Origin of the sequence: Actinomadura sp. NPDC000929 (genome assembly GCF_040492065.1) — a bacterium.
In the GTDB taxonomy this organism is placed as follows: Bacteria; Actinomycetota; Actinomycetes; order Streptosporangiales; family Streptosporangiaceae; genus Spirillospora; species Spirillospora verrucosospora.
Map to the genome: position 1 here is coordinate 1 of NZ_JBEUPA010000001.1, position 195,982 is coordinate 195,982.

Sequence of the window (195,982 nt, forward strand, 5' to 3'; positions counted from 1 at the left end):
GTCCACTCCCGCGTCCCGGAGCCGGGCGGCGAGCCGCTCGGCCCGTTCCCGCACCGCGCCCGCGTCGGCGTGCAGCGCCTCGGCCGTGGGGGTGAGCGGCCCGCGGAGGGTGGCCTCCAGGGCGGCGAGCGTCAGCTTGTCGACCCGCAGGGCCCGCGCGAGCGGATGGCGGGCGAGGCGCCGCACCGGCTCGTCCCTCCCGAGGATCAGGCCGCACTGCGGGCCTCCGAGCAGCTTGTCGCCGCTGGCGGTGACGAGGTCGGCGCCCGCCTTGAGCATGGACGCGGCATCGGGCTCGTCGGGCAGGAGCGGCTCGGGGGCGAGCAGGCCGGAGCCGATGTCGGCCACGACCGGCACCCCGAGCCCGGCCAGCTCCGCGACGCCGGCGCCGCGCGCGAAGCCGGTCATGCGGAAGTTGGAGGGGTGCACCTTGAGGATGAACCCGGTCTCCTCGCCGACGGCCGCGGCGTAGTCGTCCGGCGTGGTCCGGTTCGTCATGCCGACCTCGCGCAGCCGGGTGCCGGTGGCGGCCAGCAGCTCGGGGATGCGGAACCCGTCGCCGATCTCCACCATCTCGCCGCGGCTGATGACGATCTCCCGGCCGGGGGCGAGCGCGGCGGCGGCCAGCACCAGCGCCGCCGCTCCGTTGTTGACGACGTGCGCGGCCTCCGCCTGGGGCACCCGCTCGCGCAGCGCCGCGAGGACCGACCGCCCGCGCTTGGCGCGACGGCCGGTCTCCAGGTCGAGTTCGACGTCGGTGGCGCCGGAGGCCACCGCCACGGCCTCGCGGGCCGCCGGCGACAGCGGCGCCCGCCCGAGGTTGGTGTGCAGCAGGACGCCGGTCGCGTTGATCACCGGGCGGAGGCCGGAGGCGTTCGGCGGCAGCGACGCGACGGCGGCGTCGGCCACCGCCTCCGGCGCGATCTCTCCGGCGCGGGCCCGGCGCTGGGCGGCGACGACCGCGGCCTTCACGACGCCGCGCCCGAGCCGCGCCGCCGCGCTCGCGAGGCGCGGTTCGGCGAGCAGCACGTCCGTTCGGGCGATCCGCCGCCGCTCGTCCTCCCCCGCGGCGGGCCCGGCCTCGCGATCCATCAGGCGACCTCCGACATGCAGCGCTACCCCGCCAGCATGGCACGCAAACAGCGCCGCCCCGGAGGAGGGCGCGCCCGCCGGGGCTGCTAACATGCATGACTCATGCATGACAGACTCGCGAACCTGCTGGGCGCCGCCTCGCTGGCGGTGACCGACCTGGTGCTGGCCGGGGCCACCGGCACGGGGCGGGTGAGCGCGAGCGGCGCCGCGGCGCTGGTCGTCCTCTCCCACGCGCCCGGCCTCGGCGTCACCGAGCTCGGACGCCGCGTCGGGTTGACCCAGTCCGCCGCCGCGCGCATGGTGGACGGGCTCCAGACGGCCGGCCTGGTCCGGCGCCGTCCCGGCGGGGGGCGCGCCGTCCAGGTCCTGCTGACGCCGGAGGGCGAGGAGGCGGCGCGCGCGATGCTGGCCGCGCGGGACGCGCCGCTGGCCGGCGTCCTGGACGTCCTGGACGGCGCCGAGCGCGAGGCGCTCACCGGGCTGCTGGCCAAGCTCCTGGCCCGCCTCTACGAGGAGATCGGCGACTCCGACGTCATCTGCCGCCTCTGCGACCGGGGGTGCTGCACGAGCGGCGGCGTCTGTCCGGTCGGCCAGGCCGAACGCAACGCGGGGCGCGCATGACGGGCGTCCTCCTGGCCCTGACCTCGGCGCTGCTCTACGGGGTCGCCGACGTCTGGGGCGGCCTGCTGTCGCGCCGCGCCGACTTCGCCGCCGTCGCGCTGCTCGGCCAGGTCGGCGGGCTCGCGTGCGCGGTCGCCGCGGCGGTGGCCGTCCCCGCTTCCGACGTGGCCGCCGGGGACCTCGCGTGGGGCGCGCTCTCGGGCGCCGGGACGGGCCTCGCGATGGTCTTCCTCTACCGGGGCATCAGCAGGGGGAACCTGAGCATCGTCGTCCCGGTCAGCGCGGTCGGCGGGGTGGCGTTGCCGGTGGTCGTCGGCGTCGCGTTCCTCGGCGACCGCCCCACGGCGGCGGCCTGGCTCGGGATCGGCAACGTGGTGCCCGCGCTGTGGCTGGTGTCCCGGTCGCGGTCGGACGAGGGCGGCCGGGTCCGCGCGGCCCTCGTGAACGGGCTCGCGGCGGGCGCCGGGATCGGGGTGCAGTACCTGGCCCTCGCCCAGGCGGGCGACGACTCCGGCCTCTGGCCCGTCGCGGCGGGACGGGTCGCGGCCGTCCTCGCGATCGCTCCGGTGATGCGCTCGCGCGGGCGGCGCCCACCAGGCGGCCTCCCGGGCGGGACGACGTGGCTGTGGGCGGCGGTGAACGGCGGCCTCGCGGCGGCGGCGCTCGTCTGCTACCTCCTCGCGACCCGGCAGCAGCTCGTCGTCATCGCGGTCGTGCTGTCCTCGCTGTACCCGGTGGTCCCGGTGCTGCTCGGCGTCACGGCGCTGCGCGAGCGCCTGTCGCGGACGCAGGCCGCGGGCCTCGCCGGCGCCGCCGCGGCCGTCGTCCTGCTGACGCTCGCCGCCGGATGAGGACCACTCCTTGTCCGCCGCCACCAGGCGCATCGGTCGGGTGTGACAAGGAATCGGGCGGCGTTGTCACCCATCTGAGTGTCTTGTGCGACGCGCGCTCCCTAGCCTGGCGGCCCCAGGTGTCCGCTGACGGAGGTGACACTTTGACGGAGCTGCACGAGAGGTCCGCCCAGGCCGACGATCTGTCAGGGGAGCCCTGGCGCGACGTCCCCCGGGAAGAGGCGCAGTGGATCCGCCCCCACCTTCCGGCGCTGGTCGACTCCATGGTGGAGGGCGTACTGCGGAACGTCCCCGAGTACGCGCGCCCCGACGACCCCGTCTACACCGAGGTGATGCGCCTCGCGGCGGCGCAGGCCATGGGGCACTTCGTCCAGATGATCGCCGACCCCGACGCCTCCCTGCGGGAGGTGCACCAGGTCTACTTCGACATCGGGTACGGGGAGGCCGTCGAGGGGCGCGGGCTCGAGCACCTGCAGAACGCGATGCGCGTCGCCTCCAGGACCGCGTGGCGGTACCTGTCGCGCGAGGCCGACCGGCTGAAGAAGCCGCGCGACCTGGCGATCGCGCTCACCGAGGCGAACCTCGCCTACCTGGACCTTCTGGCGTCCGCCGCCGCGCAGGGCTACGCCCGGGCGCGGGAGAAGGCCGCGGGCGAGCGCGAGCAGCGCCGCGCCCGCCTGATGAGCCTGCTGCTGTCGGACCCGGCGGCGCCGCGGGACGTCGTCGCCGAGCAGGCCAACCTCGCCGGCTGGCCGCTGCCCGAACGGCTGGCGGTGATCGTGCTGGAGCCGCGGCCCGGCGGCGCCGGGGAGGGGCCCGCCGGGCTGCCGCCGTCCCTGCTGAGCGGCCTGGACCGCGGCCGGCCGTGCCTGGTGATGCCCGACCCGGACCGCCCCGGCGGCCCCGACCGGCTGACCGCCACCCTCGGCGGCTGGGCGGGCGCGGTCGGGCCCTCGGTGCCGCTGGACCGGGCGGGGGTCTCGCTGCGCTGGGCGCACCGGACGCTCGACTCGATGGAGGCCGGGCGGCTCGCCCGGCAGGACCCCGGCGCGCTCGTCCACGCCGACCGGTACGTGCCCGACCTGCTGCTGGAGGAGGGCTGGACGCTCGCCGAGGCGGCCGCCCGGCGCCGGCTGGCCCCGCTCACCGAGCTCGGCCCGCACCGGGGCGGCCGGCTGGCGGCCACGCTGCTGGAGTGCCTCAGGCACGGCTTCAACGCGACGGACGCGGCGGAGGCGCTGTGCGTGCACCCGCAGACCGTCCGGTACCGGCTGGCGCAGCTGCACGAGATCTTCGACTACGACATCGAGGCCCCGGCGATCCGTCTGGAGCTGATGCTGCTGCTCCCCGTCTGGCTGCGCGGCGCCGACGGGGAGCACGCGTGAGGGACGCGGTCACCGCTCACCCGGGCCGGGGCGCCGCCTCCGCGACCGGCAGCCTCCCCTCCAGGTAGGCCCGCCGGCACGCGGACCGGGCGATCTTCCCGCTGCTGGTGCGCGGCAGGCCCCCGGGCTCGATCAGCACGAAGTCGTGCACGCGCAGGTCGTGCTGCTGCTTCACGGCCGTCCGCACCGCCCGCGCCACCTCCTCCTGGTCGAGCAGGGCGACCGGCACCCGGCGGTTCCGCTCGGCAACCACGACCAGGCCCTCCGTGCCGCCGGTGTCGACCGCCACCGCGCAGGCGTACTCGCGGCGGATCGCTCGGTGCGCGCCGGAGACGGTGAACTCGATGTCCTGCGGGTAGTGGTTGCGCCCGTCCACGATGACCAGGTCCTTGATCCGGCCGGTGACGAACAGCTCCCCGCCGTGCAGGACGCCGAGGTCCCCGGTGCGCAGCCACGGGGAGCGCGGCAGGTCGCCGTGGTCCGCCAGCACCGCCTCGAACGTCTCCCTTGTGGCCTCGGGCCGCCCCCAGTAGCCGGCCGCGACGTTCGGGCCGTGCACCCAGATCTCCCCGACGGCGCCGTCCGCGAGCCGCACGCCGGTCTCGGGGTCGGCGATGACGGTGTGCTGCCCGTAGGACGTCCCGCAGGCGATCAGCTGGATCGCGCCGGGCGCGCCCGGGTCGCAGGGCTCGGCGACGCCCCGGCGCAGCCCCTCGTGGTCGAACGCGACGCGGGTCGGCTCCCGGAACCGGGACGAGGCCGACACGTAGACGGTCGCCTCCGCCAGCCCGTACGCGCACACCTGCGCCTCGGGCCGCAGCCCGCAGTCCTTGAACGCCTCGTAGAAGCCGGTGAGCGTGCTCTCCCGGATCGGCTCCGCGCCGTTCATGAAGACCTGCACGCCGCTCAGGTCGAGCTTCGCCTTCTCCTCCTCGGTGACCTGCGCGGTGAGGTACTCGTAGGCGAAGTTGGGGCCGCCGGTGAACGCGTGGTGCTGGGCGCTGAGCAGCTCCAGCCAGCGGACAGGGCGCATGACGAACGCCACCGGATCCATGATCACGCCCGGGTTGCCGTACACCAGCGGCAGCGCGACGGTGGTGACCAGGCCCATGTCGTGGAAGACGGGCAGCCAGTTCACGCCGGACGACACGCGCGGGATGCCGTCGAACGTCCGCCACAGCTGCTCGGCGTTCGTCGCGAAGTTCCCGTGCGTGATGATCACGCCCGCGGGGGTGCGGGTCGAGCCGGAGGTGTACTGCAGGTAGGCGACGTCGCCCGGGTCGACCGGCTCGGGCGTCCAGTCGAGCGCCGCGTCCACCTCGTCGGCGACGATGATCTCGGCGGGCTCGCGGACGCCGCCGCCCGCGAGGAACGAGCGCACGTGCGGCAGCGACGCGCTCGTGGTGATCACGACGTCGGGCTCGGCATCCCGGTAGACGGCGAGGAGCCGGTCGCCGTGGCCCGGCAGGTCCGGGGAGAACAGCGGGACGCCGATGACGCGGGCGTACATGGCGCCGAGGAACGCGGTGACGTAGTGCAGGTCCTGCGGGGCGAGCAGCGCGACCCGCCGCCCGGGCTCGGTGGCCCGGCGGATGGCGGCGGCGGTGCTGCGGGCGCGCCGGTCCAGCTCGCCCCAGGTCACGTCGGTCGCGACGCCGTCCGGGTCCGTCGTGTAGTCCATGAACGTGTAGGCGCGGTCGCCGGGGAAGTCCTTGGCGAACCGGGCGAGCCGCTCGATCAGCGGCGTGCGGTCGAGCGGGGGGAGGTCGGTCATGCTCGCTCTCCGGTGCTGGGGGCGGTCACGCGGCGGGCGGCGAGGCGCTCGTGGTCGGGCCAGCGGACGTCCCAGACCCAGCCGAGCCTCTCGAACACCCAGATGACGCGGGCGCTGATGTCGATCTGGCCCTTGAGGACGCCGTGCCGCGCGCAGGTCGGGTCGGCGTGGTGCAGGTTGTGCCAGGACTCGCCGAACGACGGGATCGCCAGCCACCACACGTTGCGGGCCCGGTCGCGCGTCCTGAAGTCCTCCTTGCCGAACACGTGGCAGATCGAGTTGATCGAGAACGTGATGTGGTCGCCGACGAAGACGCGCATCACCCCGCCCCAGAACAGCGCGGTGACGGCGCCGTGCCACGACCAGGTGAGCAGCGCGCCCAGCCCCATCGGGACGAGGAAGGTCGACAGCACGATCACGGCGTACACGGGGTCGAGGGACAGGAACCGGATGTCCCGGTCCTTGAGCAGGTCGGGCGCGTACTTGCCGCGGGACGTGCGCTCCTTGCCGAACAGCCAGCCCATGTGCGCGTGGTAGAGGCCCTTGGTGAGGCCCCACACACCGGGTCCGTACGCCCAGGGCGAGTGGGGGTCGCCCTCCTGGTCGGCGTACTTGTGGTGGCGGCGGTGGTCGGCGACCCAGCGGACCACCGAGCCGTGCATGGCCTGCCCGCCGAGGATCGCGAGGGCGATCCGCAGCCACCGCTTGGCCTTGAAGCCGCCGTGGGTGAAGTGCCGGTGGTAGCCGACCGTGATCCCGATCGCGTTCAGCGGGTACAGGAACGCGAAGATGGCCATGTCGGTCCAGCCGATCCCCCAGCCCCACAGGAAGGGGACGGCGCCCAGCAGCCCGATGACGGGCCCGACCACGAACACCACGACCGCGACGCGCTCGGGGAACGGGACGGTGCCGGACAGGTCCGGCTGCGGGGTGCGGCTGCCGACGTCGGCGACGCCCGCTGTCATGTCACGACTCCTTCGATTCCGGGTTGCGACGACTGTGTCGCACCCGGCGCGGCGCGCGGAATGAAGTCGTGTCACATGCTGGGGCGCCGCTCTTAGCACTCAACTCAAGATCTGAGGATGTCGGCCACCTCCCGGATCCCGTCCCGGATCGCGCTCTCGGCGAGGTCGCCGAAGCCGAGGACGAGCCGCGGGGGATCGGCCGCGCCGGACGCCCGGTAGGTGCTCATCCCGTACAGGCCGACCGACCGCCGGCGCGCCTCGGCGACGACGCGCCGCTCGTCCGTCCCGCCGGGCAGGTGGGCGACGGCGTGGAAGCCGGCGGCCAGCCCGGTCAGCCGCACGGCGGGGGCGTGCTCGGCGAGGGCCGCCACGAGCGCCGCGCGGCGGCCGGCGTAGACGGGCCGCATCCGGCGCAGGTGCCGCCCGTAGCGGCCGGACTCGACGAGCGCGGCGAGCGCGAGCTGGTCGAGGACGGGCGAGCCGCGGTCGGCGAGCCGCTTCTCCTCCGCCACCGCGCGGGTCAGCGCGGGCGGGCACAGGATCCAGCCGAGCCGCACGGCCGGGGCCAGCGACTTGCTGACCGTCCCGAGGCCGATGACGCGGCCGGGCGCGAGGCCCTGCACCGACCCCACGGGCTCCCGGTCGTAGCGGAACTCGGCGTCGTAGTCGTCCTCGACGACGACCCCGTCCCGCTCGCACGCCCAGTCGGCGAGGGCGCGGCGCCGCTCGGGGGCCAGCACGACGCCGGTCGGCCACTGGTGCGCCGGGGTGACGACGACCGCGCGGGCGCCGCTCGCGTCGAGCGCGTCCACGTCGAGCCCGAGATCGTCCACGGGGACGGGCACCGCCTCGATCCCGGCGCGCTCCGCGGCGGCCATGGTGGCGCCGTCGCCGTAGCCGGGGTCCTCGAACGCCACGCGGCGCACGCCCCGGCGGGCCAGCACGTGCAGGACGATGCCGAGCCCCTGGGCGAAGCCGCCGCAGACGACGATGTCCTCGGCCTCGGCGACCGCCGCGCGCACCCTCCGCAGGTGGCCTGCGAGCACGTCGCGGAGGACCTCGCTGCCGCGCGGGTCGCCGTAGCCGAGCGCCTCGTTGCGCACCGTCCGGGCGACCTCCCGCTGCGCCCACGCCCAGTCGCCGCGCGGGAAGGACGCCAGGTCGGGCACGCCCGCGGCGAAGTCGACGCGGAGCCGGGACGCGTCCGGCCGCGCGGCGGGCGCCGGTTCGCCGTCGACGGCGCGGACGGGCGCCACGCGCGTGGCCGAACCCGCCCGCGCGCACAGGTACCCCTCGGCGTTGAGCTGGCCGTAGCACTCCTGGACGAGGCCGCGGGAGACGCCGAGCTGGCGGGCCAGCTCGCGGGACGACGGCAGCCGCTCCCCCGCCTTGAGGCGTCCGGTGCAGATCGCGTCGCGCAGCGCGGTCTCCAGCTGCGCGCGCAGCGTCCCGGTCGCGTCGCGGTCCAGGTCCAGCAGCAGCTCCGGCGGCGAACCGGCCCACTCGATTGCCATGAAATTGGACCATATAGCAGGCCGGATGGTCCCCTACCGTCGTCCCCATGAGCGAGACACGGGAGACACTGCCGCGGCCGGGCACCCCCGCCGCCGCGCGGCCGCCGCTGGTCGGGCGGCATCTGGCGCTGGTGTTCGCGGCCGCCTTCGGCACGCTGACGGGGTTCTTCCTGCTGTTCTCGGTCGTGCCGATGTACGCGGTCGACGGCGGCGCGGGCGGGGTCGGGGCGGGCGTCACCACGGGCGCGCTGATGCTGACGACCGTGCTCGCCGAGCTCTCGCTGCCCCGGCTGCTCGACCGGTTCGGGCACCGGCGGGTCCTCGCGGCGGGAATCGTGCTGCTCGGGGCGCCCTCGCTCGCGCTGCCGTTCTCCTCGACCATGGCGACGATCACGGCGGTGAGCCTGGTGCGCGGCCTCGGCTTCGCGGTGACCGTGGTGGTGTCGGGCGCGCTGGTCGCGGGGCTGCTCCCGGCGGAGCGGCGCGGCGAGGGGATCGGGCTGTTCGGGATCGTGGCCGGGGTGCCGTCGCTGCTCGCGCTGCCGCTCGGGGTGTGGCTCGCGGGCGAGGTCGGCTACACGCCGGTGTTCGTCGCGGGCTCGGTCGCCTCGCTCGCCGCGCTGGCGGCGCTGCCCGGCCTGCCGGGCAGGATCACCGGGCCGGACTCCGGCGGACCGGCCCCCGAGCGGCCCTTCGGCATCGTCGCGGGACTGCGGTCGGCGGCGCTGCTGCGCCCGGCCCTCGCGTTCGCCTCGACCGCGATGGCGGCGGGCGTCCTGGTCACGTTCCTGCCCGACGCCGTCCCCGCCGGGGTCGCGGCGGCGGCGCTGTTCGTCCAGCCCGCGGCCGCCACGCTCTCGCGCTGGTGGGCGGGCCGGATCGGGGACCGGCACGGCGCGGCCCGGCTCCTCCTGCCCGCCGTGGCCGTCTCCGCGGCCGGCATCGCGCTGCTGTCCCTGGCGCCGAACACGGTCGCCGTCCTCGCCGCCATGGTGGTGTTCGGGGCGGGCTTCGGCGTCACGCAGAACGCCAGCATGGCCATGATGTTCGAGCGGGCGCCCGCGTCCGGCTACGGCACGGTCAGCGCGCTGTGGAACATCGGCTACGACGGCGGCATGGGCGTCGGCGGCGCCGCGTTCGGCGTCACGGCCGCCGCGACCGGCTACCCGGTCGCCTTCGCGCTCACCGCCGCCGTGATGTTCCTGGCCCTGCCCCTCGCGGTCTCCCGCCGCTCCGGCTCCCGCCGCTCCTAGCCGAGCCGGGCGGCGATCCGGTCGACGTCGCCGCGCTCCGCCGCGGGCAGCGGCGCGCCCACGGCCGCCCTGGCCCGCGAGGCGGCGGCCAGCGCCCGCGCGGCCTCCGCGCGGCGTCCGGCGAGGGAGAGCGCCCCGGCCATGCCCTCCTGCGCGAGCGCGACCGCGCGGGGGTGGCCGGTGGCGCGGGCCGCCGCCAGGCCCTCGGTGTGCAGGTCGAGCGCCCCGGCGGCGTCGCCGCGCAGCTCGGCGATGAACCCCAGCTCGGCCAGGAGGAAGGCCAGGCCGGGCGCCCCCTCGATGGCGCGGCACCAGTCGAGCCAGCGCCGCAGGACCGCCTCGGCCTCGGCCAAGCGCCCGCGCCTGCGCGCCGCGAGGGCGAGGCCGACCTCGGCGAAGTGCTCCATCCGGCGGTGCGCCTCGCGGACGGCCAGCCGCCTGCCGCGCTCGTGCAGCTCGTCGGCGCGGTCGAGGTCGCCTTCGAGCAGCGCGACGCGGCCGAGGCGGGCGAGGCGGCCGGCCGCCTCCGCCCCGAGCCCGAGCTCCTCGGCGTCGCGCAGGCCGCTCTCGTGCAGGTCCCGCGCGCGGGCGTAGTCGCCGGTCACCTCCGCGAGCAGGCCGAGCGTCTCGGTGGCCTGGAGGCGGCCCCACCGGTCGCCCGCCGCGCCGAACAGCCGCAGGGCCCGCTCGCCGTCGCGGCGGGCCCGGGCGAGGTCACCGGCCGACAGCGCCTGCCCGGCCCGCACGGCGAGCGCCGCCGCCTCGCCCCACTCGTCTCCCCGGGCGCGGAACCCGTCGAGCGCGCGGGCCGCGAGCTCGTCGATCGCCTCCAGGTCCCCGAACCCGCCGCGGACGAACCCGAGGAACCAGCACGCCCACGGGTCGCCGTCGGCGGCGAGGGCCTCGCGCACCCGCTCGTCGCGGTCGGCGCCGTCGCCGTCCAGCAGGGCGAACCCGGTGTGCCAGGTCCGCGCCCGCGCGGCGGACGCCGGGTCCGCCGGGCCCGGCACGGCGAGCGCCCGCTCGAACGCCCGGCGCGCCTCGCCGGCGCGGCCCCACAGGAACCAGGCCCAGCCCATCGCGTCGACCAACCGCAGCGCGCGTCCGGCGTCGCCCGCCCGGACGGCGCCGTCGAGGGCGGCCCGCAGGTTGCCGGTCTCCGCGCGCAGCCGCCGCAGGGCGTCGCGCTGCCCCGGACCGCGCAGGTCGGCGCTCTCGGCGAGGCGGATGTAGTAGTCGGCGTGGCGGCGGCGCGCCCGCTCCTCCTCGCCCGCCTCCCGGAGCCGCTCGGCGCCGTACGCGGCGACCGTTTCGAGCAGCCGGTACCGCGGCCCCTCGCCCGCCACGACGAGCGACCGGTCGACGAGGCCCGCGAGCGTCTCGACGTCGGCGCCGCAGACCGCCTCGGCCGCGTCGAGGGTGCAGCCGCCCGCGTGGACCGCCAGCCGCCGCAGCACCGCCCGCTCGCGCTCCTCCAGGGGCTCCCAGCTCCAGTCGATCAGGGCGCGGAGCGTGCGCTGCCGGGGCGGGGCGTCCCGGGCGCCGGACGACAGCAGCCGGAAGCGGTCGTCCAGCCGTTCGGCCAGGCCGGCGACGCCGAGCGCCCGCACCCGCGTCGCCGCCAGCTCCAGGGCCAGCGGGACGCCGTCGAGGCGGTCGCAGATCGCGGCGATCGACTCGGCGTCCCCCGGGCCGGACGCCAGGCCCGCCCGCGCGGCGAACAGCGCGGCGGCGGCCCCGGCGTCCAGCGGCGGGACGGTCCAGAGCCGCTCCCCCGAGATCGCCAGCGGCTCCCGGCTGGTGGCGAGGACCCGCAGGTCCGCGACGTCGCGCAGCAGCGCCGCCGCCAGCCGCGCCACCGGCTCGGCCACGTGCTCGCAGTTGTCGAGGACCAGCAGCGCCCGCCTGCCGCCGAGCGCCTCGCCCAGCCGCGCGGCCGGTCCGCCGCCGGAGCCCGCGTCGTCGCGCAGCCCGAGCACCCCGGCGGTGAACGACGCCGCGTCGTCGGCGGACGCGCCCGCCTCCAGCCCCTCGTCGAGCCGCACGAGCCACACCTCGCCGGCGCCGCGCAGGGCGCGCGCGACGGCCACCGCGAGCCGGGTCTTGCCCACCCCGCCCATCCCGTGCAGCGTCACGAGGCGCGACTCCTCCAGCAGCGCGGCCAGTTCCCGGACGGCCGCGTCCCGGCCGACGAGGGGCGTCACGTCCGCGGGCAGGTTGCCTCGCGGCCCGCCGACCGCCGGGTCGCGGCGCAGCATGGAGGCGTGCAGGTCCGCCAGCGCGGGCGAGGGGTCCAGGCCCAGCTCGTCGCGCAGGCGGACGCGCAGGTCGTCGAAGGCGGCGAGGGCCTCGGCGGGCCGGCCCGCCCGGTACAGGGCCCGCATGTGCGCCGCGCGCAGCCGCTCCCGGAACGGGTGCTCGTCCACCGCTCCGCGCAGCTCGGCCGCCAGCGCCGCGTCCTCGCCCAGTTCGAGGCGGGCCTCGGCGCGCCCCTCCATCGCCGCGAGGCGCAGTTCGTCCAGACGGGCGATCTCGGGGACGGCGAACGGCGCGTCGGCGAAGTCGGCGAACGCGGGGCCGCGCCAGAGCGCCAGCGCCTCGGCGAACCGCGCGGCGCGGGCGGCGGGGTCCGGTTCGTCCGCCGCCCGGCCGGCGAGGACGGCGAAGTCGAGCGCGTCGGTCCGCACGGCGAGCCGGTAGCCGGGCGGGCTGGTCTCGACCAGAGCGCGGGCGCCCGGTTCGGCGTCCTCGAGCGTCCGGCGCAGCTGGGAGACGCGGGCCCGCAGCGTCGCGGGCGGATCGGCGGGCAGCGCGTCGCCCCACAGGTCGTCGATGAGCCGGTCGGCGGAGACGGCGCGCCCGGCGTGCGCGAGGAGGTCGGCCAGCAGCGCCCGCACCTTCCGGTCCGGGACCGGGACCGGGCGGCCGTCCTCCGTCCGCACCTCCAGCGGACCGAGGACCCCGAAGCGCATGCCCCCACCGTAATGCGGCCCGAACCTTTCCCGAACCCGCGCGCCGCAGGCTGGAGCCCTACGAAACGAAGGGGATGCACATGACGACGACTTCTGTGACCGTGCTCGGGCTGGGGCTGATGGGCAGCGCGCTCGCCGAGGCGCTGCTGGCGGACGGGCGGAGCGTGACCGTGTGGAACCGCTCGCGCGCCAAGGCCGAGCCGCTCGTGGCCAGGGGCGCGGTGGAGGCGGAGAGCGCCGCGGCGGCCGTGTCGGCGAGCCCGCTGGTGATCGTGTGCCTGTCGGTGTACGCCAACGCCGGGGAGATCCTCGGCGACGCGGCGGCCGGGCGCACGATCGTCCAGCTCACCAACGGGACGCCCCGGCAGGCGCGCGCCCTGGCCGAGCGCGCCGCCGGACTCGGCGCCCGGTACGTGGACGGCGGCATCATGGCCGTCCCGCCCATGATCGGGCGGCCGGAGGCGCTGATCCTCTACAGCGGCGACCAGGAGGCGTTCGAGGAGCACCGCGAGACCCTCGCGGTGCTCGGCCGGCCCCAGTTCCTCGGCGCCGACCCGGGGCTCGCGCCGCTGTTCGACCTGGCCCTGTTGGACGCCATGTACGGCATGATCGCCGGTTTCCAGCACGCCTTCGCGCTCGTCCGGTCGGAGAAGGTCGCGGCCACGGACTTCGAGCCGATGGCCACCGCGTGGCTGACCGCGATGCTCGGCATGCTGCCCGACCAGGCCCGCGCCGTGGAGGCGGGCGACTTCGCCACCACCGTCTCCAGCGTCGCGACCAGCCAGGTGGCCTTCCCCGGCCTGATCGAGACGAGCCGCGACCAGGGCGTGGACCCCGGGTACCTGCTCTCCGTGCGGGACCTGCTCGACCGAGCGGTCGAGGAGGGGTACGGCGAGGACGGCCTCGCCCGCCTGATCACCCTTCTGGAGAACCCGGGGCGGTAGCCGGGTCCGTTGCGAATTGGTGGAGTCTTCATTAACGGTTCGCTGGTCGGCCAGGGGGCGCGCCTACTCTCCCGCCATGCGCCGAACAGCAGCAGCACTCGCGACGGTCCTGACCGCCGGCCTCGCCGCCGGCGTCCAGGCGGCCGCCGCGGCGGAGCCGCCCACCTGCGGCACTCCCGCCGACCACCAGATCGCCGAGATCCAGGGCAGCGGCGGCACGACCCCCCACGCCGGGCAGACCGTCCGGGTCGAGGGGGTCGTGACCGCCGACTTCCAGCGCGCCGACCAGCTCAAGGGCTTCTTCGTCCAGGACCCGACGCCCGACGCGGACCCGCGGACCTCCGACGGGCTGTTCGTCTACTCGACCACCGACGTCGCGGTCGGCGACCGGGTCCTGGTCACCGGCAAGGCCGTCGAGTACAGCGGGCTCACCGAACTGTCGCCGGTGTCGGCCGTGGACGTGTGCGGCACGGGGAAGGTCGCGCCGACGTCCGTCCGGCTGCCCCTCAAGGGCGGCGCGGGGATGGAGCAGTACGAGGGCATGCTGCTGCGGTTCGGCCAGCGGCTCACCGCCACCGAGACCTACCAGCTCGGACGGTACGGGCAGGTCACCGTCTCCGCGGGCGGCCGCCTCTTCCAGCCGACCGACGGGCACGGCGGCACCCAGGCGGGCAACGACGCGCGGCGGCTCCTCGTCGACGACGGGTCGAACGTGCAGAACCCCGCGACGATCCCCTACACCGACCCCCGCGTCCTGCGGATCGGGGACGTCACGACCGGGCTGACCGGTGTGCTCACCTACCAGTTCGGCGCCTACGCGTTGCAGCCGACCAGGCCCGCGCGGTTCGACGACCGGAACCCGGCGCCGAAGCGGCCGCGGAACGTGGGCGGCGACGTGCGCGTCGCGAGCTTCAACACCCTGAACTGGTTCACGACGCTGGACAGGCGCGGCGCGGACACGACGGAGGAGCAGGAGCGGCAGCTCGCCAAGCTGACCGCCGCGCTGCGGGGCCTGGACGCCGACGTCGTCGGGCTGATGGAGGTCGAGAACAACGGCGACACCGCCGTCGGGGCGATCGTCGACCGGCTGAACCGGGCGGCGGGCGCGGGAACGTACGCGTGGGTGCGGCACCCCTACCCGGGCACGGACGAGATCCACGTCGCGCTGATCTACCGGCCGTCGAAGGTGACGCCGGTCGGCGACGCGCGCTCGTCGCAGGACCCGCTGTTCGACCGCCCGCCGCTGGTGCAGACGTTCCGCCCCCGCACGGGCGGGACGGCGTTCACCATGATCGTCAACCACTTCAAGTCGAAGAGCTGCGGCGGCGCCGCCGGACCCGACCAGGACCAGGGCGACGGCCAGGGCTGCTACAACGCCCGCCGCGTGTCCCAGGCCAAGGCGGTCGCCGCGCTCGCGGACGGCGTGACGAACCCGCTCGTGGTCGGCGACCTCAACGCCTACACCGCCGAGGACCCGGTGAAGGCCCTCACCGGCGCCGGGCTCGTCGGGCAGACGCAGCGGTTCGTCCGCCCGAGCCAGCGGTACAGCTACGTCTTCGACGGGCAGTCGGGCGAGCTGGACCACGCGCTCGCGGGCCGGGCGCTGTCGCGGCGCGTGACCGGCGCGACGATCTGGCACGTCAACAGCGACGAGCCGGTGTTCCTCGACTACAACACCGAGTTCAACCCGCCCGCGTTCTACCGGCCGGACGCGTTCCGCTCGTCCGACCACGACCCCGTCCTGCTCGGCCTCGACCTGCGCTGAGCCGCCCCCTCGGGCCGGCCGCCGGAAAAGGGGCGGCCGGCCCTCTCGCGCGCCGAGGTCACCGAGCGTATGATCCAGGTCACATTCCTAGAGATCGGTGCGCTCATGACCGAAGCCGTGTCCGGCGCCGTCCCCGCCTCGGCGTCCGCTCCCCGCCTCGCGTTCGGAATCGGCCCCGACGGCACCTACACCCGGTTCGGGCAGGTCGCCGCCTTCGTCCTCGGACTCCTCACCACGTTCGCGTTCCTGCCCCTGGTCGTGGTCGGCGCCCTGCTGTACACCCGGGCCGAGACCCGGTTCGGGGAGGACCCCGCGCGGGCCCGCACGCTGGTCAACTGGTCGTGGCTCAGCATCACGGCCCCCGTCGTGGTCGCGGTCGTCGCGGTCGTCGCCGTCGCCGCGCTGAAGGGCTAGCGGGAAGAGGACCGGCCCGGGACGGGTTGGCACAGGGTATGACCGTGCGCCTCTCCGTCCTCGATCTCGCCCCTGTCGTGACCGGCTCCACGTCCGGGCAGGCCCTGCGCAACACGCTCGACCTGGCCCGGCACGCCGAGCGGCTCGGCTTCCACCGGTACTGGCTGGCCGAGCACCACGCGATGCCCGGCATCGCCAGCTCGGCGACCGCCGTGCTGATCGGGCAGGTCGCGGCGGCGACCTCCCGGATGCGGGTGGGGTCGGGCGGGGTCATGCTGCCCAACCACGCGCCGATGGTCGTCGCCGAGCAGTTCGGGACGCTGGAGGCGCTGTACCCGGGGCGCATCGACCTCGGCCTCGGCCGGGCGCCCGGCACCGACCAGGCGACCGCGCGGGCGCTGCGCCGGTCCGCCGAGGCGCTGTCGGTCGACGACTTCCCCGAGCAGGTCGTCGAGCTGCGGAACTACTTCGCCGCGGACAGCAAGGTGACCCCCGCCGCAGGGAACGAGCCGCCGGTGTGGCTGCTCGGATCCAGCGGGTACAGCGCGCGGCTCGCCGGCCTGCTCGGCCTGCCGTTCGCGTTCGCGCACCACTTCAGCGCCGAGAACACCGTGCCCGCCCTGACCCTGTACCGGCAGTCGTTCCGTCCCGGCGCGCTGGACGCGCCGTACTCGATGATCGGGGTGTCGGTGACGGCGTCCGACACCGACGAGCGGGCGCGCGAGCTGGCCGCGCCGCAGGCGCTGTCGTTCCTGAGGCTGCGGCAGGGCCGTCCCGGGCTGCTGCCGACGCCGGAGGAGGCCGCGTCCTACCCGTACACGCCGCTGGAACGGCAGATGATCGACGCACGGCTGGCCGACCAGGTCGTGGGCGGCCCGGACGCCGTCCGCAAGCAGCTGGACGACCTCGTCGGCCGGACCGGCGTCGACGAGGTCATGGTGACCACGCAGGTCTTCGACCACGCCGACCGGCTGCGCTCCTACGACATCCTCGCCGAGCTGTACCCGGAGAACCTCGGCGCGGCGTGACGCGGACCCCGGTAGTCGCCGGCGCGCGGTCCGCGTCTCAGACGCCCTCGGCGGCGTGGACGACGCGGCCGTCGAAGACGGTCATCGCGACCGGGGTGTCCGGGAGGTCGTGCGGGTCGAGGGCGGTCAGGGTGCCGTCCAGGACGGTGACGTCGGCGGCCTTGCCGGGTTCGAGGCTGCCCTTCCAGTCCTCGGCGAAGTCCTGCCACGCGGCGTTGGAGGTGTAGGCGCGCACGGCGTCCGGCAGACCGACGCGCTCCGCGGGCCCGAACGTGCGGCCGCTGGCCTTGGACTCGCGCAGCATCATCGCCGCGACCCCCTGCCGCCAGTTCGGGTAGGTGACGGGGGCGTCGGAGCTCGCGGTGACGGGGATGCCCGCCTCGACCGCCGACCGGACCGGGTACTGGTAGGCGGCCCGTTCGGGGCCGAGCAGCTCCTCCACCTGGTCGGCGATCGTCCACTGGATGGCCGGGTTCATGTTCGCGCCGAAGCCGTGGGCGGCGAGCTTGCGCAGGCTCTGCGCGCCGGGCAGGTCGGCGTGGATGACGTAGTGCCGCGGGTCGTCGCGGGGGTGCTCGACCTGCGCGGCCTCGAAGGCGTCCACCACGGCGTCGAGCGCCCGGTCGCCGGTGACGTGCACGCCGAGCTGGTGTCCCGCGACGTGCGCGAGCCGGACCATCTCGGTCAGCTCCCGGGTCTTCAGCGCGTCGGCGGCGCCGTGCACGCACAGGCACCCGAAGCCGCCGCCGCCCGCGTACTCCTGGTGCATCCAGGCCGTCCTGTTGGGCGGGGTGCCGTCGGCGAAGACCTTGACGCCGAGGACGCGCAGGATGCGCGGGTCCACGTCCCGGGGGACCCGCGCGCTCGCCAGGCCCTCGGCGATCTCGGCGGCCGAGCCGCCCATGCCGGTGAGCAGCAGCAGGACGCCGACCCGGGCGGCCAGGTCGCCGGCGCGGGCCAGCTCGCCGTAGACGTCCAGGGTGAGCTGGGCGGACGCGCCCGCGAACAGGCTCGCGCCGCCGGGTCCGAGGCCCGGCTCGGTGAAGCTGGTGATGCCCTCGCGGTGCAGGACGGCGACGGCCGCCCGGATGGCGCGCTCGACGTCGTCCCGGGTGAAGGGAGGCAGGTACCGCTGGACCAGGTCCTGCGCGCCCTCGGCGAGCAGGCCGGTCGGGTTGCCCGCGCCGTCGGTGTGGACGACCCCGCCCTCGGGGACGGGGGTGGACGCGTCGACGCCCGCCAGCTCCAGCGCCCGCGAGTTGACCCAGGCGAGGTGGCCGCTGAAGTCCTGGAGGAAGACGGGGTGGGCCGGGGCGACCGCGTCGAGGTCGGCCCGGTCGGGCGTCCGGGCGCCGTCGGCGCACTCGGCGAGGTAGCCGGTGTCCCAGCCGTTGCCGCGGATCCACTCGCCCTGGGGGATCCGGGACGCCGCGTCCTTGACCGCCGCCTGGACGTCGGCGATCGACCGGACGGCGGGGAACCCCGCGTCCAGGGCCAGGGGCGGGCGGGTGGAGCCGAACGCGCAGGCGTGCAGGTGCGAGTCGTTGACGCCGGGGAGCGCGGTCCGCCCCCGCAGGTCGACGACCTGCGTGCGCGGGCCCGCCAGCGCCCGGATCTCCTCGGTCCCGCCGACCGCGCTGATCGTCCCGCCGGTGATCGCCAAGGCCCGCGCCACGCGGAACCGCGCGTCGGCGGTGAGGACCTCGCCGTCCAGCAGCACCAGGTCCGGCGTCGCCGTCATCTCCGCCCCTTCCTTTGGCCCCAAACGTTCCCGGTGAACGTACGGGGCCGAACGATGGACGGTCAAGACCGGGCGGCCAGCGGGATGAAGCGCTCCCCGGGCGTCCGGGCATGCCGGAACCGCCGGCCTCCGGGCGGAGACCGGCGGTCGGCGCCGGCGCCGGTCAGCCCTCGAAGGCCGCCTCCAGGACGTCCAGCCCCTCGACCAGCAGTTCCTCCGGGATGACGAGCGGCGGCAGGAAGCGCAGCACGTTCCCGTACGTCCCGGTCGTCAGCACGAGCAGGCCGTTCTCATGGCAGGCGCGCGCGATCCGCGCGGTCAGCTCGGGGTCGGGCTCCTTCGTCCCCTCCCGCACCAGCTCGATGGCGATCATCGCGCCGCGCCCGCGCACGTCCCCGATCGCCGGATGCCGCCCGGCGAGGGCGCGCAGCCGGGGCAGCATGACCTCCCCGATCCGGCGGGCCCGCTCGGTGAGCTTGCCGTCCTCGATCTCCTCCAGCACGGCGAGCGCCGCCTCGCAGGCGAGCGGGTTGCCGCCGTAGGTGCCGCCGAGCCCGCCGCCGTGCACCTTGTCCATGATGTCGGCGCGCCCGGTGACGGCCGCCAGGGGCAGCCCGCCCGCGATGCCCTTCGCCGTCGCGACCAGGTCGGGGACGATCCCCTCGTGCTCGCAGGCGAACAGGTCGCCGGTTCGCGCGAAGCCCGTCTGCACCTCGTCGGCGACGAACAGGATCCCGTTGGCGCGGCAGAACTCGGCGAGCGCCGGGAGGAACCCGGGCGCGGGCTCGATGAACCCGCCCTCGCCCTGGATCGGCTCGATCAGCAGCGCCGCGACGTTCGTCGCGCCGATCTGCTTGGTGATCTGGTCGATCGCCTGCGCCGCCGCCTCCGGCCCGCAGTTGTCGGGGCCGGTCGGCCACCGGTACGGGTAGGCGAGCGGCATCCGGTACACCTCGGGCGCGTACGGGCCGAACCCCTGCTTGTAGGGCATGTTCTTCGCGGTCAGCGTCATCGTCAGCAGCGTCCGGCCGTGGTAGCCGTGGTCGAACGCCACGACCGCCTGCCGCCCCGTCGCGTACCGGGCGATCTTGACGGCGTTCTCCACCGCCTCGGCGCCGCTGTTGACCAGCAGGGAGCGCTTCTCGTGGTCGCCGGGCGTGATCCGGTTGAGGTTCTCGCACACCGCGACGTAGGACTCGTACGGCGCGACCATGAAGCAGGTGTGGGTGAACCGGTCGGCCTGCGCCTTCACCCGCGCCGCGACCCGAGGGTTGGCGTTGCCGACGTTCGTGACCGCGATCCCGGAGCCGAAGTCGATCAGCGAGTTGCCGTCGGCGTCGACGATCACGCCGCCGTCGGCGTCCGTCACGTACACCGGCAGGACGCTGCCGACGCCGGGCGGCACCGCCGCGAGGCGCCGCTCGTGCAGCGCGCGGGAGCGCGGCCCGGGGATCTCGGTCACGACGCGGCGCTCCTGCGGCAGGCGTGGGCCGCTCGCGCCGGGGAAGGGGTCCTGGCTGGTCATGGCCTGAACATAAGCCGGGCGCCGCCTACGATGAACCGTACGGGACGGCGAAATCCGTCCGGCGAGGTAGACACTTTGCACAGGGATTGACATGCCGCCCACGCTGGCCGCCGTGGCCGCCCTTCCCCAGCTCGGGCTGCGGTCGCTGACCGGACCGCTCCCCGCGACCCCGGTCGTGTGGGTCGCCGTCAGCGAACTGGAGGACCCGACCCCGTTCCTGGAGGGCGGCGAGCTGGTGCTGACCACCGGCATGCGGCTCACCGCCGCGAACGCCGAGGGCTACGTCTCCCGGCTGGTCGCGCGGGGCGTCGCCGGGCTCGGCTTCGCCGTCGGCGTCATCCACGAGACCGTCCCCGCCGGGCTGCTCGCCGCGGCCCGCGACCAGGGCCTCGTGCTGCTGGAGGTACCGCGCCCGACCCCGTTCATCGCGATCGGCAAGGCGGTCTCCCGGGTCCTCGCCGCCGAGTGGTACGAGGACGTGACCCGCGCGTTCCAGGCCCAGCGCGAGCTGACCCGCGCCGCGCTCACCGGCCCCGGCGCGCTGGTCGCCCGGCTGGCCCGGCTGCTCGGCGGGTGGGCGCTGCTGCTGGACGCGTCCGGCGACGTGCGGCACGCCGAGCCCGCCCGCGCCCGCGACCGCGCCGGCGACCTCGCGCCCGAGCTGGCCCGGCTGCGGCGCCGCCCCGACGGGGGCGGCCCGGCCGCGAGCATCGCGCTGGCCGTCCCCGACGACCACATCGTCGTGCAGCGCATCGGGCTGGGCGAGCGGCCGCGGGGGTTCCTCGCGGTGGGCGCCGACGCGCCGCTCCCGCCCACCGCGCACACGATCGTGGGCGCCGCCGTGGCCCTGCTGACGCTCCAGTCGGAGACGCCGCGCACCGGGCGCGACCTGCGGGCATCGCTGGCGGCGCTGCTGCTCGGCCGCCCCGGCGAGGGCCCGGCGATCCCGCGCGGGCCCGTCCGCGTGCAGGCCTGCGCGGGCGGCGCCGCCGTCCTGGACGCGCTGGAGTCCGACGCGGCCGGGGCGCGGTGCCCGGCGCTGCCGCTCGGCGGGCACATCGCCGTGATCGTGCCGGACGGGGAGCTCGGGACGGTCGAGCGGATCCTGGCGGGCAGCGGTCCGATCGGCGTCAGCGACCCCGCCTCCGGGGACCTGCGCCCCGCGCTGCGGCAGGCCGAGGAGGCCCTCGCGGCGGCCGGGCGCTCGGACCGGGACGTCCTGCACTACTCCCGGCTCCCCGGGCAGGGCGTGCTCGGCCTGATGGACCCCGGCCCCGCGCACGCCTTCGCCGACGCGCTCCTCGCCCCCCTCCGCGCGGAAGGCCTGGTCGGGACCGTGCGGGCCTACGTCGCGGCCAACGGGCACGGGGAGGCGGCGGCGCGGGCGCTCGGCGTCCACCGGCACACGCTGCGGTCGCGGATGCGCAAGGCGGCCGAACTCCTCGGGCGCGACCCCGACGATCCGGCCGTCCGCGCCGAACTGTGGATCGCGCTCGCCATCACGTCCAACGGCGAGGAGCGGATTGGACATCGCGGCGACTCCCAATCGGGCGCGCCGCGGATACCGTGAAACGCATGAACGTGACCCCATTCTGGCTGGCCGGCCGGCCTGTGACCGGTGACGGTGAGCTGACCGTTACGCATCCCTACGACGGCCGCGTGGTCGGGACGGCGGCGGTGCCGACGCCCGCGCAGGTGGAGGAGGCCGTCGCCGCCGCCGACGCCGTCCGCCGGGAGGCGGCGGCGCTGCCGCTGCACGTGCGGGCCGAGGCCCTCGCGCACGTGTCCGCGCGGCTCGCCGAGCGCGCCGAGGAGGTCGCCCGGCTGATCACGGGCGAGAACGGCAAGCCGCTGCTGTGGGCGCGCGGCGAGGTGACGCGCGCCGTCTCCACGTTCCGGTTCGCCGCCGAGGAGGCCCGCCGCATCGCCGCCACGACGCAGCGGCTCGACACCGACCCGGCCGCCGAGGGCCGGATGGCCTACATCACCCGCGTGCCGAAGGGCCCGGTGCTCGGCATCTCGCCGTTCAACTTCCCGCTGAACCTCGCCGCCCACAAGATCGCCCCGGCGATCGCGGCGGGCGCGCCGATCGTCCTCAAGCCCGCCCCCGCCACGCCGCTGTCGGCGCTGCTGCTCGGCGAGCTGCTGGCCGAGACCGACCTGCCCGCCGGGATGTTCTCGGTCCTGCCGGTGCCGAACGACCGGGCCTCCGCCCTGGTCGACGACCCGCGGCTGCCGATCGTGTCGTTCACCGGCTCCGTGCCGGTCGGCTGGGCGATCAACGACCGGGCGCCGCGCAAGCACGTCACCCTCGAACTCGGCGGCAACGGCGCCGCGGTCGTCCTGCCCGACGCCGACCTCGACTGGGCCGCCCAGCGCATCGGCCTGTTCGCCAACTACCAGGCGGGGCAGAGCTGCATCGCCGTCCAGCGCGTCTACGTCGACCGGTCCGTCCTCGACGAGTTCCTGCCGAAGCTGGTCGACACGGTCTCCTCCCTCGTCACCGGCGACCCGTGGGACGACAAGACCCAGGTCGGCCCGCTCGTCGACCAGGCGGCCGCCGAGCGCGTCGAGGCGTGGGTGGACGAGGCCGTCGCGGCGGGCGCGCGCGTGCTCACCGGCGGCACCCGCGAGGGCGCGGCGTACGCGCCGACCGTCCTCGCCGACGTCCCGCCCGACTCCAAGATCGCCCGCGAGGAGGTCTTCGGCCCGGTCATGTTCGTCCAGCCGGTGGACGGCGCCGACGAGGCGTTCGCCCTCGTCAACGACTCCACGTTCGGCCTCCAGGCGGGCGTGTTCACCCGGAGCCTGGACGTGGCGTTCCGCGCCCACCGCGAGCTGGACGTGGGCGGCGTCGTGATCGGCGACGTCCCGTCCTACCGCGCCGACCAGATGCCCTACGGCGGCGTGAAGGACTCGGGCGTCGGCCGCGAGGGGTTGCGGTCGGCGATCGCCGACTACACCGAGGAGAAGGTCATGATCCTCACAGGCCTGCCCCTCGAGCCGCGGCCGCGGGGCCCCGCGCGGAGCCGGGCGCGCGGGGCCCCGCGTACAGCCCGGTGCGCAGGGCCCCGGCCGCCTCGGACGCCGCCTCCCGGAACCGCCCGCCGAGCGACCACATGTTCGCGAACCCGTGGATGAGGTCCTCCTGCCGCCGCAGGGCGACGGGCACGCCCGCCTCGCGCAGCCGCTCGGCGAACTCCTCCCCCTCGTCCCGCAGCGGGTCGAACCCGGCGGTGACGAGGTAGGTCGGCGGGAAGCCGGAGAGGTCCTCGGCGACCAGCGGCGAGGCGGCCGGCTCGGCGCGCCGCGCCTCCGGGCAGTAGTGGTCGCTGAACCACGTCATGTCCGCGTCGGTCAGGTAGAACCCCTCGGCGAACAGGTCCCGGGACCGCCGCAGGACGGTCATGTCCACCGCCGGGTAGTACAGCAGCGCGAAGTCCGGCGTCCGCCGCGCCGTCAGCCCCACCACCGCCGCGAGGTTGCCGCCCGCGCTGTCGCCCCCGACCGCGACGGCTCCCGGGTCGGCGCCGAGGTCGCCGGCGTGGGACGCCGCGTACTCGTAGGCGGCCAGGGCGTCGTCGGCCGCCGCCGGGTACGGGTGCTCGGGCGCGAGACGGTAGTCCACCGACAGCACCCGCACCTCCGCGTGCACGGCGAGATACCGGCACACCGTGTCGTGGGTGTCGAGGCTCCCGATGACCCAGCCGCCGCCGTGGTAGAAGACGAGCAGCGGCGACCCCTCCGCGAGACCCTTCGGCGTGTAGAGCCGCGCCGGCACGCCGCCCGCGTCCACGTCCCGCGTCCGGACGGGGCGCGCCGGCACCTTAGGCAGGTACGCCTGCCCTCGGGCGATCCCGCGCCGCGCGTCCTCGACCGTGCCCCCGGCAAGCCTCCGCTCGCCCTCCAGCCGCATCATCGCGAGCAGCAGCTGCGCGTCCAGCGCCAGCTCCTGCCCGTCCCGCCGGACCGGCGCCCCGGCGACGAGCCGCTTCACCGGCCCCGGCAGCGCGAACACGGCGCGGAGCACGGCCCCGGTCACCCCCGGCGGCACCTTCTCGGTCAACGACGCCACACCAGCCTCCAGCCCTCGGGTCCCGGACACCGTACTCTCCAGTAGCCGGGCGGCACAGCCCCGGGCGCGAGCGCGTGTGACCACCTGGTCGTACCGGCCCGGTCAGAGGTGGTAGGCGTACTCGCGGAACTCCCAGTCGGTGACGTGCCGCCGGAATCGCGCGACCTCGTCCCGCTTGTAGGTCAGGAACGCGGTCGCGAACTCCCGGCCGAGCACCTCGGTGAGCGCCTCGTCGGCGGCGAGCGCGTCGAGCGCCGCGGGCAGGTCGGCGGGCAGGACGGGCGCCTTCGCGGCGTCGTAGCCGTAGCCCTCCAGCGGCGGCGGCGCGGACGCCTTGTCGCGGATCCCCAGGTAGACGGCCGCGATCAGGCCGGCGACGCCCAGGTAGGGATTGGCGGAGGCGTCCCCGAGGCGCACCTCCAGCCGGGCCGCGGCGCCGCGCTCGGGCGGGATCCGGAGCATGGCGCTGCGGTTGTCCAGGCCCCAGTCGATCAGCCAGGGGGCGAGGCTGTCCGGGCCGAACCGCTTGTAGGAGTTGATCGTGGGGTTCAGCAGCGCGGCCAGGGCCGGGGCGTGCTCCAGCACCCCGGCGATCGCGTGGTGGGCGGTCTCGGACAGCCCGTCCGGCCCCCCGCCCTCGAAGACGTTGCGCCCGTCCGCCTCCAGGCAGGAGAGGTGGACGTGGAAGCCGGAGCCGCCGTCGTCGTTGAACGGCTTGGCCATGAAGGTGGCGAGCCGGCCGTCCAGCCGGGCGATCTCCTGGACGGCCGCCTTGAACCGGAACGCGCGGTCGGCGGCGTCGAGCGCGCCGGAGTGCGCGAGGTTGATCTCGAACTGGCCGCCGCCGAACTCGTGGTTGCCCATCGTGACGCCGAGGCCGAGGTCGCGCAGGTGCCGGAGCGTGCGCAGCAGGTGCCCGTCCGGGTCGCCCTTGCGGCCGGCGGTGTAGACGTTGCCGGGCGCGTCCCCGTACCGGCGCCAGCCGGTGGGCGAGGACGGGTCGGGCTCGCAGAGGTAGTACTCCAGCTCGGGTCCGGCGACGGCCTCCAGCCCGAGTTCCCGCAGCTTCCCGATCGCCCGCCGCAGCACCTCCCGGGGCCCCTCGGGGCACGGCTCGCGGCTTCCGGGCTCGCACGCGTCGCCGATGCAGGACGCGACGCCGTCTTCCCAGGGGACGGGGGCGAGCGTCGACAGGTCGGGCCGCACGCAGATGTCGGGGAGCCCGGCGTCCAGCCCGCCCGGCACCTCGACGGTGTCGCCGCCCGGGGTCGTGTGGAAGACCGCCCGGCAGAACGACAGGCCGTGCTCGACCGCCTGGGGCAGCCGCTCGACGAGCACGTCCCGGGCGCGCTCGACGCCGATCAGGTCGGTGTAGGACACCCGGACCACGTCGATCCCGTCGGCGGCCAGCCGCTTCACCACGTCCTCGACCGGTCGGCTCACGGGCGCTCCCCTCAGATCATTTGGGACCAAACCATATGGCGGGCGGCGGTCCCTGGCAAGGGTCGCGGCGAGAGGACCCAGACCACGGGCCGAGGTGGCGGAACCGGACGCCGCCGGCATATCGTATGGGCCCAAACGAATGGAGGTACGTGGTGGCGACCGTGCGAGGCTTCCTGCACCCCAAGACCGCGACGGGGCGCTCGTCGCTCGTCCCGAGCCCGCCGTGGCACTACTCGGGCGACCTGCTCACGGTCGAGTACCGCACCGACCCGGCCCGCGTGGCCGAGCTGCTGCCCGCGCCGCTGTCCCCCGCCCCGGACGACCCGGGCGCCGTCGCGCTCATCTGGGCCGACTGGCAGTCCTGCGCGGAGTCCGGCGAGGAGCTGCTGGACCCCGTCCGGGCGCAGTACAAGGAGTGCTTCGCCGTCGTCCGCTGCTCGTTCGAGGGACGCACCTACTCGCGCTGCGTCCACATCTGGGTCGACAAGGACTTCGCCATCGCGCGGGGCCTGCACCAGGGCTACCCGAAGAAGCTCGGCTCGATCCACCAGACCCGCCCGCACCCCTACGGCCGGGCCGCGCCCCGCATCGCCGCGGGCGAGCGGTTCGGCGCCACCCTCGCCGCCGCCGACCGCCGCCTGGCCGAAGCGGTGGTCACGCTGCACGGACCGTCCGAGACGAACGGCTTCGTCAACGGGCACCCGATGGCCCACCACCGCTTCCTGCCGTCCATCGAGCCGGGCGGCGCCCCGTCCCTGGACGAGCTGATCGAGTCGGGCGCCTCCTCCTTCGAGGCGGGCCGGGCGTGGAAGGGCGAGGCCGACCTGCGCCTGTTCGACTCCCCCACCGAGGAGCTGTCACGCCTGACGGTCGAGGAGCCCATCGCCGCCTACTACCGCCAGGTGGGCGTGGTGTGGGACGGCGGCCGCCGCCTGGCCTGACCGTCAGGACGCGCGTGTCCGGCGCCGCCAGTAGGCGAGCGTGACGGCGGCGAGCAGCGGCCCCCACGCCACCAGCGGCGCGTAGGCGACGACGCCGAGCACGCCCTGCCAGTCGTGGAAGTGGATGGGGAAGCCCTCGGGCAACGGGCGCCCCTGGATGGTCTCCTGGAACACCAGGCAGTTCACGACGGAGGCCGTCCACATCGGGGTCAGGATCGCGGCGCCCACGAGACCCGGGACCACGGCGGCCGTGACCGGCACGCGCCGTCCCCGGAGGCCCGGCACCCACCGCGGGAACACCTCTCCCCAGCCGGCGACCATCCCGACGGCGGTGAACGCCACCGCCTCCGACAGGATCGACAGCAGCACCACGTACGCCTCCAGCGGCACCCAGCCGGGAAGGTCGCCTTTCGCGGTCCCCGTGTCCAGGCTGTCGCCGCTGAGGATCGGCAGGTGAAGGGCGAAGGCGGCGATCCGCCACAGTCCCGACGGCAGGACGGTGAACGGCACGGCCAGGGCCGCGATCCGCGCCCAGCGCGGGACGCCCGCGACCGGCGCGTGCGCGGCTTCCCAGCCCGCGCGCAGCCGCGCGAACGGAACCGATGGCGTGCTCGCAAGGGTCATGGCCCCACCCTCGCGCCCGCCCCGGCCGCGTTGATCACCCGCGGGCGCCACGCCCCTCCCCCGCACGGGGGAATCCCGGAACGGGGTCACGGGGATCGTACGGAGTCGAACGACCGCCGACGGGAGTAGATTCGCCTTCGGTCCGCCGGAGGCGCGCGAGCGGGCCGGCGCCGGACCCTACGGGAGGACGCACGTGACCGGGCACCACACCCTGCAAGAGACCGAGCAGGCCATCCAGCGGCGGCTCGGGGACGTCCCGCTGCGGCACGACGCGATGATGGCGGTGTCCAACATCTACCGCGCCGCCGCCGCGATCCGGCAGCACTTCGAGAGCTCGGTCCTGCGCGGCGCCGACCTGACGTGGACGTCGTTCGTCGTCCTGTGGGTGGTGTGGATCTGGGACGAGATGGAGACGCGGCACGTCGCCGAGGAGGCCGGGATCTCCAAGGGCACGCTCACCGGGGTCGTGAAGACGCTGGAGGGGCGCGGCCTGATCGAGCGCGGCTCGCACGCGACGGACGGGCGGCTGGTCCTGCTGCGGCTGACCGGCAAGGGGCAGGAGCTGATGCGGGAGATGTTCCCCGCGTTCAACGCCGAGGAGGCGTTCGTGGTGGAGGGGCTGAGCGGTGAGGAGAACCGCGCCCTCGCCGGGACGCTCCGGTCGGTGGTCGAGCACCTGGAGGAGGAGGGCGAGGAGCGGCGGGCCGCGCTGCGCGAGCAGTCGCCGCCGCCGCCCCGGCGCTCGGGCCGCCGCTCGCGCGCCTGACTCCCTCCCGCTCACCCGCGCGGCGGTCGGACGCCCCGGAACTCCCAGTCTCCGCCGAACGCGGTGGAGACGACCTCCTCGGACTCGGTGGGCTGCGCGCCGCAGTCGTCCCGCACGGGGACGGGCCCGCCGACGATGTGGTTGCGGAGCCGTCCGAGCCCCTCGGCCTCGACCTCGACGACGTCGCCGGGCCGGACGGGACGCGAGTTCGCCGGCGTGCCGGACAGCAGCACGTCCCCCGGATACAGCGTGATGGTGCGGGCGATGTCGGCGACGAGGTAGTGCATGTCCCACTCCATCTCGTCGGTGCTGCCGTCCTGCACGAGCTCGCCGTTCACGTACGTGCGCAGGTACTTGCCGCGGAAGTCCCAGTCGGTGACCAGGCCCGGCCCCAGGGGGCACAGGGTGTCGGAGCCCTTCACGCGCAGCATCGAGCCCGCGTCGGTGTCGCGGAAGTCGTGCAGGCCGTAGTCGTTCGCGACCGTGTAGCCGGCGATGTGGGCGCCGGCCTCCTGGGGGGAGACGTTGCGGGCCGTCCGGCCGATGACGATCGCGATCTCGCCCTCGTAGTTCAGGTACCGGCACCGCTCCGGGCGGACGACGGCGCCGCCGTGCGCGTTCAGCGCCGAGACCGGCTTGTGGAAGTAGGTCGGCGCGGGCGGCAGTTCCGTCCGGAACTCCTCCACCCGGCCGCGGTGGTTGAGGTGCACCGCGACCACCTTGGACGGCTCGCACGGCGGCAGGTGGACGGCGTCGGCCGCGCGCACCCGGCGGCCGTCCGCGGCGAGGAGGTCGTCACCGTCCCGGACGACCTGGGTCGCGGCGCCCTCCAGCAGGATTCTCCGGTACTCGGTCATCAGGCCGTCCATCCGTTCGCGGGGCGGTCGAACCAGATGTGCACCTGGCCCGTTCCGACGGAGTTCTCGTAGTCGCTGTAGAGGCGCCCGGGGGCGGTGCAGGCGTGCTCGCCGAGGGCGCCGATCATCATGAGGTAGTGGCCGAAGCGGGCCTCGGGCCTGAAGGCCAGGAACTCCGGCATGGTGTCGAGGACGCGGGCGTGGTCGCCGTTCCCGAGCCAGGCGATGCGCTGCTCGTCGGCGGCCCGCGCCTGCGGCGTGAAGATGTGCTCGGGGCCGGACGCCTCGTGGTCGCGGATCACGCGCAGCGGCCAGAAGGTGTGCGACAGCGCGCCGGAGGCGATCAGCAGGACGCGCCGGCCGGTCGCGGCGACGGCGTCGCCGAGGGCGCGGCCGAGGCGCAGGAAGTCCTCGGTGTCGGCGGTCTGGCACACGCCGATCGAGATCCACCGCTTCCCCGGCACGCCCAGGTAGGGGTCGTCGCGGACGCCGAGGTGCGTCCACAGGTTGACGGTCGCGTAGTAGATCGGCAGGTGGGGGTCGTCGATCGGGGTGATGTACGTCCCGTGCCTGCCGGCGTAGCGCGCCACCGCGCGGGCCAGCTCGGGGTCGCCGGGGATGTCGTAGGGCATGCGGCACATGCCGCGCGGCAGTTCCTCGGACGTGTAGAGCCCGGCGCGGCGGTCCTGCGCCGTGGTGACGAACTCGACGGTGGTGGCCCAGTGCGAGTCGAGGACGACGACCGTGTCGTAGTCGTCCCGCTCGAAGACGTCCGCGCGGAGCCTGCGCAGGCCGGAGACGAGCGTGGTGTCCTCGCCGCCGTTCAGCTCGCGGCGCGTGGCCTCGGGCAGCACGATCGTGGGGACGTGCGCGAGGAGCCCCGCGCCGACTACCTCGCCCATGGCGCCGTCACCGTGTTCTTCAGGTCGCAGTAGAAGTCGAAGCTCCAGTCGCCGCCCTCGCGCCCGACCCCCGACTGCCGGGACCCGCCGAACGGGGCCCGCAGGTCGCGGACGAAGAAGCAGTTGACCCACACCGTCCCGGCCACGAGCCGCCCGGTGACGCGCCGCGCGCGCTCCGGGTCACCCGTGGCGAGGGTGGCGGCGAGGCCGAACCGGGTGCCGTTCGCCATGGCGACGGCCTGGTCCTCGGAGTCGAAGGTCTGGAGGGTGAGGACGGGCCCGAAGACCTCCTCGGTGAGGATCTCCGCTCCCTCGGGGGCGCCGGTGAACAGCGTGGGCCGGTAGTAGAGGCCGCCCAGGTCGTCGTTCGGGCCCCCGCCGAGGAGGGCGCGGGCCCCGGCGTCCTTGGCGCGCCGGACGAATCCGTCCACCCGTTCGAGGTGGCGGCGGTGGATCTGCGGGCCGACGTCGGTGGACTCGTCGCGGGGGTCGCCCTGCCGGAGCCTGGACGCCTTCTCGACGAACCGCGCGGTGAACTCGTCCGCGACGGACGACTCGACGAGCAGCCGGGTGCCCGCGAGGCACACCTGGCCCGCGTTGTCGTACTGCTCGACGGCGAGGTCGGCGGCCAGGTCGAGGTCGGCGTCGGCGAAGACGAGCAGCGGCGACTTGCCGCCCAGCTCCAGCGACAGCGGCGTCAGGTTCGCCGCGGCCGCGGCCGCGATCGTGCGGGCCGTGGGCACCGAGCCGGTGAAGCTGATCCGCCGCACGTCGGGGTGCGCGGTGAGCGGCCCGCCGACCTCCGCGCCGTAGCCCTGGACGACGTTGAGCACCCCGTCCGGCAGCCCCGCCTCGGCGGCGACGTCGGCCAGCAGGGACGCGGTGAGCGGCGTCCACTCGGCGGGCTTCAGCACGACGGTGTTCCCGGCGGCCAGGGCGGGCGCGATCTTCCAGGTGGCGAGCATCAGCGGCGCGTTCCACGGGGTGATGAGCGCGCAGACGCCCGCCGGGTTCCAGCTGACGTGGTTGGTGTGCCCGCGGGTGTCGAAGTCGTCGTGGCCGAGGCCGAGCAGCCGGTCGGCGAAGAACCGGAAGTTGTGCGCGACGCGGGGCATGACGCCGCGCCGGTGGGAGCGGACGAGCGCCCCGTTGTCGGCCGTCTCGACCCGGGCGAGCTCCTCGGCGCGCTTCTCCACGCCGTCGGCGACGGCGTGCAGCAGCCGCGCCCGCTCGTCCCTGCCCGTCCGGGCCCAGGCGGGGAACGCCCGGCGCGCGGCGGCGACCGCCGCGTCCACCTCGGCCGGACCGCCCCGCGCGATCTCGGCGATCGGCCGCTCGTCGATCGGGGAGACGTCGGTGAACACCGCGGCGGAGGCGGCGCGCTCACCACCGATCCAGTGCCCGGTCTCGACGGCGACGCCCGCGACTGTTGCCATCGCTGCGCACCTCCAGTTTGTTTGGCCCCAAATAATCTAGGAAGCGGGGATGGCGGCGGTCAAGCCGTCCCGGCTATTGTTCGGGACCAAACGACTTGAGGGAGGGTCCGTGCCCGACGTCCCCTACGAGGAATGGCGCGCCCGCGCCGCCGGGCTCGCCCCGCACACCGGCCACCACATCGACGGGAAGTCCACCGGCTCCGGCTCGGTCCCCGTCGTGGCGCCCCGCGACGGGGCGACGATCGCGCACGTCGCGTCGGGCGGGGCGGCGGAGGTGGACGCGGCCGTCGCCGCCGCGCGCCGCGCCTTCGACACCGGCCCCTGGCCCCGCCTCGCGCCCGCCGAGCGCAAGGCAGCCCTCCTGCGCTGGGCCGGCCTCGTCGAACGCGACCGCGCGACGCTCGCCCTGCTGGTCAGCCTGGAGATGGGCAAGCCGATCTCCGAGGCGTACGGGATCGAGCTGCGCGCCGTCGCCGGCTGCCTGCGCTGGTACGCCGAGATCGCCGACAAGCGGCTGGACGAGGCCCCCCGCACCGCCTCCTCGTCCCTGGCCCTGGTGAGCCGCGAACCCGCCGGCGTCGTCGCGGCCGTCGTCCCGTGGAACTTCCCGCTGACGATGGCCGCCTGGAAGGTCGCCCCGGCGCTGGCCGCGGGCTGCACGGTCGTGCTGAAGCCCGCCGAGGAGTCGCCGCTGTCGGCGCTGCACCTGGCCGCGCTCGCCGCCGAGGCGGGCCTGCCGCCCGGGGCGTTCAACGTCGTCAACGGCCCCGGCGAGACCGCGGGCCGCGCCCTCGGCGAGCACCCGTCCGTCGACGTCCTGGCGTTCACCGGCTCCACCGAGGTGGGGCGGCACTTCCTGCGCTACGCCGCCGCCTCCAACCTCAAGCGCGTCTGGCTCGAACTCGGCGGCAAGTCGCCCAACATCATCCTTCCGGACGCCCCGGACCTGGACGCCGCCGCCGACACGGCCGCCTGGGGGATCTTCTTCAACGCCGGCGGGATGTGCACGGCCCCGTCCCGGCTGCTCGTCCACCGCTCGGTCGCCTCCCGCGTCCTGGACCGGGTCGTCGCCCGCGCCGAGTCGCTCCGGGTGGGCGACCCGCTCGACCCCGCCACCGAGATGGGCCCGCTGGTCTCGCCCGCCCACCACGCCCGCGTCGTGTCGCACGTGGAGGCGGCCCGCGCGGACGGCGCCCGCGTGCGCGCCGGCGGGCGCGCCGACGGCCGGTTCATGGCCCCCACCGTGTTCGACCGGGTCGACCCGGGGATGCGGATCGCGCGCGAGGAGGTCTTCGGGCCCGTGCTGGCCGTCCTGGAGTTCGACGACGTCGACGAGGCGGTCGGCCTGGCCAACGACACCGACTACGGCCTCGCCGCCGCCGTCTGGACCTCCGACCTCTCGGCGGCGCACCGCGTCTCCCGCGCCCTGCGCGCCGGGACGGTCTGGGTGAACTGCTACGAGGAGGGCGACATGAGCGTCCCGTTCGGCGGCGTCAAGCTCTCGGGCCACGGCCGCGACAAGTCCCTGCACGCCATGGACAAGTACACCGACCTCAAGACGACGTGGATCGAGCTGTGAGGCCCCTCATCGCGCTTCCCGCCCGGTTCTCCGCGAGCGCCTCGGCCCTGCGGCACCGGGCCGAGGTCGCGTCCCGGGCCCTGGTCGAGGCGGTGCACCGGGCGGGCGGCGAACCGTTCCTCATGCACCCGGCCTCGCCGTTCGACCCGTCCCGGCTGGAGCGCTGCGACGGCGTGCTGCTGCCCGGCGGCGGCGACCTGCACCCCCGCCGCTACGGGGCCGCGCCCGCGCACGAGGCCCTCTACGACGTGGACGACGAGCAGGACGCCTTCGACCTCGCCCTGGCCGCCCACGCCCTGGACGCGGGCCTGCCGACCCTCGCCGTCTGCCGCGGCCTCCAGGTGGTGAACGCGGTGCTCGGCGGCACCCTCCACCAGCACATGGAGCCCGACCACCGGCACCGGGTCCACCCCGTGTCGGTCAGGCCCGGCACCCTGCTCGCCAAGACCCTCGACGCCGAGGAGACCGTCGTGTCCTGCTACCACCACCAGTCGGTCGCGGCCCTCGCCCCGGCCCTGGCCCCCACCGCCCGCGCCGCCGACGGCACCGTCGAGGCCGCCGAGCTCGCGGAAGCGCGGGCGTGGTTCCTGGGCGTCCAGTGGCATCCCGAGGACACCGCCGCCACCGACCGCGCCCAGCAGGCGCTCTTCACGGCCCTGGTCCAGGCGTCCGCCCGGCGGTGACCGCCGCGCGTCAGGGCTTGCGGACCAGGAGGCTGCCGGCGGGGACCGGACGCTCGTTCTCCGCCGGACGGCGCAGGAGCCGCGCCACCTCCACCAGCCCCGCCTGGGCGGCCAGTTCGGCCATGACGTCGACGGGCCGGCGGTAGGCGAGGGCGACCTTGTGGTCGAACGCCTCCGCCTCGTCCTCGTCGGTCGACTGGAACCCGACCAGGAGCAGGCCGCCGGGGGCCAGCACCCGGTGGAACTCCGCGAAGGCGCGCGGGATCTCCTCCGGCCCCAGGTGGATGGTCGAGTACCACGACAGGACGCCCGCCAGGCCGCCGTCCGGGAGGTCGAGCGCCGTGATGTCGCCCTCGTCGAAACGCAGGTGCGGGTGGTCGGCGCGGGCGCGGGCGATCATGGCGGGCGACAGGTCGAGCCCGAACGCGTCCAGGCCGAGGCCGTGCAGCAGCGCCGTCCCGCGGCCGGGGCCGCAGCCGAGGTCGGCGACCGGCCCGGCCGGGACCATCGCCGCGAACGCGGTGATCATCGCCCGGTCCAGATGGAGCTCGTCGAGCGCGTCGCGGAAGAGGTCGGCGTACAGGTCGGCGATGGCGTCGTAGGCGCTGGAGACGGTCTCGGTCATGATCCAGGACGGTAGCGCGCCTGGCGGGCGGCCGGGCCGGTGGGCGCGAGACCCGACAGCCCCCGCTCCACCGCCGCGGCGGCCCGGCGGCAGAACGCCTCCGGCTCGTCGGCGGCGTCCGGGCGCTCGTCGACGAGCACGTCCGCCAGCCCGCCGCGCAGCAGGTCCGCCGACCGGACGCCCTGCGCCTCGGCCATCTCGCCGGCCCGCGCCGGGGTCCGGTGGACGATCAGCGAGGCGCCCTCGGGCGGCAGCGGCGACAGCCAGGCGTGCCGAGCCACCAGGACGCGGTCGGCGGGCAGAAGCGCCAGCGCGGCGCCGCCCGTGCCCTCGCCCAGCAGCAGGCAGAGCGTCGGCGCCGGCAGGGTGATCAGATCGGCCAGGCAGCGGGCGATCTCACCCGCGAGCCCGCCCTCCTCCGCCTCGGCCGACAGGACGGCGCCGGGCGTGTCGACCACCGTGACCAGCGGAAGGCCCAGCTCCGCGGCCAGCCGCATCCCGCGCCGCGCGACGCGCAGCCCGGCCGGGCCGAGCGGGTGGCCGCCGCGCTGGCCGCGCCGGTCCTGCCCCACCAGGACGCACGGCGCCGCCCCGAAACGGGCCAGGGCGAGCAGCAGGCCGGGCTCCGCCTCCCCCTGGCCGGTGCCCGACAGGGGCGTCACGTCCGCGGCCCCGAAGCGCAGCAGCTCGCGGACGCCCGGACGGTCCGGGCGGCGCGACCGCTCGATCGAGTCCCACGCCGTCCCCTCCGGCGGAACGCCCGCGGGCGGAGGCGAGGGCGCGGGCGCCGAGGGCGGCCGCCCGCACAGGACGTCCAGCGCGGCGGACGCCACCCCCGCGAGGTCGTCGATGGCCACCACGGCGTCCAGCAGGCCCTTGGCCGCCAGGTTCTCGGCGACCTGCACCCCCGGCGGGAACGGCTCCCCGTGCAGGCCCTCGTAGACGCGGGGGCCGAGGAACCCGATCAGCGCGCCGGGCTCGGCGGCCGTCACGTGCCCGAGCGACCCCCACGACGCGAACACCCCGCCGGTCGTCGGATGCCTCAGGTAGACCAGGTAGGGCAGGCCGGCGGCCCGGTGGGCCATGACGGCGGCGGTGATGCGGGCCATCTGCACGAACGCGGCCGTCCCCTCCTGCATGCGGGTGCCGCCGGAGCACGGCGCGGCCAGCAGCGGCAGTCCCTCGGCGGTGGCGCGCCCGACGGCCGCGACGATCCGGTCCGCGGTGGCGAGTCCGATCGAGCCCGCGAGGAACCGGAACTCCGACACGACGAACGCGACGCGGCGCCCGCGCAGCAGGCCCTCCCCCGTCAGGACGGCCTCGTCGCAGCCGCTGCGCTCGCGGGCGGCCGCGAGATCCTCGGCGTACGCGGAGGCGGGGGGCGGCTCCCCGGCGGGCGGAACGTCCCAGGACGTCCAGGCTCCCTCGTCCAGCACGCGGCGCAGCAGGTCGCGCGCCCCGACACGATCCGTCACGAAGCCCCTTCCGCCGGTCCCTCCTGCATGATGTCCTCACCCGGGGACCACCGGGCGCCCGGGGTGGACACTGGTGGGGACCCCGCGCACGAGGAGGGCATGTGTCCGAGGAGATCTGCTTCGCGTCCGCCCGCGAACTGGCGCGCCGGATCCGCGCCCGCGAACTGTCGGCGCGCGAGGTCCTGCAGGCGCATCTCGACCAGATCGAACGGACGAACCCGCAGGTCAACGCCATCGTCACGCTGGTCGCCGAACGGGCGGAACGGCAGGCGCGCGAGGCCGACGAGCGGCTGGCGGCCGGAGAGCGGCCGGGCCCGCTGCACGGCCTGCCCGTGGCGCACAAGGACACCCACGCCACCGCCGGAATCCGCACCACCTCCGGTTCGCCGATCTTCGCCGACCACGTCCCGGACCGCGACGAACTCGTCGTCGAGCGGATCCGCGCCGCGGGCGCCGTCACGCTCGGCAAGACGAACACGCCGGAGTTCGCCGCCGGGTCCCACACCTTCAACCCGGTGTTCGGCCTGACCCGCAACCCCTACGACCCGTCCCGGTCGGCGGGCGGCAGCAGCGGCGGCGCCGCCGCCGCACTGGCGTGCGGCATGCAGCCGCTCGCCGACGGCGGCGACATGGGCGGCTCGCTGCGCAACCCCGCCTCGTTCTGCAACGTCGTCGGGCTGCGCCCGTCGCCGGGCCGGGTGCCGTCCTGGCCGGTCCTCGCGGGCTGGTCGACGCTGGGCGTGCAGGGGCCGATGGCCCGGAACGTCGCGGACGCCGCGCTGCTGCTGTCGGTGCTCGCCGGCCCCGACCCGCGCAGCCCGATCGCGCTGGAGACGCCCGGGGCGGCGTTCGCCGCGCCGCTGGACCGCGACATCGCCGGGCTGCGCCTCGCCTGGTCCCCCGACCTCGGCGGGACGATCCCCGTCGACCCGGCCGTCACCGGCGTCCTCGCGCCCGCCGCCAAGGTGTTCGAGGAGCTCGGCTGCGCCGTCGAGGAGGCCTCCCCCGACCTGACCGGCGCCGACGAGGTCTTCCGCACCCTGCGCGCCTGGCACTGGGACATCACCCTGCGCCCCCTGCTGGACGAGCGCCGCGCCGACTTCAAGCCCTCCCTGGCCGAGAACATCGACGCCGGGCGCTCCCTCACCGGCGCCGACCTCGGCCGCGCCGAGACGCTCCACACGGCGCTGTTCCACCGCGTCCGGGAGTTCTTCGAGCGCTACGACGCGCTGCTGCTGCCGGTCAGCCAGGTCCCGCCCTTCGACGCCGGCGCCGAGTACCCGGGCGAGGTCGCCGGGCGGCCGATGCGCGACTACCTGGAGTGGATGCGGTCGTGCTTCCTCATCTCGGCGACCGGGTGCCCCGCCCTGTCGGTGCCCGCCGGGTTCACCTCCGACGGGCTGCCGGTGGGCCTGCAGATCGTCGGCCCCCACCACGCGGACCTGGCCGTCCTGCGGATCGGCCACGCGTTCGAGCGGGCGACCCGGCACGGCGACCGGCGACCGCCCCTCGCCCAGCCCTAGCCCTCCTCGCGGGGGATGCGCAGGACGAACCGGGCGCCCTGGTCGCTGTCGGCGGCCACGAGCGTGCCGCCGTGCGCGCGGGCGATGTCGCGGGAGATCGTCAGCCCGAGGCCGGTGCCGCCGCGGTCCAGCTCGCGGCCCTCGGAGAGCCGGTGGAACCGCCAGAAGATGCGCTCGCGGTCCTCCGGCGCGACCCCTGAGCCATCGTCGCGGACCTCCAGCACCGCCTCCGGTCCGTCCGCGGTCACCCGCACCCAGATCCGCGACTCCGCGTGCCGCTCCGCGTTGTCCAGCAGGTTCGTCAGCAGGCGGACGAGCTGGGCCTCGGTGACCCGGGCCACGACGCCCTCGTCCGCCGCGACCTCGACCGGGATCCGCCGGGGCCGCCGGCTCACCTCCGCCCGGACCAGCTCGCCGAGGTCGACCCGCTCCCGCGGGACGTGCACGCCCGCGCCCAGCCTCGCCAGGATGAGCAGGTCGCCGACGATGCCCTGCAGCCGGTCGGCGTCGGCGAGGGCCGCCCGGGCGACCGCCGGCCAGTCCTCGTCCTCCGGCTGCTCCAGCGCCGCCTCCAGCTGGGTGCGCAGGCCCGTCAGCGGGCTGCGCAGCTCGTGCGAGACGTCCGCGACGAACGCGCGCTGCCGCGTGAGGACGTCCTCCAGCCGGTCCAGCATCACGTTCACCGACTCGGCCAGCTCGGACACCTCGTCGTTGGGCGCCGGAACGGTCACCCGGCGGTCGGCGCCGCCGGTGATCTCCGTCATCTCGGCGCTCATCACCCGGACCGGCCGCAGCGCCCGCCGCACCGACAGCGACACGATCCAGCCCACCACGGTCGTCGCGACCAGCACCGTCACGACGAGCAGGGCGAGGAAGACCGACCTGGAGCGGGTGACCGTCGTGATGGGGGCGCCGACGTAGACCGTGCGGGTGCCGAAGCGGGTGTCGACCCGCTCGGTGACGAAGTAGAAGTCCGCGAGCCCCTGGGACCGCACGGTGTGGTACTCGGGGCGGCCCGCCACCGGTGAGACCGGGACCTTCACGGGGCCGTGGCCGCGCAGCGTGTCGCTGGCCGCGAGCACGCCGCCCTCGCCGTCCTGGACCTGGAGCAGCGGGAAACCGGGGTCCTCGACGCGGATCGTCCCCCGCAGGTCGGTCTCGCGCACGAGCGTGGAGAGGTCGGTCACGACCAGGGTGCCGCGGTCGTGCAGCCCGCGGTAGACGGTGCCGCGGAGGACCTGGTAGAAGAGCGTGACGCCGCCGACGAGCAGCAGCGCGACGATGAGGGTGGCGGCCGCGGTCACGCGGGTCCGCACCGACCAGGACACCGGCGACAGCCGGTCCCCGAGTATCCGCACCCGGCGCCCCTCCCCCTCCGGCTCGCGAGCGGCGGCCGGTGCCGCGCCGCGTCGACGCGCCGGGGGGAGGGCGCAGGACGGTTCTTACCGGGCCGTTGCCCTGCAAAACATCGCCACATATCGGACCGGCGCCCGTGCGGGCGGCGCCTCCCACCCCTGGGGAGCCGCCCACACGGGCACCGCTTCCCTCACTGTGCACGCCTCCGATGCACGGGGTGCTACATCGACGTGACGATCACGTTTCCGCCCTTCTTCGGAAAAACCCGCCATAATTCGCCGCCGATAGGGGATGGGTGGGCGGGAGAGACGGAAGGGGGGTGCTGGAGCACCGCATGGACACTGACTTCAGGCCACTCGAACCCGCCGACCCCCGAGAGGTCGGCGGCCACCGACTGCTGGGCAGGCTCGGATCCGGCGGCATGGGGACGGTCTTCCTCGGAGCCGACCCGGTGTCGGGCGGGCGCGTCGCGGTCAAGACGATCCATCCGCACCTCGCCGAGGACCCGTCCTACCGGCGGCGCTTCCGCGACGAGGCGCACCTCGCGAGCCGGGTCGCCTCGTTCTGCACCGCGCGCGTCCTCGCGCAGGGCGAGCAGGACGGTCTGCCCTACCTCGTCACCGACTACGTCGGAGGCGTGTCCCTGCACGACAGGCTCACCTCCGGCGGCCCGCTGCCGCCCGCCGACCTGCACGGCGTCGCCGTGGGCGTCGCCTCGGCGCTCGCCGCGATCCACGCGGCGGGGCTCGTGCACCGCGACATCAAGCCCGCCAACGTGATGCTCACCCTGTCCGGCTGCCGCGTCATCGACTTCGGCATCGCGGGCAGCCAGGACGCGCCGGACGATGCCGCCACGACCGGCCAGGTGTTCGGCACCCCCGGGTGGATCGCCCCGGAGGTGCTCGTCGGGGGCGCCTCGTCCCAGGCGGCCGACATCTTCGCCTGGGGCTGCCTCATCGCCCACGCCGGGACGGGGCAGATGCCGATCGGCGGCGACCCCGCGACGCTGCGCACCGCCGCCGGGGACGCCGACCTGTCCGGTCTCCCGGACGCGCTGGTCCCGCTCGTCCGGTGGGCGCTGGCGGAGGACCCGGCGGACCGCCCCACCGCGACCGACCTGCTCCTCGCCCTCGTCGAGCAGCCGCAGCCGCACGCCGCGGCCCGTCCCGCGGCGCGCCCCGCGCCTCCGGCCGGCCCGCCGCGCACCGCTCCCCGGCGCTCCCTCGCCCCGCACTCACGGCGGCGGCGCCCCACGCCCGTGCCCGCGACGCCGTCGCGGAGGTCCGGCGCCGAGGACACCGACACCAGGGCGTTCACGCCGCTCGGCGTGGCGGACGCCACGACGTCCACCCGCGCGCGTCTGCTGGCGGGCGCCGGGGCCGCGGCGGGCACCCTCCTGCTCGGAGCGGTCGTCCTCGGGATCACCGGCGCCAAGGCCCCTCCGCCGTCCTCGCCGGGGACGCCGGCCCCGTCCGCGCCGGCGGTCTCCGCCGCGCCGTCGAAGAAGGCGAGCGCCGTCAGGGCCGGCACGTCCAAGCGGCCCCTGGCGAAGACCGCCAAGCAGAAGCCGGTCCAGAAGCCGAAGCAGAAGCAGAAGGCGCAGGAGAAGAAGCCGAAGACGAAGCCGAAGCACGCGGCGAAGCACGGCAAGGCCAAGGGAAAGTACAAGCGCTGAGCCCGGCCCTCAGGGCCGCGCTCGTCAGGTGCGCCAGATCAGGACGAGGGCGCAGTCGTCGTCGCGCGCCGCGGCCATGGTCTCCACCAGCTCCCGCGCGCCGCGGCCGAACCCCTGCGGGACGAGCCGCTCCGCCTCGCCGAGCAGCCGGTCGATCCCGGCGTCGAGGTCGCTGCCGGGCGACTCCACCAGGCCGTCGGTGTACAGGAGCAGCGCGTCGCCCGGACGCAGCTGCCCCCGCTCGGGCACGCAGTTCAGGTCGGGCACCACGCCCAGCACCACGCCCTTGGCCGAGCTGACCCGCCAGGCGCCGCTGCCCGCGTCGAACTGGACGGCGGGCGGGTGCCCCGCCGACTCGACCGTGTACTCCCCCGTGCGCAGGTCGACCACGACGTGGACGGCCGTCACGAAGCCCTCGTCCCACTGCTGGCGGTGCAGGTACACGTTGCACGCGGGGAGGAAGTTCTCGGGCTGGACCGATCCAAGCAGGCCACCGAAGGCCCCCGAGAGCATCAGCGCCCTGGTTCCGGCGTCGGTGCCCTTGCCCGACACGTCGACCAGCGCGACCTCCAGCGTGTCACCGTCGGAGGCCGACACCACGAAGTCGCCGCCGAACGAGGAGCCTCCCGCCTGGAGCATCACGACCTGCGAGTTCCAGCCGTCGGGCAGCCGCGGCATCTCGCCGTGCCGCCGGAGCCGGTCGCGCAGCTCCAGCAGCATCGAGTCGCCGCGCAGGCCCTGCACGCCGAGCTGCTGGCGGGTCCGGGCGAGGGTGACGGCGAGCACCGCGGTGATGCTCAGCGTGGCGATCATGCCGAGCCCGAAGGCGGCGACGTCCTTCCAGACGTTGTAGGCGGCCATCGCCGCCACCACGGCCAGCAGGGCGGCCAGGCTCCGCACCTTCAGCAGCAGCCCGCCGACCACCACGATCAGCACCAGCGCGCCGGACGGCGCCAGCCCGCGCGAGTCGCCGGACGTGGCGATGCCGATCGCGAGCGCGAGGAGCGCCAGCGGCACGAAGACGTACCGGTCCCGGGTGAGGGTGCCCCGCCTGAGCCAGCGGTAGAGCACGACCAGGAACGGAACTCTGCGCAGCACGGCACGCACACGCGGCGGGAGCAGCTGCACCAGACGTTGAAGCATGACTCCGGCACTGTATCGAGCAATGCGCCCGGTCGGTCAGTATCCGAGGGCACCGGTGACGCACTGTCACGATCGTGCTACGCGAAATCGGGGTAGATGTCGCTTTGCGACTATCTCGGAGGGAGCGGCCCATGGTCCAGCCGGGCATGCGGATCACGGTGGACGCGGCGATGCGGGCCCGCGACGTCTCGCGCCCGCGCGCCGGGAGCGGGAGCCCGCCCGCGGCGGGCCCCGGACCCGGCGCCGCCTCCGGATCGAACCCGAGCAAGCCCGGCGACACCGGCAGGCGGACCAAGGCCGAGAAGAACGAGCGGCGCCGCCTCGACAAGCGCGGCGCCCGCAGGCCCTCCGAGAACGGCTCCTAGCCGGGGCGGCCGATCAGCCCTCGCGCGGCAGCGGGGGCAGCTCGCCGGAGTGCTCGTAGGCGCTGAGCATCCTGATCCGCCGGGTGTGGCGCGGCTCCTTGGAGTAGGACGTCGCGAGGAACAGCTCCACGAAGCGGGTCGCGGTGTCGAGGTCGTGCTGCCGCGCCCCGAGCGCGATGATGTTCGCGTCGTTGTGCTCGCGGGCGAGCGTTGCGGTGTCCTCGTTCCAGACCAGGGCCGCACGCGCGCCCTTGACCTTGTTCGCCGCGATCGCCTCGCCGTTGCCGGAGCCGCCGATCACGATGCCGAGCGCTCCCGGCTCCGCCACCGTCCGCTCGGCCGCCCGCAGGACGAACGGCGGGTAGTCGTCCACGGCGTCGTACACGAACGCGCCGCAGTCGACGGCCTCATGCCCGTTCGCCTTCAGCCAGGAGACCAGGTGCTCCTTCAGTTCGAAGCCGGCATGGTCGGATCCAAGAAACACGCGCATGCGCCCGATTGTCGCAGGCCCCCGCCGGGCCCGCGCGCGCGGGTCAGGCGTCGTCGTCCCGCCTGCGGTCGATCATGGTCCGGTCGGCGGGATCGGGATCGTCGTCCTCGGGGGCGTCCTCCGGCGCGTCCTTCGGACCGTCCTTCGGTTCGTCCTCGCGGCCTTCCTGCGGGCCCTCCCCAGGGCTCTCCTTCGGCTCCTCCGGCGCCCCCTCCGAACTCTCCCCAGGCGCCGCGTCCGGCTCCTCGGGCGTCTCGGGAGGCGTCCGTTCCTGCGGCGGTGCGGACGGCTGCGGCGGGACGGGCGGCACGCCGAACTGCCCCGGCTGCGGGGCCTGCCCGGGCTGCGGCGGCTGCGGCGGGACGGGCGGGGCGCCCCAGGCCGGCTGCTGTGGCTGCCCCTGCGGCGGGACGCAGGGGACGGCCGAGGGGTGCGGCGGCATCTGCTGCGGATAGGGCGTCTGCTGCATCGGCACGCCCGGCTGGGCCAGGGAGGGCTGCGCCGGGGCGTAGGGCTGCCGGGGCAGGGGCCCGGCCTCGCGGGTGCGGGCGAGGAAGAACCCGGCCAGCGCGCCGAGCCCGGCCAGCCAGCCGAAGGCGAAGCCGAAGGAGGCGCCCTGGCCGACCGTGGAGCTGAAGGTCCGGCCGAACGACCCGTCGTGGAACTCGAACGCCCAGCGGGTCAGCGGGGCGGCCACGATTCCGGAGACGCCGCCCGCGACGACCGCCGCCCACCAGCCGATGATCAGGGCGCCGAACGGGCCGCGCTCCGGATCGGCCAGCCGGGCGCCCGCCAGGACCAGCCCGACCAGCACGGCGAAGAAGACGAGCAGGCTGAAGTCCTCCGCGAACGCCCCCTTCACTCCGGGCCCTTCCATCGGCGTGAGCCGCCAGGCGAGCGTGAGCAGCCACGACACGACCGGTCCGATGCCCTCGTCGTACCTGAGGTCGCTCCTGTTGATCTGCTCGACGACCCACTGGTTTCCGAAGAGGAGGGCGAGGAGGGCCATGGGAACCACCGCGCCGCCCGTCATCGCGAGCATCCGCCGCATCGTCATGGCGGGCAGAGTAGTGCGGTTCGGTCTCCGCCGGTAGGGCCCGCGCTACCCGCTGTAGGCGCTCAGGAGGCGGGGACGGGGAAGCGGAACCCGGGGTCGACCTGCGCCTCCAGGTCCTCTCCGACGGCCCGGCTGGCCCAGCTCCGCGCGTTCTTGACGTGGAACTCCACGGCCTGCCGCTGGAACTCGTCCCAGTCCTTGACGCGGCCGTCCACCTCGGCGCGCATGCGGTCGAGGGCGGCGGTGTTGCCGTCCTCCAGCGCGACGCCCTCACGGCCCTGCTCCAGCGCCCGGACGGCGGCGGACTGGCCGACCCAGGTGAGCAGGTCGTCGCCGACGTGCTCGCGCAGGTAGGCGACGTCCTCCTCCGACTGCACCTTGTTGCCGACGACGCGGATGGCGACGTCGTAGTCGCGGGCGTACTCGGTGTACTGCCGGTAGACGCCGACGCCCTTGCGGGTGGGCTCGGCGACCAGGAACATCAGGTCGAACCGCGTGAACAGCCCGGAGGCGAACGTGTCGGCGCCGGCGGTCATGTCGACGACGACGTACTCGCCCGCCCCGTCCACCAGGTGGTTGAGGTAGAGCTCCACCGCGCCGGTCTTGGAGTGATAGCACGCCACGCCGAGGTCGTCGTCGTTGAACGGGCCGGTGGCGAGCAGCGTGACGCCGTCGACCTCCTGGCCCGCCTCGTGGAAGGGGTCGTCGCCGCGGAACCGCAGCAGCCGCGACCCGGAGCCGGGCGGGGTGGTCTTGACCATCGCTTCCGCGGAGGAGATGCGCGGGTTGGCGCCGCGCAGGTGCTCCTTGAGCTCGGGGAGCCGGTCGCCCAGCGCGGGGATCTTGGCGGCGCGACCCTCGTCGAGCCCGAGCGCCACGCCGAGGTGCTGGTTGATGTCGGCGTCGATGGCGACCACGGGCAGCCCCCGTCCGGCCAGATGGCGGACGAACAGCGCCGACAGGGTGGTCTTGCCGCTGCCGCCCTTGCCGACGAACGCAACCTTCACGAATGCCCCCATTCTGGATATGAAAACCGTTACCACTGTCAGGACACGAGTCTCCCGGAGCGGGGCCGGGCAGGCAAGCGGAACGGCCGAAGTGCCGGCGATCGGCGCGGGGGCAGGGCAAGGCAAGGCAAGGGGGCGCTGCGGGGATGCTGCGGGGGGTGCTGCGGGGGGCGCGGCGGTCAGCGCGGCGCCGCGGCCGGGTCGAACCCGAAGGGCAGCTCCAGGCGGTGCGCCGCCAGCAGCCCGGCGTCGCCGAGCAGTTCGCGGGTGGGCCGGTCGGCCGCGATGACCCCGCCGGAGAGGATCACCGACCGCGGGCACAGTTCGGCCGCGTACGGCAGGTCGTGCGTGACCATCAGGACCGTCACGTCCAGGCTCAGCAGGATCTCGGCGAGCTCGCGGCGGCTGGCCGGGTCCAGGTTGGACGACGGCTCGTCCAGCACGAGGATCTCCGGCTCCATCGCCAGGACGGTGGCGACGGCGACGCGGCGGCGCTGGCCGAAGCTGAGGTGCTGCGGCGGGCGGTCGGCGGCGTCCAGCATGCCGACGCGGGCGAGCGCGTCCCGCACCCGGCGGTCCAGGTCCTCGCCGCGCAGGCCGAGGTTGGCGGGGCCGAACGCGACGTCCTCCCGGACGGTCGGCATGAACAGCTGGTCGTCGGGATCCTGGAAGACGATCCCGACGCGGCGGCGGATCTCCCGCAGCGCCTTCCTGTCCTTCGGGTCGACGGCGAGGCCGCCCACCCGGACCTCGCCCAGGCCGCCGTGCAGGATGCCGTTCAGGTGCAGGACGAGCGTGGTCTTCCCGGCGCCGTTCGGCCCGAGCAGCGCGACGCGCTCCCCGCGCCCGACCGCCAGGTCGACGCCGAACAGCGCCTGCGTTCCGTCGGGATACGCGTAGGCGAGGCCCTTCACCTCGAGCGACAGGGTCATGGGGCCATCCAAGCAGCCAGCGCGACGAGCGCGGCGGCCGAGGGCAGCGCGGCGGCGGCCGTCCACTGCGCGGCGGTCGCGCCCGCGCCGTCGACGGCGGGCATCCGGCCGTCGTACCCGCGGCTGATCATGGCCAGGTGGACGCGCTCGCCGCGCTCGTAGGAGCGCAGGAACAGGGCGCCCACGGATCGGGCGAGCACCCCCGTCGCGCGGATGTCGCGGGCCTCGAAGCCGCGGGCCGCCCGCGCGACCCTCATCCGGCCGAGCTCCGCGGCGACGACGTCGCCGTAGCGCAGCATGAACCCGGCGATCTGCGTGATGAGCTGCGGCATCCGCAGCCGCTCGATGCCGAGCAGCAGCAGCCGCGGCTCGGTCGTCGCGGCCAGCAGGATCGACGCGACGACACCGAGGGTGCCCTTGGCGAGGATGTTCCAGGCGCCCCACAGCCCGCTCTCGCTGAGCCGCAGCCCCAGGACGGTGACCTTCTCGCCGTTCGCGACGAACGGCATGAGGAAGGCGAACGCGACGAACGGCACCTCGATGACGATCCGCCGCGCGACCGTCCCGAACGGGATCCGGGCCGCCGCGGTGACCGCCGCGAGCAGCAGCGCGTACACGCCGAAGGCCCAGATCCGCTCGCGCGGCGTGGCGACGACCAGCAGCACGAACGCCAGCACGGCGACGAGCTTGCACTGCGGCGGCAGCCGGTGCACCGGCGAGGCGCCCGGCACGTAGAGCCGGTGCGCGTGGCCCGCGCCCATCAGCCCTTCCGGGACGGCTCGGACGGCGCCTCGGTCTCCCGCTCCGGAGCCGTCCGCTCGGCGGCCGTGCCGCGCCCCCGGACCGTCCAGAACAGCCCGCCGCCCACGAGGAGGACCAGGCCCACGCCGATCACGCCGGACAGCCCGCCGGACAGCCGCGCGTCGTCGACGCCCTTGACGCCGTAGTCGCCGAGCGGCGAGTCCTTGAGCGAGTGGTCCTTCTCCTTGGCGCTGATGCCCTTGTCCTCGGCGACCTTCTCCAGGCCGTCGGGGTTCGCGCTGGCGTAGTAGCTGACGATCCCGGCCAGGACGAGGGAGACGAGCAGGAACCCGGCGAAGAAGCGCTTGGTGGTCATCGTGGTCCTCCTCAGGCCCGGGACGGCTTCGGTTCGGCGGCGTTCCGCCCGCCCGTGCGCAGCTCCAGCGGCTTCATCAGCCCGCGCGCCCCGTGCACCAGGTCGGGCCGGACGGCGAGCACGCTCGACACGGTCACCGCGGTGATCAGCGCCTCGCCGATGCCGATCAGCACGTGCACGCCGATCATCGCGGCGGCGACCTTCCCGATCGAGACGTCGGCCGTCCCCCCGGCCGCGTAGATCAGCGTGAAGGCGACGGCCGCGGCGGGCACCGAGACGACGGCCGCGGCGAACGACGCCCCGGACACCGACGCGCGCGTCTTGGGCAGCACCCGCAGCAGCAGCCGGAACAGGCCGTAGCCGACGGCCACCGTGACCAGCGCCATCGTGGTGACGTTGACGCCCAGCGCGGTCAGGCCCCCGTCCGCGAACAGCAGCGCCTGCATGAGCAGGACCACCGACACGCACAGGACGCCGGTATAGGGCCCGACGAGGATCGCGGCGAGCGTGCCGCCGAGCAGATGCCCGCTCGTCCCGGACGCGACCGGGAAGTTGAGCATCTGCGCGGCGAACACGAACGCGGCCGTCAGCCCGGCGAGCGGCGCGGTGCGGTCGTCCAGTTCCCGCCGGGCGCCGCGCAGCGCGACCCCGACCCCGGCCACCGCGACGGCGCCCGCCGCGAGCGAGACCGGCGCGTCGATGAATCCGTCCGGTACATGCACGACTCAACCACCCCTACCTCTTTGCAGCCAGCAGGACCAGTTTGTCGGCATAGACCTCGTAGTTGCAACATTCTCGCAATAGCAACCGATGTGTGGCCCGCCGGCGAGACCGCCCGGGGACGTCCCCGGGCGGGGCTCAGTCGAAGCTCGGGTCTTCCGTCCTCGTGCGCTTCAGCTCGAAGAAACCGGGCGTGCTCGCGACCGCCAGGACGCCGTCGAAGAGCTTGACGGCGGCCTCGCCGCGCGGGATCGGGGTGACGACGGGGCCGAAGAAGGCGTGGCCCTCGACCTCGATCACCGGGGTGCCGACCTCCTGGCCGACGCGGTCGATCCCGTCCTTGTGGGAGGCGCGCACGGCGTCGTCGTAGTCGGTGGACTCGGCGGCGTCCGCGAGGGCCGGGTCGAGGCCCGCCGCGGTCAGCGACGCCTCGAAGAACGCGCGGTCGAACTTCTGCCGCTCGTGGTGCCTGCGGGTGCCCAGCTCGGTGTAGAGCCGCCCGAGCACCTCGGGGCCGTACTTCTGCTCGGCGGCGACGCACACGCGGACGGGGCCCCAGGCGTCGGCGAGCATCCGCCGGTAGTTCTCGGGGATGTCCTTGTCCTCGTTGAGGACGGCCAGGCTCATCACATGCCAGCGCACGTCGATCGGCCGCTGCTCCTGCACTTCCAGGATCCATCGGGAGGTGATCCACGCCCAGGGGCAGAGGGGGTCGAACCAGAAGTCAACGGGTGTGGGAGCGTCCTCGGGCAACGTGGCCTCCTAGAGAGTGTGCATGTCCTCAAGCGACAACCCGGGGGCGCTCGTCCCGATTCCCGTCGGCGAGAGGTCGCCGAAGTCCGTGGCGGACGGGCCGTAGGGTCGTCCGGTTGGTAGACATGGGGACACCAAGCCTTTAAGCCGACCAAGGAGTTCATGTGGCAGGCAACCTCACGCGCGACGAGGCGCGGGAACGGGCCAGGCTGCTCAGCGTCGCGTCGTACGCGGTCGACCTGGACCTCACGACGGGCGAGGAGCGGTTCGGCTCCACCACCGTGGTCAGGTTCGGGAGCGCCGAGACCGGCGCGTCGACCTTCATCGACCTGCACGGCGCCGTCGTGCGGGAGGTGACCCTGAACGGCGAGTCCCTGGACCCCGCGTCCTACGACGCCGAGAAGGGCCGGATCCCGCTGCCGGGCCTGGCGGCCGACAACGAGCTGCGGGTCGTGGCCGACTGCGCGTACTCCCGGTCGGGTGAGGGCCTGCACCGGTTCGTCGACCCGGTCGACGACAGCGTCTACCTGTACTCGCAGTTCGAGACGGCCGACGCGCACCGCATGTTCACCTGCTTCGACCAGCCCGACCTCAAGGCCACCTTCGAGCTGACCGTGAAGGCGCCGGAGAACTGGGAGGTCGTCACCAACGAGGCCGCCGAGACGGCCGGAGGCGGGACGTGGCACTTCCTGCCCACGCCGCAGATCTCCACCTACATCACCGCGCTCGTGGCCGGGCCGTACCACGTCGTCCGCGACGAGTACCGCCGTGAGGACGGCACCGTCGTCCCCCTCGGCGTGTACTGCCGCGCCTCGCTGGCGGAGCACCTCGACGCCGACGCGATCGTCGACGTGACCCGCCAGGGCTTCGGCTACTTCGAGAAGGTGTTCGGCCGCCCGTACCCGTTCTCGAAGTACGACCAGCTCTTCGTGCCCGAGTTCAACGCGGGCGCCATGGAGAACGCGGGCTGCGTGACGTTCCTGGAGGACTACGTCTTCCGGTCCCGGGTGACCGACGCGGCCTACGAGCGGCGCGCCGAGACGATCCTGCACGAGATGGCGCACATGTGGTTCGGCGACCTCGTCACCATGCGCTGGTGGGACGACCTCTGGCTGAACGAGTCGTTCGCCACGTACATGAGCGTCCTGTGCCAGGCGGAGGCCACCAAGTGGAAGGGCTCGTGGACGACGTTCGCGAACCTGGAGAAGGCGTGGGCCTACCGGCAGGACCAGCTGCCGTCCACCCACCCGATCTCCGCCGACATCCCCGACATCCGCGCGGTCGAGGTGAACTTCGACGGGATCACCTACGCCAAGGGCGCGTCCGTCCTGAAGCAGCTCGTGGCCTATGTCGGCCTCGACAACTTCCTGGAGGGCGTGCGGCGCTACTTCGACCGGCACGCGTGGGGCAACACCGTCCTCACCGACCTGCTGGGGGCGCTGGAGGAGACGTCCGGCCGCGACCTGGCGTCCTGGTCGAAGGAGTGGCTGGAGACCGCCGGGGTCAACACCATGCGGCCCGAGTACGAGGTCGACGGCGTGGGGAACTTCTCCTCGTTCACCGTCCTCCAGGAGGCCAAGGCCGACTACCCGACGCTGCGCGCGCACCGCCTGGCCATCGGCCTGTACGACAAGACCGCCGACGGACTCGTGCGGCGCGACCGGGTCGAACTGGACGTGGTCGGGGCCCGTACCGAGGTCCCGCAGCTCGTCGGCAAGAAGCAGCCCGACCTGGTCCTGGTCAACGACGACGACCTCACCTACGCCAAGGTCCGCCTGGACGAGCACTCCCTGAAGACGCTGATCGAGGACATCGGCGAGGTCAGGGACAGCCTGCCGCGCGCCCTGTGCTGGTCGGCGGCGTGGGACATGACCCGCGACGCCGAGATGGCGACGCGCGACTACGTCCGGCTCGTCGTCAAGGGGATCCGCGGCGTCACCGACATCTCGGTCACCCAGACGCTGCTGCGGCAGGCGCGCACCGCCGTCCAGCAGTACGCCGACCCGGGGTGGCGCGAGGAGGGCCTCGCCCTGATGGCCGACACCCTGGCGGACCTGGCGCGCGAGGCCGAGCCCGGCTCGGACCTCCAGCTGGCCTACACCCTGGCGTTCACCGGGTCGGCGGTCACCGGCGAGCACCTGGCGTTCGTCCAGGGCCTGCTGGACGGCTCGCAGGTCCTCGACGGCCTCACCGTCGACACCGACCTGCGCTGGGCGCTGCTGCGCCGCCTCGTCACCACCGGCAAGGCGGGCGAGGCCGAGATCGACGCCGAGCACGAGCGGGACCGCACCGCCGCCGGGGAGCGGCACGCCGCCGCCTGCAAGGCCGCGATCCCCACCCCCGAGGCCAAGGCGGCCGCCTGGGAGCGGATCATCGCGGGCGACCTGCCGAACGCCGTCTTCCGGGCGACGCTCGGCGGCTTCGTCGAGCCTGACCAGGCCGCGCTGCTCGTCCCCTATGTCGACCGGTACTTCGCCGAGGTCGGGCGCGTGTGGAAGGAGTGGACCAGCGACATGTCCCAGACGTTCGCCGAGGTCGCCTACCCGTTCCTGGTGATCGAGCAGTCCACGGTCGACCGCACCGACGCCTACATCGCGGAGAACGACCCGCCGGCGGCGCTGCGGCGGCTGCTGTCGGAGGGGCGCGACGGCGTCGCGCGCGCCCTGCGCGCCCGCGCGAAGGACGCCGCCTCGGCCTGACCCGGCCGCGCCTGTCCCAGCGAACCGGCCCAAAGGCCCCGTGACCATGCGATCGTTGCATGGTCACGGGGAGGGGACGAAGTGGAGACGGCTCGCGACGTTCTGACGGCGCTGGCGCGGCGCTACGCCTTCGGCGATCTGGAGGCGCTGCTGAGCCAGGGCACCCTGGCCGCGGACGGCCGCTCCGCGCCGGTCGCGGCGCTGTGCGCGTTCGGGCAGCGCGTCCTGGACCTGGACGCCGAGGACTTCGGCATGCCCGAGGAGGCCGGCGAGGTCCCGCGGGACCTCCTCGACCGGGCCCGCGCCAGCCGCATGCCGCAGGCCCCGCGGGAGCACCCCCGCGGGGCGCTCGCCAGCCTCCGGCCCGCGTACTCGCTGCTGCTGGAGGTCATCGCGATCCGCTGGCACCGCCGCGACATGGCCGCGCTCGTCGCCGCCGTCCACATCGCCGGCGAGTACCTGCCGATGCTGGCCTGGGAGCCCGTCCTCGGCCACGCGGGCGACCCGGCGCTGATCGGTTCCGCCGTGCGCGGCGAGGGCAGCCGGTTCGGCGTCCCCGTCGAGCCGGGGGCGGTCCGCATGTGCGACCACACCCGGCCGGAGCGCTCCGCCTGCGAGCGCACCCTGCGGGTCGCCAAGGAGCCGCCGTCCGGCTGGCGCGCCTACCTCGACCGCCAGCACAGCCAGGTCTCGGCCGCGCTCGGCGACTGCGCCGCCCGCTGCCGCACCCCCTGCACGGTCATGACCCGCCTGGACGGCCTCGTCCGCGCCGACCTCAGCGACCGCTGCCGGCTCGCCGCCGACTTCGCCGACGGCGCCCTGGTGAAGCTGCGGCACGCCGCGCCGGTCGGCCACGGGTTCGGCGTCCCCTCGCCCGAGGAGGTCCAGGCCGCCTGGACCCGCGCCCGCAGGTCCCTGGCCCGGCATCCGCTGGGCAAGTCCGCATTGGCGGACGACGACTCCTACCCCCTGCCGGGCCTGCCGGCCGTCTTCTCGGCGATCGCCGCCGCCGACCTGCGCCCCGACACGCTCCTGCGCGACGTCACCGAGCGCATCACGTCGACGCTCGCCTGAAGAGCCTGAGCGTCCCGCGGTTCCTGAGGTCGTCCAGGAGGACGGGGCGGCCCTCCACGTCCCCCAGCGGGACCCGCCAGTTCGGGTACTCGTCGACGGTGCCCGGCTGGTTCTGGGTGCGGCGCTCGCCCACGGCGTCGGCCAGGGAGACGCCGATGAGACGGGCGGGCGTCCGGGTGAGGAACTCCTGCAGCCCGGTGACGATCTCCTCGTCGTAGGCGCCGGAGCCGTCCGCCAGCGCCCGCACGACCACGGTCGGCTCGGCGGCCAGCAGGCCCTCGGCGTGCAGCACGGCGAGCCAGTCGGCCAGCTGGCGGCGGTGGTCGTCCTCCTCCTCGGCGCGGGGACGGGTGAGCAGCCCGAGGCGGTCGCGCAGGTCGATGTGGTCGCCGTGCACGAACCCGGTGATCGGCGGCATGTCGTGGGTGCCGACGGTCGCCAGGGACAGCTCCCGCCACCGGCCCGGCGGCTTGGGCCGGCCCCGCTCGTCCCGTTCGAACCACAGCAGGGACGTGCCGAGGACGCCGCTGTCGGCCAGCGCCTCCCGGACCTCCGGCTCGACGGTGCCGAGGTCCTCCCCGACGACGACGGCGCCGAAGCGCTCGGCCTCCCAGGCCAGCGATCCGAGCAGCGCGTCGCGGTCGTAGCGGACGTAGGTGCCGTCGGCGGGGGACGCCCCCTCGGGCACCCACCACAGGCGCGACACCTGCATCGCGTGGTCCAGGCGGATCCCGCCGGCGTGCCGCAGCGCGGCGGCGGCCATCTCGCGGAAGGGCCGGTAGGCGTCGAGGGCGAGCGCGCCCGGCCGCCACGGCTGCTGCCCCCAGTCCTGCCCGCGCTGGTTGAACTCGTCGGGAGGCGCGCCGACGCTCATCCCGGCCGCGCAGGAGTCGCGGTACATCCAGGCGTCGGCGCTGCCGTGCGGCACCCCGACCGCCAGGTCGTGGACGATCCCGAGGGGCATCCCGGCGTCCCGGGCCGTGCGCTGCGCCTCCGCGAGCTGCCCGTCCAGCCTCCACTGGAGCCACTCGTGGAAGCCGGCGCGGGCGTGGTACCGGGGGGCGTCCACCACTCCGTGGTCGTGGGCGCTCCGCAGCCCGGACGGCCAGCGCCGCCAGTCCGTGGACCCCTGCTCCTCGCTGATGGCGCACCACGTCGAGAAGCTCGCGAGGGCGGCGCCCTCCCTCCGCCGGAACTCCTCGAAATCCGGGTCGCGGTCCCGGCGGCGGCGGTGCATCGCCTCCAGGGCCTCCAGCTTCGCGGCCCACACGGCGTCCCGGTCCAGCAGGCCCTCCTGGGCGCGCAGCTTGGCGGCGACGGCCTCGAACCGCTCCCGGTCCGCGGCGGGCAGCTCGGCGTACTCGGGCATGTCCTCGATCCGCAGATAGAGCGGCGAGGGGAAGCGGCGGCTCATCGGCGAGTACGGGGACGCCCCGATCGGCGGGACGGGCTCGGTCGCGTGCAGCGGATTGACCAGCACGAAGCCCGCGCCGAGCTCCCGGCCGCTCCAGTCCGCGAGGTCCGCCAGGTCGCGCAGGTCGCCGAGCCCCCACGACGCGGCGGAGCGCACCGAGTACAGCTGCGCCGTGAACCCCCACATCCTCGGCGGCGGGCGCAGCGCGCCGGGCGCCACCAGCAGTTGCGTGTACCGCGTCCGCTCCCCGTTCCGGACGCGCAGGCCGCGCCAGCCGGGAGGGACGTCCGCGAGCCCGTCCAGGGGCTCGAAGGAGCGCTCGGCGGGCGGCACGTGGGCGCGCTGCGGTGCCAGGACCTCGTCCGTGCCGGTCTCGATCTCCACCTCGGCGGCGCCGTCCAGGTGGCCGCCGAGCGCGGCGCGGATCCGCCCGGCGGTGCCGGCGCCGGCCCGGCGGACGACGACGGCTGGCGGGAGCTCCCGTGCCCGCTCCCGGTGGCTGTCGAGCTCCGCCCGGACGGCGGAAGGGGTGGAGGCGTCCACCCCGAGGGCCGCGAGGACGGCGGCGAGCGTGTCGCGCGAGACCTCCGTCTCCCGTCCCCGCCAGTCCTCGTAGCGCGTCGCGACGCCGTGCAGCCCGGCCAGTCTGATCAGTTCGTCGTCAGCCACGCCTGCACCATGCCCGGTGCGGGGCGCGTCACGCCGTCCAGACCGGGGGCTTGCGGCCGATCCAGGGGCGGGCCTCCTCCAGCTGCGCGGACAGCGAGATCAGCGTGCCCTCCCCGCCGAGCCGCCCGGCGAGCATGACCCCGATGGGCAGGCCCTCGGCGTTCCAGTGCAGCGGGACGTTCACCGCGGGCTGCCCCGAGATGTTGTACATGGCGCAGAACGGGGTGAAGTGCGTCTGCCGCCGGAAGTTCTCCTCCGGGTCCTGGTCGTGGAAGTAGCCGACCGGCACCGGCGGCATGGCGAGCGTGGGGTGCAGGATCGCGTCGAACTCGTCCATCACCGGGAACGCCGCGCGCAGCGCCCCCTGGAGCGCGGCGTGGGCCTGGAACAGCTGCGGCGCCGTCGTCTTCTCGCCGTAGCCGCGCAGCCAGCGGGTCAGCGGCTGGAGCAGCTCCTCGCTCTCCTCGGGGACGGGCGTCATCGTCGCCATCACGCCCCACAGCGTCGCGAAGTGCGGGACGAGATCGGAGCCGAGCACCTCCGGCAGCTCCACGACCTCGTGGCCGAGCTCCTCGAGGAGGGCGGACGCGTCCTCGTAGGCGGCGACGCAGTCGGGGTGGACCTCGACGTCCGGCACCGGCGGCCGGAGGCTCCGCGCGATCCGCAGCCGGCCCGGCGCGCGGTCGGCGCGGGCGAGGAACGGCCCGTCCGCCTCCGGCGCCCGGTACAGGTCGCCGGGCATGGGACCCGCCATGACGTCCAGCATGAGGGCGGCGTCGCGGACGGTCCGCGCGATCGGCCCGTTGGTGGAGAGGCCGAACAGGTCGGGGATGACCGGTCCCTGGGAGATCCGGCCGCGGGTCGGCTTGATCCCGAACAGCCCGCACACGCTGCTCGGGATCCGGATCGAGCCGCCGCCGTCGCTGCCCTGCGCGATCGGCGCCAGCCCGGACGCGACCGCCGCCGCGGCCCCGCCGCTCGAACCGCCGGCCGACCGGGACGGGTCCCACGGCGTGCGGGCCGGGGGCGACACGGCGCCCTCGGTGTAGCAGGGCAGCCCGAACTCGGGGGACGCGGTCTTGCCGAGCAGCACCGTCCCGGCCGCCGCGAGCTTGGCCACCACGTGGTCGTCGGCGAACCCGGTCAGGTCGGCGTAGACCGCCGAGCCGAACGTCATCCGGACGCCGTCCACCATGTTCAGGTCCTTGATCGGCACCGGGACGCCGTGCAGCGGCGGCAGCTCCGCCGCGTCCGCCGTCTCCAGCACCGCCTTCTCGGCGCGGCGCGCCTCCTCGCGGGCGCGGTCGGCGGTGACCGTCACGTAGGCGCCCACCTGCTCGTCCAGCCGTTCGATGCGGGCCAGGTAGTGGTCGGCGATCTCGACCGGGGAGACGTCCCGGGCGCGGACGGCGGCGGCCATGCGTGTGGCGCTGAGGTCATGAATCTGTGTCACGATCCGGAACGCTAGACGCCGTGTGCGCGGGCATCAAAGAGGGCACACACGACAGCAGCGGCGGAAGGAGATTAATACTGGCCTACCCGACCGTGCCGTAAGAGAATCACTGACGTGGGGCGACAAAACATTAACCCGGCATGACTGGTCGCCCACCCTCCCGATGATTACTCTGCGCACGGAGGATCATGCCCCCGAAGGGAAAGGAACACGGAGCGTCACCATGGCGACCATGGAGCGGGGCAACACGCAGAATGCCAGGGCGCGACCCGAGTCCGAGGAGGCGCGTGAGCACGATGACACTCATGAACACGATGACATTCGTGAACTCGATGAGACGCGTGAGCACGATGACCAGCCCCCGGTGAAGGAGCGGCTGGAGGCGAGCGCCGCCGCGGCGATGCTCGACGATCCGAAGATCCGGCGCTGGGCGTACCGGATCGGCGCGGCGGTCGTCGCCGGCGCCGCCGCCCTCGCCCTGACCAGCTGGCGGCTCGGGCTGACGGTCGCGGTGCTCGTCGTCATCGGCGACTACGTGCGGCAGTCCCGCAAGAGCTCCACCGTGACCGCCTGGCAGAAGTCCTCGGCGGCGGAACGGCGCACCGAGCGGCAACTGAAGTCCCTGCGGCGCAACGGATACCTCGTGCTGCACGCGCGGGCGGTCCCCCGCGACGACGAGGGCGTCAGCGACGGGCGGATCGACCACCTGGTCATCGGGCCGAGCGGCGTCTACGCCATCGACTCGGAGAAGTGGGACAAGCGCCTCCCCGTGCGCACCATGTCCCACCTCAAGCTCTTCCACGGCCCCTTCAACAAGAAGGACCGGCTGGACGAGGCGCGCTGGGAGGCCCAGATGGCGAGCATCATCCTCGCCGAGCGGGTCGGCTTCGACGTGCCGGTGCAGCCCTCCGTGGCGATCTACGGCCCGTCCATCCCGTGGAAGGTCATGCGGGTGCGCGACGTCGACGTCTACGCGGGCAACCGGGCGCGCTCGTACCTGCGCCGCCGTCCGAAGATCCTCACCGAGAGCGACGTGCAGCGCATCTTCCAGGCGGCCGAGGACGCCCTGCCGCCGAAGTACCCCGACTGAGGCCGAGGGCGGCCCCGTTCCGGGCCGCCCGCCGCAAAGCCGGGACACCGTCGTCCCGGCTTTTTTCCTGCCCTCCTGCGGTTGGTAGCATCGAAGGCCACGGGCCGGCCCGGGCGCGACCTCCGCTGAGCCGGCGGCAGCGCCGCGACCCGCCGCTGCGCGTATCCCTTCCAGGCGACCCGCCCGCCCACGCCGAACCATGCGCGGCCCGTCGTCCCCGCACGTCCCAGGTTTGGAGAGGTCGAAATGCCACCGCTCAGGTCACGCACGGTCACCCATGGCAGGAACATGGCGGGCGCCCGCGCGCTCATGCGGGCCAGCGGCGTGGAACGCGAGGACTTCGGCAAGCCGATCGTCGCGGTGGCCAACAGCTTCACCCAGTTCGTGCCCGGCCACGTCCACCTCGACGAGGTCGGCAAGGTCGTCGCCGGCGCCGTCCGGGAGGCCGGCGGCGTGCCCCGCGAGTTCAACACGATCGCGGTCGACGACGGCATCGCGATGGGCCACGACGGCATGCTGTACTCGCTGCCCTCCCGCGAGGTGATCGCCGACGCGATCGAGTACATGGTCAACGCGCACTGCGCCGACGCCCTGGTCTGCGTCTCCAACTGCGACAAGATCACCCCGGGGATGCTGCTGGCCGCGCTGCGCCTGAACATCCCGACCGTGTTCGTCTCCGGCGGCCCGATGGAGGCCGGCAAGCCCGTCGAGGGCGTCATGGGCGGCAACAAGCTCGACCTGATCGACCCGATCATCGCCTCGGCCGACGCCTCCATGCCGGAGGACAAGCTGCTGGAGATGGAGGAGAGCGCCTGCCCGACCTGCGGTTCCTGCTCGGGCATGTTCACCGCCAACTCGATGAACTGCCTCACCGAGGCGATCGGGCTGGCGCTGCCCGGCAACGGGACCGTCCTCGCCACCCACACCGCCCGCCGCCGCCTCTACGAGGACGCCGGCCGCACCGTGGTCGAGATCGCCAAGCGCTACTACGACGGCGACGACGAGTCCGTCCTGCCGCTGAACATCGCCACCCGCGAGGCGTTCGAGAACGCCATGGTCCTCGACGTCGCGATGGGCGGGTCCACCAACACGATCCTGCACCTGCTCGCCGCCGCCACCGAGGGCGGCGTCGACTTCGGGCTCGCCGACATCGACGCGATCTCCCGCCGCGTCCCGTGCGTCTGCAAGCTGGCCCCCGCCACCGCCAAGTACCACGTCGAGGACTGCCACCGTGCCGGCGGCATCCCGGCCCTGCTGGGCGAGCTGAACCGCGCCGGCCTGCTGAACGCGTCGGCCCACTCGGTCCACTCCGCGTCCCTCGACGAGTTCCTCGCCAAGTGGGACGTCCGCTCCCCCGACGTCCTGCCTGAGGCCGTCGAGCTGTTCCACGCCGCGCCCGGCGGCGTCCGCAGCACCTCGGCGTTCTCGCAGAGCGCCCGCTGGGAGTCGCTCGACCTCGACCGCGAGAACGGCTGCATCCGCTCCGCCGAGCACGCCTACACCGCCGACGGCGGCCTGGCCGTCCTGCGCGGCAACATCGCCCCCGACGGCGCGATCGTCAAGACCGCCGGGGTGGACGAGGAGCTGTGGACCTTCACCGGCCCCGCCGTCGTCTTCGAGTCGCAGGACGACGCCGTCGAGGGCATCCTCGGCGGCAAGATCAAGGCCGGCGACGTCATCGTGATCCGCTACGAGGGCCCGAAGGGCGGGCCCGGCATGCAGGAGATGCTGTACCCGACGAGCTTCCTCAAGGGCCGCGGGCTCGGCAAGGCGTGCGCGCTGATCACCGACGGCCGGTTCTCCGGCGGCACGTCCGGGCTGTCCATCGGGCACGCCTCCCCCGAGGCCGCGGGCGGCGGGATCATCGCCCTCGTCGAGGACGGCGACCGCGTCGTGATCGACATCCCGAACCGCGTGCTGGAGCTGGACGTCCCGGCCGACGAGCTGGAGATCCGCCGCGAGAAGCTGCTCGCCGACCTCGGCGGCTACCGGCCCCGCGACCGCCACCGCCCGGTGAGCGCCGCCCTGCGCGCCTACGCCGCGATGGCCACGTCCGCCTCGACCGGCGCCGCGCGCGACGTCTCCCAGCTCGACCGCCTCAACGGCTGAGCGGTTACCTGGCGGGTAATCGCGGTCATTCCCCGCCTGGGGCAAAGTGGTGGGTGTCGGGCGAACCAGGCCCGGCCCCACCACTGAAGGAGACCGCGATGACCGCCTACGCCCTTGCCCACATGACCCCCCAGCCGCCGCTGCCCGAGGACGTCTTCGTCTACATGGAGAGCATCCAGGAGACCATGGACCCGTTCGGCGGCCGGTTCATCGTGCACGCCAGCGAGACCGAGGTGGTCGAGGGCCCGTTCGACGGCGCCTACGTCATCCTCGAGTTCCCCGACATGGACAAGGCCCGCGACTGGTACAACTCGGACGCCTACCAGGCGATCGCGGCGAAGCGCAGCGACCACATTCCCGGACACCTCGTGCTGCTCCAGGGCGTCCCGCGGGACTACGACGTCGCCGCGACCGGCAAGGCGCTGCGCGCGGCCCAGGCCGGTTGACCGGTCAGGCACTGACCGGTCGGCAACAGAGCAGGTCGGCGGTCAGGAGCAGCAGCCCCCGCCACAGCAGCCCCCGCCCCCGCTCGGCGGGGACTGGGGAGCCCCACCGCGGGAGGAGCCGGTGACGGCGACCGTGGACAGGAGCTTGACGGTGTCGTCGTGGCCGTCCGGGCACGGGGCCGGGTCGGACGCGTTGATCATCGGGCGGGAGACCTCGAAGGTCGACCCGCACGCGCGGCAGCGGTAGTCATAGCGAGGCACGCCCCCAGGATACGTCCCCCCGGTGTGCGCGTCAGGCCGCGGGCTCGGTGACATAGGCGGCCCACTGCGGGTCGCCGTCGTTGACGAGGCCGATGAGCCGCCAGTGCGCGCCCCTCGGAACGGCCGGGGTGACGCTGAGCGTCCAGCCCAGCTCCGACAGCAGGCGGTCGGCCTTGCTGTGGTTGCACGTCATGCACGAGGCGACGCAGTTCTCCCACACGTGCTGGCCGCCTCGGCTGCGCGGATGGACGTGGTCGATCGTCTCGGCGCGGCGCCCGCAGTAGACGCAGCGGAAGTTGTCGCGGCGCATCAGCGCCGCGCGGGTCAGGGGCACGCGGGTGCGAAAGGGGATGCGGACGTAGCGGCGGAGCCGGATGACGGACGGGATCTCGACCGTCATCGTGGCCGAGTGGAGCACGGCACCGGAGGTGTCGTGATGGACGATCTCCGCCTTCTCGCGAAGCACGAGGCAGACCGCCCTCCGCAGAGGAAGCGTGGTGAGGGGTTCGTACGTCGCGTTGAGGAGGAGGACCTGTCGCATCAGACGCCCTCCGCCGGGCCGCGTTCTGCGTTCGCCTCGGTGGTCGCGGCGCAGCGCGCCTCCCACCGAGGCCCGATTATCGTCTCCGGCACCTGCGCACTCGCCATGAGGACCTCCCCAGGGGCGAACCGACCAGAATCAGTGTGGCGTCTGAGGGAGGTCGTCCGCTACCCCAATAATCCCCATCCGCACACCGCTCGAACACGGAACCCGCGGGGAGTACCGGGGCGGGCAGCGCTAAACGCCCAATAAAGTGCATCCATGACGCCGTATCCGTCCGCGCAGCGCCAGGACATCGTCGAGGACATCCACGGCCACCGGGTCGCCGACCCCTACCGCTGGCTGGAGGACCCGGACAGCGCCGAGACCGCCGAGTGGCGCGCCGCGCAGGACCGGCTCTTCCACGAGACCATCGACACGCTGCCCGGCCGGGACGCCCTGCGGGCCCGCCTGCTCGAACTGCTCGGCGCGGGAAGCGTCGGAGCCCCCGTGTGGCGGGGCCAGCGGCGCTTCTTCACCCGCCGCTCCGCCGACCAGGAGCACCCGGTGCTCTACACCGTCGACCCCGACGGCTCCGAACGCGCCCTGGTCGACCCCATGGCCCTCGACCCCGCCGGGACGACGACGCTGGACGGCTGGCAGCCCGACAAGGAGGGCCGCCTCCTCGCGTACAAGGTGTCGACCGGCGGCGACGAGGAGTCGCTGCTGTACGTCATCGACGTCGCCACGGGAGACCGGGTGGAGGGGCCCATCGACCGGGCCCGGTACTCCTCGGTGGCCTGGCTGCCGGGCGGCGAGGCGTACTACTACACGCGCCGCCTGCCCGCGGAGGACGTCCCGGCGGGCGAGGAGCAGTACCACCGCCGCGTCTACCTGCACCGCGTCGGCACCGAACCCGACGCCCACGACGTGCTGGTCTTCGGCGACGGCCTGGACAAGACCAACTACTACGGGGTCGGCGTCAGCCGCGACGGCCGCTGGCTCACGATCTCCGCGTCGCAGGGCACCGCGCCCCGCAACGACCTGTGGATCGCCGACCTGACCGCGTCCGCCCCCGAGGCGCCCGCGCTGCGGGCCGTGCAGGAGGGCGTCGACGCCTCCACCGGCGTCCACGTGGGCCGCGACGGCCGCGCCTACGTCTTCACCGACCGCGACGCGCCCCGGTCCCGCCTGTGCGTCGCCGACCCGTCCGACCTCTCCTACGAGACGTGGCGGGACCTGCTCCCCCAGGACGCCGAGGCCGTCCTGACCGACTTCGCGATCCTGGACGGCCTGGAGCGCCCCGTCCTGCTCGCCGGGTGGACCCGCCACGCGATCAGTGAGATCACCGTCCACGACCTGGCGTCCGGGGAGCGGCTCGGCGCCGTCCCGACCCCCGGCCTCGGTTCCATCGGCGGCATCGTCGAGCGGCCCGAGGGCGGGCACGAGGCCTGGTTCGGCTACACCGACGGCGTGACCCCCTCCTCCGTCCTGCGCTACGACGCGCGCACCGGCGAGACGACGCCGTGGGCGTCCGCGCCGGGCACGGTCGACGTCCCCGAGATCGAGACGCGCCAGGTCGTCTACACCTCCCGGGACGGGACGCGGGTGCGCATGCTCGTCTCGTCCCGTCCGGGCCTGACCGGGCCGCGCCCCGCGATCCTCTACGGCTACGGCGGGTTCAACATCTCGCTCACGCCGTCCTACTCGGCGAGCATCCTCGCGTGGGTCGAGGCCGGCGGCGTCTACGCGGTCGCCAACCTGCGCGGCGGCTCCGAGGAAGGCGAGCAGTGGCACCGCGCCGGCATGCGGGACCGCAAGCAGAACGTCTTCGACGACTTCCACGCCGCCGCCGAGAAGCTGATCGCGGACGGCCTCACCACGCCGTCCCAGCTCGCGATCTCCGGCGGCTCCAACGGCGGCCTCCTCGTCGGCGCCGCCCTCACCCAGCGCCCCGACCTCTACCGGGCGGTGGTGTGCTCCGCGCCGCTCCTGGACATGGTCCGCTACGAGCGCTTCGGCCTCGGCCAGACCTGGAACGACGAGTACGGGACGGCCGACGACCCCGAGGAGTTCGGCTGGCTCATCGGCTACTCGCCCTACCACCGCGTCAGCCCCGGCACCGCCTACCCGGCCGTCCTGTTCACCACGTTCGGCAGCGACACCCGCGTGGACCCCCTCCACGCCCGCAAGATGTGCGCCGCCCTCCAGCACGCGACCACGTCCGAAGCCCCGATCCTCCTGCGCGACGAAGCCGAGGTGGGCCACGCCGCCCGCTCGGTGACCCGCTCGGCCGACCTCACCGCCGACACCCTCACCTTCCTGGCCGCCCAGACCGGTCTCGTGCCTATGGCAGTGCTCTCCTCCTTCGGGCCCTGAGGGCCCTCCATCGTCGATCACTGCGGGCGATCGCTGGCATCGCTCCGACTCGCCTTGCGGCTCGCTGCGCGATCAGGTTCTCGCTTCGCTTGAACCTGCCTTCGGACGCGATCGCGACTTCTCAGGTTGTTGGGTGGTTGCTCCCAAGGCCGGGGTTGGCGCCGTGACGGCATTTGTCGCTGTCAGCTCTCCGCCGTTGGGGGTGGCGGGCTTCCAACGCCTGGTGCTGGGGGCGCCTGCTGGCATTGCTTGGGCTCGCTGCGCGAGCAGGTTGCGGTCCGCTTGAGCCTGCCTTCGGAGGCGGGCGCGGTTGTCAGGTGGGGGTTGTGGCAGTGCTCTTCTCTGGTGGAGAAGAGCACTGCTACACGTGTCAGCGCAGTGGCTTTTGGATGTAGATGTTGACTATTCCGCCTATGGTTTCGCGGCGGGTCTCCGTCCAGCCGAACTTGCGGTAGAGGGCCAGGGCGGGGGACTGGAACTCGGTGGTGTCGGCGCGCAGGATGCGGTAGCCGTACTCCACCGCGCGTTCCTCCAGGGCCTGGACCAGTGCGGTGCCGTAGCCCCGGCGCTGGACCGCCGGCAGGACGCGCAGGCGCACCATCTCGGCGACGTCGAGGGTCGGGTTGCCGGGGGCGTAGCCGCCGTAGGCGCGGGCGTGGCCGCCCGGGATCAGGTCGGCGCGGCGCAGGCCGCCCATCGCGACCACCCTGCCGGCGAGCTCGCCGACGAGGAACTCGCCGTTGTTGCGGAGATAGATGTCCTCCATGCGGAAGAAGTCGTGGTCGTAGTAGACGCCGTCGCCGGGGCGCAGGCCGACCTGGGCCAGGCCCTCCTGGTGCAGGGCCAGGACGACGCCGTGGTCGGTCGCGTGGTACCTGCGGATCCGCAGGTCGCCGTAGCGCCATTCGGGGGGATCGTCCTCGAGCCGGACGAGCGTGGGGTGGCCCTGCCAGGAGGCGTTGTCGGCGCTCATCCCGGTCAGACCTGTTCCCCCGGGCGGACGGCGGCGGGCGGATCCTGGGTGGGGCTCTTCACGGACGGGCCGGAGAGGGCCTCGTAGAAGTCCTGCAGCTCCGGGATCTGGCCGTGCTTGGTCGCGACCGCCGCGCCAATCTGCCGGGCGCGGTGCACGAGGATGTCGGACCGGTGGTCGGCGGGCAGGTCGAAGATGGCCTCCCGGCCGGCCGTCAGCGCGGCCTCGGGGTGGCCGGCGTGCAGCTTGCACATCGCCCGGTCGAGCCGCACCAGGGTGAGGTCGACGCGGTCGGTGGGCGAGTACAGGGTGAGGGCGTGGCTGAGCACCTCGTCGCCCTGCCTGTGGTCGCCGAGGTTGGTGAACGTGTCGCCCTCGTAGAAGGCCATCTGCCGGTCGGTGAACCCGAACACCAGGTCGGAGGTGTCGGTCTTGGAGAGCTGGTCGAACACCGAGCGGCCGCGCACGAGCGCGCGGCGGGCGCTGGGGGCGGCGTCCCCGCGGCCGCGCATCGCCAGCATGCCGAGCGCGCGCGCCTCCACGGCGGGGGCCATGGCGGCGGCGACGCCGGGGGTGCGGCCGGCGTGGTCCTGCGCCTTGCGGGCCAGGTGCAGCGCCTCGCGCGGGTCGCCGTAGTACATCGGCACGAGCGACTCGCGGACGGTCACCCAGGCGCGCAGCTGGCGGTCGCCGGTCTCGTCGGCGGCGGTCCGCGCGGTCCGGAAGAACGAGCGGGCGAGCCGGTGGTCGCCCAGGTTGATCATGATGAGCCCGGACAGCCCGGACAGCTGCGCGGCGATCCGGCACAGGCGTTCCTGCAGCTCGACCGGCTGGCGCTTGTCGCACATGCGCCGCACCTCGCTGAAGTCGAGCAGCACGTCGCAGAGCATCCGGAGGGACGGGGTCGCCTGGTACTGCCGGCCGTAGCCGTAGGTGGTCTCCTCCCACTGGTCGAGCATGGTCGGCGAGACGGTCGCGCCGACGAGCGTGTCGTCCATCTTGCGGCGCAGGTTGTCGACGGCCCCAAGGAACTGACCGTCGAGCGCCACGCCCGCTCCGGCCAGCAGCTGCAGAAGGGTCCTACGAAGCACGATGTCCTCCTCTCCCACATCAATGGTCAGGGGGCCGTCGGCGCGGTCATGGCCCCGCAGGTCGTTGACGGTCGCCCAGGGGCGCTCCTCGCTCCTGGGCACGATCGCCCCGACGATGGCGTCGGGGTCGGGTACCGGACGCTGGTCCGGCGCGCGCGGCTGCGGGACGCTCGCGGCGCCCGCCCGGGTCGCGTGCCCGCGGCCGCAGATGCAGGGACTCTGGTAGTCGAGGGCGTCGGGCTCCACCCTGTAGACGGCGCACAGGTAGTGCAGGTACTCCGGGCCGGGTCGCTTGTAGCCGCTCTCGTACGCGGACAGCAGCGTCTCCCCGAGTCGCGGCGGCGGCTTGCCGTCGACCTCGTAGAGCGCCTTGACCTGCGCCACGATGTCGGAGAGCGCGACGCCGTGGGCCAGCCGGTGCGCCTTGATCCGGCTGGTCCCGAACAGCGGCCCGCACTGCTCGTGGATCTCCTGCGCGATCGCCACCGGGCCCCGTCCTCGCGCCAGGGCGTGCGCGCGGATCCGGCGAGCGACGTCCGTTTCTCTCCGCGGGGGGTCCGACATCCGGCGCCTCCTCCGGTCGTGCCGGAACGCCGTCCCCTCGGGGGGTGGACGACCGTTCCGACCGCGGCGACCGGTCGATTTGGCCACAACAGATAATCTCTTGCGCACGCAGCGTAATCCTCGTCACAGTCCCCGCCAAGCGATTCCGGAGAAGTGATGAGGGCCGGGACGCGCTCCGCACCCCGTGGGTAGAGAATCTTCCTCCGCAGGGAGGAGGACTTCTCCTGAGGTGGGGAAATCCGGTTCTTCGGCCCCCGGCCGCCCCCTTGACCGGTCAGTGTGAGTGTTGGAAATCTCTCGTGTTGTGATCGAGCGAATCCGGAGAGTCGATCATCTGGATCGACCGGCACTGTGCTCGCGGGCGCTCCGCCCGCCGATGGAGGGGGTGCGAAGGTGGTCAGCGACAGACGCGTCGGCTACCTCGAAGAGCTGGAACACGAACTCGACACGCGGGGCCTCGTCGCGCGCGTCGTCAGGACCCGCTCGGGGCCGGCCTTCCTGAGGGTCGTGAACCCCGAGGCCGCGAGCCTCGCGGAGGACGTCACCTGCGCGCCGGCCCCCGAGACCAAGGACCACTACTTCTGGTGGTCCTGGGGCGAGCGCATGCACCGCGTCGACGACGTCGGCGGAGCGGCCCTCAAGCTGGCGCACGTCCTCCAGCCGCTCGCCGCGAGGTGAGCTGACTCACTCCGGGCCCCCGGGCCCGAGCACCGTCACCGACCCGGGCGCCCGCCGGCAGGGCGCCCACCAGGCCGGGCGTGTCCCGCGAGGCCGCGGCGAAGGGCGCGGCAGCCGCGGACCCCGCGGGACACGTTCGCCCGGCAGGCCCCCTCCCCGGCCGGTCCCCGCCGCCGGCCCCGGCGTTCGTATGAACCGGTCGGAACCGTCCCCTACGATCGGGCTCGTACCCGCCGCAGGTCCACGGCGAGTTGGCGGGGAACCGCAATGGCCGGGGAGGGTCTGCCACACCATGTCTCTGTTCGCGTCGATCAGCGTGCCGCTCGCCGTGTCGCCGGTCGCCAAGCCGTTCCTGCCCTGGGCCGAGAAGGGCACCCCCGAGGCCGCCTGCAAGAACACGGACCCCAGCGTCTCGTGCCGGCTGGTCTGGAACATCTCGAAGAACACCGACTTCACCCAGTTCTGGGCGACCTGGCTGGACAAGCCGCTCACCACGCTGCTGTGGATCATCGTGACCTTCGTGGTCGCGCTGATCGTGAAGAACATCGCGCACCGGATGATCACCAAGGTCACGCTGCGGATGGCCGAGGGCACGATGTCGGAGAAGGTCCGGGAGCGGTCCCGGACGGTCTTCGAGGGCAGCCCCGCGCTGCTCAACAGGCGGCGCGCCCAGCGGGCCCAGACGCTCGGCTCGGTGCTGCGCTCCATCGCGTCCATCATCATCATGGGGACGGCCGCGTTCAGCATCCTCGGCTCGCTCGGCCTCAACCTCGCCCCCATCCTCGCCAGCGCCAGCGTGATCGGCGTCGCGGTCGGCTTCGGCGCGCAGAACATCGTCAAGGACTTCCTCGCCGGGCTGTTCATGCTGCTGGAGGACCAGTACGGCGTCGGCGACGTCATCGACGTGGGCAGCGCCAAGGGGACGGTCGAGGCCGTCACCCTGCGGGTCACCCGCATGCGGGACGTCAACGGCGTCGTCTGGTACGTCCCGAACGGCGAGATCAAGAAGGTCGGGAACGAGTCGCAGAACTGGGGACGCGCCGTCCTGGACATCCCGGTCGACATCAACGAGGACACCGAGAAGGTCAAGGAGATCCTGCAGGCCACCGCCGACGAGCTGGCCGCGGACGGGGCGTGGCACGACCTCGTCCTGGAGCAGCCGTCGGTGTGGGGCGTGCAGGCCCTCGCCGGCGACGCCGTCGTGATCCGCGTCGTGCTCAAGACGGCGCCGGGCAAGCAGGGCGACATCGCCCGCGAGCTGCGCGAACGCGTCAAGCGGGCGTTCGACGAGGCGGGCGTCACGGTCGCCACCCCCGCGCCCTAGCCGCATTCCCAGTGGATCAAGGTGAGGAAGAGGGCGCGTCTCACATAGGGTGGGGGCGCTATGGCTGAACAGGTGACCTTCTACGAAGCGGTCGGCGGCGAGGAGACCTTCCACCGGCTGGTGCACCGCTTCTACCAGGGGGTCGCGGACGACCCCGACCTCCGCGCCCTCTATCCCGAGGAGGACCTCGGTCCCGCCGAGGAGAGGCTGCGGCTCTTCCTGATCCAGTACTGGGGCGGTCCCAACACCTACAGCACTCAGCGCGGGCACCCGAGGCTGAGGATGCGTCACGTGCCCTTCGTCATCGGCGCGGCCGAGCGGGACGCGTGGCTGCGGCACATGCGGGTCGCGGTGGACGAGCTCGGGCTTCCGGAAGACCTGGAGAAGCAGCTCTGGGCCTACTTCACCATGGCGGCGCAGAGCATGGTGAACGCCCCGACGTGAGCGGGTAGAGCGCCCCGTATGACGCGAATCCCGTGGTGGCGCAACGCCGTCGTGTACGAAATCTACGTCCGCAGTTTCGCCGACGCCGACGGGAACGGCGAAGGCGATCTCCAAGGGGTCCGGTCCCGGCTCGGCCACCTGCGAGATCTCGGTGTGGACGCGCTGTGGCTCACCCCCTTCTACACCTCCCCCCTGACGGACGGCGGCTACGACGTGGCCGACTACCGCGACGTCGATCCCCGGTTCGGCACGCTGGACGATTTCGACGCCCTCGTGGCGGACGTGCACGCCCACGGGATGCGGCTGATCGTCGACATCGTCCCGAACCACTCCTCCGACCGGCATCGCTGGTTCCGGGAGGCGCTCGCGGCTCCGCCCGGGTCGCCCGCACGCTCCCGCTACATCTTCCGCGCCGGCAAGCCAGGGGAACGTCCCGGCGAGGCCGCCCCACCGAACGACTGGCCGTCGGCGTTCGGCGGCCCCGCCTGGACGCGGCTGGACGACGGCGAGTGGTACCTGCACCTGTACGCGCCCGAGCAGCCCGACCTCAACTGGCGCAACCCCGAGGTGCGGCACGAGTTCGAGGACATCCTGCGGTTCTGGCTCGACCGCGGCGTGGACGGCTTCCGCATCGACGTCGCCGCCGGACTGTTCAAGGACGAGTCGTTCCGCGACCTCCGCGGCCAGGACCGGGACATGGTGAACGGGCCCATGTACAGCCGCCCGGAAGTCCACGACGTGTACCGGAGATGGCGCCAGATCCTCGACGAGTACGACGGCGACCGCATGGCCATAGGCGAGGTGTGGACGGACGGTCCGGAAGACCTCGCCCTCTACCTGCGTCCAGACGAACTGCACCAGGTGTTCCAGTTCGACCTGCAGCTTGCCCCGTGGTCGGCCATGGCGTTCCGCGAAGTGATCGACGCAGCGTTGAAGGCCGTCGCCCCCATGGGCGCCGCCCCCACATGGGTGCTGTCGAGCCACGACTCCGTCCGCCACGTCACCCGCTACGAGCAGCGGGACGGCTTCCAGGGCATCGGGCACGCCAGAGCCAAGGCCGCGCTACTGCTGCTCTTGGCGCTCCCCGGGTCGGCCTACCTGTACCAGGGCGAGGAACTGGGACTGCCCGAGGTGACGGATCTGCCTGACGACGCCAGGCAGGACCCCATCTTCAAGCGCACGAACGGGCAGACCGCAGGACGCGACGGCTGCCGGGTACCGCTGCCGTGGTCGGGCCGCGCCGAGCCTTATGGCTTCTCCCCTGACGGCGTCCGGCCGTGGCTGCCGATGCCGGAGCGGTGGGCGTCGATGACCGCCGAGGCGCAGGCGTCCGACCCGTCCTCCATGCTGAGCTGGTACCGCGAGGCCCTCGCGCTGCGGCGCCGCCTGCACGGCGGCCTCCCCGATGACCTGGAGTGGCTCGACTCCCCCGAGACCGCCCTCTTCTTCCGGCGCGGTTCTCTGATCCTGGCCCTCAACTGCGGCGAGAACCCTGTGCGCCTCCCCGAGGGCACGCCGCTCCTGACCAGCACGCCCCTCTACGGCGACCTGCTTCCCGGCAACACCGCCGCGTGGCTGAGCGTCCCCTGAACGCAGGACGCGGTGCGCCGGTCCGTGCGAGGGGTCAACGCACGGACCGGCACACCGCGGTCCTTCGCCGAAAGGCGCTTCCGGCTACAGCGGCGGGCGCTGGAGCTGGAGCGGGTCGTCGGCCATCGGGGCCGACTTGAGGGTCTGCATGCCGGTTCCGACGCCCGCCCAGCGCTTGACGTCGGACATCGCCTTGGTCTGCTGGTCACCGGACAGCTTGGCGATGAGGCGGCCGCTGTGGTTCATGCCCGGAGCGACGTAGACCGCCGAGTCGCGGCTGCCGCGCCCGAGGCGGAACGGCTCGGAACCCCACGGGTCGTTGGCGCCGTACAGGAACAGCATGTGGTTGGCGTTCCCGCGCACCCAGCGGTCGATGTCGCGCATGGCACGGCCGTTGTCGAACCGCATGGCGATGTCACGCGGGACGTAGGTGCGCGGCTGGTAGCTGTCCTCGTACCGCAGCAGCGGCCGCAGGTGCTTGAACTTCGGCGTCGGCCAGCCCAGCTGCGTCCCCGCCTGGTAATAGTACGGGATGTACGGGGCGAGGCCCTGGTCGCTGTAGAACGAGAGCCCGGAGATGTTGTCGAGCGTCTCGTAGAGCTGGTCGTCCGTGGCGTCCTTCGCGTTCGGCAGCGCCGCGCAGGCGGACTGCAGGCTGTACTGCCAGAAGCCCCACTCGTAGTCCATCACCGAGTTCTCGAACGCGCGGTCCTGGGTGCGCAGGATGTCGAACGTCCAGCCGTTCTCGTCCGCGGCGGCCTTGAAGCGCTTGAGCATCTCGGTGCGGCGTTCGAGGAACTTGCGCGCGAGCGCCTTGACGTTCGCGCGGCACACGGGGTCGGAGCCGACCGTCTGGAAGAACTTGTCGTAGGCGCGGTCGTCGTTGTTGTTGACGTCGTTCGGCGCCACGTACACGACGCTGCCGTCGACGTCCCGCGGGTAGAACCGCTTGTGGTAGACGGCCGTCATGCCGCCCTTGCTGGCCCCCGTCGAGATCCACTTGCCCTGGTAGATGGTCTTCAGGGCGCCGATCAGCCGGTGCTCGTCGGTGGCCGCCTGCCAGATCGTGTCCTTCTTCCAGTCCGTCGGCTCGGGACGGGACGGGGTGAAGTACCGGTACTCGACCGAGATCTGGTTGCCGTCGACCAGCGCCGTCGGCTCGGAGGTGAACATCGTCTCCGGCGTGTTGTACCCGCTGGTGTAGAGCACCATGGGACGGTCCGCCGACTTGTGCTGCAACATGATGCGCTGCTCGAACCACTGCCCCCGCGGGTTGCGGTGGTCGACAGGCTGCCGGTACTCCAGCCAGAACCAGCGCTGGCCGGGCAGGGTGGACGGCTTCTCCGTCACCCGCATGCCGGGGATCGCCTTCAGCTGGGCGAGGATGTCGCCCGCCTGGGCGGCGCCGGCCTTCGCCGTGCCCGCCTGAGCCGTGGCCGCGGCCTGCGCCGCGGTGGCGCCCGCCCCGGTCATGCCCGCGGCGAGCAGCAGTGCCATGGCTCCTCGTGAGACGCGCCGCATTGTGCCCCTTTCACGTGGGTTCTCCACATTCGCGTCGCGACCCTAGAGGGAGAAGCCCGGCTAAAACGGATTGCTGTTGGGCTTGTTACCTATCCGTGACAGGTCGGTTGTCACCCGATCAGACCGGAAAACAACCCCCAAGAGGGGCGGAAGCGTGATCAGGTACGCATTGGCGTTCACGCTGGGAGAACGCGGGGCGGCACGGTGGGCCTCGATCACGTCCGGAACGGCGACCAACGGGGAGCGGAGATCAGCTCGCCCCGGGCAGACGACCTGCGGAGGGCCGACCCTTCGACCGAGCGCGAGGCATCGGCAAGCCTGACGGGCACGCGGGTGCCGACGAAACGTCCGCCGGGGCGTGCAGGGATGGGGCCGAGCGGAGGATCAGGTGGGAGGGGCGAGGGCGAAGCCGTCGTCCCACGGGGCCAGGCGTTCGAAGAGCCGCTCGTCGTGCCAGCGCCCGTCCAGGTGGATGTGGCGGCGGGCTGTCCCCACGGGCGTGAACCCGTTGCGTTCGAGCACCCGCTGAGAAGCGACGTTGTCGACTCTCGTGAACGCCTCGACGCGGTGCAGGCGGAGCGCGCCGAACGCGACGTCCAGTGCCTGCCTGACGGCCTCGGTGGCGACGCCCCTGCCGGCGTGCGCGCGCGCCACCCAGTAGCCGACGAAGCAGCTCTGGAGAGGGCCGCGCAGGATGTTGTTGAGCGTGATGCGCCCGGCGACCTCGCCGTCGACGAGGATGACGCCCGGCCACATCTCCCCCGCCGCGTACGCCTCGACCAGGTCGCGCAGGTTGTCGCGCTGGCCGTCGACGGTGAAGTACGCCTCCCCCCGCTCCGGCTCCCAGGGACGCAGGTAGGCGCGGTTCTCCCGGTACAGCGCCGCGAGCGCCTCCGCGTCCGCGATCTGGACGGCGCGCAGGCGCACCCCCACCCGACGTCCGTCGAGCGCGGGCGGGGGGCCGGCGAGCGCCGTCATGCGCGGGGCACCACGTACCGCCCGATGAACTCGCGTTCCTCCGGGGTGAAGCGGCGCAGGCGGTTCGCCTCCACGTCGAACGCGACGAGCGTCGAGGTCGCCTCCGCGTACACGTGGTCGTCGTCCCGCACCTCGTAGGCCAGCTTGAACGACGCGGCGCGGGCCTCGGTCACCCACGTCTCCACCCGGATCGGGTAGACGGTCGGGAGCAGCGGATACCGGTAGTCGATCTCGTGCCGGGAGATCACCATGCCGCGCACGGGCGGCTCCCCCTTGCGCACCGGGTCGCCGTGGAACATCTCCAGCCGCGCGTCCTCCAGGTAGCCGAGGAACTTGACGTTGTTCACGTGTCCCTGGGAGTCGATGTCACCGAACCGGATCTTGAACTCGTAGACGTGGCGGTACTCGGCCGCGGGCAACTGCTGCATGTCCTCGCCTGGGTACGGGAAACCGGGGGGTCGGCCCGATGCTACCGGGCGCGGCCGCGGTCCCTGACAAGGCAGGGTCGCTCCAGGTCGAACCACCAGTCCGGAACCACGCGCCTCGCCACCGCGGGGAGATCCTCCAACGTCCACCCAAACGGCAACGCCTCCGCTCGGAAACACGAACAGCCGAAAACACGACCCCGCCCAGGCCAGATCGACCGGCTGCGCCGCGGGCCAGTACGCGGAGGGGGCGCGGTTCGTGCGGCGGGACCAGCCGGGAATGCGAGCGGCCGGACCAGAACGCCCAGGTGAGCGAACGCCGGGGAACAGGAGCGGCCGGGAACACGTACTGCTGAGGACGCGGACGGCCGCGCGATCGGTGATCGCGCGGCCGTTCGGGGATGCGTGGGTCAGTCGCGCTTCAGCTTGCGGTGGGTGACCCGGTGCGGGCGGGCGGCGTCGGCGCCCAGCCGCTCGATCTTGTTCTTCTCGTAGTCGGCGAAGTTGCCCTCGAACCAGAACCAGTTCGAGCCCTCCTCCCACGCGAGGATGTGCGTGGCGATGCGGTCGAGGAACCACCGGTCGTGCGAGGTGATCACAGCGCACCCGGGGAACTCCAGGAGGGCGTTCTCCAGGCTGGACAGGGTCTCGGTGTCGAGGTCGTTGGTCGGCTCGTCCAGCAGCAGGACGTTGCCGCCCTGCTTGAGCGTCAGCGCCAGGTTGAGCCGGTTGCGCTCGCCGCCGGACAGGACGCCGGAGGGCTTCTGCTGGTCGGGGCCCTTGAACCCGAACGCCGCGACGTACGCGCGGGACGGCATCTCGACCTGGCCGACGTTGATGTGGTCCAGGCCGTCCGAGACGACCTCCCACACCGTCTTCTTCGGGTCGATGCCGCCGCGGCCCTGGTCGACGTAGGAGATCTTGACGGTCTCGCCGACCCGCAGGTCGCCGGCGTCCGGGTGCTCCTCCCCGACGATCATGCGGAAGAGCGTGGTCTTGCCGACGCCGTTCGGGCCGATGACGCCGACGATGCCGTTCGGGGGCAGGTTGAACGTCAGGCCGTCCATCAGGAGCCGGTCGTCGAAGCCCTTGTTCAGCTTGTCGGCGACGATCACCGTGTTGCCCAGGCGCGGGCCCGGCGGGATCTGGATCTCCTCGAAGTCGAGCTTGCGGTACTTGTCGGCCTCGGCGGCCATCTCCTCGTACCGCTCAAGGCGGGCCTTGCTCTTGGTCTGGCGGGCCTTGGGGTTCGAGCGCACCCACTCCAGCTCGTCCTGGAGGCGCTTCTTGCGCTTGGCGTCCTTGTTGCCCTCGACCTTGAGCCGCTCGGCCTTCTTCTCCAGGTAGACGGAGTAGTTGCCCTCGTAGGGGTAGCAGCGGCCCCGGTCGAGCTCCAGGATCCAGGTCGCCACGTTGTCGAGGAAGTACCGGTCGTGCGTGACGGCCAGGACGGTGCCCTCGTACTTGGCGAGGAACTGCTCCAGCCACTGGACGCTCTCGGCGTCCAGGTGGTTGGTGGGCTCGTCCAGCAGCAGCAGGTCGGGCGCCTCCAGCAGCAGCTTGCACAGCGCGACGCGCCGGCGCTCGCCACCCGACAGCTTCGACACCTCGGCGTCGCCGGGCGGGCAGCGCAGCGCGTCCATCGCCTGGTCGAGCTGGCTGTCGAGGTCCCAGGCGTTGCGATGGTCGAGCTGCTCCTGCAGCTTGCCCATCTCCTCCATCAGCGCGTCGGAGTAGTCCGTCGCCATCAGCTCGGCGATCTCGTTGAACCGGTCGAGCATCGCCTTGGTCTCGGCGACGCCCTCCTGGACGTTCCCGAGGACGTCCTTCTCCTCGTTCAGGGGCGGCTCCTGCTGCAGCATTCCCACGCTGAAACCGGGCATGAGGCGCGCGTCGCCGTTCGAGGGCTGTTCCAGACCGGCCATCATGCGCAGCAGCGTCGACTTGCCGGTGCCGTTGGGCCCCAGGACCCCGATCTTCGCACCCGGAAGGAAATGCAGGGTGACGTCGTCAAGGACGACCTTGTCGCCATGTGCCTTGCGCACACGCTGCATCGTGTAGATGTACTCGGCCATATCGTCAAGACTAGGGGGTCCTGGAACCTGTTTTTCGCGTTGCCGCCTCAGTTGCCGGACGGCCTGGGGCCTTCCAGCGCGGGAAGGCACACCCGGTCGCGCCCCGAGGACTTCGCCCGGTAGAGCGCCAGGTCGGCCGCCGTCATGAGTTCCAGGAGGTCCTGGCCGTGGGTGCGGAACAGCGACACCCCCACGGAGACGGTGACGGTGACGGTGCCCTCCTCGGCCGGGACGGCGAGGCGGCGCACCCGTCCGCGGAGGCGTTCGGCGACGCGGCAGGCCTCCACGGTGTCGGCGCCCGGCAGCAGGACGACGAACTCCTCGCCCCCGAAGCGGCCCACCACGTCGTAGTCGCGCAGCTGGTGGCACAGGGTGCTCGCCACCCCCACCAGCACCTGGTCGCCGACCAGGTGGCCGTGGGTGTCGTTGACGCGCTTGAAATGGTCGATGTCGATCAGGAGGAGCGCGACGGCGTCGTGGGTGCGCTGGGCCCGGGAGAGCTCGGTGTCGGCCTCGCGCTGCCACGCGGCGGCGTTGAGCAGGCCCGTCTTGGCGTCGGTGCGCGCGGCCGCCTGGAGCTGCTGGTGCATCAGGCTGCGCTGCAGGAGCATCACCGGCGGAAGGGCGAGCAGGAGCAGGCCCAGTGACAGGGCGCTCGTAATCGCCACCAGGATGCCGACGCAGAGCTCCACCGTGTCGAGCAGGAGGCTCTCGCGCGTCCACAGGACGTCCCGCCACCGGCTCTCGGGATCGGCGGCGTGCGCGGCGACCGCGACGATCGCCGCGTTCACCACCGTGAACAGCGCCGCGCAGCCGACGGCCGCCGGGATGCCCGGGTAGCTCTCGACGACCCACTGCGGCGCCCCCTGCAGCGGGTCGGCCACCACCCGGTGGAACACCACCGACGCGCACGCCCCGGCGATCCCGAGCGCGGCGGCGACGACCGCCCGCCGGTAGATCAGCGTCCGCCGGACGCGGAACTGCAGCAGCGCCTGCATCGGCACCGGGACCAGCAGCGCGTACACCGGCGGCAGCAGGAGCGCGACCGGCAGCCACCAGGCCGACAGCAGGTCGCGCGCGACCCCCGCCGGCATCCCCAGCCTCCGCGTCGCCTCGATGCACACGGCGCCGCACGCCAGCAGCGCCCCGAAGGTCATCAGATCGTCGCCCCGGAACGGGGTCTCGACCAGCCCCGCGACGATCAGCCCCAGGTGGACGGCGACGACCACCGGCACGTAGACCGCGAGCAGGGACCGACGCCCAAGTCGCGCCCTGCGCCTCGGCCTGCGGACCAGCTCCCCACCACGGTCCTCGGCGGACGACTGCACTGCCGTCATCCTTCCCCCTTACGCGCATCACGTTGTGTAACACGATAGTTGCAACGTGTGCGGAACGGGCGTGAAACAGGTACGTTCGGGAACGCACATGCGGGTGACCGTTCTGATCACCGGTATCCGGGCCCGCTGATCCGCGGAGCCCGACCATCCTGAGGGGGACCACCATGCGCGGCGTTTCCTGGATCTGACCAGCAAGCAGCCACCCAAAACGCCGGGGGCGCGCGCTCACCGCTCCCACGGCCCACATCCCCCCACCGAACACTTTCGCCTCACCTCCAACTCCCACACCCGGCTCACGCCCGGCCCCAGCCGGGCCGCCCCGAGCACTGGCCGCACCTGGCCGCCACCCAGCCACCCCAAAACAGCGGGAGCAAGGAGCCAAAAGCCCACCACCCCACACCAAAGCCACCCCACCAGCGGCGCCCACTCGCCCCGAGCACACCCAGCCGAGCCGCTCCACCACGCACACATCCCCTGCTCACGCCTTACGACAGGCGGCGCCCGCGGCGAAACCAGCCCGACCACGCACGCCGCCCCACCACCGGCGCCCACTCGCCCCGAGCACACCCGGCGGAGCTTGCTCCGCCGCCGCGTGCATCCCTGGGTCACGCCGTGGGACAGGTCGCGCAGAGGAGCGTGGGTCGCTCGTCATTGCGCTAGGGCGCCCTGGAGAGAGCCGGTCGAGGGTCCCGCTGGCGCGTGCCCTTCTTTGGCTGCGTCGTGCGACGGGTGGGAGCGCGTATGGACCGAGCCAGGCCGAACCGCGCGTCGCCGCTTCTGTGGCAGCCGGGCGGCGTTCGGGGGTGCCGAGTGGGGCGGGTGGGTTCTCTCGGTGGGTGGGGTTAGGCGGCTTTGGGTTCGTCTTCTTCTGTGGGGGTGGTCAGGGCCCATTGGTCGGCGGTGTCGCGGGCCAGTTGGCGGTCTTCGTCGGTCAGGGGGCCGGTGCGTTGGGCGGGGCGGTAGTCGACGGTGCCGCGGGTCAGGTCGGGGCCCAGGGTGGTGGCCTCGACCTCGGCGGAGAAGCGCCACTGGTCGTCGCGTTCGTACTGGCGGATGCGCAGGCGGCCGGTGACCAGGACCGGCGTGCCGCGCTGGAGGTCGGACGCGTTGACGTTGTCGGCCAGGCCGCGCCAGCAGTTCACCGTGACGTACAGGGAATCGTCGTCCTGCCATTGGCCGGTCTGCCGGTCGAAGCGGCGGGGCGTGCAGCCCACCCGCAGCGACAGGAAGGGGTGGCCGTTGGCCGTCACGGCGTAGCGGGGCTCGGCCGCTACCCAGCCGGTGATGGTGACGTGCGCCTCGTTCATCGCGTCCTCCGTTGTCTCGCGTACGAGGACAACGGTGGCTCAGACGCGCAGGGCGGCGCCCGCGGTCGCGGAACTGTGGATAACTCAGCCGCGGCCGAGGGCGACGTCGACGTCCCGGCGGAAGCGGGCGTAGACCTCCAGGTCCTCCTCGATGGGGACGATCACCTTCTCGCGGGCGACGCGCTCGATGCCCTGGCGCATGTGCTGCTCCATCTTCTCGCCGTGCCTGGCGGACGACAGCGCGACCATGTTGCGGCACGCGGACGCGGTGAGCCAGCCCATGCCGAGCGTGCAGACGACCAGGATGGCGACGTAGGGGATCAGGCCCGCCTGGCCGATGAGGCCGTCCGGGTCGTCGCCGCCGAGGTCGAGCAGGCCGTAGGCGACGAGGAAGCCGATCCACACGACGCTGAGGGCGGCGACCAGGACGAGGAAGTACTGCCAGGTCTTGACCAGCCACCACCAGCGCGGCACCACGTTGAACGTGGGCAGGGCCTCCTTGAGGGACTCGCCGAGCGCCTCGGGGATCTCGGCGGCGTGGGAGCGGGCCGCGGCGCGGACGGAGCGGCCCCAGTGCGGCGGAAGCTCGGCGGTGACGCCCTCGGCGACGTTCTGGAGGGCGTTGTCCACGTCGCCCTGCTGGGCGCCGATCGGCCCGGTGAAGGCGTTGCGCAGTTCCTCGCGGAGCTCGGTGAGGCGCATCCGGCGCAGCGGGTCCGAGCGCAGCCGGGTGACCATGGCGGTGACGGGCCAGCCGATGAAGTCGGCGGCGCGCAGCTCGTAGGCGCTCTCCATGGCCTCGGCGACGGCGGGCGCGCCCGCGGCGTCGGTGAGGGACTGCAGGAGCTCGGCCTTGCGGCCGTCGTCGACCGTGACGGGCGGTTCGGCGTCGAAGCGGTAGGCGGTGAACCGCTCGGCGGCGCGGTCGACGTCGGCCGTCAGCCGCTCGGTGCGGGCCCGGCGGGCGGCGACGGTCTCGACGAGGGTGTCGCGGAAGCCGTGCACGCCGTCCTCGGCGACCGCGGAGGTGGTGACGATCCGCGGGTCGGCGAGCCCCTCGGCCTCCAGCAGGCGGCGCAGGTCGGCGACGCAGTCGTCGATCTCGTGGGGGGCGAGCCGGTCGACCTGGTTGAGGACGATCAGGGTGACGCCGGCGTGCCGGGCGAACGGGACGATGTAGTTGCGGTGCAGGGCGGCGTCGGCGTACTTCTGCGGGTCGACGACCCAGACCAGCAGGTCGGCGATGGTGACGAACCGGTCGACCTCGGCGCGGTGCATCGCCTGGATCGAGTCGTGGTCGGGCAGGTCGATCAGGACGAGGCCCTGCAGGGTGGCTTCGGCGCGCTCCAGGTCGAGGGCGCTGGCGCGGGCGTAGCGGTGGCGCTTGTCGACGTCGAGCCAGTCGAGGAGGGGGCCCGCGCCGTCCAGCCCCCAGACGCACGCGTGGGCCTTCGACGTCATCGGGCGGCGCATCCCGGTGGGCGACAGTTCGAGCCCGCAGATGGCGTTGAACAGGGAGGACTTGCCGCTGCCCGTGCCGCCCGCGAGGGTGACGACGGTGTGGTCGCCCGACAGCCGCAGCCGCTGGCCGGCGCGCCGCAGCAGCGCTCCGGCGTCGTCCAGGACGGGCTGGTCGAGCCGTCCGAGGCCGGCCTGGACGAGCCGGTCGAGCCCGTCGAGGCGCTCGACGAGTCCGGGCGGGCCGGCGGGCTCGGCGGGGGGAGCGGCTTCGGGCATGCCGGGGAGCGGGGTCTCGCCGGTTCCCGCCGTGGAGTTCGCGGGGATGGCCGAGGTGGTCATCGGGCAACCTCGAGGTTGTAGGTGGCCTGGTACAGCTGGACGGGGACGGTCTCGTCGGGGATGCCGGCGGAGTCGAGCACCTGCCCGAAGCGGATGGCCTCCTCGTCGAACAGCATCCCGATGCGGCTGCGCAGGTCGGCGCGGGCCTTGGCGCCCATGCCGCGCAGGGACTCGGCGCCGAACAGGGCCTTCAGCAGCCGCTGCGGGACGGCGCTGTTGCCGCCCTCCACGGCCACGTCGGACGTCCCGTACCCGAGCAGGCCGATCGTCAGGACGAGCGAGACCGCCTCGGTGTCGAACGAGACCAGCTTCGCGACGGAGCGCTTGGTGACGCCCTGGGTGCGGATCAGCTCCTGGACGTGGTCCTGCCAGGCGCTGACGGCCCGGGTGACGCGCCGCGACAGCTCCGGGGAGACGTGCCCGAGGCCGGCGTCGGCGCCGGCGAGCACCTGGGCGCCCGCCGGGTGCTCGCGCCAGCGGGCCATGACCTGCTCCGCGCCGTGCTCGGCGGACGCCATGATGAGCGATTCGAGGCCGCTGCGCAGCGCCGCCTTGAGGGCGCGGACGCGGGCCGGGCTGCGGTGGCGGCGGCTGGCGGCGCGGCCGCGCCGGGATCGCTGGACGTGCAGGGCGCGCAGCAGGTCGCCGGTGCCGGCGAAGTCCTGCCAGCGGGCCAGCACCTCGCCGCGCAGCAGCGAGCCGTTGCGGGTGGCCTCGTCCAGTTCGGCGAGGGCGGTGCCGTACCCGGCCTCGACCTCCCTGGCCAGCTCGGTGCGCCGCTCGACCTGCGCCTCGACCTGCCGGGCGAGCTCGGGGACGCGGGTGCGGAAGCTGTCCAGGACGGCGGCGAGGGTGTCGCTGACGACGATCTCGCGGTCCTCGGTGTCCTCGGCGACGCCGGTCAGCCAGTCGCGGATGTCCTCGACGGTCTCCTCGGGGAGGCGGCTCTCCTCGATCCGGGTCTCGGGGATGGTGAAGCGGCGCGCGTCGCCGACCTCGTGCTCGTCCAGCATCTCGGCGAAGTGCTCGACGATCTCGCCGCCGCCGGCGCCCGCGCCCTGCGGGACGCGCGACAGCACGACGCCGATCGTGGCGCCGTTCTCCTTGGCGCGCTGGAGCATCTGCCAGACCTGGGCGTCGGCGTAGCGGGCGGCGGTGGTGACGCACAGCCACAGGTCGGCGGCGGCCATCAGCTTGGTCGCGAACTCGTAGTGGTCTTCGAAGACGGAGTCGAAGTCGGGGCTGTCGAGGAGGGCGAGGCCGGGCGGCAGGACGTCGCTGGCGATGATGACCAGCTGGTCGCCCGCGATGGCGTCGGGCGCGGGGCCGCGGACCCGTCCCATGCCGGGCAGCATCGGCCCCTCCATGAACCACCGGACGTGGTCGGGGTGGCAGACGAGGATCGGGCTGCTGGTGGTGGGGCGCAGCACGCCGGTCGCGCTGACGCGGGCGCCGACGAGCGTGTTGACCAGGGTGGACTTGCCCGCGCCGGTGGAGCCGCCGAGCACCACGAGCATGGGGGCGCCGGACGCCTGGACGCGCGGCAGGACGTAGTCGACGAGCTGGGCGCGCAGTTCGTCGCGGGCCTCGCGGGCCTGTTCGACGCCGGGGACGTCCAGCAGGAGGTCGAACGCGCCGAGCTGTTCGCGCAGCGCGGTCAGGGCGCGGACCAGCTCGGCGCGGTTGACGGTCGCCCCGGCCTTGGGGGCGCGGCGCCGTCCGCGCCTGGGCCTGGCCTCGGCCTTCTCGCCGCTACCGGCCTCGTCGTCGGCCGCCTCGCCTTCGGGCGCCGCGTCGTCGTCGGCAGCGCCCTTCTCGGAGGTCTGCTTCCCGGCCGCCGCGCCGGGGCCTTCCGGGTCCTTCCCGGACGCGTCCTCGCCGCCCGTGGTCTCGCCGGACGCCGCGGCCTCGTCGGGGGCGGGCTCGCCGGCCCGGCCCGAGCCGGCGCCGGCCTCCTCGTCGTGGACCGTGCTCTGCTCTGCGGGGGGTGTCACGGATCCCGTCCCAAGTCCGCTCGAATCATGTCGATCTCTCGTGCCACGTTGACCACGTCGCCCACGACCACGATCGCCGGGGGCCGGACATCTCCGGCGGCCATCTCGTCGGCCACCGTGCCCAGCGTCGCCGTCAGCGCCCGCTGGCCGGGAAGGGTGCCGTCCTGCACCACGGCCACCGGCGTTCCGGACGACCGACCATAGCGCATGAGGGCCGCCGCGATGAGCGCCATCCGCTCCACCGCCATGAGCAGGACGATCGTGCCGTTCGCGCGGGCCAGCGCCTCCCAGTCGACGGTCGAGTCGGGGTGCCCGGGAGGGACGTGGGCGGAGACGACGTGGAACTCCTGCGCGACGCCCCGGTGGGTGACCGGGATGCCCGCGGCCGACGGAACGGCGACCGCGCTGGTGATGCCGGGGACGACCGTGACGGGGACGCCGTGGCGGGCGCAGTACAGGGCCTCCTCGCCGCCGCGCCCGAACACGAACGGGTCGCCGCCCTTGAGCCGGACGACGAAGCGGCCCCGCCGCGCGTGCTCGACCAGGGACTCGTTGATGCGGTCCTGGGTGACCGTCCGGCCGTAGGGGATCTTGGCGGCGTCGATGACCTCGACGTCGGCGGCGAGCTCGTCCAGCAGCCCGCCGGGGGCGAGGCGGTCGGCGACGACGACGTCGGCCATGGCGAGCAGCTGCCGCCCGCGCACGGTGATCAGGCCCGGGTCGCCCGGACCGCCGCCGACGAGCGCGACGCCCGCGGGCTTGCTCCGGGAGTGCCGGGACTCCAGGGCGCCGTCGCGCAGGCCCTCCACCACCGCGTCGCGGATGCCGGCGGCGCGGCGCGGGTCGCCGCCGAGCAGCACCCCGACGGTGGCGTCGCCCGCGTGCCCGCTGGCGGGCGTCCAGGCCGGGGAGGACTCGGCGTCGTCGGCCCGGACGGACCAGATGCGCGCGGCGTCGGCCTCCGCCACCACGTCGCCGTTGACCTTGGCGTCGTCGGTGACGGCCTGCACCAGCCAGGCGCCCGCGCAGTCGCCGCGCCGGTAGCCCCGCCGGTGCCAGGTGATCCGGCCGCGCTCGGCGAGGCCCTCCAGGGTGGCGGTGACCGCGGGGGACACGAGGACCACCTCGGCGCCCGCGTCCAGCAGGGCGGGCACGCGGCGCTGGGCGACCCGCCCTCCGCCGACGACGAGGACGCGTCGCCCGCCGAGTCGCAGGCCTAGCAGGTACGGGGGCACGGTGGATCTCTCGGACGCGGGTGGCGGACGCTCTCTTTGTGGAACAAAGGTACTCGGCTCGGGGAGTCCGTGGAGAGGGGCCTCGCCCGTTCGATAGCCGAGCGTGACTTCTTCCGTGATCGCGTCGTTACGGCCGCCCGGCGCCCTTCTCGCTCACCCCGGCGGAGTCGAACGTGGCGACCTCGCGCAGGACCCGCGCCGCGCCCTGGACCAGTGGCAGCGCCAGGAGGGCGCCGGTCCCCTCGCCGAGCCGCAGCTCCAGGTCGACCAGCGGCCGCAGGCCGAGGAACTCGACGGCGGCGCCGTGGCCGGGCTCGGCGGAGCGGTGCCCGGCGACGCACGCGCCGAGGGCGTCCGGGCACAGCGCGGCGGCGGCCAGGGCGGCCGCTCCGGCGATCACGCCGTCGAGGACGACGGGGACGCGCAGGGCCGCCGCGCCGAGGACGAACCCGGCGATCGCCGCGTGCTCCAGCCCGCCGACCGCCGCGAGGACCTCCATCGGCGGCCGGCCGTGCCCTTCCCGCAGGCCGTGCCGGTCGAGGGCGGCGCGCACCACCTCGACCTTGTGGGCGTGGGTGGCGTCGTCGATGCCGGTCCCCCGGCCGGTGACCCGCTCGGGCGGCAGGCCGGTGAACGCGGCGATCAGCGCGGCGGACGCGGTGGTGTTGGCGATCCCCATGTCGCCGGTGAGCAGGCACCGGGCGCCCTGCCCGTGGAGGTCACGGGCGATCTCGATCCCCGTCTCGACGGCGCGCCGGGCCTGCCCGGCGGTCATCGCGGGCCCGGCCGTCATGTCGGCGGTGCCCGGCGCGATCTTGCGCTGGAGCAGGCCGGGGGCCTCCTCCAGCTCGGCGGCGACGCCGATGTCGACGACCGTGACGGCTGCGCCGACCTGGGCGGCGAACGCGTTGACGACGGCGCCGCCCGCCAGGAAGTTGGCCACCATCTGCGCCGTGACCTCCTGCGGCCACGGGGTGACGCCCTGGGCGTGGACGCCGTGGTCGGCGGCGAACACGGCGACGGCGGCGGGCTCGGGCAGGGGCGGCGGGCACTGCCCGGCGAGCCCGGCGAGACGGACCGACACCTCCTCCAGGACGCCGAGGGACCCGGGCGGCTTGGTGAGCCGGGCCTGCAGGTCGCGGGCGTCCCGTACGGCCGTCTCGTCCAGGGGGGCGATGGAGGCGACGGTCTCCTCGATCAGGTTCATGGTGTCCTTTCGGGGGGTCAGATGCCCAGCTCGCCGAGCACGTCCAGGAGCCGGTCGTTGGACGGACGGTCGCGCACGGCGATCCGCAGCCAGTCTGGGCCGAGCCCTGGGAAGGTGTCTCCGCGCCTGACGGCGTAGCCGCGCTGCCTGAGCAGGGCCCTGATGCCCAGGGCGTCCGGCAGGCGGACGCACACGAACGACGCGCGCGCTTCCGGCACGACGTACAGGCCCCGTGCCGACAGCTCCGCGGCCAGCCGGTCGCGTTCGGCGGCGAGCTCGACGGCCCACGCCTCGCCCTCGGCGACGGCCTCGGGGGTGGAGCACGCCTCGACGGCGGCGAGCGCGGGCGTGGACACCGCCCACAGCGGCTGCGCCTCCGCCAGCCGTCCGATCAGGTGGGGGTCGGCCAGGACGTACCCGGCGCGGAGCCCCGCGAGCCCCCACGTCTTGGTCAGGGAGCGGATCACCACCACTCCGGGGGGCAGCCGGGCGGCGAGGCTCTCCGGTTCTCCCGGGACGCAGTCCATGAACGCCTCGTCGACCACGACCGTCCGTCCGGGGGCGGCCAGGGCGGCGAGCGCGGCGGCCGGGTGCAGGACCGAGGTCGGGTTGGTCGGATTGCCGATCACGACGAGGTCGGCGCCGTCCGGGACCGCCCGCGGGCCGAGGGTGAAGTCGCCCTCCAGGATCACCCGCTCCACCTCGTGCCCGGCGGCCCGCAGCGCCGCCTCCGGCTCGGTGAACTGGGGGTGCACCACCACGGCGCGGCGCGGGGTGAGCACCCGCGCGAGCAGCACGAACGCCTCCGCGGCCCCGGCGGTGAGCAGCACCTCCTCGACGGACCTGCCGTGCCGTGCGGCGACCGCCTTGCGGGCCGGGCGGGGGTCGGGGTAGGCGGCGAGGTCGTCGACGGACGCGCGGATCCGCTCGGCCAGCCACGCGGGGGGCGTGCCGGTGCGGACGTTCACGGCGAAGTCGGCGAGGCCGTCGCCGACCTCGGTGTCGCCGTGGTGGCGCAGGTCGATCTCGGCGGGCCCGGTCACGGCCGCTCCGCCTCGTGGTAGAGCAGCGCGTTGACGGCGGCGGCCGCGACCGCCGACCCGCCCTTCTCCGAGACGTTGCTGAGCTGCGGCAGCCCGCTCGCGCGCAGGGCCTCCTTGGCCTCGCAGGCGCCGACGAATCCGACCGGCATCCCGATCACCAGGGCGGGGCTCACCCGGCGGGCGATGATCTCGAAGACGGCCTCGGGCGCGGAGCCGACCACCCAGACCGCCCCCGGCCCCACCTCCGAGTACGACAGCCGGACGGCCGCGGCCGACCGGGTGATGCCGGCGGCGCGCGCCATCCGGGCGGCGGCCGGGTCGGCGGCGTGGCAGACCGCCTCGCGGGCGCTGATCCCGGCGGCGGCCATGCCCTCGTCGGTGACGATCGGCGCCCCGGCGCGCAGCGCGGCCCAGCCCTGGGCGAGGGACTCCTCGGTGGTCACCAGGTCCACCGCGTACTCCAGGTCGGCGGTGGCGTGGATGACCCGCTCGGCCACCGCCCGCCACAGCGGCGGCATCGGGGACAGGTCGACGCGGGACCGGAGGACCTCATACGAGCGCACCTCGATCGGGTGGGGCCGGCGGACGGTCAACTGCGCTCCTCCACAACTCCGGGCAACGCGGGGATGGTCTCGACGGGGCGGCCCGTCCGGGACGGCCGCTCCGCGGGGGTGCGGGCGTCGCGCTCGCCCCAGACGACGATCACTGGCTCCGGGGCCTCGCCCCGCGGGGTCAGCGGGGCGGCCTGGAGCCGGACGGCGTCGGCGGCGAAGCCCTGCCCGCCCAGTTCGTCCAGTATGGCCTGAGCCTCGCCGGCCGTGGCGAGCACGACGATCCGGGACGGCCGGAGCCCCGCGCAGACCCGCACGGCCTCCGGCCCGCCGCGGCCGAGGAAGACGGCGTCGGGCCGCGGAAGGTGCTCGGCGCTGGACCGGACGTCGCCCGACGCCATCGCGACCTTGACCCCGTGCAGGCGGACGTTCTCCCGCACCCGGGCGCACGCGGAGTGGTCGCGGTCGACGGCGACGACGGCGGCGCCGAAGCGGGCGCACTCGATGCCGACCGAGCCGTCGCCGGACTCCACGTCCCACACCATGTCGCCCACCCTCGGGCCGAGCTTGGCCAGGACGAAGGCGCGCACCTCGGGGCGCGGGCCGGGTCCGTCGCCGAAGGCCTCCGCCGGGAGCGCCCATCCGGCGGGGGCGGGCACGGGCCCGGACACCCAGCTCGCTTCTCCCAGCGCGTGGCGGTTGTCCAGGACGAGCACGACCTCGGGGTCGTTCCATGGGCGGGTGGTCGCCTCCGCTGGGCGGACGTAGACGATCCGCTCCTTGGGCCCGCCCAGGTCTTCGCAGACCACGAACGAGCGCGGCGTGACGGGGAACAGCGCCCGCGCCAGTTCGGACGGTCCTGCCCCCGGCTCCGTCAGGACGGCCACTTTCGGGTGGGCGCGGCATGCGTTGACGGCCTGTCTCAGGTGCCCGTCCTTGGCGGAGACGACCAGAGCGTCGTCCCAGGGCAGTCCTGCTTGGGCGAAAGCACGCGCCACCAGGGTCGTCGCGGGGAACGTCTCTGGCGCGTGGCCCTGTTCGAGCAGTTCGCGGACGACTCCGAAGTAGCCGGGGTCGCCGTTCACGACGAGGACGACGTCCTCCTTGGAGACATCGACGCCTTCCAGTGCCTCGGCGAACTCCGTGGTGGCGACCGTGCGCGCGTCCGTCGCCATGGGCAGCCCGTCCAGGTGAGCTGGGGCTCCTATGACCAGCGTGGCACTTTCCAGGGCCGCCTTGGCCTCTTCCGAGAGGGGCGTTCCGTCGCGGCCGACGACCGTCAGCATCGCTATCGGGCCATCCGCCCGTACATGCCGACCATGCGCTCCCCCGCCGCGTCCAGGAGCACCACCTGGGCCGCGACCGGGCTGGCCGCGGCCCCCGACGCCTCGGCGGCGAGGCGTTCGAGGCCCCCGGCCGTCCTGCGGCACAGCTCGCGCCCGCAGGGGCCGAGCTTGCCCGCGGCCTCCCACAGCCCGTAGACGTCCCGGACGGCCGGGGCCTGCGCCACCCGGCCGGCCAGGGAGGGACCGCAGTCCATGTCCAGCGTGATCGATTCCAGCAGGCCCGCGGCGCCGCCGAGGAAGGCGGCCTGGTCCTCCATGCGGGCGACCAGGACGACCTGTGCGAGCCCGTCCTCGACCGCCTCCCGCAGCCGGTCGGCGGCGATCGGGCCGAAGCACCCGTCGGGCAGGTTCGGCAGCATCCGGCGCGCGGCCTCCCGAGCGCCGTCCCCGTACATCACGAGCGTCTTCTCCGCAGCGGTCACCTGTGCCGTCCCTCCTGGTCGTCGGCGACGAGCCTCCCGGAGGCGCCGCCGGCGCGGCGCCACGGCACGCCGACGAGCGGCGGATCGGTCGCGGCCGCACGGCGCCGGCCGCCCACAGAATAGGCTGTCGCGGTGAGCTACCAGCGCCTGTCCCCGGACGAGCGGCGCGCCCAGATCCTGGACGTCGCGCGGCGGATGTTCACCGAGCTGCCGTACGCCGAGGTGTCCACGGCCGCGATCGCGCGGGAGACCGGCGTGCAGCGCGGCCTGATCCACTACTACTTCGGGACGAAGCGGGAGCTGTTCCTCAAGGTCGTCCAGGGGCTGACGGCCTCGGCCGCGATGCAGGCCCCGCCGCCGGACGAGCGGCTGGCGCTGCCCGAGGCGGTCGACCTGCTCGTCAACCTGTTCCTCGACACCGCCGAGCGCAACGCGACCACGTGGTTCGCCGCGCTCGACGCCGAGGGGTTCGGGCAGGACCCCGAACTCCTGCGCATCGTCAACCGGTTCCGGGACGAGACGGTCGAGCACATGTTGGCCGTGCTGCGCGTGGCCGAGCCGACCGAGACGCTGCGGGCCGTGCTGCGCGCCTACTCCGGGCTCGCGGACGCGGCGACGCGCCAGTGGCTCCAGGAGAAGACCCTCGACCGCGACCAGGTGCGCACGCTGCTCACCCGGTCGCTGCTCGCGCTGGTCAGCGACATCGGCCCCGCCCTGGAGAAGCCCCGGGAGGACCGGCCGCGGGCCGGCGCGGGCTAGCCGCGAGGCGTCTCGACGGTCCCCGGGACGGCGAACCAGACGGCCTTGCCGCGGACGGGCGGCCCGAGGCGGGAGAGGGTCCGCCGCAGGCCCCAGCGTCCGAGGGACAGCTCGTGGACGATGCTGAGCCCGCGCCCGCAGTCGCCGGACGTCCAGGAGTACCCGGGCAGGCCGACGTCGCCGTAGGTGTCGAAGACGGCGCACCGCAGTTCGCCCGCCGTCCCGTCGCCCATGTAGAGCCACAGCTCGTGCGGGCCGTGCTCGCCGGCGTGCTGGTGGGCGTTGGTGGCCAGCTCGCTCACCATGAGCCGGGCGTCGTCCGCCCCGGTGGGCGGGACGCCGAGGGAGGCGAGGGCGTCGCGCAGGACGCGGCGGGCGTACCCGGCGCCTCCGGGGCCGCCCGGCAGGGCCCACACCCAGCCGGGCACGCCGTCGCGCCGGGCCGGGTCGCGGCCCGCCATGGCGTGGGCCATGGTCTCCGCCGTCAGATCGGCTGGCGTGGTCTTCACGGTTCCTCCCGCGGTACTGGTGCGAATGCGAAGGGCGGGCGGGGCGACCGGTCGTCACTCTCGGTTGACGACCGATCACGGATCCAAGAGTCTCCTGAGATTCTCACAAACGCAACACCCTTCCCGGAATTGCTCTGACCTTCCTGCCGGGTTCGTCAATCGCGTTGTGACGGGCGCCGGGAGTGATAAAGACTCCACTCCCATGACCTACCGCCCCACCGTCCGTGGCCGACGACTCGCCAGGGAGCTCCGCAAGCTGCGCGAGGAGCAGGGCCTGACACTGCAGGAAGTGGCGGACCGGCTCGACTGGTCGAGAGCCACCGTCTCCCGCCTGGAAACCAGCCAGACCCGCCCCAAACCCGGCGACATCGCCGACATCCTCGACCTCTACGGCGTGCCGAGCCCGGACCGCGACGCGCTCATCACCCTGGCCCGGCAGGCCGGGCAGCGCGGCTGGTGGACCGCCTACCAGGACGTCTTCGCCGGCAGCTATGTCGCGCTGGAGGACGAGGCCTCCCACATCCGCACCTGGGACCCGCAGCTCGTGCACGGCCTGCTGCAGACCGAGGACTACTCCCGCGCGGTGATCACCGCGGGCCGGCTGCTGCCCTCGGACGAGGAGATCGAGCGCCGCATCGCCGCCCGCAAGATCCGCCAGGCGCTGCTGGACCGCGCCGACGCGCCGCGCCTGGAGGTGATCTTCGATGAGGCGGTGCTGCACCGCCCGATCGGCGGCGAGGAGGTGATGCGGGCCCAGCTGAACGTCCTCGCCACCGCCGCGGAGATCCGCCCATCCGTGACCATCCAGGTACTCCCCTACACAGCAGCGGCGCATGCGGGCTTGGACGGACGTTTCACCATATTGTCGTATCCGGACCCGGCAGACCCCGATATCGCCTACGTCGAGGGCACTATGGGCGACGTTTACCTCGAGAGCGCCGAGGAAATAGCAAAACATAGGGATCGCTTCGAACGCATCGCGAAGCGAGCCCTGTCCCCCGAGGAGTCCGCGCACCTCATAGCCAAGGCAGCAAGGAGCAGCCTGTGACCCACCTCCAGCGCGAACTCACCCTGGCCGTCTGGCGCAAGTCGTCCCGCAGCGGAAGCGGAGACCAGTGCGTCGAGATGGCGGCCCTGTCCAGCGACCTGCGCGCGGTGCGCGACTCGAAAGACCCCTCCGGGCCGGCCCTGGTGCTGACGCCGGCCGCCTGGCGGGGCCTGCTGGACGGGATCAAGGAGAGCTAGCGACCGGTCGACGGGGCCGCGGCGAGGTTCGCCGCGGCCCCGTCGCCGTACCTCCCCCGGTCCCGCGCCCTCCCCGGCGCCCCTTCCGAGAAAATAGAACGTGTTCTAGTATCGCCGGTGCGTCGACTACCGGAGGGTGCAACGTGACCGCGGAACTCAAGCTCGGCATCAACGTCGGCTACTGGCAGCGCGACCCCGACGACCAGACCGAGACGGTCCTGGCCGCCGAGCGCTGCGGCTACGACTCGGTGTTCACGGCCGAGGCGTACGGCTCGGACGCGTTCACCACGCTGGCCTGGTACGGCGCCCGCACGTCCCGGATCAAGCTGGGCACGGCCGTCGTCCAGATGTCGGCGCGGACCCCCGCGGCCACCGCGATGCACGCGCTCACCCTGGACGCGCTGTCGGGCGGGCGCGTGATCCTCGGCCTCGGCGCGTCCGGCCCCCAGGTCGTGGAGGGCTGGTACGGGCAGCCGTTCCCGAAGCCGCTCGCCCGCACCCGCGAGTACCTCGACATCGTCCGGCAGGTGTGGCGCCGCGAGGAGCCGGTGACCAGCGAGGGCCCGCACTACCCGCTGCCGTACCCCGGCGGGTCGGGCCTCGGCAAGCCGCTGAAGTCGATCGCCCACCCCGTGCGCCCGGAGATCCCCGTCTACCTGGGCGCGGAGGGCCCGAAGAACGTCGCGCTGTCGGCCGAGGTCGCGCAGGGCTGGCTGCCGCTGTTCGTCGACCCCGAGCAGATCGAGCCCGTCTTCGGCGGGTCGCTGGCCGGGCGCCCGGAGGGCTTCGAGATCGCCGCGACCGTCACCACGATCGTCACCGACGACCTGGCGTCCGCGCTGGAGTTCGCCAAGATCCCGCTCGCCTTCTACATCGGCGGGATGGGCGCCAAGGACCGCAACTTCCACCTCGACCTGATCGGCCGGCTCGGCTACGCGGAGGAGGCGGCACGCGTCCAGGAGCTGTTCCTGAGCGGCCGCCGGGACGAGGCGATCAAGGCCGTCCCGGACGCGCTGGCCGACGCGATCTCGCTCCTCGGCCCGCTCGGGCGGATCAAGGAGAGGCTGCGGCTGTGGCGCGACAGCCCGGTCACCACCCTGCTGATCGCCGGGGTGAGGGACGAGCCGACGCTGCGCGCCGTCAAGGAGATGGCCGACTCCTGAGAGACCGACGACACATCATCGCGCGGAATGGAGGTAGGGACCCGGGTGCTGCACGGTAGGCACCCAGGAAAGACGCAGACTGGAGATGGGACGCACGATGTCCACGCAGGACGCCGCCCGGCTTCTCGTCAGGACCCTGGAGGCGGAGGGCGTCGAGTACGTCTTCGGCATCCCGGGTGAGGAGAACATCCATTTCGTCGACGCGCTGAACGACTCGCCGATCCGCTACGTCCTCGTCCGGCACGAGCAGGGCGCCGCGTTCATGGCGGAGATCTACGGCCGCCTCACCGGGAAGGCGGGCGTGGCCTCCGCCACGCTCGGCCCGGGAGCGATCAACCTCCAGCTCGGCGTCGCGGACGCCACCACCAACAGCACGCCCGTCGTCGCGATCTCCGCCCAGGTCGGCCTGGACCGGATCTACAAGGAGTCGCACCAGATCGTCGACCTGGTGTCCCTGTTCCGCCCGATCACCAAGTGGTCGGAGCTGGCCCCGCGGGCGGAGGCGCTGCCCGAGATGGTGCGCAAGGCGTTCAAGACGGCGCAGACCGAGCGCCCCGGCGCCGTCTACCTGGCGATCCCGGAGGACGTCGAGTCGGCCGAGGTCTCCGCCGACCTCGGGCCGCTGCCGGTGAACGTCGTGCGCCCGCAGGAGCCGTCCGCGGCCCAGATCGCCCGCGCCGCCGACGTGATCGCGCTCGCGCGGCAGCCGATCGTGCTGGCGGGCCACGGCGCCGCCCGGGCCCGCGCGAGCGACGCCCTCGTGTACTTCTCCGAGCGCCTCGGCCTGCCGGTCGCCACCACCTTCAACGGCAAGGGCGTCTTCCCCGACGACCACCGCAACGCCCTCGGCGCGGTCGGCTTCATGCGCCACGACCACGTCAACTTCGGCTTCGACGAGGCGGACGTGCTGATCGCCGTCGGCTACGAGCTGCAGGAGTTCGACCCCGTCAAGGTCAACCCGAACGCGGACAAGAAGATCATCCACATCCATCAGTCGCCCGCCGAGGTGGACGACCACTACCCGGTCGAGGTCGGCATCCAGGGGGACGTGTCCCGGTCGCTGCGCGCCCTCGCCGACTCGGTCCACCGCCGCTTCGACGTGAACGCGACGGACCGTCCTCCAGCCCCCGCCCACCACCATCCAGCGGACGAGCTCCGCTCGACAGACCGTCCTCCAGCCCCCGCCCACCACCATTCAACGGACGAGCTCCGCTCGACAGGCCAGAAGATCCGTCGGATGCTCCAGGAGGAGCTGGCCGAGGGCGCGACCGAAGACGGCTACCCGCTCTCCCCCCGCCGCATCGTCGCCGACGTCCGCGCCGCGATGCGCCGCGGCGACATCGTCCTGGCCGACACCGGCGCGGTGAAGATGTGGATGGCCCGCTTGTATCCGACCTACGAGCCGAACACGCTGCTGGTCTCCAACGGCCTGTCCTCGATGGGCTTCTCCGTCCCCGGCGCGATCGCCGCCAAGCTCGCGCACCCGGACCGCAGGGTCCTGGCGGCGACGGGGGACGGCGCGTTCCTGATGAACTCCCAGGAGCTGGAGACGGCCGTCCGCGAGAACATCCCCATCACCGTCCTGATCTGGGACGACTCCGCCTACGGGCTGATCGAGTGGAAGATGGACCTCGACCTCGGGCGCAGCTCCAACATCAGGTTCGGCAACCCCGACTTCGTCCGGTACGCCGAGAGCTTCGGCGCCCGCGGCTACCGCGTCGAGTCGGCCGCCGAGCTGCTGCCCACGCTGCGCAAGGCCCTCGCCGAGGACGCGGTCTCCGTCATCGCCGTCCCGGTCGACTACTCCCACAACCTGGCGCTGACCGACAAGCTCGGCGACCTCACCGGCCCGTTCTGACGCCGCGCGGCGCGGCCGCTCAGGCGCGGCAGACGATCTCGCCGTGGGTGACGGAGTACCAGCCGTCCTCGGCCGCCGCCCACGCCTTCCAGCCCTCGTAGACGCGCTGGAGCTCGGCGCGGGTGGCGTGGCCTCCGGCGACGGCGTGCTCGGCGACGGACGACCTGACCAGGCGGCCGCCCCAGGACTCGCTCCACCATTCGCGCTCCTGCGGGGTGGCGTAGCACCAGGCCGACGCGGACGCGGTGACGTCGGTGAATCCGGCGGCGCGCGCCCAGGAGACGAGGCGGCGGCCGGCGTCGGGCTCGCCGCCGTTGCCGCGCGCGACCTTGTAGTAGATCGGCAGCCAGGCGTCCATGCCCGGCGGGTCCGGGTACCAGGCCATGGTGCCGAAGTCGGCCTCGCGCACGGCGACGATCCCCCCGGGCTTCGCCACGCGGCGCATCTCCCGCAGCGCCTGGACGGGATCGCCGACGTGCTGCAGGACCTGGTGCGCGTGGACGACGTCGAACGTGCCGTCGGGATGCTCCAGGCCGTGGACGTCGGCCACCGCGAACTCGACGTTGTCCAGCGAGGCGGTGTTCCTGCGGGCCTCGTCCAGCACGGTCTCGGCCGAGTCGGCGGCGACCACGCGGCCCGGCGCGACGCGTTCGGCGATCCCCGCGGTGATGGTGCCCGGCCCGCAGCCGACGTCCAGGACCGACAGCCCGGGGCTCAGGTGCTCGTTCAGGTGGGCGGCGGAGTTCTCGACCGTGCGCCACTGGTGCGCGCTCAGGACGCTCTCGTGGTGGCCATGGGTGTAGGTCGCCTTCGCGGTCATAGGGGATCACCTCTCTGTGTCCGGCGTCCCTCCACCGTACGACCGCTTCTCAGAATTTGAGAAATGTGTATCAACATGCGAGACGCGGAGGCATGAGAAAAGGGATCGGGGCATCGGCCCCGATCCCTTTCCGGGTGGGTGTGCGTCAGGCCGCCACGGCGACGCGGCGGACGGGCAGGGGCTGCGGACGCATCGGCAGGGCCTCGACCGCCGCGAGCGGGGGCGCGGTCTCGGCGTAGCCGTTCAGCGTCGCATGGGAGAGCTCGGTGAGCCACGGCTCCACGACGGTCCGCTCGGCGGGCCCGTCAAGCCGCGGCTGGGTGAGATGGAACGTGCCGGTCGCTGCGCTCACTGCCAACGCCCCTTCCTTCGCCCGGTGGGGCCGCGCCTGTGCGAGCGCCACCGTCTGTCACATACCCCTAGGTACGTCGTTGAAAGCGATCTGGTTCGACATCTGTTCCCGATGTCTTCCGAATCACAAGGTCAACGCTACGCGGAGGGTCTGACATTCTCGAACCCTTATTCGATCTAGTCGGGGCGCGGGGAAGGGCCCGCGGTCACGGAGCGCAACAGCGGACGGCTCAGCGCGCTCGCGCCGAGGACGCCGCCGAAGCCGAGGACGACGAACCCCGCGAGCCCGGCCAGGCCGGAGAGCCCGACCCCCTGGGCGAACGGCAGCCCGAAGAGGATGCCGGTCAGCAGCGAGCCGCCGCCCATCACGGCGAGCGGGATCAGCGTCTCCTGGCGGCGCGCCCGGTCCAGGACGGACAGGGGCGTGCCCGCCAGGCGCAGCATCGCGTACGTCCGCCTGCGGTCCAGGACGGCGGACGCCCCGGTGATCCCCGCGCTGGTGATCCCCACCAGGAACGAGACGGCGAGGACGACCAGCGCGCCGGTGCGCAGGTCGGCCACCAGGAAGTCGCCGGTCACCTCGTCGTCGGCCGGCGTCGTGGCGACCCTGCCCGGGACGAGCCCGGTCAGCGCCGTGCGGGCCCGGTCGACCGCGGCGGGCCCGCCGCGGACGGTGACCGTCACGACGCCGGTCGCGGCGGCGCGGGCGCCGGGGGCGGGCGGGACGTTCCCGGTCTCGATCCGGCGCACCGACACTCCCGCGTCGAGACCGGCGAGCCTGCCCTCCGCCCGTTCGGCGACGGCGGCGGACCGCTCGTACGGGACGGCCAGTCTCAGCTCGTCCCGCGGCTCACCGGCGGACGGGTGCGCGTTCAGCAGGGCGAGGAACCCGGCGACGAAGCCGGTCAGCGCGACGCCGGCGACCGTCCGCCAGGCCGAGCGCGGGTCGTCCACGAGGCGGCGCCCGGCCAGCAGCCGGGCCGGGCCGCGCGCCGTCCCTACCGCCACGCGGCCGATGATCGCCACCACCCACGGGCCCGCGAAGTTGATCGCGAGGAAGGCCAGGACGAGGAAGACCATCAGGACGATCACGCCCGCCCGGCCCATGTCGACCAGGCCGCGGCCCACCGCCCCGAACGCGGTCACGACGGCGAGCAGCGCGACGATCCGGACGGCCCGCATGCCGGGCGGGGTCTCGCGGCGCGCGACGCCGAGCGGGCTGACGACCACGCGGCGCAGGCCGGCGACGGCGCTGGCGCCGACGAGCACGGGCACCGCCAGGAGCAGGCCCACGAGGACGGGCGGGCTCGGCCACAGCTCACCGGCGAACCAGCCGCCGCCCGCGATCGTGACCCGGGTGAGCGGCGGGACCGCCGCCGCGTAGAGCACGAGCCCGGCCGCCGCGCCCGCGGCGGCCGTCAGCACGGCCTCGGTCACGGTGATCGCGACGACCTGGCCGGGAGTGGCGCCGACCAGCCGCAGCGCCGCGAGCCTGCCGTCGCGGCGGGCCACGGTGAGCCGGGCCGCGGCGCCGCCGAACACCAGCAGCGGAACGACCATCAGCACCGACGCCAGGCCCGCCAGCAGCAGGTAGACGCCCGCCGACCAGGACGCGCCGGTCGCGAACCGGTCGACGCGCGACGGGCCGCCGGTCGTCCCGAGGTGGTCGGCGGCGCCCCGGCGGGCGGTCATGGCGGGATCGTCCGGGGCGCGCCCGACCACCGCGACGAGCTCTCCGGGATGGACGAGCGCGTCGCGTCCGAGGGTCCCCGCCCGGGACGGGAACCGCTGGGCGAGCCGGTCGGCGGGCAGGTCCCGCATCAGGCGGGCCAGAGCGGGCGACGTCCACACCTCGCCCGGCTCCGGGAAGCGGGGCATGCCGGGCGGGACGGGAGCGTCGCCCTCCAGCGCGGCCAGGTCGACGACCGTGATCGGCCTGCCTCGGACGTAGTCGGTCGACAGCGCCTCGATCATGGAGGGGTTCGCGGCCGGCCTCCCCGGATGCCGCCAGGCGTCGGCGTGCGCGCGCTGGAGGAACGCGTGGTCGGCGCCCACCGCGAACAGCAGGAGCCCCGTCGAGACGGCCACGGCGGCGAGGGTCAGGAGCGATCCCAGCATGTCGTTCCGGCCGCCGCCCCGCAGCAGGCGCCAGGAGAGTTCCACCGCCGTGCGCATCAGGCCGTCCTCTCCAGGGGCGGCCGGACGCGGCCGTCGCGGACCTCCACGACGCGGTCGCACCAGGCCGCCACCGAAGGGTCGTGGGTGACGACGACCAGGGACGCGCCGTTGTGCTTGGTGGCGTCCACGAGCAGCCGCATGGTCTCGTGGCCGGTCGCCTGGTCGAGCGCGCCGGTCGGCTCGTCGGCGAACACGACGGCCGGGAGGGGCACGAGCGCGCGGGCGATCGCGACGCGCTGCGCCTGGCCGCCCGACAGCTCGCCCGGGCGCCGGTGCTCCAGCCCGTCCAGCCCGAGCGGCCCGAACCAGTCCCGCGCCGCCCGCACCGCCTCCCGCCTCGGCGTCCCGTTCAGCATCAGCGGCAGCGCGACGTTCTCCACCGCGGGCAGCTCGGGGAGCAGCTGCCCGAACTGGAACACGAAGCCGAACCGGCTCCGGCGCAGCGCGCTGCGGGGGCGCTCGCCGAGCGTGTCGATCCGCCGGCCGAGCAGGTGCACCTCCCCCGCGTCCGGCTTCAGGATCCCGGCGAGGCAGTGCAGCAGCGTCGACTTGCCCGACCCGGACGGGCCCATGATCGCGACGGCCTCGGCGCGGCCCGCGGCCAGGTCGACGCCGTCCAGCGCGACGGCCGTCCCGAACCGCTTCACCAGCCCGCGGCCGGACAGGACGGGCTCGCTCACGCCGCCTCCTCCCGCTCTCCCACCGCGGACGGCCCGCCGGCCGGGCGCAGATCCAGGACGTTGTCGGGCGGACGGGTGCGGCGGCGGTCGCGGACGGACTCGGCGATCTCCATGGCGGGCATCACGACGCCGCCGTAGACCACGAACGCGGCGAACACGGCGGCGAGGGGAACGTAGATCAGGTACATGCCCCCAGCCTGCGCCGCGCCGCCGCCCCGCCGCATCGGACGCGAAGCCGGTACCGGGGGCGCCGGATCGGCCGAATGGCCGATCCGGGGATCCGCATCGGGTCGTACGCTGCTTGAACGTGAGCGACGTTGGGGCACGTCTGGACCGCATCCATTCGGTGGGCGGCTGCCTGGTGCGCGCGGCGTACGCCGGGTTCGCGTCCCTGTACCTGCTGGGGTGCACGGCCGCCGCGTTCCGGGACCCCTCCGCCCTGTGGATGGTGTTCGTCGCGCTGGTGGCCAACGTCGCGGCGGTCTCCGGTCGCGGCCTCCTGGTGTGGGCGGCCGGGGCGGGGGCGCTGTCGGTGCTCAGCACCCTCTGCCTCGGCGCGGTGGTGCGGCCCGCGGCCGGCGCCCCGAGCCTTTTCGCGGAGATCGGCGGCCTGCTGATCATCCTCGCGCGGGTGGTGTGGAAGGCCCGCCGCGACCGGCTCGTCCCGGTCGCGGTGCTGCTCGCCGCGGCGGTCCTGGCGACCCCGCTGCGCTGGTCGCTGATCGCGGCGGCCCTGTTCACCGCGCCGCTCGGCATCACCGTGGCGGTCGCGCTCGGCGTCGGCCTCTACCTGCGGGCGCTGGACGCGCGGCGGGCCAGGTCGCTGGCCTCGGCGCGCCGGGACGAGCGGCTGGAGCTGGCCCGCGACCTGCACGACTTCGTCGCCCACCACGTGACCGGCATCGTCGTCCAGGCGCAGGCGGCGCGGTTCACGGCCCGGTCCGGCGCCGCGCAGACGCAGGAGCAGCTAGACCGGATGCTCGGCGAGATCGAGAAGGCCGGCACCGAGGCGCTCACGTCGATGCGGCGCATGGTCGGGCTGCTGCGCGACGCCCAGAACGTCAACGCCCCGGACGGGGACGCCCTCCCGGACGGCGGCTCCAGCACCCGTCCCGTCGGCGACCTCGAACGGCTCAGGGATCTCGTCGAGGGGTTCGCCCACCCGCCCGCCGCGCTCACGCTGGAGCCCGGCCTCGGCACGCTGCCGCCGGAGGTCGCGGCGTCGGCGCACCGCGTCGTCCAGGAGGCGCTGACCAACGTCCGCAAGCACGCCGCCGACGCCGCGTCCGTGCGGGTCACGCTGGCGCGGGTCGGAGCCGACGTCGAGATCGCCGTGCGGGACGACGGGCGGGGGCGTGGCGGCCGGCGGCTGCCGTCCGGCGGGTTCGGGCTCACCGGGCTGGGCGAGCGGGTCGGCGCGCTCGGCGGGCGGCTGCACGCGGGCCCGCGCCCCGAGGGCGGGTGGGAGGTCGTCGCACGCCTCCCCGTATCGGACGGATGACCGGGGATGCTGACACAATCGGCAAGGTGACCATCCGCGTACTGATCGCCGACGACCAGGAGATGGTCCGGACCGGGTTCCGGATGATCGTCGACTCGCAGCCGGACATGCAGGTCGTCGGGGAGGCCGCCGACGGCGCCGAGGCCGTCGCGCTGGCCCGCCGCCTGCGCCCGCAGGTGTGCCTGTTCGACATCCGGATGCCGCGGATGGACGGGCTGGAGGCGACCCGCGCCCTCGCCGGCCCGGGCGTCCCCGACCCGCCCCGCATCGTGATCGTCACGACGTTCGACATGGACGAGTACGTCTACGGGGCGCTGCGCGGCGGCGCGGTCGGGTTCCTGCTGAAGGACAGCGGGCCCGCGCTGCTGGTGGAGGCCGTCCGCGCGGCGGCGAACGGCGGGTCGCTGGTGTCGCCGTCCGTCACCGTCCGGCTGCTGGAGCACCTGGCCAGGCGGCCCGCGCGCCCCGTCCAGCCGCGCGAGCCGCTCACCGAGCGGGAGCTGGACGTGGTCCGGCTCGTGGCGCGCGGCCGGACGAACGAGGAGATCGCCGCGGAGCTGTACGTGTCGCTCTCCACGGTCAAGACGCACCTCGGCAGCGTCAACCGCAAGCTGGAGACGCGGAACCGGGTCGCGACGGCGGCGTGGGCCTGGGAGTCGGGCCTGATGACCTGACGGGCCCGGCAGGGGAACGCAGACGGGGGAAGCGCGGAAGACGGGGGAGGCTCGGCACTGGCACCGGAGTCGATGAACGGACTGCCCGTGACGGTCCTGGTCGTGTGGGTGCTGTGCGCCGCGGGCTGGGGCGCCGTCCTGCTGGCCCTGCGGCGCGGCATGCGCGGACCGTCGAGGGGGCCCGCCCTGTTCGCGCACACCGTGACCCCGGCGGGGACCGTCCTGCTCTTCTCGCTGATCGGTCTCGGGTCGCTGTACGCGAGCATCGCGCTGGCCGCCGAGTGGTGGGCGCTGCTGGCGGTGACCCGGTTCCGTCCCGAGCGGCTGCTGTCCACAGGTGGCCTCGGGCGCCTCGCCGCCTGGGCGGCCGTCACCGCGGCCGCGACGTGCGCGGTCACCCGGCTCGTGCTCCCCATGTGACGATCTTGTAAGGGCCCGAACTCCCGTTGGGCCGCGCCGGTCAAACGTACGTAGTATCCAAAACAGCCAACAGCAAAGGCCCTGGGGAGGTGGATCATGCCGTGTGCGCTGTGCGGCGACATCATCCCGACCGAGGTCGACCGGTGCCCGGCCTGCGGCGCGTGGGCGCGGCGCCGCGACTTCCGGGCCGTCGGCGTGGCGGTGTTCATGCTGCTCGGCTTCAACGCGTTCGTGGCCCTCGGCTCGGGGATCAGCCTGCTCAGGCTGGCGCAGCCGCTGCACGGCGCGACCCACGACAGCTATGACGCCGCCGCCACCGGCAAGGCCCTCGCCCCCTACGGGGACGTGTTCACGATCGGCGCGATCATGGCCGGGGTCACCGGCCTGCTGTACCTGACCTGGCTGTGGCGGGCGTTCCACCAGTCCCCCGGGCCGCACCGCCACCACCGCGCCTGGGTGCTGCTCGGCTGGTTCCTCCCGGTCGTCAACCTGTGGCTGCCGCCCCGGATGGTCTACGAGGTGTGGGTGAACAGCGGCCGGTACCGGACGGCCGAGCGCCAGGCCGCCGGGCTCGTCGTCGGGGGCTGGTGGGGCTGCGCCCTGCTCGGCCTGGTCCTCGGGCGCGTGTTCACGCACGGCAGCGTCGAGACGCTCGCCGACGCCCGCCTCGACGTGCACGTCGGCGTCGCGGCGGCCGCCTTCCAGGCCCTCGCCGCCGCCCTGTGCATGGCGACCGTCTTCCAGATCACCCGGATCCAGATCACCCGGTGACCCGCCCGGACCGGGCCGCGCGGGTCAGGCGGGCGGGGGGCCGGAGCTTCCCTGGCTGGTGTGCCAGAGGGGTGTTCTCGGCGGGCGCTTGATGGCCGGCCCCGCGTGCCCGATGTCGGAGTAGGGCGACATCGCGAACCCCGTGGGCTGGACGACGCGGCGGCCCACCGGGCGGCTCCGGCCGGACGGGCCCGCCATGGCCGCGCGGACGGCGTCGGGGCCGCCGCGGCGCCACTCCTCGTGCAGGGCGTTCAGGTCCCAGCAGGCGTTCGCGGTGATCGAGACGGCGCGCTCCCCGGCGCGGCGGAGCCGCCCCCGGGCGACGAGCAGCCAGGAGCCGAACACGGTGGCGGCGCACCTGTCCTGCACCGACTCGAAGAACGTGAGGTCGACCGGGCCGGTCGCGTCGTCCAGCGTGGCGAAGATGACGCGCTGCCCCGACCTGACCGCCGGGGTCTGCGTCGCCACCTTGACCCCGGCGACCAGGACCTCGCTCTTGTCCGGACGCCCCGGCAGGTCGGCGGCGCTGACGACGCCGAGCCCGGCGAGCAGCCCGGCGTAGAAGGTCATGACGTGCCGGCTCACGTCCATGCCGAGGATGTCGAGCTCCGCCTCGACCACCTCGGCGGGCGTCATCGGCGGCAGCCCGCCCGCCGGGATCTCCTCCTCCGGCCCCGTCTCCGCACCCGCCGGAATCTCGTCGCCGTCCTCGCGGCCGAGGGGGAGCTGGCCCTCCGGGACGTGCGCGGGACGGGCGGTGACCCGGTCGAGGGCGCCGACGCGGCACAGCAGGTCGCGGCGCGGGACGCCCTCGTGGAGGGCGTCGAACGCGCCCGCCAGGACCAGCCGTTCGGCGATCGGGCGCGACACCCGGGCGCGGCGCCAGAAGTCGGTCAGCGACCGGTACGGCCGGGCCTCGGCGATCCTGCCGATCTCGGCGTCGGAGATGCCCCTGACCTCGCTCAGCGCCACCCGGATCCCGGCCCGGCCGACCGCGGGGACGGGTTCGGCGCGCCAGTCGGCCTCCGAGCGGTTGACGTCCAGCGGGAGGATCGGGACGCCGAAGTGCCGGGCGTCGTCGAGGATGACCCGCTTGGGGTACATGCCGGGGTCGTGGGTGAGGACGCCGGCGTAGAAGGCGGCCGTGTGGTGCCGCTTCAGCCAGGCCGACTGGTAGGTGGGCAGCGCGAACGACGCGGCGTGGGCCTTGCAGAAGCCGAACGCGCCGAACGCGGTCAGCATCCGCCACACGCGCTCGACCGTCGCCCCGTCGTACCCGCGCGCCAGCGCCCGCTCGCGGAACCAGGCGCCGACCACGGCCTGGCCCCGCTCGTGGTTCAGGCTCCGCCGCGCCGCCTCCGCCCTGGACAGGCCGCAGCCGGTCATCACGTCGATGACGCGCAGCACCTGCTCGTGGAAGACGACCACGCCGAGGCTCTCCCGCAGCGCGGGTTCGAGGTCGGGATGCGGGTAGCCGGGCTCCCGCTTCCCGGCGCGGGCCTCCAGGAACGGCGTCACCATGTCGGAGTTGACCGGGCCGGGGCGGAACAGCGAGATGTCGATGACCAGGTCGTCCATGTCGCGGGGCTGGAGCCGTCCGATCAGCTCCCGCTGGCCGGGCGACTCGATCTGGAAGCAGCCGAGCGTCCGGGACGTGCGCACCAGCGCGTACGTCTCGGGGTCGTCGCGCGGGACGTCCTCCAGCGCGATCTCCTCCCCCGTCACCCGGGCGACCTCCGCCACCGCGTGCGCCATCGCCGACTGCATCCGGACGCCGATCACGTCGAGCTTGAGCAGCCCCATCGCCTCGACGTCGTCCTTGTCGAACTGGCTCATCGGGAACCCCACGGCGGCGCGCTCGACCGGAACCCGGTCCCGCAGGCCCGGGTTCGACAGCAGGACGCCGCACGGGTGCATGGCGATGTGGCGGGGCAGCCCGTCCAGGCGCTCGGCGATCCGGAACAGCACCTCCAGGCGGCCCGCCGCCAGGTTGCTCTGCCGGAGCTCGGGCAGGTCGTCCAGGGCCGCGCGGATCTGGTTCGCCCGGATCCGCGGGAACGCCTTGGCGATCGCGTCGATCTCGTGCGGCGGGAGCCCGACGGCGTTGCCGACGTCGCGCAGCGCGCTGCGCGCACGGTAGGTCTCCATCATCGACACGCACGCCGTGGCGTCGGCGCCGAACCGGTCGAACAGCGCCTGGTAGGCCTCCAGCCGGCGGGCCGACTCCACGTCCAGGTCGATGTCGGGCAGGCCCTCGCGGCTGTCGGCGAGGAACCGCTCCATCACCAGGTCGTGCCGCAGCGGGTCCAGGTCGCCGATGCCGACCAGGTAGTTGACCAGGCTGCCCGCGCCCGAGCCGCGGATCGCGCAGCGGATGCCGCGCGCCCTGATCAGCGCGGCGGCGTCGGCGACGGTGAGGAAGTACGGCGCCAGGCCCTTGCGCCCGATCACGCCGAGCTCCTGGTCGAGCCGGGCCGCCGCCTCGCGCGACCCGGCGAGCCCGCGCCGCGCCATCCCCTCCGCGCACCGGGCGGCGAGCCGGGCGTGCGGGTCGCCCTCGACGGCCGGCAGGTGGACCTCGTCCGTGCCGAGGTCGCGGCCGGGATCGAGGACGCAGCGCTCCGACAGCCGCCGGGTGGCCGCGAGCAGCGCGTCGGCCTCGTCCGGGCCGCAGCTCCGCTCCGCGACCCGGCGCATCTCGGGGATCGACTTCAGGTACGCCTGGCCGGTGCGGTCGTCCAGGTGCCGCCGGTCGAGCGGGACCAGGCGGCGCGTCACGTCCAGGACCTGCGCGACCGGGTGGTCGGACGGGTCCAGGTAGCGGACGGCGTTGCCCAGGACGGCGGGCGCCCCGGCCTCGCGGGCGAGCGCGAGCATCCGCGCCGCCCGGGGCCCGTCGCCCCTGTCGCGGTGGTCGACGATCTCGATCATGGTCTCGGCCGCGGCGCGCCACGCCGCGAGCCGGGCCGCCGCCACGTCCGGGCGGCGCCCGGTGAGGGCCCGGCCGACGTCCGAGGCCGGGCCGAGCAGGACGATGAGGCCCTCGGCGTGCGCGGCGACCATCTCCCTGGTCACCAGCGGGCGGCCGCGGTCGCCCGCCGCGTGCGCCGCCGTCACCAGCCGGCACAGCGACCGCCACCCGGCGCGGCCCTCGGCGAGGACGACCACGCGCTCCTCCCCGGTGGAGGCGACCCTGAGATCGGCGCCGACGACGGCGCCGATCCCCGCGTCGGCGCACGCCCGGACGTGCCGGACGGCGCCGTACAGGCCGTCGCGGTCGGTCAGCGCCAGCGTCTCCATGCCGAGGACCGCCGCGCGCTCCGCCAGCGCCGCGGGCGGCGCGACGCCGAACCGGAGCGAATAGGACGAAGCGACATGAATATGCACGTCAGTCCCATACCCGGGATAGCAGCCAACTGTCGGCGGCGACGTCATAACGCAGCTCGTAGACGCCGATCTCCCGGTCCGGGGTCGCCTCGATCCGCCAGAACTCCCGCTCGCCGGCGGCCTCGCCGTCCGGATGCCGCTCCCGCCACCAGTCGCGGGTCGTGACCCAGTGCTCCAGCACCCGCCGGACGGTGTAGAGCCGGCCACGCCAGACGAACCGGACCGGACGGCCGTCGCTCACCCAGACGTCCACCGGATCGCCGAACACGCGCGTCATCTGCCTCCCCCTCGCGCTCGCCGCACGGGGGAAGGAGCATGCGGACCTCGTTCTCGAACAGACGTTCGGTATGGAGTCTAGGGAACCCCGGGCCCGGGGAGCAAGGCGGGGTCAGCCGAGAAGGGCGCGGACATGGTCGGCGACCTCGCCGGGCCGGGCCGCGTCGGCCATGCCGCCGGAGGGCCACAGGTAGTACCAGCCGTCGCCGCACGGCGTGGCGAGGACGATCACGTGGCGCCCCGTGCCCGGCGCGTAGACGGCCAGCAGGGACTCCCCGGGCCCGGCGAACCGCCAGGACAGGCCCCGGGCCTCGACCTCGCGCGCGAGCGCCGCGAGGTGACGCCGGCGCATCTCGGCGATCTCCCGCCCACCGACTACAGACACATCAGCCGCCTCAGCTGGTCCGAGCCGCCGGCATGACCTTGAGCTACCATCCGGCGACGGTTGGTGACCGCTCCTCAGCATGACTCCGATCCGGCCGCCGTGCGGGGAGAATCCCAAGAGTGGGGACGGGTGTACCCCGGCCGCTAGGGGATGGTCCGCAGAAGCGGTGTAACGCGCCGTCCGGATACGGGCCAATCACCGCGCAGGTGGTTTCCGGTCCCCGGAACCTGGCCCGCATACGGAGGCTCCGTCCGTGATAGAAGCCTCTGTGAGGCGGGCGCCGCCCGCGTCAGCCAAAGAAGAAGGAGCGAGCCGATGAGCGCCGTCCCCGCCGGCGACCCGTCAGGCCACACACACCCCCGCGCCCAGGGGCACGGTCCGGAGCAGGGCCGCGCTCTGGCCGGGCTGCGCGAGCGCAAGAAGCAGCGGACCCGCCTCGCGCTCATCGACGCGGCCCTGGACCTGTTCCTCGCCCAGGGCTACGAGGCGACCACCATCGACGAGATCGTGGCGGCGGTGGAGGTGTCGCAGCGCACCTTCTTCCGCTACTTCGGCACCAAGGAGGACGTGGTCACGAGCTTCCTCACCGAGCACGACCAGGTGCTGGAGGAGGCCCTCGCGGCCCGCCCGCCCGAGGAGCGGCCGTTCACCGCGCTGTTCGAGTCGCTGCGCGTCGTCCTGCGGACGATCGCCGAGAGCGACCCGGCCGACGGCGCCCGGTTCCGCCGCGTCCGGCAGGTGATCGAGGCGACGCCGTCGCTGATGGCGGCGCAGATGGCGCGCTACTCCGCGTCGGCGGAGGCGCTCGCCACCGAGATCGCGCGCCGCGAGGGCGTCGACATGGAGCGGGACCTGCGGCCGCGGATCGTCGTGTCGTTCTACCTGGCCGCGACCAAGGTCGCCTTCGAGGACTGCGCCCGCCAGGACATCTGGGACGCCGGGACGGTCGCGGCGCGCGTGGAGGAGGCCGTGACGCTCGTCAGCCGGACCATGCGCGACTGGGTGTGACCGTCCCGCCGGCGGAATAGCCCGCGGGGGCGCCGGGGTTCTCCGGGAGCGTCCACGCGAACCGACCCGTCAGGAGAACGACATGCGCGCGATCGTCATCACCCGCACCGGCGGCCCCGAGGTCCTGGAGGCGTCCGAGCGCCCCGACCCGGTGCCCGGGCCGGGCGAGGTGCTGATCGACGTCGCGGCGGCCGGGGTCAACTTCATCGACGTGTACTACCGGACGGGCGCCTACCCGCAGGAGACCCCCTACACGCCCGGCGTCGAGGCGGCCGGGACGGTCGCGGCGGTCGGCGAGGGCGTCCGTGAGTTCTCGGCGGGCGACCGCGTCGCGTGGGCGAACGTGCAGGGCGGCTACGCGGAGAAGGCCGTGGTCCCCGCGGACAAGGTCGTCCCCGTCCCCGGCGGGGTGGGCCTGGAGGACGCGGCGGCGTCGCTGCTGCAGGGCATGACCGCGCACTACCTGACGAGGTCGACGTATCCGGTCCGGGAGGGCGACACCGTCCTCGTGCACGCGGGGGCGGGCGGGATGGGGCTGCTGCTCACGCAGGCGGCCGTCTCCCTCGGCGCCCGGGTGATCGCGACGGCGTCCACCCCGGAGAAGGAGAGCCTGGCGAAGGACGCGGGCGCGGACGCCACGATGGGCTACGACGGGTTCCCCGAGCGGGTGCGGGAGCTCACCGGAGGCGAGGGCGTCGCCGTCGTGTACGACGGCGTCGGGGCGCCCACGTTCGACGGGAGCCTGGAGAGCCTCCGGCGGCGCGGCACCCTGGCCCTGTACGGCGCGGCGGGCGGCCCGGTCCCGCCGTTCGACCCCCAGCGCCTCAACCGGGCCGGATCGGTGTTCCTGACCCGGCCGTCCCTCGCCCACTACGTCGAGGAGCGCGCGGAGCTGCTGGAGCGCGCCGCCGACGTCTACGCGTGGGTGGAGTCCGGTGCCGTGAAGGTCCACATCGGCCGCCGCTACGACCTCGCCGAGGCCGCCGCGGCGCACGCCGACCTCGAGGCGAGGCGCAGCACCGGCAAGCTCCTGCTGATCCCCTGAGGTCCCGCCCGGCGCCGCGGCCTCCCCTAGGCTGGCCCCCGGACGAACGATCTCTCAAGGAGCGCCGCCCCCCATGACGACGTACGCCGCCGGACCGCTGGAGCACGACGAACCCCGCGTCCTCGGCCCGTACCGCCTGCTCGGGCGGCTCGGCCGCGGCGGCATGGGGACGGTCTACCTGGCCGCCGAGCCCGACGGCCGGCGGGTCGCGGTGAAGGTCGTCAACCGGGAGCTGGCCGGGGAGCCGGCGTTCCTCGCCCGGTTCCGCCGCGAGGTGACCGCGGCGCGGCGCGTCCACCGGTTCTGCACCGCGCCCGTGATCGACGCCGAGCTCGACCAGGACCCGCCGTACATCGTCACCGAGTACATCGACGGGCCGAGCCTGGAGAAGGCCGTCGGGGACAGGGGCCCCCTGCCCGGCTCCGACCTGGAGGGACTCGCGGTCGGCGTCGCCACCGCGCTCGCCGCCATCCACGGCGCCGGGATCGTGCACCGCGACCTCAAGCCCGCCAACGTCCTGCTGTCCTCCACCGGCCCCCGCGTCATCGACTTCGGCATCGCCCGCGCCCTCGACGCCCCCGACGGCCCCACCCGCACCGGCCAGTTCGTCGGGACGCCGTCCTACATCGCGCCCGAGGTGCTGCGGGGAGAACCGGTCGAGCAGGCGTCGGACGTGTTCGCGTGGGGCTGCGTCGTCGCCTACGCCGGGACCGGGCGCCCCCCGTTCCAGAGCGGGACCGTCGCCGAGACGTTCCGCCGCATCGAGCACGAGGAGCCCGACCTCGCCGGCCTCGACCCGCGGCTGCGCGAGGTCGTCGCCGCCGCGCTCGGCAAGGACCCGCGCGACCGCCCGACGGCGCGGCGGCTGCTGACCCTGCTCGTCGGGCAGGAGAAGGCCGACCTCACCCAGGCCGTGGAGACGATCTCGGCGTCGTGGCGGGGGCCGGATCCGGCCGCGGAGCCCGCCTCCGAGCCGGACGGCGCGCGCCCCGCGGCCGTCGAGGTCCCGGCTCCGAGGCCCGCGCCGGAGGCCGCCGCCCCCGCGGTCGCGGCGGCGCGCGAGCCCGGCCCGGACGCGGAGACGGTCCTCGTCGACCTGCCGTTCCCGGCCGCCTGGCGCGGCCCGCGGCGCTGGCTCACCCTGCTCAGGGGCCTGCTGGTCATCCCGCACCTGGTCGTGATGCTGATCATGTACGCGGCCCTGGTGGTCGTCATGCCGCTCAGCTGGCTGGTCATCCCGTTCACCGGCCGGTACCCCCGCGCCCTGTACGCGCTGGCCGTCGGCTGCCAGCGCTGGTCCAGCCGGGTCGTGGCGTACGCGCTCGGGCTCACCGGCGAGAAGCTCCCGCCGTTCCGCACCCTTCCCCGCGCCCGCCGCACGAACTGAACGTGCCGAAGACTCCGCGCGTCCGAATAACCGTGGACCGCTAGGGTTCTACGACAAAGACTCCCGAATCCCCCTCAGGATCACGATGACCACGCACGCAGGAGAGAACGGGGAGACCCTGCGCCCCGGCGACCCCGCCGAGCTCGGCCCCTACACGCTGGTGGGGCGGCTCGGCCGGGGCGGCATGGGGACGGTCTACCTCGGCGAGGACCGCGCCGGCCGCCGCGTCGCCGTAAAAATGATCAACCGGGAGCTCGCCGGTGAGGGCACGTTCCGGGAGCGGTTCCGCCGCGAGGTGACCGCGGCGCGGCAGGTCCGCCGGTTCTGCACCGCGCCCGTGATGGACGCCGAGCTCGACACCGACCCCCTGTACGTCGTCACCGAGTACATCGAGGGCCCGAGCCTGGAGAGCGCCGTCGCCGAGCGCGGGCCACTGCCCGGCTCCGACCTGGAGGGCCTCGCGGTCGGCGTCGCCACCGCGCTCGCCGCCATCCACGGCGCCGGGATCGTGCACCGCGACCTCAAGCCCGCCAACGTCCTGCTGTCCTCCACCGGCCCCCGCGTCATCGACTTCGGCATCGCCCGCGCCCTCGACGCCCCCGACGGCCCCACCCGCACCGGCCAGTTCGTCGGGACCCCGAACTACCTGCCGCCCGAGCTGCTGCGCGGCGAGCAGGTCTCGCCCGCCTCCGACGTGTTCTCGTGGGGCTGCGTCGTCGCCTACGCCGGGACGGGGCGCCCCCCGTTCGCGGGCACCACCGTTCCGGAGATCTTCTACCGCGTCGTCCACGAGGAGCCGAGGCTCGACGGGCTCGACCCCGGCCTGCGCGACGTCGTCGCCGCCGCGCTCGACAAGGACCCGCGGCGGCGGCCGACCGTCCAGGACCTGCTCGGACGGCTCGTCGGCAACGGCCAGGCCGACCCGGCGAGGCTCGCCGAGACCGTCCAGGCGAGCTGGCACGGACCGGCGAGCGACCCGACCGCCCAGGCCCGCACGGCGCCGGCCGCCTTCCAGCAGCCGACCCCGCCGCCCGCGGCCCCCGGCGCCACCCGCCAGGACGCGCGGCCCGCCGTCCCCCGGTCGGGCGGCGCGTCCCGGCGTCCGCTGGTCATCGGCGGCGCCGTCGCGGCCGCCCTCGTCCTGCTCGCCGTCGTCGGGTTCCTCGTGCTGCGCCCGGACGGCCCGCCCGGCAACGTCGCCACGACGTTCAGCGACGACTTCTCCGACGACGGCTCCGGCTGGGGCACCTTCAGCGGCCAGTACGGCTACGTGAACGGCGGCTACCGGCTGGAGTCCCAGGGCTCGACCGGCGGGGTGAGGCGGGACGTGCCCAAGGACGACTTCGCCCCCGACCCGATGCTGGCCACCGTCACCACCAGGGTCGCCCAGGGTTCCCCCGACGGCATGTACGGCCTCACCTGCCGCATGACCGAGGACGGTGCGAGCGAGTACATGTTCCTCGTCCGCAACGACGGCAAGGGCGCGGTGCTCCGCAAGCTCACCAAGGACCGCGGCACCAAGGAGCTCGACAGCCCCGACTCGGTCGCCGGCCTCTCCGAGGGCGAGTCGAACAAGCTCCAGATCGCCTGCGAGAGCGGCGACGACGGCAAGCAGGTGCGGCTGCGGCTCTGGGTGAACGGCCACCGGGTCATCGACGCGACCGACACCGACCAGCCGCTCGGCAACGGCAAGGCCGGCCTGCAGGTCGAGCGGGGCGGCAACGCCGCGCAGCAGATCATCGTCGACTTCGACGACTTCGACCTGTCGGAGATCCTCGGCTAGGCCGGGGCCGGCCGGCCCGGCAGGTAGCCGTTCGTCCACCGGGTCAGCTCCGCGAAGACCTGCGAGCGGGCCGGTTCGGCGGACAGCACCAGGTCGTGCAGGCCGCCCTCGATCCGCACGAGCGTGACGTGCCGCCCGATCCGCGGCGCCCACTTCGCCATGTGCTCGACGTCCAGGACGGCGTCGGCGCCCGTCACGTCCAGCACCCCGCGGGTCGGGCGGACGCTGCGCGTCGACGCCATCACCAGCACCGGGACGTCGACGTCCAGGCCGCGGTGCAGGCGCAGCTGCCCCCGCCGCACGGCCGCCAGCCACGCCGCCCGCACCGGGAACCCGGCGAGCGGCTTCCAGGCCAGGTCGAACTCCCACTCGCCCTCGTGGTCGCGGTGGATGCTGCGCGGGTACCGGTCGGACACCCCCGCGGGCAGCTTCGCCTTCGGGAACCGGGGACGCAGCGCACGCGCCAGGCCCGCGCCGGCCTTGCGCATCACCAGCGGCTCGGCGAGGTCCAGGAACGGGCTGTTGAGGAACACGCCGTCGATCAGGCCCTTGCCCCTGGCCCTGTCGGCCCACAGGGCCGCGACCAGGCCGCCGGTCGAGTGGCCGTTCAGCAGGAACGTATCGTGCCCGTCCACGTCCCGGATGATCCGCACCGCCTCGTCGATCTCCGGGAAGTAGTCCGACAGGCTCTCGACGTAGTTCGGGGTCTGGTGCGGCCGCAGCGAGCGCCCGTACTTGCGCAGGTCGAGCGCGTAGAAGTCGAAGCCGAGCTCGACGTAGAAGTCGGCGAGGTGCCGCTGGAAGAAGTAGTCGACGAACCCGTGCAGATAGAGCACCGCCCGCCGGGACGGGTCGCCGCCGCCCCGGCGCCGCACGAGCGTCGCCACGACCTCGCCCTCGGCGTCGCGGCCCATCGGCAGCTCGATCGCCTCGTACCCGGGGCCGAGCACGTCCGCCGTCACGTCCACATTTCCTCCCGCTGTCCGGTGAACTGATGCCCCATGATCGGGCGTCAAAGAGACCGACCGTACGACAGACTGAATCACAGCCCCTCTCCACCCCGGGAGTCGAGTCATGCAGGCGCCCCTCCGTGACCGAGACCCGCGGCTGCTCGGCCCGTACGTGCTCACCGCCCGCCTCGGCCGGGGCGGCATGGGCACCGTCTACCTCGGCGAGGACGCGTCGGGACGGCGGGTCGCGGTCAAGGTCATCAACACGGAACTGGCCGACGACGAGGCGTTCCACGAGCGGTTCCGCAGCGAGGTGACGGCCGCGCGGCAGGTCAGCCGGTTCTGCACGGCCGCCGTCCTGGACGCCCGGCTCGACGGCGACCCGCTGTACGTGGTGACCGAGTACGTCAACGGGCCGTCGGTCGAGGAGGCCGTCAAGGCGGACGGCCCCCTGCGCGGCGGCGACCTGGAGGCCCTCGCGGTCAACGTCGCGACGGCGCTCGGCGCCATCCACGGCGCCGGGATCGTGCACCGCGACCTCAAGCCGTCCAACGTGCTGCTGTCCCCGACCGGGCCGCGCGTGATCGACTTCGGCATCGCCCGCGCGCTGGACGCCACCGAGGGCCCGACCCGGACCGGTCAGTTCGTCGGCACGCCCGCCTACATCGCGCCCGAGCTGATGCACGGGCGGGAGGTCACGCCCGCCGCCGACGTGTTCTCCTGGGGCTGCGTCGTCGCCTACGCGGGCACGGGCCGCGCCCCGTTCGGCGGCGGGACGCTCCCGGAGGTCATCAGCCGGGTGACGTCCGCCGACCCCGACCTGGAGGGCCTCGATCCGGCCGTCCGCGATCTGGTGGCCCGGGCGCTGGCCAAGGAGCCCGCCGACCGCCCGACGGTGAAGCAGCTGATCCAGGCGCTGACCGGCGAGGACGCGCCGCCCGCGGCTCCGCCCGCCGCCGCGCCGCCCGAACCGGAACCGGTGCCGGAGCCGGAGCCGGAGCCGACGCCTGCGCCTCTGACGAGCGTCGACTCCGTGCCGCCGACGCGCCCGGTCGGCATGCGGGCACCCGCGACCCCGGCGAGGAAGCGGTCCCGGCACCGCGACCGGGGCCTGCTCATCGCCGCGACCGGCGCGGTCCTCGCCGTCTCCGCCGTGATCGGAGCCCTCAACATCCCGGGCGGCGACGACTCCCCGGACGCCTCGGGGCCCACCGGGGCCGCCGTCCTCGGCGACGAACCGCCGGACGTCAAGGAGAAGATCTTCGACGACGGCTTCAACGACGCCGGCTCCGGCTGGAAGACGGCCGCCACCCCGGTCTTCGACGCGTCCTACCGCGACCGGAAGTACGAGATCCACGTCCTGCCGAAGGCCGGGCGCACGACCGTCGACGCACCGGTGAGCAGGATCCCCGACTCCCAGCTCGTCGAGGTCGAGGTCACGCCGAAGGACGCCTACGGCGAGGCGGGGGTGTACTGCCTGGGAAGCTCGGGCTACGCGTTCCTCCTCGGCTCGGACGGGCGCGCGCGCATCGCCAGGCTGGCCACCCGGCAGGCGCAGACCGTGACGACCGGCATCGCACCCAGGCTGCGCGAGAGGAACCGCCTCCAGGCCGCCTGCGTCAAGCGCGAGGACGGCAACGTCGACCTGGCGATGTGGGTCAACGGCAAGCCGGTCGCCTCGTCCGCCGCCACGCCGCCGAGCAGCGTCCCCGGCAACAGCGGCCTGCTCGTGGTCCGCGACGAGGGTGCGACCGGATGGCCCCAGGCGGTCTTCGACGACTTCGCGCTCTGCGAGGTCTGACCCTCGTCAGACACATCCGCGCAGGTCACCTACTGTTGTCGTGATGTCTGAGAGCAGTGGCGGCGCCGGACTGCGCGCCGGGCTGCGCCGCCGCCACATGACGATGCTGGCGATCGGCGGCGCGATCGGCGCCGGGCTGTTCGTCGGCAGCGGCGCCGTGATCAGCACCGCCGGGCCCGCCGCCGTCCTGTCGTACGCGGCGGCCGGCCTGCTGGTGCTGTGCGTGCTGCGGGCGCTCGGCGAGATGGTCGTCGCGCGCCCGGTCGCCGGGTCCCTCGCCGAGTACGCGCGGATGGCGCTCGGCCCCTTCGCGGGTTTCACCATCGGCTGGCTGTACTGGTACCTCTACGTGATCCTCGTCGGCGCCGAGGCGACCGCGGGCGCCGGCATCCTCGCCGGCTGGACCGGCCTGCCGCAGTGGGCGCTGGCCGCCGGGCTGCTGGTCGCGATGACGGCGGTGAACCTCGTCTCCGTCCGGTCCTTCGGCGAGTTCGAGTTCTGGTTCGCCTCGATCAAGGTCGCGGCGATCCTGGTGTTCGTCGTCCTCGGCGTCCTGTACGTCACCGGCCTCTGGCCGGACTCGCCCGGCGGCCTCGCCGTGCTCACCGGGCACGGCGGGTTCGTCCCGAACGGCGCCGGGTCGGTCTTCACCGCCATCGTCGCGGTGATGTTCGCGTTCGGCGGGACGGAGATCGTCACGATCGCCGCCGCGGAGAGCGAGGAGCCGGGCCGGGCGGTCGCCCGGGCCACGAGCAACGTGCTGTGGCGCGTCGCGCTGTTCTACGTGCTGTCGATCCTGCTCGTCGTGTCGATCCTGCCGTGGAACGACGCGAAGATCCTCACCAGCCCGTTCGTCAGCGCCCTGGACCGGCTGGACGTGCCCGCCGCCGGCACCCTCATGCAGGCGGTCATCCTCACCGCCGTCCTGTCGGTGCTGAACTCGGCGATCTACGTCTCGTCCCGGATGCTGTACGTGCTGACCCGCGACGGCGACGCCCCCGCCGGGCTGGTGCGGCTGAACCGGCGCGGCGTCCCCGTCCGGGCGATCCTGCTCGGGACGGTCGCGGCGTGGGCGGCGGTCGTCGCGTCCTACGTCTCCCCCGACCAGGTCTTCAAATTCCTGATGAACTCGATCGGGGTCGTGCTGGCCTTCGTCTACCTGGCGATCCTGTTCTCGCAGCTGCGGCTGCGGTCCCGGCTGCGGCGCGAGGACCCGGCGAGCCTCACCTACCGGATGTGGCTGTTCCCGTACCTGACCTGGCTGGTCATCGCCGCCCTGCTCGCCGTGCTGGTCTCGATGGCGTTCATGGCCGGGCAGCGCTCCCAGCTGGCCGCCTCCCTGGTCAGCCTCGCCGCCGTCGCGCTCGCCTACCCGCTGCGGCGCCGCTTCGGCAGGCGGCCGCCGGTCGCCTCTCCCGTCGCCGCGGCGCGCGGACCCGGGGGCTAGCTCAGTCCTTGCGGCCCGTCGCCGCGACCGTGACGCCGAGACCGATCATCATCAGGCCGCCGGTTCCGCCGATCGCCGCGAGGCGGCGCGGCGAGCGGGCGAACCAGTCGCGGGCCGTCCCCGCCGCGATCCCCCACACGCTGTCGCAGCACAGCGCGATCACCGCGAAGATCGCGCCGAACAGCATCATCTGGAGCTCGACGTGGCCGTTCTCGCGCACCACGAACTGCGGCAGGACGGCCGCGAAGAACACGGTCGTCTTCGGGTTGGTGATGCCGACGAAGAAGCCCTGCAGCAGCGCCCGGCCCCCGCCGCGCTCCGCCTCGCTCCCGGCGATCGCCTCCTGGAGCGAGCGCCGGTGCCGGATGGCCTGCACCCCGAGGTAGACGATGTAGACCGCGCCCACGATCTTCAGGGCGGTGAACACGACGACGGAACGCTCCACGACCGATCCGATCCCCACCGCGACCGCCGCGGTCAGCACCAGGGCGGCGAGCACCCCGCCGACCACGCCCGCGAGCGCGGTGCGCCGGCCGTGCGCCAGCGCGCGGCCGACGACGAACAGGACGGACGGCCCCGGGATCAGGATGATCGCCAGTGCCATCGCGGAGAACGCCAGAAGCTGATGAGTCGACACCATGCCCCGGAGAGTACGCATTCCGGGCATGGCGGCCCACCCGTTTTCCCGGGGGTCAGCCGGTGAGGACTTCCCAGGCGGCGCCGCGGCGGACCAGGAGGTTGTGCGTGAGGAGGCTCCCCGCGGGCACGTCCCACACCGGGTCGTCGCCGTCGTCGCCGCGGTCCTCGGCCCACACCTGCGAGACCGCCCAGCGGAGCTTGTCGATGCCGTCCGGGTGCCCGGTGCCGGACGCGACGAACACGTCCCGCGCGGGCGCCGCGACGACGAGGTCGCCCTCCACGTCCTGCGCCAGCTTCTCCAGGAACCCCTCGTCCAGGAGCAGGCCCGACTCCAGGCCCCCGCCCCGCGGGGACGCGCCCAGCGACACCGTCACGGCGCGCGCGTCGGGATACCAGCTGAGGCTCAGCTCGGGACGAAGGTCGCGCAGGTTGATCACCGCGTGGCGGCGCAGCTCGCCCTGCGCCACCCCGAGGTCGGCGCAGTGCCGGCGCGCCACGTGCTCGTAGCGGCGGCCGGACGGGGCCCCCTCGTCGGCGATCTCCAGCGCGTAGGTGACGTACAGGTCGGCGGCGAACGGGTCGCGGATCGGCTCCTCGTCCGCCGGGAGCGGGAACTCCAGCTGGACCTCGGCCGGCACCCGCGCCTTCATCAGCGGGACGATCAGCTTGGACCGCGGGTCGGTCACGGGGTGCTCCTCCTGGTGCTCTGCCTGCGTGCGCCTGTGTTCACGAGTGGATCACCCTACCCCCGCCGAGGGCGGCGCCGGGGCTCCGCCGGGCGGGACGACGGGCAGGCCCCCCGGCGCGCCGCCCTCGATGATCCGCCACAGGGCCCCGGTGTCCATGTGCTCCTCGACGAGGTCGCCGAGCGCGTCCAGGGTCGCCTCCCTCAGCGCCCCGAAGGACACGTCCGGGGCCGGGACGAACCGCCTCTCCGCCGTCCGGGCGACGTCCGCGAGGAACGCCCTGCGGAAGCCGTCGTTCTCCATCGCGCCATGCCAGGTCGTCCCCCACACGGCGCCTTTCCGGCACCCGTCGAGGAACGGCTCCCCCTCCGCGCTCACGATGCCGTGATGGATCTCGTAGGCGTTCACGGTCTCCCCGTAGGCGCTTCCGGTGGGCCGCCCGAGGGTCTTCTCCTTCTTGAACTCGACCTTCGCAGGAAGGAGACCGAGCCCTCGCGCTCTCCCCTCCTTTGACTCGACACCGTCCACGATCTCTTCGGCCAGCATCTGGTAGCCGCCGCAGATCCCGAGGACCGGCCGCCCCTCCTCGGCCCTCCTGCGGATCTCGTCGGCCATTCCCCGGTCGCGGAGCCACGCCAGATCGGCGACCGTGGCCCGGGTCCCCGGAAGCACCACCAGGTCGGCCTCGGCCAGGTCGCCGGCACTCGCCGCGTACCGGACGACGACGCCGGGCTCGCAGGCCAGGGCGTCCATGTCCGTGAAGTTGGAGATGCGCGGGAACCGGACGACGGCGATGCGCAGCGTCTCCTTCCCGTAAGGCCCTTTCGCGTCGGGCCTCGGCGCGTCCAAGGCCAGGGTGTCCTCAGAATCGAGATACAGGCCGAGTTTCCAGGGCAGCACCCCCAGCGTCGGGCGCCCGGTGAGCATCGCGAGCTGCTCCAGCCCCGGCGCGAGAAGCTCCCGCGCCCCCCGGAACTTGTTGATGACGAATCCGGAGATCAGCGCCTGGTCGGCGGGCTCCAGCAAGGCGACCGTGCCGTAGAGCGACGCGAAGACACCGCCCCGGTCGATGTCGCCGACCACCACCACCGGCAGGTTCGCGGCCCGGGCCAGCCCCATGTTGACGATGTCGCCGCCCCGCAGATTGATCTCGGCGGGACTCCCGGCCCCCTCGCACACCACCACGTCGTACCTGGCCCGCAACTCCTCAAGGCACTCCAGCACGACGCCCTTGAGCCGCTCCTTGTGCGCCCCGTACTGAAGCGCGTCGACCTCCGCCACGGGCTTCCCCAGCACCACGACCTGGCTTCTGCGGTCGCTTCCCGGCTTGAGCAGCACCGGATTCATCAGCGCCGCGGGCTCCACCCCCGCGGCCTGCGCCTGCATGTACTGCGCCCGCCCGATCTCCGCCCCGTCGCTCGTCACCATCGAGTTCAGCGACATGTTCTGGGCCTTGAACGGCGCGACCTTCACCCCCTGCCGCGCCAGCCACCGGCACAGCCCCGCGGTGACGACGCTCTTCCCCGCGTCCGAGGTGGTCCCCGCCACCAGAAGCCCGCTCACCGCACACTCCAGACCACGGCCGCCGCCGCGAACGTCACCGCCGCCGAAAGCCGGACGGCCCTCCGGATGTCCCTGACCTCGGGCGCCCGCCCGTCCCCCATCTCGGGCCGCCGCTCGACCCGTCCGCCATAGGCGTTGGCGCCGCCCAGCCTCACCCCGAGCGCCCCGGCGAAAGCGGCCTCGCACCGTCCCGCGTTGGGACTCGGATGCTTCGCCCCGTCCCGGCGCAGAACCCGCCAGGCCTCCCGCCCCGAGCACAGGGCGACCAGTCCCCCGGTGATCCTCGCCGGAACCCAGTTCGCTACATCGTCCAACCGCGCCGCCGCCCACCCGAACCGCTCGTACTTCGGACTCCGATACCCGACCATGGCGTCGAGCGTGTTCACGGCCCGGTACATGAGCAGCCCCGGAATGCCCGCCACCGCTCCCCACACCAGAGGCGCGATGGACGCGTCCGACGTGTTCTCGGCCACCGACTCCACCACCGCACGGCTCAGATCGCGAGCATCCAACCCCCGCGGATCCCGGGCGCACAGATGGGAAAGCCGCTCCCTGGCCGCCTCCACGTCGCCCCGCTCCAGCACCCGCGCCATGTAGAGCCCTTCACGCCCCAGCGACGTCCCGCCGAGCACGGCCCAGGTGACCCCGGCGGTAACAAGACAGTGCACTACGGGCCGCCGGCTCGCCCGCTCAAGCGCAACCCCCACGACCCCGGCGCCCCCCACCAGGGCCCCGACATAGACCGCACCCCGCCAGCGCGAGTCCCCATAGACCCAGCGCTCGACCCCGGACGCCACCCGACCGAAACCTGCCACGGGATGCCACCGCTTCGGGTCCCCGAAGAGAGCGTCCAGCGCGACCCCGAGAACCAGCCCCTCACCAGAGACGCGCATCGAGCTCATCCCAGTGCCGCTCCAGCCAGTCCTGCGCCCGCCGTATCCGGGGCCCGGCGCCTCCCTGCCAGATCCGCGCCCATCCCCCACCGCGTTCCGCCCTCCCCCGCATCGCCCGATAGGACCGCTCGAACCGCACCCGCGCCGCCGGCAGCACCTCCCGCCGCCGCTCCCGGTCCAACCCGTAGGCATCGCAGAAGATCCGCAGCCTGCGCCCCACGTCCACCCCGTAGAGCACGGCGTCCCGATCGGCCGGATCCTCGATCGGCCCCCAGTGCCGCAACGCCGTGACCACGTCGAACACCCGCGTGGTGGGCCGCGCCAGATCGAAGTCGATCAGAGCGACCGGCCGCCCGCCCCGGAAGACCACGTTCTCCGGCGTCACATCGCAGTGCCCGATGACCTCGGGCTCCCCGTCCACGTTGGACGTCTCCGCGTCCCACGGCGCCCCCACCGGCGCCTCGTACGACGCGACCGCGTCGTGGTACCGCCTCAGCAGCCGCCCCACGTCCCGCAGCACGTCCTCCGAGACGACGGACGCCGCCAACGGCCGCTGCGGCACCTCCCCGGGCACCCAGCTGAGCACCTCCCGCCCCAGCTCATCGACCCCCAGCACCCGCGGCGCCTCGAACCCCACGTCCTCCAGGTGCCGCAGCAGCCCGTGGACCGCCGGACTGTGCGCCCTCAGCGGCCGCCGCACCGTCTCCCCGACCCGCACCACACCCTCCGACACGGCCCCACCGGAGAGCGGCACCTCAATGTTCACCGCCACAGCACCCCAAGATAGGACCCCCGCCCCAGCGGTAAGGCCGTTATAGATGTGGAGCCGGACGACGTGCACCCTTACACTGTGTCCCGGCGTCCCGCCGGGCGCCGAGCGCCCGTAGCTCAGCTGGACAGAGCATCGGACTTCTAATCCGACGGTCGCGGGTTCGAATCCTGCCGGGCGCGCCACACCCTCACCCGCGCGAACGCCATCTCCGGGCGACGCGGGCGATAGGGCAGATGACCGCGGTGCCGCGCTACTTCGTGCCCGGCGAGGGAACCGAAGGGTCGGGTTGCGGGGGTGCCGGGTCGGGGTCTTCGTGGGGAGGGGGCTGCGGCTTGGGGTCGGCCGGGACGCGGACCAGCCAGGCGGCGCACACGGCGGTGACCGCGGCCATCAGGACCAGCAGGACCCGGTAGTCGACGACTAGCGACAGTGCTGCGCCGAGGGCGATGGAGACGGTTTGCGGAGTGCTGATGACGCCCATCGCCGCGGTCAGCGCCCGGCCGCGCAGGGCGTCGGGCGTTCGCCGCTGCACCGCCATGACCAGGCCAACGGTCGTCCAGCACATGCCGAAGCCGAAAAGGAACGCGCCCACCGCCACCGGGGGGATTGCGGGCGCCAGGTAGACCAAGGACGCGATCGTCACCAGGGCGATGCCCAGCATCACCGTGCGCAGGTCGCCGACGCGGCGGATGGCGGCGCCCGCCGCCAGGCCGGCGCAGACCGCGCCCGCGCCCTGCACACTGCTCAGCACGCCGACGAACGCGGGAGCGCGGTGAAGCCCGTCGTCGACGATCGAGAAGATGAGAGTCTGGGAGAAGCCCGTCACCAGCATGGCCAGGCCCAGTGCGCCCACCAGCGTGCGCAGAGGCGTGGACCGGTAGATGTGGCGCAGGCCCGAGAGCACCTCTTCGCGCAGTTCCAGTGCGCCGGTGACGTGACGCTGGTCGCCGGGCGCCCGGATGAGCCACACGCATACCGCGGCCGCCAGGAACGTGGCCGCGTCCAGTAGAGCCACTACGTGGCCGCCCGCCACCGTGAACAACGCCGCGCCGAAGAGGGGGGCCAGCAGCTTCACGCCGTCGGCGGAGGTCTGCAGGAGGCCGTTGGCGTCGGGGAGTGCGTCCTCGTCCACGATCGCCGTGACGAGGGCGGCCTGGGTGGCGGTGATGACCACGCCGGCGATGCCGTAGCAGAGGATGATCGCGTACAGCATCCAGACCTGGCCCTCGCCGCGCACCAGCAGGCTGAGCAGCATGACGCCCGCCATCACCAGGTTGGTCACGATGAAGATCTGGCGCCGCGGGAACCTGTCGATGAGCACCCCGGCGAACGGGGCGAACAGGAACGGCAGGGCGACGAAGAAGAACGCGCCGCCCGCCGCGGCATTGCTGCCGGTCAGCTCCTTCACCCAGATACCGAAGGCAATGATGAGCGCCCGGTCGCCCAGGGTCGACAAGGTCTGACCGATGATCAGGAGCCGGAACCCACGATTGGTCAGCAGAACCCTCACGGGCGACCTCCTCGGCGGCGAGGCAGAACTACAAGACCATGCCATATCGGCGCGTTCGGGGATATGGCCGTGCGGTGGCCGGATCCGGCGCTCGGCAATTCGGCCGCGCCCATTTACGATCAGTAAAGATCATGTGTCGGACGATCAATCGGACACCTGAGCGACAGCGCCGTCGTCCTCCCGGCCACCCCTACGGGATGCGGCGAACGGGGCATGAGGCCGCTCGCCGGTAGCCGTCCGTGCGAGGAGGTCGATATGTCGGAGGCGCCGGTCGCGGATCCGGCCGCGGGACTCGCAGAGCCCGCGGCGCTTCTGGATCCCTACTCCCTCTTCGGCCGCCTGCGCGAGAGCGCGCCCGTCTACCGCAGCACCTTCCTCGACTCGTGGGTGATGACCAGGTACGACGACTGCGCCGCGGTGCTGCGCGACACGGAGTCGTTCGCCTCGGACTGGCGCCGGATCGGCGAGGCCGTACCGGAGCCGTTGCTGAGCATCCAGTCACTCGACCCGCCCGAGCACACGGCCATCCGACACTTCATGGTGGACGCGGTTCGCGGTCTCGACCCGGGCACGCTGCGCGAGCGCATCGCCGCGCAGGTCCGCGCCCGAGCCGAGCGGCTGCGCGCGGCCGGGGAGTTCGACTGCGTGTCCGACCTCACCGCGCCACTCGCGCTGGACACGATCACCGCGGTGCTCGGGGTGCCGCCCATCGACGCCGCGTGGTTCCTGCCCGTGTCGCAGACGGTCGTGGACGGCATGGACGCCGGGATCTGGCCGGAGACCGCCGAACCCGCCGTGCGAGCCCGCGCTGAGCTGGCCGAATACACCGGCCGGTGGCTGGACGATCCACCGGCGGACGGGCTGGTGGCCCATGTGGCGGCCAAGGCGCCCGGCTCCGGGATCGCGCGCCCGGTGCTGCTGAACACGCTGCGGGCCGTCCTGCACGCCGGGTTCGAATCGGCGGGGCGGCTGCTCAGCAACGCTCTGGTCGTCCTGCTGAGCGGGCCGGACACTTTGGCGCGTTTCGCCCGAGCTGACCCGTCACTCGCGGTGGAGGAACTGGTCCGGTACGTGACGCCGGTGCAGGCCGACGGGCGGGCGTGCGTACGGGAGACGCGCGTCGGCGGCCATGTCGTCGCGCCCGGCGAAGCGGTGACGCTGCTCCTGGCCGCCGCGAACCGGGATCCGGCCAAGTTCGCCGAGCCCGACGAGCTGGACTTCGGCCGCCATCCCAACCCGCATCTGGGGTTCGGCCGGGGCACCCACTCGTGCCTCGGGCAGTCGCTGGCGGTCCTCCAGGCACAGGTCGTCCTCGGCCTGCTCGCGACCGAGTTCCCGGGAATCCGCCTTGCCGGCGAGCCCGTCTACCACCGGAACCTCACGCTGCGAGGCGTGGCTCGGCTCAGAGTCCGCCTCGGCTGACCGACCTCAGATCCTTCGTGACAGAAAGGAGGTGGCACTATGCGTTACCTCCACTGAGTGACATAGGCGGGTGCCCGGCATAGCGGGGCGCGCTTCCAACCTGCCACGTTATGCTGGGCATTCATAATTCACTGCGCGGCCGGTCTCAGAGGCTCTGCACATATCAACCTGGGTTTCTGTCTCTCGCCATCACACGATTTCCTCTGGAGCGCTGATGAGGGTGTTTGTGCGCACGAAAACCGCCTTGGTGACCGGCCTCGTCACCATGACGGCCACCATCCTTTCGACCGCTCCACCGTCCGCCGTTTCCCACGCCGCCGCGGCCTCGGCGTCCGCCCACGTGGAGGCAGGTCGTCCGGACGGTGAATCCGGGGAGCCGTGGCTGGCGCGGCTGCTGGCGGGGTCCACCCGCGGCAGCGACGCGTGGCGGCACCTGCGTGTCCTCGACCGGATCGCCGCACGGAACGGCGGAGTGCGCGCCACCGGCACGCCGGGGTTCGAGGCCTCCGCGCGCTACGCCGCCAAGGTGCTCACCGCCGCCGGCTACCGCGTCCACCAGCAGCAGGTGCCGTACACCGACTATCAGGTCGACGCGGAGAGCGCGGCGGTGACCGCTCCCGCCGCCCGGCAGGTGCGCGCGCTGGTCATGCGCTGGTCGCCCGTCACCCCGCCCGGCGGTCTCGACGCCCACCTCGTCGTGCCCCGGGCCACGGCGGGCGACGCCGCCGGATGCTCCGCCGCCGACTACGACGGGCTGCCCGTGGCCGGGTCCATCGTGCTCGTACGGCGCGGATCCTGCGGCTACACGGCACAGCAACGCGTCGCCGCCGGGCTCGGCGCGCGGGCGATGCTGATCTACCTGGCCACGCCGAGTCCGAACAACATCTACCGGCTGCACGCGTTCGACCCGAAGGCGTTCACCATCCCGGTGGCCAGCGTCACGCAGGCGCAGGCCGAACAGCTCGCCCAGGAAACCGCGCAGCACCAGGTGCGGCTGCGGCTCGACCTGCGCGGGCACGCGGTCGCGGGAGTCACCACCAACCTGTTCGCCGAGACGCGCGGCGGCGACGACCGCACCGTCATGGCCGGCGCCCATCTGGACAGCGTGACCGAGGCGCCCGGCATCAACGACAACGCCGCCGCGGCCGCCGCGCTGATGGCGACCGCGCTGCGGCTGGCTCCCCACCAGGACAAGGTGCGCCACAAGGTGCGGTTCGCGCTGTGGGGGGCCGAGGAGCTCATCGACATCGGCTCCAACTACTACGTGCGCACCCTGCCACCGGCCGAACGCGCCAAGATCGCGCTCTACCTCAACTTCGAGCTGATCGCCGCTCCGAACGGGGTGCGGTTCGTCCTCGACGGGGACGCGAGCGAGCAGCCGCCGGGCACCCCGCCGGGCCCGGCGGGCTCGCAGGTCGTGGAGAAGGTCTTCAAGGACTACTTCGACCACGCCGGGCTCCCCTACGAGAGCCACGACCTGCGGGCCGTCGGCTCCGACCACGAGCCGTTCGTGGCCGCGGGCATCCCGGTCGGCGGCCTGAACGGCGGCGTCCTCGGGGTCAAGACCGCCGCGCAGGCGGCGCGGTTCGGCGGGGAGGCCGGGCAGCTGTACGACCCCTGCTACCACCAGCCGTGCGACACGATCGGCAACCTCGACCGCCGGGCTCTCGGCGAGAACGTGCCCGCCATCGCGTGGGCCGTGGGCCGCTTCGCCCTCGACGTCTCCGACCTGCCCGCCCCCCAGGAGCAGCGACCATGACGACGCACCACCAGGCCATCGAATCGCTGACGGACCCGCCCGCCGCCTACCCGCCGTCCTCGCCGATGGGGCTCAGCTTCGACGTCGACGCGCTGCGCGCCGACCTCGACCGGCTGCGGCACCGGCGGTGGCGCGCCCAGCGCGCCTACAGCCAGGACGGCGCCGCCACGGAGTCCGGCGTGGACTGGCGCATCCTGCCGCTGCGCAGCGTCGGCGGCGATCCGGTGCGGACCGACCCGGGCGGCGCGGGCCTGACCGACTTCGCCGACACCCCGTGGCTGGCCGAAGCCCCGGCCCTCGCCCAGGTCATCGACGCCCTGCCGGCGCCGGTCCGGGGCGTACGGCTGATCGCCCTGGGCGCGGGCGCGACCGTGCACGAGCACCGCGACTACAAGTACGGGTTCGAACGCGGGCTCCTGCGGCTGCATGTGCCGATCGACACCAACCCGGACGCCGTCGTGGTCATCGACGGCGTGTCCGAGCACTGGACGGCGGGACGGTTGTGGTTCGGCGACTTCGGCCGAAGGCACTACGTGGCGAACGGCGGGGACCGCGCTCGGGTGCACATGGTGCTCGATTGCCTGGTCAGCCGCGAGGTGGTCGAGTTGCTGCCGGACGAGTTCCTGGAGCTGCTGCCGCTCAGCGAGGTGATGTTCGCCCGCGAACCTGTGCCGCTGACCGCGTCCGACCGCGACCGGCTGTGCTGCCGGTTCCGGCTGCCGGGCGACTTCGCGCAGTGGTCGGAGGAGGAGGTCGAGGCCAGGCCCGACAGCGACGCCGCGGTCCTCGTGCACGAGGACCGGCTCGTCCTCGCCGTCGACGGCGAGCCCGCCTTCGGCCTGGTGCATCTCGGGCTGGGCGAGTTCCGCCTCAGCGGCTGGAGCGAGGAACGCACCATCGCCATCGAGTCCACCGGCCAGGTGCGGATCAGGGAACGCGCCGGCCGCGCCCTCCGCGAGTGGACACGCCCCGCGCAGTTCGTCCAGGACGGTCGGACGACGTCGGCCGCGCGCGACCGTCTGACGACGCTCCCCCCTTCCGAGCTCCCCCCTTCCGACCAGACAGGCAGGTGACTCGCATGTCCTCCCCCGCCCGGGTCGCTCCGCTCGGCACCGACCCGTACGCCTTCCAGCCCGGTTACTACGACCTCTTCCGCGCCTCCCGCGGAGAGGGCGCCCTCCCCGACCCCCGGTTCTTCGCCGACCGCGCACCCCGGGGCGGCCACGCGCTGGAGATCGGCGCGGGCACCGGCCGGATCACGCTGGCCGTGGCCGAGCGGGCCGCCACCGTCCTGTGCCTGGAGCGGTCCGCCACCATGCGCGCGGTGCTGCTGGCCAAGCTCGCCGAACGCCCGCACCTGCGCCCCCGCGTCACCGTGCTCGACCGCGCGGCGCCCCACTTCGACCTGGCCCGCCGCTTCGACTTCGTGTACCTGGCGGGCGTGCTGGAGCACGTGCCGCACCCCGAACGGCCCGCGCTCTTCGATGCGATCGCCGAACATCTGGCCGAGGACGGCGAGGTGGCCATGGACATGGTGCTGTCAGAACCCGTACCGGACTGGCCCGAGCACGTCGCCGACGAGGCCGTCCTCGGCGACTGCCGGTACGAGATGTCCTGCGAGGCGCGGCCCGACGGCGACGACCAGGCGCACCTGCGGTTCGTCTACCGCACGTACTACCAGGGCGATGTGGTGGCGACCGAAGTGGTGGAGCGCGCCCACTACCTGCACCGGCCGGACGCCGTCATCGCCGACCTGGCGGCGGTCGGGCTGACCCCGACGGCCGGAACCGCCCTCCACCCCGTCGCCAACGGCGAAGACCCCGGGACTCTGGTCGCCCGCCGTACGACCTGACCGGCCTGAGACGTCATCCACTTCATCCTGAGGAGAGTTCGCGTGCAGGTCATCGGCGTCGGTTTGCTCCGAACTGGTACGACTTCACTCGCTTTGGCACTCGACCGGCTCGGGTACGGCCCGTGCTACAACATGCGGGTCCTGAACGCCGAGCCTGAGCGGGCCGCCGACTGGGCCGCCGCGATGGACGGCGGGACGGTGGACTGGGGGAAGGTGTTCGCGGGCTACGGCTGCGCCGTCGGCTCGCCGACCACCGCGTTCTGGCGCGACATCGTCGACGCGTTCCCGGACGCCAAGGTGGTGCTCAACGTCCGCGATCCGCAACGCTGGTACGACAGCGCCGCGCAGACCATGGCCGCCGTGCTCGCCAAGCCGCCGCTCCTGGTGCGGGTGCTGAGCTGGCGAGGCCCGCGCCGGCCCGACCCCGAAGCGGAGGTCCTCGACCGCGTCCAGCGGACGACGTGGCATCGCGAGATCGGCGGGCCGTTCGGCGACCGTGCGGAGATGGCCGAAAGATTCGAGCGGCACGTCGCCGAGGTGAAGGCGCACGTGCCCGAAGACCGGCTGCTGGTGTTCGAGGTCAAGGACGGATGGGCGCCGCTGTGCGCCTTCCTCGGCGTACCCGTCCCCGACGAGCCGTTCCCCCGGGAGAACGACGCGGCCACGTTCAAGCGACGGCAGCGGCAGGCCCTGAAGAGAACGCTGGCCCCCCGGATCCTCGCCACCACCGCGATCGCGACCGGCGCCGCGATCACCTGGGCAGTACACCGCAAGCTGCACAGGTAGTCCGAAGGGCCCCGTCCCCAAGCGCCGGGGACGCCGGGTCCGCACTGATCAGCTTGTTCACGAAGCCCTGGTCCCCCCGCGTGTGGGGGTGATCCGCTGGACCTTCGATCCGACGTGTGATCTTCCGGCTGGATCGGATACCAGACGGCCGCTCCCATCGCGCCCGCCGTACTGCTGTAGCCACCCCAGTGCGGACGACGTCGGCCCCTGAGCCGCGAGACCTCGCGTGGAGAGATGACGCGGGGGTACTCGCGTTCGCGCTGACCTGCGCCAAGGCCGACGAGCACCATTCTGCTGGAGATTCCGCGGGCCGATCCCTCCCGACCCGGCGGCGCGCCGCCCGGGCCAGTCCATTCGCGGTGACCACCCGCCCGTGCGCCGGAGTCCCGAACCGGACATCTCCCCTTCCCTCGTCTGGCGAACAGTTATGTCCGGTTTGAACAGGAAGCAGAGATCGCCCGGCTCTGCGCCCTCGGACCATCCCGGACCGAGGGGCTAATCGAGGCAAAGAGGCCTCACCTCTCTTTGCTCTCATTTCTGTGCAGCAGTGCCTTTTCGCAAAAGATCTTGTGCGGCACGCCGTCCGTCCGGCCGTCCTCGACACTCTTTACGAGTGATTGCCATCCACTTAGGAGAAACGAGATCCAGCGATGCTGCGCAGAAACTGGCGTGGACAGGAGGTAGTCGACGAAAATGCCGTCTTCCGACATGTCCTGGACGTCGCCGACAAGGCGGCCAGAGGACTCGGCCTGACCGCGCATCAGGCCGAGGACATCGCGTCCACCGTTGCGGAGTCGTTGTGCAAACGAAGCGGCACCCTCATGCAGATCGTCAAGGAGGGCCGCGACCCGAAAGCCTACGTCCGGCGGACGGCCCGCAACGAGTGCGTCAACTACTTCCAGGGCAAGGAGCACGACCGGAGGGTCCACGACTCCCTCGTGCACAGCTTGAACGCGCTGAAAGACGCCGCCGGCAAAGTTCCGGACACCTCGACGCGCGTCGCCGACAAGGTGACGCTCCAGCAGGCGATGGGAGGACTGCCCCGCGAACTGCTCGTGATCATAATAATGAAATTCTACGAGGACATGCCCCTGTCGGGCATATCCGCGGAGCTCGGTGTTCCCCATGGAACCGTGAAGAGCCGTTATCTGAAGGCGCTCAAGCAATTGAGAGAAGCGATCCAGGGCGACGGGCCTCACGCGGAGGTGGAATGAGATGGGATATCCAGAACCGGATCAAGACTTCGAACGACTGCTCAAGGCCATGGCCGCGAAGGAGATGCGGGCCTGCCCGCCCGACCCCGGCAGAGAGCGCGCGGCTCTGAAGCGCTTCCGGCGCCGGATGCGCGCCCACCGCGCAGCCGAACGCCGCACGCGGCTCGCCGCCGCGCTGCGCGGCCTTCCGCCGCACCTCCTTCCCTCGGGAGTGGGTCCGCGGGTCGCGCTCGTCATCGTCGTGGTCGTGCTCCTGATCGGCACGGTCGCCGTCCTGGGCCTGGCCTCACCGGCGGACGGGCCCGCCGGGAAGCCCGGCATGGCGGCCCGGGAACCCGTGCCGGGGCGACAGGGATCGTCCAGACCCTCGATGCGGCCCACCGGAGCGCGGAAAGGGACCGTCGAGACGTCGCTGTCGGGCCGGACGATCGTCGACGGCACGAGGCGCCCCGCGAGCCCTTCCCCGCAGACGGCGGCGGACCCTGCGGCCGGGACATGGATCGTCATGGGAAAGACCATTCTCCACACCCGCGAAATCCTCCTGATGACGAAACCCGGACCGGTGGAGGTCACCGCCACGGTGAGCGCCCTGAACACCGGGAAGCCCTGTGAATGGACGGTCTCCGCCGGCCCGTCGCGCAGCACGCGGAAACCGGCGACGACCGGACCCACCCTCGTCACGTTCGCCGTGCCGACGCCGGCAAACAAGATCACATTGGGCGTCAGGCACGACTCGTCCGGCCCGGGCACCGGGGCGGAGGTCTGCACGATGGCGAACATCCTCGTCAAGGAGCGGCCGTCGCCGTCCCCGCCGTCGCGCCCAGTCGGCAGATCAGGCACACGCGGCAAGCCGGATCACCCCCGGCGCCGCACCAAGGGGTCGGCGGTCACCGCGACGCGGACCCCGGCCCCCGCACCATCGCCCACGCGATCCGTGGTTCCGCCGTCCGCGCCGCCCACCACCGAAACGCCGAGCCCGGCACCGGTGTCGCCCAGCGCATCACCCTGACAGAGCCCCCACTGACAGAGAGGACGTCCCCCCACGTGGAGAAGGCAGCAGAGTGCCCGCCACCGGACACCGCCTTTCGCAAGAGCAGCCGTTCCGGCGGCGAGAGCAACTGTGTCGAACTGGCTCCGATCCCCGGTGGCACCATCGCCATCCGCGACAGCAAGGCCCCGGACCACGGCCTGCTGGCCGTCACCGCCGGACAGTTCACTGAACTTCGCGACCGCATCAGGAAGGGAGCCCTGGATCTTCGTCCCTGACCCGAACCCCTGAGGGCCTCGCCTCCCCGCGAGGCCCTCAGGTCCCCCACCGGCCACGACGCGGCGATGCCCTGCTGCTCCTGCGACGGCCGGAGGGCGCCGGGGACCCCGGCGGGGGTCGTGGGGTGGGGCTTTAGGGTGGCGCGGTGTGGGGTTGTTTCCGGTTGCGGACGGCGGAGTGGACGAGCCGCTCTATCGGCGGGTGCGGCGGGGGCTTGAGGAGGCCATCGTCGCTGGGCGGTTCGAGGACGGGCGGCTGCCGTCCTCCCGTGAACTGGCCGTCGAGCTGGGCGTGTCGCGCAATACCGTCAACCAGGCGTACCAGGAGCTGGTCACCGACGGCTTCGTGATCGCGCGGTCGCGGTCGGGCCACGTCGTCAACGACGAGATGGCCGTGCGCCCGGCGGCGCGTCCGGCGGTGCCGGCGGCGCCTCGCTGGCTGGACCGGCTGGCTCCGCCGCCGGGTTGCGCCGAACTGCCGCACATCCGCAAGCCGGCGGATTGGGACGCTTACCGGTATCCGTTCGTCACCGGGCACCTGCCGCCCGAGACGTTCCCCGAGCGCGCGTGGCTGCGCTGCCTCAAGGAGGCGCTGCGGCCCGAGCACCGGCGCCACAGCCTTCAGGACGGCATCGACGCCGACGATCCGCTGCTGGTCGAGATGATCTGCAAGCAGATCCTCGCGGGCCGGGGCGTCGCCGCGACCCCCGACCGGGTCCTGGTCACCATCGGTTCCCAGCAGGCGCTGCACCTGGTCGCCACCGCCCTGGTGCGGACGGGGACACGGGTCCTGGTCGAGAACCCGGGCTATCCGGACGCCCGGCACATCCTCGCCCGCGCCGGGGCGCGGCTGGTCGCCGGGGACGTGGACGACAGCGGCCTCATCGTCGACGAGCAGCTCCTGGACGTCGGGATGGTCGTCACCACGCCGACCCATCACTACCCCTCGAACGTCACGATGAGCGGCCGGCGCAGGCAGCGGCTGGTCGCGCTCGCCCGCGAGCGGAACATCGTGGTGGTCGAGGACGACTACGACAGCGAGCTGCGCTTCGTCGGCAGGGCGTCCCCGGCTCTCGCCTCGCTCGACCCCGACGCGGTCGTCTACCTCGGCAGCTTCTCGAAGTTCCTGGCTCCGGGCCTGAGGCTGGGGTTCGTGCACGGCCCGCCCGCTCTGATCGAGCACCTGCGGGACCTGCGCCGTTACACCGTCCGGCACCCGTCCGGGCACCAGCAGCGCGCCCTGGGCCTGCTGATCGCCTCCGGCGAGTACCGGCGCGGTGTGCGGCATCTGCGCGACGCGCTGCGGCTGCGCTGGGAGGAGGCGGTCGGCGCCGTGCGGCGGCACCTGCCCGACTGGGCGATGCGTCCGCGTGCGGGCGGGGTCAGCGTCTGGATCGGCGGGCCGTACGGGCTGGACACGCGCGAGCTCGCCGCCCGCGTCGCGGCGCGCGGCGTGCTCATCGAGCCCGGCGACACGTTCTTCTACGCCCCGCCGGTGCCCAGGCACTGGATCAAGCTGGGGTTCGGCGCGATCGACCCCGCGCGGATCGACTCCGGGATCGCGCTGCTCGCCGAGGAGGCGGACCGCATGGCATCTGGTACCTGAGGATCACTCGGAACTGGCTCTTTGCAGGGCACCACGCGACCAATACCATCCTTTTCCGACTGATTTGATCTGGAAAGTGGGGTGCAGGGAAGGTGGCACGAGCCCTGGTGCTCAGGGCCGGCGGGGTGCTGGCCCTCCTGGCCGTCTGGTGGGCCGTCGCGGCCGCGCACCTCTGGTCGGAGGTGTTCGTCCCGCCGCCCGGCGCGGTCTGGCACCAGCTGGTCCAGACCTCCACCACGCACGACGGGGTGCGCGGCTACAGCGGCCACATGCTGTACGAGCACCTGGGGGTCAGCCTGCGCCGCATCCTGCTGGGAAGCCTGTACGGCGTGGCGGGCGGGATCGTGCTCGGCCTGGTCATCGGCCTGGTGCCGACCGTGCGGGCGCTGCTCGGGCCGCTCGTGACGTTCGTGCGCACGCTGCCTCCGCTGGCCTACTTCAGCCTGCTGATCATCTGGTTCGGGATCGACGAGGCGCCCAAGGTGACGCTGCTGTTCGTCGCCGCCCTGCCACCGGTCGCCGTGGCGACCGCCGAGGCCGTGCGGGGGGTGCACGAGGACTACGTCTTCGCCGCCCGGTCCCTCGGGGCGCGCCGGTGGCAGATCCCGCTGAACATCGTGCTGCCCTCCGCCCTGCCCGAGATCATCACCGGCGTCCGGGTCGCCGTCGGCGTCGCCTACACCACCGTCGTCGCCGCCGAGACGGTCAACGGGGTGCCCGGCATCGGCGGCATGATCCGCGACGCCCAGCGCTACAACCAGACCGACGTCGTCGTGCTCGGGCTGCTGGCCATCGGCGCCTCCGGCCTGCTCATCGACGCCCTGCTGCAACTGGCCGAACGCCGCCTCGTCCCCTGGCGCGGCAAGTCCTGACCCCCTGCGAGACCTGAAGAAGCAAGAGGTACGACCTTGAAGAAGACCTACGGACTCGTCCTCGCCGCGCTCTGCCTCGGGCTTGCCGCCTGCTCCTCCGGCACCGGCGCGAGCAAGGCGGCCGCCGGCGGCGTCAACGGCGACGGCACCCCGAAGACGCTGCGGATCGGCTACCAGCTCATCCCGAACGGGGACCTGGTCGTCAAGGACCGGAGATGGCTGGAGGAGGCGCTGCCCGACACCAAGATCACCTGGTCCAGGTTCGACTCCGGCGGGGACGTGAACACCGCGATGATCGCCGGCTCGCTCGACATCGGGCTGGCCGGGTCCAGCCCGGTGACCAAGGGCCTGTCGGCCCCGCTGAACATCCGCTACAAGGTGCCGTGGATCTTCGACGTGATCGGCGAGAACGAGGCGCTGGTGGCGCGCGAGGCCGCGTCGGTCGCGGCGCTCCGGGGCAAGAAGATCGCCACGCCGTTCTCCTCGACCTCCCACTACAGCCTGCTGGCCGCGCTGCGCGACGCCGGGCTCGCCGAGTCCGACGTCAAGATCATCGACCTGGAGCCGCAGGACGTCCAGGCCGCCTGGCAGCGCGGCGACATCGACGCCGCGTACGTGTGGACGCCGGTGCTCGGCACGCTGGAGAAGACCGGCAAGGTCCTCGTCACCAGCAAGGAGCTGGCCGCCAAGGGCCAGGTGACCGCCGACCTCGCCGTGGTGCGCACCGAGTTCGCCGACAGGTACCCGAAGGCCCTGACCACCTGGCTGCGGCAGCAGGACCGGGCGGTCAAGCTGATCCGCGGCGACAAGGCAGGCGCGGCCGCCTCCGTCGGACGCCAGCTCAACCTGCCCCCCGCCGAGGCCGCGCGCCAGATCGACCAGCTCATCCTGCTGGACGGCGCGCAGCAGGCCGGGCCGGAGTACCTGGGCACGGCTGCCAAGCCCGGCGCGTTCGCGCAGAACCTCCACAGCGCCGCCCAGTTCCTCAAGGCGCAGAACCAGCTCCCCTCGATCCCGGCCTTGAGCGTCTTCCAGAAGGGCCTGGCCACCAAGGAACTCGGCGATGCCTTCCCCAGCTGATCCCGCGGTCTCCCTCCGGAACGTCTCGCTGGTGTTCGGCGGCGGGCGCGGGCTCCTGCGCGACCGCGCCACAGTGCAGGCGTTGCGGGACGTCGACGCCGACATCCCCGCCGGAGAGTTCGTGACCATCGTCGGCCCGTCCGGCTGCGGAAAGAGCACCCTCCTGCGGCTGGTCGCGGGGTTCGCCGAGCCCACCGCCGGAGAGGTCTCCGCGGCCGGCACGCCGGTCACCGGGCCCGGCCCGGATCGCGGCATCGTCTTCCAGCAGCCGCGCCTGTTCCCGTGGCTCAGCGTGCGCCGCAACGTCGAGTTCGGCCTGCGCACCACCCGCACGCCCCGAACGCGGCGCGACGAGCGGGCCGACGAACTCCTGCGGCTCGTCGGCCTCGCCGACGCGGCCTCGCGGCGGCCGTACGAGCTGTCCGGCGGGATGCAGCAACGCGCGGCCATCGCACGGGCGCTGGCGCCCGACCCCGACATCCTCCTGATGGACGAGCCCTTCGCCGCGCTGGACGCCCTCACCAGGGAACGGCTGCAGGAGGAACTGCGCCGCATCTGGCAGCAGACCGGTAAGACCGTCCTGTTCGTCACGCACAGCGTGGACGAGGCCGTTTTCCTCGGCACCCGCGTCATCGTCCTCAGCAAGCGCCCTGGACGGATCGTCCTCGACAAGGCCTCCACGCTGCCCGGCGAGGACGACCCGCACGCGCACCAGGACTTCCTCACGCTGCGCGAAGAGATCGCCGCCGCCGTCCGCGAGGCCGCGGCCTGAAACCCACCACCCTCTCCGCAGGAAGGATCGCCATGCGTCTGCACTGGTTCCTGCCCACGACCGGCGACGGCCACGAGGTCCGGACCGCCATCATGAGCACCGACGCGCACCGCCCGCCGGGGCGGCCGGGCAGCGTGCGCTACCTGACGCAGGTGGCGCGGGCGGCCGAGGACGCCGGGTTCGAGGCGGCCCTCACCCCGGTCGGCGCGGGCTGCCCGGACCCGTGGATCATCTGCGCGGCGGTCGCCCAGCACACCGAACGGCTGAAGATGCTCGTGGCGTTCCGCCCGGGCTTCACCCTGCCGACCCTCCTGGCCCAGCAGGCGCGGGCCTTCCAGGAGATCTCCGGCGGCCGCCTGCTGCTGAACGTCGTCACCGGCGGCGACCCGGTCGAGCAGCGGTCGTACGGGGACTTCCTCGACCACGACGCCCGCTACGCCCGTACCGCCGAGTTCCTCGACGTGCTCCGCCGCACCTGGGCGGGCCGCCGGTACGACTTCCACGGCGAGCACTACGAGATCGAGGACGGCCTGACCGCACCGCTCGACCCGGTCCCGGACGTCTACTTCGGCGGCGCGTCCCCGGCGGCCGAACAGGTCGCGGCCGGCCACGCGGACGTCGCCCTGATGTGGGGCGAACCGCCCGCGGCCGTCGCCGCCCGCGCCGCCCGCCTGCGAGCGCTCGCCGCCGCCGAGGGCCGGCGTCTGCGTCTCGGCATCCGCCTGCACGTCATCGCCCGCGACACCGCCTCGGAGGCATGGGCGGAGGCCGGACGCCTGCTCGCCGGCATGGATCCCGCCCGCATCGAGGCCGCGCAGCGGCGCTTCGCCCGTTTCGACTCGACGGGCCAGCAGCGCATGGCCGCACTGCACGGCGGTTCGGCGAAGGGAGCGGACGCACGGAGCCTTGAGGTCGCGCCGGGCCTGTGGGCCGGCGTCGGACTGGTGCGCGAGGGCGCCGGGACAGCCCTCGTCGGATCGTACGACGAGGTGGCGGAGCGGATCCGGGAGTATGCCGGCCTCGGGATCGAGGAGTTCATCCTCTCCGGCTGGCCCCACCTGGAGGAGGCGTACCGCGTCGGCGACTACCTCATCCCCCGGCTGGAGCCCCGCCCGGCCGGGCTCGGAGCGGCCTGAGCGACGCGCGGCCCCGCTGACCCGCGGGCCGCCGCGGGTCAGCGGGGCTTGACCTCGCGCAGGCGGCCCGTCTCGACCTCGTACACGAATCCGCGCACCGCGCCGGTGCGCGGGATGAACGGGTCGGCCTTGATCCTGCCGATGGACTGCTGGACGTCCTGGTCCAGGTCAGTGAAAGCCTCGGCCGACCAGTCCGGCTTCAGGCCCACCTCGTCCTGGATGGTGGCCTTGAAGCCGTCGTCGGTGAAGGTGAGCATGCCGCAGTCGGTGTGATGGATCAGGACGATCTCCCGCGTGCCGAGCAGCCGCTGGCTGATGGCCAGGCTGCGGCGCACGTCCGCGGTGACCACTCCACCGGCGTTCCGGATGACGTGGACGTCCCCCTCCGACAGGCCGAGCAGCCCGTAGGGGTTGAGGCGAGCGTCCATGCACGCGACCACCGCCACCCCCTTGGCAGGCGGCAGAGGCAGCTCCCCCTTGCCGAAACCCGCCGCGTAACGCTCGGCGTTGACGAGCAATTCGTCCGTTGTGCTCATGAGTCCTCCACGGGTTGCCTCCGGCTAGAACAGGACCCTATACCAACTAAACAAGTAGGAATAGTTTCCAACTGGCCATGGGCGCGTCACCCCGCCGTTCGTCTAGAAACTCTCAGTGAGTTCGCCGGTGCTGGTGAGGGGGTCGGGGCATCCACCCCGGCCGACGGCGCGCATGCCGCCGTCGCGGGCGGCCGGGACGCAGGCGGCGGTCCGGGGGGTGCGGGCCGGGGTGTGGAGGGAGGCGGCGAGGGAGCCGACCAGGGTGGTCAGGCGTTCGAGCCCGGCGTCGAGCGACGGGGCTGCGAGGCACTCGACGAGGGCGGTGCCGACGATGACGCCGTCGGCGGAGGTCGCGACTCCGGCGGCGTGGGCCGGGGTGGAGATGCCGAAGCCCACGCAGACAGAGGTGGTCGTGACCCGGCGCACCCGGTCGACGAGGCTCTTCGCCTGAGCGACGTCCACCTCGCCGGAACCGGTGAGACCGAGACGGCCCGCCGCGTAGACGAAGCCGGTGCAGGCCGAGGCGATACGGGAGATCCGCTCGTCAGACGCGTCCGGGGGGACGACCAGGATCCGGGCGAGCCCGTGCGCGTCGGTGCTCGCCGTCCATTCCGGCGCCTTGCCGTCGGGCAGATCCGGGACGATCGCCCCGCAGCCTCCCGCGATGGCGAGGTCGCGCGCGAACCGCTCGGCCCCGTACCGCTCCACGGGCGCCCAGTACGTCATGCAGACCACAGGCACCCCCGCCGAGGCGAGGGCCGTCACGGCGGTGAACAGGTCGGCGATCCGGGTCCCGCCCCGCAGCGCGCTCTCGGTGGCCCGCCTGATCACGGGACCGTCCATGACCGGGTCATCGTGGGGAAGGCCGATCTCGACGATGTCGACACCGGCCTCGACCATGGCGAACATGGCCTCGATCGAGGCCGGCACGCTGGGATGGCCGATCGGCAGGTAGCCGATCAACGCCGGCCGGCCCCGCTCCCGCTTCGCGGCGAGAACGCTCTCCAGCCACGCGCGACCGCCCTGCTCGCTCATCCGCAACCCCTCCGGCACCAGGCTCGCGCCCACCAGTAGTCGATCTTGGACATACTGTGGCCGTCCGAACCGCTTCCGGGAAGGGGTTTCGCATTAACAATTGTTGCGTCCGATGAACTTCCCCCTCCACCCCGTGGCCGCCAGGGCTGGCCCCGGGGCCTAGACCTCCACCCGCATCTAATGATCGATGAGCCGTCGTCGTTGGTAGCGGCAGCTGCGACCTAGGGTCTGTCGTCACACCGAGGGCTGCACGACCATGACCCCGGAGTCGACCACAAGCGGATCGAGCAGAGTACGCGTGGAGAGTCCAAGAGAGCGGCGGGCTTGGCCCCTACCGCGGGGATCGCAGGCGCCGGCTTGAGCTGAGGGCGGGGACCCCCGCCGCTGCGACGGGACGAGGCGGTGACGGCCGATCTCTCGCCGCTCGACCGTGGACGCGTCCAGTGCATCAATGCCGTCCATGCCGTCTCCTACTGCCCTTTAGTGCAGGTGTTCGCGGCAGGCGAGTTCACGCTGTGGCTGCCGTCGGTCGCGGCGTTCGCCCCCGCAGCGGCGCCGGGGCGCCGTTCCCTGGCCACTACGCGCAAAGCAGCCTCCAGGAGCGGCATGATCCGCTCATCGTTGCCGGCTTCGACATCAACGATGAACCGAAGCGCCTCAGGTCGATCCCACCGATGCAGCGGCCGCGAAGCTCTTCGGAGAGGCCGTTCAACTCATACAGCGCACGGCCGTGGAAGCCTCGAGAGCGATACATCATTTCCCAGGCCGGTGAGGTGTAGCGAACAAGGACGACTTCCCGGCTCTGCAGCGCGTCCTGCACCACATCTTCGCATTCAAGACGGGCGTAGGGTGGCAGCAATCTCTCTCCGCCCATACCTATGAGTACCGTGCACGCATTTTCATCGCCAGGTCAAAGTCCCGCCGATAGCTCCACTCCTCTTTTGGAGCAAAGCTCAGCACCGCCCCAAAGAACTTCACCGCGCCCGCCGCCAAGCCGCAGACAACACTCTTCTCCGAGGCCACTACCCGTCGCCGATCAAGTCCATTCTCGAATGTCACCAGGACTCTCGCACCGGAGACCCTCTTAAGATTAAGCATGAACCTGCGCTCAGGGAAATTGAACACTTCTTCCCTGCCCGCCGCGAAGTTCTCAAGGTAGGTCAGAAGAAGAGACCACAATGCATCGATGGTGTCGACCTCATCGCGCCCGAGAATTGGAACCTCATTAACACGAAGTTCGATAGCCCCCTGCACGCGATCATCCCGAGAGAAGGAAAGTCCACAGCCCTCGACCGGCACAATCTTCTCCCCGACGACCACAAAGGTCCTCGCTTCCGATGTCATCGACGACCGCATCCTCTCACTCCCGCAATACTCTAGGGGAGCGGATAGAATTGCCCGACCGCGCCATCCCCAAAGCCCAGAGCATATTGACGCCCCTGATATTCGCCATAGATCTTGCCCCACTTACCCTGCGCATATTCCTGGCCGCTCAGTTGACGTTGATTCTGCCTCATTACAGCGGAAATAGCATTTTGTACATCATCCACGGTCATTTTTCTATCGAACAGAGTATTTCCGCCCGGATCTCCGCGAAGGTAGTTGGGATGATGACCCTCGAGGATATGGGCCATGTCCCGCCTCCTTAGCAGGAAGCTGTTATCTCCAAACTGGAAACGTTGGCTCTGCCAACCTTTGAGGGCGCCGCCGACCCCACAGCCCGCATTGTGGACCAGAACTGATGCGTTTCCGGTCTCCACATGGTACGTGTGCAGGTTGGCGACGGTGAGGTTGTGGACGCGTTGGTGGTGGGCGGTCCAGTGTTTGGTGGCGGTTACCTGGACGTAGGTGCCGGCGCTGGTGCGGAGCCACATGCCCGGTTCGAGGTCGGCGGCCTTGACCCACTTGTTGAGGCTTCCGGCGACCCAGAAGGGGTGGGCGTCGGTGGCGATGACGACGCCGGTCTTGAGGCGGAGAGGGCTGGCGGGTTTCTTGAGTTCCTCGCCTGCCGGCCAGACGGGGCGGAGGTCGGTGGCTTCGACAGTGATCTGGACGAGGTTCTTGGTGCCCTTGCTCGTGATCGTCGCCAGGACCGGCTCGGCTTCGGTCTTCCCCGTCTGCGGGTCGGTGGCCAGAACCTCGTCCCCAACTCTGACGTCTTCGATATTCCGGTAGCGACCGTCAGCAAGCAGAACCCGAGTTCCTGGTTTGAAGCTGCTGTGGCACTTTTCGGCAGCCTTTTCTACGCCTTTACCGATCGGTTTTGCAGCCTCACCGGTCTTTTTGCCGCGCCGGAATATCTTGGCCCCTCGCTTGAGGGGTTTGGCAAACTTTCCCACGTAGGGGACGAAACCGACGGCGAACCAGCCACACGATCCTCCGCTTTTTCCTGTGACGCACTTCTTCGCGTCGTTGTAGCCACTGAGATCCTCGGCCACGTCCTTGCCCAGCCCGAGCATGAATTTGAGGGATTCTCGCAGGCTCGGTCCGGGAATGTATCGGGGTTCGGGCGCGGCAAGGCCTTCCAGTCTCTGCTGCTGGCCGCCCGGTCCACACATACTCGTCTTGTACGCGTTAATCGGGTCACATCCGTACAGACGGAGGACGACGGGAAGTGCGCGGAAGTTGTTGTGGGCTTGCCCTGTCGGTGCGTAGTCCCCGCTGGAGTTGGAGCCTCCCCCACTTCCTCCGCCGCCATAGCCTGCGCCGCCGCCTCTGCCGCTTCCGCCGGAAGGGGGGAAGTAGTCCTCCGAGGAATTGGGGTCGCTCATCAGGCCGCTGGGGTCGGCGCTAGTGACGGGGTTGTTGTTGGCGTAGCTGTAGCCGTTCAGTTGCTGGGGATCGGCCGGATCCATGAGGGGGTCGACTGAGATGAACCGGCCTGTTGCCGGGTCGTACTCGCGGGCGCCCAGATGAGTGAGGCCAGTGTTGTCGTTGGTGCCGCCAACAAAACCCTTGTCCATGGCAGTGGGCCAGATGCCGGTGGAGCCGCCGCGGTCGTCTCCGAAGGGCGTGTAGCGGCGCTGGCTGAGGTTTGCCGGGTTGGCGGCGGGGACGGCGAGCTGGGCGGTGTTCTGATGGTCGGCCGCCAAGAGAGTGGTGCCGGCGGCGGTGCGCATGGCGACCGTCTGGCCGCCGTGGGAGTAGTAGCGCGTGGCGGTGACATTACCGCCGCTGAGGCGGAGTTCCATGCCCGGCAGATACAAGACGGTGCCCGACTTGTCGCGGCGGACGAGCCGGTTGCCGTCGGCGTCGTAGACGAAGGTGGTGTTGCCCTGGGCAGTGTCGGTGACCTTGGAGATTTCGTTCTGGTGGTCCCAGGAGAACTGGAGAGTGTTCGTGCCGTCGGTGCGTTGGGTGGTGTTACCGCCTGCGTCGTAGGTATAGGTGAGGTTCTTTTGCTGTGTGCCGCCAGGCCCGTCGATTCGCTCGGAGTAACCAGCGAGTTGGTGTCCCTTGTAAGTGGGGTCTACGCCGGTGTCCCCTGCGTAGCGGTAGTCATGGTCTCCTTGCCAGATACCGCCGGCGGTTCCGGCTCCCCAACTCTCCTCCTTGGTGCGATTCCCGTCCGGGTTGTAGCTGTACTTCTTTCGGTACGGAGCGGGACCTGCGACTTCGGCGGTGGAGGGGGTAGCGGCGCAGGTGGTGGTGTTCTGCGTCCAGGCATCGGTGAGGCGCCGCTGGAAGGCGTAGCGGAAGCACTGGGTGTCGGTGGTGACGCCGCCGGTGGAGGCGTGCCCGGTGATATCGGTGATCTGCCGGACGTTGCCAGCGTCGTCGTAGGTGTAGGTGGCGTCGCGGGCGTAGCCGTCGATGCCCTCTCGGCTGACGGTGGAGTGGGTCAGGCGGCGGGTGGCGAGGTCGTAGTCGTAGCCGACGTTGACGTCCTTGCCACCGGCTGACAGCACGTAGCCGCGGAGTTGGCCGATGTTGGTGTAGCTGGTGCCGGTGACGTATTGAGAATTCCCGGTCAGGGTGAGCGGCCGCTTCAGGTTCTCGGCGTCGTAGGTGTAGGTGAGAACCTCGGCCGGCAGGTCGCCGGCGGCGGGCTGGCTGGTGGACTGTACGGTCCCGTCCGGGTTGTAGGTGGTGTTGAACTGGTAGCTGTTGTCCAGTCCAGTTCCCTCGGCCCCGGTAGGAACGGTGATCGTTGTGCGCTTGGGCCGGTTGAGGTTGTCGTAATCGTCATTGCGGATCTTGTACTCGTAGGTCTGGCCGTCGGCGCCGGCGGCTTTGCGTGAGGCGAAGGTGAGCTGGCCTGGGCGTACGGTGTCATAACCCCACAGGGCGATCAGGGCGCCCTTGTCGCCGTCGCTGTTGGCGGCGTAGGTGCGAAGTCTGCGCCCGAGTTCGTCGTACTCGTGGAACACCTTGCCCGCGGAGCCACGGGAGTCGGTGGTGGAGACGACCTGGTCCAGGTCGTCGTAGGCGGTCGTGGTGGTGCCGCGATCGGGGTCGATGGCGGTCGTCTGGCGGCCGCGGACGTCGTAGCGGTACTCCCAGGTCTTGCCGCCCGGCCCAAGGATCTTGGTGATCCGATCGGCGGGGTCGTACTGATAGGTGGTGGTGACGTAGTCGGTGCCGGTCGGCGAGGCGGCGTTGTGCTGCCGCAGCTCGATGGTGCGGCCGAGCGCGTCGGTGTAGGCGGTGGTCGGCGTTCCCCCGTCAGGCGGGGTCTGCTTGACCCAGTCCCCGACCGTGTCGCTGCCATAGCTGTAGCCGGTGGCATACACCTCGGGGTTGTCGCCCGCGCCGCCCAAGAGCGCCTCGCGGGTCTTGCGACCAGCGCCGTCATAGCTGTACCGGGTCTGGCTGTGGACCAGTCCCTGCATCTCAGGGCCGAACAGGCTCGGGGTGGGGCCAGCCTGGTCGTTGTAGTAGCCGTTGTAGGTGTAGGCGACCAAACCGCGGCCATCGTAGAGCGTGTCGGTGATGACCCGGCCGCCGTTCTGTCCCGGCGCCTGAGTCTGGCGGCCCCTCAGGAACCCGTCGTAGATCTCATAGGTCGGGCGGCTGAGGGTGCCGGTGTTAGTGACGGTGCGGGTACCGACGACGACGGGCGCGTTCTCGGCGACCTGGTAGGTGAACTCCGCGCTGGCGGTCTCGCCGCCGGTTCGGTTGCGGTCAGGCTCCCACACCTTGATGGTGCGGCCGAGCGCGTCGTAGTAGACGTCGGTTTTGGCGCCCGCTTCGTCAAGTTCGACGATCGGCAAGCCCCACGCCGGGTCCAGCGTCGTGGTGGTGGACAGCTTCAGGCTGCTGCCGTCGTCCTTTGTTACGGCCGGAAGCGTGGCGGTGACCTTGGTCGTCAGTCCCGGCGCCGTGCCCGCGGGGGTCTGGGTGAAGCTGGTGGTACTGACGCGCCCTTGGACGTCCGACGTCGTCGTGGGCCTGCCGTACCCGTCGAAGCCCGTGACGGCCGACAGCTTCTGGTAGGTCGGGCTGGAGCCGTCGGCGGCGGCGTGAGACACCAGCCGCTCGGTGTAGGTGACCCGCCCCTTGCTGATGGACTTGAAGGTGCTCTTGGGCGTCGACGAGGTGCCGTCGTAGTAGGTGCGGGTGTCCGACAGCACATGGACCCGGCGGTCCAATCCACTCCAGAGACAACTGCCCTGAGTGACCTCCTTCTCCGCAATGTTGCTGCGCAGCCAGGCGGTGGTGTTGTCGGCGTAGGTGTAGCGAGTGCAGCGGTCGTCGCTGCTCACCGCTAGGTCCCCGTTGTCGGACGTCCAGTTGACCCGCCCGGTGTCGTGGTCGTAGTCGGTGCGGACCTCGGTCTTGCGCCACTGGCCGGGCCCTAGCGGGGTGAACGTCCGGGCGTATTCGACGCCCACAATGTTGGCGGTGACGGTACCCCAGGACCTGGTCTTGGAGGCGGTCTGATAGCGGACCGGCAGATTCTGTGTCCACTCCAAGGTCTGGCCGCCGGGTTTGTCCAGCTGTACCAAGCGCAGTTCCTGGCCGGCGAAGGAGTCGTAGTCGGTCACCGTGCCGCCGTCGCCGTTGTCGACGGTTACCGTACGCTTCTGGTCCGGGTCGGTTGCCGAATTCCGGTCGCCGTGCATACCGCGCAGGAAATAATGGTCGGTCTGAGCGACCATGCCGTCGGCGAGGTCGGAACCGGTCAACACGCTGACCTTGCCGTAGCCGCGCCACTGGCTCCAGGTCTTGTATTTCTCCTTGGTCAAGCCGTCGTCATCATCGAAATGCCAGGCGCCGCCCCCGGCGTCGTCGTACACGTACTTGGTCACCATGTCTGCGCTGCGACCGGTACGGTCACGAGCGATCACGTGGGTGACGACATACTTGTGGAACCAGTCCAGTGTCGGCTTGATGTCGCCGTCATGTGCCCAATAGACAGGGAAGCATCGTTTGGTGTTGGTTTCTGGGTCCGGCAAATTGGCGGTAGTGCATTGTGCCGTGCTGTAGGCGACGGAGATCTCGCCACCGGATTCGTCGGCGACGTAGTCCAGTCGATAGCGCATGAGACCGCCGGTGTCACCGGCCCGGACGCGGTTGTAGCGCTCCTCGTAGTCGAAGGTCACCTTCGGCAGAGTGATCGCCGTACTGGCGGCGTGGCCGGTGTGCTGGATGGACGTGGCCAGCAGTGCCCGCGCGTAGTCGGCGGTGCCCCACTTGTGCGTCAGCGTCCAGGAGTCGACGTCCCGCCAGGTCCCGTCGCTCTTGATCACCTGGGTCTTCACCGACTCCAGGCGCTTGCGCGTCCAGAAGGACGGCGAGACGGTGCCCTTGAAGTCCTTGCACTCGGTCCCGGACTCGCAGTTGAGATCGTAGGGCGTGTCCGGCCACAGGTTCGGATTGGTCTCGATCTTGGACGGGTCACAGTTGGCGTCGGTGTCCAGGCAGCGTTCCTTGCTGTTGAACATCACTCGGGCAGGCGCCTTTGCCCACAGATTGTCCGAGCGCAACCCGTACTCGATGCGGTTCAGTACACCGCTGCGAACATAAGGGGTCTCGTCTTCGGGCTTGAGGTTGCGGCCGTAGTAGTTGGTCTCCTTGTCGTAGTAATAGGTGACCGCGTTGCCCTCGGGGTCGACAACATAGTCCAGGTTCCACCGCCATGCCTGCTGGCACCAGGAGTCCTTGAACGTATCCTTATGACAAGGATCGGTCGCGTCGTTGCCGAACACCGGCATGGTCCAGGTCGAATTGGTCACCGGGTTGTTCGTCGACCATTCGTCTAGACGATGCTTGCCGAAGAAGTAGACAGTGCCGTCGGTGGTGGTGACCTTCCAGTACTCGTTGTTGTCGTCCCCGTTGCCGGTTTTGGCGTCGTCGCCCGTCAGCTTCTCGATGCGAGTGCCGTCATCGTTCTTCAAACGCCATTTGCCGTCACCGTCTGGGATGAGTTCACCGCCACGCCCGTTCAGCTGCATCGTGGCGTTGTCATAGCCCCAGCACTGGTCACCGGGCGAGGTGCCCGCCTCGTCCTTCGGCGCTCCATCGTCTTCGCATGCCTTGTAGCGGCGCTCGATGAATCCCGGCCACAGATCGAAGCCATTGCCCACCCAGGACGATTGGGCATTGGTATTCGAGGTCAGACCATCGATGCTGCCTGAGGAGTAACTGAGCCCCACTTCCGGAGTCAAGCCACCGGGTACTGGAGGCACCCTCATGGGGTAGGACCAGTTGAACTCCCCGCTGTTCAGGTTCACGTTCCAGGTCGACGACGGCGACAGCTTGGTGGCCTTGAAATCGCCCTGCTCACCGGCGGTTCCCGCGGCGGTGGCCAGGACCGTCGGCCCCGCCGTGGCCGTCGGCTGCTGCGGTGACGCCTGCCGGGCGGCCGGTTCCGACGCGGCCTGTACCTGCGCGATCAGCGTTTTGTTCTTGCTGTCGTGGGTCGTCGCCACCGGAGTAGGCCTCCGGCATTCGGCCCGCTCCGGCGTGGTCAGGACGCACGCCGGATACTGCACCAGACGAAGCCGGTCGGCGTAAGCGCCACCGAACGCCGACGCGAACGACGCGTAGTTCAGCCCGACCCCGACCTGTCCCGGTGCCGTCGTGTCAGTGCGGGCAACCGAGATCATGACGCCTTGGACGCCGGCGCGTTGACTTACATTGCGGTCGACGACCTGGACCCGGACCTGCTCGGCCGCCGGTAGACCTCGTGACCCCGGACGCGAACCGAGGCGCGTCGCATCGTTCGGAGCGGTTACCCAGACGGGGAGATCACCGGCGCGGGCCCAGCGTCCCTTGGCGGGGACCTTGCTGATCGCCGTGCCGGCCTTCGGCCAGCTCGGCGCCGGGGCCGCCTTGGTGGTCAGGTGCTTGTTCCCGGCCTTGCGCGGCCGCGCCTTCAGCGCCCGGCCCTTGACCGGCTTGGCGTCCTTGAACTGGCGACTCGGCACCGGCTCGGCCCGTGCGGGCAGCGGCGACGCCAGTCCGATCGCCAGCACGGCGGCCATGCCCAGCGCGATCTTCGACCGCGCCCGGCCGTGGCCTCCCAGCAGCATCCGGGTACCGCGCTTGCTCACAACGCCCTCCAAGGCGACGTCTGCCCTCGTCCGCAAGGGCCCACGGTGATGTCAGTAGGAATCCGTCAGCCGGCCGCGGGCGGTCAGGTGTCGGGGCATTGAAGGGTGGACTCGTCGTAGGTGCACGGCAGTGGGGGGGTGCCGTACGGTGTGTCGATCTCTTGGGCGATCGCGAACCTCGTGAGCTCGTCCTCGGCCAACGCTCCGTTGAAGACCCATACGTCGTCGATCAGGCCGGTGAAGTACTCCCGGTTGGGGGCGGCGTCGCCGGTCTGGCCGTCGGCGAGGCGGCGGCCGATCTGCACCGGACCGGTCGCGTTGAAGCCGGTCACGCCCGTCCTGGCGGAGGTGTTGGTCTCGCTGGCGTCCACGGTGCCGTTGACGTAGAGAGACATCGTGCCCGTGGCGGCGTCGTAGGTCAGTGCCAGATGGTCGGGGCCGGAGTTGGTGCAGACGTTGCAGGACTGGCCGTGGTAGGCGGTGAGCCGGACTGGGTTGTCCCCGTCCTTGTCCGGCATTTCGATCTCCCACTTGCCGATGTACTCGTCGGCCGGGTCGTCGCGGTCGGGGTCCCAGTTGGGGTTCTTGGCAACGCGGGGGTTGAACCGGACGGTGAAGGCGCTCTGCTTGGTTCCCGCGGCGGAGAAGACCGTCATCGGGACGGTGGGCTTGGCCGCGTCCACCCAGCCGGCGACGGTGAAGCTGCCGTCGGTGCGCACGACCTGCCCCGTGTCCGCCCACTCGCCGCCGTCGGTGCGGGCACCGTCCAGTTGCAGGCACTGGCCGGTCAGCTGGACGCAGGTCTCCTCGTCGGTCTTGATCTCGGCACCGCCGTGAAGGGTGAGGCTGCGGCCGGCGCCGGAGTCGTCGGGAACCGCCACGTTCTGCCCGGCCGGGGCGTTGAGCCGCCACCGCGCCCGGGTGGTGGGCCGGTACCAGCCCGCCACGTTCTGCGCGGAAACGGCCCGGTCGAACACCCGGACGTCGTCGATCTCGCCGTTGAAGTACTCGGCCGGGCTGCCCGCGTTGAGGGTGCGGCCCATGGCGAACTTGCCGCGGCTGGTGGTCCAGGCCGACATGTCCGCGGTGCCTGGAGTGTTCTGCGGCTTGCCGTCGACGTACAGGGTGAGCTTCTTGGTGGTCGCGTCGTGGACGGCGACGAGGTGGGCCCACTGCCCGACCCGCACCTGCTCGTCTGACAGGACGGTCGTGACGGTGGCGTCCGTGCCCTCCTTGGAGCGGACGACGGCGGCCCACTTGTTGGTCCAGTTCGCCTGGCCGCGTGTGCCGCCGATGTACTTCAGCTGGAGCGCCGCCTGGGTCTGGCCGTCCTGGCTGACGATTGTCTGGTAGCCCTCGTCCTTGTTGAGTTTCGCCCAGACCGAGACCGAGAAGCTCTTGGCGGGGTTGATCAGAGGGACGCCCGTCTCGGCATATCCGAACGTGCTCGGGTCGTTGTCGGAGTTCAGCTTCAGCGCGTCCGAACCGACCCGTGCGGGGTTGCCGGTGGAGAAGTCCGTGCCCGCCATGGTGGCGGTGTTGACCGAGGTGATCTTCCAGGTCTGGTGGTCGCTGCCGTCGCAGTCCCACTGGGCGACCGTGGCGCCGTCGTCCTGCGAGACGCTCCGCACGTCCACGCACCGGCCGCTGCGCTTGGACACCAGCGCGAAGCCCTCACCTTGCTTCTTCTTCGTCCAGATCTGGTTCGTGGTGTCGTAACATCCCCACTGCCACACCTGGGCCCCATTGCCGTCGGCCCCGACGTCAGCGCACTTGTTGCTGTTGACATTGACGATCTTGTAGTCGTCACCGCCCATCGGATCCAGCCGCCAACGCTGACTCAAATGACCGTCACACTCTTGCTGCACGGTCTTGCCCGTCGGACCGTTCTCGAGCGACCGCCCGGCGACATCGAAGCACTTACCGCTGTGCCCGGCGACGAAGCTGTAGGTGTTGTTGACCGAGGTGACCTTCCAGGTCTGGTTGGCGTCCTCCTGGTCGCAGTCCCACTGGACGACGGTGGCGTCGTTGTCCTGCGAAGCGCTGAACACGTCCATGCACCGGCCGCTGCGCTTGGACACCAGCGCGAAGCCCTCACCCTGCTTCTGCTTCGTCCAGATCTGATTGGTGGTGTCGTAACAGCCCCACTGCCAGACCTGCGCACCGTTCCCATCAGCGCCAACGTCCGCGCACTTGTTGCTGTTGACGTTGACAAGCTTGTAATCGTCCCCACCCATCGGAGCAAGCCGCCAACGCTGACTCAAATGACCATCGCACTCGAACTGCACGGTCTTACCCGTCGGCCCGTTCTCCGTCGTCCGCCCGCTGACGTCGAAACACTTGCCGCTGTGCGACGCGACGATCTGGAAGGTGTCGCTGCCGGTGATCTCGTTGAGCAGGACCTTGGAGCCCCTGGGATCGTCGAGCCGCCAGTGGGCCTCTTCGGCGGTCATGTTCCGGACGCGGAACTGGTAGGTGAGGGCGTTGCCCTGGCGGCCCGCACGGTCCACCGCCCACACGTTCAGCTTCCAGTCACCCTTGACGGCGGGAACCTTGGAGAAGGCGCACTGCGTCGTGGTGCAACCCGGTGACAGGGGCGTCTCCAGGCTCTTCCACTCGATCGGTTCGGCAGCTCCGCCGGGCGGGGTGAACTGAAGGCCGAACTTCTTGAGCGGTTCTCCGGCTCCTGCGGTGATGGTGAAGTCGCCGGCTTGGCCGACACCGTCGTGTTCGGCACCGTCCGCTGGGTACTTGGTGGAGGTGATGGTGGGTGCCGGAGGAGCGGCGTCATCGTAGACGAACCAGCACTTGTGGCCCTGACCGCCGACCGTGGTCGGAAAGTCGCTCCAGACGCCGGAGCCCTGCCAGTTGCGCCAATCGTCGTTCTCGAGGTTGTCCTTGAAGTCATGACCGCGGACCGCCCACGCGATCGGGATGTTCTTGGGAATGGCGCGCGAGCTCGCCAGACTGGACAGCGACTTGGTGAACGTCGTCCCCGAGTTGCCTCCGCCGGAATACAGCGGTGTGGAATCGGGCCCAAGCCCGCCGGCGCCGATGCGCCACTGGAAGTTCGCGCCGTTGGCGTCCCCCCAGCCGATGAGGAACTCGGCCTGGACGCGGTCGCTGCTCTGCGGATCGGTGATCTTGGCGGACATGGTCGGCCACACCCGCACGTACGGCTTGGCCGCGTCGTTCGCGCCACAGGGGTAGTAGCCGCCCTCGGCAAGCAGTTGGACGTTGGTGGGCGCCTTCGGCGGCAGGTTGTACAGCACGCGCAACACCGCGTCGTTGTTGAAACGCTTCCAGTACGCGGTGGAGCTTTCGCTGCCGGCCTTCATCCCCAGCCAGAGGGTGCCGCCGCCGTTCGCGGCGTTCTGCACTTCCTCTTTCAGCCGCGCGTCCTGGAGCAGGACCGTGTTGTTGGCGCAGCCAACGCCCTCGTTGCCGTAGTTGAAGCTCTTCTCGACGAGTTTGCGCTGCCAGAAGCCGGAGGCGTTCTGGGTGCTCCAACTGGTGGAGCCCCCGACTCCCTTGGTCTTCCACACCTCGGCTTCGGCGGGCGTGCAGTTGTAGGCACCGGTCTGGTACGGCTTGAACTCGACCGTCAGGATGTTGGTCTTCATGACCGCCGCCGGCAGCGTGAACTTGTAAAAGAGCCGCTTGGTGATGGTGCCGCCGCACTGGCCGCCCATGTAGGGGTCGCTGTCGGAGCAGTACCCCATCCCCTCGTCCTCCCACGAGGCGTCGGTGTACTTGGTCGACACCATTACCGCGGCGGACTCCCCCGGTCCCTGCCAGTCCGGGTCGATGTAGAGCGGATAAGTCGTACCCGCCCCGGTGAGCAGGCCCGCTTCGGGGACCAGGTTCAGCTTGCCCGGGCCGACGGACGTCTTGATGCGTGCCCGCTTCACTCCATCGGCCGGTGTCTCGGCCGCACGGGCGCGCTCGGCGAGCGTGGTCTTGCGGACGCCATTGGCGGCGCCCTTTCCCGACGAGTCCCACATCATGGGCTCGGCGGCCTTGAAGACCGTCCCACCGGCCGCCTGGTCCACCACCCGCAGACCGCCGGCGCCGTCGGCCTGCACTCGCATCCGATCGGCCTTCAAGCCCAGCTGGATCTGAGCCAGCCTCGGGTCCCGCGCGGCGGCCGGGGTCTTGACGACCAGGATGTGGCCGAACCCGCTGGGCTTGGCCCGCAGGACCAGGTCCACGTCGGGGAGGACGTTCTGGTAGGTCGCCGACTCCCCGTCCACGACCGGCGCCGGCAGCTTGCCGTGCGGCCAGGCGAGAGACATCGTCCGCCCGGCGCGGTTCATCGTCGCGAACGGACCGTCGCCTCCGCCGGAGAAGGCCAGTCCCACGGTCGTCGCCCCCGGGGCGATCATGCCATCGGGGCGCCGCCGCAACTTGGTGTCGATGGCGACCCACTTGCCGTCCCGCAGGGTGCGTACGGGCCGGGCGCTCATCGTCGCCTCCAGACGGCCGTCAGGCAACGCGCGCACCTCACGTTGCGGACTGGTCATCGAGGTGACGGTGACGGGTCGCTTCGACCTCAGCGCCGCCGCGACCGCATCCTGCTGGGAGGCCGCCGCCTCCGGCGCCTCCTTCGCGCGGGCGGCGGGCGTGGGCGCGACCTGGGGAATGGCCACCAGCGACAACGGCAGCGACAGAGCGAGCGCGGTCGCCATAGCAGTCCCAGTGAAGGGCCGACTTCGCATGTGATGCGACCTGGACTTTTGTGCCCGAAACCGACCCCGAAAGCCCACAGAGACCCCCGCCGCACATAAAGCCCCAATAAAGTCGCTTTAACGTAACGTGACCGATCGCGGCGCGAAAGAGACGGAACGATCAAGGATTTGTGATCTACATCACACAGGAATCGGTAACCCGGTCGCCCGAACTGGGCGTCCTCCACGCACCGCCTCACGCCAGCGATCACGAATCGCTACTGAGAGTCATCTCTCTTCTCGGGTGAGGGTCGGCGGGCATTCTGCAGATATTGGCCTACAAGACAAGGCTTTTTTTGTGCGGGCGAACGGTCTTACTGTGGTTAATCGGCGGTCGGGCATGTGCGCGGCCATGAAAGATGAGCTTCACTTCCGCGCACGTCCCGCCATTACCGGTAGGCCCCTCAGGAGCCGTAGATCTTGGCGGCGAGCGCGGCTTTGGCCTTGCTCAGCTCGCCGGTGACCGTCGGCGAGAGACCGCCCCCGGATGGCCGCTCTGGCACCGTCCCAGCGTCGCTGATGGTCCAGCCGGTGCCGAGCTGCGCCAGGGAACGGTGCTTGACCGGGTAATAGTCCTCGTTCACCGCGACAGCGACGCCGGCCGCCCCCGCCGCGGCCGCGAGCAGATGCGGGTGGAAGCGGGTGGAGATCCAGATCTGCTCGGGACCGGCCGGGAGACCGTGCTTCCAGACACCCGTGAACGGATAGAACCGCGCACCAGGCAGGTCGGGTTCGAGCAGGTCGAAGACGGCCCGATCGACGCCGGGTATGCCCTCGACCACTCCGATCCGGTCCGGTGGCACGTCCCAGGCGCGCAGCGTGTCCGATACGAAGGCGGCCAGTGCCGGCCGCGGCATCGCCAGCAGGTCCGACTGCAGGCACAGCATGATCTCGCGCAGTGGCTCGGCGGGCTTGCGGTACAGGTGGGGGCCGAGGGCCAAGAAGATGTCGTCGCAGGTGGTGCTGACGGCCGTCGCATTGCCGAGGAGCCGGGTGGACGGTTCGTCCCGTACGTCGGCCAGTTCGAACCCGGCCGCGAGCCGGGGCAGCAGGCGCTCGCCGTGCGCGGGCCCCGGCCACAGTCCCTGCCCGGTCATCACGGCACGGCCACCGGATCGCTCGACCGCGCCCGTGGCGGCGGCCAGCAGCCCGTAGTGCCTGGGCCAGATTGCGGTGACGTATCCCCCGCCGATGAGGTGCACCACCTCGGCGGTGCCGGCCAGTTCGATGCCGGGGGCGAACCGGACGGCCATCGGCGGGTTGCGCATGGCCTGGCGCACCCAGTGCGCCACTTCCCATGCGTCCTCGGACGGGGCCTCCCAGCACAGCCGCCAGAACGTGTCGGTGAAGTGCACCTTCGGGTGGAGGCCCCCGAGCAGGACTGCCGCAGGGCCGGGGTTCGGGCAGTCCAGCCACACCTCTTGTTCGGGCGCGACCGCAGCCAGATGCCGCAGCCAGGCCGCGGCAATCAACTCGTCCCCGTAATTAGGGAAACCGGTGGTACCGACCAGATAGTACATCTGCGAAGATTATCCGCCCTGCTCCCATGAGGTACCGATCCCAAAGGCCCCCGGGTCGATCGCAAGTGTTGGCTTCGCTCAGTTTGAGCCTAGGGGGATGCCTTGGGTTTTTGCTGCGTTCAGCCAGGTGGGGAACTCGGAGAGGATGCGCTGGTAGAGCTCTGTGTCGGTGATGGTGGCTATGTCGTCCACCGCGAAGAAGCCGGCGTTGTCGACGAGGCGGCCGTCGAGGGTGTCCAGCTTTTCCAGAATTCCGTACCTGCCGTGGCCGAGGCCGATGAACTGCCAGAAGACCGGCCGGTCCGACGCCTCGCGCAGGAGGCGGGCGATCTGGGCGCTCTTGGCCACGCCGCCGTCGGAGAAGAACAGCACCAGGACCGGTTCGCCCGGACGGGTCTCGTAGTAGGCGAGGATGTCCTCGATCACCTGGGGCTCGTTGTTGCGGCCGCCGAGGCTGACCCGGCTCCCGTCGGCGGCGACGGCCTCGTGCAGGCGCACGTTGTCCCGCGTCCACGCGCCGATCTCGGCGACCCGCAGCGGGGGGAGCCGGGCGAACTCCGTCGCGAAGATCCACGCGTCCAGGGCGCCGTCGTCGTCCACCTGCAGGGCGATCGCCGCCATCCGCTCGACGATCTCGGCGACCACGCCCTCCTTGAAGAGCCTGCGCATGGAACCGGAGGCGTCCAGCGCGACGGCGACGCGGGCCCGCAGCCCGCCGATGCCCTTCTTCTCCAGCGAGACGCGGACGGTCTCCTTGCGCAGCGAGATCCGCTCCGGCAGGTCGGCCTCGACCGGCGGTTCGCCGGTCACGTCCACGCCGAGGTCGGTGGCGAGGCCGGCGAGGCCGCTCGCCCATCCCTGCCCGACCGCCCTGAGCTTCCACGCGCCCGCGCGCCGGTACACCTCGACGACGACCGCCACCGTCTCCCCCTCCGCCATCGCCGGGGCCTCGAACCGGGGGCCTCCGTGCACACCGGCGCGCAGGGTGACGCCGTCGAACGTCCCCGGGCCGTCCACGCTGGCGACGAGCGCGATGGTCGAGACGTCATCGGGGACCGCGTCCGGGTCGATGACGATCTCGGCGCCCTCCAACCGGACCCCGTCCTGAGCGGGATGGTTGAAGAAGACCAGGTCGTCGTCCGACCGGACCCGCCGGTCATCGCCCAGGAGGACCGCCGAAACGTCGATCGGCGTTCCGGCGGCGGACACGGCGACCCTGACACGGCCGCCGTCCAGCGCGGCGTTCTCCCCCTTGCGCAGCATCGCCCGCTCCCTCCCCCGCCCTACGCCCGGAACCCTCATAACGTCCGACGCCGGCCGCTGATGCGGGGTTGGCAACCGGCTCCCGAGTCCCGGGGAAGCACCGGATATGCGCCCGGTCCGCCGGCTCAGGCGTGCAGGAGGTCGACGGCGGCCGTGTAGCCGTTCGGGTCGATCACGGTGCCCTGCTGCTCGGCCAGGGAGGTGACGGCGGGATCCCAGCGGAGGCGGGTGCGGCCCTCGCCGCCGGTGATGACGACCATCTCCCCCGTTTCGGGGGCGATGCTCTCGAAGCGCCGCCAGGCTCCGACCGGGATCGAGAGGGTGTCGTAGGGGCCGAGCTCCGTGGAGACCGGGTTCTCCCGGTTCAGGGTGATCCGCCAGCGGCCGCCGGTGACGATCAGCACCTGGGACTCGTCCACCGCGTGGGTCGACATGCCGCGTCCGGTGGCCGCGCGCAGGCGGGCGAGGCTGAAGCCGTGGGGGTCGGCGAGGCGCGGATGCTGGTCGCGGTCCTCGGTGATCCCGTAGCCGACGACGGCGGCCAGTTCGGCGCCGCCGGTCTCCAGGGCGGAGTCGAGGAACGGGGCCGTCGACCAGCGCAGGTCGGACGGGCGGGCCAGGCGCGTGCGCATCTCCTCGACGCCGATCCTGCGGAGCGTGGCGAGCTGGGCGTCGGTCAAGGGGCGCTTCAGCTCCACCCCTTGCGGGTACTCGCCCGGTTCGGTCTCGATGAGCCGGTTGTCCGAGGTGAGGTGCAGGCCGTACTCGGCGGCCTTCTCCAGGACGGACGGCGCCCAGATCAGGCCGCCGGAGCGGTCGCGTCCGAGGGCGGTGAACAGGAACGCGTCGTCGGTGCCGACGCTGGTGAAGCCTCGAAACACCCAGGTCGGGATCGAGATGACGTCGCCGGGACGGACGGTCACCTCGCCGTCGTCGCCGTGGACGCCCCAGCGGAACCGCCATTCGCCCGCCATGCAGACGAAGACCTCGGCGGTGAAGTGGAGATGCAGGTTGTTGGTGACGCCGGCCGGCATCGCCGCCGCGCCCAGGTTGAAGCCGTGCGGCGCGGTGACCGGGACGGCCTGCTCGGCGTTCTCGGAGACGCCCGGCCCGATCATCGGATAGTTGACCTTGCCTTCGGAGCCGGGGATCTTCGTGTCGATGAAGGCGGCGGTGTCGGCGGTGAGGTCCTTGCGCAGGATCGTCCGGGAGGCGAGTTCGGCGGCGGACACCTCGGGGGGCATGGCCTTGATCCTTTCATGCAAACGTATGCGTAGAACTTTACGATTGCAGCGAGGAAGTACGTTGTCAACAGCGTGCTAACGTATGCACAGCTTTCACAGAGAGGCGGAGCACATGCGCGACAACCGGCTCAAGGAGCTCTTCGGCGCGGGCGAGACCGTGGTCAACGCGTGGGTGTCGGCCGGCAGCGCCTATCTCGCCGAGACCCTCTCGTACTCGGGGTTCGACTCGGTGACCGTGGACCTCCAGCACGGCATGTTCGGGCTGGACACCGCCGTGCACCTGATCCAGGCCGTGTCCGCGGGGCCCGCCGTCCCCCTGGCGCGCACCCCGGCGCTCGACGCCGCCGTGATCGGCAAGCTGCTGGACGCGGGCGCGTACGGGATCATCTGCCCGGCCGTGGACGATCCCGACCAGGCGGCGCGGTTCGTCGCGATGTGCCGGTACCCGCCGAGGGGCGTGCGCAGTTACGGGCCGGCCCGCGCGAACCTCGCCCAGGTCTCCGGATACGTCGAGCGGGCCGACGAGCGGATCCTGACCTGGGCGATGGTCGAGTCGCGGGCCGCCCTCGACCAGGTGGAGGCGATCGCGGCCACGCCCGGCCTGGACGGGGTCTTCGTCGGTCCGAACGATCTCGCTCTCGCGCTGGGCGTCGAGCCCGGGCTGGCCGTTCCGCCGCCCGAGGTCGACGCGGCGCTGGGGCGGATCGCCGAGGCCGCGCACGCGGCCGGGGTGATCGCGGGCGCCTTCGCCGCCGGCACCGAGGCCGCGCTGCGGCTCACCGAGCGGGGCTACGCTTTCGTGACGCCGGGCGGCGACATGGCCCTCCTGCGGCGGGCCGCGTCGGAGGCCGTCGCGGCCGTGCGGGGGACGGCGGCGACCACGGCGCCGTCCGGCGGATACTGACCCGCAGGGCGGCGGAGGGAGGAACGGATGCGGGTGACGAGCCTGGACGTGGCGCGCGCCGCCGGGGTGTCGCAGTCCACGGTCTCGCGGGCGCTACGCGGCCATCCGGGCATTCCACCCGAGACCGCACGGCGCGTCCGGGAGGCGGCGGCACGGTTGCGCTACGTCCCGAGCGACCGGGCCCGCGACCTGGTCACGCGCAGCAGCCGCCGCATCGCCATGGTCGTCGATCTCGACAATCCGCTGTGGTCGCTGCTGGTGGGGCGGCTGTGCGACGAGCTGGACCGGCGCCACTACCGGCTCTCCCTGATCGCCGAGCACGGCGATCCGGACGACATCGAGTCGCAGCTGCTCGGCGGCACGGTGGACGGCGTGATCGTCTCCACCGCGTCGCGGGACTCGCGGCTCCCGGGGGTGCTGCGCGAGCGCGGGGTGCCGGCGGTGCTGCTGCACCGCTACGCCGAGGACGTTCCGCTCGACGCCTGCGTCGCCGACGACCGGCTCGGCGCGCGGCTCGGCACCCGGATCCTGCTGGAGGCGGGTCACCGCGAGGTCGGCGCGCTGCTCGGGCCGCGCACGGCGAGCACGGCGCGGGAGCGGGAGGACGGCTACCGGTCCGCGCTCGCGGAAGCCGGGATCGCCCCCGACCCGGCGTGGGTCCGGCACGGCGGGTTCGACTTCGAGCACGGGCGTTCGGCGGTGGCGGCGATGGCCGCGGAGGGGCGGCTCCCGCAGGCGCTGTTCTGCGCCAACGACACGATCGCCCTGGGGGCGATGAACGGCGCGCACGAGCTCGGGCTGCGGGTGCCGGGCGATCTCGCCCTCGTGGGCTTCGACGATCTGGAGCAGGCGGCGTGGCCGCTGGTCGGGCTGACCACGCTGCGCGTGCCGTTCGACGACATGCTGCGCAGCGCCGTGGACCGGCTCCTGGAGAGGATCGCGGGGGACGACGGCGGGCCGCGGCGCGTCGTCCACCCCGTGGAGCCGGTCCTGCGCACCTCGCACACGCGCGGCTGACCGGGCGGGCCGCCGCGTCACCTCGCGAGCCAGCCGCGGAGGTGGGCGGCGACCTCGCCGGGGCACTCCAGAGGGGACATGTGCCCGCAGCCCGGGACGACCTCGTGCCGCGCCGTGCGGATCGGCTCGGCGAGGTCCCGCTGGAGGGTCGGCGGGCTCACCTCGTCCAGCTCACCGCTCAGTACCAGAACCGGGACGTCGATCGCGGCCAGCGAGGGGTGGAGGTCGATCCGCGATTCCTGGGCGCGGAGCTGCCGCAGCAGGCCGTCCGGCCCCACGGTCCCGGCCATGCTCTCGTTGCGGGAGACCAGGCGGGGGTCGGCGCGGCGGACGGCGGGCAGCGTGGCCCTCGCCAGCTCGGCGGCGACCGCCGCGAACTCGCCTCGCCCGACGCGCTCGGCGAGCCGCGCCCATCCGGCGCGCTGGGCGGGCGAGCCCGCGCCGGCGCTGGTGTTGAGCAGCGCCAGCCGGGTGACGCGGGCGGGGGCCCGCCGCACGACCTCCAGAGCGACGATGCCGCCGAGCGAATGGCCGGCCAGCGCGAACCGCGCGGGCGACCGGTCGAGCACCCGCGAGGCGAGCCCGGCGATCGAGTCGTCGAGGTCGACGCGCGTGCGCAGGACGTTCGTCTCCGGTCCGAGCGCCGCGACCACGCCGTCCCACACCGTGGCGTCGCCGAGCATGCCGGGAAGCAGCACCAGCGGGCCGGCGCCGCCGCTCACCGCGCGACCATCCCGGCGGACAGGTCGATGTCGGCGCAGTGCAGGCCCGACATCATCAGCATCGCCACCACGGCGCGCCCGACCTCCTCCTCTTCGAGGAGACGGCCGAGCGCGGCGCGGGAGGCGAACGCCGTCTCGGCCTCCTGCTCGGTGATGCCGAGACGGGCGGCCTCCAGCCGGAAGTTGCGCTCCATGCGGGGGCCGCGGACGGGCCCCGGCGACAGCGAGTTGACCCGGATGCCGAGCGGGCCCACCTCCGCGCCGAGGGTGGTGGTGAGGCCGATCACGGCCATCTTCGAGGCGGTGTAGGGGGTGCGCATCGCCAGCGGGCGCTTGCCGCTGACCGACGCGATGTTGATGATGTCGCCGGAGCCGCGGGCGAGCAGGGCGGGGATCAGCGCGCGGCAGACGAGGTAGGTGCCGCGCACGTTGGCGGCGAACACCGCGTCCCACTCGTCCGGCTCGATCTCGGTGAGCGGCCTGACCGGTCCGGCGACGCCCGCGCAGTTCACCACGATGGACACGTCCTCGCCGGCGACCGCCGACGCCAGGTCCGCCACCGAGCCGGCGTCGGCGACGTCGGCCTCGACGACGCGGGCGCCGGCGCCGCGGGCGGTCAGCAGCCGGGCCGTCTCCTCCAGGTTCGCCCGCGTGCGCCCGGCGCCGACCACCCGGACCCCGGCGTCGCCGAGGGCGAGGGCGATGGCGCGGCCGAGGCCGTTGCCGGCGCCGGTGACCAGCGCCGTCCGGCCGCGCACGCCGTCGAGCACGTCGCCCGGGACGTCAGGCATCGGCGCGCACCCCGGTGAAGGCGTGGTCGCTCCACGGCAGCGTTCCGCCCCGGTACTTCGCCGTGCGGACGTCGCCGGAGCGGGCGTGGCCCTCGAACAGCTCCACCCGGGCGGCGCGGCCGCACACCTCGCCGAGCGTCGCGCTGGACTCGGTGTCGGTCACCTCCTGGTAGGTGACGGTCTTGAGGTACTTGCCGACCCACAGGCCGCCGGTGAACCGGGCGCTGCCCCTGGTGGGCAGCACGTGGTTGGTGCCGATCACCTTGTCCCCGTACGACACGCAGGTGCCCTCGCCGAGGAAGAGCGCGCCGTAGTCGTGCATCTTCGCCAGGGCCTGGCGCGGTTCGCGGGTGAGGACCTGGACGTGCTCGGAGGCGAAGGTGTCGGCGACGGCGAAGGCCTCGTCCAGGTCGTCCACCACGAGGACCTGCCCGTGGTCGCGCCAGGCCGGGGCGGCGAAGTCGCGGGTGGGCATGTCGCCGAGGAGCCGCTCCACGTGCGCCATCGCCCTGCGCGCCACCTGCTCGCTGGTGGTGACGAGCACCGCCGGCGAGTCGGGTCCGTGCTCGGCCTGGCTCAGCAGGTCGACGGCCACGACGAACGGGTCGGCGGCGTCGTCGGCGATCACGAGGATCTCGGTGGGCCCGGCGAACAGGTCGATGCCGACCTCGCCGAACAGCTGCCGCTTGGCCTCGGCGACATAGGCGTTGCCCGGTCCGGCGATCATGTCGACCCGCTCCATGGACTCGGTGCCGATCGCCAGCGCCGCCATCGCCTGGACGCCGCCCAGCAGGTGGATCTCGTCCGCTCCGGCGAGGTGCATCGCGGCGACGGTGGCGGCGGGCACCTCGCCGCGGATCGGCGGTGTGCAGGCCGCCACCCGCGAGACCCCGGCGACCTTCGCGGTCACGATCGTCATGTGCGCGGACGCGGTGAGCGGGTACCGCCCGCCGGGCACGTAGGCGCCGACCGCGCGGACCGGCAGGTTGCGCTGGCCGAGGCGCACCCCGGGCAGCGTCTCCATCTCGAAGTCGGTGATGGAGGCGCGCTGCCGCTCGGCGAAGGCGCGGACCTGCCCCTGGACCCACTCGATGTCCTCGATGACCTGCTGGGGCACCCGCGCGACGATCTCGTCGATCTGGCCCGGGGTCAGCCGGAAGGCGGCGGGGGTCCAGTCGTCGAAGCGGGCGGAGTACTCGCGGACCGCCGCGTCCCCGCGGGCGCGGACGTCGTCGAGGATGCCGCGGACGGTCTGCGCGACGCGGCCGTTGTCGGCGGCGATCTGCTCGGAGGCGACGGCCTCCTTCAGAAAGGTGATCATTTCGTCCTTCGGGCGGAGGGGGGTGGAGACGGGAGGGACTCGTCCGCGGGCGCCCGGCGGGGAATGCGTCCCATGGACAGGCTAGGGAGCGCGACAGAACAGGACTAGACCGACTTATCCCACATTTGCCATAGGGTTCCCCTGTGACTCTGAACCAGCTGCGCGCGTTCCTGCTCACCGTCCGGACGGGATCCTTCACCGCCGCCGCGGCGGAGCTGAAGATGGCGCAGGCGTCGGTGTCGGAGCTCATCCGCCGGATGGAGGAGGAGGCCGGGCTGGCGCTGTTCATCCGGGGCGGCCGCCGCCTCGTGCTGACCTCGGCCGGCGCGGAGCTGCTGCCGTTCGCCGAGCAGGCCGTCTCCTCGGTGGACGAGGGGCGCGCGGCGCTGCGGTCCATCGGCTCCCTGGACGGCGGCGAGGTGACCTTCGGCCTGCTGCGCAACGCCTCCTTCTACCTGCTGCCCGACCTGGCCCAGCAGTTCCACGAGGCGTTCCCGAACGTCCGGCTCCGGCTCGTCGGGCAGAACTCCAGCGAGGTCGCCGCGGCCGTCTCCAAGGGAGAGCTGGAGGCCGGCCTGGTCGTGCTGCCGGTGGACGACGCGGGGCTGCGGGTGACGCCGCTCATCCGCGACGAGGTCTTCTACGCCAGCGCCGACCCCGAGCGGCTCGCGGCGCCCATGACGATCCGCCGCATGGCGGAGGCCGACCTGGTCATGTACGACGCCCGGTACGGCTGGTCCGACCCGACCCGCCGCCAGATCGCCGAACGGGCCCAGCTGGAGGGGCTGCGGATCGACCCGATCATCGAGGTGGAGCACGTGGAGGCGGCGCTGGCCCTGGTCGCCCGGGGCGTCGGGGACACGTTCATCTCCCGGGCCGTCGCCGACAGCCCGTTCTGCCCGCCCGAGGTCGGGACCGTCCCGTTCGCCGAACCGCTGTACGACACCATCGCCTTCATCCAGCGCACCTCGTCGGTGCTGTCGCCGGGGGCCCGGGAGCTGGCGCGGCGCGCGCGGAGCACCCTGCTGGCCGGGATCAACGACCCGGCCCAGCGCGTCTACCCGGCGACGGGAGGGACGGCCAGGCGCCGCCCCGGCGTCAGCTGACCTCGGCGCCGCCGGGCGACGCGTGACCTGGCCGCACGATCTCCCCGTACAGCTCGGGCCGCCGGTCGGCGATGACGTCGGCCAGGTCGGTGAGCCGCTTGGCTCGTGCCGCGGGGAGGTCGAGGTCGGCCGTCGCGTGGCCGTCCTGCGCGTCGGTGCTCGCCCGGACCCAGCCGTCCGGGTCGACGAGGGAGGTGCCCCGCGTCCACCGCTCCCCGCGTTCCAGCCCGGAGCGGTCGCAGCAGGCGACGAAGACGCGGCTGGCCCGGGCGGCGGCCATCGCGGCCACCACCTCCGGCGGGCGCTCGCCGTCCGGGCGCGGCACCACCGGCCAGTTCGTCGGCACCGCGACGAGGTCGGCGCCCCGCAGCGCCAGGGCGCGGGGCATCTCGGGGAACTCCAGGTCGTAGCAGATCAGCACGCCGATCCGGCCGTACGCGGTGTCGAGCACGGGCGGTTCCGCGCGGCCGGGCGTGAACAGCGTCTTCTCGCGGTCCCACAGGTGGACCTTTCGGTAGACGGCGCGCACCCCCGTTCCGTCCAGCACCATGGCGCTGTTGTGGACGAGGCCGTCCGGGCCCCTCTCGCAGAATCCGGCGACGACCACGGCGTCGCCCTGGGCCGCTTCGTCCGACCACGCCGCCAGCCGCGGATCGTCCGCGCCGATGGACGCGGCCCGGGCCGCCTCCGCGCTCGCGAACAGATAGCCGGAGGTCGCCAACTCGGGAAGCACGACGATCCGCGCGCCGTTCGCGACGGCGGCGCGGATCGCCGAACGGGCGCGCCGGATGTTGCCGGCCAGGTCGCCGAGGACGGGCGCGAGCTGCACGCACGTCACCCGGGTCACCGTCGATGCCATCTCCATGTCCCCCGATCGCCCTCCATGTCCCCCGATCGCCGGGTCAGAGCAGCGCGGCGGGCTCGTCCCGGAGGAGTTGCGCCATCACGTCGAACTCGTTGAACAGCGCCCACTCCTCAACGATCTCACCGTTCCGGACGTACAGCTGCGACATGCCCCAGATGTGCACCTGGCGGCCCGTCGGCGCGCCGTACAGCGAGTAGCCCTTGTGGGTGCCCGCGCCGCCCCAGCGCACGCTGACCCTGTAGCCCTCGTCCGGATTGCCCATCCAGTAGACCTCGTCGACGTGGACGCCGAGGTCCGGGAACGTCGCCAGCAGCGCGCGGGCCATCGACCTCACCTGCGCCCTGCCGTACCCCTGCCGGTTGGTGGCGCCGTACCAGCGGACGTTCTGCGCGTAGAACCGGTCGACGGTGCTCAGGTCGCGGCGGTTGTAGGTGTTGTGGAAGAGGGCGCGGACCCACTCCTCCACGTCGAACGGGCCGGAGGTGTCGGGCTCGGCCACGGCGACGGGCTTGCGCCCGCCCCGCAGCCGTTCCACCTCGGTCTGCTCGCGTTCGGTGTACGGCCGCAGCGCGCCGGCGTTGCCGAACTCCCGCGCGCAGGCCGCCACGTCGAGGCCGAGCTGCTGCAGCTTGGCCGCGGTGTTGTAGAGGACCCACTCCTCGTAGATCTCGTTGTCCCTGATGACGCAGTTGGCGATGACCCAGGTGTTGAGGCGGCGGTGGGTCGGCGGGCCCCACCGCCAGTGGCCGGTGTGGTCGCCGATGTTCAGCGCGCGGTGGGACGTGACGAAGCCCTGCTCGTCGTCGCCCGCCCAGATCACCTCGTCGGCGTAGTGCCGCATGTTGGGGAAGGCGGCGATCGCCTGGATCGTTCCAGCGACCATCTCCTCGATGCCGTGCCGCGGGCCGCTGTCGTCGAACACGCGGCAGCCCGGCGCGTAGGTGTCGTAGATGTAGCCGATGTCCTGGTCTTCCCAGATGCGGTGCGTGATCCGGACGATGTAGTCGACGATGTCGGTGTAGTGGTCCTCGAACCCGCGCAGCGACTGCTTCCGCCGGCTGTAGTCGCCGTCGGGAAGGGTGGCGCCGCGGCCCTCCGACAGGGCGATCGAGAAGTCCGCGGGCATGACGCGTCCGGTGGAGGACATCTCCGGCGCGGGCCGCGGGGACTTCTCCCCACCGCGCGGCTCCCCGGACTCGATGGGCACGTCCCGGCCGGTCTCCGTCACTTGCCGCACTCTTTCTTGTACACGTACTTCTGCACTTCCGGCGTGGCCAGGTTCTCGGGGGTCGCGAAGACGAGATCGGAGTTCTGGTCGCGCGGCACCGGCTTGCCCGCCACCGCGTCCAGAGCCGACTGCACGCCGATCTGGCCCTCCTGGTAGGGGTGCTGGACGATGGTCCCGGCCATCTGCTTGCCGTTGAGCGCCGTCTCGATGGGCCCGGAGATGTCGAAGCCGATGAGCTTGACCTTCCCCGTCCTTCCCGATTCACGCAGGCCGGTGACGGCGCCCTCCGAGTTGGTGGTCGACATGGCGTAGATGCCGGTGAGCCTCGGGTTGGACGAACTGGCGCTGGAGGCGATCGAGGACGCCTTGGCGGTCTCGTTCTTGCTGTACTGGGTGCCGAGGTACTTCATCCCCGGGTACTTCTTCAGCTGGTCGGTGAACCCCTTGGCGCGCGCCTCGCCGAGCGGGTTGCCCGGGTCGTTGTTCAACCCCATGACCTCGCCCTTGCCGCCGGTGGCCTTCGCCATCTCGTCCGCGGCGAGCGCGCCGCCCTTGAGGTTGTTGGAGATGATGTTGGTCGTCATGATCGAGCGGTCGTCCACGTCGCCGTCCACACCGATGATCTTGATGCCGGCGGCCTTGGCGAGCTTCAGCGGCGGGATCAGCGCCTTGGAGTCGGCCACCGAGATCATGATCGCGTCCGGCTTGTCCGCCACCAGCGCGTTGACGATCGCCGATTGCTTCGCGGGGTCGAACTCGGGCGGGCCCTGCACGTCCAGCTTGGCGCCGAGTTCCTTCGCCTTCTCCTGCGCCCCGCACGCGACGGTGTTGTAGAAGGGGATGCCGGTCACGGCCGGGACGTAGACGATCCGCTTCTGGCCCGAGGCCGCGTCCGCCCCGGAGCCGCAGGCGGTGAGGGCCAGGGCGGCCACCCCGGCCGCGGCGGACAGCCGCAACGCGGTGCTGTTTCTCATGAGGTCTCCTAGCTGCGATCGCGCCGGGCGCGCTTGAGGTGGTCGACGTAGACGGCCGCGATCAGCACGAAGCCGATGACGACCTGCTGCCAGTAGGGCTGGACGTGGGTGACGACGAAGCCGTTCTGGAGGACGGCGGGGATGAAGATGCCGACGACGGTGCCGAGGATGGTGCCGATGCCGCCGAACAGGCTCGTCCCGCCGAGCACGACCCCGGTGATGACCTGCAGCGCGTCGGTGGCGTGGCCGGAGATCGTGGTGGTGGCGAAGCGGGTGAGCGACATCGCGCCCGCCACCCCGGCGAGGCCGCCGCTGACGGCGTACAGCTTGATCAGGTGCCGGTTCACGTTGATGCCGGCGCGGCGGGCCGACTCCGCGTTGGAGCCGACGAGGTAGGTGTGGCGGCCGAACCGGGTGTAGGCGAGGATCAGGCCGCCGACCAGTGCGGTGATCGCGGCGACGTAGACCAGCCAGCTGAAGCCGAGCGGCCGGGACGTGGTGATCTTCAGCAGCGCGTCCGGGACGGTGGTGACGTCGTTGCCGCCCGTCATGATCTGGGACGCGCCGAGCGCGGCGCCCATCGTGCCGAGCGTGGTGATCAGGGCGGGGACCTTCAGCAGCGCGATGCACGCGCCGTTCAGCACGCCCCAGGCGATGCCGGCGAGCACCGCCGCCGCCATCCCGGCGACCACGACGAGGGCGCCGTCGCCGCCGATCGCGGACATCGTCTTGGCCATCACCACGCCGGAGAACACCAGCACCGACCCGATCGACAGGTCGAAGCCGCCCGCCACCATCACGTACGTCATGCCGACGGCCATGACCAGCAGCACCGAGATGTCCAGCGAGACGTTGCGGCCCGTCGCGGCGGTGGGGAACGCCTCCGGTCGCAGCATGGAGAACAGCAGGACGAGCAGCGCCAGCACCAGGCCCATGTAGGCCGGCGAGGTGGACAGGAACCTGCGCAGCGGAGACCGGTGAGCGATCTTCAGAGCGCCGCTCGCGTCGTCCGCGCCGGTCGCGTCCGTGCCGTTCGAGGGGTCCAGGGCCGTCTCGTCGGCGGCTTCCGCCGGGGTGGCCGGCGCGGGGGTCTCGGTCATGCGGCCTTCCCTTCCAGAGCGCCGGTCATCGCGCCGACCAGCTGTTCCACGGTCGTCTCCGCCGCCCGGTACTCGGCGACGCGCCGGCCGAGCCGCAGCACCTGGACGCTGTCGGCGACCTGGAGCACCTCGGGCATGTTGTGGCTGATCAGCACGACCGCGATCCCCTTGTCCGCGACCCGCCGGATCAGCTCCAGGACCTTGCCGGTCTGCCGGACGCCGAGGGCCGCGGTCGGCTCGTCCATGAAGATCACCTTGTCGGCCCACATCACCGACCGGCAGATCGCGACGCTCTGCCGCTGGCCGCCCGACAGCGCGGCGACCGGCGCCTCGATGTCCTTGACGTCGGTGCCCATGTCGACGAACGCCTGGCGGGCCCGGTCCCGCATGGTCCTGCGGTCGAGAACGCCGAGCCGTCCGAGGAGGCCGGGTCTGAGCAGCTCCCGCCCGGCGAAGACGTTCTCGGCCGAGCCGAGTTCCGGAGCGAGGGCGAGGTCCTGGTAGACGGTCTCGATGCCCATGTCGTGGGCGCTCTCCGGCGAGCTGAAGGTCACCCGCTCACCGTCCAGCAGGATCTCCCCCGCGTCCGGGCCGAGCGCACCTGAGAGGATCTTGACCAGGGTGCTCTTGCCGGCTCCGTTGTCCCCGATCAGGGCCGTCACCTCACCGCGGGCGACGGCGAAGTCGACTCCCCGGAGCACCTCCACGTGCCCGTAGCTCTTGCCGATGCCGCGGGCCTGGAGTAGCGGGTCCGCCATCTGTGATCTCACCGACCTTTCCTTCGGTCCGGGGCCGCGGACCGACCTCCGCTCCCCTCGGCGGGGCGGCGGTCGCGCCGCGCCGACCCGGTCGCCGCCGGCGGGTCGCCGAGCCGGCGGGGAGGGCCGGCGTGTGCGCCGGCCCACATCGAGTGGCTTGGCGCGAAATCTACGAGCCGCCGGATCCGAAGGACAACGCCGAATGATCCTCTACCTTCCACAGGACTATCCTGTGCGTCCTCGAAAAGCCCTGTGGCGTAAGGGCTGCCGCGCCCCCGGTCAGTCCCGCGGGCCGAGGATCCGGGCGTGCGGGCCGTCCTGCGCGAGACGGTGCAGGTGGGCGCGCGCGAGCCGGATGAACTCGGCGGTCGCCGCCGACAGGCGCGCGCCGCGCCGCTGGATCACCGCGATCTCGTCGTGCAGCGGCTCCTCCAGCGAAGCGCTGTGGAGGCCGGGATCGAGCGTGCGCAGGACGGTGCTCGCCGCGATGGTGTCGCCGAGCCCCCTCCGGACGAGCTCCAGCGCGCCCTCCACCCGCTCGACCTCGACGTACGGCGCCATGGTCAACCCGCGCGTCTGCATCCGCGTCGCGAGCTGGCGCCGGGTCGGGTCCACCGCGGCCCATGCGGCGTCGTAGAGGATCAACCGCTCCCGGGCCAGCCGTTCCAGCGGCACCGGACCGCCCGCCCGCCGCGGGTCGGCGCTGACGTAGCGCACCTCGTCCCGCAGGATCGAGTCGACGGTCAGGCTCTCGTCGTCGACCGGCAGGACGACCAGTCCCGCCTCCAGCCGCCCGGCCCGGACGGCGTCGGCGACCTCGGCGCTGTTCTGCCCCGGGAGACGGAGGCGCACCCGCGGATGCTCCCTCAGGAAGGTCTCGACCAGGGGACCCACCAGGTAGTAGTCCGCGTTGCGGAACAGGCCGAAGCTCGCGAGCCCGCCCCTGAGGCCGCGGACGTCGGCCACCGCCCGCTCCGCCTCCTCGGCCGCCCGCAGGGTCGCGCGGGCCTGGGGCAGCAGCGCCCGGCCCGCGGCGGTGAGCTGCAGCACGCGCCCGCGCTCGAACAGGGCCGTGCCCACATGCCGCTCCAGGCGCCGGATCTGCTCCGAGACCGACGGCGTCGCCAGGCGCAGCCGCTCGGCCGCGGCGGAGAACGAGCCCGCTTCCACCGCGGAGACGAAGTACAGCAACTGGATCAGCGTCATTAAGGAATTGCCTTCCGCTTCCTAAGGAAAGAGAGGCTACCCCTTCGCAAAGCAGGTCGGCTAACCTCGCGGCAACCGGGCAGTCGCGTGCGGCGGCCGTGCTCGGCTCGGCGTCCCCGCCCCCCGCTCCTCGCCTGGACCACCGGGGCCGACCACGCCCTTCGACCCGCCCCGGCTTCGCGCGAGGGCCGTCCGCCCCGCGTGAAAGTCCGGCCCATGACGGGCGGGCCGCCAGCCTTCCCCTCCGAACCTCTCGTTTAAGGAGTTCCACCGTGCGTGTTCCCGCCGGCGACGTGACCCTGATCAAGAAGCCGCTGAAGGTCGCCTCCAGCGCCGTCGACCCGCAGGTCCGCGACCGGGTGAGCGAGATGCTGTCGACGATCGAGAGGGACGGCATGGACGCCGTCCGCCGGTACTCCCGCGAACTGGACGACTGGGACCCCGAATCCTTCGAGGTCACCGCCGACGAGGCCCGGGCGAGGGCCGACCTCGACCCGAAGCTGCGGGAGAGCATCGACTTCGGCATCGAGCAGGTCGCCGGGTTCGCGGCCCGCCAGCTCGCCACCCTCACCGACTTCGAGGCCGAGACGCTGCCCGGGGTGGTTCTCGGGCAGCGGCAGATCCCGCTCGCCCACGTCGGCGCCTACGCGCCCGCCGGGCGGGTCCCGATGCTGGCCAGCCCGTTCATGACGGTGAAGGTTCCCAAGGTCGCCGGAGTGGACCGTGTGATCGCGTGCACCCCGCCGCGCGCCGGCCGCGGCGTGCACGCGCCGACGCTGTACAGCCTCACCGCGTCCGGCGCGGACGCCGTCTACTGCCTCGGCGGGGTCCAGGCCGTCGCGGCGATGGCGTTCGGCCTGCTGGACGGCGCCGGCCCGGTGGACAAGCTCGTCGGCCCCGGCAACGCCTTCGTCGCCGAGGCCAAGCGGCAGCTGTACGGCCAGGTCGGCATCGACATGATCGCCGGACCGTCCGAGGTCGCGGTGATCGCCGACGACTCGGCCGACCCCGAACTGGTCGCCGCGGACCTGCTCGGCCAGGCCGAGCACGGCCCGACCTCGCCCGCCGCCCTGATCACGACCAGCCGCGCCATGGCGGAGGCGGTCGTCGCCGAGATCGACCGCCAGCTCGTCGACCTGGAGAAGGCCGGAGGGGCGGAGGTTCCGGGCGCGGCCTGGCGCGACTACGGCTTCGTGCTGCTCGCCGCCGACCACGAGGACGCCGTCCGGCTGAGCGACCTCCTCGCGGCCGAGCATCTGGAGGTGCACACCGACCGCGACGACTGGTACCTGAAGAACCTGCGCAACTACGGTTCGCTGTTCGTCGGGCAGCGCGCGACCGTCGCCTTCAGCGACAAGGTGATCGGCACGAACCACGTGCTCCCCACCGCCGGCGCGGGCCGCTACACGGGCGGCCTGTCCGTCGCGTCCTTCCTGAAGACGGTGACCTGGCAGCGGATCGACACCGACGAGGGGGTCCGCACGGTCGCGCCGCACGTCGTCACCATCTCGCAGGCCGACCTCATGCCCGCGCACGAGGCCACCGCCGCCAAGCGGCTGGAGCGCCTGCCCCGCGACTGAGGCCGCCGCAGGCCCGGACGAGGCCGGATCCACATGGAGGGGTGGTTCTGCACCGGGCAGAACCACCCCGCCTGGCCGGACGGGGAAGAGCTGCGGCGCCCGTTCGGGTTCCGTCCGGTCAGCGGGCGGCCGTGGGGGCGAGGCCGAGAGCGGTGAGGGCGCGCGTTCCCTGGACGGCGTGGTCGCCGCCCGCGAGCAGCAGGGTGCGGGCCGACTGGTAGCGGCAGCCCGCGGCGTCGAAGGCGTCCACCGTGGCGAGCAACCGCTCCCGGGCGCCGTCGAGGAGCGCCCCGGCGCGTTCCACGATCGCCCCGGCGACCGGGTCACCGGCGGTGATCTCGCGGGCGTCGGCCAGGCGTTCGCGTGCGTCGGGTCCTCCCGCGAGGACCGTGGCCTCCGCGCGCAGGGCCACGTACCAGTGGAGCCAGATCCAGGTGACCCACCTCCACACCTCGCCGGGGCCGGGAGCCAGCCGCTCCATCGCCTCCGGCGCCTGCCCGTTGTGGAGCAGCAGCATCGCGTCGAACACCGCGCCGTGGCCATGGGTCCGGTTCGGTGACGTGCCGAACCGCCCCAGGATCGTGTTCCACTCGTTCCGGGCGTCCTGATCTCCGCGGAGGCCGTGGATCATCGCGACGGCGGTCACCGCCGGTTCGAGCTCCGGCCACATGGGGCTGCCGCTCCGCCGCCACCCGTCCAGGAACCGGACGGCGCCGGTGAGCACGCCCTCGGCGTCGCCCGCCAGCGCGTCGGCGACCAGCTGCCAGCTCGTCGCGCGGTGTCCCACCTCGGCGAGCGACGGGTGATCCGCGAGGAGTCTCGCCCAGTGCCGGGCGTCGGGCAGGTCCCCGACACCGATGCCGGTCTGGGCGGCCTCGCCGAGGGCCTGGACGAGCTCGTGGGCGACAGCGGGCGTGGTCGGCGCGGACGACAGGAGGGTGACGCGGCGGCGGGCCGTGGCCGCGGCGGCGAACGCGTCGCCGACCCAGCTCTGGACGGCGGAGAGCGCGTCGAGCGCGGCGGACTCGGCGGACGGGACGCCGGTGCGGTGGGCGAGCCCGACCGCGTCCTCGGCGCGCGCGAGCGTCCGCGCGACGGCGTCGTCGTGCGGGTCCTGGTCGGCGCCGAACGCGTCGGCGACCGACGCGGCCTCGGCCAGCGCGACGGCCGCCCGCGCGACGGGGTCGTCTCCGGCGTGCTCGCGCGCCTCGGCGATCAGCGCGAGCGTCTCCTCCGGGGGCGGCGTCCGGACGAACGTGCCCGAGAAGCGGAACACGGTGGTCGCGGCGGTCGCCAGGTCGGCGGCGGCGCGGGCGGTGTCGCCGGACCGGCGGGCGGCGTCCGCGGCGGCCCGGTGCAGCCGGTACATGTCGTCTCCGTGCATGCGGCACCCGGCGACGGCGGCGGCGTGCCGGAGCGCCGCCGCAGCCCCGGCCGGTTCCCCGGCCAGCGCGGCGGCCTGCTCGTACCGCTGCTGGGACTCCCCGACCAGGTTGCGGGTGAAGGCGAGTTCCGCCAGGCGGAGCGCGAGATCGTGCGCGTCCGCGCGGTGGTCCGGCTGTTCGGCCGCCCAGGCGAGGGCGGAGCGGAGGTCGTCGGCGGCGGCGTCGAAGCGGGGCCGCCAGTCCGTTCCGGCGGCGCCGGTGAGGCTCGCGGCCGTCGCCAGGCACCAGCGGAGGTGCCGGGCGCGGACGCCGTCCAGCTCACCGGCTTCGGTGAGCCGCTCGACCCCGTACTGGCGGATCGTCTCCAGCGCCCGGTACTCGGTCGCACCCGCGGACGCCCGCACCAGCAGCAGGCTCTGTTCCGCCAGGCGGGCCAGCCCTTCGACCACCACCCCCTGCTCGGCCCCGGCCACTTCCGCCGCCGCCGCGGCGGTGAACGGCGCGACGAACACCGACACCCGGCGCAGGAGCTCCCGGTCGGCCGGTTCGAGCAGGGTGTGGCTCCAGTCCACCGCCGCCCGCACCGAGCGGTGCCGGTCGTCGGCGCGGGGGCCGCCGGCGAGCGTCCGCAGGGGGTGGGACAGGGCCGCGGTGAGACCGTCCAGCCCGAGCGTGGGGTACCGGGCGGCGGCCAGCTCGATCGACAGCGCCATGCCGTCGAGCCGCTCGCAGATCGAGCGGATGTGCTCGTGCAGCGGAGGATCCAGTGGCCAGCCGATCGCCGTCGCCCGCTCCTTGAACAGCGCGACCGCGTCCGACTCCCCGTCGGACAGCGACAGCGGCGGGACGGCGTACACCCGCTCGAACGGCACCATCAACCGGGCCCGGCTCGTCGCCAGCACCGTCACCTGGGGGCACGCCGCGAGCAGCCGCTCCAGGAACAGCGCCACGCCGTCCCGCACCTGCTCGCAGTTGTCCAGGACGAGCAGGGCGCGCCGGTCGGCCAGCGCGGCGGCCACCGACTCGGTCATGCCGCGGCCGGGCTGCTCGCCGAGACCGAGGGCGCCGGCGACCGCGTCCGCGACCATGCCCGGGTCGGTGACGGGCACCAGATCGACGAACCAGACCCCGTCCGCGAACGCGCCCGCGGCATCCGCCGCGACGGCCAGTGCGAGCCGGGTCTTGCCCACGCCTCCCGGTCCCACCGCGGTCACCTGCCGATCCTTCCCGATCACCTCGGCCAGCTCGGCGCGCTCGCTCGCCCGCCCGACGAACGAGGTGAGCGGGGCCGGCAGGACGGGCGCCGGCCGCGACGCGCCGGCGGCGCGGCCGCCCGCGGCGGCCCGCCCGGCGAGCGCCCGCCGGTCCGGGACGTCCAGCTTCCGCAGCAGGGCGGAGACGTGGCTCTCGGCGGTGCGGACGGAGATGAACAGCCGCGCCGCGATCTCGGCGTTGCTGAGATGCTCCCCGACCAGCTCCAGCACCTCGGCTTCCCGGGGCGAGATATCCACTGTCGCTACCACTGTCCCATTCTGTCGCAAGCGCCCCGCTCCCCGTTCCGTGCCCGCGTTGCGTGAGGGCGGGTGCGTAGGCGGGTGCGTAGGGGCGGGTGCGTAGCCGGTTCCGTAGTCGCCACGGATGTGGCCGGGGCGGCCTCGGCGCGAGGCTGTGTGCAGTTGAACAGCGGGTCGACGCGGCCCCCGACTCCAGGAGTGACCATGAACGGCTCCCCCGTCCGCGGGATCAGGACCGTGCTGCATCCCGTGAGCGACCTGACCAAGGCCAAGGCGGTGTACACCGCCCTTCTCGGCCAGGCCCCGCAGACGGACTCGTCCTACTACGTCGGATTCGAGGTCGGGGGCCAGCACATCGGGCTGGTCCCGGACGGCGGCCCGCAGGGCATGACCTCGCCGGTGGCCTACTGGCACGTGCCGGACATCGAGGCGAAGCTCGCCGAGCTGACCGCCGCCGGCGCGGCCGTGAAGGAGGCCGCGCACGACGTCGGCGCCGGACGGCTGGTCGCCACCGTCACCGACCAGGACGGCAACGTCCTCGGGCTGATCCAGGACCGCTGAGCACGACCGTCGCCACCGGACGAGAACCACCTAACGAGAAAGAAGCATCATGATCTCCTTCGCATCCGTCACCCTGGAAGTCTTCGACCCCGCGGCCGCGGAGGCCTTCTACGAGGCCTTCGGCATCGCCGACCGCGTGAACGTCCGCGCCTCGGACGAGCCGGCCACGGGATTCCGCGGCTTCGCGCTGTCGCTCGTCGCGTCCCAGCCCGGCAACGTCGACGCCCTCATCGGCGCCGCCGTCGACGCCGGCGCCACGACGCTGAAGCCCGCCACGAAGTCCTTCTGGGGCTACGGCGGCGTCGTCCAGGCCCCGGACGGGACGATCTGCAAGGTCGCGTCCTCCAAGAAGAAGGACTCCGCGCCCCCCGCCCGGGAGTTCGACCAGATCGCGTTGCTGCTGGGGGTCGCGGACGTCAAGGCGAGCAAGCGGTTCTACGTCGACCGCGGTCTGGCCGTCGCCAAGAGCTTCGGGGGCAAGTACGCCGAGTTCGACACCCCGTCCTCGGCCGTCACGCTGGCGCTCTACCCGCTCCGCGCCCTGGCCAAGGACATCGGAGTCCCCCAGGACGGCACCGGCTCGCACCGGCTCGTGCTCGCCGGCGGCGACGAGGCCTTCACCGACCCGGACGGCTTCGCCTGGGAGGCCGCGCCCGCCCGGACCCTGGCCTGAAGCCGCGTGGACCTCGCCGCTCCGCCCAGGCTCGGGCGGAGCCGAGGCCGGCCAGGCCCGGCGCCTCGGTGGCGGTGCTGCCGGAGCACCGTACAGCGAGCCTAGAAGCCGTCGTGAGGCTCCTGGAGAGGCAGTCGCAGCGTGAAGCGAGTGCCGGGCGAGTGGTCGGCGATGTGCAGGCTCCCGTCGTGGGCCTGGGCGATCTGGCGGGCTATGGGCAGGCCCAGTCCGCTGCCCTCGGGATCGAACCGGCGGGCGTCGGCGCGCCGGAAGAAGCGGCGGAAGACGCTCTCGCGCTCGTCGGCGGGGATGCCGGGCCCGTCGTCGGTGACGTTCAGGACCGCCTCCCCTCGCTCGCGGGCGACCGTCACCTCGATGCGGCTCCGGGCGTGGCGTTCGGCGTTGTCGAGCAGGTTGTTCAGCAGGCGTGTCAGCCGGACGGGCGAGACGTCCACGATGACGCCCGGCTCGGCGTCGACGGTGACCCGCACGCCCGGCGTCCGGTGTGCTTCGTCTCGGCGGTCCACTTCGGCCCGCACCAGGCGCGCAAGGTCGACCGACCTGGTGTCCAGCGGGGTGCGGGCCTCCAGCCGGGCCAGCTCCAGCAGGTCGGCGACGATGTCGCCGATGCGTTCGGCGTCGTGCAGCGCGGCGTCCAGGACCAGGCGGGAGTCGGCCTCGGGGTCGCTCAGCGCGACCTCCAGGCGGGTTCGCAGGCCGGAGACGGGGCCGCGCAGGTCATGCGAGGTGTCGGCGATGGCCTGCTGCTGGATCTCCAGGGCCCGGCGCGCCGCCTCCGCGGCGTGGCGCTCTCGCGCCTGGGCGCGCCGCAGCCGCTGGTTGACCTCCTGCAGCTCACGGGCCCGCGTGAACAACTCGGCCTCCACCGCCTGCGTTCCCGCCGCCAGCGCCTGCCGTACCGGCTCGGCACCGGCGTCGGCCTCACGCAGTCGCTGGACGAACCCGGTGACGTCCTCCACCTGGTTGACCACCCACGCCACCCGCCCGTCCGGCCCGAACAGCGGCGTGTTCACGATGGTCCAGTGACGCTCCTGGAACACCCCCGACCCCGCCGGTTCCTCGACGTCGTAGCGCTGCAGGCCCATCCGGTCGGCCTCGCCCTCGTTCACCACCCGTTCCAGCGAGTCCTTCAGCCGGCGGGCGCTGTCCCCCTCCGGCCCGCCGGGGAACACGTGGAACACGTACCGGCCGATCAACTGCTCGCGCGACCGCCCCGACGCCCGCTCGTACGCGCAGTTGACCGTCACGTACTCCCACTCCCGCGACAGGATCGAGCACGCTACGGGCAACGCCTGGAACAGCGCCGAGAAGTCCACATCGGCCATCTCCCACACATACGTCTCAAACCAGTATTTAGCACTCAATAGAGGGTCAATTTGCCTCTAACACCGGTTGGGGAGAATCCAGGTCGCCTCCCACACGCCTCAAAGCCGCGGCGCCGAGCGACTCGCCGTCTGAGCGCTTCAGGGCGGTGAACTGCGGGAATTCCTGGAGTCATAGGGAGGAAGCGATGGGCCGTGACCGAGTGAGGCCCTGACTCATGGCGATCGGGCGGAGCGACGGCCACGTCCCGCTGCGCGACTACGCGGTGATCGGGGACGGGCGCAGCGCCGCGCTGGTCGCCGTCGACGGGTCGGTGGACTGGCTGGGGCTGCCGTACCTGGACTCCCCCTCGGTGTTCGCCGCCGTCCTGGATCCCGTGCGAGGCGGCCGTTTCCTGCTGGAGCCGGAGGAACCGTTCACAGTCGTCCGGCGGTACCTTCCAGGCACCAACGTGCTGGAGACCACGTTCACCACCGGCCGCGGCAGTGTGCGGGTCACCGACTCCATGACGCTGGAAGGCGGCGAAACGCTGGGGCCGATGCGGGAGTTGCAACGGCGCCTCGACGGCGTGACCGGCGTCGTGCCGTTGCGGTGGAGCGTGCAGCCGCGGTTCGGTTACGGTGCCCGCCGTCCGCGGATCACACGGCGCGCCGGTGTTCCGGTGGTGGTGGCCGGCGGGGACGCGCTCGCGGTCTGCGCCTGGGACGCGGGCGAGCCGGTGTGCTCCGACCGGGCGATCAGTGGCCGCCTCGAACTGGCGGCGGGGCGGCAGGCCCTGGTGACGATGCCGTTCGCGCACCAGGAACCGCTCGTCCTGCCGACCCGGTCCGAATGCGACGCCCGTATGGAGCACACCATCGCGGCCTGGCGCGGCTGGACGCGGGAACGTTCGTACGAAGGCATGTGGCGGGACGCCGTGCTGCGCAGCGCGCTGGCGCTCAAGCTCCTGATCTTCGCTCCCTCGGGGGCGATCGCGGCCGCGGTCACCTCCTCGCTGCCGGAGCAGGTCGGAGGCGGACGCAACTGGGACTACCGCTTCTCCTGGGTCCGCGACTCGGTGTTCACCCTCGACGCGCTTCTCCGGCTGGGGTGCCCCGCCGAGGCGGACGCCTACTTCTGGTGGCTCATGCACGCCACCCAGCTCACACATCCGCGGCTGCGGGTGCTCTACCGCCTGGACGGGGGCGGCCACGCCCCGGAACGGACGCTCCCCCTGGCGGGCTACCGGGGCTCCAGGCCGGTTCGGATCGGCAACGCGGCGGGCGCCCAAGTCCAGCTGGACACCTACGGTGAGCTGCTGCAGACCGGCTGGCTGTACGCAGGCGCCGCCGGACGGCTGGACGCGGACCTCGCCCGGCGCCTGGCCGAGCTGGCCGACTTCGTCTGCGCCGCCTGGCGGCGTCCCGACTCGGGGATCTGGGAGGTCCGCAGCGAGCCCCTGCACTTCACGCACTCGAAGATGATGTGCTGGGTCGCGCTCGACCGGGCCGTCGACCTGAGCGAGCGCGGACTGATCCAGGACCGCGGTTCGGCCCGCTGGCGCCTCGCCCGCACCCAGGTGCGCGACTTCGTCGAGACGCGTTGCTTCTCGCCCCGCCGCCGCTGCTACACGCGCTCCGCCGATAGTTCGGAGCTGGACGCCGCCGTGCTGCTCGGTCTCCTCCACGGCTACGCACCGCCCGACGATCCGCGCATGCGCGCCACGGTCGACGCCGTGGGCCGCGAGCTGCGGCACGGACCGTTCGTCGACCGGTACTCCGGCGAGGACGGGTTGAGCGGTACCGAAGGCGCGTTCCTCGCGTGCTCGTTCTGGCTGGCCGAGTGCCTCGCCCGAACCGGGCGCCTCGACCAGGCCGTCGCCCTCATGGACGACCTGGTCGGCCTGGCCAACGATGTCGGCCTCTACGGCGAGGAGATCGATCCGGACACTGGCGCCTTCCTCGGGAACCTGCCCCAGGGCCTGAGCCACCTGGCGTTGATCAACGCCGCGTGCGCCATCGGCTCGGTCGCCGGGGAGGCGGTCGGGTGAGCGCCTGGGGAACCGCCGCGGGCGCCTTCGTCGCCACCCTGGTCCTGACCACCGTCCTGCGGGCCGCCAGCGAGTTCAAGCTCACCCGCGCGGACCTGCCGTTCCTGCTCGGCACCGCCCTGACCGCCAACCGGGCCCGCGCCAAGGCGATCGGCTACCTCCTGCACTTCGTCAGCGGCGAGGTGTTCGCGTTCGTCTACTACGCCGTCTTCCTCGCCATCGGCCACGCCGGCTGGGGGCTCGGGGCTCTCTTCGGTCTGGTGCACGGGATGTTCGCCGGCACCGCGCTGGTCAACATCCTGCTGCCGCTGGTCCACCCCCGAATGGGCAGCCCGTTGACCAGCGCCCCCAAGGTCGCCCTCCTGGAACCCCCCGGGTTCCTGATGCTCAACTACGGACCCAGCACACCACTGGTCACCGTCCTCGCCCACGTCGGCTACGGAGCCATAGTCGGAGGCTTCACCTCCCTCACCCCCCACGGATGACCCGCCCATCACCCGTACCGTTCGCGGAGCTTTGCTTCAAAAGAAGGTTCAGGGCCGGAACCTTCCAGATCCGGCCCTTCGATGTGTCGTGGTCAGCGCCGTCCCTTCTGCCCGAGGGGCGGCACGGTCGTGGTGTGCGTCCGGTCAGGGGGCCGGAACGGGCTCGCCGGTGGGTTCGGCGCACAGCCCGAGACCAGCCGGAGGCTTGTCGCCCCGCTTGCCCTCCAGCGAAGTGAAGATGTCCGGGATCCAGCTGCCGTTAGGAAGTTGATCCCACACACGGACCGCGTAGTTGGGGCGACCATCGCCAGGCAAGGTGACGGGCTCTCCGTCGCGGATCTGGCAGACGACCTCGACGGTGTCGCCCTCGCGGTAGACCGCCCTCTTCTTGGCATGCGGGCTGGACATGCTCGGGTACCTGTAGGCGTAGGTCTCTCCGGCGGGGACGCGGATGATCGTCGCCACGCGGGAGTGCGAACCGATGCCGTCGCCGCCGCGATGGGCGATGGCCGACAGCGCGAACGGGACGAGGGGCGACGCGCCGATGGCGCCGGCGAAGCCGATCCAGGCCACCACGACCGCCGTGTTGTGGACGGGTGCTCCGAGCCGGAACCACAAGAGCCTGCGCGGCAGCCCGCGCCATCCGGGCTGCCGCGACCGGTCGCCAGAAAGCGAGGGCTCCGCGGGCGCCCCCTGCTGGAGGGCCGGGTCGTCGAGCCGCTCCGAGCCGGGCGCGCTCTGCTGCGGCGCCCCGTCCTCCGGCGGCGGAGCGGCGCGCCTGTGGTGCCGGTTGGGGCTGGTGCCAGAGCCGGTCCGTGTGCCTCTCCCGCGCGTGCGGCCGTGGCGGCCGCGATCGCCGGACGATGGATCGAAGCTGTGTTCAGACAATGGATAAGTCCTTGTACTGAGAGGCGTGGCCGACCGGAAGGGGTGCGCGTCCTCGCGGAGCCGGCGAGGGCCGTCCACAGGCTTCGGCGAAAAACGACGATCTGCCGGGGGACGTCCGGTCTGTCACGACGCATGAGTTTGTTCGGGACGTGGCTTTCGACCTACTCCCTGACGGGGGTTCATGCGGTCGTCGCGGGCCGCCGCTCGGGCGGTTGACTCAAGCCGTAGCGGGGTCCTGCCTCTCTCCCTCGTCGTGACCTTATGGGTGCAGATCCTAACCATGCGCCCAGGACACGGCGCAGACGCTTCTGGACACCGGACCAACGCTCGGGGGGGGGCGAATAGTTCTCCCTAGCCCGCCAATAGCCCGACCGGGCTATATGGACGGCGACCTGGAATCCCGTTCTAATATCGGCGTGGAGGGAGGCGCCGATCTGCTGAGCAGGGGAAATGGCCGCCATGATGCAAATCCGGTCAACGCCCGACGAAGCAGAAGCGTCGAAGGGGGGCTTCGGACCGGACCGAGTGTGATGTTCGTTACATTCGCCGGGCGGACCGAGTTGACAGCTTCTCGTGACACACCAGCAGGGGCCACAGGATGCGGATCCACACATCCAGGGCGATCGGGGTTGCCGGACCGCCGCGCCGCCCTGGCACGGCACCCCTCACGCGCGCAGCCGAGCGAACTGGACTTTTCGATCTTCCTTTGGGGGGGCGGCAAGCGCTCGGAACCGGAGCCGGTCCCCACCTAGGCCGCCCTGAGGCCGACCACCCCACCCGGTCGGTCAGAGCCCAGAGTCAGCACCCCCGAGAACCGGGAAGGGGCGACCGCCGTCCGCTTCTCGGCCCGAAGAGCAGAATGTCCGATTTCCAACAAACGGTTGTTATGTGACATTCATCCGCAGTACCGGACGGTACAAGGAAGCGAGGTACAGCGATGTGGCCATTGGGCTACCATCTCGAACCGAATATTTATGGTCGCCCTTTATAGCCAAAGCCAGTGAGCCATAATGAGGGCTAGGCGGAGCCGACCTCTGACCGGATCCGGACTATAACCCTGAAAGACAAGGAGGTGTTGCGCGGATGACAACTTCTCCAGGAAGTTCGGCAACTTTGCACGGATCGTCTGGCGACATATCACGGTTATGCTGACTGACGCACTCGCAGAACTTCGCAATGAGATGGATAACGGTCATAACGACATGAGTCCACCCGTGTTCAGCGAAGCCCGATCTTCTGCCCCCTTGGCCGCGTACTCAATTCCTGCAAAGGGCTCGCGCGTACCTCCAGATGCCCGCGACCCTTGTGGCAGGTCACGTTCCGTCCCGCAGCGTGAGCAGCACGCAGTCAGATCGCCCCACCACCTTCCTGATCGGACACTCCATGTGCGCACCGACGCTTGACTCGCCCCCTGGACCTACAGCCGAGCGACCACTCCCGCCACCCGTCCGGGACCGCGCCGTCATCGCACTGCACACGACCATCGTCGCGCTCGCCCTCTCCGGGTACGTCGGCACCGGAATCCTGACCGGCTCCTGGAGGCCCCAGCCATGGCCTTCCGGAATCATGGCCCTCTACCTCACCGGCCTCCTCGGCCTCATCGGCTACGCGGTGTGGCAGGGGGTGACAGGACGAGCCACCATAGACACCGAGTCGTTGGCCGCCATCAAAAGCAGATGCGTCGAAGAAGCCGCCCGCCGTCCTGGCCCCGCCTCCGCAGTGGCGATGCGTTCGGTCCTTCCCCATCCATGCACGGGGTACGTCTACACCGCCGTCACGGCGGAACTCCTCGCGTCCGATTCCCCGGGCCAAGGCCATGTGTCCCTGCGCACGACACCGGGTTGGGCGCTCACACGCCGCACGGCGTGGCATCGCGGCCTCGTCCTCACCGGCCACCCGGACGTTGGCGCGGACGCGCCCTCAGACGCGCTCGTGGGGGCGATGGGAGACCCTCGCACGCCGCGTCGAGCATTGAGCTCTCAAGGGAACTCCGGTCGCCGTCCCCAAGCCGCCACTTTCGCCGCCGGACGCGTCGACGGCCGCTGACCGTCCTCCCCCGGCCCGGCATCCGGCGGGCCATGTTCGGTGGGTTGTTCAGTGGTGCCAGGGGAGGCGGATCGGCTCGGTGGGGGTGCGGCCCGCCAGGAGGTCGGTGAGGAGTTCCGCGAGCATGAGGGGGTAGACCGGCTCTTCCACGCTCGCCAGCTCCTCGATCCGCCACCAGCGGTGGGCGCTGACGTGCTCGCGCTCGATCCGGGTGAAGCCCGTGGTGTCGATGTCGAGGGCCCGCGTGCGGAACAGGAAGAAGTCGTCCCGGAACACGCCTCGGGCCCAGCCGAGATCGGCGTAGCCGGAGGCCAGGGCGACCTGCGGGCCGAGCTCCTCCGGGGAGACGATCAGGCCGGTCTCCTCGCGCAGCTCGCGGGCGGCGGCCACGCGCAGGGTCTCGCCCTGCTCGACGCCTCCGCCCGGAGTGATCCAGCAGTGGCCCGCCTCGGGGTCGCCGGCGGCCTTCGGCCAGCGGAACAGCAGGACGCGGTCGGTGTCGTCCACCAGCAGCACACGGGCGGAGCGCCGCCGGTAGACCTCGTCGGGCGGGGCGGTCACGTGCCCAGCACGGAGGCCAGCTTGGCCAGCTGGGCGTCGTAGATGCGCTGCAGGCCCTTGGGAGCGAACGTCCGCTCGAAGAAGCCTCCGATGCCGCCCGCTCCGTCCCAGGTGGTGGTGACGTGGACGCGCGCGCCTCCGTCGGCGGGGGTGACCGTCCACGTGGTGACCATCGAGGAGTTGGCGTCCCGCTCCACCAACCGGTCGCCCGCGGGGGCGCTCACGGTGAAGAGGCAGTCGCGCACCCGCTTGCTGGTGGCCGCCAGCTTCCAGTGCACCACCGTGCCCTCGCCCTGGCCGCCTTCCCGCACCTCGTACTCGCTGAAGTGCTCCGTCAGCATGCGGGAACGGACCCCCGTGTAGTCGCTGAGCGCTCCGAGGACCTGGTCCGGGCTCGCCTGCAACGTGCTCTCCGCGTCAACCACGACTTGTCCCATGCCGATCATCCTTTCACCGCACCGGACTGACGAGCGCATCGCCGGGCTTTCACGCCCCTTCCGAGACTACGACCCGGTACCGCCCGGTGCTCCGGATCCGGCCACCGGAGGGTGGGGACAAGGGCCGTTCGCCGTGGTTCCCTACGACTATCCCGGCAACCGGACGCGGACCGGCGCACGTCTTGGAGAGTCGCGTGGACACGAGCACATCTCGGACTCCGGAAACCTCGGTGGACGCCGTTCAGCGAAGAGCCAGAATCGCCGGTGTCTGGTTCATCCTCACCTTCGTCCTGTCGATCCCGGCGGTGCTGCTGTACGACCCGGTCCTCAACGACGCGGACTACATCGTGGGAGCAGGCGCGGACACGCAGGTGCGGGTCGGAGCACTCCTGGAGATCCTGACCGCCGTCGCGAACATCGCGACGGCGGTCGTGCTGTTCCCGATCCTGAAGCGGCAGAGCGAGAGCGTCTCCCTCGGCTACGTCGGCTCGCGGATCCTCGAATCGACCGTCATCGTGGTGGGGGTCGTCTGCGTGCTCGCCGTCGTGGCGTTGCGGCAGGACCTGTCGGGCGGAGGCGGCGCCGACGCCGCTCTGGTCGGCCGGTCACTGGTGACGTTGAAGGATCAGACGTTCCTGCTCGGCCCCGCCTTCTGCGCGGGCTTCGGCAACGGACTGCTGCTGGGCCACCTGATGTACCGGTCGGGCCTGGTGCCGCGCCCCATGGCGCTCATCGGGCTCATCGGGGGCCCCATCGCCTGCGCCACCGCGACCGCCGTCCTGTTCGGCGCCTACGAGCAGCAGTCCCCTGTGAACTTCCTGTTCACGGCGCCGGAGATCGTCTGGGAAGCGTCACTGGGGATCTGGCTCGTCACCAAGGGATTCCGCCCCTGCCCCCTCATCAATTGAGGTGGGACATCCTCGTATTCGCCATTAGTCAGAGCCTTCTCCCGCCATTGCGGGCGGCGTTCGCGCTCGCCGCTCGCAGAAGACGTCCCCGCGCCGCGAAGCACGTTCGGCGGTCAGTTCTGGGCGAGAATGGCGCCGAGGCGGTCGACGGTGGCCCGGGACTGCAGGTGCAGGTCGGCGACGTCCAGTCCCTCGTCGCCCAGCACGACGAGCAGTCCTGTGCGCTGGACGGCGTAGACCACGATGTGACCGCTCTGGCAGCGGGTCACCACCTCGCGCAGCTCGCCCATGCCGACCTCGTTCCCCGCGCTTCGGCCGAGGCCCAGCGAGGCGGCGGCGAGCGCCGCCAGGACGTCGGGCCGGACCTCGTCGGTGTCGGAGGCCACCAGCATCCCGTCGACCGACGCCACGGCGGCGTCCGTGACGCCCACGACCTGGCCACGGAGTGCCTGCAGTTCCGCCAGCACGGCTTCGCGCATACCCGTTCCCCCCAATTCGCCCCGAGACGGAGACGCGGTCAGACGCTGAGTTCGGCTTCGATGCGCCGCAGGTGGTGCCTGGCGAGCGCCAGGTTGGCGCGTTCCCGGTTGAGAGCGAGGTAGAGGAACAGGCGACCGTGGCCTCGCCCGAGGACGCGGATCAGATTGTACTGCCGGTTCAAGGTGATCAGGATGTCCTCGACGGAGTCGTCGATGGCCAGCGATTCCAGGGTCCGGACCTCGGCGCGCACGACCTCCGTGCTGCCGGCGGCCGCGATCTCCAGGTCGAGATCGGGGCCGCCTCCGAGCGACCCGAGGGACATGCCGCTGTCATAGTCGACCAGGGCCGCGCCCATAGCGCCCTCGATCGCCATGGCTTCCTTGAGCGCCGTTTCGATGTTCATACCACTCCCGACGAATTGCTTATTTCGGACGCTAATATATCCCGCGAACGGGCTTCCACAACCGGGAAGCCTCGGATTACGCCGAAGCGGCGCCGTGGCCACACTCAAAGGGGCATCAGAGAAGGCGAGAAGGGACAGATGGCATCAGAAGCGCAGCTTCCGGCAGAACGTGGGCGTGACCACGCGGGCGTGCTGATCTCGGCACTGACCCGGCGCGGCCGGCAGCGGTTCACCGGGACCCTGCGGATGGACGGGTCCCCGGGAGGCTCGGTGAGCATGCGCGACGGCCTGGTGGTGGCCGCCTCCACCCCTGCCGCGCCGGGACCCGAGCCGCTGCTGCTGCGGTCGGGGCGGATCAGCGAAGCCGACTGGACCGCCGCCTTCACCGCCGGCGCCCCCGAGGGCCGGCTGGAGCGCGAACTGGTGGTGCGCGGGCTCCTCGGCGACGCCGGCGTGCAGGTCATCACCCGCGCCGCGGTCGCCGACGCGCTGTTCGCCATGGCCCTGTGCGGGGTCCGCACCTGCACCGCCGACCCCGACGACGCCGTCCCGCTGCTCGCGTCCGATCCCGGCCTGGACGCCGAACGGGCCACCCGCGAGATCCGCCGCCGGCTCGACCTCGCCCAGTCCTGGGCCGTGCTCGGCCTGACCGTGCGGTCGAGGCCGCGGAGCGGCCGGCCCCCGGGGTCCGTGCCCGTCAACGCCCAGCGGCGGGAACTGCTCGCCAAGATCAACGGCCGCCGGACGCCCCGCGACATCGCCTTCGCCCTCGGACGCGGCCTCTTCCCGGTCATGAGCGACCTCGCCACCCTCATCGCCGACGGGCTGGCCACCTTCGAACCGCCCCTCATCGAACGGACCGAGGCCGTCCTTCCTCCGGCGCCGCGGAGCGAGCCCGTCGCCCGGACGCCGGAACCCCCGGGCGAAGGCATCCGATCGCGGACGGCCGCGCCTCCCCCGCCCCCGAACGCTCCCTCCGGGGAGCCGGCCGGGCTGCCTCGGCGCAGGCACCGGAGCACCGGCCACGAACCGCGATTCCAGCGGAAGCCGCCCGCCTGACTCCGCGCCTTTTCCGGCGACGCCGCCTCGCGCAATGCCGGGAAAAAGAAGTCAACCCGATCATCCGGCCGAACTTGGCCACCGTGTCCCGGTCGGGCTAGTCTTGCTCCGGCAATAACTTGATCTTGGGTGGAGGTCGTACGTGGCCGAGGATGGCCTGTCCCCGGAAATCGATCTCACCCGACCGAGCGTCGCCCGCATGTACGACTACTACCTGCATGGAAAAGACAACTTCCAGGTGGACCGGGACGCGGCGGACCGGGTCGCGCAGGCCATGCCGGAGATCGGCGAGCTCGCCCTGGAGAACCGCTCGTTCCTGCGCCGCTCCGTGCGGTACATGGCGCGCCGGGGAATCCGGCAGTTCCTCGACATCGGCTCCGGGCTGCCGACCGTCGGCAACACGCACGAGATAGCCCATGAGATCGTCCCGGACGCCCGCGTCGTGTACGTCGACAGCGATCCTGTGGTCCTGGTGCACGGGCGCGCCCTGCTCGCCACCAACGAGTTCACCACCGTCGCGCAGGCCGACATGCGCCGGCCCGCCGAGGTCCTCGACCACGCCCGGAGCACCGGGCTGATCGACTTCTCCGCTCCGGTCGGCGTCCTGATGATCGCCATGACGCACTTCCTCACCCTGGAGGAGCGGGAGGACGTCATGGCGCCCCTGCGGGAGGCCCTCGCGCCGGGCAGCCACCTCGCCGCGACGCATGTGACGACGGAAGGGCACTCCGCGGAGGCCGTCGAGCAGATCGAGGGGGCCTACGCGGCCACTCCCACCCCCATCTATTTCCGCGACAAGTCGGACATCGAGCTCTTCTTCGACGGCTTCGAGTTCGTCGATCCCGGTCTGGTCACCATCGACGCATGGAATCCAGAAAACGACAAGACGGATGAACCGGCCGCCGAAGTCGGCAAATGGCTTTACGGGGGCGTCGGCCGCATAGGCTGACGCCGGCCCTGACGGGGCAGGCGCGGGAGTCGAGGCGTGGGGGCCCGCGGTCGCGGCGCCGCCTCTTCCATGGACCAGGTCCCGGAGCCGCCGGTGACCTGGAGGAGCGTGTGCGCCCGGAGTTCCAGCGCTTGTTCGCCGGCCGGGACCCCGAGCGTCCGCAACGGGGCGAGGGTGTCACCGAGCTGCACGAGGCCGAAGTCGCCCTCGCCTCGGAACAGCACGCGCCCCGGCGGTCCCAGATACCGCACGACTGCGGCTCGATCGCCCGCGATGAGGTTTTCGAACGGCCTGACATGGCCGGTGGGCGGCACGGCACCGCTGTCTCCCGCCGCGGAATTCACATCTGCCTGCTCCAGCGGAGTCACGTCGATGCGCCATTCGGTGCTGTCGGTTCGCACTTGGAGTACGGCTCCAGTAGGAACGGCGAATGTGCTCCGGCTCGGTCCTGAGAACCCGTCCGCCGTCCCCGGCCCGGGCGCGCCCGCGGATGCCACGGCCCTGCGGCCGTAGAGCCCGGTCAGGTCGGGGCCGCGCAGATGCACCTCGTAGAACGCTCCGTCCGGGCACGACAGGACGGCGACTCCGGGCGGTCCCTCGTATGTGAGCACCTCAGCTCCGTGACCCGTGGCCGAGCCGGCGAACGAGCGTGACCGCTCCGGTCCGCTGATGGTCACGGTCCAGGCCCCTGCCGCCTCGATGTGCAGAAAGCGGCGGGCGAGCTCTTCCTGTGCCATCCAGAGGTCGTCCAGGACGGTGGTGGCGGGCGGAGCGCCGGGCCCGCACGACACCACCGGGATCCCCCGGCCGAACTCGGTGCGCCGCAGGGAGGCCTCCAGCGCCCCGGGCCCCTCGTTGACGAACTCGGCGAGCAGCGGCTGGGGAAGCCGTCCGTTGATCTTGAGGCGTGTGGCACCGGCTCCGCGATGCGTCCGATGCCTGCCCTGATAGGCATGATCGGACGATGGAGGTTCCGAGAGGTCCGCCTCCTCTGCCGCCAGCCAGCGGTCGAGGTCGGTGGCGACCCTGCGGGGCTCCTCGACCCGCAACCACAGGGAGCGGACCGGACGTCCTCGCTGAGGGATCGTCGGACGCGACGGGCCGTCGTCCGAGGTCAGCATGACCCACAACCAGTTTCCCCATCGCAGACGCCGGGCGGGGAGTCGGATGGCGTCCCGCGTCCGCAGGAGGAGATTCACCTCCTCCCTGAACGGCGTCATAAGAGCAGATTCCTTCTCACGGCGCCGATCCGGCTCAGTGCCCTGGCGGACCGCCACGATCGCGGAGCGCGGAATCCGCAGCGCCTTCCACAGCAGCGGCCCGTCCCAGATGACGATCTCTTCTTCGCTCACCCACATCCGAGGGCGCACCAGGATGAGCCTCAGCGCCTGGATCGCCACCGTCACAGTCACGGCCGTGAGGACCGGCCACCACGAGCCGGCGATCGACTCGCTCAACGTGGCCCCCTCCTGGCGGGCGAACCACTCGGCGAGGAGAAGCGGCCCCGCCGCACCCGCCGGGACGAGGACGACCGCCGCCGCTACGGTCCTCCCCCATGACCTGGCCACCTTCACCCGGACCAGGGACCGTCCAGGCCGGGCCGTCCGCCCCCAGCGGTCCCGGCCGGCGAGGTCGCGCAGCACGGAACGGCCGCGGCGTCGCGCCTCCGCTCTGCGCGACGCGCGAGGAGGCCGCGACCAGTACACGCCCCGCAGCGCCCAGGCGATCGAGCACGCGCCGAAGCCTGCGGCGATGACGGCGAGGACTCCCGCGCCGAACACCTCGCCCCACTCCGGGGCTCCGCCGACCGCCTGGACGAAGTCCGGCGAACCGACGTCGAGGGCGGGGACGGCGTCGCCGGCGGAGACGGAACGGTCGTCATCGCCCCGCAGCTCGACCCGGTCGATGACCACGTGCCCGTCGCGACCGTCCCGGAAGGGGCCGTACCAGAGGCATCCGCCTCGCGGGCACACCTTCGTCTCCGCCGTGAAGACGCCCTGGACTCCGTCGCCTCTGGCGGCACGCCGGGTGGCCCCGATCTCGTCCACCATGGCGTTGAAGGCGAAGGTCCCGGACACCAGCACGGCGATGCCCAGGAGCAGATGGAAAACAGAGAAGGGCCCGGAACCGCCGCGCACGTAGTCCGCCGCCGCCGAGTCGACCTCGCGTCTCCCGCTCATCCCGTCCCGAGTCCCGACCGCCGTCCGGCACGAGCCGCACGGCACGCTCCCACAGTGAACGATCACATTATGCGCGGCATCGGAGGCTTACCCGACGGGTGGAGAACTGTGCCGTGGGAGCGCGGGGCCAGAGACCGCCGCACCCCTTCCTCGCACCCGGGCGCGGCGCAGAGGGTGGTGCCCGTCCCCTGCCTGGAGGCCGGTTCCATGACCAGTGTCGCCCGCTCTGGTGATCGCGAGACGTCGCCGACCCCGGAGGTGGGCCGATGAGGCTGCGTCGTCGCCGCGCCGCCGCGCCGGTCGAGGCGCCCATGGGACCGGCTTTGAGCGAGCACAAGTGGTACCGCAAGGCCGCCGAGTTGTCGGGCACCGGGACCCTCACCATGGCTCGGCGGCTGCCGACCCTGATCGGGCAGGTGATGCGGCTCGCGTGGCGGGCGAACCCTCGGGACCTGGCCGCGACCATCGCGTTCAACGTGGCCGCGGGCGTGTTCACCGCGTTCGGCCTGCTGGCCACCACCGGAGTGCTGACCGCGCTGTTCTCGGTGGGCCCGACCCCGGACCGGGTGCGGGCCGCCGCGCCGCAGCTGGCGCTGGTCGGGGCCGCGGTCACGATCCGCGCGGCGTTCGCGGCGGCGGCGCAGTGGGCGCAGGCCCGGCTGCGCCCGCAGGTCGAGCAGATCGTCGAGCAGCGGTTGTACGAGCTGACGACCGCGATCGAGCTGGCGGCGTTCGACGACGCCGAGTTCCAGGACGACCTGCACCGGGCCCGGCTGCGGGGCATGGACTCGGCCCCGTCCATGGTCGACAACGCGGTGGACCTGTTCACCGCCGCCGTCGGCGTCGCGGCGGCGGCCGGCGCGCTCGGCGTGCTGCACCCGGTGCTGCTGCCGCTGCTGCTGCTGACCGCGCTGCCCGAGGGGTGGGCGGCGGTCCGCGCGGCCCGGCTGGGATACCTGACCCAGCTGGACCTGGTGGAGGTGCGGCGGCGGAGCTGGATCATGTCGGACCTGATGACCGAGCGGCGCCACGCCGCCGAGGTCCGCTCCTTCACCGTCCGCGCCTTCCTGCTGCGCCAGTACTCCGCACTGGCCGCCCACGTCCGTCGCGTACTGCTCGACCTGGCGCGCCGGCAGACGATGTCCCAGGTCTGGGGCGATGTCCTCAAGGGTGTCGCGACCGCGCTGATGTACACAGCGCTGGGGCTGCTCCTGTGGCGGGGCGTGATGCCGCTCGCGGTGGCCGGGACGGCCGTCCTGGCGATCCGCGCCGGGCAGACGTCCCTCGTCAACCTCGTCTACGCCCTGAACCGCTGCTACGAGGACGGCCTGTACTTCAGCGACTACATGGCCTACTGCCAGGACGCCGAGCAGCGTGTCCAGCGGGCTCGCACCGGCGAACCGGGCGACATCGAGAGGCAGCTCGCTGCGCTGCGCGGGTTCCAGGACATTCATGCCGAGAAGGTGACCTTCTCCTATCCCGACAGCGACAAGCCCTCCCTGCGCGAGGTGTCGGTGCGGCTCGGCCGCGGGGAGATCGTCGCGCTGGTCGGGGAGAACGGATCGGGAAAGACGACCCTCGCCAAGATCCTCGCCGGCCTCTACGCCCCGCAGGGCGGCGTGGTCCGCTGGGACGACACCCGCGCGAGCGACCTGGATCCCGAGGCCCTGCGGCGGGCCATCGCGGTGGTCGCCCAGGACCACACCCACTGGCCGATGACCGCGGCCGACAACATCACCATGGGCGACGACCTGTCCGCCGCCGGCGTCCGGGCGAACGTCGACGAGGCCGCGGCCCACGCGGGCGCCGACCAGGTCATCGCCGCCCTCCCCCTCGGTCTCGACACCCTCCTGGACAAGCGCTTCGCCAACGGGTGCGAGCTGTCGGGCGGCCAGTGGCAGCGGCTGGCGGCCGCGCGCGGCTTCTACCGGGACGCCCCCCTGCTGATCTGCGACGAGCCCACCGCCGCGCTCGACGCCCGGGCCGAACACCACCTGTTCGACCAGATCCGCCGGCACGCCGCCCAGCACGGCCGCACCGTCCTGCTGATCACCCACCGCCTCGCGAGCGTCCGCCACGCCGACCGCATCTACGTCCTCGACGGCGGCCGCGTCACCGAGCACGGCACCCACCACGACCTCATGACCCTGAACGGCCTCTACGCCGAACTGTACGAACTACAGGCATCCGCCTACCGCCAAGGCGACGAGGAAGACGCTTTCGCCGCCAATCCGGCAGCCCCCTCCCCCCACGGCCCGGCCTTCTGACGCTTTGAGTCCACCGATTGACTTCGAGCGGGCCATCGTCTCGACGCCATGACCATATCCGGCCTTACCATGGTTGCCGGATTCGGTCAGGCGGTAAGTCGGCGGATATCGGGTCGGGCTTTCGGCGGCACCTGATCTTTTTTTATGATGTTCTTGGCTGAGGGGGTCCGTCGATCGGACGCCGGTGCTCCGTCGAGAGGCGCGACCGGCCCATGGAACGGAGAACGCCTTTTGGGTGCGCGCGTATCGCGGCTGTCGCGGATCGTTCCCCTCATCGTCGTGGGGGCACTGCTCGCCACGGCGGCGGGGCTCGGGGTGGGCGCCCTCGTCCATCCGGGTGATCTCGCGGGGTCGGCCTGGTACTCCTTCCTCGCCGGGTTCCTGCTGGCCATCGGCCTGTACGGGAGCACGCACGAGATCGATCTCAAGGCGCTCCGGCAGGACGCCCGGGGCGTGCTGGTCGCCGTCACGCTGGGCGTGGTCATCAAGGCGGTCCTGATCGCCGGCGTGATGCTGCTGGTGTTCCACGACGCCCGCTACCTGGTCCTCGGCATCGCCGTCGCGCAGATCGACCCCCTCTCGGTGGCCGCGATGCGGGCCAACAGCCGGATGTCGTCGCGGGCGAAAGCGCTCCTGTTCGCCTGGGCCTCGTTCGACGACCCCGTGACGGTGCTCCTCTCCCTCTACTTCTCGATCCTCGCTTTCCGGCTGTCGGGGCGGGACGGATCGCCGCAGGCCGGCCCCTCGGGGGACGGGCTCGGCGCCTATCTGGCCGACCTGGGGCTGAACCTCGCGCTGGCGGCCGCGGCCTATCTGGTCTTCGTCGCGCTGCGGGGCCTGCGGAAGCCCGAGGGCCCCGCCTCCGGGCGGCGGCGAGCGCAGACGGGCGGGCGGTTCGCCGACCTGCTCTCCATGGCGGTGCTCCTGGGCGTCTTCCTCGTCGCGGCCCACTGGATGCTGATGCTCGCCGTGGCGGTGATCGGTCTCTTCCTCAGACTCGGGACGTACGCGAAGGTGATCGACCGCGCCGTGGCGACCGCCTTCCTGATCGCCTCCTTCGCCCTCGGCCTGCTGCTGGTGAACGGCGCCGACCTGCTTCCCGCGGTGGTGCTGGGCGTCGCGGCGTTCGGCGCCCAGGCGCTGATCTCGCTGCTCGTGGTGCCCGTGCTGGAGCGCGGGCTGAGCGGTCGCGACCGCGTCCACCTGGCCCTCGGCCAGCAGAACGGGATCACCGCGATCATTCTGGCGCTGGCGCTGGAACCCGACTTCCGCGGCACCGTCGGGATCGTCGCGCCGGCGATCCTGGTCGTGAACGTCCTGCACTACGCCTCCAACGGGGTGCTGAACAGGTTCGCCGGCGATCCGCCGCATCCCGACGAGCCGGGCCCGTCCGGGACGGTCCCGCTTCGGCCCGGTGCGCTGTCCGGCGCCGCGCCGTCCGGCCCGCCGGTTCCCGGGCCGTCCCCCGAGACCGACGCGTGCGCCGCCGACTCGGAAAAGTGACCCCCGCCGGGACGCCGCGCGCGGACGCCCCATGATTCGGTTCTGGCCGAACACGGAAAACGCGCCATGGGACATAGTCGTCATTGCGGGATGAGGCTAGCCTCGACCATGCCCATGCGGGATGACGGAAGTGGCCTTGCTCCGTGCGCCGAATTCGGTCAGCCCCAAAAACGGTCGGACCAGCCGAATAGAGTGATCGATGGAAGATGCGAGTGAGGAACTCCCCACCACCATCATCGACGTGACCGACTTCGATCTCGATCAAATGGACGCCCTGCCGAGCGAGGCCCTCCGCAGAGCCGTCAACCGCATCTATTACGAGAACCTCCGGGAATCGGCCTTGTATCTCACGTTCAATGCGCGAATATGAAAGGGTTGTGCGAACGGTCGCGAATGTTGCAGTTGTGAGCGGCGTCCGCGGCGCCGGCGACGGCCCGCCGCCGGACGCGAGGTCCCGAAGGAGCCGCGTTGGTCCCCCACGTTCCGCCGCGCAGCGGCCCGCCGAACGTCATCGCCCTCACTTCGCCGGAGCGCGGCGCGGGCTGCACCACCGCCCTCGCCGACCTCGCCTGGATGCTGGCCCTCGCGGGCCGCGCCGTGCTGCTGATCGACGGCGACCTCGCGTCGCCCGCCCTGGAGGACCACGCGAAGAGGTTCGCCGGCGACGGCTCCGATGAGGCCGGCCTCCTCGACCTCGTGCGCGGCTTCGGCTCCGGAGGCCGGAGCGCTCCCCACGGCTTCGACCTGCCGCCCCTCCTGCGGCACCGGGAGCCCCCCGGCCCGCCGATCTCCGGACGGGTGGACCTCCTCCCCGCGCAGGGCTCCGGCGGCGCCCGCGGCCACTGGACCGAGCTGGAGACCCCCGACCTCCACCGCTTCGCCGCCGCCCTCCGCGACGCGCTGCGCCGCACCTCCTACGACCATGTGCTCGTCGACGCCGCCGGCCTCCCGGCGGAGGCCCTGGCGAGGCTCGCCGACACCGTGGCCGTCGGGGTCCGGGCCGACGCCGGCGGCATCGCGGCCGCGGAGGCGCTCGCCCGGGAGCTGAAGGCGACGGCGCTCCCCCGGCTCCTGCCGGTGCTCATGCAGGTGGAGGACGCGTCGTCCCTCAGCGTGCGCGGCAGGGCGGGCGTGGCGTTCGCCTGGCTCTTCCCCGGCACGACGCCGCCCTCGGCGCGGGACGCGTACTGGCGGCGGATGGCGATTCCCAAGGTCGCCGACGCGGCCGTCGCCGAGAGGATCGCCGTGTTCGCCGGGGACCGGGCCGCCTCCGGGCTCCTCACGGCCTACCGGGACGTGCTCCGCACGATCCTCGACGACGAGGGGTTCGATCCGCCGCGGGCCACGGCCGAGGCGGTCGACGCGTACCGGATGCGCATCGGCGCGGACGACGTGCCGCGGACGCGCCACTACCGGGTGGTCTACGAGCCCGCCCAGCGCGCGTGGGCCGACTGGCTCGGCGTCCAGCTGCGCTCGACGCACCTGCGTCCCGCCGGGGAGGGCCCGGTCCGCGACGACGACGTCGTCATCGTCGTCGGCCCCGAGGCGGTGAGGTCCGCCCCGTCCGGGACGCCCGTGCCCGGCGCCCACTGGTACCTCCGGCTGTCCCCCGAGGACCCGGCCCCGGGCGTTCCGCCGTCCACCCGGATCGACCTGTTCGCCATGAACGAGCAGGCCGCCCGCGACGAGCTGTTCCAGCGGCTGATGCCCTCGCGCACGGCGCCCGCCCCCAGGAGCGCCCCGGGCGACCCGCGCTTCCCGGGCCGGACGCCCGAGTTCCGCCGGCTGCCCCCGTCCGCGGGCGCCTTCGTCGAGCGGGGCGCGGAGATCGAGCGGATGCGCGACGCGCTGCTCGGCTCGGACCGCGACGGCATCTACTCGATCAACGGCGCGGCGGGCACCGGGAAGAGCAGGCTCGCCCTGGAGTACGCCCTCCGGTTCTCGGGCGACTACGACGCGATCTGGTGGATCACCGCGGCGTCGGCCGGGAGCGTGCGGGCCGGCCTCACCGCCATGCACGAGGCGGTCGAGGCCCGCGGCGGCGGGCACCGGCCCGCGACCGCCGCGGGCGACCCCGTCGCGCAGTTCGTCCGGGAGGAGGTGAACCGCACCGGAACCTGGCTGCTGATCTACGACAACGTCGAGCGGGCCGAGGACCTGACCGACCTCGTGCCCGAGACCACCCGCGGGAACCACGTCGTCATCACGGGCGCGGACGTCGGGGCCCTCAGGAGCGGGACGCTGGTCCGACGGGTCGAGAAGTCCACCCGGGCGGGGCCGTTCACCAGGGACGAGAGCCGCGAGCTGTTCCGCAGGAGGGTCCCCGCGCTCTCCGACGAGCACGTCGACCGGCTCTCGCGCCACATGCGCGACCTCCCCCTGAACGTGGCGCTGGCCGCGGCGTGGGTGGAACGCCACGCCGACTGGAGGCAGCGCGGCGCCGCCGGTCCCGCGGCGCCCGGAGCCGGGGCGGCGGAGTCCGCGGGCGCCTTCCGCGAGATGGAGGCGGTCGAGGACGCGGTCGAGACGTTCACCGGCCTCTTCGCCGAGGGCGTCGCGGCCGCGCAGCGCGCTCCCGGGGCTCCGGAGGACGGGGCGGGCGCGCGCGACGACGCGGCCCGCCGGGAAGAGGCGGACCTGCTGACCGCCCGGATCGTCCTCGGGCTGACCCTCGACGCCCTGCGCCAGATCGACTCCGGCGAGGCCGCCGTGCACCTGATGCGGATGGCGGCCTTCCTGTCGCCCGACGGCGTGGGGCGCCGGCTGCTGTTCTCCCCCGCCATGCTCGCCGCGCTGGAGGCGCACTGGCCCGACCTCGCCGAAGACTCCGTGCGCCTGGAGGCGCTGCTCGTCCGGCTGACCCGGTACGGCCTGGCCGAGGTGGACTACGAGCTCGGCGGGGAACTGCGCGTCCACCGGATGGTCCAGAAGATCATCCGGGATTCGCTGCGGGACGGCGAGCGGGAGCGGGTGACCGCCGAGGTCCACCGCGTCCTCGCCGCGTTCGCGCCCGCCGACGCCGAGGTCGACAGGCCCTACCACGCCGCGACGTTCGCCGAGCTGCGGCGGCACCTGTTCGTCAGCGAGGCGCTCGCGAGCGGGGAGCGGCCCGTCCGCCGCTGGCTGGCCTGCCACGTGCGCCACCTGTACCTGGCCGGCGACAAGAGCGACCGCGCGATCGGCCTCGGCGTCGCCGAGCGGCTGTCGGCCGACTGGCGCGCGCGCCTGGGCGCCGACGACCCGCTGCTGCTGCGCGTCGAGGTGCAGCGCGCCAACCTCCTGAGAGCGCTCGGCCGTCTGGAGGAGGCGGCGCGCATCTCCGAGGACGCGCTGAACCGGCAGATGCGCCTCGGGTACGCCGACATCCGGACGCTGATGGCCGCGCGGGGATACGCCGCCGACCTGCGGCAGGCCGGCGACTTCGGCACCGCGCTGGTCCGCGACCGCGCGACGCTCATCGGGTTGCGCCGCGAGCTGGGCGGCGACCACGAGCTGACCCGGAGCGCCGCCATGAACCTCACGCTGTCGCTGAGCCTGGACGGGCAGGACGCCTCCGTCCGGGAGGCGCTGGCGATCGAACGGGACAACCGGGAGCGGCAGCGGCGGGTGGAGCCCGGCGACCGGCAGTCGCTCGCGATCTCCGCCTACAAGATCGGCGCGCTCCTGCGCCGGCTCGGCCGGTACGACGACTCGGCGCGGGAGCTGACCCACTCGGTCGTCATCCTCCGCGAGCTGCACCGGGACGACCCCGCCAACCTGCATCTGCTGTGCGCCCAGCGCCAGCAGCGCATCACCCGCCGGCACCGGCCCGGCGCCCCCGGGGCGCGCGCCGACGACCGGGACGAGCTGCGCCGGCTGCTGAAGATCCACCTGGACTTCCATCCGGGCGAGAACTACGAGACGCTCGCCTGCCGGCTGGCCGTCGCCGCGGCCGAGCACGCCTGCGGCGCGTACGAGGCCGCGCGCGACGAGGCGGGGCGGGCCGTCATGGGCTACCTCGCCCTGTACGACGACAGGCATCCGTTCGTCCAGCTCGCCCGCTGCAACCTGTCGGTCTACACCCTCGCCCTCGGCGACGCCGACCTCGCCGGGGAGCAGAGCGCCACCGCCCTGGACCTGCTGCGCGAGAGGCTGGACGACGACCACCCGTACGTGGTGGGGGCGCTGGTCGACCACGCCAACGCGCTGATGGCCCTCGGCCGCTACGACGAGGCCCTCGACCTCGACGAGCAGGCCGAGGAGCGTCTCCCGTCCGGCCATCCCGACGACGAGCATCCCTGGGCCGTCGCCGTGCGCGGCAACCTCGCCCACACCCGGGCGCGGCTGCGGAACGAGGCGCCGGGCACCGAGCGCCGAGCGTTCCAGTGGGACGCGCCGCAGATCTGAGACCGGCCCGACCCGGAGAGGAGACCGAGTGAGCCAGACCCCGATGACCATCACGCGGCGTGCGGGGCACATCGACGCGAACGCCGGAACGCTGCTGCTGGAGGACACGGTCAGGGAGGTCTTCGAGGGCGCCGACGGGCTGGCGCACACCGCGAACTTCATCGACGGCATGTTCCGGTTCGCGGTGGAGGACGCGGATCTGACGCCGGAGGACGCGAGGCTCCACGCCCAGGTCGGCGGCAGGCTCGGCCCCACCTTCGCCAAGATCGACTCGTGGACGTCGTCGCTGGACAGCGGGCGGCTCATCCGCCTGGTCCTGTCCTGCCCCACCGGCGGCGTCTACTACATCTCGCTCCGTCCCGGGGAGACCCAGTTCGGCATCGCGCGGGAGGGCGCGGCGGTCGAGAGCGGCGACCGGCAGATGGCGAAGATCTCCGACCGGGTGCGCGAGCTCTACTCGCTGGGCCCCGAGAACCTCGGCGGCTACAGCACGTCCGCCCCGGCGCTCCCGGACGTGCCCGAACCGGCGCCCGTCCAGTTCGAGGCCCCGGGCGCCGACCCCCGCCTGGTGGAACTCGGCCGGCGGCGCGTCTCCCCGCTCGACCTGCACTACCTCTCGGGCCATCGCGGCGGCGACCACCTCTTCAGCACCGACGTCCTCGCCGACGAGAGCCTCGGCACGTACTTCCGCAAGGTGTCGGTCGCCGAGCACAGGAAGCGCTACGAGGAGATCTACCTCGCCTCGCGGCAGCTCGTGCGGTCCCTGGCGTACCGGCTCGGACCCGCGCTGCGCGGGCGGCCGTCCCGGCTCGTCATGGACGTCGAGCAGGGGGCGCTGTACTACCGGTGCCTGCCCGACGACCTGGCGCTCTTCGGCGTCACCCTGCGGCAGAAGAACGTGTGGGACGCCGACCGGCGCCTGGAGTCGATCATCGACGACTACCTCGGCGGCGGTTCCGCTCCGTGAGGGGCGGCCGACGGCGGAGGTCTCAGACGGGCGCGGGTCCGAGCGGCGGGCCGGAACCGCCGTCCGCGTCCTCGGCGGCGCGCAGGACGGTGCTCTTGACGTGACCGCTCAGCCCGTCCAGGCTGTCGACGATCGCGACCTGGGCGACCGAGCCGCTCAGGCCGGGGACCGCGTCCTCGGACAGGCTGCCGAGCTGGCTCAGCGCCGACAGCGGGACGGCGTCGTAGCTGGCGTCGAACGCCTCGCAGAGCCGGTCCAGCCGGGCCCGGTCCTCGGCGGTGGGGCCCGGCCGGGACCGCACGCCGGCGAGCCAGCCCGCGACGGACTCCTCGAACGAGGTCACGAGCCGGCGCAGCACGATGCTCACCCCGATCGCCTCGAAGACCTCGTAGCGGCGCAGCCGGTAGCTCAGCATGGCGCCGGCGGTGGCCGCGTCGTCGCGGGACAGGTCGAAGGAGCGCCCGATGTAGGCGTCGACCTCGTCGATCGCGGCGAGGGATTCGAGCGCGAGGGTGAAGGGCCGGGCCACGGCGTCCGGCAGGTCGCGGCCGGGGCGCTCCGGCCCGGCGGCGGCTCCGGCGGGCCCCGGGGGCGGGCGCGTCAGGTCCCTCCTGATCGCCTGGAGCTGCCGGTCGGCCTGCTGGCGGATCTGCTCGACCTGGCTCTGCAGGTTGAGCAGGTGGTCGTGCGAGGCGGTCACCTGCCGCCTGATCCGCTCCATCGAGTCGTGCATCATCGCGATGTCGTTGTCGGAGGCCGCGGGGCCGGCGCGGTGGCCGATGACCTCCCGGTTCAGGTCGTCCAGGCGGGCGGTGAGGACGTCGTGGAACCGGTCGGCGAGGTACACGATCGGCGGCGCTCCGCACGCCTGGGTCAGGGAGGGGCGGATCTCCTCGCTCAGGAAGCCCGTCACCACGACGACGCGGCGCTTCGGGCTGTCGCGGCGGATGGCCTGGACGCGGCGGATCAGCGGCTCGGCCTCGTAGGCCTGGACCAGCGGCGAGCTCACCACGATCGCGCAGCCCGCGCGGTCCTGCCCGGGGGGCATCGGGATCCAGAAGTCGGGCCGCTCGCGTTCCGGCAGCAGGGGGTAGCTGGTCTCGGCCATCCAGCCCCGGGCGTTGAGGATCTCCGAGACGTTCGACAGGAGGTCGTCCAGCGGCACCACGTAGCCGAGGTTCTCCTGCCGCGCCGCCGTGTGGACGGCGGGCGCGTCCACCCGCGCGGGCGGCACGGTGAGCTGGAAGCTGCGGTAGCAGAGCCGGACGACCTGCCGGGGGCTGCCGCCGGTGAGCCGGTGGATCGCGTCGCAGGCCGACTGCTCGAACGGTTCGAGCACGCCGCCCTGGCGGAGCCGGACGTACTCGGCGATCTGCGCGCCGTCCAGGGGCGACGGCGAGATGCGGGTGCGTATGCGGGACTTGGCGTCCTCGGGGAGCTGGTCGAGGTACTCCGGCAGGCCGCCGAGGACGAGCAGGCCGCCGCTCTCCACGAACGTGCGCAGCAGCTTGTGGAACGACTTCAGGGTGTCGGCCGTGTTCGTCATGTCCGGCAGGAGCGGGTCGGGGCGGCCGAGCAGCTTCTCGATGTCGTCGATGACGAGCGCGAAGTGCAGCCCCTGCCGTCCGTAGAGGCTCGTGAGCGCTCCCATGCAGTCCAGCATCTGGGCGTTGGACGCCAGGGCTCCGGTGATCCCCTGCTCCTGGAGGCGGGCGTCGGGAGGCGCGCCGCTCGCCAGCCAGTCCATCACCGCGAGGGCGAGCTGCACGTCGGCCAGCAGGGCGAAGGCGGTGCCGAACTGCTTGTTCCCGGTGACCTGCCAGAGCCGCTCCTGGAGCTGCCTCGGCACCCTGGCCGCCAGCCCGGCCTGCCGCGCGAGGACGCGGGGGTCGAGCCCGGGGTCGCGCCGCTCCAGCGCCGCCGCCTGTTCGGCCAGGTGGGGGAAGTCGATCCGGAGCCGCTCGGCGACCACGTCGGCGTAGTAGCCGAGGGCGACGTCCTTGAGCTCGTCGGGGTGGAACCTGGTGATGAAGGAGGCCCGGTACAGCGTCCCGAAGTCGGACGCCTGCGCCGACAGGGAGATGATCTTGCGTGGGATCGCGGCGCCGGGCGGGGGATGGCGTAACCGGTGGATCAGGGTGTTGAGCAGGTGCGTCTTGCCGGTGCCCGCCTCCCCGGAGACGGCGATGACCTCGCCGTTCGCGCCGGTGGAGGAGGCCCGCACCGCCTCGTCGTCGGTCAGTTCCCGCGGGTCCGCCGCGCCGGCCTCGCCGCCGCGCGGGCCGGAGCCCTGCTGGGAGCGCACGTCGCGCCAGAGGATGAGGCTCCGCGCGAGGTAGTCGTCGACCACGCGCCGCACGGTGAGGATGGCGGGGGTGTCGAGGCTGACCACCTCGCCCGGCAGTTCGCCCAGCATGGCGGACGCCCCGGGAGGGAAGGGATTGCGCCGTGCCGCCGGTGACGGCTCATGATCAGCAGTCATGAGGAGCCCGTTTCTTCGCTCGGCGGAGCCAGGATGAACTGGGACGCCAGATCACTGTAACTCACATCCCGCGGACTGTCAGCCCTAATGATCTGTTCGAAGACCTCCGCCAAGCCGTCCACCAGAAGCCTTATCGTCATGCGCCCGTCATATGCGGCCATAATCGCCTTGATATGGCCTTCCTGAATATTCATTGATTCGCGGCGGTCCGTTTCCCGGTAGAGGCGCCGCTCGACGAATGCCCAGCCGTCCTCGGCGGCCAGCGGCCGGGGGCGCAGCGGGATGACGGAGATGGTGCCGCCGAACGGCGGGTGCTCCTGACCGGTGTCCTCGTCCTCGAGCTCCGCGAAGAACATCATGCAGGGCTGGGCGATCTCGGCGTAGAACCGCACGTCGAGCAGGTTCGCGGAGCGCGGGAGGATGACGACGACCAGCGGCCCGTCGTCGGCGGAGCCCAGCCCGATCTCCCAGAGCATGGTGGCGACCTCGCCCCGCACGCGGTCCGCGGCGAGGCCCTCCCGCGCCTTGAGCCGGTCGACGTCCCTGATCACGCTGCGCAGGCGCGCCAGGCGGGACGGCGAGCCCGAGAAATAGGCGCTCTCCATCAGCTGCGAGCAGATCTTGAAGACGAGTCCCAGCATCCGCCGTTCCGGCGTCCCGACCGGTCCGCTCAGCGTCCTGGCGTCGACGACCTGCAGGTCGGTCTGCCCGGCGATCTCCTTGAGGAAATGGACGCACCTGCAGATCAGGGACGTCTTTCCGGTGCCCTCCACCCCGTGCACGAAGACGAGATGGCCCCGGTCGCGAATCGCCTCGATATCGTCCATCTCGCTTTGGAAGGATTCGAAGCACGCGGTGAACGAACTGGTGTCCACGTAGTGGTCCGCGTGCTTGCCGACGCGGTGAGGTTCCAGGGCCAGGGGCGGCCTGTCGGCGTACCGCACCAGGCGGAGCGGGTTTCCCGGCGAGAGGCGCCCGTTCGCCGGCCGGGGGTCGCCCGTCACGAGGGCACCTTCTGCCAGAACACGAACCAGCGGAGGACCGGCGGACGCCACGGGTGCTCCAGGGCGCGCGCGGTGCTGCCGACCTGGGTGTCGACCCGGTGGACGACCTCCATGACCGCCGCGCGCCTGGTCTTTCTGCCCTGCTCGGTCAGCCCCTGCCACCCGTCGGTGACGGCGGCGCCCGGCCTTTCCGGGTCGAGTGCGGCGAGCACCGGGGAGAGCGTTCGCCACCAGGGGCGGCGGGCCTTGATCTCCTCCAGTCGGAGCGCCAGTTCCCGCGCGGCATCGTGCACCGGCTGGCCGGACGGCTGCTTGGCGTCCCCGCGCCCTTCGGCGTATTCGCTCGCCGCGGTGAGGAATGTCCTGCCCAGCCTCCGGAGTTCGAGGCCCTCTTTCCGGCCGCGGTCAACGGACGCTCTCCATTCGGTGGTGAAGAGGGTGAGCAGAGCGCCCAGCAGGAGCGGACCGAAAACCTTTGCGGCGGACACCCAGACCGACGGTTTCTTCTTCTCCCCCGAAACGGTCTGCGCCCCGATCAGGGCATCGCAGGCGCGGTCGAAGTCCTTTCTGTTGTGCACGGCCCAGGCCTGGAGTTCGGCGGGGCCCGGAGTGCGAGCGGCCGCAGCCGGCCGCGGGGACGCCCCGGACGGGGTCCGGGGGGCAGGTGACGCGGTGGGCGCCGGTGCGGGTGCGGCGCCGGGGACGGGGAGCCCGAGCGCCAGGAGGGCCGTGACCATCCGGCCGGGACGGGACAGGCAGTACACGGTGGCGGCCTCCCGCCGGTCGTCCGTGCCGGGAGACGCCGCGGACCGAAGAGGCGGAGCGTCCGATAACGAGGCCGTAATTTCGGCGGCCGCGCCGAAGGGGCGGCTCACGCATCCGATGATCAGCAGACCGACTATGCAGAAGAACAGCCTGCGAGCGCTCATGGATCGTCCTCCGCGGTCAGAATAGCGCGCGTCCGCCGCCCGCCGGGGGACGAGTCACGGACCGGCCACCGGACGGCGAGGGGCCCCGGCCCGCGACCGGCCGACGCGAGATCGGCGGCGACGTTTAACGATCACGGTATGCGGCCTAAAATGCTGGTGATTGGACGTTCGGCGGAAGGCCGGGCTTTATGACATTGATGAATCACTCCTTTTCCGGCGCCGATTTCGACTCGCTCGCCGCGGGAATGGCCACGTCCGGTGCGATCGAATCGCTGGGAGCGATCCAGCACAGCCGGAACCTGCTGCTGCTGCGCTCGGTGGTGGACGCCGCCCGGCGGACCGGCCACCCGGAGGCCGCGGCGGCCCGGCACGGCTTCGAGCAGCTGATGGAGCTGAAGCGGCGCGCCCCCGACGCCGCCGCGGCCGTCATCACGCACCCCTCGACCGGCGGCTGGGGCCTGCACGCGCTGCGCGTCCTGGGCGGCGCCCCGCCCGGCGACCCGCCCGGCGTGCG

159 protein-coding genes, 1 tRNA gene and 3 pseudogenes are annotated in these 195,982 nt (G+C 72.7%); 73 read left to right on the forward strand and 90 right to left on the reverse strand.

Going from position 1 to position 195,982, the window contains the following annotated elements:
* Nucleotides 1-1,092 (reverse strand): L-seryl-tRNA(Sec) selenium transferase (selA, locus tag ABWI04_RS00005; RefSeq protein ID WP_353830915.1); only part of this gene is annotated, 1,092 nt, incomplete at its 3' end.
* 102 nt (nt 1,093-1,194) lie between these two features.
* Here selA and ABWI04_RS00010 point away from each other — a divergent pair.
* The 3 genes from ABWI04_RS00010 (at nt 1,195) to ABWI04_RS00020 (ending at nt 3,949) form a co-directional block, all read left to right on the forward strand.
* A complete protein-coding gene (locus tag ABWI04_RS00010) occupies nt 1,195-1,713 on the forward strand; it encodes a MarR family winged helix-turn-helix transcriptional regulator (protein WP_353830916.1) in 519 nt (172 codons plus the stop codon).
* Nucleotides 1,710-2,564, forward strand: a complete 855-nt coding sequence (locus tag ABWI04_RS00015) for an EamA family transporter (RefSeq protein WP_353830918.1) — start codon at nt 1,710-1,712, stop codon at nt 2,562-2,564. Before ABWI04_RS00010 ends, ABWI04_RS00015 begins: the two co-directional genes overlap by 4 nt.
* Before the next feature lie 143 nt (nt 2,565-2,707).
* Nucleotides 2,708-3,949 (forward strand): PucR family transcriptional regulator, encoded by a 1,242-nt coding sequence (locus ABWI04_RS00020; RefSeq protein WP_353830919.1) that lies wholly within the window; start codon nt 2,708-2,710, stop codon nt 3,947-3,949.
* A 16-nt stretch (nt 3,950-3,965) separates the two neighbouring features.
* On the opposite strand, the gene ABWI04_RS00025 is transcribed toward ABWI04_RS00020, so the two are convergent.
* The 3 genes from ABWI04_RS00025 to pdxR (ABWI04_RS00035) form a co-directional block, all read right to left on the reverse strand.
* Nucleotides 3,966-5,723, reverse strand: coding sequence for a fatty acyl-AMP ligase (locus tag ABWI04_RS00025; RefSeq protein WP_353830921.1), 1,758 nt, complete (start codon nt 5,721-5,723; stop codon nt 3,966-3,968).
* Entirely contained in the window at nt 5,720-6,688 is a 969-nt protein-coding gene (locus tag ABWI04_RS00030; protein ID WP_345175683.1) for an acyl-CoA desaturase, read from the reverse strand. The genes ABWI04_RS00025 and ABWI04_RS00030 overlap by 4 nt, the downstream gene beginning before the upstream one ends.
* Nucleotides 6,689-6,792: 104 nt before the next feature.
* On the reverse strand, nt 6,793-8,202 hold the full coding sequence (gene pdxR / locus ABWI04_RS00035; RefSeq protein ID WP_353830922.1) for a MocR-like pyridoxine biosynthesis transcription factor PdxR: 1,410 nt from the start codon (nt 8,200-8,202) through the stop codon (nt 6,793-6,795).
* Between the two features lie 47 nt (nt 8,203-8,249).
* Between pdxR (ABWI04_RS00035) and ABWI04_RS00040 the strand changes: the two genes are divergently transcribed.
* Nucleotides 8,250-9,455, forward strand: a complete 1,206-nt coding sequence (locus ABWI04_RS00040; RefSeq protein WP_353830923.1) for an MFS transporter — start codon at nt 8,250-8,252, stop codon at nt 9,453-9,455.
* On the opposite strand, the gene ABWI04_RS00045 is transcribed toward ABWI04_RS00040, so the two are convergent.
* Nucleotides 9,452-12,427, reverse strand: a complete 2,976-nt coding sequence (locus ABWI04_RS00045; RefSeq protein ID WP_353830925.1) for an AfsR/SARP family transcriptional regulator — start codon at nt 12,425-12,427, stop codon at nt 9,452-9,454. The genes ABWI04_RS00040 and ABWI04_RS00045 overlap by 4 nt on opposite strands.
* Nucleotides 12,428-12,507: 80 nt before the next feature.
* Here ABWI04_RS00045 and ABWI04_RS00050 point away from each other — a divergent pair, with 80 nt between their 5' ends.
* From ABWI04_RS00050 to ABWI04_RS00065, 4 genes are all read left to right on the forward strand, one after another.
* Complete coding sequence (locus tag ABWI04_RS00050; protein WP_353830926.1) at nt 12,508-13,371, forward strand: NAD(P)-dependent oxidoreductase; 864 nt, start codon at nt 12,508-12,510, stop codon at nt 13,369-13,371.
* A 76-nt stretch (nt 13,372-13,447) separates the two neighbouring features.
* Complete coding sequence (locus ABWI04_RS00055) at nt 13,448-15,136, forward strand: ExeM/NucH family extracellular endonuclease (protein WP_353830927.1); 1,689 nt, start codon at nt 13,448-13,450, stop codon at nt 15,134-15,136.
* Nucleotides 15,137-15,241: 105 nt separating this feature from the next.
* The gene (locus ABWI04_RS00060) at nt 15,242-15,550 is read left to right on the forward strand and encodes a hypothetical protein (RefSeq protein WP_345175695.1); all 309 of its coding nucleotides are present in this window, start codon (nt 15,242-15,244) and stop codon (nt 15,548-15,550) included.
* A 38-nt stretch (nt 15,551-15,588) separates the two neighbouring features.
* Nucleotides 15,589-16,578, forward strand: coding sequence for an LLM class flavin-dependent oxidoreductase (locus tag ABWI04_RS00065; RefSeq protein ID WP_345175697.1), 990 nt, complete (start codon nt 15,589-15,591; stop codon nt 16,576-16,578).
* A gap of 37 nt (nt 16,579-16,615) precedes the next feature.
* On the opposite strand, the gene ABWI04_RS00070 is transcribed toward ABWI04_RS00065, so the two are convergent.
* Together ABWI04_RS00070 and gabT are read right to left on the reverse strand one after the other, a co-directional pair.
* Complete coding sequence (locus tag ABWI04_RS00070) at nt 16,616-18,319, reverse strand: amidohydrolase (protein ID WP_353830928.1); 1,704 nt, start codon at nt 18,317-18,319, stop codon at nt 16,616-16,618.
* Nucleotides 18,320-18,482: 163 nt separating this feature from the next.
* A complete protein-coding gene (gabT, locus tag ABWI04_RS00075) occupies nt 18,483-19,844 on the reverse strand; it encodes a 4-aminobutyrate--2-oxoglutarate transaminase (RefSeq protein WP_353830930.1) in 1,362 nt (453 codons plus the stop codon).
* 91 nt (nt 19,845-19,935) lie between these two features.
* Here gabT and ABWI04_RS00080 point away from each other — a divergent pair, with 91 nt between their 5' ends.
* A complete protein-coding gene (locus tag ABWI04_RS00080; RefSeq protein WP_353830931.1) occupies nt 19,936-21,414 on the forward strand; it encodes a PucR family transcriptional regulator ligand-binding domain-containing protein in 1,479 nt (492 codons plus the stop codon).
* 5 nt (nt 21,415-21,419) lie between these two features.
* Nucleotides 21,420-22,985, forward strand: a complete 1,566-nt coding sequence (locus ABWI04_RS00085; RefSeq protein WP_353830932.1) for an aldehyde dehydrogenase family protein — start codon at nt 21,420-21,422, stop codon at nt 22,983-22,985.
* A gap of 43 nt (nt 22,986-23,028) precedes the next feature.
* Here the strand turns inward: ABWI04_RS00085 and ABWI04_RS00090 are convergent.
* Both ABWI04_RS00090 and ABWI04_RS00095 read right to left on the reverse strand, forming a co-directional pair.
* Nucleotides 23,029-23,763 (reverse strand): annotated as a pseudogene (locus ABWI04_RS00090) (alpha/beta hydrolase); the annotation flags it as partial.
* A 258-nt stretch (nt 23,764-24,021) separates the two neighbouring features.
* Nucleotides 24,022-25,362 (reverse strand): glutamine synthetase family protein, encoded by a 1,341-nt coding sequence (locus ABWI04_RS00095; RefSeq protein WP_353830933.1) that lies wholly within the window; start codon nt 25,360-25,362, stop codon nt 24,022-24,024.
* 152 nt (nt 25,363-25,514) lie between these two features.
* Here ABWI04_RS00095 and ABWI04_RS00100 point away from each other — a divergent pair, with 152 nt between their 5' ends.
* On the forward strand, nt 25,515-26,303 hold the full coding sequence (locus ABWI04_RS00100; protein WP_353830934.1) for an acetoacetate decarboxylase family protein: 789 nt from the start codon (nt 25,515-25,517) through the stop codon (nt 26,301-26,303).
* A gap of 3 nt (nt 26,304-26,306) precedes the next feature.
* On the opposite strand, the gene ABWI04_RS00105 is transcribed toward ABWI04_RS00100, so the two are convergent.
* The gene (locus ABWI04_RS00105) at nt 26,307-26,927 is read right to left on the reverse strand and encodes a hypothetical protein (protein WP_353830935.1); all 621 of its coding nucleotides are present in this window, start codon (nt 26,925-26,927) and stop codon (nt 26,307-26,309) included.
* A 193-nt stretch (nt 26,928-27,120) separates the two neighbouring features.
* Between ABWI04_RS00105 and ABWI04_RS00110 the strand changes: the two genes are divergently transcribed.
* Complete coding sequence (locus ABWI04_RS00110; protein ID WP_345175712.1) at nt 27,121-27,693, forward strand: MarR family winged helix-turn-helix transcriptional regulator; 573 nt, start codon at nt 27,121-27,123, stop codon at nt 27,691-27,693.
* 11 nt (nt 27,694-27,704) lie between these two features.
* On the opposite strand, the gene ABWI04_RS00115 is transcribed toward ABWI04_RS00110, so the two are convergent.
* From ABWI04_RS00115 to ABWI04_RS00125, 3 genes are read right to left on the reverse strand one after another with little or no spacing between them, the layout of a single operon-like run.
* On the reverse strand, nt 27,705-28,550 hold the full coding sequence (locus ABWI04_RS00115) for a fumarylacetoacetate hydrolase family protein (RefSeq protein WP_353830936.1): 846 nt from the start codon (nt 28,548-28,550) through the stop codon (nt 27,705-27,707).
* The gene (locus ABWI04_RS00120; protein WP_353830937.1) at nt 28,550-29,452 is read right to left on the reverse strand and encodes a DODA-type extradiol aromatic ring-opening family dioxygenase; all 903 of its coding nucleotides are present in this window, start codon (nt 29,450-29,452) and stop codon (nt 28,550-28,552) included. Before ABWI04_RS00120 ends, ABWI04_RS00115 begins: the two co-directional genes overlap by 1 nt.
* Nucleotides 29,440-30,888: an aldehyde dehydrogenase gene (locus tag ABWI04_RS00125; protein WP_353830938.1), complete on the reverse strand. Its 1,449-nt coding sequence runs from the start codon at nt 30,886-30,888 to the stop codon at nt 29,440-29,442. The genes ABWI04_RS00120 and ABWI04_RS00125 overlap by 13 nt, the downstream gene beginning before the upstream one ends.
* A 109-nt stretch (nt 30,889-30,997) precedes the next feature.
* Between ABWI04_RS00125 and ABWI04_RS00130 the strand changes: the two genes are divergently transcribed.
* Both ABWI04_RS00130 and ABWI04_RS00135 read left to right on the forward strand, forming a co-directional pair.
* The gene (locus tag ABWI04_RS00130; protein WP_353830939.1) at nt 30,998-32,467 is read left to right on the forward strand and encodes an aldehyde dehydrogenase family protein; all 1,470 of its coding nucleotides are present in this window, start codon (nt 30,998-31,000) and stop codon (nt 32,465-32,467) included.
* Nucleotides 32,464-33,150 (forward strand): gamma-glutamyl-gamma-aminobutyrate hydrolase family protein, encoded by a 687-nt coding sequence (locus ABWI04_RS00135; protein ID WP_353830940.1) that lies wholly within the window; start codon nt 32,464-32,466, stop codon nt 33,148-33,150. Before ABWI04_RS00130 ends, ABWI04_RS00135 begins: the two co-directional genes overlap by 4 nt.
* 10 nt (nt 33,151-33,160) lie before the next feature.
* Here the strand turns inward: ABWI04_RS00135 and ABWI04_RS00140 are convergent, their stop codons facing one another.
* Complete coding sequence (locus tag ABWI04_RS00140; protein WP_353830941.1) at nt 33,161-33,775, reverse strand: class I SAM-dependent methyltransferase; 615 nt, start codon at nt 33,773-33,775, stop codon at nt 33,161-33,163.
* Nucleotides 33,772-35,250: a carboxyl transferase domain-containing protein gene (locus tag ABWI04_RS00145; RefSeq protein ID WP_345175724.1), complete on the reverse strand. Its 1,479-nt coding sequence runs from the start codon at nt 35,248-35,250 to the stop codon at nt 33,772-33,774. The genes ABWI04_RS00140 and ABWI04_RS00145 overlap by 4 nt, the downstream gene beginning before the upstream one ends.
* 101 nt (nt 35,251-35,351) lie before the next feature.
* Between ABWI04_RS00145 and ABWI04_RS00150 the strand changes: the two genes are divergently transcribed.
* Nucleotides 35,352-36,773, forward strand: a complete 1,422-nt coding sequence (locus tag ABWI04_RS00150; RefSeq protein WP_353830942.1) for an amidase — start codon at nt 35,352-35,354, stop codon at nt 36,771-36,773.
* Here the strand turns inward: ABWI04_RS00150 and ABWI04_RS00155 are convergent.
* On the reverse strand, nt 36,770-38,131 hold the full coding sequence (locus tag ABWI04_RS00155; protein WP_345175726.1) for a sensor histidine kinase: 1,362 nt from the start codon (nt 38,129-38,131) through the stop codon (nt 36,770-36,772). The two genes, ABWI04_RS00150 and ABWI04_RS00155, sit on opposite strands and share 4 nt — an antisense overlap.
* A 332-nt stretch (nt 38,132-38,463) precedes the next feature.
* Between ABWI04_RS00155 and ABWI04_RS00160 the strand changes: the two genes are divergently transcribed.
* A complete protein-coding gene (locus tag ABWI04_RS00160) occupies nt 38,464-39,804 on the forward strand; it encodes a serine/threonine-protein kinase (protein ID WP_345175728.1) in 1,341 nt (446 codons plus the stop codon).
* A gap of 24 nt (nt 39,805-39,828) precedes the next feature.
* Here the strand turns inward: ABWI04_RS00160 and ABWI04_RS00165 are convergent, their stop codons facing one another.
* Complete coding sequence (locus ABWI04_RS00165) at nt 39,829-40,947, reverse strand: SpoIIE family protein phosphatase (RefSeq protein ID WP_345175729.1); 1,119 nt, start codon at nt 40,945-40,947, stop codon at nt 39,829-39,831.
* Between the two features lie 131 nt (nt 40,948-41,078).
* Here ABWI04_RS00165 and ABWI04_RS00170 point away from each other — a divergent pair, with 131 nt between their 5' ends.
* Nucleotides 41,079-41,312, forward strand: coding sequence for a hypothetical protein (locus ABWI04_RS00170; RefSeq protein WP_345175731.1), 234 nt, complete (start codon nt 41,079-41,081; stop codon nt 41,310-41,312).
* Nucleotides 41,313-41,325: 13 nt separating this feature from the next.
* On the opposite strand, the gene ABWI04_RS00175 is transcribed toward ABWI04_RS00170, so the two are convergent.
* The 8 genes from ABWI04_RS00175 to ABWI04_RS00210 form a co-directional block, all read right to left on the reverse strand.
* Nucleotides 41,326-41,802, reverse strand: a complete 477-nt coding sequence (locus tag ABWI04_RS00175; protein WP_345175732.1) for a ribose-5-phosphate isomerase — start codon at nt 41,800-41,802, stop codon at nt 41,326-41,328.
* A gap of 43 nt (nt 41,803-41,845) precedes the next feature.
* On the reverse strand, nt 41,846-42,859 hold the full coding sequence (locus ABWI04_RS00180) for a hypothetical protein (RefSeq protein WP_353830943.1): 1,014 nt from the start codon (nt 42,857-42,859) through the stop codon (nt 41,846-41,848).
* 62 nt (nt 42,860-42,921) lie between these two features.
* Entirely contained in the window at nt 42,922-43,866 is a 945-nt protein-coding gene (locus ABWI04_RS00185) for an ATP-binding protein (RefSeq protein ID WP_353830944.1), read from the reverse strand.
* 179 nt (nt 43,867-44,045) lie between these two features.
* The gene (locus ABWI04_RS00190) at nt 44,046-44,798 is read right to left on the reverse strand and encodes an energy-coupling factor ABC transporter ATP-binding protein (RefSeq protein ID WP_345175735.1); all 753 of its coding nucleotides are present in this window, start codon (nt 44,796-44,798) and stop codon (nt 44,046-44,048) included.
* Nucleotides 44,795-45,559 (reverse strand): cobalt ECF transporter T component CbiQ, encoded by a 765-nt coding sequence (cbiQ, locus tag ABWI04_RS00195; protein WP_353830945.1) that lies wholly within the window; start codon nt 45,557-45,559, stop codon nt 44,795-44,797. Before cbiQ ends, ABWI04_RS00190 begins: the two co-directional genes overlap by 4 nt.
* Nucleotides 45,559-45,915 carry a PDGLE domain-containing protein gene (locus tag ABWI04_RS00200; RefSeq protein WP_345175738.1) on the reverse strand — a complete coding sequence of 119 codons (357 nt, stop codon included), beginning with the start codon at nt 45,913-45,915 and terminating at the stop codon, nt 45,559-45,561. Before ABWI04_RS00200 ends, cbiQ begins: the two co-directional genes overlap by 1 nt.
* Before the next feature lie 11 nt (nt 45,916-45,926).
* Nucleotides 45,927-46,637, reverse strand: a complete 711-nt coding sequence (locus ABWI04_RS00205) for an energy-coupling factor ABC transporter permease (protein ID WP_353830947.1) — start codon at nt 46,635-46,637, stop codon at nt 45,927-45,929.
* A 136-nt stretch (nt 46,638-46,773) separates the two neighbouring features.
* Complete coding sequence (locus ABWI04_RS00210; RefSeq protein ID WP_345175740.1) at nt 46,774-47,388, reverse strand: mycothiol-dependent nitroreductase Rv2466c family protein; 615 nt, start codon at nt 47,386-47,388, stop codon at nt 46,774-46,776.
* A 164-nt stretch (nt 47,389-47,552) separates the two neighbouring features.
* Here ABWI04_RS00210 and pepN point away from each other — a divergent pair, with 164 nt between their 5' ends.
* Both pepN and ABWI04_RS00220 read left to right on the forward strand, forming a co-directional pair.
* The gene (gene pepN, locus ABWI04_RS00215; protein ID WP_353830948.1) at nt 47,553-50,087 is read left to right on the forward strand and encodes an aminopeptidase N; all 2,535 of its coding nucleotides are present in this window, start codon (nt 47,553-47,555) and stop codon (nt 50,085-50,087) included.
* 81 nt (nt 50,088-50,168) lie between these two features.
* Nucleotides 50,169-51,161, forward strand: coding sequence for a hypothetical protein (locus ABWI04_RS00220; RefSeq protein ID WP_353830949.1), 993 nt, complete (start codon nt 50,169-50,171; stop codon nt 51,159-51,161).
* Here ABWI04_RS00220 and malQ read toward each other — a convergent pair.
* Nucleotides 51,142-53,244, reverse strand: a complete 2,103-nt coding sequence (malQ, locus tag ABWI04_RS00225) for a 4-alpha-glucanotransferase (protein ID WP_353830950.1) — start codon at nt 53,242-53,244, stop codon at nt 51,142-51,144. The genes ABWI04_RS00220 and malQ overlap by 20 nt on opposite strands.
* Nucleotides 53,245-53,272: 28 nt before the next feature.
* A complete protein-coding gene (locus tag ABWI04_RS00230; protein WP_353830951.1) occupies nt 53,273-54,697 on the reverse strand; it encodes an amidase in 1,425 nt (474 codons plus the stop codon).
* A 364-nt stretch (nt 54,698-55,061) separates the two neighbouring features.
* Between ABWI04_RS00230 and ABWI04_RS00235 the strand changes: the two genes are divergently transcribed.
* From ABWI04_RS00235 to ABWI04_RS00245, 3 genes are all read left to right on the forward strand, one after another.
* Nucleotides 55,062-55,787: a nuclease-related domain-containing protein gene (locus ABWI04_RS00235; RefSeq protein ID WP_345175746.1), complete on the forward strand. Its 726-nt coding sequence runs from the start codon at nt 55,062-55,064 to the stop codon at nt 55,785-55,787.
* A 246-nt stretch (nt 55,788-56,033) separates the two neighbouring features.
* Nucleotides 56,034-57,896, forward strand: a complete 1,863-nt coding sequence (ilvD, locus tag ABWI04_RS00240) for a dihydroxy-acid dehydratase (RefSeq protein ID WP_345175748.1) — start codon at nt 56,034-56,036, stop codon at nt 57,894-57,896.
* A 98-nt stretch (nt 57,897-57,994) separates the two neighbouring features.
* Nucleotides 57,995-58,342, forward strand: a complete 348-nt coding sequence (locus tag ABWI04_RS00245; protein WP_345175749.1) for a DUF1330 domain-containing protein — start codon at nt 57,995-57,997, stop codon at nt 58,340-58,342.
* Nucleotides 58,343-58,384: 42 nt separating this feature from the next.
* Here ABWI04_RS00245 and ABWI04_RS00250 read toward each other — a convergent pair whose 3' ends face one another.
* Nucleotides 58,385-58,603: an FmdB family zinc ribbon protein gene (locus ABWI04_RS00250; protein WP_345175750.1), complete on the reverse strand. Its 219-nt coding sequence runs from the start codon at nt 58,601-58,603 to the stop codon at nt 58,385-58,387.
* Nucleotides 58,604-58,634: 31 nt separating this feature from the next.
* Nucleotides 58,635-59,144, reverse strand: a complete 510-nt coding sequence (locus ABWI04_RS00255; RefSeq protein ID WP_345175751.1) for an HNH endonuclease — start codon at nt 59,142-59,144, stop codon at nt 58,635-58,637.
* Nucleotides 59,145-59,405: 261 nt separating this feature from the next.
* Between ABWI04_RS00255 and ABWI04_RS00260 the strand changes: the two genes are divergently transcribed.
* Nucleotides 59,406-61,502 (forward strand): prolyl oligopeptidase family serine peptidase, encoded by a 2,097-nt coding sequence (locus tag ABWI04_RS00260; RefSeq protein WP_353830952.1) that lies wholly within the window; start codon nt 59,406-59,408, stop codon nt 61,500-61,502.
* A 370-nt stretch (nt 61,503-61,872) separates the two neighbouring features.
* On the opposite strand, the gene ABWI04_RS00265 is transcribed toward ABWI04_RS00260, so the two are convergent.
* Together ABWI04_RS00265 and ABWI04_RS00270 are read right to left on the reverse strand one after the other, a co-directional pair.
* A complete protein-coding gene (locus ABWI04_RS00265; RefSeq protein ID WP_353830953.1) occupies nt 61,873-62,475 on the reverse strand; it encodes a GNAT family N-acetyltransferase in 603 nt (200 codons plus the stop codon).
* Between the two features lie 5 nt (nt 62,476-62,480).
* Nucleotides 62,481-64,130 carry an NsdA family TPR-like regulatory protein gene (locus ABWI04_RS00270; protein ID WP_353830954.1) on the reverse strand — a complete coding sequence of 550 codons (1,650 nt, stop codon included), beginning with the start codon at nt 64,128-64,130 and terminating at the stop codon, nt 62,481-62,483.
* Nucleotides 64,131-64,523: 393 nt separating this feature from the next.
* Here ABWI04_RS00270 and ABWI04_RS00275 point away from each other — a divergent pair, with 393 nt between their 5' ends.
* The 4 genes and pseudogenes from ABWI04_RS00275 to ABWI04_RS00290 all read left to right on the forward strand — a co-directional run bounded on the left by ABWI04_RS00275 (nt 64,524) and on the right by ABWI04_RS00290 (nt 68,166).
* On the forward strand, nt 64,524-64,808 hold the full coding sequence (locus ABWI04_RS00275) for a hypothetical protein (RefSeq protein ID WP_179836786.1): 285 nt from the start codon (nt 64,524-64,526) through the stop codon (nt 64,806-64,808).
* 292 nt (nt 64,809-65,100) lie between these two features.
* Nucleotides 65,101-66,132 carry a mechanosensitive ion channel family protein gene (locus ABWI04_RS00280; RefSeq protein WP_345175760.1) on the forward strand — a complete coding sequence of 344 codons (1,032 nt, stop codon included), beginning with the start codon at nt 65,101-65,103 and terminating at the stop codon, nt 66,130-66,132.
* A 72-nt stretch (nt 66,133-66,204) separates the two neighbouring features.
* A pseudogene (locus ABWI04_RS00285) lies at nt 66,205-66,570 on the forward strand (globin); the annotation flags it as partial.
* A gap of 24 nt (nt 66,571-66,594) precedes the next feature.
* Nucleotides 66,595-68,166, forward strand: a complete 1,572-nt coding sequence (locus ABWI04_RS00290; protein ID WP_353830955.1) for a glycoside hydrolase family 13 protein — start codon at nt 66,595-66,597, stop codon at nt 68,164-68,166.
* Between the two features lie 84 nt (nt 68,167-68,250).
* Here ABWI04_RS00290 and ABWI04_RS00295 read toward each other — a convergent pair whose 3' ends face one another.
* The 14 genes from ABWI04_RS00295 to ABWI04_RS00360 all read right to left on the reverse strand — a co-directional run bounded on the left by ABWI04_RS00295 (nt 68,251) and on the right by ABWI04_RS00360 (nt 85,407).
* Complete coding sequence (locus ABWI04_RS00295; protein ID WP_353830956.1) at nt 68,251-69,663, reverse strand: S28 family serine protease; 1,413 nt, start codon at nt 69,661-69,663, stop codon at nt 68,251-68,253.
* 408 nt (nt 69,664-70,071) lie between these two features.
* Nucleotides 70,072-70,665 (reverse strand): GNAT family N-acetyltransferase, encoded by a 594-nt coding sequence (locus ABWI04_RS00300; RefSeq protein WP_345175766.1) that lies wholly within the window; start codon nt 70,663-70,665, stop codon nt 70,072-70,074.
* A complete protein-coding gene (locus tag ABWI04_RS00305; RefSeq protein WP_089309629.1) occupies nt 70,662-71,093 on the reverse strand; it encodes an acyl-CoA thioesterase in 432 nt (143 codons plus the stop codon). The genes ABWI04_RS00300 and ABWI04_RS00305 overlap by 4 nt, the downstream gene beginning before the upstream one ends.
* 407 nt (nt 71,094-71,500) lie before the next feature.
* On the reverse strand, nt 71,501-73,165 hold the full coding sequence (ettA, locus tag ABWI04_RS00310; protein ID WP_345175770.1) for an energy-dependent translational throttle protein EttA: 1,665 nt from the start codon (nt 73,163-73,165) through the stop codon (nt 71,501-71,503).
* A 47-nt stretch (nt 73,166-73,212) separates the two neighbouring features.
* On the reverse strand, nt 73,213-74,502 hold the full coding sequence (locus ABWI04_RS00315; protein WP_345175773.1) for a GGDEF domain-containing protein: 1,290 nt from the start codon (nt 74,500-74,502) through the stop codon (nt 73,213-73,215).
* An 842-nt stretch (nt 74,503-75,344) separates the two neighbouring features.
* Complete coding sequence (locus tag ABWI04_RS00320; protein ID WP_345175775.1) at nt 75,345-75,809, reverse strand: single-stranded DNA-binding protein; 465 nt, start codon at nt 75,807-75,809, stop codon at nt 75,345-75,347.
* A gap of 84 nt (nt 75,810-75,893) precedes the next feature.
* On the reverse strand, nt 75,894-77,609 hold the full coding sequence (locus ABWI04_RS00325; RefSeq protein ID WP_345175777.1) for a GTPase family protein: 1,716 nt from the start codon (nt 77,607-77,609) through the stop codon (nt 75,894-75,896).
* Nucleotides 77,606-79,603 carry an AAA family ATPase gene (locus ABWI04_RS00330; RefSeq protein ID WP_353830957.1) on the reverse strand — a complete coding sequence of 666 codons (1,998 nt, stop codon included), beginning with the start codon at nt 79,601-79,603 and terminating at the stop codon, nt 77,606-77,608. Before ABWI04_RS00330 ends, ABWI04_RS00325 begins: the two co-directional genes overlap by 4 nt.
* Nucleotides 79,600-80,838 carry a uroporphyrinogen-III C-methyltransferase gene (gene cobA / locus ABWI04_RS00335; protein ID WP_353830958.1) on the reverse strand — a complete coding sequence of 413 codons (1,239 nt, stop codon included), beginning with the start codon at nt 80,836-80,838 and terminating at the stop codon, nt 79,600-79,602. Before cobA ends, ABWI04_RS00330 begins: the two co-directional genes overlap by 4 nt.
* 127 nt (nt 80,839-80,965) lie before the next feature.
* A complete protein-coding gene (cobT, locus tag ABWI04_RS00340) occupies nt 80,966-82,045 on the reverse strand; it encodes a nicotinate-nucleotide--dimethylbenzimidazole phosphoribosyltransferase (RefSeq protein WP_345175783.1) in 1,080 nt (359 codons plus the stop codon).
* 17 nt (nt 82,046-82,062) lie between these two features.
* Nucleotides 82,063-83,088 (reverse strand): Rv2231c family histidinol phosphate aminotransferase CobC, encoded by a 1,026-nt coding sequence (gene cobC, locus ABWI04_RS00345; protein WP_353830959.1) that lies wholly within the window; start codon nt 83,086-83,088, stop codon nt 82,063-82,065.
* Nucleotides 83,085-83,681 carry a precorrin-8X methylmutase gene (locus tag ABWI04_RS00350; RefSeq protein WP_345175786.1) on the reverse strand — a complete coding sequence of 199 codons (597 nt, stop codon included), beginning with the start codon at nt 83,679-83,681 and terminating at the stop codon, nt 83,085-83,087. The genes cobC and ABWI04_RS00350 overlap by 4 nt, the downstream gene beginning before the upstream one ends.
* Nucleotides 83,678-84,925 carry a precorrin-6y C5,15-methyltransferase (decarboxylating) subunit CbiE gene (gene cbiE / locus ABWI04_RS00355; protein ID WP_345175788.1) on the reverse strand — a complete coding sequence of 416 codons (1,248 nt, stop codon included), beginning with the start codon at nt 84,923-84,925 and terminating at the stop codon, nt 83,678-83,680. The genes ABWI04_RS00350 and cbiE overlap by 4 nt, the downstream gene beginning before the upstream one ends.
* A 2-nt stretch (nt 84,926-84,927) precedes the next feature.
* Complete coding sequence (locus ABWI04_RS00360; protein WP_353830960.1) at nt 84,928-85,407, reverse strand: hypothetical protein; 480 nt, start codon at nt 85,405-85,407, stop codon at nt 84,928-84,930.
* A gap of 132 nt (nt 85,408-85,539) precedes the next feature.
* On the opposite strand from ABWI04_RS00360, the gene ABWI04_RS00365 reads away from it, so the two are divergent.
* On the forward strand, nt 85,540-86,166 hold the full coding sequence (locus ABWI04_RS00365) for a TetR/AcrR family transcriptional regulator (RefSeq protein WP_345175792.1): 627 nt from the start codon (nt 85,540-85,542) through the stop codon (nt 86,164-86,166).
* Here ABWI04_RS00365 and ABWI04_RS00370 read toward each other — a convergent pair.
* Complete coding sequence (locus ABWI04_RS00370) at nt 86,163-86,675, reverse strand: ATP-binding protein (RefSeq protein WP_345175795.1); 513 nt, start codon at nt 86,673-86,675, stop codon at nt 86,163-86,165. The genes ABWI04_RS00365 and ABWI04_RS00370 overlap by 4 nt on opposite strands.
* A 202-nt stretch (nt 86,676-86,877) precedes the next feature.
* On the opposite strand from ABWI04_RS00370, the gene ABWI04_RS00375 reads away from it, so the two are divergent.
* The 4 genes from ABWI04_RS00375 (at nt 86,878) to ABWI04_RS00390 (ending at nt 90,941) form a co-directional block, all read left to right on the forward strand.
* Nucleotides 86,878-87,723: a helix-turn-helix domain-containing protein gene (locus ABWI04_RS00375; RefSeq protein WP_345175797.1), complete on the forward strand. Its 846-nt coding sequence runs from the start codon at nt 86,878-86,880 to the stop codon at nt 87,721-87,723.
* The gene (locus tag ABWI04_RS00380) at nt 87,720-87,920 is read left to right on the forward strand and encodes a DUF397 domain-containing protein (RefSeq protein WP_089309643.1); all 201 of its coding nucleotides are present in this window, start codon (nt 87,720-87,722) and stop codon (nt 87,918-87,920) included. The genes ABWI04_RS00375 and ABWI04_RS00380 overlap by 4 nt, the downstream gene beginning before the upstream one ends.
* Nucleotides 87,921-88,063: 143 nt before the next feature.
* A complete protein-coding gene (locus tag ABWI04_RS00385; RefSeq protein WP_345175801.1) occupies nt 88,064-89,083 on the forward strand; it encodes an LLM class F420-dependent oxidoreductase in 1,020 nt (339 codons plus the stop codon).
* Between the two features lie 97 nt (nt 89,084-89,180).
* A complete protein-coding gene (locus ABWI04_RS00390) occupies nt 89,181-90,941 on the forward strand; it encodes a thiamine pyrophosphate-dependent enzyme (protein ID WP_353830961.1) in 1,761 nt (586 codons plus the stop codon).
* A 19-nt stretch (nt 90,942-90,960) separates the two neighbouring features.
* Here ABWI04_RS00390 and ABWI04_RS00395 read toward each other — a convergent pair whose 3' ends face one another.
* The 5 genes from ABWI04_RS00395 to ABWI04_RS00415 all read right to left on the reverse strand — a co-directional run bounded on the left by ABWI04_RS00395 (nt 90,961) and on the right by ABWI04_RS00415 (nt 95,158).
* Nucleotides 90,961-91,761, reverse strand: a complete 801-nt coding sequence (locus ABWI04_RS00395) for a methyltransferase domain-containing protein (protein WP_353830962.1) — start codon at nt 91,759-91,761, stop codon at nt 90,961-90,963.
* A 145-nt stretch (nt 91,762-91,906) separates the two neighbouring features.
* Nucleotides 91,907-92,113: a hypothetical protein gene (locus tag ABWI04_RS00400; RefSeq protein WP_345175807.1), complete on the reverse strand. Its 207-nt coding sequence runs from the start codon at nt 92,111-92,113 to the stop codon at nt 91,907-91,909.
* 176 nt (nt 92,114-92,289) lie between these two features.
* Nucleotides 92,290-94,287, reverse strand: coding sequence for an ABC transporter permease family protein (locus ABWI04_RS00405; protein ID WP_353830963.1), 1,998 nt, complete (start codon nt 94,285-94,287; stop codon nt 92,290-92,292).
* A complete protein-coding gene (locus tag ABWI04_RS00410) occupies nt 94,287-94,970 on the reverse strand; it encodes an ABC transporter ATP-binding protein (protein WP_345175812.1) in 684 nt (227 codons plus the stop codon). The genes ABWI04_RS00405 and ABWI04_RS00410 overlap by 1 nt, the downstream gene beginning before the upstream one ends.
* A complete protein-coding gene (locus ABWI04_RS00415; protein ID WP_353830964.1) occupies nt 94,967-95,158 on the reverse strand; it encodes a hypothetical protein in 192 nt (63 codons plus the stop codon). Before ABWI04_RS00415 ends, ABWI04_RS00410 begins: the two co-directional genes overlap by 4 nt.
* A gap of 119 nt (nt 95,159-95,277) precedes the next feature.
* Between ABWI04_RS00415 and ABWI04_RS00420 the strand changes: the two genes are divergently transcribed.
* The 4 genes from ABWI04_RS00420 (at nt 95,278) to ABWI04_RS00435 (ending at nt 98,336) form a co-directional block, all read left to right on the forward strand.
* Nucleotides 95,278-96,471, forward strand: coding sequence for a sensor histidine kinase (locus tag ABWI04_RS00420; RefSeq protein ID WP_345175815.1), 1,194 nt, complete (start codon nt 95,278-95,280; stop codon nt 96,469-96,471).
* A 26-nt stretch (nt 96,472-96,497) separates the two neighbouring features.
* The gene (locus ABWI04_RS00425; protein WP_345175817.1) at nt 96,498-97,145 is read left to right on the forward strand and encodes a response regulator; all 648 of its coding nucleotides are present in this window, start codon (nt 96,498-96,500) and stop codon (nt 97,143-97,145) included.
* A 72-nt stretch (nt 97,146-97,217) separates the two neighbouring features.
* Nucleotides 97,218-97,565, forward strand: coding sequence for a hypothetical protein (locus ABWI04_RS00430; RefSeq protein ID WP_353830965.1), 348 nt, complete (start codon nt 97,218-97,220; stop codon nt 97,563-97,565).
* A 96-nt stretch (nt 97,566-97,661) separates the two neighbouring features.
* Nucleotides 97,662-98,336, forward strand: a complete 675-nt coding sequence (locus ABWI04_RS00435) for a DUF4328 domain-containing protein (RefSeq protein WP_345175819.1) — start codon at nt 97,662-97,664, stop codon at nt 98,334-98,336.
* 24 nt (nt 98,337-98,360) lie between these two features.
* On the opposite strand, the gene ABWI04_RS00440 is transcribed toward ABWI04_RS00435, so the two are convergent.
* The 3 genes from ABWI04_RS00440 to ABWI04_RS00450 all read right to left on the reverse strand — a co-directional run bounded on the left by ABWI04_RS00440 (nt 98,361) and on the right by ABWI04_RS00450 (nt 102,384).
* Nucleotides 98,361-101,723 (reverse strand): DNA polymerase III subunit alpha, encoded by a 3,363-nt coding sequence (locus ABWI04_RS00440; RefSeq protein ID WP_353830966.1) that lies wholly within the window; start codon nt 101,721-101,723, stop codon nt 98,361-98,363.
* 1 nt (nt 101,724) lies between these two features.
* On the reverse strand, nt 101,725-102,000 hold the full coding sequence (locus ABWI04_RS00445) for a DUF6504 family protein (RefSeq protein WP_345175822.1): 276 nt from the start codon (nt 101,998-102,000) through the stop codon (nt 101,725-101,727).
* A 111-nt stretch (nt 102,001-102,111) separates the two neighbouring features.
* Nucleotides 102,112-102,384 (reverse strand): hypothetical protein, encoded by a 273-nt coding sequence (locus ABWI04_RS00450; protein ID WP_353830967.1) that lies wholly within the window; start codon nt 102,382-102,384, stop codon nt 102,112-102,114.
* Nucleotides 102,385-102,699: 315 nt separating this feature from the next.
* On the opposite strand from ABWI04_RS00450, the gene ABWI04_RS00455 reads away from it, so the two are divergent.
* From ABWI04_RS00455 to ABWI04_RS00470, 4 genes are all read left to right on the forward strand, one after another.
* The gene (locus ABWI04_RS00455; protein ID WP_345175824.1) at nt 102,700-103,392 is read left to right on the forward strand and encodes a TetR family transcriptional regulator; all 693 of its coding nucleotides are present in this window, start codon (nt 102,700-102,702) and stop codon (nt 103,390-103,392) included.
* A gap of 82 nt (nt 103,393-103,474) precedes the next feature.
* Nucleotides 103,475-104,437, forward strand: a complete 963-nt coding sequence (locus ABWI04_RS00460) for a quinone oxidoreductase family protein (protein ID WP_353830968.1) — start codon at nt 103,475-103,477, stop codon at nt 104,435-104,437.
* A 73-nt stretch (nt 104,438-104,510) separates the two neighbouring features.
* Entirely contained in the window at nt 104,511-105,824 is a 1,314-nt protein-coding gene (locus ABWI04_RS00465) for a DUF4389 domain-containing protein (protein ID WP_353830969.1), read from the forward strand.
* Between the two features lie 85 nt (nt 105,825-105,909).
* Nucleotides 105,910-107,607: a serine/threonine-protein kinase gene (locus ABWI04_RS00470; RefSeq protein ID WP_345175830.1), complete on the forward strand. Its 1,698-nt coding sequence runs from the start codon at nt 105,910-105,912 to the stop codon at nt 107,605-107,607.
* Here the strand turns inward: ABWI04_RS00470 and ABWI04_RS00475 are convergent.
* Nucleotides 107,604-108,569 carry an alpha/beta hydrolase gene (locus ABWI04_RS00475; RefSeq protein WP_353830970.1) on the reverse strand — a complete coding sequence of 322 codons (966 nt, stop codon included), beginning with the start codon at nt 108,567-108,569 and terminating at the stop codon, nt 107,604-107,606. The genes ABWI04_RS00470 and ABWI04_RS00475 overlap by 4 nt on opposite strands.
* 112 nt (nt 108,570-108,681) lie before the next feature.
* Here ABWI04_RS00475 and ABWI04_RS00480 point away from each other — a divergent pair, with 112 nt between their 5' ends.
* Both ABWI04_RS00480 and ABWI04_RS00485 read left to right on the forward strand, forming a co-directional pair.
* A complete protein-coding gene (locus tag ABWI04_RS00480; protein WP_353830971.1) occupies nt 108,682-110,358 on the forward strand; it encodes a serine/threonine-protein kinase in 1,677 nt (558 codons plus the stop codon).
* Between the two features lie 43 nt (nt 110,359-110,401).
* The gene (locus tag ABWI04_RS00485) at nt 110,402-111,805 is read left to right on the forward strand and encodes an amino acid permease (protein ID WP_353830972.1); all 1,404 of its coding nucleotides are present in this window, start codon (nt 110,402-110,404) and stop codon (nt 111,803-111,805) included.
* A 1-nt stretch (nt 111,806) separates the two neighbouring features.
* On the opposite strand, the gene ABWI04_RS00490 is transcribed toward ABWI04_RS00485, so the two are convergent.
* The 5 genes from ABWI04_RS00490 to ABWI04_RS00510 are packed head-to-tail and all read right to left on the reverse strand — an operon-like array spanning nt 111,807 to nt 116,358.
* Complete coding sequence (locus ABWI04_RS00490) at nt 111,807-112,445, reverse strand: LysE family translocator (protein ID WP_345175837.1); 639 nt, start codon at nt 112,443-112,445, stop codon at nt 111,807-111,809.
* A 52-nt stretch (nt 112,446-112,497) separates the two neighbouring features.
* Entirely contained in the window at nt 112,498-113,130 is a 633-nt protein-coding gene (locus ABWI04_RS00495) for a DUF1444 domain-containing protein (protein ID WP_345175839.1), read from the reverse strand.
* A gap of 51 nt (nt 113,131-113,181) precedes the next feature.
* Entirely contained in the window at nt 113,182-114,693 is a 1,512-nt protein-coding gene (locus ABWI04_RS00500; protein WP_345175841.1) for a cobyric acid synthase, read from the reverse strand.
* Nucleotides 114,690-115,595: a cobalamin biosynthesis protein gene (locus tag ABWI04_RS00505; RefSeq protein ID WP_345175844.1), complete on the reverse strand. Its 906-nt coding sequence runs from the start codon at nt 115,593-115,595 to the stop codon at nt 114,690-114,692. Before ABWI04_RS00505 ends, ABWI04_RS00500 begins: the two co-directional genes overlap by 4 nt.
* Nucleotides 115,570-116,358 carry a phosphotransferase enzyme family protein gene (locus ABWI04_RS00510; protein WP_353830974.1) on the reverse strand — a complete coding sequence of 263 codons (789 nt, stop codon included), beginning with the start codon at nt 116,356-116,358 and terminating at the stop codon, nt 115,570-115,572. Before ABWI04_RS00510 ends, ABWI04_RS00505 begins: the two co-directional genes overlap by 26 nt.
* Nucleotides 116,359-116,463: 105 nt before the next feature.
* Here ABWI04_RS00510 and ABWI04_RS00515 point away from each other — a divergent pair.
* Nucleotides 116,464-116,540 (forward strand) — tRNA-Arg (locus tag ABWI04_RS00515).
* A gap of 68 nt (nt 116,541-116,608) precedes the next feature.
* On the opposite strand, the gene ABWI04_RS00520 is transcribed toward ABWI04_RS00515, so the two are convergent.
* Complete coding sequence (locus tag ABWI04_RS00520) at nt 116,609-117,868, reverse strand: MFS transporter (RefSeq protein WP_353830975.1); 1,260 nt, start codon at nt 117,866-117,868, stop codon at nt 116,609-116,611.
* A gap of 255 nt (nt 117,869-118,123) precedes the next feature.
* Here ABWI04_RS00520 and ABWI04_RS00525 point away from each other — a divergent pair, with 255 nt between their 5' ends.
* The 13 genes from ABWI04_RS00525 (at nt 118,124) to ABWI04_RS00585 (ending at nt 131,633) form a co-directional block, all read left to right on the forward strand.
* Nucleotides 118,124-119,290 (forward strand): cytochrome P450, encoded by a 1,167-nt coding sequence (locus tag ABWI04_RS00525; protein ID WP_353830976.1) that lies wholly within the window; start codon nt 118,124-118,126, stop codon nt 119,288-119,290.
* Nucleotides 119,291-119,516: 226 nt separating this feature from the next.
* A complete protein-coding gene (locus tag ABWI04_RS00530) occupies nt 119,517-121,049 on the forward strand; it encodes a M28 family peptidase (protein WP_353830977.1) in 1,533 nt (510 codons plus the stop codon).
* Nucleotides 121,046-122,122: an aspartyl/asparaginyl beta-hydroxylase domain-containing protein gene (locus ABWI04_RS00535; protein ID WP_353830978.1), complete on the forward strand. Its 1,077-nt coding sequence runs from the start codon at nt 121,046-121,048 to the stop codon at nt 122,120-122,122. Before ABWI04_RS00530 ends, ABWI04_RS00535 begins: the two co-directional genes overlap by 4 nt.
* Before the next feature lie 5 nt (nt 122,123-122,127).
* Nucleotides 122,128-122,901: a class I SAM-dependent methyltransferase gene (locus ABWI04_RS00540; RefSeq protein ID WP_345175856.1), complete on the forward strand. Its 774-nt coding sequence runs from the start codon at nt 122,128-122,130 to the stop codon at nt 122,899-122,901.
* 42 nt (nt 122,902-122,943) lie between these two features.
* Complete coding sequence (locus ABWI04_RS00545; protein WP_345175858.1) at nt 122,944-123,687, forward strand: sulfotransferase family protein; 744 nt, start codon at nt 122,944-122,946, stop codon at nt 123,685-123,687.
* Between the two features lie 650 nt (nt 123,688-124,337).
* On the forward strand, nt 124,338-124,901 hold the full coding sequence (locus tag ABWI04_RS00550) for an RNA polymerase sigma factor (protein WP_353830979.1): 564 nt from the start codon (nt 124,338-124,340) through the stop codon (nt 124,899-124,901).
* A 1-nt stretch (nt 124,902) separates the two neighbouring features.
* The gene (locus ABWI04_RS00555) at nt 124,903-125,910 is read left to right on the forward strand and encodes a hypothetical protein (protein WP_353830980.1); all 1,008 of its coding nucleotides are present in this window, start codon (nt 124,903-124,905) and stop codon (nt 125,908-125,910) included.
* Nucleotides 125,911-125,945: 35 nt separating this feature from the next.
* Nucleotides 125,946-126,167, forward strand: coding sequence for a DUF397 domain-containing protein (locus tag ABWI04_RS00560; RefSeq protein ID WP_345175865.1), 222 nt, complete (start codon nt 125,946-125,948; stop codon nt 126,165-126,167).
* 178 nt (nt 126,168-126,345) lie between these two features.
* The gene (pdxR, locus tag ABWI04_RS00565) at nt 126,346-127,773 is read left to right on the forward strand and encodes a MocR-like pyridoxine biosynthesis transcription factor PdxR (RefSeq protein ID WP_353830981.1); all 1,428 of its coding nucleotides are present in this window, start codon (nt 126,346-126,348) and stop codon (nt 127,771-127,773) included.
* Nucleotides 127,774-127,865: 92 nt separating this feature from the next.
* The gene (locus ABWI04_RS00570) at nt 127,866-128,645 is read left to right on the forward strand and encodes an ABC transporter permease (RefSeq protein ID WP_345175869.1); all 780 of its coding nucleotides are present in this window, start codon (nt 127,866-127,868) and stop codon (nt 128,643-128,645) included.
* A gap of 36 nt (nt 128,646-128,681) precedes the next feature.
* On the forward strand, nt 128,682-129,725 hold the full coding sequence (locus tag ABWI04_RS00575) for a taurine ABC transporter substrate-binding protein (protein ID WP_353830982.1): 1,044 nt from the start codon (nt 128,682-128,684) through the stop codon (nt 129,723-129,725).
* Complete coding sequence (locus ABWI04_RS00580) at nt 129,709-130,497, forward strand: ABC transporter ATP-binding protein (protein ID WP_353830983.1); 789 nt, start codon at nt 129,709-129,711, stop codon at nt 130,495-130,497. The genes ABWI04_RS00575 and ABWI04_RS00580 overlap by 17 nt, the downstream gene beginning before the upstream one ends.
* A gap of 32 nt (nt 130,498-130,529) precedes the next feature.
* Nucleotides 130,530-131,633 carry an LLM class flavin-dependent oxidoreductase gene (locus ABWI04_RS00585; protein ID WP_353830984.1) on the forward strand — a complete coding sequence of 368 codons (1,104 nt, stop codon included), beginning with the start codon at nt 130,530-130,532 and terminating at the stop codon, nt 131,631-131,633.
* Nucleotides 131,634-131,671: 38 nt separating this feature from the next.
* Here the strand turns inward: ABWI04_RS00585 and ABWI04_RS00590 are convergent, their stop codons facing one another.
* The 9 genes from ABWI04_RS00590 to ABWI04_RS00630 all read right to left on the reverse strand — a co-directional run bounded on the left by ABWI04_RS00590 (nt 131,672) and on the right by ABWI04_RS00630 (nt 150,456).
* On the reverse strand, nt 131,672-132,169 hold the full coding sequence (locus ABWI04_RS00590; RefSeq protein WP_353830985.1) for a beta-class carbonic anhydrase: 498 nt from the start codon (nt 132,167-132,169) through the stop codon (nt 131,672-131,674).
* A gap of 102 nt (nt 132,170-132,271) precedes the next feature.
* Nucleotides 132,272-133,204, reverse strand: coding sequence for a tryptophan synthase subunit alpha (trpA, locus tag ABWI04_RS00595; RefSeq protein ID WP_353830986.1), 933 nt, complete (start codon nt 133,202-133,204; stop codon nt 132,272-132,274).
* Between the two features lie 577 nt (nt 133,205-133,781).
* Nucleotides 133,782-134,063 (reverse strand): hypothetical protein, encoded by a 282-nt coding sequence (locus tag ABWI04_RS00600; RefSeq protein ID WP_353830987.1) that lies wholly within the window; start codon nt 134,061-134,063, stop codon nt 133,782-133,784.
* Nucleotides 134,064-134,080: 17 nt separating this feature from the next.
* Nucleotides 134,081-134,548, reverse strand: coding sequence for a hypothetical protein (locus tag ABWI04_RS00605; RefSeq protein WP_345175879.1), 468 nt, complete (start codon nt 134,546-134,548; stop codon nt 134,081-134,083).
* A 32-nt stretch (nt 134,549-134,580) separates the two neighbouring features.
* Nucleotides 134,581-141,702 (reverse strand): RHS repeat-associated core domain-containing protein, encoded by a 7,122-nt coding sequence (locus ABWI04_RS00610; protein WP_353830988.1) that lies wholly within the window; start codon nt 141,700-141,702, stop codon nt 134,581-134,583.
* 83 nt (nt 141,703-141,785) lie between these two features.
* Nucleotides 141,786-146,390 carry an RICIN domain-containing protein gene (locus ABWI04_RS00615; RefSeq protein WP_353830989.1) on the reverse strand — a complete coding sequence of 1,535 codons (4,605 nt, stop codon included), beginning with the start codon at nt 146,388-146,390 and terminating at the stop codon, nt 141,786-141,788.
* A gap of 443 nt (nt 146,391-146,833) precedes the next feature.
* Complete coding sequence (locus ABWI04_RS00620) at nt 146,834-147,949, reverse strand: polysaccharide pyruvyl transferase family protein (RefSeq protein WP_353830990.1); 1,116 nt, start codon at nt 147,947-147,949, stop codon at nt 146,834-146,836.
* A gap of 78 nt (nt 147,950-148,027) precedes the next feature.
* The gene (locus tag ABWI04_RS00625; protein WP_353830991.1) at nt 148,028-149,212 is read right to left on the reverse strand and encodes a VWA domain-containing protein; all 1,185 of its coding nucleotides are present in this window, start codon (nt 149,210-149,212) and stop codon (nt 148,028-148,030) included.
* A 125-nt stretch (nt 149,213-149,337) separates the two neighbouring features.
* Nucleotides 149,338-150,456, reverse strand: coding sequence for a cupin domain-containing protein (locus ABWI04_RS00630; RefSeq protein ID WP_353830992.1), 1,119 nt, complete (start codon nt 150,454-150,456; stop codon nt 149,338-149,340).
* A 112-nt stretch (nt 150,457-150,568) separates the two neighbouring features.
* Between ABWI04_RS00630 and ABWI04_RS00635 the strand changes: the two genes are divergently transcribed.
* Both ABWI04_RS00635 and ABWI04_RS00640 read left to right on the forward strand, forming a co-directional pair.
* Nucleotides 150,569-151,360, forward strand: a complete 792-nt coding sequence (locus tag ABWI04_RS00635) for an HpcH/HpaI aldolase family protein (protein WP_353830993.1) — start codon at nt 150,569-150,571, stop codon at nt 151,358-151,360.
* Nucleotides 151,361-151,387: 27 nt separating this feature from the next.
* Nucleotides 151,388-152,377 carry a LacI family DNA-binding transcriptional regulator gene (locus ABWI04_RS00640; protein WP_353830994.1) on the forward strand — a complete coding sequence of 330 codons (990 nt, stop codon included), beginning with the start codon at nt 151,388-151,390 and terminating at the stop codon, nt 152,375-152,377.
* 17 nt (nt 152,378-152,394) lie between these two features.
* Here the strand turns inward: ABWI04_RS00640 and ABWI04_RS00645 are convergent, their stop codons facing one another.
* Genes ABWI04_RS00645 through hisD (ABWI04_RS00655) form a run of 3 tightly spaced genes read right to left on the reverse strand, consistent with a single transcriptional unit; the run spans nt 152,395 to nt 155,211 of the window.
* The gene (locus ABWI04_RS00645) at nt 152,395-153,099 is read right to left on the reverse strand and encodes an alpha/beta fold hydrolase (RefSeq protein ID WP_353830995.1); all 705 of its coding nucleotides are present in this window, start codon (nt 153,097-153,099) and stop codon (nt 152,395-152,397) included.
* Entirely contained in the window at nt 153,096-153,890 is a 795-nt protein-coding gene (locus ABWI04_RS00650) for an SDR family NAD(P)-dependent oxidoreductase (RefSeq protein WP_345175895.1), read from the reverse strand. The genes ABWI04_RS00645 and ABWI04_RS00650 overlap by 4 nt, the downstream gene beginning before the upstream one ends.
* Nucleotides 153,883-155,211 (reverse strand): histidinol dehydrogenase, encoded by a 1,329-nt coding sequence (gene hisD / locus ABWI04_RS00655; protein WP_353830996.1) that lies wholly within the window; start codon nt 155,209-155,211, stop codon nt 153,883-153,885. The genes ABWI04_RS00650 and hisD (ABWI04_RS00655) overlap by 8 nt, the downstream gene beginning before the upstream one ends.
* A 143-nt stretch (nt 155,212-155,354) precedes the next feature.
* On the opposite strand from hisD (ABWI04_RS00655), the gene ABWI04_RS00660 reads away from it, so the two are divergent.
* Complete coding sequence (locus ABWI04_RS00660; RefSeq protein ID WP_345175900.1) at nt 155,355-156,317, forward strand: LysR family transcriptional regulator; 963 nt, start codon at nt 155,355-155,357, stop codon at nt 156,315-156,317.
* Here ABWI04_RS00660 and ABWI04_RS00665 read toward each other — a convergent pair.
* The 6 genes from ABWI04_RS00665 to ABWI04_RS00690 form a co-directional block, all read right to left on the reverse strand.
* Nucleotides 156,310-157,176 carry a nitrilase-related carbon-nitrogen hydrolase gene (locus tag ABWI04_RS00665; RefSeq protein ID WP_353830997.1) on the reverse strand — a complete coding sequence of 289 codons (867 nt, stop codon included), beginning with the start codon at nt 157,174-157,176 and terminating at the stop codon, nt 156,310-156,312. The two genes, ABWI04_RS00660 and ABWI04_RS00665, sit on opposite strands and share 8 nt — an antisense overlap.
* Before the next feature lie 43 nt (nt 157,177-157,219).
* A complete protein-coding gene (locus ABWI04_RS00670) occupies nt 157,220-158,410 on the reverse strand; it encodes an ester cyclase (RefSeq protein ID WP_353830998.1) in 1,191 nt (396 codons plus the stop codon).
* Nucleotides 158,407-159,384, reverse strand: coding sequence for an ABC transporter substrate-binding protein (locus ABWI04_RS00675; RefSeq protein WP_345175904.1), 978 nt, complete (start codon nt 159,382-159,384; stop codon nt 158,407-158,409). Before ABWI04_RS00675 ends, ABWI04_RS00670 begins: the two co-directional genes overlap by 4 nt.
* Nucleotides 159,385-159,392: 8 nt before the next feature.
* Nucleotides 159,393-160,484 carry an ABC transporter permease gene (locus tag ABWI04_RS00680; protein WP_353830999.1) on the reverse strand — a complete coding sequence of 364 codons (1,092 nt, stop codon included), beginning with the start codon at nt 160,482-160,484 and terminating at the stop codon, nt 159,393-159,395.
* On the reverse strand, nt 160,481-161,254 hold the full coding sequence (locus ABWI04_RS00685; protein ID WP_353831000.1) for an ATP-binding cassette domain-containing protein: 774 nt from the start codon (nt 161,252-161,254) through the stop codon (nt 160,481-160,483). The genes ABWI04_RS00680 and ABWI04_RS00685 overlap by 4 nt, the downstream gene beginning before the upstream one ends.
* Before the next feature lie 267 nt (nt 161,255-161,521).
* Nucleotides 161,522-162,448, reverse strand: coding sequence for a LysR family transcriptional regulator (locus tag ABWI04_RS00690; protein WP_353831001.1), 927 nt, complete (start codon nt 162,446-162,448; stop codon nt 161,522-161,524).
* A gap of 272 nt (nt 162,449-162,720) precedes the next feature.
* Here ABWI04_RS00690 and hisD (ABWI04_RS00695) point away from each other — a divergent pair, with 272 nt between their 5' ends.
* On the forward strand, nt 162,721-164,028 hold the full coding sequence (hisD, locus tag ABWI04_RS00695) for a histidinol dehydrogenase (protein WP_353831002.1): 1,308 nt from the start codon (nt 162,721-162,723) through the stop codon (nt 164,026-164,028).
* A gap of 118 nt (nt 164,029-164,146) precedes the next feature.
* Here hisD (ABWI04_RS00695) and ABWI04_RS00700 read toward each other — a convergent pair whose 3' ends face one another.
* Nucleotides 164,147-166,924 (reverse strand): ATP-binding protein, encoded by a 2,778-nt coding sequence (locus tag ABWI04_RS00700; protein WP_353831003.1) that lies wholly within the window; start codon nt 166,922-166,924, stop codon nt 164,147-164,149.
* A 207-nt stretch (nt 166,925-167,131) separates the two neighbouring features.
* Between ABWI04_RS00700 and ABWI04_RS00705 the strand changes: the two genes are divergently transcribed.
* Together ABWI04_RS00705 and ABWI04_RS00710 are read left to right on the forward strand one after the other, a co-directional pair.
* A complete protein-coding gene (locus ABWI04_RS00705; protein WP_345175917.1) occupies nt 167,132-167,488 on the forward strand; it encodes a VOC family protein in 357 nt (118 codons plus the stop codon).
* A gap of 49 nt (nt 167,489-167,537) precedes the next feature.
* On the forward strand, nt 167,538-168,161 hold the full coding sequence (locus ABWI04_RS00710) for a VOC family protein (protein ID WP_353831004.1): 624 nt from the start codon (nt 167,538-167,540) through the stop codon (nt 168,159-168,161).
* A 101-nt stretch (nt 168,162-168,262) separates the two neighbouring features.
* Here the strand turns inward: ABWI04_RS00710 and ABWI04_RS00715 are convergent, their stop codons facing one another.
* Nucleotides 168,263-169,507 (reverse strand): PAS domain-containing sensor histidine kinase, encoded by a 1,245-nt coding sequence (locus ABWI04_RS00715; protein WP_353831005.1) that lies wholly within the window; start codon nt 169,505-169,507, stop codon nt 168,263-168,265.
* A gap of 215 nt (nt 169,508-169,722) precedes the next feature.
* Between ABWI04_RS00715 and ABWI04_RS00720 the strand changes: the two genes are divergently transcribed.
* Nucleotides 169,723-171,534, forward strand: a complete 1,812-nt coding sequence (locus ABWI04_RS00720; RefSeq protein ID WP_345175924.1) for a glycoside hydrolase family 15 protein — start codon at nt 169,723-169,725, stop codon at nt 171,532-171,534.
* Nucleotides 171,531-172,019: a hypothetical protein gene (locus tag ABWI04_RS00725; RefSeq protein ID WP_345175926.1), complete on the forward strand. Its 489-nt coding sequence runs from the start codon at nt 171,531-171,533 to the stop codon at nt 172,017-172,019. Before ABWI04_RS00720 ends, ABWI04_RS00725 begins: the two co-directional genes overlap by 4 nt.
* A 144-nt stretch (nt 172,020-172,163) precedes the next feature.
* Here ABWI04_RS00725 and ABWI04_RS00730 read toward each other — a convergent pair whose 3' ends face one another.
* The 3 genes from ABWI04_RS00730 to ABWI04_RS00740 all read right to left on the reverse strand — a co-directional run bounded on the left by ABWI04_RS00730 (nt 172,164) and on the right by ABWI04_RS00740 (nt 175,951).
* Nucleotides 172,164-172,907, reverse strand: coding sequence for a hypothetical protein (locus ABWI04_RS00730; protein ID WP_353831006.1), 744 nt, complete (start codon nt 172,905-172,907; stop codon nt 172,164-172,166).
* Between the two features lie 2,094 nt (nt 172,908-175,001).
* The gene (locus ABWI04_RS00735; protein WP_345175927.1) at nt 175,002-175,514 is read right to left on the reverse strand and encodes an NUDIX hydrolase; all 513 of its coding nucleotides are present in this window, start codon (nt 175,512-175,514) and stop codon (nt 175,002-175,004) included.
* Nucleotides 175,511-175,951 (reverse strand): SRPBCC family protein, encoded by a 441-nt coding sequence (locus tag ABWI04_RS00740; RefSeq protein ID WP_345175930.1) that lies wholly within the window; start codon nt 175,949-175,951, stop codon nt 175,511-175,513. Before ABWI04_RS00740 ends, ABWI04_RS00735 begins: the two co-directional genes overlap by 4 nt.
* A 230-nt stretch (nt 175,952-176,181) precedes the next feature.
* Between ABWI04_RS00740 and ABWI04_RS00745 the strand changes: the two genes are divergently transcribed.
* Nucleotides 176,182-176,859, forward strand: coding sequence for a DUF4386 domain-containing protein (locus ABWI04_RS00745; protein WP_345175932.1), 678 nt, complete (start codon nt 176,182-176,184; stop codon nt 176,857-176,859).
* Nucleotides 176,860-176,972: 113 nt separating this feature from the next.
* On the opposite strand, the gene ABWI04_RS00750 is transcribed toward ABWI04_RS00745, so the two are convergent.
* Complete coding sequence (locus tag ABWI04_RS00750; protein ID WP_345175933.1) at nt 176,973-177,338, reverse strand: roadblock/LC7 domain-containing protein; 366 nt, start codon at nt 177,336-177,338, stop codon at nt 176,973-176,975.
* 38 nt (nt 177,339-177,376) lie between these two features.
* Nucleotides 177,377-177,742: a hypothetical protein gene (locus ABWI04_RS00755; protein WP_345175935.1), complete on the reverse strand. Its 366-nt coding sequence runs from the start codon at nt 177,740-177,742 to the stop codon at nt 177,377-177,379.
* Between the two features lie 189 nt (nt 177,743-177,931).
* On the opposite strand from ABWI04_RS00755, the gene ABWI04_RS00760 reads away from it, so the two are divergent.
* Entirely contained in the window at nt 177,932-178,801 is an 870-nt protein-coding gene (locus ABWI04_RS00760; RefSeq protein ID WP_353831007.1) for a hypothetical protein, read from the forward strand.
* A 142-nt stretch (nt 178,802-178,943) separates the two neighbouring features.
* The gene (locus ABWI04_RS00765; RefSeq protein WP_353831008.1) at nt 178,944-179,750 is read left to right on the forward strand and encodes an SAM-dependent methyltransferase; all 807 of its coding nucleotides are present in this window, start codon (nt 178,944-178,946) and stop codon (nt 179,748-179,750) included.
* Here the strand turns inward: ABWI04_RS00765 and ABWI04_RS00770 are convergent.
* Nucleotides 179,723-181,930: a hypothetical protein gene (locus ABWI04_RS00770; protein WP_353831009.1), complete on the reverse strand. Its 2,208-nt coding sequence runs from the start codon at nt 181,928-181,930 to the stop codon at nt 179,723-179,725. The two genes, ABWI04_RS00765 and ABWI04_RS00770, sit on opposite strands and share 28 nt — an antisense overlap.
* A 266-nt stretch (nt 181,931-182,196) precedes the next feature.
* On the opposite strand from ABWI04_RS00770, the gene ABWI04_RS00775 reads away from it, so the two are divergent.
* From ABWI04_RS00775 to ABWI04_RS00795, 5 genes are all read left to right on the forward strand, one after another.
* Nucleotides 182,197-184,197, forward strand: coding sequence for an ABC transporter ATP-binding protein (locus ABWI04_RS00775; RefSeq protein WP_353831010.1), 2,001 nt, complete (start codon nt 182,197-182,199; stop codon nt 184,195-184,197).
* A 231-nt stretch (nt 184,198-184,428) separates the two neighbouring features.
* Nucleotides 184,429-185,700, forward strand: coding sequence for a hypothetical protein (locus ABWI04_RS00780; RefSeq protein WP_353831011.1), 1,272 nt, complete (start codon nt 184,429-184,431; stop codon nt 185,698-185,700).
* Nucleotides 185,701-185,899: 199 nt separating this feature from the next.
* Nucleotides 185,900-186,070, forward strand: a complete 171-nt coding sequence (locus tag ABWI04_RS00785) for an FxSxx-COOH-like cyclophane-containing RiPP peptide (protein WP_345175947.1) — start codon at nt 185,900-185,902, stop codon at nt 186,068-186,070.
* Between the two features lie 98 nt (nt 186,071-186,168).
* Entirely contained in the window at nt 186,169-190,086 is a 3,918-nt protein-coding gene (gene fxsT / locus ABWI04_RS00790; RefSeq protein WP_353831012.1) for an FxSxx-COOH system tetratricopeptide repeat protein, read from the forward strand.
* Between the two features lie 28 nt (nt 190,087-190,114).
* Complete coding sequence (locus ABWI04_RS00795) at nt 190,115-191,053, forward strand: hypothetical protein (RefSeq protein ID WP_345175951.1); 939 nt, start codon at nt 190,115-190,117, stop codon at nt 191,051-191,053.
* A gap of 22 nt (nt 191,054-191,075) precedes the next feature.
* Here the strand turns inward: ABWI04_RS00795 and ABWI04_RS00800 are convergent, their stop codons facing one another.
* The 3 genes from ABWI04_RS00800 to ABWI04_RS00810 all read right to left on the reverse strand — a co-directional run bounded on the left by ABWI04_RS00800 (nt 191,076) and on the right by ABWI04_RS00810 (nt 195,468).
* On the reverse strand, nt 191,076-193,469 hold the full coding sequence (locus ABWI04_RS00800) for a hypothetical protein (RefSeq protein WP_353831013.1): 2,394 nt from the start codon (nt 193,467-193,469) through the stop codon (nt 191,076-191,078).
* A gap of 62 nt (nt 193,470-193,531) precedes the next feature.
* Nucleotides 193,532-194,410, reverse strand: coding sequence for a P-loop NTPase family protein (locus ABWI04_RS00805; protein ID WP_353831014.1), 879 nt, complete (start codon nt 194,408-194,410; stop codon nt 193,532-193,534).
* Between the two features lie 125 nt (nt 194,411-194,535).
* Entirely contained in the window at nt 194,536-195,468 is a 933-nt protein-coding gene (locus ABWI04_RS00810) for a hypothetical protein (RefSeq protein WP_353831015.1), read from the reverse strand.
* A 197-nt stretch (nt 195,469-195,665) separates the two neighbouring features.
* Here ABWI04_RS00810 and ABWI04_RS00815 point away from each other — a divergent pair.
* Nucleotides 195,666-195,982: pseudogene (locus tag ABWI04_RS00815) on the forward strand (hypothetical protein); the annotation flags it as partial.

Bases quoted from the DNA above. Each gene is read 5' to 3' on its own strand.
- ABWI04_RS00010 (WP_353830916.1), top strand. From the start codon at position 1,195: ATGCATGACAGACTCGCGAACCTGCTGGGCGCCGCCTCGCTGGCGGTG.
- ABWI04_RS00015 (WP_353830918.1), top strand. From the start codon at position 1,710: ATGACGGGCGTCCTCCTGGCCCTGACCTCGGCGCTGCTCTACGGGGTC.
- ABWI04_RS00025 (WP_353830921.1), bottom strand. From the start codon at position 5,723: ATGACCGACCTCCCCCCGCTCGACCGCACGCCGCTGATCGAGCGGCTC.
- ABWI04_RS00030 (WP_345175683.1), bottom strand. From the start codon at position 6,688: ATGACAGCGGGCGTCGCCGACGTCGGCAGCCGCACCCCGCAGCCGGAC.
- pdxR (WP_353830922.1), bottom strand. From the start codon at position 8,202: ATGGCAATCGAGTGGGCCGGTTCGCCGCCGGAGCTGCTGCTGGACCTG.
- ABWI04_RS00040 (WP_353830923.1), top strand. From the start codon at position 8,250: ATGAGCGAGACACGGGAGACACTGCCGCGGCCGGGCACCCCCGCCGCC.
- ABWI04_RS00045 (WP_353830925.1), bottom strand. From the start codon at position 12,427: ATGCGCTTCGGGGTCCTCGGTCCGCTGGAGGTGCGGACGGAGGACGGC.
- ABWI04_RS00050 (WP_353830926.1), top strand. From the start codon at position 12,508: ATGACGACGACTTCTGTGACCGTGCTCGGGCTGGGGCTGATGGGCAGC.
- ABWI04_RS00055 (WP_353830927.1), top strand. From the start codon at position 13,448: ATGCGCCGAACAGCAGCAGCACTCGCGACGGTCCTGACCGCCGGCCTC.
- ABWI04_RS00060 (WP_345175695.1), top strand. From the start codon at position 15,242: ATGACCGAAGCCGTGTCCGGCGCCGTCCCCGCCTCGGCGTCCGCTCCC.
- ABWI04_RS00065 (WP_345175697.1), top strand. From the start codon at position 15,589: ATGACCGTGCGCCTCTCCGTCCTCGATCTCGCCCCTGTCGTGACCGGC.
- ABWI04_RS00070 (WP_353830928.1), bottom strand. From the start codon at position 18,319: ATGACGGCGACGCCGGACCTGGTGCTGCTGGACGGCGAGGTCCTCACC.
- gabT (WP_353830930.1), bottom strand. From the start codon at position 19,844: ATGACCAGCCAGGACCCCTTCCCCGGCGCGAGCGGCCCACGCCTGCCG.
- ABWI04_RS00080 (WP_353830931.1), top strand. From the start codon at position 19,936: ATGCCGCCCACGCTGGCCGCCGTGGCCGCCCTTCCCCAGCTCGGGCTG.
- ABWI04_RS00085 (WP_353830932.1), top strand. From the start codon at position 21,420: ATGAACGTGACCCCATTCTGGCTGGCCGGCCGGCCTGTGACCGGTGAC.
- ABWI04_RS00105 (WP_353830935.1), bottom strand. From the start codon at position 26,927: ATGACCCTTGCGAGCACGCCATCGGTTCCGTTCGCGCGGCTGCGCGCG.
- ABWI04_RS00115 (WP_353830936.1), bottom strand. From the start codon at position 28,550: ATGACCGAGTACCGGAGAATCCTGCTGGAGGGCGCCGCGACCCAGGTC.
- ABWI04_RS00120 (WP_353830937.1), bottom strand. From the start codon at position 29,452: ATGGGCGAGGTAGTCGGCGCGGGGCTCCTCGCGCACGTCCCCACGATC.
- ABWI04_RS00125 (WP_353830938.1), bottom strand. From the start codon at position 30,888: ATGGCAACAGTCGCGGGCGTCGCCGTCGAGACCGGGCACTGGATCGGT.
- ABWI04_RS00140 (WP_353830941.1), bottom strand. From the start codon at position 33,775: ATGACCGAGACCGTCTCCAGCGCCTACGACGCCATCGCCGACCTGTAC.
- ABWI04_RS00160 (WP_345175728.1), top strand. From the start codon at position 38,464: ATGGACACTGACTTCAGGCCACTCGAACCCGCCGACCCCCGAGAGGTC.
- ABWI04_RS00165 (WP_345175729.1), bottom strand. From the start codon at position 40,947: ATGCTTCAACGTCTGGTGCAGCTGCTCCCGCCGCGTGTGCGTGCCGTG.
- ABWI04_RS00170 (WP_345175731.1), top strand. From the start codon at position 41,079: ATGGTCCAGCCGGGCATGCGGATCACGGTGGACGCGGCGATGCGGGCC.
- ABWI04_RS00175 (WP_345175732.1), bottom strand. From the start codon at position 41,802: ATGCGCGTGTTTCTTGGATCCGACCATGCCGGCTTCGAACTGAAGGAG.
- ABWI04_RS00180 (WP_353830943.1), bottom strand. From the start codon at position 42,859: ATGACGATGCGGCGGATGCTCGCGATGACGGGCGGCGCGGTGGTTCCC.
- ABWI04_RS00190 (WP_345175735.1), bottom strand. From the start codon at position 44,798: ATGACCCTGTCGCTCGAGGTGAAGGGCCTCGCCTACGCGTATCCCGAC.
- cbiQ (WP_353830945.1), bottom strand. From the start codon at position 45,559: ATGGGCGCGGGCCACGCGCACCGGCTCTACGTGCCGGGCGCCTCGCCG.
- ABWI04_RS00200 (WP_345175738.1), bottom strand. From the start codon at position 45,915: ATGACCACCAAGCGCTTCTTCGCCGGGTTCCTGCTCGTCTCCCTCGTC.
- ilvD (WP_345175748.1), top strand. From the start codon at position 56,034: ATGCCACCGCTCAGGTCACGCACGGTCACCCATGGCAGGAACATGGCG.
- ABWI04_RS00245 (WP_345175749.1), top strand. From the start codon at position 57,995: ATGACCGCCTACGCCCTTGCCCACATGACCCCCCAGCCGCCGCTGCCC.
- ABWI04_RS00255 (WP_345175751.1), bottom strand. From the start codon at position 59,144: ATGCGACAGGTCCTCCTCCTCAACGCGACGTACGAACCCCTCACCACG.
- ABWI04_RS00260 (WP_353830952.1), top strand. From the start codon at position 59,406: ATGACGCCGTATCCGTCCGCGCAGCGCCAGGACATCGTCGAGGACATC.
- ABWI04_RS00265 (WP_353830953.1), bottom strand. From the start codon at position 62,475: ATGAGCGCCGACAACGCCTCCTGGCAGGGCCACCCCACGCTCGTCCGG.
- ABWI04_RS00270 (WP_353830954.1), bottom strand. From the start codon at position 64,130: ATGTCGGACCCCCCGCGGAGAGAAACGGACGTCGCTCGCCGGATCCGC.
- ABWI04_RS00280 (WP_345175760.1), top strand. From the start codon at position 65,101: ATGTCTCTGTTCGCGTCGATCAGCGTGCCGCTCGCCGTGTCGCCGGTC.
- ABWI04_RS00290 (WP_353830955.1), top strand. From the start codon at position 66,595: ATGACGCGAATCCCGTGGTGGCGCAACGCCGTCGTGTACGAAATCTAC.
- ABWI04_RS00295 (WP_353830956.1), bottom strand. From the start codon at position 69,663: ATGGCACTGCTGCTCGCCGCGGGCATGACCGGGGCGGGCGCCACCGCG.
- ABWI04_RS00300 (WP_345175766.1), bottom strand. From the start codon at position 70,665: ATGACGGCGCTCGCCGGCCCCCCGCCCGCGCTCGACGGACGTCGGGTG.
- ABWI04_RS00305 (WP_089309629.1), bottom strand. From the start codon at position 71,093: ATGCAGCAGTTGCCCGCGGCCGAGTACCGCCACGTCTACGAGTTCAAG.
- ettA (WP_345175770.1), bottom strand. From the start codon at position 73,165: ATGGCCGAGTACATCTACACGATGCAGCGTGTGCGCAAGGCACATGGC.
- ABWI04_RS00315 (WP_345175773.1), bottom strand. From the start codon at position 74,502: ATGACGGCAGTGCAGTCGTCCGCCGAGGACCGTGGTGGGGAGCTGGTC.
- ABWI04_RS00320 (WP_345175775.1), bottom strand. From the start codon at position 75,809: ATGAACGAGGCGCACGTCACCATCACCGGCTGGGTAGCGGCCGAGCCC.
- ABWI04_RS00325 (WP_345175777.1), bottom strand. From the start codon at position 77,609: ATGACCACCTCGGCCATCCCCGCGAACTCCACGGCGGGAACCGGCGAG.
- cobT (WP_345175783.1), bottom strand. From the start codon at position 82,045: ATGAACCTGATCGAGGAGACCGTCGCCTCCATCGCCCCCCTGGACGAG.
- cbiE (WP_345175788.1), bottom strand. From the start codon at position 84,925: ATGCTGACGGTCGTCGGCCGCGACGGAACGCCCCTCTCGGAAGAGGCC.
- ABWI04_RS00375 (WP_345175797.1), top strand. From the start codon at position 86,878: ATGACCTACCGCCCCACCGTCCGTGGCCGACGACTCGCCAGGGAGCTC.
- ABWI04_RS00390 (WP_353830961.1), top strand. From the start codon at position 89,181: ATGTCCACGCAGGACGCCGCCCGGCTTCTCGTCAGGACCCTGGAGGCG.
- ABWI04_RS00395 (WP_353830962.1), bottom strand. From the start codon at position 91,761: ATGACCGCGAAGGCGACCTACACCCATGGCCACCACGAGAGCGTCCTG.
- ABWI04_RS00405 (WP_353830963.1), bottom strand. From the start codon at position 94,287: ATGCGCACGGCGGTGGAACTCTCCTGGCGCCTGCTGCGGGGCGGCGGC.
- ABWI04_RS00415 (WP_353830964.1), bottom strand. From the start codon at position 95,158: ATGTACCTGATCTACGTTCCCCTCGCCGCCGTGTTCGCCGCGTTCGTG.
- ABWI04_RS00430 (WP_353830965.1), top strand. From the start codon at position 97,218: ATGAACGGACTGCCCGTGACGGTCCTGGTCGTGTGGGTGCTGTGCGCC.
- ABWI04_RS00435 (WP_345175819.1), top strand. From the start codon at position 97,662: ATGCCGTGTGCGCTGTGCGGCGACATCATCCCGACCGAGGTCGACCGG.
- ABWI04_RS00445 (WP_345175822.1), bottom strand. From the start codon at position 102,000: ATGACGCGCGTGTTCGGCGATCCGGTGGACGTCTGGGTGAGCGACGGC.
- ABWI04_RS00455 (WP_345175824.1), top strand. From the start codon at position 102,700: ATGAGCGCCGTCCCCGCCGGCGACCCGTCAGGCCACACACACCCCCGC.
- ABWI04_RS00460 (WP_353830968.1), top strand. From the start codon at position 103,475: ATGCGCGCGATCGTCATCACCCGCACCGGCGGCCCCGAGGTCCTGGAG.
- ABWI04_RS00465 (WP_353830969.1), top strand. From the start codon at position 104,511: ATGACGACGTACGCCGCCGGACCGCTGGAGCACGACGAACCCCGCGTC.
- ABWI04_RS00470 (WP_345175830.1), top strand. From the start codon at position 105,910: ATGACCACGCACGCAGGAGAGAACGGGGAGACCCTGCGCCCCGGCGAC.
- ABWI04_RS00480 (WP_353830971.1), top strand. From the start codon at position 108,682: ATGCAGGCGCCCCTCCGTGACCGAGACCCGCGGCTGCTCGGCCCGTAC.
- ABWI04_RS00485 (WP_353830972.1), top strand. From the start codon at position 110,402: ATGTCTGAGAGCAGTGGCGGCGCCGGACTGCGCGCCGGGCTGCGCCGC.
- ABWI04_RS00490 (WP_345175837.1), bottom strand. From the start codon at position 112,445: ATGGTGTCGACTCATCAGCTTCTGGCGTTCTCCGCGATGGCACTGGCG.
- ABWI04_RS00505 (WP_345175844.1), bottom strand. From the start codon at position 115,595: ATGAGCTCGATGCGCGTCTCTGGTGAGGGGCTGGTTCTCGGGGTCGCG.
- ABWI04_RS00525 (WP_353830976.1), top strand. From the start codon at position 118,124: ATGTCGGAGGCGCCGGTCGCGGATCCGGCCGCGGGACTCGCAGAGCCC.
- ABWI04_RS00535 (WP_353830978.1), top strand. From the start codon at position 121,046: ATGACGACGCACCACCAGGCCATCGAATCGCTGACGGACCCGCCCGCC.
- ABWI04_RS00540 (WP_345175856.1), top strand. From the start codon at position 122,128: ATGTCCTCCCCCGCCCGGGTCGCTCCGCTCGGCACCGACCCGTACGCC.
- ABWI04_RS00550 (WP_353830979.1), top strand. From the start codon at position 124,338: ATGCTGCGCAGAAACTGGCGTGGACAGGAGGTAGTCGACGAAAATGCC.
- ABWI04_RS00555 (WP_353830980.1), top strand. From the start codon at position 124,903: ATGGGATATCCAGAACCGGATCAAGACTTCGAACGACTGCTCAAGGCC.
- ABWI04_RS00580 (WP_353830983.1), top strand. From the start codon at position 129,709: ATGCCTTCCCCAGCTGATCCCGCGGTCTCCCTCCGGAACGTCTCGCTG.
- ABWI04_RS00585 (WP_353830984.1), top strand. From the start codon at position 130,530: ATGCGTCTGCACTGGTTCCTGCCCACGACCGGCGACGGCCACGAGGTC.
- ABWI04_RS00590 (WP_353830985.1), bottom strand. From the start codon at position 132,169: ATGAGCACAACGGACGAATTGCTCGTCAACGCCGAGCGTTACGCGGCG.
- trpA (WP_353830986.1), bottom strand. From the start codon at position 133,204: ATGAGCGAGCAGGGCGGTCGCGCGTGGCTGGAGAGCGTTCTCGCCGCG.
- ABWI04_RS00605 (WP_345175879.1), bottom strand. From the start codon at position 134,548: ATGACATCGGAAGCGAGGACCTTTGTGGTCGTCGGGGAGAAGATTGTG.
- ABWI04_RS00615 (WP_353830989.1), bottom strand. From the start codon at position 146,390: ATGGCGACCGCGCTCGCTCTGTCGCTGCCGTTGTCGCTGGTGGCCATT.
- ABWI04_RS00620 (WP_353830990.1), bottom strand. From the start codon at position 147,949: ATGTACTATCTGGTCGGTACCACCGGTTTCCCTAATTACGGGGACGAG.
- ABWI04_RS00625 (WP_353830991.1), bottom strand. From the start codon at position 149,212: ATGCTGCGCAAGGGGGAGAACGCCGCGCTGGACGGCGGCCGTGTCAGG.
- ABWI04_RS00630 (WP_353830992.1), bottom strand. From the start codon at position 150,456: ATGCCCCCCGAGGTGTCCGCCGCCGAACTCGCCTCCCGGACGATCCTG.
- ABWI04_RS00635 (WP_353830993.1), top strand. From the start codon at position 150,569: ATGCGCGACAACCGGCTCAAGGAGCTCTTCGGCGCGGGCGAGACCGTG.
- ABWI04_RS00640 (WP_353830994.1), top strand. From the start codon at position 151,388: ATGCGGGTGACGAGCCTGGACGTGGCGCGCGCCGCCGGGGTGTCGCAG.
- ABWI04_RS00650 (WP_345175895.1), bottom strand. From the start codon at position 153,890: ATGCCTGACGTCCCGGGCGACGTGCTCGACGGCGTGCGCGGCCGGACG.
- hisD (WP_353830996.1), bottom strand. From the start codon at position 155,211: ATGATCACCTTTCTGAAGGAGGCCGTCGCCTCCGAGCAGATCGCCGCC.
- ABWI04_RS00665 (WP_353830997.1), bottom strand. From the start codon at position 157,176: ATGGCATCGACGGTGACCCGGGTGACGTGCGTGCAGCTCGCGCCCGTC.
- ABWI04_RS00675 (WP_345175904.1), bottom strand. From the start codon at position 159,384: ATGAGAAACAGCACCGCGTTGCGGCTGTCCGCCGCGGCCGGGGTGGCC.
- ABWI04_RS00680 (WP_353830999.1), bottom strand. From the start codon at position 160,484: ATGACCGAGACCCCCGCGCCGGCCACCCCGGCGGAAGCCGCCGACGAG.
- ABWI04_RS00690 (WP_353831001.1), bottom strand. From the start codon at position 162,448: ATGACGCTGATCCAGTTGCTGTACTTCGTCTCCGCGGTGGAAGCGGGC.
- ABWI04_RS00705 (WP_345175917.1), top strand. From the start codon at position 167,132: ATGAACGGCTCCCCCGTCCGCGGGATCAGGACCGTGCTGCATCCCGTG.
- ABWI04_RS00710 (WP_353831004.1), top strand. From the start codon at position 167,538: ATGATCTCCTTCGCATCCGTCACCCTGGAAGTCTTCGACCCCGCGGCC.
- ABWI04_RS00715 (WP_353831005.1), bottom strand. From the start codon at position 169,507: ATGGCCGATGTGGACTTCTCGGCGCTGTTCCAGGCGTTGCCCGTAGCG.
- ABWI04_RS00720 (WP_345175924.1), top strand. From the start codon at position 169,723: ATGGCGATCGGGCGGAGCGACGGCCACGTCCCGCTGCGCGACTACGCG.
- ABWI04_RS00740 (WP_345175930.1), bottom strand. From the start codon at position 175,951: ATGGGACAAGTCGTGGTTGACGCGGAGAGCACGTTGCAGGCGAGCCCG.
- ABWI04_RS00750 (WP_345175933.1), bottom strand. From the start codon at position 177,338: ATGCGCGAAGCCGTGCTGGCGGAACTGCAGGCACTCCGTGGCCAGGTC.
- ABWI04_RS00755 (WP_345175935.1), bottom strand. From the start codon at position 177,742: ATGAACATCGAAACGGCGCTCAAGGAAGCCATGGCGATCGAGGGCGCT.
- ABWI04_RS00770 (WP_353831009.1), bottom strand. From the start codon at position 181,930: ATGAGCGGGAGACGCGAGGTCGACTCGGCGGCGGCGGACTACGTGCGC.
- ABWI04_RS00775 (WP_353831010.1), top strand. From the start codon at position 182,197: ATGAGGCTGCGTCGTCGCCGCGCCGCCGCGCCGGTCGAGGCGCCCATG.
- ABWI04_RS00785 (WP_345175947.1), top strand. From the start codon at position 185,900: ATGGAAGATGCGAGTGAGGAACTCCCCACCACCATCATCGACGTGACC.
- ABWI04_RS00800 (WP_353831013.1), bottom strand. From the start codon at position 193,469: ATGCTGGGCGAACTGCCGGGCGAGGTGGTCAGCCTCGACACCCCCGCC.
- ABWI04_RS00810 (WP_353831015.1), bottom strand. From the start codon at position 195,468: ATGAGCGCTCGCAGGCTGTTCTTCTGCATAGTCGGTCTGCTGATCATC.